Source organism: Streptomyces sp. NBC_00829, from assembly GCF_045161795.1.
In the GTDB taxonomy this organism is placed as follows: Bacteria; Actinomycetota; Actinomycetes; order Streptomycetales; family Streptomycetaceae; genus Streptomyces.
The window spans coordinates 1-230,686 of record NZ_CP108867.1; the positions used below are offsets into that span (position 1 = coordinate 1).

The window sequence follows — 230,686 nt, forward strand, 5'->3', positions numbered from 1 at the left end:
GTTGGCCTGGCGGCCAACTACGGGCCTGACGGCCCGTAAGGTGACGCATCGTCATGCCTGACGGCATGACTGTGTGTTGGCTGGATTGGCCCTGACGGGCCAACAGGAACAGACAGGGCCGAGGCCTGGCGGCCCCGCTATCGCGTGTTTCGGGTGTCATGCCTGGCGGCATGACGGTGGGGTTCGGGTGGTTGGGGTTCCCTGCCCTGGCGGGCAGGGGTTGGGTGTGTGTCGGCGCCTGCGACGCCGTGATGTCGTAAGGGTTTGTTAGACAGTTATCCGGTTCCCCTCCCCTCTTGGTGTGCCGGGGCTGGGCGGGCCTTGGCCCTGACGGGCCAACAGAACCGGGTGGGGCGGGGCCTGGTGGCCCCGCGGCATGCCTGACGGCATGTCCGGTTTCTTGTGGTGCCCCGCTGTCGCGGGGCCCATCTTCGTTGGTTTTCGGGGGCGTTGTCAGACCCGGCGTGTAGGTTCCGGGAGTTGTTGGCCCGTCTGGAATGGCCCCGAATACCACTGGTGGGGCGTGGAGGGGTGATGAGCTGTGCCTGTCAGTCAACATGTTGCCGCTCGGAGGATCATTACCGCTGCTCTGCGGGCCGGTGCGGCGTGGATCAACCGGGTTGAGGAACCTCGTGCGTGGCGGGAGCTGTCGCGTATGCACGGGGTGTTCTTGTCGAGTCTGCCGGTGGGTGCCGGCCCTTCGACGCCTGCCGAGATGATCGACTTGCTGCCGGTGCGCCTGCGGGAGTGGGTGCCTTTGGCTTGGGACGAACTGCCTTCTGCGATGGGGGACTTGGTTGTCCTGACGGACAACGGTGAGCTGACCGAGGAGGCCTTCGAGGCGGGGATGAACTATCTGGAGGCCCTGTACGGGGACGACGGATACTTCGATCTCGGTGGGACGTGGCTTCCGGCGTGGGTTCGGCAAACGGCTGAGCAGACGGAGCGGGCTGCCTTTCGGCACATCCGCTCCGGCGGGCAGGCCGGCTATGTGGCGGCGCGGACCATGCTGACCGAGGTGCCGTACGGCACGGAGCGGGCGTTGGTCGAGGAGTACTCGCGGCGTGGCGCGGCACGGATGGACGTGTATCGGCCTGTTCCCTCGGACCGGATGTGGGTGGGGGCGTCATCGTGGTTGTGGCCGTGTCCGCAGTGCCGGTATCCGATGGTGCTGCGGGGTGGGCAGTTGCGGTGTGAGTATCCGCCGCATCAGAGCCGGTTCGGTCTTGTCCCGGACGGTGGCAGGCGGGGTGGGCCGCCTGTGCTAACTGGTGAGCGGGGCCGGTTGGCGACGGCTGCGGAGCCGGCGGAGGGCGTGTTCTGCCTGGACTGGGGGGTGTGGCGATACATCACCTGTCCCGGGCTGAGTGAGGTGGGCCTGATGCAGTGGCTGGAGAAGCAGGAGGGGGTGCGGGTCGAGCGCTGGGAGAACCTGGACGAGTGGGATGTCGGCATCTACCTGGCGGACGGGCATCGCTGGCGGGTGGACGTCAAGGACCACCAGGACGCGCAGACGATCATCGACCGGCCGCCTGCCGGGGAGACGGTGGTCGTGCCCAACTACCGGCGCAGCCAGGTCAATCAGCTGCAGTCCGGGCTCGATGCGCTGCGGACTGCTGACGGGCAGCGCTACAGCGTGTTCACGGTCAGCCGTTTCAAGGCTGCCGTGACCCGGCGGTTGAAGGGGGTGGGCGCATGACGTCGCCGAAGAACGCGAGGTACTCCGTCAGCGTGCCGCTGACTCTGCGGGCGGCGATCCTGCTGGCCGCTCGGGTGTTCCCCAACCGGGCGCTGGAGGATCAGGCGGCGTGGCGGTGTGTGGTGGATCTTGCTGATGCGCACTTCCTGGCTACGGGGCAGATGCATCTGTGGGACGGCTGGACTGCTCTGGCTCTGCCCGATCAGGTGCGGATCACGCGGATGCTGCGGCAGCGGCCGGCTGTCCTTGCCCACCATTCGGTGTTTGTCACGGAGACGGCAGCGGTCCTGGACAGCGGTGAGGCGGTTGAGTTCGCCCCGGCCGACGGGAAGGAGCAGGTGCTGATCCTTCCCGTCGGCGACGAGGAAGCCCTCATTGATGCCTTGCTGGACGAGCTTGAGGACAACGCGGCCAAGGGGCAGTTACTGCCCAAGCCTGCGCCGCCCGGCTCCTACGTCAGCGACCTGCGGATCAAGGATCCGCTCAGCCCGTCCGGCCGGGTGGTGAACGTCTTCTACGACGTCGACTACCAAGGGTCGCCTGCTCCCAGCGTCGTGCAGGAACTGGGTGATGCCCCGGTCGCGGACGAGGTGGTGATCCCCTTCGCCGACCTGGACGAGATCGCGGGCCGGCTCGATGAGCTGCGCGGGCAGAACTACCGGCGCAAGGCGGTCGCGGACATCAGGCGCCACGCCCGCGGCCGCGACGGCACGGACGTGGGCGAGCTCCTGCGCGTCCAGGCCGGGCCGCTGCGGGTCTTCCACGCCCCCACCGGCATGGGCAAGAACGTCCTGAGTGAACTCGTCGCGGTGTGGTGCGCCCAGCAGGGCCGGGTGATCTCGCTGGTCGTTCCGCAGAGCGCGCAGGTCCTGGCCACGGTGTACCGGCTGCGGCAGGATCTGGCCGACTTGGAGGTCTCCGCGCAGGTCACGCCGGTCGTCTCCCCCGCCTCCATGATGGATCTGGCCGAGCAGACGGCCGGCAACCCGCACGACGATGCGGACTTCAGGACCTGGGTGTACCGGGAGATGTCCTACAGCTGCCCCCTGACCGGGCACGCCACCACCTCCTCCGAAGCAGTGGATACCTGGACGCCGGGCCAGGAGCCGTGCGACCAGCTCAAGCCCAACGGGCCGAAAGCAGACAAGACCCTGGCCTGCCCGTGGCGCGGCGGCTGCGGGAAGTTCCGCCACCACCGCGCCGCGGCGTCGGCGGACATCCTCGTCACCAACCATGCGAACTTCCTCACCGGGCACATCCACGCGCCGGTGACGGGTCGGCCTGCCCCGGGACGGCGCATGACCACCGAACAGCTCCTGCTGCACCGCAGTCATCTGGTCATCATCGACGAAGCCGATGCGCTGCAGGCTCAGGCTTTCGACCAGGCGGCCCGTCAGGTGCTGCTGGCCCAGGACGGTGCGGAGCGCACTCCGGTCCGCGAGCTCGACAGCCAGTTCCGGCGGCACTGCCACCGGCTGCCGATGAGCCTTGAGCATTATCTGCGGCCGCTGATCAACCACCTGGTGTGGCTGGCCGAGTCCTACGTGTCCCACCTCGTCGGCGGGGTCATCCATCCCGACCGGGAGCGGCGCAGCATGGTGGTGCCGCGTCGCTGGGATGGGATGTTCGCCTCCCGGATCTTCGGGCTGGAGGATGGGGAGCGGCCCACGGAGCAGCAGATGGAGGCGGTTAACCAGCTCTACAAGCGGGAGGGGCCGCTGGAGTTCGCCGATGAGGTCGAGGGACTGGCCGAGCTGAGGGAGCTGCTGTCCTCGGTCACGGATCTGGCCGGCGGGTCGGACCGGCTCACCCACGCCACCTTGAAGCGCATCGGGGAAGCATTTTCGGCGATCACTGGTGAGACGGACGAGAAGCGGCTGTCCTCGCTGGCGCTGCTGGCGGCCCGGCGCGCGTATCTGGAGGAGATGCGCAGCATCCTGCACCGCATCGTCGGTGTCGCTGCACCGTTGCAGGGGGCGGGGATCTCCGCCGGCAACGGCCTGGTGGACGCGCTGGCCTCGCACGTGCCGTGGCGGGCTGCCCCCTACGGTCCTTTGGGGCGTGCGCTGTTCGCGTTCTCCGAGACGTTCGATCCTGGCGACCGGCACCAGACGGCGCTGCGGCTGAAGTCCTATGTCGGGGACCCGCACGCTCACCTGGCCTACCTGGGCGAGGTGACCGCGCTCGCCCATACCGGCACCCGCCGGGCGGTGATCGGGATGTCCGCCACGGCGTTCATGCCGTATGCGCCGCGTCATCACCTCCTGCCGGAGCCGGCCTGGTACGTGCCGGACGACGTCAATGGAAGCCTCACCGTCGAGCTGCAGGCCGGCCAGGACAACGGGGCGGGCATCGTGGTGTCCGGCACCGACGGAGTGAACCGGGAGCGCGCCTATACGGCCATGGGGCGCAGCGTCGGCCAGGACCTTCCCCCGCAGCTCGACGCGGTGGCCGCCGACCCTGCCACCGCGCACCGGGCGTATGCTCTGCTCGCGCCGACCGCCTACGACGCCGGTCCCGCGCTCGCCCGCGGCATGATCGACGCGGGAGTCGCGGCATCGGAGATCTGCGTGGCGGTACGGCCGCAGGAGATGGCCTCGCTGGAGCGGATGCCGCCCGGCTGGGTGCCCATCCCCAGCAACCGGCTCGAGCAGTTCCCCCACGCCGTGGGTCACGGCCGGTGCCGGTACCTGATCGCCCCCATGGCACGGGTCGAGCGTGGTCTGAACATCGTTGACCGTGACGGGCGCTCCCTGCTGCATGTGGCCTGCCTCGTCAACCGGCCCATTCCGGTGATGGAAGACCCCCCGGTGCTGCTGTCCCTGGTCAACTCTCTCGCCTACCGACGGCGGCGGCCCGGTCCGGAGCCTGCAGCAGAGCTGGAGCGGCTGCGGATCGTGGCGGGCCAGATCTTCGATGACATACGCAGCGGGCAGGGCTACTTCAAGTCGCTGGGCGAGGACGTCAAGCTCGCCGTGGTCGCGGAGATCCTGACCCGGCTGATCCAGCTGGGCGGGCGCACCCGCCGCGGCGGGGATCACGGGCGGCTGCGGCTGCTGGACGCCGCCTTCACCCAGACCGCCGCCGACTCCACGCTGCCCGCCCTCCTTGAGCAGCTGCGCGGGAAATGGCAGGCCGAGGACCACATGCCGCTGATCGACGCCGTCTACCGCACCACCATGACCGATGCCCTGCTGGGGCTGACGGAGCACTCCCCCACCGGATATGAGGAAGAGGAGATGGGCGAATGGTGAGTGACAACCGAGGCCGCCTGTTCACCCTGTCTTTCGCGCTGGATGACCGGCTGCTGGGCACGGTGCACGTCTATCCGCAGGACGAGGCGTTCGCGCCGGCCTGGCGGCGGCTGCCGAAGCCGCGGGGCAAGGACGCCGTGCAGCCGATCGCGTCCCTGCAGACGGCGGCGCGTGCCGTGACCGGAGAGCGGCTGGTGTTCACCAACCCCGACCGGCCCGCCAGGACCGGCCGATGGGCCGGGCGGAGCGTGATCGTCACGCCCGGGCCACTGGACGAGACCGTGGTACGCACTCTGATGCGGGAGTGGGAGACGCGGCTGGACGGGCATGACGGCCGTGACACCCTCGCCGCCCTGCTGCAATTGTCCGACGACGGGCCCCAGCCGCTCAGTTCGCTGCTGCACCGCGACACCATGGGGCGGATCACCGGTCCCCGCTGGGCATTTCGGGTGGCCGGGTGGCGGCTGGCGAGCATGCTGGCCGCCCAACCGCTCCCGCTCGACGAGTCGCTGCCTGCGCTGCGGTTCCACCTCGACAGTGAGGGCGACCTGCTGGCGTGGCAGGCCCCGCTGGTCCACGAACGGACGTGGATCGACGAGGAGAGCGGCAAACGCCGGCGCATCGCCGGCTACGCCATGGAACGCATCCACATCGAGGTCGAACCCGCCCCCGGCGGAAAGACTCTCATCGCGCATCTGTCGGCGCGTATCTCGCGCGTCGCCACCCATTACAAGGGCATCCGCAACGTCCTGCTGCGCCATCCCGTCAACCCGGACATCATCCTCAAGGCCCCGATCACCACACGGTGGGAGAAGGGTCCGGACGGATTCATGCAGCCTTCGGCCGTCCTCTACCGCGGGGCGGCGGCACAGATCGTCGAGGCCTGCGGTGTCGGCCGCCTGCCCCAGCCGCCCCTGACGGGGCTGGACGAGCTGGCAGAGGTGCGCGGGGTGCACCGCACGGGCAAGCACCCGATCGACAAGGGCGCGGGGGCGATGTTCCACGCCCGGCTCGAGGAACACGCCGGGCAGGTCCTCGGCAAGGAGCCCGTCGTCTACTCCGGAACATCCATCAAGATCAGCAAGCCGGGCGGGAGCCTGCCGCCCTACGTGCCGGCCGACAAAATGGCCGACGCCATGGCCAGTGCCCGCCTCGATACGGTGCGCACCGTCGTGCTGTACGAGTCGGCGCAGTGGCACACGCGGGTGATGGGGCAGCTGGCCCGCGACTACGCGCAGCCCGAACTGGCCGAGCTGCCCGACGAGCAGCCCGTGGTCCTGGCGCCCGGGTATGAGCTCGTGGCGGTGCGGCTGCCCGAGCTGGTCCGCCACGGCAGCCACGACCGCAGTCTGATTCTGAACACGCTGCCCTGGTTCAAGCCCGGTGCTGGGCGGTCCCTGGTCGCGGCCCTGTGCGAGACGCGCTACCCCAGCGAGCAGGAGAAGGAAGCGGGGGTGACGGACGCCAAGCATGCACTGAAAGGGCTCTTCGCCGAGCGCGGCATCCCCTCGCAGTTCATCACCATGGACTCCGACCCCGGCGACCCCTACCGGCTGAACACGCCCGAGAAGGTCGCGCGGTCCAGGGCCCTCAAGGCGGGTCTGCCGGAGCCGGACGTCGCCTACAAGGACGACCATGCGGTGCAGATCGCGCTCGGCAGCCTGCACTCCGACTCCGGCATCATCGACAACCGTCTGGCCGCCACCGCCTTCCACCGCAACGCGAAGGACACGGCTCTGGACCGGGAGGCCGTGGCGGTGGGTCTGTGGACTCGCTACCACCGCTTCGACGAACGTCCCGGCCGTCCCCGTAAACCGGCCGTACTGGCCATCACGCTGGTCGCCATGCGGATCCCGCTCGGCGAGGACGCGTACTGGCCCACTCTCATGTACAGCGACCAGGGCTGGCTCCCTCTGGCCCAGGCACGGGCCCTGCATCATGCCGGTCCCATCGGCAAGAGAGGGCATCATCTGCGGGAGGACCACGGGGGTCCGGACAACGTGCGCACCTATGTGGACCGGGCACTGGCCGCTCTCGGCGACCGGTATCCGATCATTGTCTTCGCCGAGGAGCGTGAGCGGATCTGGCCCGGGCTGTGCAACGACCGGCTCGGGGACGGTGCTGTTCCCGGGCAGAGCCTGATCGCCCAAGGGCGGGATGTGGCGATCGTGCGGGTGGGGAACGGGCAGGGCACACCCCAGCCGTCACGGCGCACCGGCGGTGGGGGCAAGCTGCCGGCCAACCCGCAGCAGCCGGTCATGCCGGAGAAGATCCTCTACCGTCACGATCACGGGGACGTGGTGTCCTGGCTGTTTTCCGGGCAGTCCCGCCAGCATGCCGGCGGTCAACGCACCGGTACCCAGTACACGCGTCGCACTCTGCCCTGCGGTCAACTGGCTCAGATGGGTGTTCCCTTCCACGCCATGACCCGCATCGAATACGTGGTCGCCCGCTGTGGTGGCTGGCGCGAGGAGCAGTTGGTCGGTCTTGCCGCCCGGGTCTCGGAGCAGGCGGCGATGTGGGACGGGCGCACCAACCTTCCTGCGCCGCTGCATCTGGCCAAGAGCGCTGATGAGAAGCATCCCGGCTTCGTCGATCAGGAAGGGTTCGGCGGGTAGCCCGTATGGCGTGGGCGTCGCGGGCTGCTGCCGGAGCACCTCGCGGCGGTGCGGGGCTGGCTCGCGTCACCGGGGCCCTGCGGACCGCGGCCTGACGACGCCGCCCCCTGCCGTTCCTTCCGCAAGCACGAGCAGCCGTCCGACGGAGACCCGCGCCGCGTCAAACGTCTCTTTGTAGCCGCCGATCGGCATCTGTGCGTCGCTGAGGAATACCGGGTGCCCCTCCGCCCTGAGCAGCTTGATCATCCTCTGCTCCACGCGGTAGGCGTCCTCGCCCGTGGCGAACTGGATCTGAGCGGCCGGCACCCAGCCGTGGCTCTGGAACCGGACGACGCGGTCCTCACGGGTCCGCAGTCCAGTGATCCCGATCTTCACGGCGCCGTACTCGGCGTGGGAGAGGACGTACAGGCGGGCCGGGGCGCCCGGGTCCAGCCCGTAACGCGCGCAGTGCTGGCAGCATTCGCCCCTGTTCCGAACGTTGTTCAGCCTGGGGGATGAGATCTTCTGGCACCGCTCGCATAGCGAGAGCCAGGGCGAGGAGATGTTCTTGAACGGCTCCAGCGGGCGGAAGCCGACGGCCCGCATGTCGGCAACCGCCTCGTGCGGATCTCCGGGGCCGTACCGCTTGCAGAACCGGCAGCCGCCGTCGCGGCCGGTGACATTGTCGTACCGGGGGGCCACGATGTGCCCGGCCGCGACGCACTGCGACAGCCACGGCTTACCGGTCCCGAGGAAGTCCACCAGCACGATGAAGCCGTGTTCCAGCATCGCCGCCGCAGCTTCTTCCGGGTTCTTCGGGGCGTTCGGCGCGCACCAGATGCAGGCCCCCTGCCCGCTCATCACGTTGTTGCGGTTCGGATAGATGACCTGCTGACACGGGATGTGACGGCACATCCAGGGGTCGCGGGCCCGACCCGGGTAGGGCTCCAGGGGCTCGGCGTTGCCCAGCCGACGCATGTCAGCGGCCGCAACGCTGGCAGGAATCGAAGGGGGCATCGCCATCTTTCTTCTGGGGGCTGACGTGGTCTTGATCGGCGGCGGGCGGGCCTCCGCCGGGAGCGCGCTCTGGCTTGGCCTACTGCTTTGGGTAGGTGGCGAGGTACTCCAGGAGGGCAGAGAACGCCGTGACCATGTCGTTCAGGTCGACCGCGTCCTGGAATACTACAGAGCTCCCGTGCCCGCCACCCTCGTATCCGTAGTACTGCGGATGGCCCTTCGCTCCTGGCCTCTTCTTGAATCCGTCGTCCTCCGCATCCATCACGAGTGCATGCACGCTGTGGCCTGCGTGCTGGACGAAGCTGTTGCGGGCGAGCCATTTCTGATGGCGGTCCGCGAGGGATCCGTTGGCGGCGGAAGTGGCCTCCGGCGTCTGCACCATGATGCGGATCTCGAAGGGGCTGTCCGTTCCGCGTCTGGGCTGCAGGCGCTGGATCTCGGCCACGACATAGCCGTCTTCCGTCTCCCGCCAAGCGCAGATGTTCGGAGCTCCCATCTGAGAGTGCTGCCGCAAGTTGAACACCGTGCCCTCTGGGGCGGCAGTCTGTGTGAGGCGCGCCAGTCGCCGCAGCCGCAGTGCGTCGCTGAGCACAATCGAGGCCTGGTCCGCCGGGCCGGTCGCCTCGGCCTCCAGCGCCACGAGCTGCTGATGCGCCCGGACGGCCAGCAGCCGGGCGAGGTCGTCCGATGAACTGTTCCAGCCGCTGAGGAGACCGTCGAAAGTGAGCCGACGGGACCAGGTACTCGGGCCGTCCGGGATCGGATCGGCATTCGGGCCCACCAGGTAGCGGTCAGCTGCCGGTATGCCTTTCGCCTCCGCCCAGGCGTCGTACGCCGCGAACTGTTCGCCGTGCGCACCGGCGCCGAGCTTCATCTCCATCAACGCGCGCTCGACGCCGTCCAGCAGGACGACGAAGTCGACCCGACCGGTAAGCGCACCTCTGTATGCCTTCATCCGAACCTCGCGCCGAACGGTGATCGTGCCCGGAGCCAGGCGCAAGGCCGACCTGAGCGGCTCGGGATCAAGCTCGGCGAGGAAGCACAGCAAGTCCGACCAGTCGTCTTCGGTACGTAGCAGGCGGGTCAGTCCGTAAGTCACGGCCGGACGCTACACGCCGCCTCTGACAACGGGTCTGCTGCATGATCGGGTGACGTCTGAACTGGCTTGCCCTGCGGGGCGGGTGGGAAGAATCGCTGGGCCCAAGCCTTGTCCGGAAGAGTTCCGCGAGGACGTAGTGCGGGCAGGTCGCGACTTTGAGGCTGGGTGAGCCGCGGGCCTCGGGCAGCGGTCCGGCTCCTGGCTCAGACTTCCCGTCTCACCACTCACGGGCCCGGTATGAGGTCACTTGGAGTAGGTCTGTTTCCAGCGTGACCGATGGCTGGCTCCTCCTTGTCCGCGTCCGTTGACTTCGGCCAGCGACAACAGCGGTGTCCCGTTGTTCCACAGGCCGAAGAAGTCACGGTGCAGGGTGAGGATCTGGTGGCCGACGGCGAACGCTTCGGCCGGGCGGCTGAAGCGTGTGGTGGCGACGAAGATGGCCACATCGGCAGCGAAATGCACCTTTGCTCCGAGCAGATCGCGTACTTCGCGGCTGGCGATCGTTCGGTGGGGTGCGTATCGCTTGCACTGGATCACCATGCTCCGGCCGTCTGGCAGCCGACCGAGTACATCGGCTCCATTGTCTCCGGTACCGCCGACTGTGCGTACCTGTGTGCAGCCGTCACGGCGGCACAACTCTGCGACCACTTCCTCGAACTGAGTTCCGGACAGTGTGTCGATCACAGCCAGCGTCCGCTGTCCCGCTGCGATCTGCTCCTGCCGTCTCCACGTGGCGTCCTTGCTGCGCAGCAGCCTGTCGGTGCGCCATAGCCGCCAGGCCATCCAGCCGACTCCCGCGGCGGCAAGGACTGAGCCGATATACAGCCAGATCATGGGGCGCAGCAGGGCCAGCAGGATCAGTGCAGCAAGCGCTCCCGCTGCCGCCTTGTACCGGGCGGTGCGGAGTCTGCGGGCAGTTCTGCTGTTGCGTTTGGCCGCCATGTCTGCCCCCTCGTGCACCGGCCGGGACGGATTACTCCCTGCTGTGCAGTGTGGGCGTGCCAGGCAGCTTCGCTAGGGCGCAGTCAGGCCATTGGCTTGAATCCCCGGGACCAGCCTGCTGCCAAACGTCCGGACCCGCCGCTGAAGGCCACTGACATAATCCAGGCGAGGTGAGGCGGGCATAGCTAGGCTGGTGTTCAGTTGCGATTCAGGACGTGTCTTTTGTAAATGTTCCTGTGGGGCCTGGACCCCAAACATCGGCGTCAGTCGCATAGGGGCCGTTGAATACGAGATCGTCCCCCTTTTCATCCTTAGATACAGTCCGTGTCTTCGGAGTGGCGTCGGGAGCGACGTTGTACTCAAGCTGAAGGGACCAGTTGCACGACCGGGTGGTCGAGTTGGGCAGCACGTTGAGGTAGGCAGGTGTTTCGTTTCCTCCCAGGGCAATAATCTTATCGAAGGGGATGCCCGCTTGGGAGTCTTGAGCGGTCCCGTGCAATAGCGGGATAGCGGATAGATTCGAGTCGAGTTCGAAGTAGACATCCTCCCAGCCAGTCAATCCTCCTTGCATTAGACTGATGTAGGTCTTCGCTCTAGAGGACCAGCATGTGTCTATCTTCGCGTATACATCCGTAATGGAGACAGACGCCTGGCGCTCGCTAGTGAATTGAAACCGGTAACCGTTTGCGTCGCCGTCAGTCCTTCTACCATCCGCCTTGCGCACAAATTCCCATATACGGTCGGCGTTCTCCACGGAAGCTGATATCTTTTCAAGTTCGGACTCTTCTGCGGGTGTCAGCCTGCGGTCTATCTCCCAACTGGTCCATGGCTTCCTATCACCCAGTGCGGGTGTGACCGTTACATCAAATGGGGGCTTGCTCGCGTCGATCCTGCCGTTTGCGTCGTCCTGCGCCTTTGCGCTGTCGTTCGCGAAGACGTTTGCGATCACCAGCCCGATGACGCTGACAACTACCGCGCCGATCAGGAAAATGGCCAGAGCTACGCCCGCCCGTACGGAGATCCGTGTCCTAGCTGATCCTCCTTCCTGCTGCTCTCCAACCGCAGCCCGCATGACTTCACTTCCAGCCCTCACGGCACCGTCAAGCATGCGCCGGAACGCTGCGGATGGCGCGGGGTCGGTCGACGGGGAGGGCTCCGGTGCCGGGCCGGGGGGATCACCGGAGGGTGGGGGTGCCGGCGATGGCTCGCTCTCAGGTCTCGGCTCGGGCGTTTCCGGTCCGCGGGCTGGATCCAGGCCGGCATCTCGGTCACTCATGTCGAACTCCCCCTCTACTACCAGTAGTTAAACGATGCTAAAGGAGATCTCGCCAGCTACTGCCGAGAATGCGGCATTTCCGGGAGCCGTCGCCGTGGAGAGGGAGATGGGGGTGAGGTCTTGTGAGGTGTGGGTGGCATGGCGGCGGCAGCGCTGTAAACACCTGGTGCGGACGGGCAGGGTGCCCAGGCATCTCAAGGAACAGGGTCAGGGTTGGCTGCAAGCCAGTCCTGGAGTTCGCGATGACGGAACTGGTAGGCGGTTCCGGAGATTCGCAGGAGTCCTGCGCTGTAGGCCCAGTCCATAAAGCCAGCCAGGCGCCACGGCAGGACACCTCGGGTGCACAGGATCAGAACGATGTAGCGCATCCAGGCGTCGGCCACGACCACCACGCCGGCGAGCGCGGCCAGGGCGAGGCCGAGTCCGAACCAAGGGTCCATAACCCAGCCTGCGGCGCTCCCGGCCGTGAGGGAGAAGGCGAGGGAGGTCACCACCCCTGCGGTCAGGTCACCGGTGAGAGTTTTGCGTGGTGTGGTGGTCCGGTCCGGAGCGGCGTCGGCGAGTTCGGCGAGCCAGCGGGTGAAAGCTGCTGCGGCGGCAAGTACGGACAGTGCCGCGGCCAGTCCCGCGGCCGACAGCAGCGCTGGCCAGAGCCAGTCTGGCCTGTGAGGTTTCGACATGTAGGCCGCTGACCCCGCACCGGCGGCCCCCACGAGGGCGACGCCTGCCGACATTGTCACGGGCAGCAGCACCGCAAGCGCGGACTTGATGGCCCGTATTGAAGTATGAATCGTCCAGAGGCGGCGGGCATCGACCGGTCTGCGTGGTCGTGGCCATTTTCGTGTCCACTGCCGTACGCCGAGCAGGCAAATGGCGGCTCCCGTGGCGGCGAGGAAGACGGGCGGAGGCGCGGCTGGTGAGAGCAGCGACAGGCAGGTCAGCAGACCGACGGCCATGGTGATGATCAGGATGGCGAGGGCAGCGTGGACGCAGCGAGCTTTTCGGGGGCCTGCTATGGGCCACAGGCGGTGCAGAACCAGGTCGGCTCCGACGAAGCCGGGGGCGGGGCAGTCAGGTAGGTGGCAAGCGCGTGGAGCCACCGGTGGGCCCGGTCAGCATTGTGGCGGCGGAACGAGGGCGGGTGGAGGCGGCTGGCTGCCTGTACGAACCGGCCCAGCACGTAGTTGTCGATCTCGGCGACGGTTCCGAAGGCAGTGAGCGCACGTGGGTCGCCTGACTCGGCGTAGGCGGTCACCGCCAGGGTCAGCCGCCAGGGAGTCGTCAGTGCCTGGGCGAGTACCGGTGCCAGGCCTGCGGTCAGTTGCGTGCGTACCGGTTGCCAGCGGCCGTCGCTGTCACGCCGTTTCAGGTAGTCGAGTGCCGCAGCGTGTGACACGGGTTTCAGGGATACCCATGCCGCGTCTCTGAGCTCGTTTCCGTGGGCGGCGAGATCGGCGTAGCGGTCGTGTCTGCATGTCACGACGGCGGGTGCCGGGCCGCGGCCCTGGGGTCGGGTGTTGAGGACGCGTAATGCGGCACGGGCCCTGGATTGCTCGGCGGGTGTCGTTTCGGCGTCCATCTCGTCGAGGCCGTCCAGGACGGGCAGGACCAGATGGTGCTTAACGAGGGCGGTGGCCACTGCCGGGTGGAGGTCGAATGCCCGGTCGCGGACCAGCTGGTCCGCGATCCACTCGTCCAGGGGGCGTGTGGTGTCCCAGCCGGCGAGGGGCAGGCGCACTGGGACGGGGTCGTTGTTCTTTCGCTCTTCCAGCAGGGCCAGCACCAGCTCGGCGGCCAGGACGGTCTTGCCTGCACCGGCGTCTCCGGTGATGACCAGGCGCTGCGGCCGGGCAGCACAGAAGAAGGTGGCTACCTTGCTCAGCTGCCCTTGGTTCAGGGGGCCGTAAGCGTCGCGTACGTCGGCTGGCCGGTACTGGGGGTGCATGCTGAAGGCGATGTCGATCGCCGGGAAGTCGGCACCTCGCAGTTGATGCAGGGACTCTTCCTCCAGCCGTATAACGTGGCGTGCGAGAGTGTCGGCCGCGGCAGCGAGATCCGGCTGGTCCCACGGCTTTTGCCGTAGCGCCGCCACCGCTGCCCACAGTCCGGCTACGCCGAAGACCAGGCCAGCCACGCTGGCAATGTCGCCAGCCTCTAGGCCTCCGTGTCGCAGAGCGTTCGCCACCCAAGCCGCGCAGGTTGCGGTGATGAGGCCGCACAGGAGCATGCCGGCTTGCCACATGCGCCGGTGACGGCGCCCCCCAAGTTGCATGACGTCCATGGTGGCGGTCAGCGGGTGCCATGAGGTACTAGATGGCCCAAACAGAGGGAGAAGTACACACGGGACGCTGCCTCATGGGTCGTTCCTTCTTTCCCTGCCGCTCTGCGGTGAGATTGGCTCGGCAACCGGGGTCAGGCCCGCGCTGTCGAGCGGCCTTGCAGCCGCAGCGCTCATCGGCCGCTGGGCACTCAAGGCACCCGAGGGGTCAGCACCCGTCTGCTCGAGTGACGTCCAGACCGAGTTCGGCCAGCGCGGCTTGCCGCTCTGGGCTGAGGCGGCGACGGCGGACGTTGCTCAGCCACTGCCCCAAGCGCACGTGCTGACCTTCGACTTCCTCGACATGGCGCTGCGGAACGTCGAGGTGGCCCTCCCGAGAACGGAAGGCTCGTGCGGCTGCCAGTCCTCGCTGGAAGGCGCGCTCACGTACCGTCAACTGAGAGTCCTTGTCCGCGGAAGCGGTCGCCCTTGGCAGTTCGAGACCCAGGTGCTCAAGAAGGAGTCGCTGCTCGGGATGAAGGTCATCGACACGCGTGCACTGGGTCTGAAGCCACTCTCCCGCTGCTGAGGCCGTGTCAGCTTCTTCCAGCCCTCGACGGGCAGTGTGGTAGGCACGCTGCCAGGTAATCGGCCAGGGCGGGTTCCACCACCGATCCAGAGCGGTGAGGGCGCTGGCACGCTCCTCGGCAAGGTCGGCGGCGCGAGTGCGCTGGGTGGCGAGCCAGCGGCCTAGGGAGAAGCCGTCATGAACTTCCTCGACGGGTGCGGCGAGGTGGCCGTGGCGGGCGGCGTAGGCGGCAGCGTGGACGAGGGCGCGGTCGAAGGCCTGCTGGCGGGGGTCCCAGATGATGCCGAGGCGTTCGAGGGCGTGGATGCGTACGGCGTCGAGGGTGTCCTTGGCGTGGAGGTGGCGTTGCCAGGTGAGCCAGCGGCCCAGGGGGTAGCCGGTGGGGTCTTGGTAGGTCTGGGGGACGTCGAGGTGTTGGTGGGTGTGGCGGTAGCTGCGGGCTGCGGTGAGGCCGCGGCGCCATTCGGCGCTCTTGGGGGCGAGGACGCGCAGGGAGAGGGCGAGGGCGACTTCTTCCGTTTGGGTGGGGCGGTCGAAGCGGAGCCAGGCTTCGGGGTCTTCGCCGGGCATGGTGGGGCGTTGGGTGCGGGGGTCTGACAGGCGGGCGTCGAGGCGGTCGTCGTGGGCGCGCAGGGCTTGGATGGTGCGCCACAGCGGGGTGTAGGCGTCGGCGCCCAGAAGGTCGTCGGGGTCTTCGTCGGGGGTGAGGTAGACGGGGACGACGAGGGTGGCCTTCTTGCCGGCGCCGGGTTTTTGGCGCAGGGCGCGGCCGACGGCCTGGACGGTGTCGACGGGGCTGTTTTTGGGGTCGGCGAAGACGACGGCGTCGATGTCGGGGACGTCGATGCCCTCCCCCAGGACGCGGGCGTTGGACAGGACGGCGGGGGTGTCGGGGCTGGTGTGGGAGGTGAATTCGAGGAGGAGGCGGCGGCGGATCTGGGGGGCGTGGCTGCCGCTGATCCAGTCCGCCCACAGTCCCTCGGGCCGCAGTTCGGTGGGGAGGGTGGCGGCGGTGTCGGTCAGGGTGGTGGCGAAGGCGCGGGCGTCGGCGACGCGGTGGTGGAAGGTGAGGATGCGGCGGAGGCGGTGGTCGTGGATGGCGCGCAGGGCGGCGACCTGGCGGCCGGCCAGGCGTAGTCCGTCGACGCCGGCTCCGGCTCCGGTGGCGAGCCAGTCGCGCAGGTCCGTGTCGGTGACGACGGGGACGAGGATCTGGTAGTCGGCGAGCAGTCCGAGGTCGATGGCGTCGGAGAGGTTGAGGTGGTAGGCGACGGGGCCGAAGAGGTCTTCGTCGTCCATGGAGGCCACTGTCTCTGCTCCGTCGCCGTCCGAGGCGTCGTCGGGGTCCCAGATGCGGGGGGTGGCGGTGAGGTAGAGGCGGCGGGCGGCAGGGATCTGGTCGTTGTGGTGGACCGCGGCCCACGCTTTACCGAGGCGGCCGGCCGTGCGGTGCGCCTCGTCGATGACGATCAGGTCCCAGGGGGGCAGTTGGTGGTCGCGGTGGGCGGTGACCACTGCGGTCAGGGAGGCGTAGGTGGCGTAGGCGGTTACCGGGCCCGATCCCGTCTTGCGGATGTGGGTGGCCAGTTCGCCGGGGTCGGTGGTCATGGGGACGTCGGCGCCGACTGGTTCGTGGTCGAGTGCCTGGCGCGCGGAGCAGACCGCGACGGCGGTGCCTTTGCGTCCGGCCAGCCGCCAGGAGCGGATCGTCTGGGACAGCAGGTCCAGTGTCGGCAGCAGCACGAGAACACGGCCGCGGGGAGCGGTGCGGGCGGTGGTACGGGCGGCGATCAGGGTCTTGCCGGTGCCGCAGGCGGCGATCACGCTCGCGCGGGGGTGCTGGGCGAGGGTGCGGACGGCTGCGGCGACGGCTTCCTTCTGGTGGGGGCGCAGTTCGAGGTGTGTGGTGGCCATAGGGGGACGCCGCTCCGGGACATGAGCTGGTGAGGGGGTCATTGTGGCATTGCGGGAAGGGGTTACTCGGCGGTGTGGGAGACCGGGTGCAGGGTGGAGCCGTCGGTGCCTTTTCGGACGTGGAGCTGGCTGGTGATGCGGCGGCGTAGTTCCGGGACGTGACTGATGAGGCCGACGGTGCGGTTGTGGTCGCGCAGGGAGTCGAGGACGTCGAGGACCTGGTGGAGGGTGTCGTCGTCCAGGGTGCCGAAGCCCTCGTCGATGAAGAGCGTGTCCAGAACGCGTCCGCCTGCCTCGTACGTGACCACGTCGGCCAGGCCCAGGGCGAGGGCGAGGGAGGCGAAGAAGGATTCGCCGCCGGAGAGGGTGTCGGTGGTTCGGTCCCGGCCGGTCCAGGCATCGGTGATTTTCAGGCCCAGGCCGGAGCGGGCACCGTTCGAGGCGCGGTCGTCGCTGTGGGCGAGGGTGTAGCGGTGGTCGGACATGAGGCGCAGTCGCGTGTTGGCGGCGTCGACGATCTGTTCGAGGCGGGCTGCGAGGACGTAGGCCTCCAGTTCCATGCGGTCGCGGTTGCTCGTTGAGGTGCCGTGGATGACCTCGTGGAGGTGGTGGACGGTGTCGTATGCCTCTTGCAGGGGGTGCAGGCGCTGGATGCTGTCGGTGAGGCGGGTGGTGAGCTCGGTGAGCTGGTCGTGGCGGGTGCGGGCTGCGGTGGTGGCGGCGACAGCGTTGGTGTGGCGTTGGGCTGTTGTCTTGTTCAGGTGACGGGCGCCTTCGAGGTCAGCGGGGGGCTGGGCTGCCGCCTGGGCGAGGGCGGGTCGCTCGAGGGTGGCGGTGTGTACGGCGCGCTGGTGGCTGAAGTTTTTGATCTCTTCTTCGATGGTGTGCAGCGCGTCGTCGTCGAGGAGGGCTTCTTCTGCGGCGTGGACCGTGGGGAAGTGCTGCTCGTGTGCGGCGGTTTCGGCCTCGCCGGCGCGCAGGGTGCGCTCCGCTTCCAGGCGCAGGACGGCGGTGGCGGAGGTGGCGGCCGTCTTGAGTTGGTCGGCGGTGCGGTTGAGGTCGGTCAGGCGGTCGGTGATGGAGGGTGCCTGCTGGCGTGCCTGGTCCAGTTGGCTTTGGAGGTCGGCCAGCTGGGTCGCGAGGTAGTCGTATGCGGTGTTGCGGGCGGCGAGGTGTTCGCCGGCGGTGGTGGCCTGGTCTGTCATGGCCGTGTGGTCGCGGTCGAGAGCGGCGAGTTCCTCGCCTGCGGGTCCGGCGTCGGAGGCTGTCTTCAGGGTTGCTTCGAGGTCGGTCTGGGCGGTGGCCAGGAGGATCCGGATGTCATCCAGCGGGGTGTCGCCGGCCTGGGCACGGGCCTGGGCGAGCAGTTCACGGGCCTCGTGGAGTGCGGCTGCGGCGCCTTCCCTGGTCTTCTCAGCCTTGAGATGGCGGGTTTCGGCCTTCTGTTCGTCCTCGCGGGTGGGCTGCCCCGGGTGAGGGGCGGCCTTGGCGGGGTGGACGCATGATCCGCACACCGGGCAGGGTGTTCCTTCGGCAAGGTCTGCGGCCAGTTCTGCCGCCATGCCTTCGGTGCGCTGTCGGCGCACGGTGATGTAGGCCTGGGCGGCCTCACCGACCGCCTTGTCAGCTCTCTCCCAGCGCTTTTCGCGGGAGGCGACGTCGGCGAGGCGGGCATCGCGCTGTTCGGCTGCCTTGAGGCGGCGCTGCAGGTCCGCGAGGGAGGTCTGCTGGTGAACGCTGTCGGTCTCGGCGCGCTGTGCGGCGTGCAGGCGTGCAGTCAGCGCGGCACGGCGGCTGGCTTCCTTGCCCAGCCATTCACTGGCTTCGAGCTGGTCGGCTGCCAGTGCCTGGCGTTCGGTGTCCAGCTGTTGGAGATCGTGCGCCATCTGCCACATGGCGGCTTCCTGGGGCAGGAGGGCCTCGACGAGTGTGGCCTGGGCCCGTGTCTGCTGTTCGGCGGCGGTGAGTTCCTCGGCGGAGGCGGTGGTGTGCGGGGCGCGCAGTGCGTCGCGGGCTTGTCTTTCGAGAGTCTCCGCGCCCGTGTGCTCATCGGCGGCGGTGTGGGCGGCCTGCAGGACCGCCGCGAGTTTCGCGGCGCGGCGGGCCTGCTGCAGCTGGTCGGTGATGTGCTGCTGGCGGGGCGCCTGCTGTTCCAGCTGTTCCAGTTGCTCGGCTGCGGTGCGGTGTTCGGTCTGCTGATGGTGCAGCAGGTCCACGGTCCGCTCGTGCGCCTGCTGTACGGCCAGGTCTGCGGCCGCATCCTGCATCTGTGTGTCGGCCGCCTCAAGGTGTGTCGCCGCGGTCTGCACCAGGGAGGTCGCCCACGTGGGGGCGGCGTCGGGCAGGGTCTGCGGGTCGTCTGTGGCGGGGGCGTCTGATTCGTGGTCGAGGCCGGTGGCGGCTTGGTGGATGCGGTCGATGAGGCTGATGACGTCGCTGCGGGCGGCCTTGAGGTCCTTCTCCGCCTCGCGGCTGCGGTTGAGCAGCCAGGTGTCGATGCCGGTGAAGCGGCTGGTGCGGAACAGTTTGCTGAGGAGGTCCTTGCGGGCGGGTGCTTTGGCGCGCAGGAACTGGGTGAACTGGTTCTGCGGCAGGAGGACGACCTGGCAGAACTGGTCGCGGCTCATGCCCAGCAGGGCCTGGAGATGGTCGCCGATCTCGTCGTGGGCTTTGCTGACGGCCTCCCACCGGTCCTGGCCCGTGGTGTCGTCGTGCTTCCGCTCGCGCATGAGCGTTTTGGCGTTCTGCCAGGTACTTCCGGTGCCGCGGGCCTTGGGCCGCGGCTGCCGGGGACTGCGGGTGATCTCCAGGCGGTGGCCGGAGAGAGTGACTTCGAGGGTGACCTCGGTGAGCAGATGGGCGGCGGCGTGGTCGCTGCGCAGGAGCTGGTCCCTGTCGCCGGGCGTTTTGTTGTACAGGGCGTAGCAGATGGCGTCGAAGACGGTGCTCTTGCCGGCTCCGGTGGCTCCGTGCAGCAGGAAGAGGCCCTCGCTGGTGAGCGATTCGAAGTCGATGGTGTGGGTTCCCGCGAAGGGGCCGAAGGCCTGCAGGGTAAGGCTGTGCAGGCGCACGTCAGACCGTCTCCTCGTGTGTGGTGTGCTGGGCGTGCTCGACGGCCTGGCGCAGCAGGGCGTGTTCGGCGGGGGTGGGGGCGTCGCCGCGGACCTTCGTGACGAAGTCGCAGGCGATGTCGAGGTCGTTGCGGCCTTGCAGGCGCTGGGTGTAGGTGGGGTTCTCGCCTGGCTGTTTCAGCTGGCCGGGGTTCGGGGGCACCAGGGACAGGACGTGGGGGAAGCGGCGGCGCAGCTGGGCCATCGGTTCGTAGGGCAGGGCGGGGTCGGTGAGGGTGACCTGCAGCCAGCTGCCGGTCAAGGGCTCGTGGACAGGGTCGGTCAGCAGGTTCTTGAGGGTGCCCTTCACGCATGCCAGGGGGCGCGGGACGGGGGTGTTCACGCCGCTGAGGGTGACGGTTCCGTCGCCGGCCATGTCGACGACGGTCAAGGACTTGGTGTGGTGGGTTTCGGAGAAGGAGTAGGCGAGCGGTGAACCGCTGTAGTGGATGCGGTCGTTGACGTCCTGCGCGCCGTGAAGGTGGCCGAGGGCGACGTAGTCGATGTCGTGGAGGGTGCCGGCGGCGACGTAGTCGAGTCCTCCGACGGTGATGTCGCGTTCGCTGCTGGAGCCCTCGCCGCCGGCGACGAAGGCGTGGGCGATGACGACGCTGCGGGTGGGGGGCGGGTAGGAGGCGAGGTCGGTGCGGATGCGGTCCATGGCTGCGGTGGTCACGGCCTGGTGGCTCTTGTCGGTGTCGAGGCCGTCGTGGGTCAGGGACGGCTCGAGGTAGGGGATGCCGTAGACGGCGACGGTGCCGTGGTCGTCGTCGAGCAGGACGGGGCGGGTGCAGGCGGTGTCCGGGTCGGTCCGCAGGTGCACGCCGGCCCGGGCCAGGACGCTGGCGCCGACGCCGAGCCGGTGGGCCGAGTCGTGGTTACCGCTGATCATGATGATGGGGATGTGGAGCTCGGCGAGCTGGGTCAGTGCGCCATCGAAGAGCCGTACGGCGTCGAGGCTGGGAATGGCCCGGTCGTAGATGTCCCCGGCCACGAGGATCGCGTCGACCTGTCTTTCGCGGGCCGTGTCGTATATGTGCGTGAGGAAGGCGCGCTGGGCGTCGATCAGGTCGGCTTCGTGGAACCGGCGCCCGAGGTGCCAGTCCGAAGTGTGCAGGAACCGCATGAGCACAGACCGTAACCAGCGGGAGGACGGTGGCGGGCGGTTTTCCTGATAAATGCTGTATCGACTGTGAGTGGGGGGCCGGTGGTGGGTGGTGTTTCACCGGTCTCGCCGTGGGTCGCTGGCGTGGGCGCGCTACCGGGTGATTGTCAGAGGCAGGGGGCAAGATGGTCGGTAGGGGGAAGGAGGATGTGATGTCGTTATCGCGTTCTACCAACGCTGGATCTGCTGTGGCGCCGAACGGTTGCCGCTGGTGCGGGATCGAGGCCCGAGGTCACGGCCGGCAGCATGTGGCGGAGGCGGGCTGGCACGCGTGGACGGTTCCGACGCTGCAGCAGCGCAAGGAACGCATGCTGCAACGCCGTGCCGACAGGCCGGTCAGGAAGCCAGGTCCTGAATGCTCCTGAAGGCGTTCCTCAGCTGCGGGGGGACGTCCTCGGCCTTGGCAAGGGTGGTCACCAGCGCGTAGAGCATGTCGTCCTTGCCGTCAGGGCTTGTCTGCGCCGCCTGCTCTTTGACCATGGTCAGAACGCGGCCGCTGAACTTCCCACCGCGGTGTGCGGCGAAGTGCTCGGTGGTCCACTCCGAGTCCGTGGGCCGAGGCCAGTGCGTATTGGCCGCCAAGGCCCACTGGGCATCGGTGAACAGTTCCTCGAGTTCGTTGAATCCGTCGGCCTCACCGACGTAGGAGACCTGAGTGGCCAAGTCGAGTCCTGTCCGGATGAGCCGTTCGGTCCTGAAGTGCTTGTTGGTGCGGCTGTCCGCGTCGACCATCAGCATGACGGTACGGCGGTTCTTGACGAGGTAGCCGGCCAAGTGCAGGGCTCCCTCGTTGTTGCCGCAGGCCCACAGGGCAATACCGGCCGCCTGGAGGGAGAGACCCTGAGAAAGGCGGAACAACAGCGGCAGACACTGCTGTTCGGTAGGGCCTTCCACGGCGAGGAAGCACCGCTCGTGCAAGAGGACGGAGTTGCGCAGCCCCACCGCGGCGGCGATCTGGCCGAGATGGAAGTCGACGCCGTCGTGGGACTCGTCCGCCAAACGCTCGACGATGGTGCGGCCGCTCTCGCTGAGATGGAGATGGACCACGTCGGCGATGTCGACACCGTCGATGAGATTCATCGAGTGCGTAGCGACCACGACGCTGACGTGGGGCAGGGCGCACTGCTTGCGGATGATGTCCATGACGGTGCGCTGGTGGCGGTAGTCGAGGTGAGTGTCGGGCTCGTCGTAGACGACGATGGTCTGGGTCGGCTCCTGCTCACCCCTCTCCCCCGCGGTCAGTTCGCTGCTCTCCAGCAGATTGCTGGTCCACTCCCACACGGCAAGCGCGATCCGACGGTTGCTGCCCTGGCCGGAGCGCGTGAGATCGACGGGTTCCCCGTCAGCTTTGGACACCTCCAGCGGGGCACGCTTGAAGCCGCCCTTGAAGGAAACCTCCGGCTTGACCTGCACACCGACGAATTCACCGCAGTGCCGGCGGATGTGCTGGCACAGAGAGTCGGCTTCCTTCTCCAGACGCTGGGTGACTTCCGCTTCGATCTCCCGCACACGTCCCTGCAGAGTCTCGTCCTCCAGGTACGTCTCGTAGCAGCTGTTCAGCGCGGTGCGAACGGCGGCGTCCGGGCTCTCGTCCTTGCCCCCGAACGACAACAGTCGGGGCAGTCTCTCCTGGAGTTCCTTGGCCAGGGGCTGCCACTGCTCGACCTGGGGTGCCGTGGCCGCGTAGGCGTTGAGGGCCTGCACCAGGTCATCCTTCAGGGACCCTGACGGGGTCAGCGAGAACTCGGCCACCAGCTCGGCCAGTTCGCCCTTCAGCATTCTGCCCACGTCATGGAGGCGGCTGTCCGCCGGCCGGGAGCCGAAGTGCTCCCACCTGGCCGTCTGGCCCTCTTCGGCAATCCGGCGGATCCGGGCGGTCTGCGGCAGGGCAGTGGCAGCCTGCTCACCGGCATCGAGGGTGAAGACGCCCTCGACCCATGTCTGGGAGCAGCGGCCGCCCGCGGCACCCTCCGTCTGGACGTACGTACGGTCCTCGTCCGTCAGCCGGTGGTCTCCCAGAAGGAAGGCCAGCGCTGCCAGTACAGCGCTCTTGCCCCCGTCGTTGCGGCCGGCCAGGATCGTCGGGCCGCTGACGGGAATGTTCTCCACCTGCGCTAAAGAGCGGAAGCCGCACACGGAGAAACGGGTGAGGTACACGGTCGAACTGCTCCGAATCTCCCTCTGCGGATGGAGGGGGTGTGACGTGCGGGAGTGCTTGTACGGGTGGGATGGATGAGTACCCGTAACGGGCCGTCATCCTAGAGGGGCTGTCGGCGACAGCCGGGCGGTTTGGGTCAATTCGGCGATCTCAAGCCGACTGGACAGACACTGGCCGACAAGACCTGATAGAAGGCACGGCACTGCGGCCCGTTGGTGACCCCCCGTCTCCGTCAGGTGCACCAACCGGAACCCGCACAGTCGGCGTTCAAGCACTGACGGGCGCCTGGCCGCTGTCGGAAACCGCGAGCAGCATCGTCGTCTGGAGGGGCACCGGTCCGGTCTTCGCCAAGTCAGGGTTCCGGGGTGGGCCTCTGGCGAAGATCCACGTAGCAGCGAAGCCGTACCCCAGGCTCCCCCACGTCCCGTGTTGTCTCCTGTGCCGTCGCTATGGCCCACCGTTCGGCGAGCAACTGCTGGAATGCGAAGGCGGTTGCGTCGTCGGCGGCTGCACATCAAGGACGATCAGGCCCGGTTCCCTCACGTGTGTTTCGTTGATCGGATCCATGTGGGGCATCACGCCGGGCCGTTCAGAACAGGTTCCGTGACTGCGTGGTCTTCACTCGACCCGGGTGCAGACGGCTTTGGGGCGCCCTCTGCAAGAGACCTTTACTGACTTCGGCTCGTCAGAGTGAATCTTCGCGAAGTCCCTGAAGGACCTGGGGTGATGGCTGAAGCTCATGGTGTGTGAGGTGTGGCGATGGGGGCGGGCTGACCGCTGCGGGACGGCAGCGCCGGGAGACGGTGCGGTGCAGGCGACCGAGCTGTTCGAGCAGAAGGCCAAGCCGCCGGAGGTGGCACGGCGTCTGCGGGTGAGCCTCAAGTCGGCCTACCAGTGGCACCGGCTGTGGCGCGATGACGGTATACAGGCTCTGGGTTCCCGTGGCCCGAGCGGATCGCGGTGCCGTCTGTCCCCGCGCTCTCTGGAGAAACTGGCCGCATATCTGGAGCAGGGACCGGCCGCGCACGGCTGGGTCGAGGAACAGGTGTGGACCGCCGCGAGGGTGGCCACGCTGATCGGCAGGAGTTCCACGTCTCCTACAGCGTCTCCGGGGTGCCCGGTCGACGCTGGGAGAGGGTGGCCACGCTGATCGGCAGGAGTTCCACGTCTCCTACAGCGTCTCCGGGGTGCCCGGTCGACGCTGGGCGTACCCAGCGTCGCACGGGCACGACGGGGATACGGTCGGCCCTCCGGGCAGGGCACCGGAGCCCCACACCCCCGTGTCGCGGCGACCTCAACCGACCGGCACGTTCACGACGGCAGACGTGCGGGCGGCGACGGATCGCGGCCCGCACATCACCGGCACCGGGCGCCGAATCAGGCGCAGCCGGCCGACGAGGTGTAGGAGGCGCTCCGCCAGGCGCCGTTGATCCAGCCGTAGTAGACGCCGTTGACGCGGCGGAAGATCTCGATCCAGGCAACCTGGCCATAGACGCCGATGTCCCTGTTGTTCCCCTCGTCGCCGAGGAAATCGTCCGCGACGCTCAGGGTGGCGGGTCCAGCGCTCCCGTCGTCCTCAAGGTGAAAGTCGCGCTGGAACGCCGCCGTGGCCGCGGTCGTCTGGGGACCGAAATCGCAATCGATGGACCCGTCGTAGTACCCCTGGGCCTGGAGAAAGAGCTGCCACAGGGCGGTGGCCCGGCTGTACCTGTGATCGTTGGAGTCCAGGATCCCCTAGTCGCCCCAATCGTCGTTGACGCCGCTGCCCCAGCCGGCCCCGTAGAAGTAGCCCTGCGACACCGACGCGGCGGCCGGCGGCGCCGCCACCATCCCCCCGGCGAAGACGGTCAGCACTGTCAGCACGAAAGCGGCCCCTCTTCGGAGCAGCGCACCCGTCGATCTCAAAGCGGACATCTTCCCTCCCCTTCGGCCCGCGACCTCGCGTCACGGCGTGCGTACTCATATCAAGGGGACGGGAGCGAAAGCGCCCCTGGATCTGCAATGTCCATGACATCAGCACAACCGGAGGCGCGAACCCTCCCATCCGCCGCAGTACACAAGGACTTCCCGGGTGCCGGTCCCAGCGCCAGGTGCTGCACCGGGACGACTGCTGGGCTACCGACGGGACACTCCTCGGTCACCCCCGGGCGGCGGCAGCGGCGGGCGCAGCCGCCCTGGAGCGGTGCCCCTGTGCCGGCCCGCGCCGCCGGGCTGGCCGCGCTCGGTTGGGCCCGGCACTTCTACTGGATCACCGGCTCAAGCTAGCGCTGCTGCTGATCGAGCCGCCGCGCAGGCCACGGCCGGACACGACTTTCTCTTTCGTCGGCATCAGCGCGCGGCGAGTCTGCGTGCACCCGCTCGATGAGGCGAAGACGGCCGTGCAGCCAGGGCCGCTACCCACCGACCACCCGGGTCGTCGTGTTCGATGCCACCGGCGTCAAGACCTGGCTGTGGGATCCGCAACGGACCAAGGGCACGACCGGCCTTGCGGAGAAGGCACTGCGCGTGCGCACCAACCAGGTGGCGACCCAACCCGCACCCCGTGGGGCTCTCACTTGTCCCCCGTTCTAACGTGTTCTGGGTTCTACTGTCGAAGTGCCTGCGCCGTGACGGGACTTCTGGGCTTGGCTCAGGCGGCCCCGCACACCGCGCCCTGGATCGGGACCGCCCGCTCCAGGGCTGCCCCGCGATAAGGGGCAAGGGCGCTGGGGTGCCGTTGTTCTCGCTGCGTCGGTGCACAGACGCGAGGACTCGCCCTCCACCGCACGGTTTTGGCCTGTCTCCGGCTGGTTCGTCCGCCGCGCCTGAAGCGCTGCAGGTGACGACCTGCCTCCTTTCGTGGTGCCGGTCTGGTGAGGCCACGCACGGGAGGAGGCCGATCGACGCGGCGCCGTCTGATCGGGCGTGCCGAGCTCGCGGCCTGGGGAGAGGGCCGGAAGGTTGCGGGGCGACCTCCTCGATGCGCAGGGCGAGCGCCGGGCAGCGCTGCACCGCGCGGAGCGCCTTAGCATCCAAGTAGCGCGGTACCTGGGCCTGGGCGGCGGTCGGGAAGCCGTCGGCGCCCAGTTCGAAGACCTCGGGGAGGATGTCAGGACTCGCAAGGCCGGCTCGCCCATCCTGCAGGGAACGGCGGGCGCCTTGAAGGCTTCGCTGGCGTCAGTTGAGCGCCCGTGTGACGGCTGAGACAGCGGAGACCTACGGATTCGCACCGTCGCGCCTGCTCGAACGCAGGGCGCTACCTTCGGGAACCCGCGTGCCGGTGAGTGGTTCGCTGGTGCGATTACCGAGGGCGGAATCGCGCCCTTGTGTCCTGTACGAGCCGTGTCAGGACATTTCGCAGCTCTCCTCGGGCGGCAGTGGACCTGGTCGACAGGCCAGAGAAGCCACGTTGCCACGGTCAGGCGGCGAGGGCGCTTCTTCGCTGATGCCGTGTCTGAGCTGGGCATCTACGGGGTGGGGGTCAAATGACGGCGGCCTTTTAGATCACAGGCGCACCGTTCTAGTCACCCTTGCCTTCATCGGCGAAAAGCTCACCCCATGCCGTTAGGTGACGAATAATAAGCGCCACGTGACAATCCGTGAGGGCGGGTTCGCGTCACAGGGTGATCAGCGCGAGGAGGCGCGGCGGTGCGTCAGCGGGGGGCCCGGCATGGGCTGTGCATCGGTATCGGTACGTTTCGAGATCCGCAGCGTGAACCGGAGATCGACGCACTGAGCGACCTGGATTTCGCACGGGCTCGCGCCGCGAGAATCGGTGAGGTCCTGTCGGAGCTCGGATATACCTGCGTGACGGACGACGAGACGTCGCTGTCCAGCGGAGAGGCTCTCGGAGAACGGGTTCTGGCTGAAATCGGGAAGCGCGCGGCGGACGATGTACAAGTAGTCCACGTGGTCAGCCATGGATTGCTCGCGCCCAGCGGCATGTATCTCGTCGGAGCGGATGGCAAGCACGCTCGTGGCAGCGATGTTGCGGACTGGATCAAGTACCACGAGGACTTCAGGGATGAATGCCGGCCCGTCACCCTGTTCCTCGTCGACGCGTGCCACGCGGGGGCCGCGGCCCGGTTGTCGTGGCTGCCGGCGGCGGGAAGCGACACTCGCGCCTGGGTGATCGCTGCAACTCCGGGTGACCAGGAGGCATATGACGGCGTGTTCAGCCGGGCGGCCGCCGAGGTGCTCTCCGAAATCGCTCGCGATCAGCTTGATCTGTACCCCAGTGAATATGTGCGCTTCGGAGATCTCGTCGAGCTCATCCGCGGACGGGTGGCCCTGCTCGGCGACCGCCGTCAGTACGTCACGAGCACACCGGTCGACGGTGCGCCGGAGCCGCCGTTCATCGTCAACCCCAGACGGTCCACGGACTCGGCGCTGGCTCAAGCCAAGCAGGGCCTGGACCCGGTGGCCCGACCGTTCCTCGACCTGGACCAGTCGTTGGATGCCGGGCACTTCGCCGACCGAGCGGGAGGACGTCTGCTGGGCATGGGGTCGATGGCGGCAAAGGTGCAGGGATGTTTCACCGGTCGCACGGAAGAACTCGCCCAGGCGACGCGCTGGATCACCGACGGGCCCGGTTCCCTCCGCTTGGTCACTGGCGGAGCAGGATCGGGGAAGTCGGCGGTGCTGGGCATTCTGGTGTGCTCAGCTCATCCGCGACTGCGTGAGGCCACTCGACGGTTGTGGAACACGGTGCCCTCCCATGCGGTGCCGCCTGTGACCCAGAACCTTGCAGCGGTCCATCTCCGTGAGCGGGATATCGGTGGAACCGTGAAGGGGCTCGCTGCTCAGTTGGGGATTCCGCTCCCCGATGGCAACGGCGAGAACATTGATCAGTGGATCGTCGGCGAAGTGGCTCGCCTCCCGGATCCGCCGTTGATCATCATGGATGCCCTGGACGAGGCCATCGACCAGAAGATGATCATGGAGTTGCTGCTTCTTCCATTGGCGCAGACCCTACGGGCGGACGGTCTTCCCGCGTGCAGGCTCCTGGTCGGGACCAGGCCCTGGCGTCAGTTTCGACCCTTGCGGGAACTGGCAGACGAGCAAGGAGGGCTGGTCGATCTCGACCGGGTGCCGAAGGGCCGGCTCCAATCCGAACTCGCCGCCTACGTGACCGATCTGCTGAGTCTTGCGCCGTACGAGCTGCCCGTCAGGAGGCAACTGGCCAGGGGGGTAGCCAAAGCGCTGACTGGTGCACGGCACCGCGGAGGGGAGTTCCTCGCGGCCTCGCTGTTCAGTAACTGGCTCCTGCACACGCACCCCACCGGCGTCACCGAAGAGAAGGCCGTGGCTCTGACCAGCCAGGTACCGCAGAGTGTGCCTGAGTTGCTCGACCTGGACCTGGCGATCAGTCCGCACCGTGCCGGAACGGCTTCCAGCGACGAGGTCGGACGCTGGTCCAAAGCGGTCCTGAGGGCGGTCGCCTACAGCCGCGGCCTAGGCATGCCCGCGACGGTCATCCGTCGGCTGGCACCTCTGATCCTGCCCGGTGATGACGTCTCCGGGGAAATCAGCCCTGCCCTGCTGCGCAAGGTCCTGGAGCGTGTGCGGTTCTACCTTCGGTCCAGCCCAGAGGTGGATGGCACTACGCTCTACCGCATTTTCCACCAGGGTCTTGTCGATCATCTGCGTGTTCCGGACAGCGCTCTCGGCGGTCTGTACGACCGGCTCATGGAACGGACGGCAATGGGGCCTGACGGCCAACGGTACGTTGCTGCAGCGGAGCCCTACGTCGCCCGCCATGCCGTGGAGCACGCCGTGGACGCCGGCCGCTTGGACGAGCTCGTGCATGTGGACTCCGAAGCGCTGCGAACGCTGTTCAACGCCGTGCAGACCGGTCCTGGCCGTATTGCGGCGGCAATCTGGCGCCAGTCGGACACGGACCCACATGCGTCGGGCTCCGTCTCGCAAGTTTCGCCAGTTGAAGTCCGACGCGATCTGCTGAGCCTCGACGCAATCCGGTTCGGCGCAGACGAGGTGGCCGCCCGCCTCACATCAGTCCCGGGTCTGCGCCCCCCGCTGTGGCGTCCGCTGTGGTCGACCAACGGACAGTTGGACAGTCCGGAACAGCGGGCCGTACTCACCGCGGAAAATGGCGTGACGGCAGTGGCATGCACGACACTGAACGGCTCGCCCGTGGCAGTCTCCGCCGAGAACAATGGTGATATCCGCGTATGGGACCTTGTTAGGGGCATCCAGATCGGTTCGCCGACGAGACGCAGGAACCACGTCGCCCGCAAGCTGGTATGTACCACTTTGGAGGGCCGGCCGATCGCCGTCACCGCAGACGCGCACAACCAGGTGAGCGTGTGGGACCTCGCCGACAAAACTCCGCTCGACCTGGGCTCCCGACGAATGAGAAAGCTCAAGAACCTGGTCACCAGTGCTCCAACGATCGTGAATGCGAGCAGGACCGACGACGCCCTGACCTCAGATTCGTCCCCCAGTGACGCAAAGGCCGATGGCGTCTACGTGTGGGACCCTGTCGCCCGCGCTCCGCTCGGGCACGCACTCATGGGAAGCCTGAGCCCCTATGCGGAGGTGGCGTGTCTGGAACGGGACGGGAGACGTATAGCCGTCACAGGCGGCATAGACGTACGTGTCTGGGACCTAGCTGACGGACGGCCGATCGGCCCGCCGCTCATCGGCCACCGGCAGCGAATTTCATCGGTCGCCTGCACAACGGTCGCGGGCAGATCCGTCGCCGTCACAGGAAGCAGCGACGGGACGGTCCGAGTCTGGGACTTGACCGACATCACGGGGAACCGGTCAGCGCCGATCACTCACACCGATTGGGTACAGGCCGTGTCCTGTGCCCGGATCGACAACCGAGTCGTGGCTGTGACGGGGGGATACGACAAGACGGTGCGAATGTGGGACCTCTCGAACAGAAGGCTCACGGATCTGGCGATGCAGGGCCACGACAGGGCGGTGCGAGCCGTGCGATGCGTGACGCTCGACGGCAGGCCGACGGCCGTCACCGCGGGTCTCGATAAAACCGTGAGGCTGTGGGATCTGCGCACCAGTAAGCCCGTCGGCAAGCCGCTCATCGGCCACGGTGACTACGTCTGGTCGATTGACTGCATCACCCTGCACCAACGCGTCGTCGCCGTCACTTGCAGCAGTGATGCAACAGTGCGTCGATGGGACCTCCATACCCAAAAGCCCCTCGGGCAACCACTGACAGGGCATCGCGGCACCGTCTGGTCGGTGGCCTGCACGATGGTGAACGGCCGACCCCTAGCTGTGACCGGAGGCGATGACGCCACGGTGCAACTGTGGAATCTGCGTAGCGGTCGGCCCCGCAAGCGTCCTCTCGGCCAGCACGATTCTCCGGTCTGGTCGGTGGCCTGCACGACATTGAAGGATCGGCCTGTCGCTGTGACGGCAGGGAACGACGCAATCCGTATCTGGGACATCACCTCCGGAACTCCCGTCGGTGCACCGATGATCGGCCACGAAGGGCGCCTCAGAGCGGTTACCTGCGCCACCCTCGACGGGCGGCCGATAGCTGTCAGCGGAGGCGACGACAAAACATTGCGGACCTGGGATCTGACTACCGGACAGGAACAGGATCGGTTCAATCTTCCCGCGGCCGTCTGTGCCCTCGGCTTCGCTCCGGAAGGCGGACTCGTTCTCGGCTTCGGCTGGCAGGTCGCCGGCCTGCACCACGATCCAGACGGGGGAAAACAATGGACACGGCGTCCGTGAAAATTCTGGGCGTGCACGGAGTGCACAACTATCAGGCGGGGTTGCACGCCCGGCAGGCTTCACACCGTCTCGCCACGTGGTGGCGAGACGCCATCCTGAACGGCCTCGAAGCCGAAAGTGAGGAAGGGCGCCTGGGCGTCGACGTCGCCTATTACGCGCACCACCTCCACCGGGGCATCGCCCAGGGCGACGACGATCCGGCACACCTCGACCCGGTCGTGCAGCGGCACATCGTCGAATGGGCCACTCTGTTGGGCGCCCCCCAGGTGACAGCACAAGGTCGATTGACCGTGCCGGTCCGCTCCGCGGTCGACTGGGTGGCCGACCGCTACGGCCTGGATCACCGACTGGTCCGGATCTTCGTGACGAAATTCTTCCGTGAACTGGACCTCTATTTCAGCGATCCCGTCTCCCGGGAAGCAGCCCGTTCCGAAGTGGTTGATGCCGTCATCCGTCATCGCCCTGACGTGATCATCGCTCATTCGCTCGGATCCGTCATAGCTTACGAGGCACTGTGGACGATGGGGCCATCCGCCGTCGACCTGCTAGTCACTCTCGGCTCTCCACTGGCCATGCCTGATGTCGTGTACGAACGGCTCGCGCCACATCCCGGTCCGCGCGCCCGGCCTCCAGGTGTCGCCCGCTGGATCAACATCGCCGATCCCGGCGACTTCGTCGCGGTGCCACAAGGCGGGGTCGCAGCACGCTTCGCCGATCTCACCGCAAACCTGCAGGACGTTGTCGGGGTCTTCAGCTACCACAAAGCAACCAGTTACCTCGCGTGCGGAGCGGTGAGCGGAATCATCGCCAGCCATCTGTAATTCCCTGTGTCCTCCACCGGCGCGTTCGACCTGGGTCGGCCTCGACGTTTGCCGTCGGCCGGGCGGTCGAGAAGGTCGGGTCTTGGCAGCGCGCTCCTCGGGCGTGTAGTTGTCGCGGAGGCGCTTGGCCAACGGCGACGAGCCGTCACCCCGCACCGCCATAGTTTCATGCCGTCAGGTCTACACAGATTCCCGGTTGTGTTCCCATTGCTCTGGTGCAACCGCCGCTGAGACTCCAGCGCGTGGCGTGCATCGGGGTCACTGCTGGCCGATGGGCATGTCCGGTGGAGAGAAGTCTCGGGTGTGAAAGCTGTAGCGCGCCAGGTCGGTGCACCAGCGCCGGTAGTGCCCGACCGTGAGCGGGACGTCAAATGCAGCCTGAAGGTCGCGTAGGACGGCGGGGAGTACCCGTGCCAGGCGCCCGTAAGCCGACTGGTTTTGGGGCGGCTCGTCGAGCAATGCCGTGATGAGTGTGTCGTCGTTGGGGCAGGCCAGCAGTCGTCGGAAGAGCTCTTCGGCTGCTCTCGGGTTGCCCGCCAGAACGCCCAGGAGGATCTGTACAGCCTGGTAGGGGGCAGGGCCGGTGCTGCTGGCAAAGGCAGGTAGGTCGGTGGCCGGCATTCCGATACGGACAAGCCGGTAGAGGTTCACCAAACGCTTGGCGGCCCGTGGTGTCGGCAGGAGCCCTCCGAGCTGGGCCATGAACGCAATCTCCGCAGCTCCGATCCGCAGGCCTTGAGGCATCAGGTCCGCGTCTTCCATAGCCCTGGTGAGCGGTTCAGGCCCGGGCGGGGGCTCAGACACGGTGGCTGTGGGGTCAGCTGCCTCGTGGTGCAGGGGAAGCGAGTTATCCCTCTCTGCTTCAATTCCGTCGGCAGTGAGTGACGGATCGAGAGCTGAGGACGCCATGGGGGCCTGCGGAGTGCCATCGGTGTCAGAGGTCGGCAGCAGGGAGCGCAGATAGCGCCCCATTGTCTGGGCCGCTGGTGCATTCAGGGCGTAGGGAATCTGGAAGATTTTGTCGAGGTAATCCACGGGGGTGGCGAGCCCGTTGGCGTCCGAGGCCGTGTCGTCGGCCGTGGGCGTGTTCTCGTGTTGGAAGAGTGCGTTGTGGTGGTGGCGTAGCGAGTGGATCAGCCAGCGTGCGTCGACAGCCACGACCACGACGAACAGATCGAGACCGAGCATCAGGTGCACGGCTTGTAGCACTTCTACGACACGGTCAGGCGGGCAGCGGTCGAGGTCGTCGACATACAGGACGATGCGTTCCAGCGGTGGCGGGGACGGTGTGCCTTCTGTTCTCCACTGGAGTCGGGCGGCTTTGAGGTCATGGCTGAGTCGCAGGAGGTCGGCGTGGGCCTGACCCAGTACTCCCTGGTGCGGTCGATAGGAGGTTCCGTCGGCGTGTTCCTGAAGGAAGTCGCCAAGGCGTGCTGCTGCATCGACGAGGGCCAGTCGTTCCCGCAATGCACCGATCTCGGTTTTGAGAGCGCGCTGCTGCGTGACCAGTTCGCTGTACCGGCGCTCAGTGAAGGCGAGCATGTCTCGGTGAGCCGTGCGTAGTCTCCGTAGCAGTGGACGGATCGGAGTGGTGGCGGCGGCGATGGCGAGCAGGCTGGTGATGACTGCGGTGAGCGTGCCACGCAGGAGCCAGACGCCTGTTGCCACGCCCGCCAGAGACAGCCACATTGCCAACACGGGCAGACTGAAGCGCAGGTCCTTGGCGATCTGGCGCACGGCGGCGCGTCCGACGAGGTAGGACCTGACCGGCGACCCCAGCGTTGCGAAGCGTCCAGGTGCGGGCGCTGCTCTGTCCGCTGCGGTCAACTGTTCGGACAGTTGCTGCTCGGCCTCCTTGCGCTGCTCCAGCTCTGCGCGCAAGGTCTCGCGGTCCCGCCTCGTCTGCTGGGGATCCGGAGCGGAGCCCAGCGCGTCCTCGGCCTCACTGGCCAGGGCGGTGAACAGATGCGTGATCAGACCCGTCCACACGTTGGTGTCGCTGTAGTGCCAGGCGTTGAACCGGACTTGACGGACGGAGGAAACGAACGCACTGCGGCCGGGCCGCGTGCGGGAGAGGCGTGCCAGCAGGTCGATATGCCGTTCGATCTGCAGCATCAAGCTGGACTTGCCGGCACCCCAGTTCCCGATGAGGGCGATCGACAGTGGCGGCAGGGTATCCACAGCAGCGATCAGTTCAGCGAGCACTTCCACGTCCCGGACCACTCCCAAGCGGTCTTCGGGACTGGGGCCATCGCTGTGGACCCCTGCCAGGGGCCGGGCTCCGATCCGTGTGGTGAAGAGACTTGGGCCGCCCTCGACAACGTCCGGGTGATCGAGAGTGAAGTCAAGGATCCGCTCCCGGACCTTGTCCTGTTCCATCTCGCCGATCACATCGCGCGCCACGGTCGTGGCATAGGCGCGGATCAGATCGTGTATCGCCCAGTGTTCGGAGTTCGAGGTTTCCTCGATCAGGTGTGCTGCGGCAAGTTCGCCAAGCAGGTGCTGCGCGTCGCGTGCGGTGGTGTCGAGACCCGCCGCGACCACTGCGGTGGAAAACCTCTGGCCGACGGTGAGGGCGAGCAGGGACAGAAGCCGTCTTTGCTCCTCAGGAAGGCTGCGATAGGAGAGCTCGATGGCTGCCCCCACACTCACTTCGCCGTGGCCGAGGTGCTCCAGCCGCTCTTCGGCGCCGACTAGCTCTCGTGCCAATTCCGAGAGCTGGCGTCTGGGGTAACTGGCTAGCTGGCCAGCGACGATGGCCAGTGCAAGTGGCAGGCCGCCTGTCCTCTGCACGATGAGCTCGGCGGCTTCGGGGTCGTCGGCGACTCGGGAGTCCTCAGGGTTGCGCCGGTGGACTGCGGCATCGAGCAGTTGGAGACCTTCGGCGGCCGGAAGCGGTCCTAGGCTGATGTTGAGGGCCATGAGGGACGGCAGACGGTGCCGCGACGTGATCACGACCCGGTGCCGCCGGTCGGCCGGCAGCAGGGGACTCACCTGCTCCACTGTGGCGACGTTGTCCACCATCAACAGGACAGCACCCTGTGCACCAGCGAGTACCGTGTGGTACATCGCCGCCCGGCTGTCCAAGTCGATCGGAATCTGCTCCGGGTGAGTTCCCATGGACCTCAGCACCGACTCCAGCGCCTGGGAGGGATCGACCGGCACAGCTCCGGCGGCGTGTCCGTGCAAGTCCAGGTAGAGGGCGCCTCCAGGAAACCAGTGCCGCCGCACGGCTTCATGAGCCGCTTGCAAGACCACGGAGCTCTTACCGACTCCGCCCATGCCGGTCACCAAAATGGCCGGAGGCTCATCCTCTCGGTCATCAGCCGGAGCAAACTGCTCTAGAAGCTGCCGCACTTCCTGGGTCCGGCCGGTGAACACATCGGCTGGGCGCGGCAGTTGATACGGCACTTCGAAGGGGGTCGTGGGGCGGTGCATGACGAATGTCTGGCCGATGAAGCTGCTGCCTACCTGGACCGCTGCTCCGCTCGCAACAGCCGAAGCCCTGGTGTCTTCCACGCGTCTCCCCGCTCTGCTCGCGCTCTCCCTAAAGAGCCGAAAGACGCGCTCGCTCATTCGAACTCCCCTAAGGTCTCATGATGCCGGGCCTACGGGGTGATGTCCTGGTCAATGCGCTGGTGCCTGGCAACTACTGTCGCAGGCGGGCTAAAGACGCACGTTTCCAACTGCTCGCCACTGTTTGCGAAGCTTCCGCGTTGGGGTGCTGATCACCAACAGTGTTCAGCGGCATCAACCGTCCAGGGCGGTTCTCTGTCGCTGCCTGTCTCCACATGATCCAGAGCCTAGCCAACCGCCTTCAGGGCGGTTTCTCATCAAGTCCTCGTACGTGGCCTGGGCCCAGGCGTCGAGCTCATCCCCGATCGATTGCACAACCGTCAGGGCTTCCTCGTTCAAACCGGTCCGGGGCCAGCACCTCAAAGAGCTCGCCTCCCCGAACGCGAAGGCCAGCATCTGCTCGGGCAGCTGGCGAAGCGCCCTCCCCTTACCCCCTTCCCACTCGGGAAGGGGCGCCCCCTTCCTCCGGTCGAGCCTCGTCAAGGTGCTCCAGAGCATCGCGGGCGAGCTTCAGTTCCTGATTCTCCGGCGGCTTCGGCTCGCCCTGTTCCTCCGCCGAGCGGGCACGCCACCGCTCCAGTGATACGCAGACCTGCACCAGCGCGCGCAGCGAGACGGCTGCACACCCCGTTCTCTCCGCTCTGGCGCACACCCGTCAGACAGCGTCAGCCGCCGAGCCGGCGGGAAGGTGCCTTACGGCGACGTACCGAAGGCGCAGCGCTTGGTCCTCGCCGCCGCCAACCTGGACGCCGACCACGACGACCTCGCCGAGGAACAGCACGCCGTGCCCTCGCTACTGTTGCGCGAGCCTTCCCTGCGCTCTGGAGTTCGCCCAGGTCACAGGAACCCGGGGCCGAGGACGACGGGTCGGGATAGGCATAACCCGGCAGGCCAGGTTGCGGTTGAGTCGGCCGGGGTTTGATGAGATGGTCGCTGAGTGAACGATCAGCGATTCTCGGTCGTTGAATTGCACGACTCTGGTGATGCCCGAGGAAGCAGCTTCAGCGTCCCGGAGGAATTGTTCGCCGGGCGGTTCCCGGTGGCGGACATACACATCGCCACGATCGAGCCCGGCGCCGTCCGAGGGAATCACTTCCACGCCGTGCGGCGTGAACTGCTGGTCGTCATGGCTGCAGACTGCTGGTCGCTGCACTGGGATGAGGGCGCAGGTACGCCGGTCCAGCAGCGCAGTTTCGATGGGCCGGGTACTGTCCTGGTGACTGTCCCGACCGGTATGTCGCACGCCATCCGCAATGACGGGGCAGTCGCGGTGCAGATGATCGGATTGACTGATGGCCCCTATGACGCCGACGACCCTGATGCCCATCCACGAGTGGTGGTTGCTGCCGCGCAGACCCGGTGAGAGCGTTCGTGCTCGTGTGCTGTGACAACGAAGGGTGCTCGTCGATACGAAAGGGAAGCTCGGGCCGTCCGGCTGTCGGCCTACCTGGTGAACGCCATTCCGAAAGCCAAAGCAGTGGTCGACTTTGTGTCGCCGCTTTGGGAGACCTGCGGGGTCGTGGACATCCTGCGGTAGGCTGATGGTCAGGCGATGCCGTAGTCCCGGGCCTGCCGCTTCAGCTCACGCCGCATCGTGTAGCGGCGCCCGTATCCGAGGGATGAGACCTGCTGGTCTGCCTCGGCCAGAGTAGCCGCGACGCCTGCCCTCGCCTCCGTCTGGTGCTCGGGGGGCATCGACGGCCAAGGAGTGAGGTGGCACGCCGCCTGTTGCAAGTACACGTCGGCGGCCAGGAGTTTCATGTTGCCGCGCGTGGTCTCGGCCAGCGCCTCATCGAGATCGTCGAGGGCGCTCGCGTAGTCCTCAAACCGCCGCCGGATCCGCAGAAGGTGTGCCCGTTCGAGGAGTCCCCGCACGATGTAGTCGGTGTAGCCGACGCCGCGGAACATCACGATCGCGTCGTCCACCTGTGTGCTGGCTCTTGACAGGTGCTCCCGGCCCACCGCGCCCTGCTCGACTAGCGAGCGGCAGGCCGCGCCGAGGATGAGCTGCTTGATGGCCCGCGAGAGCTGGGAGGAGTTCTCACCGCTAAGACCCCACCCAGGGTCTTGCTCCGCGTCGGTCAACAGCGTAGCGGCACCGCCAGTCTCGATGACGAAGTAGCCGTAGCGGTAGAGGTTCTGTGAGTACAGGAACGGCAGATTCACCTTCTGATCCGCCGCGATCACCTTGGCCTCATCGAACCGGTCTCGCGCTGTGTCGAGGTCGCCCACCATGAAGTGAACCTCGGCGAGACAGGACCTGGAGTACATCTTGAAGTAGGCATCGTTGCAGCGGTCCGCGAATTCGATAGCGCGAGTAGCGGTGTGCAGAGCGCCGCGATCCGTTTGGAGCTGCCCGGCGATCACCAGCAGCTCGCAGTGGAGCGACGCTGCGAAGGCTGCGTCAGCCATCAACGCCGGCTCGCCCGCCGACGGTTTGACGGCGGTGAGCACCGTGCTGCAACTGGCCTGGGCGTCGTCAAGCCGGCCCAACTGCCGCAGCCGGAGAGCGGCATTGCCCATCACTAGGAGCCTGGCCTGCTTCGGCAGCGAAACTTCTTTTCGCAGTTTGGTCCAGGACGGCATCTGGAAGTAGTTGGACAAGGCGACCACCTCGGAGCCGGTCATGCCCAGGATCCGAGTGGAATAGGCTTCGCGCGGACCGCGCCACACCCGGGGAATGAGCACCTTGTCGTAGACCTCCTGGTGCAGCCCGATCGCGCAGCCATGGTTCACGGCTGCATACAGCAGGCTCATCTCCGACGCGTTCTCCGGCAGCGTGGGGGCGCGGCGCGCGTAGTAGTCGTAGAGCGCACGATTTCCTGCCTTCCACAGGTCCTTATCCCTGCTCCGAAGCCGGTCGCGGAAATGCTCCCGGACCAGTGGATGAGCGTCGAGGGTTTCTGGCAGGCCCGCCGTTTCACTGCCGATCAGCCCCATATGCCGGAGCTTCGCAACGCACCGGTCCCACTCGGCGCCGCCGACTTCGTCCAGACCCGGCGCTGACCAAACCTGTTCGGTGTCAGTCAGGACGGCTGCGATTGCCGCGTACGGGGCGGGGCGGTCGAAGAGGCCGACGATGTCGAGAATGGCAAGCTCGCCGGATCGACCGTCCCTCTCCAGCCACTCGGCGTACTTTTCCATGATCCGCCGCGCGTGCCCGCCGTTGGGGACCGAGCTGGTGAGGTTCCGTAGTTCAAAGCGGCCGCTGAGCTGTCCGCCGTGTACGTCCCGTAGGTAGCGCCCCAGCAGGTTGACTGCCAGCGCGTGACCGTGGACCTCCTGGACCGCTTGCTTGGCCTCCAAGGCATCCTTCTGCGGACCGGTCAGCGATTGCAGGAGATCGGCGCCGGCCTGGTCGTCGAGGTTGTTCAGTCTTAGCTCGGCGACGGTTGCTGCTGCGCTGCTCCCAGGGGGTGTGAGGCCGGTCAGCGGCACCCGCGTGGTAATCAGGCACAACCCCTCCCACTCGGGCTTGGCCAGCTCGTGGAGGAGAGCCGCCATTGATGCATCGGTTAGCTGGCCGCCAACGTCCGGCGCCGTCTCCGGATACTGGAGCGGTTCCAACCCATCCAGGACGAGAAGGAAGTGGTGCTCACGAATCAGCTTGGCCAGCCGGGCACCTTGTAGCGACGGACTTTGCGCGAGTGGCTGGTCGTCGCCGAGCCACTTCAATGCGGACCTGACGAACTCGTCGGCAGAGACCAGGTGCTCCTGCGTTCCCTGGCTGTAGAACGACCAGGCGAGAACCCTCCGCGCGTCCAGGTAGTCGAGGCCGCGCATCTTCCGCAGCCATTCATTGACGAGTGCGGACTTTCCAACCCCACCTGGGGCGACGACGGACAGGATCCGGGTTTTGTCGGACTGCCAGGCGTCCAACAGCAGGGCCAACTGCTCCTCACGACCGAACAGTTGCGGCGCGGTCTTCGGCAGCCCTCGGTTGTAGATGTGCTCTGCCGGAAGAGACCGTGTCGCCATGTTCTCTGTGCCGGTGTGGCTGTCCGGGCGAGCCTGGGGTAGGCCGTTTGCTGTGAAAGGGGCAGTTCTGATCGACGTCTGCAGGATGTCGTACGCGTCCTGTGCCTGCGCCGCGGTGCCGCCGATGACTAGGACTGGATGGGGAGTCTTCTGCGGGTGCTCGTCCCGGTGGATGCCGTCTAGCACCGCACGCAGCTTGCTCCAGCTGGATCTTTCCTGGTGGGACGGGAGATCTACGGGGATGAGTGCTGGCCATTCCGGGAGTTTGGCGTGGCCCAACTCTGCGATGGCTTCCGCTGCTAGATCGAGATTACGACCAGGGTCATAGACGGCACGCGGATCAGGAAGATTCCGCGCTCTTGACACCATGGCGAGTAGCGCCTTACTCCGGTGTGGTCCGGGCTCGCCGACAATCCAGAAGATCTGGACCCAATTCTCGTCGGGCTCTCGGTGAACGGGTTTCTTCCAGTTGTCGAACTTTCGACCGAGACTCTCGAACTGCAGTTGCAGATTCGGTAGTCGGCCAGCGCCCAGCGCGCCGGCGTCGACGGCCTCGCCCTGCTGCAGAGGCGCGTCATGGGGGTGGAGATTGCCGTCGGGTTCCGCGTCCGGGCTCGCGTTGTCGGCAGCGTCGGTCTCTGCTGTTCCGGCGGCGAACAACTCGGCAGGCCAGGCAAGCAGTCCCTGCTTGCGGAGGCGGGTTCGCCAGTCCAGAACGGTTGGGGCGGCGCCGCCCTCCGTGCGTCGGTCGGTGATCGTGCCAGCGAGATTACCGAGCAGCGCGTAGAGGGCCTCGGCCGACGCCTTCGCAGCGAAATCCTTGTACCGATCGTCCCTGCTTGGATCGGCGTGATCCATGACGCCCTTGGCGACAAGCCAGAAGGGGATTTCCTGCTGCTCTGCGACCCTGACGATGTCTGCAGCCTCCATCTCCAGGCCAGTGATCTTACGGACGCCCATTTGGCTGAGCTGTCGCCAGATTCCGGGGTCTTCGATGACCGCTCTGCCGCTCGCCATCGGGCCCACCACGATGCCCAACGGAAGCCGATCCGGCCCCTCGGCATCCTCCTCGATGGTGCGCCTGATGTAGGAGCGCCCGTGGTCAGTCAATGTGTATCCGGTGTCCTCCAGCGTGATCAGATTCTCGCGCTGGAACGCAGCTAGCCGAGGCTTCCACGTACCCGGGGGAAAATAGCGTTCGCGGGCAGCATGTTTTCTTGGATTCTGGCCGATGAGGAGCAGTTCCAAGAACCAGAGCTTTGCCCCCTCGTCGGTCGCGTCGGCAAAGCTTGGCAATTGTCCGGCGTCTAGACGACGCGCCGCGCGTATTAGCTTGATCTGCTGGGGTTGGTGATGGTGGTCTCCCAGGAATTCCTGGACCGTCTGCTTGCCCTCGTCCCAGGCGTACGCCATGTTTGCGACGACCACGTCGCCGGGCGCTGTTTTCCTTGGCTCTCCGGCGCAGACGCCACTCATGGCCAGGCAGCGTGGCTTCAGCTGCGCTGCCAGCTCGGATGCGAGCGGCCCAGTCGCCAGGCCTCCCATCCGGTCTGACTGAGCAAGGGCCACAGTAAGGCTTACGCCGTCAGGGCACACGTAATTACCCAGCTCGTATGGTGCGTTAGTGTCCGGGGCTATCTCTTCCCACCAGCTAATTCCAACCTCGCCTGCGGTCGACGCCAACCCGGCATAATGTGCCGCCTCGAACTCCAGCGGTAGCGCCGTGATGATCAATACGTCGACCATTTCGTCTCCCAGGGCAGACGCAGGCTATAAGCACTGGGGGCGCCGATGGGCAGAAGTGGCGACTCGACGCCGCATAGCGAGGCAATCGGTCCTCGCGGTGACCTGTTTCAATTTTGCGCGCCCCGTAGCCGTCACGCATCTGCGCGAGGCAGCTGTGCTGACTGCTGGTACGGGCGGCCCAGGGTAGGACCGTGTGAGCTGGTTCTGTTTGGTTTGCGGACCGGGATCCGAGAGCTGGCTGGGTTCGCTGCTCCCCAGAGAGGCTCCCCGCAGCATGTCGACCAGTGGCGGACGTGTATCCGTGAGCACGACCAACTGCAGAATCTGGCCATGGAAGCCCGGCGAGCACGACGGGCAGCATGGGCGATTGCACGATCCCTTCAAGGCGGGAGTCGTGCAGGAAGCGGGACGGCGCCAACTGCCGGGCGGCGGCCCCGCGCGGGGCGGATCCGGTTCTCGACACCGGCGGGTCCGGTGCCGTCCAGGACGAACAGGACGCGAGGGAAGAGCGGGAGGCGCCGCCGCCACTCCTCCAGCGCCAGCTCCTCAACCACACCCGCGCCACACCCTATTGGCAGGCCACGCATACCTCTCTCTCAGTCGGCGTCTCCTGCTGCTGGCCCGCTATAAGTGAACGACGGCATCCCCAGATCGACCGCCCAGCGGCCCATTCCGCAGCTACAGATAACGGGATCGCCAGTACTGAGACAGGCCCTGCAGCGGTCGTCAAAGGTGGCCATCGCAAAGTACGCCTGGAGCGGCCGTGAACGCCTCGGCCTGCTGAGGGTCCGCGACAACGTCATCGTCCTGCACGCGATGCGCTGGGCCGACGAGATCCGCGACCAGTCCCAGCTGAAACCGGAAGAGGTCGAGCTCACCGAGGGCGAGATCGCTCAGGCGGAGCAGCCCATCGACGCGAAACGGGAGAACCGCGAACCGCCCACGGCCGAGGAACCCGAGGAAGCGCCCGGGCAGATCGTCGACCTGATGGCCGCGCTCAAGGAGTCCGTGGCCAAGGCCAAGGCTTCCCGGGGCGAGGACGCCACCGTCCACGACATGCCCAAGAAGAAGACCACAGCCAAAAGGACGACGACCAAGAAGACGGCAAAGAAGCAGCCCGCCAAGAAAGCAGCCAAGAAGACGGCGGCACGGAAACCGCGGCGCAGCGCCTAGCCCCCGGACAGCCGAGCCGTGAACCGTGGTGGGGTTGTGTGGTCAGGCCCGACCACAATCCCACGCCAGGTAGTCGACGGCAGCCCCCGTCTGGCTGTGGGACGGGGGCCATTTTCGGCTGTCCGGAACTGTTGGAGCAGGGCAGTACAGCAGCAGCGACCATCAGGGCAGTTTCAGGGGCCGTTGGACATCGAGGCGCGGTCTGCGATCGGGCATCACCTGGCCGGTCTGCCCTCCGGATGGTCGTCGATCCAGGACAGGCCGCTCATGTCCAGACGGTGGCGCGTGCGGGTGACGGCCACATAGGCGAGGCGGGCCTCGCCGTTCTCGATCGGGCCTGGGATCGCCCGCCCGATGCCGTCTTTTTGGTCGCTGTCCTTAGGCGGGGTGAAGTCGTCCGCGATTCTCACACAGGCCCATTCGCGTCCTTTGGCCTTGTGAGCGGTCGAGACGATCACTTCAGCTGACTGTTCGGGGACGAACTGGGCGACCGCTTCGAGGATGGCTTCGGCGCCGTGGGTGTCGACCAGGTCAACCAACGGTTGCAGGTCGCGCCCCGCAGGGTCGTGGGAAGCGTAGTCCTGCAGTTCTCCCCAGGTGGCGAAGAGGACGAGTTCCGGGTGGGTGGTGCGGCGGCCGTCTTTGAGGTCCTGGGCGGCCAGTGCCAGGGCGCGCAGGCTGTCGCCTCCCCCGACCACTCCAACTCGTTGGCCGGCGGCGAGGAGGTTCATCGCCTGGGCCATGGCGCCGACGTTGGTGCGGCACAGCACTGCGTCGGGCAGGACGACGGGACCCAGGTCGGTGGCCACGCTGTCGGTGCCCGTGAGGCGGATCGGGGCGTCGGCGATGGTGAGCCATCGGTTGGCTTCCTCGGCGAGCTGGGGGCCGAAGCGGAAGGACTGTGAGAGGGCGAGCTGGGTGCCGTCGAAGCCGGTCATGACGTCCTTGGCACCGCGCCAGTCGTAGATGGCCTGGGCGGAGTCGCCGACCATGACGAGCTGGGCGTGACCGCGCTGAGCAAGGAAGATCTGTTCGACGACGGGGTTGGTGTCCTGGGCTTCGTCCAGGAGCAGGAAGTCGGCGTCGATCCTGGGCTGGGTGAGGGCCCGCATTTTCAGGTAGTGGTCGTGTTCGAAGCGGACTACACCGTCATCGGGGTGCTGCAGGTCGGCCCAGGCTTTACGGGCGAACGGCACGATGTGGGCGGCGAGTTCGGTGTGCTGTTCTGTGTCCTCGAGGCCGCGCAGGCGCGGGACGTGGTGACGGGTGACGACGGCATCGGCGGTGTGACAGAAGCGGGCGACGGTGCGCAGGGCAGCGTTGGAGAGGGTCTTCTGCGTGAGGTCGCGTTCGCCGATGCGGATGGCTTTGGTGATGCCGAGGGCGTGGCCGGTCTGCCAGGCGGGGCGGCGGGGGGAGTTCAGTCGGTGGGTGTAGCGGTGGCCGATGGCGGCGTAGGCGAGGGCGTGGGCGGTCTTGCAGCTGACGGTGGGCGGGAAGCGGGCGCTGGCGTCCTGGGCGATGGCTCGGTTGTAGGCGAGGTAGCGGCCGCGGCGCCGGGTGGCGCGGGCGAGTTGGGCGAGTGTTGTGGTTTTGCCGGTGCCTGCCCCGGCCTGCAGGGCCAGGTGCTCGCCGGCGTGGAAGGCGTCGGCCGCTGCTTGCTGTTCGTCGGTGGGGTTCAGCACAGCGCGGCTCCAGTGGTGTGGGTGAGGGCCCGCCCGAGGGCTGCCAGGAGTTGGGAAGGGATGGTGCCGACGAGCAGGTGCTGGAGTGCGCGGTCGAGGCGGTCGCTCTCCTCGTCGGCGTGCCGGACCAAGGCCCGGTGGACAGCCCCTTGTACGAACAGATGCAGCGGCTGACCCGCGTGTTCGGCGGCGGCGTCGAGGTGGGCGTGTGCGGTGGGCGGGAAGGCGACGTTGAGCAGGATCTGCCCTTGTGGGTCGGGGTAGTGCGTGGTGATCACGTCGATGGGGAGCCGTCCGCCCATTTGGTGGCGGAGCCGGTTGCAGGCCTTGTCTGGGGTTTTGGCGCGTACGACGGCCATGAGGCGGGTGGCGTCGTGGTTGGCTGCGATCGGCATCGTTTTGGCGGCTTGGTGGAGTTGGGCCGGTGTGAGGGCTCTGGTCAGGGTGATGTCCAGGGCGTGGTGCGGCATGGTCATGCCTCTTCGCGGTGGCCGGATGGGGTGTGGGGCAGGCGGGTGTGGAGGTGCGCCGTGTGCAGGAGGGGGTCGAAGACCTGCCATCCGGCCGGCGCGAGATCCGCGGCGCCCAGGGTTGCGGCATGGGCGGGGCAGCGCTGAATACGCCAGCGCAGCTGCTCGGCGTAGGGCAGGCGGCTGAGGTCGTAGACGGCCATGAGCGTGGCGGGCAGAGCGAGTTGGCCGCGCTGCGGGCTGGCGGGCAGCAGGGTCCACGCACCTCGGGGACGACTGGGGTCGAGCACGGGCTGGGGGCAGCGATGGCGTTGGCGGGTCTGGGCCACGCATCGGATGGTTTCGAGGGGTGCGTCGGCGAGGTAGCGGCCCAGCAGCAGTTGCACGACAGGCCGGGTGGGGCGGCCGCTGTCGGCGGGCGGCTCGCAGGCAGTGGGAGGGGCGGGGGTGAACTGGCCTGTTTCGATCAGGCGGCGGGTGCGGACGCCGAGTTGGCGGCGCAGGGCTTCGATGTACGGGCCGGTCTGCGCGGTGGGGGTACGTCCCGGGCAGAGTGCGAGGTGCGGGATGCGGCACCATGCGCTGCCGTCGCCGTGGGGATAGGCGATGCCGCCGCTCAGATGCCAGCGGTAGAAGGCGGGGATCTGGGAGGCGTCCAATTCCGTCGGGTGCAGGGCGACGGGCCGCTGGTCGGCGCGCTGGTACCGGTCGATCCGGTGGCCGCACTGGCGGCAGCGGCCGCTCTGGCCGGTGCGCAGCAGGCGGCTCGGGCTGGTGGCACTCACCCGCAGTGGGCGCCGGGGGCGTGCGGTGCGTGGGCTGCCGTCCCAGTGGCAACTGGCGGAGGCGGTGTTGGGGTGCATGGCGGGGACCGTGTCAGGCGACACCCCGCAACGGTGGGGAAGGCCGGGCCGGAGTCCCCCGTGCAGCCGAGCAACACCGAACATCCGATCCGATTGACGCTGAAGGGTTCGATGCGTGCTCGCCGGTTCGGGTGATTCGCAACCCAGACGCAAGCGGGTGCAGTGCGGTCAGGAATCCGGGGTGCCGGGCGGGGTGTGGTCGTCGCAGAGGGTGTTCAGCAGTTGCTCGATTGGCACGTCGAAGGTGTGGGCGAGGGTGTGCCAGGTGGTGAGGCTGCCGGTGGTGCGGCCGTGTTCGAGGTCGATGAGGGTGCGGCGGGCGAGGCCGCTGCGGTCGGCGAGTTCATCGAAGGTCCAGCCGCGCTCGCCCCGCAGGCGCGCGAGTTCGACGCGCAGCGCGGTGAAGTCGGGGTCGGGCGGCAAGATCGTCACTCCACCATCCGACGGTGCAGGACCCTGCCCTGTCAGTGCAGACTTCTGCACTATCTGCTGAGACGGGAGTGACGTTCACAGTGCAGAGATCTGCACTACCGTGCGTGCGTCCCGGGTGCCCCTCTGGAGCACCCGCCATGGCGGCGTGGACAGACAGGAGGACGACGGGCCGATGAGGCTTGCCGGCGCGCATCTCACGGTGCGGCGTATCTGGACGGTGGAACTGCGTTCACGGGCAGGCGGCCCCAGGCTCGTCTGCCCGCACTGCCCCGTGCACTCCCCTCCCCTGCAGGCCGCATCCGCCCGGTCTGCCGTCCTGGCGCATCTGGCCCGCCATGCGCACGCCGACGCACTGCCGGCGTATCTGCGCACCTGCCAGTGCCGGGCGCAGGGCTGCTCCTGGCATCTGCGTCATCGCGGCTGCGCCGGGCCGGTGCTGCTCACCCTGACCCGGGACCGCAGCGGCCGCGCCTGGCGTCTCTCCGATTCCTGCGCGGCCTGCGCGGCGGCCACCAACCACACCGCCGTGGTCCCCGCCACGCTGCTCGCTTCCCGCCCGATGAGATGCCCCGGCCGCCATCCCAGGCCGCTGGGCGACCCGGCTGAGCGCACCCGCGTGCGGGAGATGCTCACCTACCTGTCAGCAGCACTCCCCCAGTTCACCTCCCCCGCCGCACGGCTCCTCGCGCTGCAGTGCGCCCTGCGTGCCGGCACCGGCGGCTACGTCCGGCTGCCTGCTGGCCTGCTGCGCGGCATGCGTCTGGGCGGCCGTAGCGAGCTTTGGGAGGAGTTGGAGCACGCCGACTGGCTGCGCCGTACAGCAGGCAGGCACCCGCACGTGGAGGCATGGCTGCTGGACGCAGCGCTCCTCTCCCAACAGGACGGCCGGGCGCGGGCCCGTGCCGCGCAATGGGCGATGCGCCCCGCTCTGGTTGCAGTACTGGCCGGGCGGCCGCCGGCCGTGCGGCTGGCCGCGCTGGCTCTGGCCTCGCACACCTCGGGCGACGCCGGCAGGACGGACCTCGATGCCCTCGCCCGCCTGTGCGGGTACGCGCACCAGCAAACCGCGGAACTCCTCGACCGGCTCGTGGCATCGCACGCTCTGACCGCCTGGCGGCACAACCGGGAAACCGACGAGGTCTTCTGGTGGCTGCCGCAGTCGACCGAGGCCGGCCGCCAAAGGCCCACCCATCGGAGCGTCAGTGTTAGCCCACGTGGCCCGGAGGATGAGAGAGGCGCGAGCAGAAATCGCCAGGGTTCTATCCAATAGGCATATGCACCGATTCAGGAGTGAGAGGCGGGAGATTCCATCTCGGGCACCTCGCACGCTTGGTGACCCCTCGATCGCATGGTCGAGCCCCCGGCCCTGCAAGTTGATGGGTGCTGTGACAGTTGAGCTGGAGGTGGCAGTTGCTCAGGTCCAGTAAGCGTGTCCGGTCGGCCGCTGGTGTCCGGGGCCAGGTGTGAGCGCTCCCGGCGGTGATGCCCCCTCAAGCAGCGTGTCGGGCGCCCACGACGAGTTCGCCATCGCCGCGCCTTCCGTCACCCTGCCGAAGGGGGGAGGAGCGTTGCGTGGTATCGGTGAGAAGTTCACCGTTAACGCGGTGACGGGAACGGCGGGCGTTCAGATTCCGGTACCGGCGCCGCCGGGCCGGGCGGGCTTCGGCCCGCAGCTGACCTTGAATTATGACTCCGGTGCCGGGAACGGCCCGTTCGGGCTGGGGTGGAGTCTGAACCTGCCTTCCGTCACGAGGAAGACCGACAAGGGGCTGCCGCGGTACCTCGATGCCGAGGACTCAGACGTCTTTGTGCTGTCCGGCGCCGAGGATCTGGTGCCAGTGCTCGTCGAGGATGCCGCAGGGCAGTGGACGGCCCCGGTACTGCCGGACGAGACTGTGGACGGTCGCACGTACCGGGTGCGCCACTACCGGCCGCGCACCGAGGGCCTGTTCGCCCGCATCGAGTGCTGGACCGACACCGCCAACGGCGCCGTGCACTGGCGTTCGATCAGCCGGGACAACATCACCACCCTGTACGGCACCGACGACGAATCGCGTGTGCAAGGTCTGCCGGATCTGGCCGGATCGCCACGGCGGGTGTTCAGCTGGCTGATCAGCGAGACGTGGGACGACAAGGGCAACGTCGTCCAGTACGAGTACCGACCGGAGAATTCCGACAGAGTGGAGGTGACGGCCGCCCACGAACGGCACCGCACCGAGACTTCTCGAGCCACTCAGCGCTACCTCAAGCGCATTCGCTACGGCAATCGGACCTCAACGCTGTCCGACCGCCGTCCCGGTCCGGACGAGTGGATGTTCGAGGTAGTCCTTGACTATGGCGAGCACGACAAGGACGCTCCCGCACCGCAGAGTACGGGAACGTGGCTGTGCAGGCGGGATCCGTTCTCCACGCATCGTGCCGGTTTCGAGGTGCGCACCTACCGGTTGTGCCGGCGGATCCTCGTCTTCCATCACTTCCCGGAGGAACCCACCGCCGGCCGAGACTGCCTTGTGCGGTCACTGGAGCTGTCCTACAGCGACGAGCCGACGGCGGCTCCCGGCGCCGTGCGCGCAGACCACGCGGTGTCGCTGCTCGTCTCGGCAACACAGTGCGGACACCGCCGGACCGACAACGGCGTACTCCGCCGAGCCCTGCCCCCACTGGAGTTCGCCTACTCTCCTCTGTCTCTCGGTGCCGCAACGGGCGTCCGTGCACCAGCCGGTGAGTCGGCACGGCTCCCCGTGGGCGCTTCTGGCACAACCATCCGGTGGGCCGACCTGGACGGCGAGGGAATCTCGGGCGTGCTCGCGACCGAGCCGGGCGCCTGGTACTACGCGCACAACCGGGGCGGCGGGAGCCTCGACGCAGTCCAGCAGGTCGCCGCCGCACCGGCACTGGCGTCACCGGGGCACGGTGGCCAACTGCTTGACCTAAGCGGCGACGGACAGCTCGATCTGGTGTCCTTCACCGGTCCGGTCCCCGGCTTCTTCGAGCGCACGACCGACCGAGGCTGGGCCCCGTTCAGGGCCTTCGCTCAACTCCCCGCCGTCCGCTGGGACGACGACAACCTACGCTTCGTCGACCTCAACGGGGACGGGCATGCCGATGTCCTGGTCACCGAAGGTGATGCGCTGACCTGGTACCCGTCGGCAGGCGAAGCGGGGTTCGGCCCGGCCGTGCAGGTGCCGACCGCCCTGACAGACGAACGGGGCGCCCGGCTGGTGTTCGCCGACGGGCAGTACGCAGTTTTTGTCGCAGACATGTCCGGTGACGGCCTGGCCGACCTGGTGAGGGTATGTCACGACGAGGTCTGTTACTGGCCGAATCTCGGCTACGGCCGATTCGGCGAACGGGTGGAGATGGATGACCCGCCGCTGCTGGACCATCCGGACGTGTTTGATCCCCGCCGTGTCCTTCTGACAGACCTGGATGGCGCCGGCCCGCAGGATCTCCTCTATGCGGGAACCCGCGGAGTCAGGGCCTACCTGAACATGGCGGGCAACCGGTGGAGTTCGAAGCCGGTGGAGCTAGCAACCTTCCCGACGCCGGACACCCTGGCCACCGTGGACCTCCTGGGCGACGGTACGCCGTGCCTCGTATGGTCGTCGGCACTGCCGGGTACCGCACACGCCCCTTTGCGGTACCTCGAACTGATGCCCGACGGAAAGCCGCACCTGCTGAGTGGCGTCCAGAACAACCTCGGCGCCGAGACGCGGATCTTCTACGCGTCCTCCACCTCGTTCTACCTTGCAGACCAGGCAGCGGGACGTCCTTGGGCCACCCGTCTGCCATTCCCCGTTCACGTCGTCGACCGGGTGGAGACAGTCGACCACGTCAGCCGGAACCGGTTCGTCACCCGCTACGCCTACCACCACGGCTACTTCGACGGAGAGGAACGCGAGTTCCGCGGCTTCGCATGCGTCGACCAGTGGGACACCGCTCACCTCGCCGTGCTGAGTGCCTCGGATGATCTCCCGGCGTACTTGCCCGACCTGGTGAACGTCGACGCCGCCTCCCACCTACCCCCGGTGCGCACCACGACCTGGTACCACACAGGAGCATTCACCGACGGGCGTGAGGTGTCCCAGGTATTGGCCGCAGAGTATTACCGCGAAGGCGATATCAGCCAGGGCCTGCCCGGGCTAGGCGACAAGGACTTCGCCGCGATGCTGCGGCCCGACCCGCCACCGCCCCCGCTGCGCCGCCTGCCGGACGGTACCCTCACCCCATGGCCCCTGTCCCCGGAAGAGATGCGGCAGGCGTACCGGGCGTTGCGGGGCTCGGTACTGCGTCAAGAGGTCTACGCCGAGGACGGCGTTGAGTCGTCCGACCGCCCGTACTCGGTAGGTGAACGCAGCTACGCGGTGGAGGTCGTGCAGCCGGCAGGGCCGAACCTGCACGCGGTATTCTTCTGCCATCCTCGCGAGTCCGTCCAGTTCCACTACGAACGCTCGCTCTACGACGTCGATGGTCCTGGCGGCGGCGAAGCAATGACGGTCGCCGACCCGCGGGTAGGCCATGAACTAGTGCTGGCCGTCGATACCTTCGGCAACGTGCTGCGCTCCGCGAGCGTCGCTTACGGACGCCGGCACCGCGACCCTGACAAGCGACTGACCGACAACGACCACGGCGCCCAGCAACGCTGGGCCCTCCAGGTCACCGACACCACCTACACCGCCCCGATCGACACGCCAGACGCATGGCGGACACCGCAGCCGTGTGAGAGCCGCAGCTACGAGATCCACCACTACCCAATTCCCGATGCCGCGCCCCTGGCATCCGGTGTCGCGATCACGCCGCTGCTCGACCTGGACACCCTCGCCCATGAGCTGGCCGCGCTCGACAACGGCCACGCCGACGTACCGTACGAGGACCTCACCGCAGCGACCGCGACAGGGCAGGGTCCGCGCCGGCGGCTCATCGAGCACACCCGCACGCTCTTCCTCAGGGACGACCTCACCGGGCCGCAACCCCTCGGCTCGGCGGGGGTGCGGGCGCTGCCCTATGAACGCTACCGACTGGCGTTCACCCCAGGCCTACTCGCCACCGTGTACGAGCGGGACAACGGCGGCGTCAAGGAGCCACTGATCCCCGACCCCGGCGCGGTCCTCCCAGGCGCCGCCTATATCGACGGCGGCACACTGCGCGGCGCCGGAGGCTTCCCCGCCGACGACCGTGACGGGTACTGGTGGCAGCGCTCAGGCACCATCGGGTTCGCGCCCACATCGGGGGACCCGGCTGCCGAACTGCCGGAGGCACTCGAGCACTTCTTCACACCCCGCCGATTCCACGACCCGTACGGTGCGGTCACGACCGTCGGCTACGACCCGTACGACCTGCTGGCCCGCGAAACCACCGACGCACGCGGCAACCAGGTCACCGTCGGTGAGCGACGGCCAGAGGGCACCGTATGGCGCAACGACTACCGGATCCTCGCACCCGCGCTGGTCACCGACCCCAACGGAAACCGTGCCGCAGCCGCCTTCGACGTGCTCGGCCTGGTCACCGGAACCGCCACCATGGGCAAAGTGCGTTCCGGCGGTGCCGACGAGGAGGTGGGCGACAGCCTGGCCGGATTCGAGCCCGACCTACCCGAGGATGTTGCGCGAGCACATCTGACCCGGCCGCTGCACGACTCGCTCGCTGTGCTCGGCAGCGCGGGCACCCGGCTGCTGTACGACCTCGACGCCTTTCATCGCTGGCGTACCGCCCCTGTTGAGGCGGGCGCTGCACCCACCGGCGCTCCGCCCGCGGTCGTGCTCACGCTCGCGCGCGAGCGTCACGCCACAGGTCCGGACTCCGACCCGAACCCGCGGGTACAGGCCCGCTCGTCCTACTCCGACGGCTTCGGCCGCGAGATCCAGCACAAGGCACGTGCCGAAGACGGCCCGCTCGACGACGGCGGCCCGGACGTCAGTGAGCGGTGGGTGACCAGCGGCTGGACAGTGTTCGACAACAAGGGCCAGCCGGTTCGGCAGTACGAGCCTTTCTTCAGCGCCACTCCGGCCTTCGAATTCGCCCGCACCAAGGGCGTGAGCCCGGTGCTCTGCCGTGACCCGCTCGGCCGCGTTGTAGCAACGCTGCACCCCGACCACACCTGGGAGAAGGCGGTCTTCGACCCGTGGCGGCAGGTCACCCACGACGTCAGTGACACCATCGCGGTCGACGATCCATCAACCGACGCAGATGTCGGCGGCTTCTTCCGGCGGCTCCGCCCGGACGAGTACCTGCCGTCGTGGCGCACCACCCGGCTCCAGGGACCGCCCGGGCCTGAGCGCGAGGCGGCCGAACAGTCCGAGGTCTTCGCCGACACGCCGACCACCGCATTCACCGACAGCCTTGGACGCGTATTCCTCACCATCGCCGTCAACCGGTTCGCCCGCGACGGCGCTGCCGTCACCGAGCAGCACGCCAGCCGGGTCGCCCACGATGTCGAGGGCAATCAGCGCGAGATCAACGACGCGCTCGGCCGCGTCGTCATGCGCTACGACTACGACCTGCTCGGCCACCGCATCCACCAAGCCAGCATGGAAGCCGGCGAACGCTGGACCCTCATTGACGTCGTCGGCCATTCGGTACGCACCTGGAATAGTCTCGGCAACGACCTTCGCATCACCTACGACGCACTGCGCCGGCCCATCGGCGAGTGGCTGCGCCAGACCGGCGCCGCCACCGAACTACTGGTGTCCCGCACCACCTACGGCGACGATCCCGACCATCCGGGTGGCCGGCCCGCTGCCGAAGCGAGCAACCTCTTGGGCCGTGCCTACCAGCTTTTCGACGGAGCCGGCGTCCTCACCCACCTACAGTATGATTTCGCCGGCAACCTCACAAGTAGCGAGCGCCGCCTGGCCGCGGAGTACCGCCAGGCGTTGGACTGGGCACTGCCACCCCGCTGGGACGGGCCCGCCTACGCCACCGCGACCCGCTTCGACGCACTGAACCGCCCGATCACGGTCACCACGGCGGACCGCACCGTCCTGGCACCCACGTACAACGACGCCGGACTCCTGGAGACCGTTACCGCAAATGTGGGCGGCGCCCCCACCTCCACGACGTTCGTCACCGGCATCGGCTACGACGCCAAGGGCCGCCGCACCTGCATCGACTACGGCAACGGCGTACGCACCAAGTACCGGTACGACCCGCACACCTTCCGGCTCACGAGCCTGCACACCAGACGAGGCGAACGCTTCCCCGATGACTGCCCGTCACCCGGCCAGGTGCCGTGCGGCGTCCAGTACCTGTCGTACGTATACGACGCGGCCGGCAACATCACACACGTCCGTGACGACGCCCAACAGACCATCTTCTTCCGCAATCAGCGGGTCGAACCGAGCACGCACTACGTGTACGACGCGGTGTTCCGGCTCATCGAAGCGACAGGGCGCGAACACGTTGGCCTGACGGCCGGTTCACGACCGGCGCCCACACCGACGAGCTGGACCGACGCCCCGAGAACCGGCCTCGCCCACCCCGGCGACAGCAACGCCATGGGCACATACCGGCAGCGCTACACCTACGACGCGGCCAGCAACATCCAAGAGATGCAGCACTTAGCCACCAACCCGGCAGGCCACGCCCCCACCAACACCGGCTGGACCCGGACCTACAGCTACACCGAACCCAGCCAGTTGAACCCCCAGGACTACAGCAACCGCCTGTCCTCCAGCCGCACAGGAACAGACGCCGAAAACTTCACGCACGACGCACACGGCAACATGACCGAAATGCGGCACCTGGCCGTCATGCGGCACAACCACCACGACCAACTAGCCGCCAGCGCCACCCAGCACGTCAGCTCCGGAACCCCCGAAACCACCTACTACGTCTATGACTCCGCCGGACAACGCGTCCGCAAAGTTACCGAGGGTTTTTCCGTAGCTGGCGCCACACCCGTGCGAAGTAAAGAACGTATCTACCTCGGCAACGTCGAGATCTACCGCGAATACGGCCCCGACGGCACGACGGTCACCCTTGAACGTGAAACCTTCCACGTCATGGATGACCACACCCGCGTCGCTCTCGTCGAAACCCGCTCTCTCGGTACCGATTCCGCCCCTGCCCAACTCAACCGCTATCAGCTCGGCAACCACCTCGGCTCGGCATCGGTCGAAGTGGACGACCAGGCCCGGATCATCTCCTACGAGGAGTACTACCCGTACGGATCCACCTCCTACCAGGCTGCCCGGTCGTCTCTGGAAGCCCCCAAGCGGTATCGCTACACCGGCAAGGAACGGGACGAGGAAACAGGGCTGGAATATCACGGCGCCCGGTATTGCGCCCCGTGGCTAGGCCGGTGGACGAGTTGCGACCCGGGCGGCATCGTCGACGGGCCGAACCTGTACTCGTACGGTCGCGGGAATGCTGTCAACTTGAGGGACGTGACCGGCACGATGTCCACAGCCGCGCAGGCGGAGTATGAGAGAAATCGACACGCCTCCTCGGCTCTTACGCCGGACCAGATTGGAGACGTGTATAGGGGCGTCGATGATGTTCCGAAAAACTTTGACAAGCCACAACAGGTTTCAGCCATTACCGCCCTGCAACAGCAACGGCAATATTCCCAAGGAGAGGCGAAGCGTCACCAAGCGAAGGGTGAGGCGGCTCGAAGCGGCATCGTGACAAAGGAAGAAAAGTACGAGGCCGCCAAAGCCGGTGCCCGGAACTGGCTGTTGGACACAGCAACCAGCCACATCGGTGGCGCCCTACCAGGGGGCGAGGCCATCCTTCAGGTCGCCCTCACGCCGCTGCGAGCTCCGGAACCTTCCCAGTATCCGACTAATCTCCGCGAGTTGGAGATGCAGGAGAACTACCAAGCAATGCAGACGACTCTAACGGTCGCCGCAATTGCCCTGTCCTTCATTGCGCCCATGATCGGTGAGAGCGCTCTGGCGCTGAGGGCTCCTGGTGGCTCCGTGCCGCGACCACCTGTGGGCCGGCCCCCCAGCGGCGGTGGACCACCCGGCGGCGGACCGCCCTCAAGTGGCGAGCCACCACCCGCACCTCGAAGACAGCTCTATATTCCTCGCGATGATGCGGGAAATCACATCCCGCTCGATCGGCATCCCTTGAATGGACCCCAAGGAGCCGACATGCCAAAACCACTGCCGGAAGCAGAAGGCCGCCCGCACACCGTACTCGGGGGCAAGATCAGCAGTGAGACCGGCGAGTTGTATCGCCAAGCAGCTGAGTTCCCCGGACCCTCATGGCCGAAGGTCAATGGTGTCGACGCACCGTCACAGTCCTCGCACTGGACGACGCATGGACGTCCCGACGTCCACGCAGATCCGCATGTGCATGGCTATTACTTCGACAGTGCGCAACAGCAGTGGATGGAAACGGGCGCGCAAGGCTTCTCCTGGTGATAAGCCAACCACCCGGTTCTGACCAGCGAAGCATGACCGACCACCCGCAGCCGCCATGAACGAAGTGGGAGACCATGAAACTGTCGGGGCGCATTCTTGAGCTGGAGCTCGAGGGGGACGACGTCCGCCGTCTGCAGGCGGAGCTTGGAAGTGTCGGGCTCGCCATTTCGCGGGACGAGGTCGATGCCGCGAGGTTCGGGCAAAGCACGGAGGGCGCCGTCCGGCAGTTCCAGGGGGAACACGGCGTTGAGGTCACCGGCATCGTCGACGCCGAGACCGCGCTGCGCATCGGCCTTGCGGCCGGCGCGATGGTGGACGGGGTCAAGGAAGCAGCCTCGGCTACTTACTGCGTGACTGGTCTGGTCGCCAGTCCGGAGCTCGGTGGGGTCGCGGGGCTCGATGTTCGGATTGTCGACCGCAACGTCGGCACGGACTTCACGCTCGCGGAGACGACGACAGACGAACACGGCTATTACACCGCGACGTTCTCCGTAGGCTCTGTGCGCCGGCGCGCCAAGGATCGCCCCGACCTGCAGGCTCGGGTTCTCGCGGACGGCGAGACGCTTGGAAACTCCGAGGTGCGCTACGACGCGACGCCGCAGGAGAGGCTCGACGTCCTGCTACCGGAAGGCGCGGCAGGGCTGCCGAGCGAGTTCGACGCTCTCGCCTCCGCAATGGCTGTGCACTTTGACGGCGACTTTAGCGATCTGCGGGAGGACGACGAGTACCAGGATGTGACGTACCTGGCGAGCAAAAGCGGCTGGGACGCGCGAGCCGTGGCGTTCATTGCCCTCTCGCAAGGATTCTCCCGGCAGGCCGACGAAAGCGGCCACGAAGTGTTGCAGCCCGCGCACTACTACGCCCTGTTGCGCGCCGGTGTTGCGGCGGATCCCAACGCACTCTACGGCGTCACCCCCCAAGCCGCCCGCGCAGTGTGGGAACAGGCCATCGCGAGGGGCGTCGTGCCTGCTTCGGTCGGTGAGACTCTCGACGAGGCTGTCGGAAGTTTCCAACGCCTGAGCGCTGAGCACGCCCTGGGGGCGGCGTCGTTGCCCGGAGCCTCAAACCTGGGCGAACTGCTGAGCCTCTCGCTCGGTGACGACGTCGACCGCGGGCGTTTCGCGGCCATGCTCGTGGCCCACCGTGACAACCCGGCGAAGATGTGGGACGAGGTACAGCAAGCGTTTGGGCCGGTCGTGGCGGACCGGCTGCGCCTTGACGGCCAGCTCGCCCTGCTCACGCTCGACAACGCGCCGCTGATCGGCCGCCTGCACGACGCTGCCCGAGAGGATCCGCTCTACTCGCCAGCAGACCTCGCGCGCCGGGGCTATCACCAGCCTGACAAGTGGCATCGGCCGATCGAGGGTCTGGTGCCGCCGCAGATCCCCGGCGACGACGAGCAGTCCCGCGCCCGCAACTACGCGGAGCTGTTGGCCGCGCAGGTCAGGCTGAGCTTTCCGACCGCCGTGGTCGCCGATCTGGTCGGCCGCGGCTCGGTGAAGCTGAGCGACGACCCAGCCGTCCAGGCCGACGTGCACCGATTTCTCGCCGAACACGCGGGCACCTTCGAGATCGGCATGCAGCCGATCGACCACTTCATCGCAAGCGCCGACGTGGACGTCGAGGCGCCGGTACGTGATCACATCCGGCGCCTGCAACGGGTCTACCAGATCACACCCGACGACCGGGCGATGAGCGTACTGCTGGAACATGGCCTCGACTCCGCCCACAGCATCGTGCACCACGGCACGGACGCGCTCGTGGCACGGCTGGGTGAAGAGCTCGGCGGCGAAGAAGTCGCACGCGCGGTCGCGGCCAAGGCCAAGCAGGTCCACCTCGCGGTACTCAACGTGGCTACTACCTACCTGACCACACGCGCCGCGCCGGTGCTGGGCGCCGACCCGGCTGCCCGTGTGATCGACCCCGACCGACAGTTTGACGCGCTGCGCGCCGCCAGCCCGCGGTCAGAAGCCGCGCCAACGCTGGAGGCGTTGTTCTGGTCGATGGACTACTGCGCTTGCGAGCACTGCCGCTCAGTGCTTAGCCCTGCTGCCTATCTCGTCGACCTGTTGTTGTTCGCCGACCGCCAGCACAACGAGAAGGAGAACCCGCAGACGGTTCTGCTCACGCACCGCCCCGACCTCCAGCACCTTCCGCTGACCTGCGAGAACACCAACAAGCCGCTTCCGTACATCGACATCGTGAACGAAACCCTTGAGTACTATGTCGCCAACAATTTGGGCCTCAGTGATTACAAGGGCCACGACACCGGCGCAGATACAAGTCCCGAGGACCTGCTTGCCAGTCCGCAGTTCGTGCAAGACCAGGCCTACACGACGCTGAAGGAAGAGTTGTTCCCGCCGCCGTTGCCCTTCCACCGTCCGCTAGAACTCCTGCGTCGGCACTTCACCGCGCTGGCCGTGCCGCTGGAGACCGCGATGGAGGCGCTGCGCGCGGACGAGGCGGTCGAACGTGCGCAGCCAGCCAACTACGCGTGGCGCGACACCCTCATCGAGCGCCTGAAGCTGTCGCGCCGCGAGCATGCGCTGCTGACAGACCGGAAGATCGACCTCGCTGACCTGTACGGCTATGCGGACACGACCGAGGCGCAAGCGCTGGAAGCGCTTGCCGATGTCACGGAGTTCACGCAACGCGTCGGTGTCGACTACAACGACCTGGTTGCGCTGATGGAGACGGCTTTCATCAACCCCGACGCAGATCTGATCCCCCGAATGCGGCGGCTCGGTGTCTCCTTCGAGACCCTCAAGAAGGTCAAGGACGGCACGCTCACCGACCACGACCTGTCCCTGCGGCTACCGACGGGCGTGACAGTGGCCCAGGTGAAGGCGTTCGTCAAGGAGCACTATGACCGGGCGTCGCGACTGATCGTGATCACTCACGAGGACTTGGGCGCCGCGCCCAGCTCGCTGGACGGCTTCCGATTGCGCTACGCCCACCCAGACCCCGCCAAGAACGCGCTCAAGCCTATCGACTATGTGCGCCTCGCTCGCTTCATCCGTTTGTGGCGCAAGCTCGGCTGGACGATCGAGCAGACCGATGAGGCAATCACTGCCCTCTACCCCATTGACGCGCAGCCTGCCGGAACCGACGCCGCCACCGACCTGGCTGCACTGGATGCAGGCTTCCTGACGCTGCTGCCGCGTCTGGGTGTCATGCTGGCGACGATGGAGCGCTTGAAGGTCGCGCCTGGCACAGACCTCGCGAGCCTGCTGGCTTGCTGGGCTCCGATCGGGGTCCATGGTCGGGACGCCCTCTACGGGCGTCTGTTCCTGGGCGCGGCGTTCCTCGCCCAGGACTCGGCCTTCGCGCCCGACGAGAACGGCGCCGTCCTCCAGGACGCCGCCCAGAGGGGCACAGCAACCGCCCGTCCTCGACCCACAGTCGGGCAACATGCCGAGGCGCTGCGAGCGGCCACGGGGTTGACCGCCGACGAGCTGACTCTCTTGCAGGGCACACTCACCGGCGACGCGAACGCGCCACTGACGCATGAGAACGTCAGCGCCCTGTACCGTCACAGCTGGCTCGCACGCCAACTAGGTCTCAACATCCGCGAGTTGCTGGCCCTCATTCGTTACACGGGCCTGGACCCGTTCGCGGCGCCCGACCCGCCGAGAGCGCCGATCGTCGCGCTACTGGACCTGCTCGACACGCTGCGCGGGGCTAGCCTCACACCCTCGCAGGCGCTGTACCTGATGTTCGACGACGACCTTGCCGGGACATCGGCGCCCGAGGCAGAACAGATCTCAGTGTTCGCTCGAACACTGCGCACCGGCTTCGCCGACATCGACGCGCAGTTCGCGATCGTCGACGACCCAAGCGGCGACCTCGCCCGCGCGCGCATGGCGCTCGTCTACGGAACCGAGGCGGCGGACTTCCTGTTCGCTCTGCTGGACAAGACGTTCACCGTCTCGGTCTCTTACACCCATCCCACCGATGAGCTGGACGCATCAACCCTTTCCGCCAGCGGCCACCGGCTCTCCTACGACCCGCAGCGCAAGCAGCTCTCCTTCGCGGGTCTGCTGCCCACCACGCCGCAACTGAGACTGCAGGACGTGTCCGACACCAGCCAGGGCTTCAAAGACGCGGTCGCCCTACTCGACGAGGAGGTTCAGAAGAAGGCCGGTCCGTTCTTCGCCCGGTACCCAGAGTTGCTGGAGCTGTATACCGCCTCCGCCTCCGCCAAGGTGCTGGCCGAGCCGGACTCCAACCCGCGGGCCACCGTCCTCGATGCTTTCCTTCCCCAGCTGGGGCACCAGCGCAAGCGGCAGCTGGCGTTCGCCACACTGAGCGCCGTCCTGCGCGTCGACCCCGCACTCGCCGAAGCGATCACCAGCGACCCCGCCGTCCTGCACGCTCAAGGCGACACGAGCAGGCCTCCACTCGATGACCTGACAGAGGTCGAAGTCCAGGGCCTCAGCGCGCAACTGTTCTGGGGCCCCACAATCGTCGGGACGCCACAGCCCGAGCCCCAGCCCACGCCGACGGTCGACTACGGCTCGCAGGCCCCCGCAACGCCCCTGCCGTCCGGCCCCACAGCGGGAGCACCAATCTCTGGCGTGTGGAGTGGATTCCTCGAAGCCCCCGAAACCGCAGAGTTCACGTTCGCCGTCGACACCGACGCCAAAAGCGTCACGCTGACATTGGACGGAACACCGATCGAACTGAACCGGGACGGGACGCGCTGGCATACGCCTGAGCCGATCCCGCTCACGGCGGGTCGGCTGTCAGCACTGAGGCTCACCGTCGAGAAGGTGACGAAGCGGCTGACGCTGCGCTGGCAGAACACTGGCCGCGGCTGGGAGATCGTGCCCGGCCGCCACCTCTACCCCGCCACCGCTATGGACCGCCTGCGCGCAACGTACGTACGGATCCTCAAGGCCGCGTCACTGGCAACGGCGACGAAGCTCACAGCGTCCGAATTCGCGCACGTCGCCGTGGCCTACCGGGTCGGGGAGGAGGGTTGGCTGAACGCACTGCAGGCATCTGGCCCAAACGCACTGCGGGCATCCGACCCAGAAGATCGCGACACCTACCTCAAGCTGACAGTGGCCCTGCGCGCACTGCTGGCCTTCGCGACGCTCAAAGCCGAACTGTCACCCACCGACGAGCGATTCCTCACGGTGCTGAAGCACCCGACCGCGACCGACGCCGATGGCACGAGCCCGCTGCTCCAACTGACCGGCTGGCAGAGCGCCTCTCTGGACTCGCTGTTGGCCCGGTTCGGCAAGACGCGTGCCGACCTGGCGCACGTCGAGACCTTCGTCCGCGTCCACGACGCCTACACGGTCCTTACCAAGCTGGGGACGTCAGCGGCAACGGCGATCACCGCGACGACGAACGATCCGACACCCGAGGGTGCTGCCGCCTTCCAGACTGCCGTCCGCGCCCGCTACGACGAAGCCGACTGGCCGGCCATCCTGCGCCCCATCAACGACGAGCTGCGCAGCCTCCAACGGGACGCCCTCGTGGCCTACGTACTGCGTCGGCTGTCCGAGCACGGGGCCACCCGCGGAATCGACACGCCCGACAAGCTCTCCGAGTGGTTCCTCATGGACGTCGGCATGCAGCCGTGCCAGCTGACCTCGCGCATCCGGCACGCCCTCTCCTCGGTCCAACTCTTTTTCGAACGCTGCCTGATGAACCTCGAGCCAAGCGTCGCACCGTCCTCCATCGATGCCGCGCAATGGGAGTGGATGAAGCGCTACCGCGTATGGGAAGCCAACCGCAAAGTGTTCCTCTGGCCCGAGAACTGGCTCGAACCCGAGCTACGCGACGACCAGTCGCCATTCTTCAAGGAGACCATGAGCGAACTGCTCCAGGGTGACGTCACCGAAGACCGTGCCGGTACCGCCCTGACGAACTACCTCATGAAACTCGAAGAAGTGGCCCAGCTCGAACCCTGCGGCATCTACATCGACGAACACGACCCAGGCCACGGCGACGACGTCGTGCACGTGGTCGCGCGCACCGCTGGCGCGCACCGAAAGTACTTCTACCGCCGCCGCGAGAACGGATCCTGGACACCCTGGGAGCACATCAAACTCGACATCGAGGACAACCCGATCCTGCCTGTCGTCTGGAAGGGCCGGCTGTTCTTGTTCTGGCTGCGGATCATCAAGGAGACACCGCTGAACCCCGCGCTGATCTCGTCCGGCACAAACAGCCCGGCTACAGGGCTCTCCCTTGGGGAGGTCAAGGCCGATGCCGTCGCCAACGCAGCCACGACGGCGGCAATCCATGTCAAGGCTGTGCTCTCCTACAGCGAGTACCTCGACGGCAAGTGGCAGTCCGTCAAAACCGCTGACCCGGACCAGCCGGTCTTTTTGGGCAGCGTCAAACCAGGCGATACATTCGACCGCCGAAGACTGTACCTGTATAAGAGGGAATCTGAGAACACGGACTATCTATTGGTGGGTGCGGTCGCAGAGCGAGGAGCTTTGGAAGTATCGGAAGCATCGGAAAGAGTGTGGCAACTGCACAACACCCACAGTGCGACGCCGTTGCAAAAAGCGGACTTGGAAGCTCTAGGCGGCAGACCTGCACCGTATGCAATTCGCTCCATTCTTGCAGATGCCACCACCCTCGGCACAGAATACCAGCAGGACCCCTTCGTTGGAGATTGGCCCGACTATCGCGTACATTTCGCGCACCCTATCCTCAGGTGTTCGTCTCCGCTCACGGCCTTGGATTCCAGCCATTGGCCGAAGAACGACCCATGGGGCACGCCGTTCATGGTATTCGACGCGCGCCATGCCTTCTATATCGAGGTGACACCGCGGGCCGTCCCCCTCGAGCACATTGCCGGCTTTGGGGTCGGCTCCGGCGGTGGAGCGGTCGTACCGAACATCCCGCTGGTCCGCTGGAACGAAGTTCCGCGCCTGAACGGCGAGTCGTCCGCCGGGAGTCCGCTTCTCAATTGGCCAGCGACCGGGCTCGTCGGCCCGGGCACGATCGAGCGTGGCGTGAGCGAGGACGCCTTCATCACCAAAATCCTTGGGAACGCTGGCGCGGTCCGTTTCGGCCCGAGCGCCATCGGCCCGGCGGGCGCGCTGCCCCGCGAACATCGCTAGCCATCCGAGGAGCAGCTGAGCCATGAACAACACCATCAAGCAGTTCGGTTTCCACGGTATCGGGGACTCCGCGATCATTGGGTCACGTTACCCGCTGGGCGACAAGACGCCGTTCACCTACGACTTCCGCAACTTCTTCCACCCGTACGTGGGAGACCTAATTCAGGTGCTCAATCAGGGCTCACTCAAAGACATGTTCGAACCCGCCGTCCAGGCGAGGCTGGAGGGGGATTTCCCCCTCGCTTCTCCCGCGTACACCCTGAACGAGAGTGGGCTCGTCACGGTGACCAGACATCGAAAGGAGATCGATGTCGACGAGGGGGGCCCTTATGCGAACTACAACTGGGAGTTGTTCTTCCACATCCCGCTGACCATCGCGGTCCACCTCAGCAAGGCCCAACGTTTCGCCGAGGCACAGCGCTGGTTCCACTACATCTTCGACCCGACGTCGAACGAGCGCAGCCCTGACAACAGCGTCGCTTTGAGTTCCCCGGACGACCCGCGTGAAGGCGATCCTCTCATGTTCGATTACGCGACCGACGCACCTCACCCTCTGAACTGGGTCGGCATCTACCCCAGCTCCATCCGGCCGGGCACAGGGCCTAAAGCGTTGGTATGGGACTATGCCCGCTTCGCCTACGGCGGTTTCTTCCTGTTCCCTAAACCTCCCCTGGCCGGCGGCCCTTACACGGCCTATTTGCTGGCCAAGGACGGCTACAACATCCTTGCCACCAGCGCCCCGTTCAGCGTCCGTCCGCACCCAGCCGCGGACGCCTCCCCCGGCACGCCGGTGAGTGTCGGCACGTCGTCCACGAGCACGCTGGACGGTTCGGCGAATCCGCAGGTCGGTGTCGATGCGCCCGAGCGCTACTGGAAGTTCCTGCGCTTCCGCCGCAGAGACAGCGTCTACAACAGCATCGCCGATCTGCTGACCCTCCTGAGCACCCGCGATGATCAGCTAGACGAAGAGGAGGCCGCGCTCAAGACGCAGGTCCTCCAGGGCTACAAGGCGATGAAGGACCACCCGTTCCGTCCGCACGCGGTGGCCCGCACTCGACCGCTGGCCTATCAGTATCAGGTCGTCATGAAGTACCTCGACAACCTGATCGCATGGGGTGACAGCCTGTTTCTGCAGGACACGGTCGAGTCGATCAACGAGGCGACGCAGCGCTATGTACTGGCGGCCAACCTGCTTGGTCCGCGACCACAAAGGGTTCCTTCCCCCGGGACGGCCACGGCGAAGACGTTTGCGCAGCTCAAGGCGCTTAAGGGGGGCGGGCTGGACGCCACTGGCAACGCGTTGGTGGATCTTGAGGCACAGTTCCCGTTCAATCTCGCAGCCCCGCACGCGGCCGGCGATGGTGCGTGGACCAGCGCCCTGTTCGGGATCGGTCGCAGCCTCTATTTCAGTGTGCCGGGCAATGACCGCCTGCTCGCCTATTGGGACACCGTCGCGGATCGCCTCTACAAGATCCGGCACTGCACGAACATTCAAGGGACGGTCCGCCAACTCTCGCTGTTCGAACCGCCCCTGGACCCCGGCATGCTCGTCAAGGCCGCCGCCGCGGGCATCGCCGTCGGCAGCATCGTGGCTGGCACGAACCAGCCCGTGGGGCCGCTGCGCGCGATGCCGCTGATCCATAAGGCGCTGGAGCTGGCGAGTGAGGTCCGCTCCCTCGGAGGCTCGCTGCTCGCGGCCTTGGAGAAAGGGGACGCCGAACACTTGGCGCTCCTGCGCCAGAGTCACGAGACCAAGATTCACCAGCTCGCCAAGGACGTGCGCTTCTTGCAGTGGAAGGATGCCGAGCAGAGCACCGAGGCGCTGCTGAGGGCACGTGCGAGTACATGGGAGCGCTACCGCTACTACCTGCGCATGCAGGGCCGTACGCCCGACGCCGCCACCGCGCCGGAGACGCTGGCGCTGCTTCGGGACCCGCTGACCGAGGCGAACTTCGACATGCTGTTCGCAGCGCTCGTCACCGCCTATGACACCACGATCGTCCCGCAGAAGTATCCGCAGCTTAACCTCGCGGGTGAAAGCTCACCGTCCAGTCAGTCCGGTGCGACGGGAGCCGGTGCACTGCACCTTACGCCTACCGAGGACGCCGAGCTGAACGCGCACCTGCCCGCCGCACGGGACTCCCGCGTGGCCGCCTCGGTTGTCGACACTGTCGCGTCCGTCCTGACGTTCATCCCCGACTTCAATCTCAACCTGGACTTCTGGGGCATGGGCCCCTCCGCGGGGATCTTCGGTGGCAGCAAGATGTCGGACGCCGCCAAGATCGCCGCGGGAATCCTCAGGACCAACGCAGCCGAGCACACCGACCAGGCCGGAATCGTCAGCCGCACGGCTTCACACGAGCGGCGCGCGGACGACTGGATCCTCCAGACCAACCTCGCCGCCCGCGAACTCGCCCACTCCGGACGCCAGATCATCACCTCGCTGCTGACCGAGCAGATCGCCCACCACGAATACCTCAACGTGCAGACCCAGATCGCCAACAGCCAGGAAGTCGACAACCTCCTCCACTCCAAGTTCACCAACGAGGAGCTGCACAACTGGATGCAGGGCGAGATCTCCCGCCTCTACTACCAGTGGTACCGGTTCGCGTTCGACACCGCGCGCAGAGCAGAACGCACCATGAAGCTCGAGCTGCGCCGCCCGGAGCTCGACGCAACGGACTTCGTTCAGTTCAACTACTGGGACGGCGGCCGCAAGGGCCTGCTCTGCGGCGAAGCGCTGCACCTCGATGTCAAGCGCATGGAGATGGCCTACCACGACAACAACCGACGCGAGCTCGAACTCACACGCCATGTCTCGCTGCGCCAACTGGACCCTCTGGCCCTGCTGCAGCTCAAGACAACCGGCACGGCGACCTTCACCATCCCCGAGTCGCTCTACGACCGCGACTACCCCGGCCACTACATGCGGCGCATCAAATCCGTGGCGGTGTCGGTGCCCAGTGTCGTCGGCCCCTACACACCGGTTCCGTGCACACTGTCACTGCAGCGCAGCAGCATCCGCGTCAAGCCCCTTCTCGACGGCGGAACCTACCGGCGGCGCAGTGACGGCGACGACGACCGCTTCGTCGACGTCTTCGGCCCCGTGGAGTCGATCGTCACGAGCTCGGGCACGAACGACTCCGGGCTATTCGAACCTTCCCCGCACGACGACCGCTTCCTGCCGTTCGAGGGCGCGGGCGCGGAAAGCATGTGGAAGGTGGATCTGCCCCCGGAGCTGCGTAGTTTCGACTACTCAATGATCTCCGATGTGATCTTGCACGTGCGCTACACCGCCCGCCAAGGCGGCAAAGATCCCTTCGGCGACAAGGCGCTTGAGGAGCTCAAGGCGGCATTGAGTCAGGTGCAGAGCTCCGGTCTCGCCCTGCTGGTCTCCCTGCGCCACGACTTCCCCACCGAGTGGTCGGCCTTCGCAGCCGGTACTGGCGACCTGAAGATCACGCTCCGGAAAAACTTCTTCCCGTACATGGTTCAGGGCAAGAAGCTCAAGATCGCCGACAAGCTGGAACTCTACGCAGGCGCTACAAAGCTTGTGATGCGAACAATTCCAACCTCTTCGGTGCTCTCTGTCGCGCCCGACGCACTGTCGAACGAAGCACAGTTGACCTTTTCCCAGGACGAGACAGTGCTCAAACGAGACGCCGCTGACGTGCTGCTGGTCATGCGGTATGGATTGGAAGACACGAACCGAGCGTGAGGCGGGTAGCAGAGGCCCTAACAGAAGTTGTGGATCATGCGACCTCAGCTACCGCAGAATCAGCCCCCCGCTACGAACGCCATCCCCGCAACGACCTGGCCTTCCTCGGCCTCGCCGCAACCATCTGCTGCTACAAACGACTCCTCCGCCTCACCACATAGGACATCGTCTTAGCGGTCTGCGGCCGGCCGTCATCTGCTTCAGCATCTTTCGCGGCTGCACGAATGGGTGGCAGCCTCAGCGTGGGCGCCAGGTGCGCACTTCCAGGTGAAGGATGTGGGCGTCGGGCTGGATGCGTCCGGTCTCCACGAGCCACTGGTGGACGGCGGCGGTGACGTCTCCGCCCGCCGCGTCGACGCGGCGGGCGAAGTCGGCTGCGTCATGACCGCCGGTCTGCGAGGAGCCGTAGGAGCGTTCCTCGGTGTGGTCGGCGCGCTGGGTGACGTCGCGGCGGATGCCGGGTGAGTCGGTGCGACTGCCGGAGGGGTGCAGGTAGCCGGTTTTGGCGAGGCGGACGGTGAAGGCGAGGCGGAGTCCTTGGCGGGCGGCTTCGGCGATGAGGGGGCGTAGGCGGGAGGAGCCGGAGGCGATGGCTTGGGTGCCGACGCGTCCGGTGCCGGAGCCGGTGGGGGTGATCAGGACGGCTTTGCTGCGGACGCGAGCGCGTTTGCCGCTGGCGGTGGTGCGGCGGTGGGTGTGGCGGGCGGCGATGGTGGTGAGTTCGGGCAGGTCGGTGATGCCGCCCATCTGGACGGCGGTCAGGACTTGTTGGAGGGCGGGGACGAAGGCTGCGCCTTTGTTCTTTGTGTAGAACTGGGAGACCAGGGAGGGGTCGCGGTTGATGATGCGGGCGATGTCGCGTTTGGTGTAGCCAGCTGCCTGGAGCTGGTCGGCGAGTTGGGCGGCCTCGTTCAACTGGGCTTGTTCGGTGGTGCGGTTGCGGCGGGAGCGTGGTGGCATCAGGCCTGTCCCCCGTTCTGGGTCAGGGCGGTGCGCCCGGCGTCGCGCAGGGCAAGGAGTTCTTCCTCTGTGGTGGGGGCTGTGACCGGGCCGGTGAGGTGGCCTTTGAGGAGGTAGTCGCCGGGCTGATGGTGGTGTGGCCAGTGTTGGGGTGCTGTGAGGTAGAGGGCGTCGGTGCGGAAGGCGATCACGGTGCCGGGCTGGGTGTGGAGGGCGCCGGCGTAGGTGTCGTCGTCGCGGTGGCGCTGGGTGAGGAGGGCGGCGCGGGCGCCTGACCAGATCGCGGCGGCCCATTCGGGGTGGGCGTTGGGGTCGCGGCTGAAGCCGGTGGGTTTCTGCCAGGTGATCTGTTCATTGTCGAAGCTGATGATTTCGGCGTCCGGCGGGACGTCGCGCTCCATGGTGCGGGGGGTGGTGCCGGTGACCATGCGGGGGCGCTGGGCGAAGGAGCCGATGCCGTACAGGAGGATGGAGCGCACGGCGCGGGAGGCGAGGTGGGCGGCGCGGGCCTGCTGGGGATCGCCCTGGAAGTGGGCCTGGGCGGAGAGGTTGCTCCAGGTCTCTTTGAGTTTCTTGGCCCAGTCGTCAAGGGGTTTGCCGTCGTCCCAGAGGATGCCGTCGAGGATTTCGATCTTCCACGGCTGGATGGGGTTGGCCAGGGCGGTGTGGATTTCGGGGCCGCCGGCCCAGGTGGTGAACGTGTAGCCGGGGGCGGCCGGGTAGTGCCAGGCGCGGTCGCCGGGGGCGGGGGCAGGCAGGATGCCGACGTGGTCCCAGGTGTCGGGGACGGTCACGCGTACCTGCCAGTGTCCGCATCCGTACAGGGCGCGCATCTGCTCCTTCTGCGTCCAGGAGGCGAAGGTCTGGGCGGTGATGCGGCGGGGAGTGCCGACCGGGGATTTCCAGGTGTGCTTGGCGTAGGCGAAGGTGCGGTCGTACTCGACGAGTTGGGGCAGCTGGTCGGGGACTCGGGGCGGGGTGAGCAGTTCGTTGCGGCCCTGGCCTGCGGTGGCATGGAGCAGGCCGCGTAGTTCCTCGGACAGGACGGGAAAGCCCTCGGCGTGCTGGCCGCGTTGGGGGATGGTGCGGGTCCACAGGTCGCGGCCAGTCTGGGACGGGGAACCCATGATGACCGCGTCGTTCCAGTGGCGGCGCAAGGCCTGCCACAGCAGGACGAACGCGTCCCGGACAGTGGCCGGGTCGGCGTCGTCGACGTCGAACCACTCCCCCACCGAGCGGATTTCGACGTGACTGTCGCCGTTCTCGCGCTGGTAGCGGCCGACGGGGTTACGGGCGTGGACGAAGTGTCCGGCCATCCGGTCGCGGCCGCGGCCCGTGTCGGTGCGCCAGCCCGGCGTGGGGGCGTTCAGCCAGGCCGCGACCGCGTCGCGCAGGTACGGGTAGCGGTCGGCGTCGCGGTGCCAGGGGTCACCCGCGGTGATGTAGATGCGCTCCGTGCCTTCGGGCAGGGTCTGGAAGACGGCGGTCAGGATGGCGGCGACCGAGGTGTCGGCCAGGTCGAGGCGGTGGGTCTGGCTGCGGTGCACCAGCACGCCCGTGTCCGTGTCCAGGAAGACCGTGGAACGGGCCTGCTGGGTGAAGTTCGGTGGCGTGGAGAGCAGGTTCGGGGTGTGCGTGAACCAGCTGTTGCCCGCTGCCCCCTCAGGGATCGACGGGAGGGCACGCGGCGCCTCCGGGGCTGCGGGCTTCGCGGAGGCACGGTCCTCGGCAGGAGCGGCCGACGGGGAGGCGGCGACGGGCTGCGCTGATGTGGCGGCGGCAATCGCGGGCGCCACCGCTCCCGTCTGGGCGGCGAGGCGGGGCGGAATCTCGGTGCCGTCGGTGGTGGCTGGGGCGTCCGGCTCGGGGTGGGGCGGGGTGGTCTCGGCTGTGGTGAGGCGGTCGGGGGCCAGCGCGGGGGCCAGACTGACGACGTGGGCCAGGCTCAGTCCGGCCGCCGGGGCGATCCGTTCCGCCTTCGCCTTCTCGTACCCGGCCAGCTGTGTGATCTGCCGGTCCCGCTCGGCCTCCAGCTTCGCCAGGGCGGCCCGGGTCTTTTTGATCTCGTCCCGTACGGTGCGCAGTTCGGCGAGGGCTGCGGTGTAGCGCTGTGCGTCCATCAGGCTTCCTTGTCCGGACGACGGGCGGCGGGTGCGGGGACGTAGGCGATCGCCCCGCCCGAGTGTGAGACAAGCCGACTGCCCAGCAGCAGATCAGCGAGCATCCGGTCGGCCTGCGAGGAGGCAGTCACGTGCTGGACGGGCGTGGCCAGGTCTGTGACGTAGCCCGCCAGCCGCGCGTGAGGGAAGGCATAGCGGCCCTGGGCGTTCTTCTCCCAGACTTCCAGGCCGGTCAGCACAGCCACCACGTAGCCCGACAGGGTCACCGGCAGGACTCCGGCGGCCGCCACGCTCGGCGCATCGCAACGCCACCAGCCGCGCAACGCCTTGAGGAGGTCCTCGGGGGCGAGGGAGGCCCCGAAGCCGATCCAGTTCCGGTCCGGTTCCTGTACCTGCTTGGCCGCGTCGACCCGCAGGACGGCGATCTCTTGAACATCCAGCCGGTCCAGCGGGGCGTGCCGGCGCTGACCGAGCGCCTGGACCACGTTGAGCGGAACCATGACGCGCACGCCACGGCGGGACAGGCCCGGCAGCAGCCCGGCACGTACCAGACGGCGGAAGGTGGTGACGGCGCAGCCGAGCTCCTCAGCGGCCTGTCCGGTCGTCAGCAGCACCCCGCTCACTCCTATGCAAGATCTGATATCTGATTCGGTATGTATGTTACTGGATCTACTGAGAGGCCGTCAAAGCACCACCGCAGGCTCGAAGGCCGTCTCCGGCCCGCGCGACTGGACAGACGCGGCCGGCGATGACCCAGGACGCTATCGGCGCTGCGTCACGACTGAGCAGCGTCAGGCACCCCGCGAGGGCGCGGGATAGATTGCCGCTATGCCCGGCTCAGATCCCGACTCCTATGCGGCGTTGTATCGCCTGAGGTTCACCCGGCGACTGCCGGGCGAACTGACGGAGCTGACCGGGCCTGTGCACGGCGTCGTCGACCTGCCCCTGCACGTGGTCTGGTCGGGGCTACGCAGCTTCGATCTGGACCGGCCACGCCAGCGCATGAGCCTTTACCGGACAGTGCTGGCCGAGGGCCAGCGCGAGGACCTGCGCCTCTACCTCAACCACCGCCTGCTGCTGCAGCTGTGGCCTGTGCTGCGTTCCCTGATCGGGCGCACTGTACGGGAGGTGTGGGAGGAGGCGTTCCCCCCGCTGCGCGCGGCCGCGACCGAAGGTGACAAGCAGTCCGCGCTCATGCCTCCGGAGTCCAGCGCGGCAGAGGATCCGCCTGAGCAGGCCAGATAGCGACCTACCGGAGCCCTACGAAAGTCTGGCCAGGGCATCGCTGCCCGGGGCGACACACAGCGTGTACCCGGCCGCATGCCGCACCAACGCGCTGCACCGGCGGATCAGATCCGCCGGAATGTGCCTGAACTTCATGGACACCATGCTGCGGCGCAGCACTGACACCACTTCAGCCGGCTGGACGGCCTGCTCCCCAGCGGCTGATACGCGGTCTTTACGCTGAACGTCGTTGCGCTCACCATCTGTTACCAGGGGATGCGGCTGGCTGCGCCTGGCGCAGCTGGCGTGTCGAACACATCTCGAATCTAGAGCGAGCTCAGGCGTGACATGATCCTTTCGGTCATTTGTTCCCGTGTGTTGCTCAAGATGCAACGCGTGTAGCTCACTGTCGCCAGCCATCCGTCCTTGCTGCCAGTCGCTGGCTGGATATCCGCCTCGTATTGGCGTCAACAGTGCCATTGGTGCAGGTTAGGCAGCTGTCTCGTCTGGCTGGGGGCGTGCTCGGGACAGCGTCCTCGTCCAGGAGTCGGGGCACTGTAGAGGCAGGGTCTGACAATGCGTCCGCAACCAGCGCGGCGGAAATGGCGCGAAGTTTCGGCTACCGCCCGGTACCGTGCCGGACACCGCATGCGCTGCCGGACGGGTGCGCCAGGATGCGCCCATGAGTCTCACCTCGTCCCTCAAGGACGCGACGTCGCCGATGTCGCGGTTCCTCACCGAGCATCTGCCAGATGCCGATGGCCTGTTATCCGACTACCGCAGGCGTCTGGCCCGCTATCCCGCGCCGGTGAACCCCGCTGCCACAGCGGAGCGGCGACCGGAGTACCGCATGCTGGGCCACACGATCGACCACCGGCTGCGGATCAGTCTCGGAGCGCCCACCAGTCAGCCGATCAAAGAAGGCATCGTGCGGGCGGTCATCGACGACGACGGCTGGCCGGACCCCGCCATCATCAGCACGGTGCAGGCAGCGGGGGCGGTACTACTGAAGGAACTGGAACAGTACGAAAGCAGCGACGGCCAGCCGTTGGCGCTCGACTCCGAGACGGAGGAGCGTCTGGTGCGGCTGTGTCACGTCGCCTCGAGCTTTGAGGCGATCTTCCGCCATGTGGGATGGGTACGCGGCAACAGCCTGGGCTCCAGTCGGCCCGGAGCGACGCTGGACGAAATCGTCGATGCCGTGCCGGCCTACGCCGTCGACGACATTCGCCAGCAGATGGCGTTGGCGGCGCATCCCGGGCCCTTCGACAGCCTACGGCAGTTGCCCGCCGCGCAGCGCGTCTGCGGGCCCGTCTTCGACGGCAGCCTCCATGTAGGAGGAGCCGACGCCGACTTCATCCTCCGCGGCCAGCTGATCGACTGTAAAGCCACCATCCGCCCCGAGCGGATGGGCCGCGCTGAGCTCTACCAGCTCGCCGGCTACCTTCTGCTGGACTACAGCGACAGCTACTCCATCGACTCCGTGGGGCTGTATCTGTCCCGCCAAGGCGCCCTCATCGACTGGAACGTCGCGGACTTCCTTGGCTTCATGGGCGCACAGCTCGAGCTGCCCAACCTGCGCGCCGCCTGCCGGTACGCGCTGACCGACGGCGCAGCCGGCACACCCCCACCGCCGGAGGACCAACGCCGCCCACTCCCCCGCCCGCGCAACGCACCCCCAGTCCAGGACACGCTCTTTGGCGACCTGCCTTGATCCACTGCGGCTACTCCAGCTGGCCCTATGGCAGCCGGTAAGCGCAACGGGCAGCCAGTGGAATGGCTCTTGCCTGCCTCCCGTGAACGCTCATACCGACGACCGCTGCCCGACAGGATCTGCTGGGCACCAGGTCCAGGGCGAGGAACTACACGAGAGCTGAATGCCTTGGCGGGCATGCCCAATCGGGTGACGCGCAAGCTCCCTCACGAACGCTGCTACACCGTGCTCAGAGCTCACCATGCCTGATCCTGCCCCAAAGTCCGCGGCCGGTATGCGGCTGAAGGAAAGGCACCGCTGCAAGTAAAAGCCACCGGGCGCGACCCCGCAGGCGATCAGATGAGAATCCTGCCCGCGTTCCGGGCAACGACGGCGCTCCCATCGGTGATGGCGCTAGAGCCGCTCTGCTTCCGCTTCTTGTAGCCGCGCGCCTTGTTGGGGTGAGCGCGGCATGCGGCAACGGCTCGCCGTTGTGGGTTCGACCGGCGTCTCCACGGCGTGTGTCCAGACGCCCGCCCTGCTTTCCAAGCAGTGTCTTCCGTCCCGATTTTTTCCTGCATACATGAGAGTTGTTCGTGATCCCTCTGTCTTTCGAAGCACACCAGCAGGCTGATCCCCCGCCGCCACTGAGCATCGGCCGTCGCTTCGCTGATCCGGCACACATGACCGCACGGTTTATCCGCCCTGACGGCACCGAGCACGAACTGCCCTGGCTGGAGGCGGCTGGAGAACAGCGGCTGGAGGAGTGTCTGCCGGTGCGGCGGTTCCCCGTCTGCAAGGGGCGGCGCTCGGCGCCGGGCTGGTACTGGTCCGCGACCGACAGGTGCCTGGTGCACCACGGGTTCAAAGCCATGCGCACGCAGCTCATGATGCTGGACCACGATCCGGTGGTGACGGCTCTGGCCTGCCGGCCGGTGGAGCTGTCGTGGCACGGCCGGGGCGGCAGGACCGTGTCGCACGCGCCGCACCTGATGGCACGTCTGGCGGACGGCGGCGGATTGCTGGTGGACTGTGTGAGCCGGTTCGGGGCGGGGCGGCGACTGGTTTGGCGGGCCGCCCACCTGGAGGGTGCTGCAGCCGCGGCAGGCTGGCACTACCGTCTGATGGCACCGCCACAGCCAGTGGTGGAGGCCAACCTGCGCTGGCTTGCTGGCTACCGGCATCCGCGGTATGCGCAGGACCGGTTGCCGGAGGTGGCCGAGTGTTTTCGGGCGCCGATGGCGCTGGCCGAGGGGGTGCGGCTGCTGGGTGATCCGATCGCGGTGTGGCCGTCGGTGTTCCACGCAATGTGGGTGGGTGTGCTGAGCGTGCCGCTGGAGCGCCCGCTGCACGAGCGGGCCGTCGCGGTGGCGTGCGCGGCGGAGGCTGGGAGGTGAGCCGGCCTCTGCTCAGGCCCGGTTCCCGTGTGCGCTACGGCGGCCGGGAATGGACCGTAGCAGGTATCGAGGCATCCTCGGCGTCCGGTGCGCGGATCTGGCTGTCCGGGATAGAGAAGAAGGACGGGCAGGACACGCTGGCGGTGTTCGGGCTGGCGGAGCTGCTCGGCGATGCGTCGTTCGAGCCGGTCGGGGGTCCGCCGCGTCTGCGGGTACCGCAGATGGGCCTGCTGTCGACGGTGTCCGAGGTCGAGCAGTGGCGTGCGTTCGAACTGGAGCGGCACGTCCGTGAGGTGGAGACGGGGCATCCCGCCCCGGACGGCACGGCGTCGGTGAGACCTGAGTACGATCCCGCGTCCACCACGCTGGCCCAGCGTGAGCAGGCGAAGGCCGATGAACTGGCCGCGCAGGGCTGGGCGGACGTGAGCCGGGCGACGGTGCGCAGGTGGCGTGCGCGCTACCACGCGGACGGGGTGTGGGGGCTGGTCAAGAAGCGTCGCAGCCCGGCGCGGCTGGTCCGCGCCGATCCCCGGGTGGTCGAGGCGCTGCGCGCCCTGCTGCCTGTCGAGGCTTCCCGCTCCCGGTCGCGAGGGTGGAAGAAGCGGATGCGCGGTGAGGTGCAGTGGTGGCTGGACGACCACCACGGCGAGCAGGGCCGGCGGACGGTCGAGGTGCCGCCGCAGTCCACGTTCAACAGACTCCTCGACACGGTGGAGGCATCCCTCGGGTTGCAGGGGACGGTGGCGCAGCGGCGTGCCCGCGCCGCCCGTCCGGCCCCGCCGTTCACACCGACGCTGGCGCTGCGTCCGGGTGAGATCGTGATGCTGGACAGTTCGCCGCTGGACGTGCTGGTGGTCCTGGACGACGGGGTGGTGGGGCGGCTGGAGCTGACCATCGCCGTGGATGTGGCCATGCGCGGTCTGTGGGGGGGTGCTGCGGCCGGCGGGAAGCAAGCTGACGGACGTGGCGGTGCTGCTCGCGCAGATGATGACGCCGATGGTGATGCGGCCCGGCTGGTCCGCGGCGCTGTCGATGGCCTCCTCGGTCGTGCCGCACGAGCGGCTGACCGGCATCGATGAGCGGCTGAACGATGCGGCGGCCCGTCCGGTGATCGTGCCCGAGACGGTCGTGGTCGACCAGGGCAAGGTGTTCGTCTCCCCGGCCACCCGGGCCGCGTGCGAGAGCCTGGGGATCTCGCTGCAGCCGGTGCCTCCGGCGAACGGACCGGCCAAGGGCCATGTGGAGAGGCCATTCGGTTCGATCAATTCGCTGTTCTGCCAGTGGTTGCCCGGCCACACCGGTTCGAACGTGAGCGAGCGCGGTTCCAAGGTCGAGCAGGAGCCACTGTGGACCGCGGCTGAACTCCGAGCACTGTGGGAGGAGTTCCTCGTGCACTGGCACCACCGCCCGCACGCGGGGCTGCGGCATCCACTGATGCCGAAGAAGGCTCTCACCCCGAACCAGATGTGGGCGGCGCTGCTGCCCGTCGCCGGATACGTGCCGGTGCCTTTGTCGGCGGACGACTTCGTGGAGCTGCTGCCGGTGCGCTGGCAGCCGATCACCGATGCCGGTATCCGGTTCGACTACCGCACCTACGACGGCAGCTGCCTCAACGGACACCGCGGGCAGCACTCCGGAGTACGGGCGCAAAAGGGCCTGTGGGAGGTGCACTACAACCCTTACGACCCGGTCCGGATCTGGGTCCGGCTGCCGGAGGGTTTCCGTGAGGTGGCGTGGATCCACACCACCTCGGTCGCCCTCCCGTTTACGCACCACGTCTGGGAACACATCTGCAAGGTGGTCGAGCGCACCGGCTCGCGTGAGGAACACGAGGCCGAACTGGCCCTGGCCCTGGACGCCTTCCTCAGGCGGGCCGCGGGCAAAGAGAAGCTGTCCACCGTGGAGCGGCGGGTGATGGCGAAGTCCCGCGCCTCGCAGACCGTGCCGGTGCCCGCGGGCGAGATCAACGTGCTGGACGTGCTCGCCCCGTCGTTCGGGCTGGCTGGTGTGTACGCGGCGCCGGATCCCGACGACGAGACCCTGCCGGACGAGGACGAGGACGAAGACGGAGACGGGGACGGGGACGTCGTCGGTGACGGGCCGGAGGCCGGCCATGTCTCGGGAGGGTCTCTCATTCTCAGCGACCAGGACCTTGAGGAGGACCAGTGGCTGCCGTAACTGCTGCCGTGGGCGGCGACTTCTCCGACGGCGATGTCACTCCCGGTGCGGTCACGGACTGCGTCCGGTGGCAGGAGTACGTCTGCCGTCTGCGGGTGATCGCCCCTCCGGTGGACGACCCATCCTGGGATCAGGCGAAGCGGCTGAACTACCACTCGGAGTTCGTCACCCTCAAGACGCCTTCCATGGAGCGGTCGATGGCGGAGCTGAGGGTCACTCTGCTGGTGAACAACAAGCAGCCGGGTACCGCCCGGCGCGGGCTGATCGTGTCCGGGCCGCCGGGGGCGGGAAAATCGACCACGCTCATGGAACTCGGCCGGTCCTTCGAACTGAGCGAACGGCGCCGCCGGCCGGGCCTGGAGGGTTCCATGCCCGTGCTGTTCGCTTCCGTCCCGCCCACCTACACGCCCAGGAACTTGGCCAAGGTCCTCGCCCGGTTCGCCGGTATTCCCGTCCATGACCGGATGACCGAACACACCATCACCAACGCCGTGTGCCACGTCATGTTAGAGCGGGGCACCCGGCTGGTGTTCATCGACGACGTGCACCTGCTCAACACCCGTACCCGGCCCGGCGCCGACACCTCCGACCAGGTCAAGACCCTGATGGAACGAGTACCCGCGACGTTCGTGCTGGCCGGTGTCAACGTGGAGGACTCACCGCTGCTGACCGGGCCCCGCGGTGCCCAGCTCGCCGCCCGCTGCAAACTCCTGCGCACTCCCCCGCTACTCAACGGCACCCCGGAGCAGAAGAAGATGTGGCACTCGCTCCTGGGCGACATGGAGGGGGCGCTGCGGCTGGCCCGCCACCGGCCCGGAACGCTGGTACGCCACGCCGCCTATATCCATCTCCGCACCGGCGGCGTGATGGCCAGTCTCTCCCTCCTCGTCAGGGAGGCCGCGATCCGCTCCATCCTGGACGGAAGCCTCGCGATCACGAAGAAACAGCTGTCGCAGGTGCTCCTCGACGTCCAGGCCACGAATGCGGCGCGCGCCACCCTGCGGCGACGCCCCGGCAGCTGACCGGCGCGGCGGAAGGCCCCACCCGGGCCTCCCGCCGCGGGCCCGCCCTGCAGTCCCCCCTCCCCGTGCCGACGGGGCGCTGATCTATGGCCGCGCCCCCTGCCCTGCCCTCAACACCCCCACGCGCAAAGGACGATGCCGGTGCAAGCCTCCGCCTCCACGCTTGTTCGTATCCCGCCCGTGGCGGGGGAGCTGACCGGCTCCTGGTTCCGCAGGATGGCCGCCCCTTACGGTCTGCCCGCGCAGGACTTGCTGCGGGGCATCCTGAGCGGCGCGCACCGGGTGCAGGTGACGGGCACCCCGGGCAGCGGCCTGGAACTGTTCCTCAACACACCCGCGCGAACAGCCCTGGCCCGCTCCACCGGTCTTCCCCTGACCCGGCTCATCCGCCTGCTGCCCGCTCTTGCCGCCCCGCACGGGCGGCTCGCGGACGACGACAACCCGCGGGCGGCCTGGTACATGCCGGGCGAGGCATGGGTGGGGACCTGTCCTGCGTGTACCGGGCGGGCCTGGCGACCCGGACAGCCGGTTCTGGTGTACCCGGGAACGGCCGGGCACGTCTGCCGACGTCACCGGCGCTGGCTCCTCGCGCATCCCGGGAGGCCGGCGAGCATTCCGCTGGAGACCCTGCCCGAGGTCCTCACCGCTCACCGACACCACTCCGCTCTCGCACGAGCCCGTCCGGATGCGGCGGACGTGGTGGCCCTCGCCGCGGCGGTGGTGTGGTCGTGGCAGGTACAGGGGTGGAGATCCGAGACAGTCTGGCAGGACCGTGTACGCCGGCTGGCCGCGGTCACGGGATCCGTGCCGGCGGCCGTGGTGCCGCATGCGCTGGTGTCCTACCCGGAGACGATCGCCGTGGCCCGGCTGCTCGGCGCTCCGCGCTGGCAGCAGCGGCTGCGCGAGACCGCCGCAGCCCAAGGGGCAGGCGCCGCAATGGAATTGCTGCTCCGGGAAATCAGCCGCCGGGCCGGCAGGCCGTGGCTCGCGGACTGGCTGATCGCCTACACCCGCACCAGGCCCAGGACAGCCGCACAAACCGATCCCCTCGATCGGTGGCTGCGCCGGCTCACCGCTGCGGACGGCACCGAAAGCGACGGCTTGTGGACGGTGCACCGGCCGGCTGTACGGCCCACCGAGTACAGCGACCGCGTCGGCTTCCTCACCGACCGCCGTCCCCGCAGCATCTGCGCAGAGGCCGGGGCGGCCTTCCTGACCGGTGGCTGGGAACCGGTGCCCTCGCCGCGGTCCGGGCCGGCGCCGTGCCCGTGACCTCTCCCGGCCCCGTCCCCGGCTCCCCGCCAGCCAGCTCCGCCCCCAGCCATATCTCGCCAGCGTCCGCAGGCCGCCACACACCCCGCCCGCTCATCCCTCACGCACGAAGGAGAGACACACCCATGGCATCAATCAGTCCGGAGTACGCCAACCAGATACTGGCGGAACTCACCGAGGGCTGCCCCGTCCCCGCGGCACCCGCCTCGCTGTCCCGCTACACCTTCCAGACCAGCAACCACGTCCTCATCGGAGACACCGCCGTTCGCGGCTACAAGTACAAGGGCCGGTGGCGGCTGGACGATCGGGACATCCGCGCGGCCGGCAACCGGCTCGCCTCGCTCCCTTTCGACCCCGACGACCTGGTCGACGCCCGTCTCTCGTCCGCCGAGCACAACCGGACGTGGCGCTCACAGATCCACCGCTGGTTCGAGCACATCCCCTACCAGGACCAGAGCGCCAACGGCTGCCGCTGCGAAGGACAGCAGCCGTGCAACAGAACCCGGCCCAACTGCTACGGGCTAGGGTGCGGAGCGACCTTCGAGCAGGTCAAGGAACGCTACGGCCGGTCGCCCATCGCGTGCACCAGTCCCCTGCCGCTGCTGTCGTGGTCCGGCACCACCTGGATGGTCCCGCGCGCTTACGCTGCCCTCCTCGACCGGGCGGACCGGATCGCCGCCGAGTGCGTCGAACAGGCCGCCCGATGCAGTCGCTGCAACGCCACCGGAGACGTCGGGAAGTGGCGCACGTCCAGCAACAGCGGCTACACCACTCTGTGCCCCGCGTGTGCTGCCTCCGTCGCCCGCCCTTACAAGGACCACCTGCGCGGTCGGCTGTATGCGTCGCTGCTGAAGAACTCGCAGCCGGAGGCGTTCCTGTGCCGGATGTGTCCCGGTCCGCGGCAGGCGGTGTACTGGGACCACTGTCACACGCACGGATTCGTGCGCGGGCCGGTGTGTGCCAGCTGCAACACCTACGAAGGCGGCGGCCACCGGTTCATCCACCAGCCGGGCGCGGTCCGCCACCTCCTGCAGTGCGAGGGCTGCCGCCGCGACAGGACCGTGCCGCCGCGCCACCAGCCCGACATCGTGCTGCAGACGTTCGTGCCCGACCCTCACGGCCCGTGCGCGAAGCAGCCCCACTCCGCGTGGGGTTCGGTTCAGGAGGACGGATCGGTCCGTTTCCGGATGCGCTGCTGGCAGTGCGCGTTTGCACCCCAGTGGGAGCAGGTCGTGCCCGCCACCCAGGTCAGGCAGCTGGTACGGGAGTTCGTCGACAAGGCCCTGGACGCCGATGCCGACGCCCCCGGCCAGGACACCGCCTGACGGCCCGTCCCCCTCATCGCCTCGGTTCCTGAACTTCTCCCCCGAGCCCGCCTGCGGGCCCGGGCGCCCGGCAGAACGCAGCACAGACGCCGCCTCTCCCCGGCATCAACGAAACGAGACACGTCATGGCCTACACACACACTCCCCGCTCCTGCCGGAATCCGTCCGGGGGTGACGGCATGAGCCTCACCAGCTGTCTGGATGACCGCCGCTCACACCATTGCCGCTTCCCGGATGCGGAACTGCCCGACGTTGCGGCGCTGGTGGGCGATGTCAGGACTTCGGCAGGTCCTCGAGAACGTTCGGCTCGTTGATCTTCCCGAAGGGGACGTGAACGCTAGGGGTGGTCCGCGACGTGCTGGCCAGATGGCTTTCCTGGTCGTCGAAGAAGATGTGTGGCTTGAGGACCTTCATGATCTCGCCCTTGTCGATGCCTCCGAGGAAGAAGGCGTCGTTGACCGTCACTCCCCATCGCTTCAGGCTCATCACTGCCCGCTCGTGCGCGGGGGCATTGCGTGCGGTGACGAGTGACACGTGGAGACGGATCCGATATTCGACGCCCTTCTGCCGTTCCTCCTCCTCCCTTTGCTGGATACGGTTGATGCTGGCAAGAAAATCCTTCAGTGGTCCCGCATCGTGCGGAACCGCGGCGTTCAGCACCTCGTGGGCGCGGAACCCCTCGATGCCTCCCGTCTGGTACACCTGCTCCGACGCGTCGGTGGCAAGGACGCCGTCGAAGTCGAAGGAGATACGCAGGTCGCGATCGCTACTGTCATCCTCGTACGGCTCACCCAGAACGTGTCCTGCCGGCAGTCCCTGTGAGACGGCCTCGCGTACGTCGCTGTCGTTCGCTGACAAGAACAGCGACATGTTGAGGGCTGGCATGAATTTGTAGGGCGAGCGGCCCTGCATGAAGATGGCCCGGCTTATCGGCAGCTCATGGGCCTCTATCGACCGCATGACGCGAAGCCCGGTATCGGGGTCGTTCCGAGACAGAACGATGACCTCAACCAGGGGGTCGCCTTCCTCGCTCAGGTCGTTCAGTGACAGCAGTCGGCGGATGAACGGGAAGGCAACCCCGGGGCGGAGCGTGTCGGCGAGATGCTCTTCCTGGTAGGCGCGGTAGCTCTCCTCGCCCTGTTCCCGGAAGACGGCGTCCGACTCTGCGAGGTCGAACAGCGCGCTGGAGGCGATACCGATGACAAGCCGGTTCGCCAGTTCGTACGCGGCCACAGCAACCCCTTTGGTCAGCCCGTTCTTACGTCTCAATCATCGCACCAGCCTCGTCGCCGGGCCCGTCGCGCATACCCCGAGCAGTCCGGAAGCGCTGCTGGCCGGGATCTACCGAAGACGCAGCCAAGAGCCCGGCCACCGTCCACCTCAGTAGGAGAGCTCTACAGTTAGAGCCTCTTCGCCGCGGCGGCGGACCTCACCCAGATCGCACTCACTCGACCTGGTGACATACCTACCGTCGGAGAACCGGCGTGCGGCCGGATGCAGTTCGCGAAAGACACCGTGCCACGTCGGCACCACCGGGGCCTTGCCGCAGGGACGGTGCCCACAGACTGATGGCGTGGTGTCGACGATCACGTAATGCATGACCGCTGACACGTGGGGCTGTCGGAGTCCGTTCGGGCCTGCGGCGGCAAGGTGAGAATGGTGAGAAGAAGCGGAAGACGGGGGGCGGGGATGGGCAGGGAGTCGTACAGGACTGACGGAACGTGGCCTGACGGGCGGGAGACAGACCCTTCGGTGGTTTTTATGCGGGCAGCGACTCGAGCGCTACGGTTTCATCTGGATGCCGGCCACGGCAACCTGCTGGGCCTGCAGAGCAGCATGACTGTCGGCGGTGTCCCGGGCCATGATCTGCGTGCTGATCACGAAGCGCTGTTCATGCATGTCGCGGCCGTGGGTGTGACGGTCACGCTGCTGGGCGTGTGCGCGGCCGTTCCGGAGTGCTGGCCGCCGGAGGTCGAGCAGGCTGGCTTCCTTGGGACGCTGATGCGGCTGACCGAGGACGTCGTTGCCGCGGCGAGCGCCGTGCATGGTCTGGGCGACCCGAAGCCGCCTGTCGGTGTCCGACCGAAGGTCAGAGTCCAGGCACGCAAGCGGCGTCTTCGGCCTGAGGCCCTCGTGGCCCGTCGTGACCTGCTGCCAGACATCGCCCATGTCGGTCCGATCGTCGCGGCAGTCCGTGAGTACAACGATTTCGTCAGCAGTTGGGCCACGGACCCCCGGGCCCACGGCGATCCCAAACTGGCGAGCGTTCTGGCCTACGCAGGGGCACATTCCACGTTCGCGACCGTCGTGAGCACCTTCGAGGATCATGCCGCCGTTACCACGGTGTTCGCCGCGCGGATGCTTCTGGAGGAAGCTGCCCGGTTCACTTGGCTGGCCCAAGATCTGGAGGACGAGGACGCGTTCGTCCAGCGGTCCACTCGCTACTTCGACGAGTTCCGGGCGCGGAAGAAGAAGACGATCGCGCTGTTCGCCGGCAACGGGGTGACCCTCGCCGCCGCCACGAGGCTGTTCCGGCTGCCCGACAGTGTCGTCGAGGGGCCGGAGACGCTATCCAAGGGCCGCCAGCCGCTGCCGTCGATAGACGAGATGCTCTTGCTCATGGGGGCGCCTTACCCCGAGCCTGGCTGGCTACCGGTGGCGTACTCGCTGCTGAGCCAGGTCACGCACAGCACACCCATCGGCCTCGTTCACATGGCCCGCTACCGCGGCGGCACCCTGTCCGCCCATGACATCTCCCCCGAGATGCTCGCCCTGGCCCTCGACGCGGCCTGCCTGGGCAGCGCCCGCCTGCTGGGCATGTCCGCCCTGCTCCTCACGCAGGGCAGCAACGAGGCCCGACAGTACGCGCTCGGCCTCGAAGAACGGGCCCTGGCGGTCCACGACAGGGCCCGTCTGGTGCACTGGCTGGACTGATCCCGTCGCACGGGACGGCGGCCACATCACGTCCTCCGGCGCTCTGCGGGGCAGGGAGTCCTCCCCACCGGCCTCTGCGCCGGCTCGTTGGCTACCGGCGCCGGAGCGGCAGGTAGCGACGCAGCCTGGCCAGCGGCCTCGGCCGGGCTTCTTGGGTGCCCTGGACTAGCTCGCGACGATCACGCTCACGGTTCTGAGCAATCTCCACAGCCGAGTAACGGCGGCTGAAGCGGACGCGGCCGTTGCGGATCCAGTAGTGCGACTGGCACGGGAGTACCCAGTTGCCGATCGAGGGGGTGAGAGACACGTTCTCGCCGTCGTAGATGATGGACCATTGGGCTGGGGAGAGTGGTGTGATGACCTCGTGGCCGCAACCGCAGCAGCAGAGGTGACCGCAGGTGCGGTAAGGAATCGAGACGTACAGAACCCCTGCGTCCATCGTTGGGGGGAAGGTCTCGGTGAAGACCGGGCGCAGGGTGTCTTGTGCGGTCACGGCAGGTCCTCGTTGGCGATCTCGTTAGTGATCAGTGAGTACGTGGTGTGGCTCTCGTCGGTGGCGTCGGCGTAGATACCGATGGAGCGTTTCCAACGGATGACGGCCAGGACTGCATTGAGCGCGTTGAGATCCGCGGTCTGGATGTTGCGTGCGTAGGCGTCGCGTTCGGGCGCTGGCTGGGGGATGCGGCGGCGGGCTGCGTCTCGGCGGCCCGGGAGGCTGGTGGTGACGCGCAGGAGTCCGCTGAGGCGGCCGTCGATCTCTTCGATGCCCATGCCGACGTCGATGAACGGTACGTCGTGTGCTTCGAGCCAGTCGATGATCGCCGGCTTGCTCGCCGTGTCGTCGGAGGCGAGGAACACGAACGTGGCCCCGGTGAGCAGGTCGAGGTTGTCCTCGTCGAGGTATTGCTCGCAGGCGGACAGACCTTGGTGCATGTTCGCGTAGATCGAGGCAAGGTAGGTGGTCTTGGGCGGGCGGTCACGCAGGGTGTCGAGGGTGGGGGCGCCGGGGGCTCGAAAGGCATTGTGGTTGTCGAAGGTGTCGCCGTCGATGAGGAGGATCGAGTCGACCTCGGTCTTGGCGACCTGGTCGAGGATGTAGCTTCCGCTGCCCCCGAGGCCGACGATCACGATGCGGTGGCCTCGGAAGCGGCGGTTGACCGCCGCGATGCCGACGCGGGAGGTGGCGGTGTCGCGGTAGGCGAAGGGGCTGTCGTCCTCGAGCTCCTGCCATGCGGCGCCGGGGGTGGGGGTGGCCGTGGAGTCGAGTGCGTGTGCCTGGTCGGCGATGATCCTCGAGTACGCGGTGATCTTCGTGTACTCGTCGGGGTAGCCGTCGGGGCTGGGCTTGCTGGAGAGCATGAAGTTCGCCTGCATGCCCTCGGCGATCACCCGGTTCTCGGGATTGGCGAGAGCCAGGGGGCGGCCGTGCTCGTCGCAGGGGGCGGAGCCGCTGAACCAGATGCGGTGGTCGGTTCCGGAGACCAGGCGGTCCCCGCTGACGGTCACGGGGTAGGCGAGGAAGCCGTGTTCGACGGTGCGGTTCTCGGTGACGTACGGGATGTGCCGGACGATGATGTGGCCTGCGTGGACGACGACGTCGTAGCCGTCGTCGAGGAGGCGGGCCAGGTCCGGGTCACGAGCGAGAAGTGCGGTAGGCATCGAAGACCATCCCCTTCTTCACTCTGACGCTGTGGCCGGCGGTGAGGCTGCCCGTTCCGTGGCCGTCGTGGCCGCGGCTGTAACGGACGGTGTAGGTGTCCTGGTCGTTCGGCGGCTGGCCGGGGTAAGCCAGGTCGACGACCTGCTCGAAGGTGATCTCCTTCGCCTCCCAGGTGTGCGGTCGGGCGTTGACGATGATCGTGACGGGCGCGGGCCCGTGGCTGTCCTGAGACATGGGTCCTCCTAGGTGAGGGGGTCGTGTGTTCGCCCGGAGGTGCCCCGGGCGGGGCGAGCGTCCGGCGGGCCACGGCAGGGGCGGCGCGCCGGACAGCCATGTTGTAGTGGCGGGTCAGCGCCGGGGAAGGGCGAGGAGGTTGTTGGTCCACACGCCTTCGGCGTGGGTCCTCAGGTACTTCTCGCCTCGGGCGGGCGTCACCACGGCGACTTCCGTGCGGTGCCCGGCTCGGTCGCTGGTGTAGGCCTTGCCGGCCTGCTTCTCGATCCAGTCGACGATCTGCGCCCGCGTGTTGTCGCCGGTCTTGCCGGACGCCTGCTCGGTCCACCACAGGTGGGTGATGTGTTCGTGCGTGGTGCCGCCGGTCGACAGGCGCACCGAGGTGATCTGAATAGCCATCGTTCTGTTCCTGCCGGCGATGTTCCGACGGCGCCCGCGGCCGGCGCCCGGGTTCCGTGATCACCCCTGGGTGGGGTGCTTCGCCTGGGACGGACGACGTAACTCGCGGGTAGGGGTGAGCGTGTTGCAGATGGGGGTGGCGAGGCGTCAGTCGCAGTTGAGACAGCGGTCGCTGCCCGAGGGGAACATCGAGGGCGGGTGCAGGGTGAAGCAGCCTGGGCAGAGGCGTTCGGTGACGCGGCGCGGGCAGGCGCAGCGGCCGCAGTCGGGGCACGGGGGGATGTGGCAGCGCCGGCAGGCGGGGTCGAAGGAGCGGTACTCCTCGTCGCAGTTCGCGCAGATGTAGTCGCGTGCCTGGGGGCCGGTGTCGGGAGTGGGTGGGGTGAAGGTGCGCCAGGGGGCGGAGTCAGTGACGAGGACGGCGATGAGGTAGCCGTCCATGGGGGCGGTGTCGATGTGGAGTTGTCGTCCGAGGATGCCGTCGCGGTAGCGGACCTGAGTCAGCCCTCGTGCGTGGCCGGAGCCGGTGAGCGCGCGGTCGATGACGGCTATGTCGCCCTGGAAGCTACCGCGTCGCAGGGGCGGAAGGCCGTGGGATGCGGCGAAGGCGAGGTGTCCTGTGGTGTCGAGGAGGAGGATGTGGCCGGGGGCAGGGAGATGCTGGACGGCTCGAACGCAGACCGCCATGCGGGAGGCGTTGCTCGCCTGCCACAACTGGGTGACCGTCGACGCGGTGGGTCCCTTGGTGTCCAGGTGCTGGTTGACGAGGGGCGCAGGGAGCAGGATCTCGGCTGCGAACGCGTCGCAGGCTGCATCCTCCAGGAGGAGGCCACCGTCGGGTTCCCTGCCAAAGGGCTCCATGAGGGCGAAGCTGTTCTTCTGCAGGTGGTGGCCCAATTCGTGCAGGGCGGTGAAGTCCCGCCGTGCACGGCTGGCGGACGTGGCGACGGACAGGTGGGGTGGCGGGCCGAAGTCGTACGCTCCGGCGACGCTGCACCCTTGTTCCGTCAGATTCTCGTCGACCTCCAGGACGGTCAGCTCGGGCCAGGTTCTCAGCTCCGCGAGGGCGCCTTGTGCTAGGCGCTCGACCGCGCCGGGACGAGCCGCTTCGAGTTCCTGGATCATCGCAGCGGCCTGGGTCCGGGCGGCGCCGGCGAGCACGTAGTTGACCACGCGGTATGCCCCCTATTGGCCCAGACGCAGTTCGAAGTAGCGGTTCGTGCGTGCCGTCCAGTTCGGCTGCGTGCGGTCGTCGTCGCGTGCCGCGAGCGTGTAGATACCGTAGGCGGCGCGCAGCCGGGCGTCGCGTTCGGTCTCGTCGTGCTGGGCGGCGAGCGCCTTCACCTGCTTGCGGCGCAGGGGGCGGTTCAGTTCGTGCACGACGGCGGGCGGCAAGGCGGGGTTGGCCTCGAGCAGCTGGCTGGCCGACTGCTCGAGGCGTTCAGCGAGTGTGGCGGCCTGGTCGGCGGTCAGGGCGAGTTGCCCTCTCCATACGGCGAGCGCTTGGGGCGGCGGCAGTTTCAGTTCGGCCCCCAGTTGCGGGGCGGTGATGCCGTGGTCACGAAACAGCTTGTTGAGGCCTCCCGATCCTTGGGGGGCCCACTGTGCCGAGGCAAGGAGTGCGAGCTGGTCGGCCAGGACTGCGCGGTACTCGATGGTTGGCGAGGACGGGGCTGTGCCGCTCCCCCACTGTGTGCCGGGCACGGCGGCGGCGAGCGTGCGGGACGTGAAGGCGGAAGGGCGGCTGGTCAGCTCGCTGACCTGCCGGTCCAGCACACACCACGGAAGGGTGGCTTCCAGGCCCCACCACAGTGCCAGTGGCTGTTCCAGGGTGGTCGCCTGAGCGGGCAGGAGCACGGTGTCGGTGTCGGCGTACTGTTCGAAGGAGGCTGGCACGGCGCGCAGGGTGTCATCGTCGCCGGCGGCTGTGATCAGCAGCAGCTGGATGGTGTCCTCCCATACTGCGCGCCAGATCTGGCCCGGCAGCGGGTCCTGGGGTGGTGCGGTGGCCACCTGGCGGACGGCGTCGGGCACCTTCAGTCCCGCCGCGGCGGCCACCAGCCGTTGGTAGGCAGTAGTGTGGACAGAGTTCATGCCGTCTCCCCCGTCTCCTCGGCTGTGGTCCATCAGCGCATTCTCTTCTCACTGGATCCAGACGACGTAACTGGGGCTGTTCACGAAGGAGCCTCGCCGCAGCGCCGCAGCAGGGCGGCTATGACCGTGCGGGGGTCACTGTCCGCGGATAGGGCGGCACGGAGCGTTGTCTTGAGGTTCGATAGGACGGCAGCCGCATGCGTTTGCCGGATCTCCAGCAGCTGCGCCGCGTGATGGGCGTCCTCGTCGAGGTAGGGAAGCAGCAGGCGTTCGTTGGGTGAGAGGCGCTGCCAGATGTCCTCGGCCACTCCGTCGACTCCCGTGGGGTCCGGTGCGGCGGTGGCCGCGTGCTGGTCGACGAGTTCGGCGACGGTCCCTTCATCGGCGTACAGCGCGGTGAAGCGGGCTGGCGCCAGGAGCTCGAACCGGGCCTCGAGGACCTTGGCGAGGTCTTCCTCCCGCACCGCTCCCTGGGCGTACTGGAGCACGCACAGGAGGATGGTCTTGAGGGCATGGACCGTCTGCTTGGGGGTGGGGCCGGAATGGTTCCAGCGGGTGATGCCGACACCTGTCACCCGTGCCGCCTGTGCGATGAGATCGTCGAGATCTCCCTGCCACACGGCCTCCTCGGCATGGTCGGCCAACGCCCAGCGCGGCGGTGAGCCCTTGCTCTTCCGGTAGGCCGTGTCCTCGTCCATCAAGCGGGCGATGCGGCGCCGGAGCTTGCCCCGCGGCGTCTTCTTCGCCTCATCGATGAGGAAGTTCTTGATCGAAGTGAGGAACAGTCGCTCCAGGGAGGCCTCGTCGGCGGCCTGGGCGAAGCAGACGGTCACGAACCGTTGTCCCGCTCCTTCCTGGGACAACATCGCACTGATCACGTCGTAAGCCGCGTCATCGCTCCAGACAGTGTGCCCTTCCGGGGGCGGAAAGCCGGAGGCACGGCGCACCTGGTGGACCAGCCGCCGCAACAGATCAAACGTGGCCGGCCCGAACTCGCCGGTCTGCAGCTCCTCGAAAGCCCCGCTTGCCACGAGCCACCCCGAATCCCCTGCTCCCCGCTCGGCGCCTGCAGCCGCCGACCTTCAAGTCTGCATACACCAACATCCACACCCCCAGGCGCGCGACACGCCCAAGGTCCCCTAGCTTCGCGGAACAGCCCCACCAGCCGACCAACCAGCTGGGCGTCACCGGCCGATCGGCCGGCGCCATCAACCCCCGTACCCTCGTGTCGGGGCAGTTGAGCTAGGGCAAGCCGGGTGGTTTCGATGTGATCGGTGGCGGTGTTGGAGCCTGCGTTGCCGGGCCGCAGCAGGGCAGCCACCGGCTCTCCGGACCCGGCCTGGCCGTGGTCGACGAACGCCACCAGCGGGTGATGGCCGAAGGTCTTCTTCCAGCGCGGTGGCATCCTGCTTCTCAGAGTACGCCAGGACCAGCACGCCGTCGATGTCCACGATCACGGTGCCGTCGGCGGCCGGACCGTCCGCACCGGCCAACTCCCAGACCCGCGACCGTACTTCTGCCCGCGCCGACCGGATCGCGGTGAGTGCCTTCGGCCCGGCTGCGGCGAGAGCGTCGACGAGACGGGAGACCGTCGGATCGGAGGCCACCGGGCCGAACACCTCGGGCTCGGCCCGCAGCATGCCGATGTCGGCCAGGCAGTCTCCGCCCAGCGCGACAGCCAGGGCCACATCCAGAAGGATCCTGCCCGGATCGTGCACCGTTCGCGGCTTGCGCCACGGCGCCGTTGCCGCCGATATCGTGGTGTCCAGGCCGGACGTACGGACCGTCTCGACCAGCAGCACCGCCCCGGCCTGTGAGACCGCCCCGCGGCCACCACCCTCGACGCGGACACGCGGGTACAACCCGATACCTCACCTGGAAAGCGCCTCCGACGGGCGCGGGAACGAGGGCCTAAGGGCTGTCCCGTAATGATCTTTGGTGTGGTCGCGGTGTGACCGCTTAGCCAGTGGGCCGTTGTCCTATCCGCCGAGGTTGAGGTTGTGTAGGCGAGCTATCCCGAGCATGGCGTGGTGGACGCCGTCGCCCCTGAGGCGGCAATCCCGCAGGATCTTCCAGCACTTCAGGCGGGCGAAGGCGTGCTCGACGCGAGCCCGGACCTGCTTGTGGGACTTGTTGTGCGCCTCTTTCCAGGCGGGGAGTTCCTCGCCCTTGCGGCGGCGGTGCGGCATCACCAGGCCGGTCCCCGGATAGCCGCCGTCCGCGATCGTCGTAGCCGTACCTACGGCGTCCCTCGCGCCGGATTCCGCCCATGCCTTGCAGTCGTTGCGGTTGCCTGCCAGCGGCCGGCCGACCAGGACGACGAGCCGGGTGTCGGCATCGATGACGACCTGGTGGTTGGTGGAGTACCGGTAGTTCTTCGACCGCTCGGCGATGCTGTGGTCACGAATGGGCACGAGGGTGCCGTCCACGATGAGAACGGTGTCCTTCCGGAACCGCTTGCGGGGCCGGAGCGCGAGCATCGGCCCGAGCTGGTCGATGATGCGGCCCGCGGCGGACTTCGAGACGCCGAACAGCGGCGCGAGCTGGCGCATCGTCAGGTTCGTTCGCCAGTAGGGCAACACCAGCAGCACCCGATCTTCCAGCGGTAGCCCCCACGGTCGGCCCTTGCTGGCGGCGTCCGCGCCGTCTCGCCGCAGCGCAGTCACCAGCTTTCCGAACAGGCGCGGGCTCAGTCCGCTGAATGGAGCTATCCAGGACGACTCCGACGCCGTGATCACACCAGCCACCGCGGGATCATCTCAGTTGCAGACGTCACGAGTTCCGACTGATCCTTGGCCCACTCGACGAACAAGGGGAGGGCGACGTGGGGCTGATTCTGTTCCCGGGAGACGGAGATACGAGCAGTCCAGACGTCGCCTGGTCCTACAGCAGCTTCGCCGCATTCCGGCGAGGGCTGGCGCAGGCCGAAGGGTTCACTCTCTTCGAGATGTGGGGGTTCGGTGGCGAGCGGGCGTGGCGCGACGTCTCCACCACACTCGCGCCACTCCTCAATCGCCCAGATGACGGCGGCGGCGAGCTCTCGCCTACCGAGTGCGCCTCGATCTTGCCCCGGCTGGAGGCGATCACCGAACAATGGGAGGACGAGACTGGCGACTCGCTCCTCCAACAGCACCTCGATGACGCCCGACAACTGGCGGTCGTCCTACGGCTCTGCGTCGAAAGGGACGTCGACCTTCTCTTCCTGTGACGTCCAGTAGACAGGAGCAGGTCCTCACACCACTGCGGTTACGGGACAGCTCTTAGACCCCTCTAGACCCCGACAACCGTGTCATTCAGCCCTGCGCCCGAAATGCCACGTTACGTTTCTTGCGAGGCACGGATTCTTTGCTGCGAGTCGAGCCCTCGTGCTGGTTCCCAGAGGCTGTCCTTAGTGGTGCTTGCAACATGTGGAGTGTGATTTGTCGGCCATCGTAGGGGTGCATGGCATCAGTCAACAGCAGCTGGGACCTAGTCAGCTTGAAGCGACCTGGAAGCCAGCCCTTCAAGACGGTCTGACATTCGCCAGCGGCCACAGCATGAGTGCTCCCCCCTTGCGTATGGCGTTTTACGGTCAGTTGTTCATGAAGATCACGGACAAAGGCGCCGTCACCAAGGGATCGGAAGACTGGCTGCAACATCTGCAAGGCGAGGAGCTGGACGACCTTCTCGCAGCGGCCACCGAGGCTGTCACCGTGGAGGAGATTGAGGCCGCTCGGGGGCAACCAGCGAAAAAGTACACCCGGGTGCCGCTTCCGCTTCAGGCAGTGCTGCGGTCACTGGACCGCCGCTTCGGGCCGAGCGCTGGCGTGCTCTATCTTGGCGAACTGCGCCAGGTGCGCCGTTATCTGCATGATACTCAGCTCAAGGAGTCGGTAGACGCGGAGGTACGAGGCGCCATCACCTCCGACTGCCAGGTGCTGATCGGGCATTCCTTGGGATCTGTCGTCGCCTTTGAGTACATCCGCCAGCATGCCGAGCACCAGTTGGCCTTGTTCCTGACTCTGGGGTCCCCTCTTGGCTTGCGCATGGTGCGTCGACTGATGCCTGATGCCCATTACGGCACTGCGCAGGGGCTGCCCTCGAACGTCGCCACATGGGTTAATGTGCGCGACCCACGGGACCCCGTGGCCTGTGCCGGTGACCTGCACGTTGCATGGCCGGGTGTCACGGACCGGTCGCGAGTGGACAATGAGGGCGACGCACATTCGGTGACGCGCTACTTGAGTAAGGAAGAGACCGGTCGAGCTGTCCTGGCAGCTCTTCCCGGCCTTGTGGCATGACCTCCAAGCCCGGCAGTCCGAGAATCATTCGACGTCACTTCGTGGCCATCGCTACTTCCGACTACGAAGACTTGAGCCTGGAACGGCTTGACGTTGAGGACGAAGTGCGCGCACTGCACGACTGGCTGTGCGCCGAGAGGCTTGATGATCGGCGCTTCGGCCAAAGCTACCCGCATCTAGCGGGCAGTCCCAGTGAGGATGCCATCCGGGCAGCGCTCAAAAATCCCCCTCCTGGTGAGCGCTGGAGTTGGTCGGATGCCTCCGTCGTTTTTGTTACCGGACATGGGTTCGTCGCTGACGGCCGTCATTGGATGATTCTGCGCGAGACTGAGACTGAGCGGCTCCAATCCACGGCCCTGCGCACGGCTGATCTTGTTGCATGGCTTGCCAACACCGATATCCAGCACCTTCTGCTCATTCTGGACCTGTGCTACGCGGGCCGGGCTGCCGCCGAAGTCGCGTCCTTCGACCGGGAGATCCCGGAGACATGGCTGGTACTGCCGAGCGCTACCAAGAATCAGGAGGCGGTCACCGGTGCCCTGACGTCGGCGATCTCCGACTTCCTGCAGGAGTTGGGGTCTCCCTTGGGCGAGAAGTACGGACTGGACCCGTTTCTGGACGTCGCCGTGTTCCTTCAGGCTGTGGAAAGCAGACTTGGACCAGGTCAGCGGTTGATTCCCCTCGCAGGAAGTCAGCGATCGGGCGCCCACCAGTGCCTGCCCAATCCTCACTACCGCGCCGACGCTAAAGCACCCCTCGCCCCACAGCGAAGCGATCTAGCACTGTTCCAGCAAGACCTCTCGTCACATTGGGAGCCACGCTCGCGCGGTGTTATGCATGCCGACGAGTCCGGCTGGCTGTTCACTGGCCGCACCGATCTCATGAGGCGCCTGATCGTCGCCTCGACCTCGATCGCGGGCACTCTCGTGGTGAGCGGGCCGGCTGGAAGCGGAAAGTCAGCCGCCCTGGCGCGCTTGGTCACCCTGAGCGATCCGGCCTTCGTCGCCCGCTACAGGGAGCAGATCGCAGACATTCCGAGCGATCTCAGGCCCGCTTCGGGCTCGGTTGACGCAGCCGTTCTGGCCACAGGGAAGACCGCGGACGAGATCATCAGACAGCTGTGTCAGGCGCTCGACGTTCCGCAGTCCGCAACAGCGGTCGCTCCTCCTCTGGAAGAGTTGTTGACTGCATGGCAATCCTGGCTGAGTCAGCAAGAGAAGCCCATCACCATCGTTGTCGACGCCCTTGATGAAGCCAGCGACCCGTTGGCGGTGCTCTCTGACGTGCTCGCGGAGCTCGATGTCGACGGCGAACACCGCCGCGTCAGGCTGCTGCTAGGGGTCCGCTCAACCGGCGGGTCCGGTCGCAGCACCGGATTTATACACACCGACGATTTCTCCCTAGCTGATTATGCCGAACGATTGCTGGCCGCAGAACGTGTTCGGGTTGACGAGCAACCCTGGTGGCAGCAGCGGGACGTGGCCGCTTACGCTGCCGAGGTCCTTCGGCGGATGCCGGGCTCTCCCTACGCGGCCAATGAAAGCGCAGCCGCATCAGTCGCGGATGTTCTGGCTTCGAGCGCCGGGACGTCGTTCCTCGTCGCCCGTATCGCTGCCACGTCCCTGGCGCATCGCTCGGATTGCGTCGACCTTGCGGACCCGGGCTGGGTGGCCGCGATTAGTGAAGGCGTGCTGGGCGTATTTCGCAGTGACTTGCACGCAACGCTGTCCGCTCCTGCCGACAGGCTGCGGGCCATCCATCTCCTTCGGGCTCTGGCCTTCTCCTTCGGGCGCGGACTTCCCTGGTTGCAGGTCTGGCCAGCTGTGGCCAATGCCATCGCCGACGGCTCGCAGGACTACTACGGCGATGAAGACATCGCTTGGCTTCTCAGCACTCGCCTTTCTGCGTACCTGCTAGTCGACCGCGAGGACGGGACGACTGTTTACCGGCTCTTTCACGATGCGCTACGCACTACTTTGCGTGAGCACTGGGACGATCTGCTCAGTGAGGAACAGCTTTGACCAGTGGGGACGAGAGCCGAACGGACGCCTCGCGCGAAGTGCGACGGGTGGAGCAGCGCATCACTCGCCGCCTTGCCGCCTTGGCATGCGAAGAAATCTCCGGCAGCCGAGCAGCGCCGCCGCTCTATGTGCGCCGTCATCTCGCCGAACACGCTGAAGCCGGCGCCATACTGGGTGATGTTCTCACCCCACCGCTCCTGCCGTATCTCGACGCCGACCGCCTTCGACGGTTGACACCACCGTCGACGGCCAAAACAGGGGAACCTGCAGGCAGCGAGTGGGTGCTGTGGCGAGCTTTTCAGCATGCAACGCACCTATGGGACTTTGGGCGGCCGGGGTTCAACGCCGCTGCTTTGGAAATGTGGGCTGCCGCCAGAGGCGCACCGCTGGCTGCTGAGGGCACCCATCAGTTCTGGCGGGTGCGCTGGGCCATGTGGCCCACTGGCCCAGGTGAAGTCCTCGCCCGTACCGGCGCAGTGGAAGCGGTGGGCACTGGCGTTCTGCTAGACGGGCGCATGGTGGTGTGCGGCGGCGGCTGGGACCGTTTGGTGCGAGTGTGGGACCTCGCCACCAATCAACCCATCGGCAAGCCGCTGATCGGACACGGAGGTGCGGTTACCTCTGTGACGACCGCTGTTCTGCCCGACGGCCGCACCGTCGCCATCACCGGCAGCCACGACAAAACAGCACGCGTATGGAACCTCGAAACAGGTGAACTGGCCGGTGAACCCCTCACAGGTCACACAGGCACTGTCACCTCTGTGACGACCGCTGTTCTGCCCGACGGCCGCACCGTCGCCATCACCGGCAGCCACGACAAAACAGCACGCGTATGGAACCTCGAAACAGGTGAACTGGCCGGTGTACCCCTCACCGGTCACACAGAATGGGTCACTTCCGTGGCGACCGCTGTTCTGCCCGACGGCCGCACCGTCGCCATCACCGGCAGCCGGGATCGAACACTGCGCATGTGGGACCTCGCCACCCACCAGCCCATCAACGAGCCCCTCACCGGACACACCGGATGGGTCACCTGTGTGGCGACCGCTGTTCTGCCCGACGGCCGCACCGTCGCCATCACCGGCAGCCGGGATCGAACACTGCGCATGTGGGACCTCGCCACCCACCAGCCCATCAACGAGCCCCTCACCGGACACACCGGATGGGTCACCTCTGTGGCGACCGCCACCTTCCTTCCCGGGCGGGCGGTAGCCCTCAGCGGGAGTTGGGATCGCACCGCACGGGCGTGGGACATGACCACTGGTCAGCCTGTCGGTGAGCCATTGACGGGTCATACAGGCTCGGTTACCTCTGCGGCGACCGCCGCCTTGCCGGACGGCCGTACGTTGGCCATTACCGGAAGCCATGATCACACCGTGCAGCTATGGGATTTAGCTGCCTCACACACCACGAGCAGGCTGGCCGTTGCGCCGGAGGACTGGGTGACCGCGGTAGCAACCACTGCACTGCCTGGCGATCGCAGCGTAGCCGTGACCGGTAGCCGGGACCGAACCTTGCGCCTGTGGGACCTGACCACTGGCGAGCTGCTTCGAGCCCCCATCAAGACCGGCCACAGCAACTGGCTGGTAGCCGTAGCAGCCGCTACTCTGCCCGACGGCCGCACCGTCGCCATCACCGGCAGCCACGACAAAACAGCACGCGTATGGAACCTCGAAACCGGCAAGCCACTCGGGAACCCGCTCACCGGGCACACCGGATGGGTCACATCGGTGGCTACAGCAGTTACGGCTGATGGCCTCAGCGTAGCCGTGACCGGTAGCCGGGACCGAACCTTGCGCCTGTGGGACCTGACCACTGGCGAGCTGCTTCGAGCCCCCATCAAGACCGGCCACAGCAACTGGCTGGTAGCCGTAGCAGCCGCTACTCTGCCCGACGGCCGCACCGTCGCCATCACCGGCAGCTACGACAAAACAGCACGCGTATGGAACCTCGAAACCGGCAAGCCACTCGGGAACCCGCTCACCGGGCACAGCGATTGGGTAACCGCAGTGGCGACCACTACCCTGCCAAACGGCCACCCGGTCGCTATCACCGGAAGCCGAGACCATACCCTGCGCCTATACGATCTCACCAAGCGCCAGCCGCTGGGCCAACCGCTCGTCGGACATGCGGGAATGATCACGTCATTGGCAACCACCACTCTGCCCGACGGACGCGCTGTGGCCATCACTGGCAGCAGTGATCACACAGTGCACATGTGGGACCTGACCACCCGAGAGCCATACGGCCCAACTCTCCCAACAATCAGCTCTGTTACTGCCATTGCACCTGCGCCAACCGCTGATTCCTGTGCCCTGGTGGTCGCAGGGGCCGGCGTCGCCGTAGCGTCCTACAAACTACTGGACCAGATCCCCCACCTCATGCCTTAGCGCAGGACCCGCGCACGTTGACCAAGCCCACGAATGAAGGGTGTCGCGTTGGCTGCCCTCGCGGTGCTGCAGGATGCCATGCAGCACTTGGGCCGGCACACCACCGTGCAGACGAAACCGGTGTGGCGCAGCAGTTACAGGCGCACGCCGCCAGTTCGGAGAGGGTGGTGCGGCGCTGGGACTCTCACGGCAGTGGACGGCACCGTCTGGGACCGCATTTACCCAGCAGTTCCTCGGCGTTGCCCGCAAGTCGCCGGCTGCCCCGACCACGGCCGCGCGTGGCCAATCGGCAGGGTGGTCTCCGGCCAATGCCAGGAGCCAGAGGGAACGGCACGGCCAAGTCGGTGCCGCAACGGCGACCAGCCCGCGCCTCCGCGGTGGCAATGGCTGCTGCCATGACTGTGGGGGCGGGAAAGGCTCCGCTGGCCAATGAAGGCCAGAGGCCAGCGGAGCTTCCCGGTCTCACCCGTCTAAGCCACCCTTCGCCGCCCTGGGCTGCGGTCCCACCGCTCGGCGAAGGACTGCACAGAAGCAGCGGTGAAGACGGGTCCAGCACCAATGCGCCCAATGGGACGGGGGAAGTCAGGATGGCTGCCGTCCAGTTGAGCGACTCGCTGGCGGCTGACACCCAACACTGCCGCTGCTTCCCTGTATCCCATGAGTTCTTGCTCTTGAGGATAGTCACGCTCGGCGTTGGCCTGCTCTGCCGTGATCACACGCAGACCCGTCAGTTCAGGCTCGCGCCCCAGCACGGCCTTCAGACCCTCGTGAGCAGTCTCGAAGGCCTGCGGCGCAGCCACCGCCAGCGTAGGCGCCATCAGCCGCCACACCAGGTAGAGGCGCCGCCATCGTTCCTCGTACCGGAGGGTGCCCCCCGGGAAGCGCCACAATTCGTCGATCACCTCGTCAGTAGGCGGATCGAGGTCGTCAACGATCACAGATGCCTGCCATTCCTTTTCCATGACCCCTTCTCCCGTGTCCTCTTCTCGGCCTTTTCTGCTTCGTCCCGTGGAACGGGGAGCGGGGACCTGGCCTTCCGGCCCCCGCCGTGCCCGCCTAGTCCTCCTCAGGGGAGACCCAGCCTGCTCGTCGCAGTTGATTGATCAAGTCGATCCACCCGCTCTCCGTCTCGGGTTCGCCGCCGATCGCGATGATGGTGCCGTCACGGGACAAGACCCAGGAGCCCTTTGCCGTCTGCCGACTGCCGACTCCCCGGCGATCCAGCTCCGCGAGAAGCAGATCCATAGGACGCGTCATCCCACCCTCCCCTCAAACCTAGCTGATGTCAAGCTTTAAGGACCCAGAGACCCTATCCGTCAAGCCTTGCTTTCGGCAACCCTTGAGGTCAGAGGCGTACGCTCCACCCGGACACGGGACTGCGCGCGGCAGACAAGCCCCCTTCAGGATCTACATCGCCCGCTCGACGGCGGTCACGTCGGCGGACGCCGACAGGCCGACACCACGGAAGCCGGCGGGTGTACTGAGCGTCGAAATCGTGCGACCGACGCGCCTGAAACGAGGCATCATCCACCCCCCATTACCTTCTCGGTAGCCCCGCAATGGGGCGCCCGGCCTTCGGAGTTGGCATGACTTTCTCCCCCTGTCGATCGCATGTCTTGGGGCGCGGTGTCACCGGCTCCGGAGGCATCGACAGACCACTGATTAGCGCCTCTGTGTGTCAAGCGGCTGCTGCAAGTTGCCGTTGCCGGTCTCGTTTCATGGTTCGGTAGACGACGTTCGAGAGGCGTCGTTTGAGGGCCCGGCGGGCTTCGGCAGGTGTCTTTCCCTCGGCGATCTTGCGCCGGTAGTAGTCCTGGCCGCGGCCGCCATCGCGGATCTGGCAGATGGCGATGATGTGCAAGGCCGAGTTCAGGGCCCGGTTCCCCCCAGTGTTGAGCCGGTGGCGGACGTTCTTCCCGCTGGAGGCGTCCAGCGGCGCACTTCCCGTGTAGCTGGCGAAGTGGTGCTCCGTCGGGAAGCGGCTGACGTCACCGATGTGACCGAGGATCTTGGCCGCGAGCACCGTACCCAGTCCGGGCAGGGACGTCAGCGTCGACCGTGAGGCGGCGAGAGCGTCGCGCATCTAGGCTTCGTTGTCCTTGACTTGGTGATCCAGTCGGCGCAGGTCGGCCAGCAAGTCCGGGGCGATGTCGCGGCGGCAGTTGTCGGTCGCGGTGAGCGGTCGGATGCCCTTCATCAGGGCGGCAGCTTTGTCCGCCGACAGCCGGGTGGGGGCGCCTCCGGGAAGCAGGTCGCGCAGAACGGCGTGCAGGCGGTTGGTGATGCGGGTGCGTTCGTTGACGAGGTCGTTGTGGCGCTCGGTCAGCAGCCGAAGGATCGTGGACTGGTCCTCGGCAGTGACCTTGCGCAGGTCGGTGCGGAAGAGCCCGACCTGAGCGACGTGGAGGGCGTCGGCGGGGTCGGTCTTGCGGTCACCACCGGTGGCCAGGAGCCTGGCCCTGGCCGACAAGGTTGAGGGCACGTCGACGACGTCCTCGCCTGCGGCGGCCAGCTGCTGGGCGAGCGTGCGGCCGAGGCCGCCGGCGCCTTCGACCGCGAAGCGTCGTTCGGGCCACTGCTCGCTCCAGCGCATGAGCTTCTGGAAGGTGCCTGCGTTCACGACAAAGCGCCGCTGGCCAGTCTTGTGGCCTGCGGCGTCGATGGCGACGGCTGTGTGTGAGGACTTGTGGGGGTCGATCCCGATCGTGATCACGCGCGTCCTGACCTGGTGCTCGAAGCGGCAGAAGTGTGCGGTGGGCACCCTGACTTGAAGTAGCGGTCACACGCATTCATGCCTCTGTCGAGCCACACCGCGCGGGTGCCGGTCGGCGGCGGCACGCTAATCATGAGCCAGCCCCGCAGGGCGGCAAGGAGCTATGCGAGCCAGTGCCGACCGGCGCCCTGGACGCTACGGCTGCAGACCGAGCGTCTGGGGTCGATTCAACAAGTCAGGGGCATGGCCACCGGTCTTCGCAGGTCGGGAGGCTCTTCGTAATGTGGATGTGGCGATCGGTGCCGTTGGACGGCCGGGCAAGGACGACCGAAGGACGCACGTGATCGACGTCAGTGACATCGGCACCTTCCTCGGCCTGGACGTCGGCAAGGGCGAACACCACGCCACCGCCGTCACCCCGGCCGGGAAGAAAGCCTTCGACAAACGGCTGCCCAACAGCGAGCCGAAGCTCCGCGAAGTGTTCGGCAAACTGCAGGCCAAGCACGGGACCGTGCTCGTGGTGGTCGACCAGCCGGCCTCGATCGGCGCTCTGCCGCTGGCGGTGGCCCGGGACATGGGCTGCCCGGTCGCCTATCTGCCCGGCCTGACGATGAGGCGGATCGCCGACCTCTATCCCGGCGAGGCCAAGACAGATGCCCGCGACGCGTTCATCATCGCGGACACGGCCCGCGTGATGCCTCACACGCTCCGCTCGGTCGACCTTAAGGACGAGACCGTCGCCGAGCTGGATCGTCGGCTTCGACGACGACCTGGCCGGCGAAGCAACCCGCATCAGCAACCGCCTGCGGGGCCTGCTCACCCAGATCCACCCGTCGCTGGAACGGGTCCTGGGCCCGCGCGTCCAACACCCGGCCGTGCTCAAGCTCCTCGACCAGTTCGGCTCCCGGCCCAGATCCGCAAAGCCGGACGCCGGCGGCTCGTTGCGTTGATACGTCCGAAGGCACCGCGGATGGCCGAGCGGCTCGTCGAGGACATCTTCACCGCACTGGACGAACAGACCGTCGTCGTCCCGGGCACCGACGCGGCCGCCCTGATCGTCCCCAGCCTCGCCAACTCGCTCCGAGCAGTGCTTGACCAGCGGAAACTCCTGGCCACTCGGATCGAAGAACTGCTGGAGAACCACCCTCTTTCGAAGGTCCTGACGTCCATGCCGGGGATCGGCGTCAGGACCGGAGCCCGCATCCTCATCGACGTCGGTGACGGCAGTTCGTTCCCGACCGCCGCCCACCTCGCCGCCTACGCCGGCCTCGCCCCCACGACCCGCAGTTCTGGCTCCTCGATCCGCGGCGAACAACCGTCCCGGCGCGGAAACAAGCAGCTCAAACGAGCCTTCTTCCTGTCCGCGTTCGCGGCTCTGGCCGACCCGGCCTCCCGGACCTACTACGACAAAAAGATCAGCCAGGGAAAGCATCACACCCAAGCCCTCCTCTGCCTCGCGAGACGACGAGCCGACGTGCTCTTCGCGATGCTCCGCGACGGCACCTTCTACGACCCACAGCCCGCCCCATCAGCTTGACGAAACCCATAGGGGCACCCCCCGCCCCCATCGAGACCACCCACCGCGACTCGAGGGGCCGTCACACCCACCAACAGACAGGCTGCATAGGCACTCTCACAGCATCTGCGGCAATCTCATCGAACATGCAGTACCGCAGGTCACGCTTCCACCGTCCCCGACAAGGCCCCTTCAATCCATCTCAGTACATCTACGAGTCCGCAGGTCGGGAAGGCGGAACTACCTCAACATCAGTGAGACCTCACACTGGTGCTGGTGCTGGTGCTGGTGCTGGTGCTGTCGAGCACGGGGGCGTAGCGGGCGCGGGTGTCGGCGCCCTTGCGCCGAGTTACGCGCAGCCCGGTCCGATCCGCCTGAGCTGTGATCTCGACCGCGACGCGTACGGCCCGGCCGTGGCGGATCGGGTCGTTGTCGACGATCACGATTCTCCCCAACATCACGTAATGCACATGATCGTCGACATCTTCCGTCTGCCCCGCCTGTTCCCGCTCCCGCTTCTCTCGCAGATCGAGGTGCCCTTGGGACAGTCGGCCACCGCGGTTCACCGCTGGGACAGCAACGACCGTGCCAACGGTTCCAGGGCCTCGGGCGCCAAGTCCGGGAGCTGCGCCAGCACTTGCATCCAGTCGCCCAGGGCCAACGCCTCGGCCAGTAGAAGAGTCTTCTCGGCTGGCCTCTTGCACTGATTCACCACAGTCAGCAAGGCCTGAGTCTGTCGGTCGGGTTCAGTGATGGTGCGGGCGAGGTCGGCTGCTTGTTTGTGCTGCCCGGCGGCGGCCATGGCCTTGACGACGGAGATCAGGGCGGTGGCCTCCGGGCCGGTGCCGGTGCCAGCGAGGTGGGCGGCCAGCTGGTGCCGCCCAGCGGCGGCCACGGCCTGCACGACGGTGATCAGGGCGAAGCCCTCCAACTCGGGGGGCTCCTTACAGACGCGGGCAAGGTCGGCTGCTTCTCCGGCGAGATCGGCGGCCTTCTGATCCTGCCCGGTCGCGGCAAGGGCCCTTACGACGCAGGTCAGGGCCGAGTCGTTCTGGTAGTAACCGGTCAAGGTGCGGGCGAGGTCGGCTGCTTCTCTGGCGAGGTCGGCCGCTTGCTGATGCTGCCCGGCGGCGACCATGGCCTCCACGACAGAGGCCAATGCGGAGGGCTGTCCGCTGTCGGTGATGGTGCGGGCAAGGTCGACTGCCTCCTGATACTGCCCTGTGGTGGCAGCAGCTTGCACGACAGAAGCCAGGGCACGGTCCTGCTCGCCGGTGTCGGTGATGGTGCGGGCAAGCTCGGCTGCCCGCCGACACTGCCCGGCAGCAGCCAAAGCCTCTACAACGTGCGTCAGGGCGCGGCCCTGCCCGCCCGCGTCGGTGATGGTGCCGGCAAGGTCGACTGCTTGCCGATACTGCCCAACGGCCGCCAAGACCTTCACGACAGAAGCCAGGGCATGAGTGTGCCAGTGAGTGGGGGTGATGGTGCGGGCAAGGTCGACTGCCTCCTGATACCGCCCGACGGTCGCCAGCGCCTCTACAACATGCGTCAGGGCGTAGCCCTGCTCCCCCGCGTCGATGATGCTGCGCGCAAGATCGACTGCCTGCCGACACTGCCCAACGGCCGCCAGGACCTTCACGAGGAAAGTCAGGGCGCGGTCCTGCTGGCCAGAGTCTGTGAGGGTGCGGGTGAGCTCGGCTGCTTCCCGGGCGAGGTCGGTGGCCTGCTGGTGCTGCCCGGCGGTGGCTAGGGCTTTGGCGACGTGTGTCAGGGCGCAGGCCCGCGGCTCGGTGTCCGTGATGGTGCGGGCGAGGTCGACTGCCTGCCGCCACTGCCCGGCAGCAGCCAGGGCCTCGACGCCGCCGGGCAGGATGAGAGTCCTCATGTAGGACTCGGTGAGAGTCCGGGCTCGGTCGGTTGCCTCTCGGGCGAGGTCGGTGGCCTGCTGGTGGTGGCCAGCGGTGACCAGGGCCTCCACGACAGAAGTCAGAGCATGGGTCTGCCAGTAGTAGTCCGTAGTGATGGCGCGGAAGAGGCCGGCTGCTTGCTGATGCTGCCCGGCGGTGACCATGGCCTCCACGACGGAAAGCAGGGCATGGGTCTGCTCGATCGCAACCGTGATGGTGCAGGCAAGGTCGACTGCTTGCTGGTGCTGCCCGGCGGTCGCCAGGGCCTCCACGGCAGAGACCTGCACCTGGGCGACGCGGGTCAGGGCGTCGCCCGCCAGCTTGGTGTCGGTGATGGTGTGGGCGAGGTCGACTGCCTCCTGGTACCGCCCAGCGGTGACCAGGGCCTCCGCGATCGAGGTCAGGACTTCGGCCTGCTGGTACTTGTCAGTAATACGGCGGGCGAGGTCGGTTGCCTCCAGGGCCAGGTCGGCGACCTGTTGGTGGTGGCCGGTGGGGGTCACGGCCTTTGCGACGTGGATCAGGGCGGAGGCCCGCGAGTAGGCACGGGTGATGGTGTGGGCGAGGTCAACTGCCTGCTGGTACCGCCCGGCGGCGGCCAGGGCCTCCACAACGTGCGTCAGGGCGGAGGCCCGCGAGTAGGCACGGGTGATGGTGTGGGCGAGGTCAACCGCCTGCTGGTACCGCCCGGCGGCGGCCAGGGCCTCCACGACAGAGGTCAGGGCCTGGGCATGCTGGTACTTGTCAGTGATACGGCGGGCGAGGTCGGCGGCGTCCTGATACCGCGCGGCGGCGGCCAGGGCCTCTACAACGTGCCTCAGGGCGTAAGTCTGCGAGAACGTGTCGGTGATGGTGCGGGCAAGGCCGACTGCCTCCTGGTACCGCCCAGCGGTGACCAGGGCCGTTACGACCGCGGTCAGGGCCTGGGCCCGCTGTTTGCTGTCAGTGATGGTGCAGGCGATCTCGGCCGCCTGCTGATGCTGCCCAATTCTGGTAAGTACTCCTACGAGGCTGGTCAGGGCTCGAGCCTGCTCATAGTCGTTGGTGCCAGTGCAGGCGATATCAGCTGATTCCTTAGCCATGTCGGCTGCCTGCTGGTGCTGCCCGACTTCGGCAAGCGTCCCTACGAGGCAGGTCAGGGCTTCGGACTGCTGGTAGTTGCCGGTGATGGTGCGGGCGATGTCGGCTGCCTGCTGATGCTGACCAGCGGCGGCCAGGGCTTTCGCGACGTATGTCAGGGCTTCGGACTGCTGGTAGTTGCCGGTGATGGTGCGGGCGATGTCGGCTGCCTGCTGATGCTGACCCGTGGCTGCCAGGGCCTGCACGACGGAGGTCAGGGCTTGATGCCGCTCGAAGGGATCGGCAATCGTGCGGGCAGCGGCCCCTGCGAGAGTGGCGATGTCGGGGTGGGCCCGGGCCACGTGGACGAGCTGCCCGAAGAGATGGTCAGATGTCGGTCTGCCCTGGAGGGGTTTGGACAGGGGGCCAGAGCGAAAGCTCGGCGCACCTGGCCCAGCTGAGCCCAGGTGATGATGAGTTCGTGGGGGACATTGGCGGCTTTTCGGCGAAGGCAGTGCCGACCGTAAGCCAGCCGTACGCATGCGGTAAGGTCGGGGGCGGCGGAGGCACTCTGGAGGCGGAAGGCATCTGTGATCTCAGCCAGCGCCTGTGTATCCGCGCCGGTGATCAGCCACAGTCGTTCGTGCCGCAAAGCATCCGTTGCCAAACCGGTCAACCGCTCGGTGTCCTTCAGGTCGCGCAGAAGGTGCGGGTAGCCGATCAGGACGTATTCCGGTGTGCTGACGGGCCACTCGGATGCGCGCCAATGCTCGACGAAGGCATGAATCCGCTCCCGATAGGCGTCCAAGACCTGGGGCGACATGCTCTTCAGCGTGGCCTTCCGAAGTTCTTCGTGGGCGAAGAAAATCAAATGCGTCGGAGACTCTTCGGAGCCGGGCCATTGAGCAGACCGGAGCTGGAATGACCGGCCGATGTGCCCACCCAGCGTCTCCCGCACGTCCCGGGGGCTCATCTCGCTGTTGGCCTGGTTGAGCAGGTCGGCCAGATCCTGGATGCTCAGACCGCCGTCGGCTGCTGCGACCAGCCGCGCCACCTCTCGCCCCTCCCATCCGCCTGCCAGCAGGGTCTGCAGGTCACGCTCGGCAGCCTGCCGGACTACTCGCGCGGCCTCTGAGACTGCCAGAACATGGTCGATGTGCCGGCTATACAGTGCGTGGCTCTCGTGCACGTCGCTGGGGACGGGCGGGTTCGTACGGCCCGCCACCATGATGCGCATGCCTGCAGGGGGGTCCCGTGGCAGAAGTGAGGCGATGCTGTAGCCGCTGCTTGCCGACTCCACTCCGGTGTCCTCGTCCAACCCGTCGACCAGAAGCACCAGCCGTCGTCCCGCTGCCGCAGCTTGTGTGGCCGCGCATTTCAATGCATTGAGGAACTGCCCTTTCGAGACACAATCCACGTCTCCCTCATGTAGGTACTCGCGCAGCTGTCCCTGTAACGCAGACAGGAACGCTGTACGGTCCGAGCGGCCGGCTGCGCGCGAAGTGATGAAAAACGCCAGCACGTCCACGCCTTGCGGCGGATGGAGCGCGAATTGTGCCATCAACGCGGTCTTGCCTGACCATGCAGGAGCGAGCCAGCGCCAGTATCCCGTGCCCGCCGTCGAAGAACCCTGAGCATCGGGAGCGGTGCAGAACACGGTCATCTCCGCGAGCTCGGCTTCCCGTCCGTCGAAGTGCTCGGCCGCTAGTTCGGCGACCTCCAACAGGTAGCCTGAGGACCTCACTCCAGTCCGCTGCCCTAGGGCCTGTGTGATGTCGTGATCAATCGGCTGCTTGCAGGAGCTCTCCGAGCCAGATCATCGAGGCGCGCAGTTCGAGGCCGGCGAGATAGCTCTCGGGTGTCTTGTCGAAGCGTGTGGCGATGCCGCGCCAGTCCTTCAGCCGGTTGATCAGTCGCTCGACGGTGTTGCGATCACGGTAAAGATCGGCGTCGAAAAGGACGGGTCGGCCGCCGTGGCTGCCCTTCTTCTTGCGGTTGGCGGCCTGGTCCTTCTTCTCCGGGATGACCGCCTTGATGTGGCGTCGTCGCAGGTGGGCGCGGTTGGCGCGGGACGAGTACGCCTTGTCCGCGGCGACCGCGTCCGGCCGGGTGCGGGGCCGACCGACTGGCAGACGGACGCGGATCTTCTTCAGCACGGGGACGAACTGGGGGCTGTCCGCGGCCTGCCCGGCGGTCAGAACGAACGACAGCGGTCGGCGCTTGCGGTCGGCGGCAAGGTGGATCTTGCTGGTCAGTCCGCCGCGGGACCTGCCGAGCAGGGCTTCTTTCAGGCGGAGCCGGTATCGGCGGCGGACGCGTCGGCGTTCGGCACGCTCGGGCTCGTTTCCTCCGCCCCGCCCGTTCTGTTCCGCCTCATCGCCCCCTTTTGCCGGGCCTGTTCCTGCTCGGCGGCGGCTTCCTCAAGGGCCTCCATGACGTCCTTGCCGACGAGCATCCCAGCGGCGTCGTGGTGAGCACGGACGGTCGTGGAGTCGACGCTGACCAGGGATAAGTCTGTCTTGCCCTGGCGGGCGGCTCCGGCAATCAGGCCCTCCAACAGGGCGGTGAAGACCCCGGCGTTCCTCCAGACCCGAAAGCGCCCGTAGACGGTCGGCCAGGGCCCGAACACGCCGGGCATCTCACGCCACTGCGCACCTGTCCTGAACCGCCAGATCACCCCCTCGAACTGATCCCGCAGCCGCTCGGGGTAGGGGCCGTACTCACCTATCGGCAGGAACGGCTCGATCAACTTCCACTGCTCGTCAGTCAGTTGTCTGCGCGTCACGACCGTCTTCCTACCGGATCCCGTTTCCAAGCGGATCCGGATCCGCAAAATTGATCACGACATCACACAGGCCCTAGAACTAGATCCCCGCCAACGGTCATGTGGCCGCTGTTCGACAGTGACCCGTTGCTGGAGTGCGAACTTCCGGTGTCTTTGTTCAGCTCTCGCCGTCGCCCCAACTTCACACCCCAGCCCTTCCTGCTGAGCTCGTCGACCGCTGTGTCGGCCTGCGGCAACGTGGGTTGCTCCTGCGACTAGTTGACGCCTGTGTTCGCCCTTCCCCCGTCTTCGGCATCGGCGCTTCCAGTCCCGTCCACTGTCATATCGCCACGCATACCACCCGAGACGATAAGGCCGGTGTTGGCGAAGGAACCTGTCCCCCTGGAGGTAGCTGGCCCCGTATTCGCAACCCGCACGGACCCACCGCCGCCGGAAAGCAGGGCCCACACCGCAACACCCAAACCTGCCACGCTCATGAGCGCCGAGACAACACCAGCCACTTCATCCGCGCGATCCCAGCTCATGAAACAGAACGCCCCCGCCAGCACCGCTACCGCTGCCCCCGTCGCACCACCCACCACACGCTGGGTCAAATTCATCCGTGCTCACCCCCGCCGAACACCGACAAGCCGAGCCGCCACTTCCCACCCGGCTTCCCGCCCATTGGCCGTAACGTCTCCTATTGTGCCACCGCCGCGCACTCGGAAACCGAGCCTTCGTGACCGGCCTTTCCCGGGGGGCAGAAGCCTGGTCTCACAGGCCACACGCACCGCACTGAAAACCCTGACGAGCAGTGACCGGTTCAGCATCGCCGAGGCCGTGGAACGGGCGGTCGGCTACCTGTACGGTCCGCCGCTCCCCGAATGGGAGTACCTCTGCGTCAACCTCACCCTCGATGACGCCCCACCCGTCGACATCGGCGGGTGGCAGCTCGCCTAGTTCGCCTAGTTCGCCTACGCAACCGATCCCCAACTGCCCCTGGCAGGAGCACCCGGCATTCCGGGGGATCTACTCGCACCGCGCGCTCTGCACGAAATGCACGAATTCGGCCTGCTCCGCCGCCCGCTGGGGAGCGTCCCGGTCCCCGTGGACGACGACCAGCCGCGGGAACTCGTGCGGCCTTTGCTCGCGCTCAATCTCGCCCTTGAGGTCCCGGTCGTGGCCGGCCCTCGCTACCTGGTGGAACCAGGGCGCCGCGTCGTCCGCCCGCACCTGGGCTGGCCGCTTCCCTCGGAAGTGTCCTGCTGGGGCTACACCCTCGCACCGAACCATCGCCAACCGGCCTACATGATCAGCCACGGGCACGACGCGGACGTTGCCACGTTCTGCCGCGCCTTCCTGACCCACGCCACCGGGCTCGATGCACGGCGCCAAGACCAACTCGCGCGAGCCGCCGATCACTTCCTCTTCGTCAAGTGCCATGCACTCGGCGACTCCGGGGGCACAACCACCGTGTCGCCCCTGCACCTGAGCGAAGCCGCGTTCCGACTCACAGCGGCGATGGAGTCTCTGCTGACCGGCGGGGACGGCGGGCATGCCGAGGTTGACTCTGCTGCGCTATTGCCCGGCGTGACGGCGCTGCGTCGGCATGGCGTCCGGAGCCCGGTACAGAAACCGACAAGGCGGGCCTTGTCGAGGCTCTGGATGCGCAGCGCGTCACCGCCCGCCGAATTGCGCAGCAGAGTCGAGGTTGGCCGCAAAGTCCAGCAGCGTGCCGCCATGCTCGTCGGAGCGGACGACGATGACCGTCTGCAGGTCCGCAACACGGCAGGGGCGGGCTACGCAGCGCGCTCTGCCTACGCCCACGGAGCCAAGGACAAGCAATCGGATCTGCATACCATGCGGTCCGTGGTGCGCCGCGTACTGACTCATTGGGTGGTCCAAGCCGCGTACTGCACACGGCTGTCGGGCCGTCACGGTGGCCGCGACGGGCTGGTCAACCTCCTCGACGACGCTCTATTCTCCCACCGCCTGCACCAGGAACACATCATCGGCCCGCGCAACGCGTTCCGTGCCGACGGCGGTACCCCTCCGCTGCCACCCGTCGCGCCCTGGGACCCCGGCCCGCTCGCCGGCCCCAGCCCCTCGCCCCTCGACCTGGCCTGACCCACCGGCGCAACCGACGACTTCCAGCCACGAGAAGGACCATTCGGCCATGGCCAGCCCACCTGTCTTCGACCGCCACTACCGGCCGCCCAGTAACGCCGAGCCGCCAACACTCATAGTGAGAAAATCCCAGAAACCCGCAGGTCACATCGACTCAACCGACTCGACCCAACAGCCTACCCATGAGTAACTTTTGACGCGCCCCGCTCATCGAACTGAGCAATGCGCAGGTCAGCCTCTAAGAGCGCTCACTTCCAAGGGGGGCCGCAACAGCAAAAAGGTCGAAGGCGACGAAGTAGGCCGGCCACTTCACGGCGAGGGCCAGGGCGCCGCGGGCGCGGGTGGCGGCCCGGCGCTGCAACGCCTCGAACGACAACCGGCCGGCCTTGGTGTCCCAGACGACCAGTTCGCCGTCGAGGACCAGGCCCTGTGGCAACTGCGCCTCGGCGGCCGCCACCAGGTCCGGCCACCGGTCCTGCACCAGCGCCCCGCGACGGGTCTGCACCACCACCGTGCCACCCGGCCCGGACGCGGTGAAGACGATCGCCCGGTGACCGTCCTTCTCCAGACTCTGGGTGTCTCACGAGACGCCGTGCGGGCTTCCCACCCCAGCCTGCGTTACTGGTGACCTGCTCACGCGTTCCGGGCGGCGGCCACCGGCTCCTGACCGTTCTGGGCCTGCTGAGCGCGCTCAGCCATCATCTTTGCGAGGACTTCGAGTCGTGAGGCTTCAAAGGGCTGTCCTTCGACGCTGTCACCACTCATGAGCACGATGACCGTACCGACGCGCATGATCAGGTCGAGGCGTCCCTCCTTTCCGTTCCCGGGCGGAATGGAGGACGCGAAGCTTTCGTCCCCGGTCTGCGACACCGGGACCTGAGCGTCCTTCCGGCTTGCGACCTCCTGTTCCTTTGCCCCGCGATAGAAGGCGGCGGCCTTGTCCGCGCTAGCGAAGGCGGCGACGCCGAGCTGCAGTTCGGCGTTTGGGGATCGCATCAGGAATTCGACGGACTCCATGTGAGTCAGACCCATCTCCTTACTGCCCTCGTTGGCCTCCTTGGCTTCGGGCCCGGCGGGTTGAGTCCAGCCCGCCGGCAGAGCAGACAGTTCCGGCAGGATCCGTCGTGTGGCGCCGGCGCTCAGCGCGGTCACGGACCTGGCCTCTTGTCCGCCGCTGCCGGTGACGAGCTGTGTCCCGCCGTAGATCCCCGCCGCAATCAGAGCGACGAACACCAGGGCCCCGGCGAGCAGGGAGAAGCGGACATTGCGTGTGTTGTGGAGGGTGACGGGCCCCAGGGAGATGGTGTTCCGGCCTCGCAACGTGGATCCGTCAATCGTGATGCTGCCCAATGCCGAGCGGGGAGACTCGGCGGGCGGAGAACCTGCCAGAGCCACGGAGATCTTCCGGGCAAAGTCCGGATCGGCGTCTAACTCTGACTGAAGCAGCGCGCGAAGCTGCGACCCCGCCACAGGGTCGGCCGGCCGCTCCTCGACAGCCCGCATCGCCGAACGACCAACTTCACTGTGCGCTAACCGCTCACGCACGATGTCCGCTACCGCTTGCCCCACCCCCGTGCCCACCGCGGCTACGGTTCCCCCAGCCATCTGAGCAAAGATCTGAACCACTGTCTCGACCATGTGTCATCCCCCTCATCACCGTGGCAACAGCGCCCATTGTCGCCACGCGATCTCCACCTCGGGCCCCCGAGGCCAAATCTCCACACCAGCAGATCCGGGTCGTAAGTCGTAAGACGCCTCCGGATGTCTGGAGAACCGTCCAGCTTCTGCTCGTACGCGACCCCCGCCCGCACAGCGGCCGGGCCCGGCACGGCTTCCGCAGCCTGCGCCAGCATCGGCTCCACCGGCGGCCTGAGCATCACGAGGACCTCCCTCACCGAGTGCGCGTCCCTCCTAGCTTGTTCTTTTTCTTCCGGTCTCGAATGGCGACTCGAACTATGTCGCTCGCCTGGGCATTCGCCGGACGTGAGGGCGGCCTTCGCTTGATCCTGTGCTCCGTCACAGAGGTACGGGATCAACCGAAGGCCGTTGTCATGAGTGTGGTGTGCCGTGATGTCCGGCGCGAAGCGTTCGCGGAAGCGTCACGCTTCCGGGGCGAGTTCTACGAGTGTCTGACCGCCCGGCGTGACGAACTGTTCGAGCTCACCGACGCGCTGCTGTGCGTCGACGGGCCGGTCCTCTCGCCGGTGGAGTTGACGCTGGTGCCCGAGCACCGGCGTGGTCACGGCGCGTTGTACGGCGCTCTCAACCGCGGCCGGATCGACATCGAGCGGCTGCGCACTTTGCTCGCCGGGCTGCCGCTGCCCCGATTCGAAGACCGACGTCTGGTGCTGGCGGTCGATGTGTCGCCGTGGCTGCGGTCGGACGCGCCATGCTCTGCGGACAGGCTGTTCTGCCACGTCTACGGGCGGGCGAAAACGGCTTCGCAGTTCATCCCGGGCTGGCCGTACTCCTTCGTCGCCGTCTTGGAGCCTGGGGCCACGTCATGGACAGGGATCTTGGACGTGGTCCGGCTCGGACCTGAGGACGACGCGACCGCGGTTACCGCCGCCCAGCTGAGGGCCGTGGTCGAGCGGCTCGTCGCGGCCAGCCAATGGCAGTCCGGGGACCCGGACATCACAATCGTCATGGACGCCGGCTATGACGTCACCCGCCTGGCCTGGGTCCTGCGGGACCTTCCCGTCGAACTGGTCGGCCGGGTCCGCTCGGACCGGGTGATGCGCTGTCCTGCACCCTCGCGTGAGGAGTTCCATCGCGCCCATCCCCGCGGCGGCCACCCGCCCAAGCACGGGCCGGAGTTCCGCTTCGCCAAACCGGAGACCTGGCCCGAGGCAGCGATCACCACGGCCACCGACACGGTGAACTACGGCAAGGCCGAGGCTCAGGCGTGGGACCGGGTCCACCCGCGGCTGACCCACCGCTCGGCCTGGCTCGAGCACGACGGTGAACTTCCCATTGTCGAGGGCACCTTGATCCGGTTGAAGGTCGAGCACCTCTCGAAGGACCGGGAGGCCCCGCCGGTCTGGCTGTGGTCCTCGAAGACCGGCGCCGCCCCAGCCGACGTGGACCTGTGGTGGCAGGTGTTCCTCAGGAGGTTCGATCTTGAGCACACCTTCAGGTTCGGAAAGCAGACGCTCGGCTGGACCACTCCGAAGATCCGTACTCCTGAGGCGGCGGACCGCTGGACCTGGCTCCTGGTCGTCGCCCACACCCAGCTCCGCCTCGCCCGACCGCTCGCCGCCGACCTCCGTCGCCCCTGGGAGAAGCCGGTCAAGCCCGAACGCCTCACCCCTGCCCGGGTCCGCCGAGGGTTCAGGAACATCCGAGCCCACCTGCTCTGCCCCGCCCGTGTTCCCCAACCGCGCGGCACCGGTCCGGACGGCCGCCCGGAACCAAGAACCGCCGTCCCGCACCCCGCTACGACGTGGGCAAGACCGTCAAACGCCCCGAGACCCTCAAAGCCATCGGCAAGCCCGGAAGATCTTGGTAGATAAAGAACAAGCTCAAACTCCGCTCGGCACATGCTGGACGCGCTCTCGCTGACCGGCTCCGAGATCGGACGTGCCGCGGCCGCCGTGGTCGGCGCGTACGAAACCGGCCGCGAAGCGAGCGAGCTGTTCGAGGTGCTCGCCGACTTCTTCCACCGCACCGTCGTACACCCCTGGCACCTCGCCTACCCCGGCGATCGGGGCGACGGCAGCACCCCCCAGCAACCACACGGCAGCGACCACGGCCGCGCCCTGGCACACCTGCTCATGGCCCACCTGGAAGCGCTGGGCACGCCGCTGGCAACCACCACCGCCTCCAGCGCCCTGCCGCTCGCCCACGGCTCCCCCGCCCCGGTGGAGGAACCGGCCCCGGCACCGCTGTACGCAAGGCGCGTTCTGGCTGTGGCGGAAGGGTTCGCGTGGGCCGTCGCCGCGCCGGACGACCGCCACTGGCCGGACGGGGAGTTCCTGGACGTCGCGCTGAGCGCGGTGCGCACCGAGGAACGCGAGGGGTACATCGAGCGCCTGGAAGCGTTCGTGGAGCAGCACCGCGCCCGCCTGGAAGAGCTGCTGCGCGCGTACGGGCCGGGCAGTCGGCCCGCCTCGCACGGCCAGTACGCGCTGATCGGGCAGCCCGAGACCCTGGTCATCCTGGAGCGGATGGAGACCAACCCGTTCGGTCTGCGCGGCCAGTGGGAGAAGGAGCTGGAGACCGTTCTGCTGGACGACCTCGAGTTCGCGTGGGGGCCGCGCATCCGCCTCAGCCGGTGAGCAGCCGGGAACGAGCAGCGGGGCCGGGCAGGTGATCCTGTCCGGCCCCGCTGTCGTCGGGCGAGGCGGGCTTGCCCAGTCAGGCGCGGCGCGAGAACCAGCGGGTGGCCTTCTGCTCGGGCACGGCCTGGTCCTGCTCCTGGCGCTCGTTGTCGACCTGGGCCTGCCGTGCGGCGGCCTCGGCCCGATGCTTGCAGTCGTCACAGAGCTGCGGGTGGGAGTCCTTCGGGGTGCCCCAGTCCGTCGCCTGCGCCGCCTCCCACCGTTCGTCGGTGAACTTCGCCCCGCAACCGGTGCAGACCGGACGGCGGGCCTCACGCTCGGCTGCCTTCTTCGCCGCCTGCTCCTCTGCCGCCCGCCGTACCTGTGCCTTGTACTCCTCCTGGCGAACCCGGGCCTCTTCCCGGGCACGGGCGTCGGCCGCCTCGCGGCGGGGGTTGCCGATCGCCTCCAGCAGGGGTTGCATGCCGTCGCGGCCGAAGCGGAGGAACGCGGGGCCGGCCGGACCGTGCTCGCGCAGGTTCTGCAGCCCCGTCGCGATGACCGGGATCCTCCCGTCGTAGACATGGTGCCCGCCACGCTGCCGCTCCCCCTCCCACAGGTGCCGGGTGAGCTCCATCAGGCGCGGGACCGTGCAGTTGGGGTTGCGCTCACCAACACGGTTGAACACCAGCAGCACAGGCGGATGCGTCGCATCGCCCGACCAAGTCGCCGGAGCCGTCCAGCGAGTACGCCACATCGGGCGCTCCTTGCCGTCGGTGTCCTTCATCTCCCGCCGGAAGAAACGGGCGTACTTCTCCAGCTTGTCGGCAAGCTCCTCCGCGGTCTCATGGCAGTTGTCGACCTCGATGAACAGCAGCGGCACCTGGTCCTGCGGTGCGGTGAGGACCATGTCGGCCTGGGCGCCGCCCTTCCCCGGCGCGTTCCAGGTGCCGGTGGCGGGCAGCGGGATCTCGGTCCAGTACGAGGCGATCGTGCCGATCCCGGCTGGCGCGTCGACGGCGGCCTGGGCAGCCGCCCGGACTTCGGCCAGATCGTCGGCGAGCTTGGCCATGTTCGGCTTCGGGCGCAGCATCGCGATCACGGTCTCGTTGACGGCCATCGGGTGGGAAGCCCCGCTGGAGCCCGCACCGCGTGCAGTGGAACCCATCTCCGTCACCGGGCGCCGCAGCTCGTAGGAGGCAGCCTCCAGGCCCTTGAGGGTCAGGTTCCGCAGGGAGTCCCCGGTCTCGGTGGAGCCCCCGTTCTCGGACAGGCCGTGCTTGCGCATGTCGGAGAACGCGCCGGTGTGCGAGGCGGTGCGGGCCTGCTTCTGTTTCGACGGGGTCTCCTTGTCGGCGTGCCTAAAGCTCAGGTGCGGAGCGCCGATCCGCTGGATCTGATCAGCCGTGGCCACCTTCAACGCTCCGAGCACGCGCAGCACATCACCGCGGAAACTGTTCGTCGACCCCGCCGGGTTGGTCTTCCGCTTCCCCGCCATCAGCTCTGCTCCTTCGCTCGCGACCGGTCGCTGGCCGACCGCCGCCGCTGCTGCTGGCCGCGCCCGGCCTGGGAGGGCGTCCGGGCCTCCCGGAACCCGATGATCTCCTCCACTACTGACATCAGGAGTAGAGAAGAGGGATGTGACGGCGCAGTTTTCGCGCCGATTGCTGCCCTGACAAGGGGTTTTCCTCCGGCCTCGGGTGCCGGGCACCAAAGGGGGTCCCTGAGTGCCTTCCGAAGTGGGCACCCAGGGAGCCCCCTTGGGCTTGCCCACCACGGGCCAGCCTTCCGGTGTGATCGGCCCGAGCGGTGCCGCTGCCCGGCCCCTCGGGTGGGTGGTCGTCATCGACTCGTCTCCTTCGCTGCCCCGGCCGGGGCGGTCGTTGCGAAGGAGCAGCGTGCAGGGGACCCCCTTGTCCGCGGTCTGACCGTGGCCGGTAGCGGACCTGGTCAAGGTTGTGGCCGCAGTTTGAGACTGACCGTTGACCACGTGGGTGGCCAGTTGAATTTCCCCGCCCCCGACCACCTGACGGAGAGTCATTTGACCGTGATGTTGATGACTGTCCGTGACTAGATTCGGCCTGCCGCTTCCTTCTCGGATGCGTCACTCATCCCGTTCGGCGGTTCCCGCAACAGCTGGACCTAGCCCAGCGGGGAGGTGGGACACCGCCGAAGCGACTGCCTCCTCAGCTGTGGCAGCCTCGCCGATCACGACGGAATGGGGATGCGTCATCACGAGGTACGGGCTGCCGTTGTGCGACGGAGCGATGGCCACCTCCACATGGAACGGGAACCCGGTGCACGAGCTGAAACCAAGCGTCCAGTGACTGGAGAACACGTAAAGCTGTCGTAGCCTCGGCTCGGCATGCGCCGCTTCCACCAGCTCGCCGAACGCAGGGAAATCCGGGGCCTCGGCAGCCTGTTCCCGCATCGTGCGCCATTGCAGCTCCACGACTGCTGCCGGCCCGCGTTCGTGGGCCTCGGCGCGCTCACTGACGTGCAGAAACGGCAGCCCAGCCCGCAACTCCCGCAGGCTCCTGCCCTGATCCCATGCCGCACCAGCCCTGACGACATCGGCCAGGTCGGGCGTGGCTCCGGTGATGAGCTCGACCCCCTGGCCCCAGCCGGAAACGCCGAACCAGCGGTCATCCGCCCCGATGTAGACGGACAGCGGCCTGCGCCCCGGGATTGACGAAGCGATGCCCGCCGAAACAGGGGACCCTCCATCGTGAGGCACCACCGTGAGATCGATGCCGAGTTCGGCGGCAAGCTGTTCCAGCGCGGCAGCCAGGCTGCCGACAGCAGCCAGGTCGGGATAGAGATCAGAGTTCACCTCCACAGTCTGCCGTCGCAACGCCACGTGAGGAACGACGATCAGGCGTGCAAGGAGATGGAACCGTGTGCGCGTGACTCCGTGTGTCCGCCGCTGCGGGGCGCCTGGCGAGCCGCTCGATCACGAGGCCGGCCGCCAAACGACTCCCGAAGTCACGCCGAAACGACTCCCGAAGAAGCCGACACAGCCAACTGGGCGACGGACTCCCCCGCCACAGCGGCGCTGGGCATCGCCCGCAGCGTCATCCGGTTCACCGCGAACGTCATCCCGGACGCCGACAATGGGTACACCGCCGACACCTTGGAGACGATGCGGGACGAGCACCTGGCGATGGCGGCGGCCTTCCACGGTGCGCACCAATAGCCGCACGCCGGATAGCCGGAGGGTGGGGGTGTCGTGCATCCACCCGGTGCGCGCCACTGGGTGGGGTGCCCGAACAACGCGTTTCCCCTTGACGTGTGTCCTGAACATGAAAGGAAGTTGCATGTTCAGGACACACGTCAAGGGGAAACGCGGGTGCGTCAGGGGCCGGCTTCTCGCACGCGGTGCGGGCCCGAATGCTGGGGGCGCGTTCTAGGCGGCTGAACGCTGGTGGTGGGCCGGTAGGGCCTGCGCGAGCCAGTTGGGGTCAGCACCTGCCGCGACCAGTCGCCCGTACTCATGCTCGGTGTCGCGGCCGGCGCGGACGCGACGGAAGTGGATCCCGATCTCGCCGCGACGGCGTCCTCCCGTATCGAGGGTGTACCAGCAGTTGCGCTCTGCTCCCTTGTCGCAGTCGCACGGCTTGCACACGCAGTGATCGCGAGTGGCTCGAAGCGGCATTCCCCATACCGGGTGGGTCAGGTGTGCGAGGAGCGCCTCATGGTCCATCGGGACATCGTGTTCGTAGCGCAGCTCGAACTTCCAGCCCAGTCCGTGCGGCCAGTACTTGAGGGAGTAGGGCTTGGTCACTGTGTGGAAGAGAGCGATGCGGCGGAGCAGGCCGCTGGCGACCCACGCGCTGTCTGCTTGCTCCTCCCACCAGGTTGGATATGCGGCCAGGTAGGCAGATTCGAATGGGGTCAACGCGGGTGCGTCCCACAGTGGGAGCAGGTCGCCGTCGTGACATGAGGCCCTGTGCTCTGTGACGATGGTCCGCCACTGCTTGGGGTCCGGTCCGGTGATGGTGACGCGAGCGTCTGTGCCTACGAGCCCGAGGTGGAGGCCCGCCGTGTCGATCCCGAGGAGCCTGACCCCGGCGATGCCTCCCGGCTCTCGTCCTTCGTCCTCGTCAGGCCCGGTGTGCTGGGTCGGCAGCAGAGCCTGAAGGGAGTGCTCCGGCAGCGAGTGCTCGGGGCCGAGCTTGGGATCGACCTCCACGACCAAGTGGTCGGCGCTGGGACGGACGCGCGCGACGCCGGCGGGGTGAGCGCAGTAGTCGATCGTGCCGCCCAGCCGCTCGAACACGGCGGCCTCCAGGCGGGCCTGGTCCCGGCTGGCGGCCGGTACCGGGTCTTGCCCCTGGAGGGCTTGGAGGTGCTGGAGGCCGGCCTGGTGCCCGAGGCCAGTGCATCGGGAGCGGTAGCGGGCCTTCTGCGTGAGGAGGTGTCCGTGACTCATCAGCGTTCCTGAACTGCGGACCGTCCGGCCCCGGTACGCACAGGTAGGTGCGAACAGGTTGGGTTGTGCGGCATAGGGTCGGGGCCTGGCTCCTTCGCGTCCGTCGTAAGACATCGGGGCGTCTGGCCGGAGAGCGCCCTGCGGATGCTGGCCCACCGATGGGGGCCGCCCAGCAGTGTGCTGTCAGGAGGGCCCGCCGGTACAGCTGGCTTGCCGCTGCGGCAGCTCATTCATCCGTCTGGGGGGACGGTGCCGACAGCTTTCCTCCATGCGCCCGGTGGGTGAACTCAGCGGCCAGGGCCGGCCTCTCGCCCTTGGTGCGGGTCCGGCTGCTGGGGGTGGTGCGTGCGTTGGTCGTCCTCGCGCGCCGGGTGCGGTGCGTCGGCGTCCTCCCGGTCGGCGTAGCGGTTCATGGTGGCGCGGGCCTGGTCGGCCGCCTTGGTGAAGACGTCCTGGAGACGGCGCAATCGTTCATCGGTGAGATCGAGGGCTTCCACGTCGGTGCGCGATGCCTTCAGGGCTCGCAGTGCCGTCAGGTCGATCCCCGGTCGTGGCCAGGCCTCCGGCTCCTGGTCGTGCTCGGGGTCGGCGTCCCGGGGCGCGAGCAGCTGCTCAGGCATCGCGGCCTGCTGGTGCGCGACGACGTCGTACGCCCGGCCCCGCACGGCAGTGGCGGTGCGCAGCTTCTCCCGCACCACCGCGCCGACGAGGACCGCACGGTCGTACTGCAGCGGGATCCGGGGGATCTCCCACTCCCCCGCGTCCTGGCCCGGGGGCCGGGGCGCAGCCGGCTCGCCGGGATCGGCCGGAGGTTGCCGGTCCGGGTCGGGTGCGGGGGTGGGTGGGCGGTGCCGGGCGGGGAGGTCGGACAGGGCCCATCGGGCGGTGTAGAGGCGGTAGTTGGCCTCCAGGCCGCGCGCGGTCTTCGGCTCGCTGATGTCCAGGCAGTGGGTGGAGATGGCGGCGGCCACGATCTGGTCGTCCAGGCCGGGGTCGCGGCGGCGGCCGCGCAGGACCAGGGCGAGGTGGCGGCGGGCTTCGGCGAGCAGGTGCCGTCGGTGGAAGCGGCCGCCGTCGTTCATCACGAACACCGTCGCGGTGACGTCGACGGCCGCGAGGGCGACGTCGACCACGGGGGCGACCCGGGCCCAGATCGCCGCAGCCGCGGCACGGGCGTACTCGAGGAGGGAGTTGATGATGTCGACGGCCACCCCGGAGGTGAGGATCGCACTCTCCTTCCACTCCTTGCGCAGCTGGGCGAGTGGCCGGGTCTTCTGCTTGGGCGGGCGGGTCTTGCGGGCGGCGATCTGGTTCAGCTTGGCGCGGGCCTTCTCCGAGACCACGGGCAGGAACCGCGGGGTGCCGTCGTCGTCGACGGCGGTGACGTACTCGTGCTCCAGCTCGGAGAGGCAGGCGGCGATCTGGTCGCTGCGCCGGGAGGTCCAGCGGATCAGTTCGTGCGGCACCCCGGCAATCTCCATCACCGGCCGGCGCCCCGGGGTGACGGTGCGCGGCTCGGTCGCCAGCCCCAGCGCCTCGCAGACCTCAGCGGCCACGAGTTCGTTGTAGAGCGCGGAGGCGGCGACGGTGTTCTCGTGCAGGGCCGTGGTGTGGATCGAACCCCACTTCCCGTCCAGACGCTGCCCCTTCACGGACAGCAGCAGATGGTCATGGAGCAGCGGCATCCCGGAGCGCGCCTCGTAGTGGCGGAAGCGCGCGGCGACCAGACCGCCGGGCGGCCGCACCCGGTAGATGCCGTCCTTGCCGTAGCGGATCACCGCGACCTCGTCCTCGATCCACTCCAGCACCCGCTCGATCGCGCGCTCATGCGCGGCCTCGATCACCCGGCGGGTCTCCTCATCCCCCAGCGCCCACAACAGGTAGATCGTCGGCTGCGGCCGGAAGACGAAGTCGACACCGGTGACCGTCACCCGGCGTCCGAGGGCGCCAGCCTTGAACGCCGTCTTCGGGGACTCATCCTTGGCGAGAAGGTCGGCCTCGATCCGGTCCGCGTACGGGTGCCGGCCCCGCTCGCCGAAGAGGTTCCGCAGCTGCGCCTCGGCGACCTCCTGCCCCGGCGTCAAACCGAGCACGGCAAGTCCCCGGCCTATCCATCGTCCGGCCGGGACGCCGGCTTGCTCCTGAGCCTCGCGCATCGGCGTACGGGCTGGGCGGCGGCCGTCGCCGACAACGGTCTGGCGCAAGAAGTAGCGGTACATCTGACCGGCTCGGACGATCCTGATATCCACTGTCATGGAGACCACGCCACACGGCTCTGACCTGCAAGGAAAGGCCGATCAGCGGCACGTCCCGCCAGGCGGGAGCAGCGGCCGAACTTTCTTCTCAGGAGCCCGCCAGGCGGGAACCTGCCCCGCACCGCGAGCGAATGTCATCGCTCTCCGGTCCCAACCCCACGCACCGGTGACTCACCACCGAACGCAATCAAGCGCGACCCAGCCCCTGGTGACCCAGGTTCACCGCACGCGCCCATCCGTACCCCGCCCTCGCGCCGGGGGGCTTCGTGCTTCCTGGAGGAGTTTTCGTGCCGACCTTCGAGACGCTCCCCGCTTCACCACCGACCTCCATCACCTCACCCCCGCCCAGCGGCGACGCTTCCGCCGCGTCGTCCTCGAAGCCTTCGTCCCCGACCTCCGCACCGGCCGGTCATTCCGGCCCGGCTTGCGCGTAAAGGGGGTGCGGGTCGCCCCCGGCGCCTACGAGCTCACCTGGGCGCCGGACCGGCGCGCCGCGTGGTCGTACGGACGGGAGCTGCGCCACGGACGCCACATCGTGTGGCGCCGGATCGGGACCCACTCCATCCTCACCGGCCCCTGGCCGGGCGTGGCCGTCGAAGGCGAGGGTCCAGCAGCGATCATGGATGGCCAGCATCACGCGGACTGGCCGTACTCGTTGGGCGGGACATGAAGCACTCCACCACCCCCCTGGACCCGCTGGCCGAGAGCGCGGTGATCGCCGTGTGCGCTCTCGCCGACGCCGCAGGACCTGAGCGGTGGAGCAGCGGAGCCTTCGAGGATGCGGCCACCGCGCTGGAGGTCCTCGCTGGGGCGCTGTCCGAGCTCAGCCCGGAGGCTTCTGAGCTCCTGGAGGTCGTCCCGGCCGCCGTCGCAGCGTTGCGTGAACAAGTGGAGCGGGCACCGGCCGTGGCCGTGCCATCCGGTCCGGCCGACCGTGTCGAGGACCCGGCGGTGCTGAGCACGGGCCTGCGGCGGGCTCTCGCCGCGCACGGCCTCTCTGGGCACCGGGTTCACCAGCTCGGCCCCGCTCTGCTGACCATCACGCTGGACGCGGCCCACGCCCAGGCCCTCGCCGTACTCCTCGCCGCCCGGCGTGAGCTCCCCCGCCAGGCGCTGGCTGCCGAGGACGAACCCCGGTGGGGTGCGGGGCCAGCCGAGACGGCCGCTGCCTCGCTCGCGGCGGCTCTGGTCGCCTACGGGCCGGGGACGTATGCCCGGGTCCTTACTTCCGGGCAAGTCACCGCTGGTCTCTCCCCGGCGGCGGCCCGGCAGGTGACCGACGTGCTGAGAAGCTGTGTCTGAGGCCTACATGACAAGACCAAGCGCCTCGGATGAGCCATCTATGCTGGCCCACAGCAGGACAGGGGGAAGGGGCAGCTGGTGGACTGGTTCTGGTGGGTTCTCATCATCTTCTGGACGGGCGGCTTCGGGTGGGCAGCCGAAAACGTCCGTACCGCACTACGCAATCGGCATGAACGCAAGATGCAGTTGCTGGAGGCGGCGAAGCAGGAACGGTTGGCCGTCGAAGCGGCTCACAAGCCGCCGGAGCCAGTGTGCGGATGCACGCACCATCTCGCTAAGCACGACAAGCAGGGCCAGTGCCACGAACGCGTCGAAGTGCCAACGGCCTGGGATGAGAACAAGAAGCCGCTGCGCTACGAGGCTGGCCAGTGCAACTGCCAGCAGTACGTGGGACCGCAGCCTCTGTCACAGGTCTTCGCGGAGGACCTGACTGACCTCGCCTGACCAGGATGGGCAGGGACGGTGTTCCCCGGCTGCGGCTGATCGTGGTCACGGGCGACGATGCGGGGCCGCGGTTGTGTCGTGGGTGCGGTGGTCCGCTGATGCCGTCGGCGAAGGCGGCAGCGGTGTTCTGTTCGTCGGCGTGCCGTTCGCGACACTGGCGTCGGCTGCGGCGGGCGCGGGTGCGGACCGAGGCGGTCCAGGCGGCCCGGACGGCGAACTGTCCGGAGTGTGGGGTGAGTTGGGTGGTCGGGGTGGACCATCCTGCCTCGGCACGGTGCTGCTCTCCCCGTTGCCGCAAACGGTCCTGGCACCGGCGGCGCACGGGGCGAGGCGGGGTGTGAGACCGCGCGCTCTGCTGTGGCAGGACTGCTCCGTGCGCCGGGCCGGTGCGCCCTGGCGACTGGTCCAGCACCGCCGGATGGTGCCAAGTGGCGGGTGTTTGCGGCAAGTTGACGGCACGAAGGGTGCCGCGCCGGGCCCGTGGGGGTGGGTGCGGATGTCCGCGATGATCGGGAGTGTGACCCGGGACCGTTACGACGAGCTGGTCAAGCTGGGGCGGGACTGGGTAGCCACGATGAGCGGCGTCCAGTGGCGGCTTGGGGATGCGGCCCTGGAGATCGAGCCGATGCGTTCGTATGGGGGTGTGAATCCGTCCGGGAAGGACGACCTGTTCACCGTCAGTGAGGCCATCCGGATGTTCGCGGAAGACGTCGGCCTGGCCTACACGACGGTCCGCGGCTACCGGTGGGTGTCCTCGCGCTGGCCGAAGGAGCGCCGGCGGGCAGATGTCTCGCACACCATCCACAAGGTCCTGGCGAGCATCCCTGATGAGCAGGAGCGTTTCGAGGCGGTCAACACCCCCCCCGCCCCATCCCCGGGGAGGCCCTGCGAGGTGGACGCACGACAGCGCGAAACGGGTGGTGGGCTGGAAGGTCGACTCCCCGGAGAGCGTCCAGGAGAAGGTGGAGGCGATCCATGACCTGGCCAGCGACGACGCGGTCGCGGCGGTGGTGACCGCCGACTTCCTGCGCCGTCCGACAGTTGCTTCGAAGGCCATGGCCGATGACACGGCCCGGCATGCCGTTAATGAGGCGCAGTTCGATCGGTTCCGTCAGCAGGCCCAGTTCGTGCACGAGGAGGCCGCCCCGCAGCTGCACCGCATGGAGCACAGCGCCCAGTTCATGGACCTGGTCGCGGCCTGCGCGCAGTTCGTGGCCACGGCCGGGAGGATCGTGCCGAACCTGCGCGGCGAGCACTACGACGACGGTGAACGCGAGACGATCGGGCGAGGGCTTTCGCGGGTACGCGCCGCAGCCGACTGGATCGAGAACGCCGTCACCCGCGGCGAGGTCGACCTCGACGAGCAGCTTCAGAAGCTGCTGAAGGGCTCGGGTGAGTAGGCGATGGGGCGGGGAGTCCCCGCTCATGTCCACGCCGAAGCCATCCTCAGCGCCCTGCTGGAAGCCCGTCCCGCCGGCCTGACCATCGTCCAGTTGATGGCCGCCACCGAACGCACCCGCGCCCAGGTCCACACCGGGCTCGCACATCTGCGCCAGGTCTCGGCCGCGACGGGCCTTCCGCCCGTGACCTGGGACCGGAAGTGGGGATACCGCATGCTGGACGACGCGCCGGAGGTGTGGATCGGCTACGAACGGGCGTTTTTCGAGGCCGTCCACCACCGGGTGGAGAACTTCGTCGCCGGGACCCTCCTCCCGCACCAGAAGAAGACCCCGAACGATCCCTACATCCGCACGGTCATGGCGCAGATGGGTGCGATCGAATCCACCCTTCAGCTGCTGGCCAATCTGGAGTGAACCGAAGCACGAGAGGCATCGGGCCGCGACCGCCCCGCAGTTGGCCCATCCACCGGTCGCGGCCCGGCATCGTCATGCTGCTGCCCCGCTACCGTTACCCCTCCGACACCAGTGACGTCGAATGGGCCCTGCTCAAGGGCTTCCTCCCCACTCCCGCTTGCCAGACCCCCAAGGGCGGGGCCCCGGAGAAATGGCCCCGGCGCCGCGTGGTCGACGCCATCCGCTACATCACCGATAACGGGGCGAAGTGGAGGGCGCTGCCCGCTGACTTCGGCATCCCGTGGCGCACCGTATTCGGCTACTTCGCCCGCTGGGCAAAGGCCGGCGCGCTCAAGCGGATCCTTGACCAGCTCCGCCGACGGTTGCGGCTGCGCCGTCAGCGCTGTGCCTGGCCGGTCCGGGTGATCGTGGACTCCCAGTCCGTCAAAGGTGCAGAAACAGTGTCGAACGCGACACGCGGATACGACGCAAACAAACACATCAATGGCAGGAAGCGACATCTCCTCGTTGACCAGGACGGCCTGCTCGTCGACCTGCTCGTCACCCCTGCCGACGTCCAGGACCGCGACGCGGCACGCATCCCGCTCGCCCGCCTCCACACCGAACACCCCGAAATCGTCCTGGTCTGGGCGGACAACGGCTACGGAGGCGAAGAGTTCAGCACCTGGGCCCAGGACACCCTGGGCATCACGATCAAGATCGTCCCCCGCCCCAAGGACGCCAAGGGCTTCGTTCTGCTGCCCAAGAGGTGGGTGATTGAACGGTCAAACTCATGGACAATGCGGGCCCGGCGCAACGCGAGGGACTACGAGCGACTGATGTCCCACGCCGAAGCTCACATCCAGTGGGCGTTCATCACGCTCATGTCGCGCCGCCTGGCCCGCCCCCGCCGCAAGACCGAGGCGTTGCCAGCCACCCTCGCAACCGTCTGAAGACCAACGTGCTGCCGTCGGCGTTCGGAACGGCGACCATCGACGCCCAACCGAACGGCAAACCGGATCACCATCATCCTCCATGCCCCGTGACCTGCAAAAGAGGATGTGACACAGCTTCTCACTTCGATCGTGGCACCGGCCGACGCGACAGGTGTCGTCGTGGCCTACGAGGCCGACGTGATCGACCCCGAGACCCATCTCGGATGGAGCGTCGTCATCACCGGCTACGCCCGCCGGGTCACGGATCCCGGGGACCTCGCCCGCTATGCGGCAAGGCTCAGCCCGTGGCTGGTCCATTCCGCCACGAACGCCGCTCTGCGCATCCAGGCCGACCTGATCACGGGTGCCAGGCTCAGGGTCTGAGAACGTTGGCGGCTTCCCCGTGCGCCGACCCGTCGCGGGAGTCCCTTCACGCCTCGCGGACAGTGGCGAGTGGAGCCCGCCATATGAGCCGGCTGCCGCCCTCGGCCGGAGTCCGGATGTCCAGCACGCCGCCCACGCTGCCCGCGCGTTCGCCGAGATTCTGCAGTCCGCTGCGCCTGCCGTCGGCCGGGATGCCCTTTCCGTTGTCCGTCACGGTGAGAACGACCTCGTCCGCCGTGGCCTGCAGGGACACCTCCACACGCGTCGCCTGCGCGTGCCGGGCGGCGTTGCTCAGCATTTCGCCGAGAGCTGCCATGATGTGGTCGGCCACCGCAGGAGGCACATCCGTGTCCAGCAGACCCTCCATGCTCAGGCGCGGCGGGAATCCCAGCGCCGCACCGGCTTCGCCGACGGCGCGGGCGACGCGCGCACGCAGACTCGGTCCGGTTTCGTCCTCCCGGGCCCGCAGGCCGAAGATCGTGGAACGGATGATCTTGATCGTTTCGTCGAGGTCCCCTACCGCGCGCTGCACACGCTCCGCGGCGCCAGCGTGCTCGACGAGACGCGCGGCGCTCTGCAAGGTCATGCCTGTGGCGAACAGCCGCTGGATGGCTAGGTCGTGCAGGTCTCGGGCGATACGGTCCCGGTCCTCCAGCAGCGCGAGCTGCTCGGCGTCACGCCGGCGCTCGGCCAGTTCCAGAGCCAGCGCGGCCTGTCCGGCGAAGGTCAGCAGCGGCTGCAGCTCCCCCTCGGTGAAGACGGGCTCGCCCTTGGCGCGTGCCAGCAGCAGAACGCCTCGGGTGTCCTTGGCCGCAGTCCCCAGGGGTACGGCCACGGCCGGCCCCAGGCCCTCGAACCGCGCAGGGCCTGCGGTGAAGCGGGCATCGTCGGCCAGGCCCACCGTCGTCACCGGCGTACCGGTCTGGTAGGCGGCGCCCGACAGGGTGCCTTCGATCGGTACCACCAGGCCCCGGCGTGTGTCGTCGTCGGCACCGACGGCGAGCTCGACGACCAGGTCGTCGGTCCCGGCGACGGGCACGGACATATCCGCGACTCGCGAACCGGTGATCTCCCGGGCGCGGCGGGCGATCAGTTCCAGGACCTCCAGCCGGGGCTTGCCGGAGAGCAGTCCGTTGGTGATCTCCGCGTTCGCCTGCAGCCACCGCCGCTGGCGCTGCGACGCCTCGTACAGCCGGGCATTGTCGATGGCCACACCTGCGGCCACGGAGAGCGTGGAGATCACCACCTCGTCCTCGGCGTCGAAGTCCTGGCCACCCCGCTTGTCGGTCAGATAGAGGTTGCCGAACACCTCGTCGCGCACCCGGATCGGCACACCGAGGAACGTACGCATCGGCGGATGATGGGCGGGAAAGCCGTAAGACGCCGAGTGGGCGCCGAGATCGGTGAGGCGCAGAGGCTCGGGGTTGCGGATCAGCTCACCGAGCAGCCCATGCCCGGCCGGCAGCGTCCCGATCCTGGCGATCTCCTCCTCCGTCAGACCGACGGTCAGGAACTGCGACAGCGTCCGTCCGTCCGGCCCGATCACACCCAGCGCCGCGTACTGCGCGTCGACCAGCTGAGCGGCGGCCTCGGCGATGCGCCACAGCACCTGGGTAAGGTCGAGCTCGCGGCCCACCGAGACCACGACTTCCAGAAGGCTGTGCACCCGGTCGCGCGTACCGCGAGCCGCGTTGATGCGCGCCTGCAGCTCTTCGAGCAGCTCGTCGAGCCGCATCTGAGGCGTACGTGACAACGACTCCTCGATGCTCAACGCGCCTCTCCTCCGCTTTCACCCGCTGGACGCGGACAGCCTATCGGTCCGTACGGGTGAAAACGGCGGCTAGGCGGAAGGCACGAGGTGTGGGTCGGCGTAAAATGCCGCGCGCATGATGTCCTCCATGTCATCGAGCATCGGCATACGGGGGTTGGCCGGTGCGCACTGGTCCTCGTACGCGTTGAGGGCCTGCTGAGGCAGGGCAGCCATGAATGCCGCTTCGTCGATGCCCAGGGCGCGGAACGACGGATGGATACCGACCGCGTCACGCAGCCGTTCCACCGCCGCGGCGTAGGAGGCCACGCCCTCGGCGGGTGTGGCGGCCGGCAGTCCCAGAGCGCGTGCGATGTCCTGGAACCGCTCGAGAGCCTGGTAGCTCTCGTACTTGGGCCAGCCCGTCAGCTTGGACGGGACGGTGCCGTTGTAGCGGATGACGTGCGGCAGGAGAATTGCGTTGGTGCGTCCGTGCGCGATGTGGAAGGTGGCGCCGAGCGTGTGGGACATCGCGTGGACGATGCCGAGGAACGCGTTGCCGAAGGCCATGCCGGCGATGGTGCCGGAGTTGTGCATCTTCTCGCGCGCCTTGCGCTGCCGGGTGCCGCCGGTGACGGACGCTTCGAGGTTCTCGAAGATCAGCTTGATGGCGTGCAGAGCCAGGCCGTCGGTGAAGTCGTTGGCGTAGACAGACACATAGGCCTCGGTGGCGTGGGTGAGGGCGTCGAAGCCGCTGTCGGCGGCGAGCGAGGCGGGCAGATCGGCGGTGAGCACCGGGTCGACGATGGCGACGCTGGGGGTGAGGGCGTAGTCGGCCAGGGGGTACTTCTTGCCGGTGGCCGGGTCGGAGATGACGGCGAAGGGGGTGACCTCGGCACCTGTGCCCGACGTCGTGGGGATGCAGACCAGGCGGGCCCGCTCGCCCAGGACCGGGAAGCGGAAGGCGCGCTTGCGGATGTCGGAGAACTTCTGCCTCATGTCGGAGAAGTCGACGTCGGGCTGCTCGTACAGCAGCCACATCACCTTCGCCGCGTCCATGGGGGAGCCTCCGCCGAGGGCGATGATGGTGTCGGGCCGGAAGTCACGCATCAGCGCCGCCCCTCGCTGTACCGAGTCGATGCTCGGCTCGGGCTCGACATCGTCGATGACCTGGATGGTCACCGGCTGGCGCCGCTGCTGCAGCACGCGGGTGACGCGGTCAACATAGCCGAGGCGGGTCATCGTGGCGTCGGTCACCACCGTGACACGGTGCACGCCGGGCATCGAGGCCAGGTAGCGGACGGCCTGCGGCTCGAAATAGATCTTCGAGGGCACCTTGAACCACTGCAGGTTGTTCTGCCGGGTCGTGACCCGCTTGATGTTGAGCAGTTGGGCCACCGAGACATTGTCGGAGACGGACGTGCTGCCCCAGGAGCCGCAGCCCAGGGTCAGGGACGGCAGGAGGCGGTTGTAGATCCCGCCGATCGCGCCCTGGGAGGACGGGGAGTTCACGATGATGCGCACGGTCTTCATCCGCCGCCCGTAGCTTTCGGCCAGGGCCGGGTCACCGGTGTGGATGACGGCGCTGTGGCCCTGCCCGTGGAAGGCGACCATACCGGCGGCGAGGTCGAAGCCCTCCTGGGTGGATCCGGCGCGCAGCACGGTCAGGACAGGGCAGAGCTTCTCACGGGTCAGCGGCTCGTCCGGCCCGACGCGGCCGGCCTCCGCGAGGATGAGGGAGGTGTCCGCGGGCACCGTGAAGCCGGCCCGCTCTGCGATCCACGCCGGGCTCTGCCCGACGGCCGCCGGGTTCACCTTCGGCTCACCGCCCGCCGGGCCGGCTGGGAAGAGGTACGCCTCCAGCTTCCGCTTCTCTTCGGCCGTCGCCAGGTGGGCGTGCAGACGGCGGAACTCCGCGAGTGCGTCGTCGTAGATGTCGGCGTCCAGGATGACCGCCTGTTCGGAGGCACAGATCATGCCGTTGTCGAAGGACTTCGACAGGACGAGATCGTTGACCGCCCGGCGCAGATCCGCGCTGCGGTGCACATACGCGGGTACGTTGCCCGCGCCGACGCCCACGGCGGGCTTTCCGGCCGAATAGGCGGCCTTGACCATGGCGTTGCCGCCGGTCGCGAGGATCAGCGCCACGCCGGGGTGGCGCATGAGCAGGCCGGTCGCCTCGATCGACGGGGTCTCAATCCACTGGACGCAGTGTTCGGGGGCACCCGCGGCGACCGCGGCGTCCCGGACGATCCGGGCGGCCTCGGCACTGCACTGCTGGGCGGACGGGTGGAAGGCGAACACAACGGGATTGCGTGTCTTCAGGGCCAGCAGGGCCTTGAAGATGGTGGTGGACGTGGGGTTGGTGACAGGAGTGACCGCGCACAGGACCCCGACGGGCTCAGCGATCTCGATCACGCCCTCGATGTCGTCGCGGGCGATGACCCCGACCGTCTTGGTACCGGCCATGCTGTGAGTGACATGCTCGCAGGCGAACATGTTCTTGGCCGCCTTGTCCTCGAAGACTCCACGGCCGGTTTCCTCCACCGCCAGCCGCGCCAAGCCCGTGTGCTGGTCCAAGGCCGCCACCGACGCCTTGGCGACGATATGGTCGACCTGCTCCTGGGTGAGGGACTCGAAGCCGACAAGTGCCTTCGAGGCGTTGTCCACCAGCCGGTTCACGGCGATGACCGTGTCGGACGGGACGTCCTCGGGACTGGTTCGCGGTGCGGTGTTCACCTGGTTCAGGCGAGTCATGGAAGGCTCCCTCGTCGCTGTGCACGGGCCCGGGTCGGCCGCCGTCGCGAGGGCCGACCAGGTGACCACCCGTTCGCCGGGGGGGTCGCTTACAGCCTTATGCCGAGCCGGTCGGTGACGGAGGTCCCAAAGGTCCCGGGCCCGGGCCCGATGGGCTCCAACTCCTGCCCGGTCAGGCGTTTCTGCGATCCCATCGCGGGCACTCGGGTCCACTCTCGCGCCCACAACTCGCTGCGGCGTCTGTCCAGCTGCCACCCCACGATCCGGCGGCCCGCCAACGCCAGGGAGCAGATGAACGCAGCAATCGCGACACCCGCCAGTACCGCGTCGAGCCGTGCGGCTGCCGCACTGACCGGCGCGGTGGTCACCGACCTGTGCATGTCGGTCCAGACGTCGACCCGTGCACCGCCCCTCGGTTGGCCGGTGACCGGCACCCGGCCGGTGCGCGCCGTGCCGTCGGGGGCAGTCCAGCGCGCGACGGCGCTGGCGCGTGTGGCCCCCGCGGCGGCGGGCGCGGCGTCCTCCACCAGCGTCGCGGCGGTGACATGCCGCTCGTGGCGCTCGTGCATCCTGGCGTCTCGGACCGCTTCGCACGCCACCGCACCGGCAGGGGAGCGGCGACGAACGTGACTGATGCCAGGGCCAGGATGATCCAGCCCTCCACGACGTACGAGCGCCGACGCAGGGGATTGCGCCGCCACCGCCTCAGCCGTACTTTCCTGCCCATCGTCGCGCCCCTTCCTTTCACCGTCTACGAGTCCGCGTCACCGGTCGCCGAGGCGGACGGCGACGTACTCCGTGAGGTCGAGGAGACGATTGGTGTAGCCCCATTCGTTGTCGTACCACCCGAAGACCTTGACGAGGTCGCCATGAGCCTGCGTCAGCGGGGCGTCGACAATGCAGGAAGCGGGATCGCCGACAATGTCGCGCGAGACGATCGGTGCGTCGCTGACGCGCAGAATGCCCTTGAGCTCTCCCTGGGCGGCCTCCCTGAACGCGGTGTTGACCTCGTCGGCTGTGACGGGGCGGTCCAGCACGAGGCTCAGATCGGTCAGGGAGCCGTCCTCGACCGGTACACGCACCGCGATGCCGTCCAGGGTGCCCGCGAGGCCGGGGAGTACGAGGCCGACGGCGCGGGCGGCGCCGGTACTGGTCGGGATGATGTTCACTGCGGCCGTACGGGCCCGGCGCAGGTCCTTGTGGGGGCCGTCGAGAACGGCCTGGTCGTTGGTGTAGCCGTGGATCGTGGTCATGAGGCCCTTGACGATCCCGAACCGCTCGCTGAGCACCTTCACCATCGGCGCCACGCAGTTGGTGGTGCATGAGGCGTTGGAGATGACGTGGTCGGACTCCGGGTCGTACGTGTCCTCGTTGACGCCCATGACGATAGTGGCGTCGACTCCCTTGCCCGGCACGGACAGCAGCACCTTGCGCGCCCCGGCGTTCAGGTGCATGCCGGCGGCCTCCCTGGTGCGAAAGCGTCCCGTGGACTCGATGACCACGTCGACACCCAGCGCGTCCCACTTCAGAGCGGCGGGATCGTGTTCGGATGTGACCGCGATGCGGTGTCCGTCGACCGTGATCGATTCGGAGTCGTGCTCGACGGTGCGGTGCAGCCGTCCGTATGTCGAGTCGTACTTCAGGAGGTGAGCGAGTGTCTCCGGGGAGGTGAGGTCATTGACCGCCACCACCTCCACCGGGATGCCGTTGCCTTCTTCCGCGCGCTCCAGGACGCAGCGCAGAAAGTTGCGGCCGATGCGGCCGAAACCGTTGATGCCGATGCGTACGGTCATGTCCGTCGCCCTTCCGATGAGTGCTGGGGTGTGTGTCCCGAACAGCCTGGGTTCAGCGCCCGCGTGGCGGGCAGGGGCCGACAGGGATGCGGCGGCGCCGGGTCTCCGGATGTCGTCACAGGAGCCAACGGTTACGGCGGACGAGGGGCAGGCGCTCCCAGATAGTGCCCAGGCCCCAGGTGCGGCCGGCACCAATTGCGGCGAGCGTGACGAGGACGGCCGCGTACAGGACGTGATAGTCCACCAGAGGATTCGTCGACATGCTGAGGCTGCCGTCCGACAGATGCCTGGCCAGAGGCCACTCGGCAACCCACATGAGCGCCATCATCACGGTGCCCGCTGCTGCGGCGACGCGCAGGGCGACGCCGCTCGCCAAGGCGACACCGATGCCGAGCAGGCCCAGCATGAAGGTCCAGTCCGCCCAGGCGGCACCGGCCCAGGAGTGGAACGTCTCCTCCATCGGTCCGGCGGCGACATGGCTCAGGAAACCCTTGGTGGGTGACCCGCCGTCGATCCATCCCTTGCCCGCGGGCGTGGTGTATCCCCAGCCCAACGCCTTGTCACCGAAAGCCCACAGGAAGGTGAACGCGGTCAGCAGGCGGGTCATGGCCGCGGTGCGCGCGACGGTCAGGGGCAGGGTGAGTTCACGGACGTCGGTGCCTGCTTGAGTGCCGGATGCTCTGGCTGAGGCGGCCTTGCGCCTCATGATGAAGCGCGTCACCGGCTGACGGTGCTGGTGCAGAGCCATGACGTAGGAACCTTTCCTCATGGACACGCCGTGTGCGCGCCCTTGGCCAATGTCCCTGCGCGGGCGGCGCAGGCCATGGGGGCGAACGGACCACTCGGTGCCGCCAACAGTCCCTCGGGACGGCGTTGTTCATGTCCGCTCCCGGGAACAGCGCCAGGAGGCAAAGCCGGTGCAGTTCGCCTTCGTCGCGGGCGAGGGCCGTATGGCGCGCACGGGGTCAACAGGCCCCTGGGAACCCCCGGAGCCTTCGGATCAGCGAAGGCGGCACGGGGCACGGAGTCCCGTGGACGACAGACAAAGGGGGTAGGACATATTCCGCACGTTCCGGGCACACGTCCGTGGCCGACGACCGAAAGGTTCGGTCGCCGGCCACGGCTACAGCCGTTCTCACTCACACATCAGCCCAGCATCGCCCCGAGCGCCAGGAAGCCGGCGATCACCACCAGGAGTGCTCCCATCAGCGGAGCCATGAACCGCAGGTACCGGTCGTAGCGGACCTTGGCAAGCGCCAGGCCGCCCATGACGACCGCGGAGGTCGGGGTGATCAGGTTCACCCAGCCCGAGGCCGACTGGTAGGCGGTGACCACGAGGGCGCGGCTGACCCCCGCGAAGTCGGCCAGCGGCGCCAGGATCGGCATGGCCAGGGCCGCGTGCCCCGACGAGGAGGGCACGAAGAAGGCGAGCGGGATGTTGACGACGAACATCAGGACGCCGAAGACGCCGGAGGACGCACCGGAGACCGCGCTGTGCAGGCCGTCGAGGATGCTGTCGGTCACGGCGGCGTTGTTCATGATGACAGTGACTCCGCGCGCCAGCATGACGATCATCGCCGCGCCGATGAAGTCCCCGGCCCCGCCGGTGATCGCGGTCGCCGTGCCCTTCTCCCCCAGGCCGCCGATCAGGCCGACGGCGATCGCCGCGACGATGAACAGGGCTGCGAGTTCGGGGAAGTACCAGCCCAGCGTGGGCAGGAAGGTGATGTGGAGGTCGGCCCAGGGAATCACGGCGAAGATCATGAAGAGGAAGGTGCCCGCGAAGGTCCAGAGCACGATGCGCTGACGGCCGGTGAGCTGCGCCGCCTCCTGGACATCGCTCTTGAGGAGTTGGTCTTCCTCCGTGACGGGAACGAGTGACCGGGCGGGGTCCGCGAGGATCCTCCGGGCGTAGCGCACCACATAGGCTGCCGCCAGTGCGGTCAGGCAGACCCACATCGCCAGCCGCAGGACGATCCCGTCGCCGGTACCGATGCCCGCGCTGTCGGAGGCGACGCCGGTGGCGAAGGGGTTGACCGTGGACGCGAGCGTACCGACGCCGGCGCCGACCATGATGACCGTCGCGGCGACCATGCGGTCGTATCCCAGTGTGAGCATGAGGGGGATCATCAGTCCGTAGAAGCCGAGGGTTTCCTCCGCCATGCCGTAGGTGGTGCCGCCGAGGGAGAAGACGGTCAGGAGTACCACGAGGAGCAGTGTCCTGTGGCCCCGCAGGCGGTGGGCGAGACGGGCGACGCCGAGGGTGAGTGCGCCCGTGCGCATGGTGACGGTGATGAAGGCGCCGACCGCCAGGATGAAGAGGAACACCCCGGCCGCTCCGGCGAAGTCGCCGCTGCCGCCGGGCGCGGTGAGTGCGCTCTCCGGGTCGGTGACTCCGTACAGGCCGTTGACGGGTGCGAGGAACAGGTCCTTGAGCCGGGCCCAGAAGCCGGTCGTCAGCTCCACCGAGTGATAAGTGCCCGGGATCGGGCTGCCGTCCTTGGTGTCGTACCGGCCGGCAGGTATGACGAAGGTCAGGGCCCACACCGCGACGGTCACCGCTACCAGCACGGTGAAGGCCGAGGGGAAGGTGAAGCGGCGCTTGCCAACCGGGGCACCCTTCAGGTCGGTGTCCTGCGGGTCGGCGTCCTGCCTCGCCGGTTCCGGCGCGGGGGAAACGCTGTTGGCGCTGCTGGTTGTCATCTCGGGTCCTGGGGTGTGTGGGGGGCGCCGTCACTGTGGCGGCCGCTCGGGGTGACGACGGTGCCGGTGGCGCCGTCGAGGATGGCCTGCGCGTCGTCGAGGGCGCCGATGGCTGCCATACCGCCGGTCAGTTCCACGAAGCGGCAGACGGCGTCGACCTTGGGGCCCATCGAGCCAGCGGGGAAGTGGTGCGCCCGCAGCCGGGCCGGAGTCGTGTGGCCGATGGGTTGCCCTTCGGGGGTGCCGTGGCCGAGTTCGACGTGGGATACGTCGGTGAGCAGCAGGAGCGCGTCGGCGTCGAGGGCCTCGGCCAGCAGGGCGGCGGTGAGGTCCTTGTCGACCACGGCCTCCACGCCGGTGAGTTGTCCCTGCTCGTCCCGGATGACGGGTACGCCACCGCCTCCGGCGCACACTGCCACGGCACCGGAGTTCAGCAGCAGGCGGATGAGGCGTGTCTCCACGACGCGCTGCGGGAGAGGTGAGGGCACGACCCGCCGCCAGTGGGTGCCGTCCTGTCGGACCGTCCAGCCACGCTCAGCGGCCAGCCGCTCGGCCTCGGCCCGTTCGTAGACGGGGCCGACGAACTTTTCGGGGTCGGCAAAGGCAGGGTCGGCTGCGGAGACGAGGGTCTGGTTGAGCAGGGCGCAGACTTGGCGGTCCGGCAGGGCGTTCTGCAGGGACTGCAGCAGCCAGTAGCCGATCATGCCCTGGGTCTCCGCCCCGAGGACGTCAAATGGGTACGGGCGGGTCAGGGCGGGGTCGGCTGCGCTCTGCAGGGCGAGAACCCCGACCTGTGGACCATTGCCATGGGTGATCACCAGCTCGTGCCGAAGTGCGAGAGGGGCCAGGGCGGCCACCGCCGCTTGGATGTTGGCCAGTTGTACGGCGGCGTCCGGCCGGTCCTGGCGGCGGAGCAGGGCGTTGCCGCCCAGTGCGACGACGACACGCATGGGGTGCCTTTCCTAGGTGTGCAGACGGATGGGTGTCAGTCGGCGAGGGTGGCCACCAGGACGGCCTTGATGGTGTGCAGCCGGTTCTCCGCCTGGTCGAAGACGATGGAGTGGGCGGATTCGAAGACCTCGTCCGTGACTTCCATTGCGGTCATGCCGGTCCGTGCGGCGATCTTCGCGCCGACGGTGGTGTCGCTGTCGTGGAAGGCCGGCAGGCAGTGCAGGAACTTCACCTGCGGGTTCCCGGTGGCCTTGAGCACGTCCATGGTCACCTGGTACGGCCTGAGCAGGGCGATCCGCTCGTCCCACATCTCCGGGGGCTCCCCCATGGACAGCCATACGTCGGTGTAGACGAAGTCGACGTCCGCGACGCCCTCGGCTATGTCCTCGGTCACGGTGATCCGTGCCCCGGTGGAGGCGGCCGTCGCGCGGGCTTCGGCCACCAGCTCGGGGGCGCTCTGCAGGGAGCGGGGGCCGACCATGCGCACGTCCATGCCGAGCATCGCGGCGCTGATCAGGAGGGAGTTGGCGACATTGTTCCTGGCATCACCGAGGTAGGCGAACGACACCTGGGTCAGAGGTTTGTCGGTGTGCTCCAACATGGTCAGCACGTCCGCGAGTGACTGTGTGGGGTGCCACTGGTCCGTCAGCCCGTTCCACACCGGGACGCCGGCGTACTGGGCCAGTTCCTCCACCAGACGCTGATCACTGCCGCGGTACTCGATGCCGTCGTAGTAGCGTCCCAGGACCCTGGCTGTGTCCTTGATGGACTCCTTGTGGCCGAGCTGCGAGCTGGAGGGCTCCAGGTAGGTCACATGGGCGCCCTCCTGGTGCGCGGCCACTTCGAACGCACAGCGCGTGCGCGTGGATGTCTTCTCGAAAATCACTGCGATGTTCTTGCCGCGCAGGCAGGTTTCTTCGGTGCCCGCGTGACGGGCGCCCTTCAGGTGCGCGGACAGCTCGAGAAGGTGGCGGAACTCGTCCGGGGTGAGGTCGAGTTCCTTGAGGAAGGGACGGTGACGCAGATCGACGGCCATGGTGGCTCGGCTCCTTGATTCTTTGACGAGTAAGGGTGGTGATACGGAAGGGGGGAGGCTGACTGTGCGTCAGGCCGCTTCGCGTTCGATCGGGCAGCTCATGCACCGCGGGCCGCCGCGGCCCCTGCCGAGTTCGCTGCCTCGGATGGTGATGACCTCGATGCCGCTCTTGCGTAGATGTGTGTTGGTGGTGACGTTGCGCTCGTACGCCAGGACGACACCCGGCTCCACGGCCAGTACGTTGCAGCCGTCGTCCCACTGTTCCCGTTCTGCGGAGCGGACGTCCTGGCTGGGGGTGAGTACCTGGATGGCATCGAGGCCGAGGGCGTCGGCGATGGCCTGGTCCATGTCCTCGGGCTCGTGATCGGTGATCTTCAGTCCCTGGCCGCCGGAGCCGGGTTCGATCGTGGAGGACGGCAGCATGCCCAGCCCTGCGTAACGGGTGAAGGTGTCGCCGCTGAGCATGGTCATCACCGTGTCCAGGTGCATGAAGCTACGGCTCTTGGGCAGGTCGAGCGCCACCACGCGCCGTGCGGAGCCCGCGGCGAACATGCGCAGGGCCAGGCTCTCCACGGCCTGCGGGGTGGTGCGCTCGCTCATGCCGATGAGTACCGCGCCGTTGCCGATGACCAGGACGTCGCCGCCCTCGATGGTGGACGGATAAGCCGCCTCCCCGTCCGTCCACCGCTGGAACTCCCCCTTCTCGAAGAGGGGGTGGTGCTGGTAGATCGCTTCGAAGTGGACGGTCTCGCGGCGCCGCGCCCGCTTTTTCATCGGGTTGACGCTCACGCCGTCGTACACCCAGCACGAGGTGTCGCGGGTGAACAGGTGGTTGGGCAGCGGGGCCAGCAGGAAGTCGTCGGGTGCCATGGCGTGCAGCCGTACGCTCGGCACCGGGCTCACGCGCCCGAGCAACTCCCTCTTCGTGACACCGCCGATGAGGCACTTGGCCAGTTCGGCCGGCTCCAGGGAGTCGAAGTGCCCGCGCATCCGGTCGGTCGCGAGCGGGCCGAACTCGCGCTCGTCGAAGACGCGGTCCTGGATGAGGGTGCGGGCGGCGGGCCTGGCCAGGGTCTCGGTGAGCAGGTCGGAGAAGAGGTGCACACGGACTCCGCGGTCGCGGAGGGTGTCGGCGAAGGCGTCGTGCTCCTCCCGGGCTCGTTTGACCCAGAGAACGTCGTCGAAGAGCAACGCGTCCTTGTTCGTCGGAGTCAGGCGCTTCAGCTCCAGGTCGGGCCGGTGCAGGATGACCTGCTTGAGTCGGCCGGTCTCGGAGTCGACGTGAAAGGACATGGTTTCCTCTGGCGCAGTGGGAGAAGGGAGTTGAGCTCAAGGCGCGACGTGGAGCTCTCGCCGGAGAGTGCTGCCTCCGCCGGCGACGGCGCCTCGGCCGTGACTTGACCCTGTCACCCGGGCGGTGCGGAATCGGGCGGCAACAGTCCCCGCGCAGAGGCCCATCGGGACCTGCCGTCCGTGGCCCGGTCGCCGAGGTGGACAGGACCTTCGGCCCTGCGGCGGCCACGAACGGCCGGCGTTGTCAGTCCGCTCGCAGGCCGTGGGCGCGGAACTGACCTCGGACCCGCTCCACCAGCTGAACATCCGGCGCGGGCGTGGCGCGCAAGGGGAAAGGGATGCCGAGGGCTTCGTACTTGGGGGCGCCCAGTTTGTGGAAGGGCAGGACGTCGACGCGTTCGACATGGTCGAGCCCGGCGAGGAAGGCGGCCAGGCCGTCGACGGCCTCTTCGTCGTCGGTCCATCCCGGGACGAGTACGTAGCGGATCCACATGGGGACCCCGAGCCGTTTCAGGCGTGTGGCGAAGGAGAGTGTGGGGGCCAGCGCGCCGCCGGTGAGTCTGCGGTAGGTCCCGGCGTCGAAGGACTTGATGTCGAGCAGCACCAGGTCCGTATCGGCGAGCAGGTCGTCCCCGGCCCGTGCGCCGAGGAGACCGGAGGTGTCCAGCACGGTGTGCAGGCCCAACTCCTTGCACCGGCGCAGCACCTCACCGGTGAAGCGGGGCTGGAGCAAGGGTTCGCCGCCGCTGAGGGTCACTCCCCCGCCTGCGGCGGTGAGGAAGGAACGGTGCTTGCCGATCTCCGTCATGATCTCGTCGACCGTGGCCGTGCGGCCGTCGCGCAGGTGCCAGGTGTCGGGGTTCTGGCAGTACAGGCAGCGCAGCGGACAGCCGCTGGTGAACAGGACGAAGCGGGTTCCCGGGCCGTCCACGCCGGTGGACAGATCCCATGAGTGGACATGTCCCGTCAGCCCGTCGGCGGCGGGACGGCCGCTCGCCGTCCCGCCTTCCGCAGGTGCTGTGTGTCCGGTGCTCATGTCGCGCCGTGGAACGTGCGGCTGATGACGTCGCCCTGCTGTTCGCGGGTGAGCCGTACGAAGTTGACGGCGTAGCCGGAGACGCGAATCGTCAGGTCCGGGTACTTCTCCGGGTGCTCCATGGCGTCTTCCAAGGTCGCCCGGTCCAGGACATTGACGTTCATGTGGAAGCCACCCGACGCGATGTAGGCGTCCAGCAGTCCGACCAGATTGCTGATCCGTTCGCCGGCGCTGCGGCCCAGGCCGTCGGGAGTGACCGTCGACGTCAGGGAGATGCCGTCGCGGGCCTCGTCGTAGGGGATCTTGGCGACCGACAGTGCGGAGGCGGCCATGCCGTGACGGTCCCGGCCGTTCATCGGATTGGCGCCCGGCGCGAAAGGCTGTCCGGCGCGCCGGCCGTCGGGGGTGTTGCCGGTGTGCTTGCCGTAGACCACGTTGGAGGTGATGGTCAGCACGGACTGGGTGTGCTCGGCTCCGCGGTAGGCAGGGTGGCGCCGCACCTTGGCCAGAAACGAGCGGACCAGGCCGACCGCAATGCCGTCGGCGCGGTCGTCGTTGTTGCCGTACGCCGGGTAGTCGCCCTCGACCTCGTAGTCCACGGCCAGCCCGCTGTCGTCCCGGATCACCTTCACCCGGGCGTACTTGACGGCCGAGAGGCTGTCGGCGGCGACGGACAAGCCAGCGATCCCGCAGGCCAGGGTCCGCTGCACCGGGTGGTCGTGAAGTGCCATCTCCAGGCGCTCGTAAGCGTACTTGTCGTGCATGAAGTGGATGACGTTGAGGGCGCCCACGTAGGTCACCGCCAGCCAGTCGAGCACGCGGTCGTAGGCGGCGGCCAGTTCGTCGTGGTCGAGGTACTCGCCGGTGAGCGGCGGCGACGCAGGGGCGACCTGCTCGCCGGTCATTTCGTCGCGTCCGCCGTTGATCGCGTACAGCAGCGCCTTGGCGAGGTTGACCCGTGCGCCGAAGAACTGCATCTGCCTGCCCACCGCCATGGCGGAGACGCAGCAAGCGATCGCCGTGTCGTCCCCGGTGCGCGGCCGCATCAGCTCGTCCGACTCGTACTGGATGGAGCTCGTGTCGATGGACACCCGGGCGCAGAACCGCTTGAACCCGTCGGGCAGCCGGGGCGACCAGAGGACGGTCAGGTTGGGTTCGGGTGCGGGGCCGAGGTTGTACAGGGTCTGCAGGAAACGGAAGGACGTGCGGGTCACCAGGGACCGGCCGTCCTCGCCAATGCCGCCGATGGACTCGGTCACCCACGTGGGGTCTCCGGAGAACAGCTCGTCGTACTCGGGCGTGCGCAGGAACCGTACGATGCGCAGCTTGATAACGAAGTCGTCGATCAACTCCTGCGCGCGCGGCTCGTCGACGATCCCGGACGCGAGGTCGCGCTCCAGGTAGACGTCGAGGAAAGTGGAGACGCGGCCGAGCGACATGGCCGCGCCGTTCTGCTCCTTCACCGCAGCCAGGTAGCCCAAGTAGAGCCACTGGACTGCCTCGTGGGCGGTCGCTGCGGGCCGGGAGACGTCACAGCCGTAACCGGCGGCCATCCGCTTGAGCTCGTCCAGGGCCCGAATCTGCTCGGCGATCTCCTCGCGGTCACGGATGACAGGATCCGTCGAGGGCAGGGCGTCGAGTCTGGCGCGTTCGGCCCGCTTGGCCTCGATCAGACGGTCCGCCCCGTAGAGCGCCACCCGCCGGTAGTCGCCGATGATTCGGCCGCGGCCGTACGCGTCCGGCAGGCCGGTGATGACGCCCGCCTTGCGGGCGGCGCGCATCTGGGGCGTGTACGCGTCGAAGACACCCTCGTTGTGGGTCTTGCGGTATGAGCCGAAGACGCGTGTGACGAACGGATCCGGTTCGTAGCCGTAGGCGCGCAGGCTGCTCTGCACCATCCGCAGACCGCCGTTCGGCATGATCGCGCGCTTGAGCGGGGCGTCGGTCTGGAGGCCGACGATGAGTTCGTCGGCCCGGTCGATGTAGCCCGGTGCGTGCGATGTGATGGTGGCCGGCGTGGCCGCGTCCACGTCGAGAATCCCCTTGCGGCGCTCCTCCGGGAACAGCGCGGTGACCTTCCCCCACACGCGGCGTGTGCGGTCAGTCGGGCCGGTCAGGAATCCGGCGTCCCCGCCGAACGGGGTGTAGTTGGCCTGGATGAAGTCGCGTACGTCGATCCGCTCACGCCACCGCTGCCCCTCGAAGCCGTGCCAGGCCCGTTCGGTCCCGGCGCCCTCGGCCTCTCCCACCACGGGCTGTGCCACCACGGTCATCACTGCCTCCGAAGATTCGGCGTGGCGCCCACGGCCGGATCCGGCGACGCCCTCCCGGTCGATGCTCGCCACTCCCGAAGTCCCGGCACAGAACCCTCCGGAGCCCGGCGCGCTGCCGTCCGGCCCTGCCGAATCCGTGGAGACGGGCCCTTTGGTGCCGTCTGCCAGGGACCTGTGGCCGCCGCGTAATACTGCCGGAGCAAGTTGCCTGCCTGCACACGCTTGATCCTCCGGAGCACCGACGCGTCCGACCGGCGTCGCTGCGCAGGAGGCGGGCAGCGACGCCGGTCGGACGCGTCGGTCAGTCGTGCGCCACCACAGCGACCGGGGCGGCACAGTGATGCAGGACGGAATGCGTCACAGGCCCGGTGTGCGTACCGATCGAGGACGACCGATTGCGGCGTCCGACCACCACGAGACGGGCACCGCGCGCAACAGCCAGCAGGTCGGAGGCGGGACGGCCCAGGTGGCACTCCTCAGTGACCCGCACCTGAGGGAACTTGTGCCGCCACGGCAGGAGCACCGCAGCCAGGGCGTCCGTCTTCGCCGCCTCCAGGTCGCCCTTGAGCACGACGGCCGCCGCTGCCGCATCCGAACCCCGAACCAGCGGGAAGTTCCAGCTGTGCACTACGCGCAACCCGGCCTTGTGCCGGTCGGCATGGGCGAAGGCGAACTCCAGCAGCTCATCACACGGATGGGAGATGTCGACTCCGAGAACGACGTCGCCGTTCACCGCCCCGGGCGCACTGGCCGGCACCTGCGGCTCCTGGTCCCGGACCAGTACGACGGGGTGGCGGGTACGGGCGACGACGGCCAGGGACACCGACCCGACGACGAAGCCAGCGATCGCGCCGAGCCCTCGGGACCCGAGGACCAGCAGATCGGCCTCGTTCGCCGCCTCACAGAGAACCGCAGCCGGCTCCCCGCACCTCATCGCCGTCTCCACCTTGAGCCCGGGATGGTGCCGGTGTACCCACTCCACGGCCTTGCGCGGTGTGCGCTCGGCCCAATGGCGGCGCGTGTCCGGACCGATGAGTGGCGTGTGCACGTCCGGCTCGAGGTCCCAGACGTGCACGAGGCGAAGCGGCAGGTCGCGCGCGAGCGCCTCCCGCGCGGCCCAGTCGACGGCCGCCATGCATTCTCGGGAACCGTCGAGACCGACGGTGACGGTGCGGGACATCTGGGGACCTCCGAGTCCGAGAACTACGTGATGACGCCACAGTGGCGGGCGCCGACACGGAGCAGGAGGAGCCACAGGTCCTCGCAGAGGACCCAAGGGACCCGCGCGAGCCGGAAGCAGGCCGGAAGCAGCGGCCCGGCACCGTGGTCCGCGAGTGCCTGTCGGCGTGCTGGGACGCGGCTTCCGGAGCCTCACCACGGTTGCGCCGTGGCCCTCTTGGATGACGGCAGCAGCCCGCGACGGGTGCACTTACAACCTCGGCATGGCCAACGCAGGCAAGCCTCACAGCGAGTCCAACAAACAGCCTCTCCGAGGCAACTTGCCGACGCGCTCGACAACGGCGAGAGGCACCAGGCGACTGCCCCACCACTGGGTGCCCGTCTCGAACACATTGCCCCCCAGACCATCGCGAGCTACACCCCCGGCGACACCCTCATGCTCTGCCGCGACGGCCTGATCGAACGTCACGGCGAAGACATCGCGTGAACGTGCCGTCGCTTCGGGGTTGGCTTCCAAGTACCTGGCGACAAGGGTCTCGGCTGCCATGGTGTTTTCACCCCCGACAGATCGAGGACCGTGCCCGGCGGCCGGGCGAGCCAGCGGGTTTCGGGCTCCGGCGGTCGCGTCGACCGGGTTGGCGGCGCTGGCACGGTCGGGCAGCAGCTCCAGGAGTTCGGTGACCAGGTCGGCGGGCAGCTCGGGCGCGTTCAGACCCGCCTCGGTGCAGACGTCGGCGGCCAGTACGCCGGCCCCGCCCGTGTTCGACCCACAGCCCACCCTGATCCCGGCCGGCAGGGGCTGGGAGTGCAGCAGGGCTGCGGTGTCGAGGAGTTCGCCGATGGTGCGCGTGGCGATGACTCCGGCCTGGGTGAACAGCGCCCGCGGGGTCATCGTCGGCGTGGCGGCCGCGGCGGTGTGCGAGGCAGCGGCGCGCCCGGCGTCGGAGCGGCCCGCATCCACGGTGAGGACGGGCGTCCGCCGGGCGACGCGGCGGGCGGTGCGGGAGAAGGCTCGCGGCTTACCGAACGGGCCTCCTCGATGGAGCGGTCGTACCCCGCTCCGGCGAGTCGGTCCTCGTCCGCTGAGACGCACGGGCGTGAAAGACGGTGCAGTCACCAGCGCGCGACCGCTTCCCCGAGGGTCGGGAGCCATCAGCCACGCCATGGTGCGGCTGTGGCCGACGCGGAGAGGATGCCGATGAGCCTGGTGCCATCCAGCACCAGCACTCGTGGGCGGCACCCGGCTGCATGCGTGGCAGAAGATCGGTGAGCGCATCGTCCGGCCGTGCCACGGCGATGCGATCGCGGGCGTCGTGCTTCTGGACCGGTCGCCCCTGACACGAACCTGAGGCTGCGCAGGAGCGGGGCTGTCCGCCCAAGGCGCCACGCGACGCGATCTGCCCTATGGCTCAAGTGTCGTCGACCCGCGTCCGCCCTTCGGAGGCTGCTCGGTTCTGACAGGCCGCGGCTGGGAGGCTCGGGCTCACAGCGAAGGCCGCCGTCCCCAACCGGATACCTCGCTGGCCTCGCTCGCACGCCGATGCCGGGATGCGGCCTCGTGTGGCTGCCTCCACGATGAGGTCATGGTTCCTGCTGGTCCTGCGGACCGTTTCGATGCGTTTCGGGCCCTGGCCGACCGGCGTGGGCGGCCGGGCGACCAGCTGATCGTGTCGCTGGCCGAGGCCAGGGCCGGAACGGCGGACAGCCCCGAAGTATGGGCTCCGGCGGTCGCCGCCCGTATCGGTCTGCCCGCCGCCGCCGCCCTCGGGCCGGCCCGTTACTACGCGGACCTCGCGGCCCCGCACGGCCGCCGTCACGTCCGGGTCTGCGACGCGACGGCGTGCTTCGCCGCCCAGGCCGGACGGCACCTGACCGATGTGGAGCACAAGTTAGGCATCACAGCGGGCACGGCCTCACCAGACGGAGAGACGTCGGTGCAGGCCGTGCGCTGTCTGGGGTACTGCTACGCGGGTCCCGCGGCACTCGACGGCGACACGCCCTGCACCGGCCCGACGCTGGTCGATCAGCTCGCAGGGCGCGAGCCCTCACGGGCACCGGAGATCCCCGCGGCCGACGACACCGGCGACCCCGTACTGCTGGGAGGCATGGTGGCCGGTGAGCCCGCGTGGCAGGTATGGCCGCGGATGGTGACGGCCGGCACTCCCGACGACGTCCAGCTGGAGGTGGCCGCATCCGGGCTGCGGGGACGTGGCGGAGCGGGCTTCCGGGTCGCTGCGAAGTGGCAGGCAGCCGGCCGGGCACCACGCACCGTGGTGGTGGTCAACGGGGACGAGGGAGATCCCGGCTCCTACGCCGACCGGCTGCTGATGGAGGCCGATCCGGAACGGGTGCTGGAGGGCTTGGCGCTGGCCTGCTTCGCGTGCGGGGCCCGCCGGGGTGTGGTGCTGGTGCGATCGGAGTATCCGCGTGCGCTGGCGCGGATGCGGGAGGCGGTCGGGCAGGCGTACGCGGACGGGCACTTCGGTGCGTCCGTGCACGGCACGGACACGGCCCTGGACGTCCAGGTGATGGAGGGCGCCGGATCGTACGTCGCGGGTGAGGAGACCGCCCTGATCGCGAGCCTGGAAGGAGATCGGGGCTGCGCCCGGCCGCGCCCGCCCTACCCGACCCGGCGCGGGCTGTGGGACGCGCCGACCGTGGTGAACAACGTCGAGACCCTCGCAGCCGTCCCATGGATCGTCTCCCGGGGCGGCGAGGCGTACGCCGGACGCGGCGCTCCTAACGAAACCGGCACGAAGCTGGTCTGCCTGTCCGAGCGGTTCGCCCGGCCTGGCGCGTACGAGGTCGAGCTCGGTACCCCGTTGCGGCGGATCGTCACCGAGCTGGGCGGCGGCCTGAAGGACGGCGCCGAATTGGCCGTGCTCCAGGTCGGCGGGCCGCTGGGCGGCTTCCTCGCCTCCGACGAACTGGACGTGCCGCTAACCGCTGCCGACCTCGATGCCCGGGGCGCCGCCCTCGGCCACGCCGGCCTCGTCGCCTTCGACAAGCGCGTGGCTCCGGAGGATGTCATGCGGCACATCTGGCAGTTCGCCGCCGCCGAAAGCTGCGGCGCGTGCTCGCCCTGCCGCGTGGGCTCGAGGCGGGGCATGGAGCTGGCCGCGGGCTCCCCGCCAGGGGAAGAGTGGGAACGGCTGTCGCGTGTCCTGGCCGAGGCGAGCCTGTGCGCCTTCGGACGGCGGATCCCACCTGCCGTGCACAGCCTCGCCCGCGCCTACGGAGACCGGCTGGCCGGGTGGGCCACATGACCGGGATCGAGATCCAGGTCGACGGCTCGGGCGTCGATGTGCCCGAGGGAGCTTCACTGCTCGCCGCGGTGCGGGCGGCCGGAGTCGAGCTGCCCGCACTCTGCTCCGACGACCGGCTCAGCCCTGCCGGATCGTGCCGTACGTGTCTTGTACGGGCCGACGGGCGGATCGCGGCGGCTTGTGTCACCCCGGCCGCATCCGGGGCCCAGGTCGAAACCGCCACGGACGATCTGCGAGTGCTACGTCGGGAGGCGGTGGAGGTCATTGCCTCCGCTCTGCCGTCCCGTGCCCTCGCCGACGACAACCCCAGCGAGCTGGCGCATGTCTGCCGGTCGATGGGGATCGGCCCCGAGGCGGCACATGGCGTCGGAGGTCGGGACGGGGACGACTCCCACCCGTACGTCCACCTCGACCGGGATCTGTGCATCGCCTGCGGCCGGTGCGTCCGCATGTGCGCCGAGGTGCAGGGCACCTTCGCCCTCACCCTGGTCGGGCGGGGCGCCGACACCGTCGTGGCCCCGGGCACCGGCGGGCCCTGGGCCGAGTCGGACTGTGTGGCCTGCGGCGGCTGCGTCGATACGTGTCCCACCGGGGCGATCACCGAGCCCGGTCCGGCGCGCGGCCTCACCTCCGGGATCCGCCCGACGGCGGCCCGGACGCGCACCACGTGCGGCTACTGCGGCGTCGGGTGTGCGCTGGATGTCGTCTCCCGCGATGGCGAGGTCACGGCGGTACTGCCCGCCCGGGACGGCCCGGTCAATCAGGGGCACGCATGCGTCAAGGGGCGCTTCGCCCACGGATATCTCACCTCCCCCGAACGGCTCACCCGGCCCCTGATGCGACGCGACGGCCGCCTCGAGCCGGTCGGCTGGGACGAGGCGCTCGGCCATGTCGCCCGGGGGCTGCGCGCGGCCGTCGACGCCGGCGGGCCGGACGCCGTGGCAGCGATCTCCTCGGCCCGCGCCACCAACGAGGAGAACTACCTCGTGCAGAAGTTCATGCGGGTCGTCATCGGCACGAACAACGTCGACAACTGCTCGCGCCTCTGCCACTCCCCGTCCGCCGCCGGCCTGACCGCCTCCTTCGGGCTCTCCGGCGGCACCGACAGCTTCGACGACGTCGAGCGGGCCGACTGCCTGCTGGTGGTCGGGGCCAACCCCGTTGAAGCCCACCCGGTGGTCGGAGCACGCCTGCTCCGGCGCGTGCTGCACGGGGCCAAGCTGGTCGTCGCCGACCCCCGAGCCGTCGGCCTCGCCCTCCATGCCGACGTGCATCTACGGCTTCGCCCTGGCACCAACGTCGCACTCTTCCACGGGCTCGCCCACATCCTGCTCGCCGAAGGACTGGCCGACGACGAGTTCCTGCGCGAGCGGGCCACCGGCCTGCCAGAGCTCACCGAACTGCTGGACGACTACCCGCCCCACCGGGTCTCCGACATCACCGGCGTACCCGTCACGGACCTGGTCGCCGCCGCCCGGCTCTACGGGCGTTCCGAGCGCCCGGCGATCGTCTATGGCCTGGGCGTCACCGAGCACCTGCACGGCACGGACGGGGTGCGGTCGCTGGCCAACCTGGCGATCCTGCGCGGTGCCGTGGGCACAGGCAGCGGACACGGGGTCAACCCGCTGCGCGGACAGAACAACGTCCAGGGCGCCTCCGACATGGGCGCGCTGCCCGACCTCCTGCCCGGCTACGGGAAAGTGACCGACCAGGCCGCACGATCCCGAGCCGAGGCGGTGTGGGGCGCACCGGTCCCGGGCCGCCCCGGCCTGCGGATCCCGGACATGTTCGCCGCCGCACGGGCAGGGGATCTGCGCGCGCTGTGGGTCATTGGCGAGGACGTCTGCGCCACCGACCCCGACGCGAACCGGGTGGCCGAAGCCCTGGACGCGTGCCCGCTCGTGGTGTGCAACGAGCTGTTCCTGTCCGAGACGGCCCGCCACGCGGACGTCGTGCTGCCGGTCGCGTCCTGGCTGGAGAAGGACGGCACCTTCGTCAACTTCGACCGCCGGTTCCAGCGTGTCCGTCCCGCCGTGCCCCCGCCGGGGGAGGCATGTACCGACTTCGATGTCATCCACGCCGCCGCCTCCGCCATGGGCGTCGATCTCGGTTGCCCGACCCCGGCCGACGCTCTCGCCGAGTGCGGACGGGTCGCGCCCGTCTTCGCCGGTCTCTCCCACGACCGGCTGGACCGGGAGGGCGCCATCCCGTGGCCTTGCCCGGATCCCGACCGCCCAGGGGAAGCCACGCTGTACGCAGAGAGGTTCGCCACGCCGGACGGGCGGGCCCACCTTGCCGCGGCACCCTATCTCCCGCCCGGTGAACAGCCCGACGACGACTATCCGCTGGTTCTGGTCACCGGGCGGCGCTGGGCCCACTACAACTCCGGGAGCATGACCCGCCGCGGCGGCAACCTCGCACTCGATCCGGTCGACTTCCTCGACCTCCACCCCGACGACGCCACCCGGTACGACGTGGGGGACGGCGCACAGGTCGCCGTCGAGAGCCGGCACGGGCGGGCCAGGCTCGTCGCCCGGGTCAGCGAACAGACAGCCCCCGGCCAGGTCTTCTGCTCCTTCCATTTCCCCACGAGCGGAGTGAACCGCCTCACCTCCGACCATGCGGACACCGTCACGTCCTGCCCCGAGTACAAGGTCACGGCCGTCCGGATCGCCGCGCCGTGACCGCGTCACGCCAAGGTGGCCTATGGGTACCGGAACCCCCGTACTGACGCCCGGTGAAGGGGGCCGCGGGCCGGCAGCCCCGAGCGGGACCCATGGCCACGCAGTACGGCCCCTGGCAACTGGGGAGGTCTTCGCCGCGCTGGACATCTCGCCGCGGGGACTGACGTCGGCGGAAGCGGCGGCCCGACGGGACCGGTTCGGGCCCAACGAGCTGCCCCACGCCAAGCGGAGGGGGCTGTGGCGAGACCTCGTCGGACAGTTCACCGACCTCTTCGCCGTGATGCTGCTCGTCGCGTCGGCAATCACGTTCCTGGCCTACGGGCTCCAAGAGCCCCGTGAGGTGGGCACCTTGCAGCTGGCCGTGGCGATCCTGGGGGTGGTAGTGCTGAACGCGGCCATCGGCTTCGCACAGGAGCATTCGGCCGAGCGGACCGCGGAGTCGCTTCAGGCCATGGTGCCGCACACATGCCGGGTGCTCCGCGACGGGCAGCGGCAGGAGCTGCCCGCGCGTGATCTGGTGCCCGGAGACGTCGTCGTCCTGGAGGCCGGGGACGCGGTGTCGGCGGCCTGCCGACTGGTCGAGGCGCACGAGGCCTCGGTGAACAACGCGCCCTGACCGGGGAGAGCGACGCCGCCGGGCGGACCGGTGAACCGGTGGCGAGCGGCCCGGTGCTTCTGGCCCGCAACTGCGTCTTCATGGGCACCGACGTCGTGGCGGGCTCTGCGAAGGCCGTGGTGTTCGCCACCGGTGCGGCAACGGAGTTCGGACGCATCTTCCGGCTCGCTGCGGCAGCGCCGCGGCAGAAGACCCCGCTGCAGCGCCAGGTCGCCTTGATGACCCGCCGGGTGGCGGGCACGGCGCTTGCGATCGGTGCGGCTCTGTCGCGGTGCGCCTGCCATCGCCGCCACCGGCAACGACGAGGACAACCTCGTCATCAGCCCCCTCGCCAAGCGGCTGTTCGCCGTCCCCCGCGTCGCGGCACGCGTCAACGACGAGTCATCCGCGACGGCCAACCCACCGTTCCCCCCGAGATGCGGCTCCAGCCCGGTGACGAACTTCTCGTCGTCTCCCACGCGCCACCGAACAGGAGATCCACGCCGCCTTCCAGTGACGGCCGGGGCCCCGCCGGGCTCACACCCGAATGTTCACTTCGCCGCGCAAACAACCTCGACGAAATGGCCCACCTGTTCCTCCGGCAGGCGACGCGCGAGATCCGCCTCGCTGATCATGCCGACCAGACGATGGTTCTCGGTAACCGGAAGCCGCCGGATCTTGTGTTCCTCCATGGCCCGCAGGACTTGGTCCGTGTCAGCCTCCGCGTCAATCGTGATCGGCTTGCCCTGCTCGAGCATGCCCGCAGTCATGGTCTTCGGGTCCTTGCCCTTGGCAAGGCACTTCACCACGATGTCGCGGTCGGTGATGATCCCGTGGAGCCGGTCGTCCGGCCCGCAGATCGGGAGGGCTCCGACCTCCAGTTCGCTCATCCGGCGTGCGGCGCTCTCCAGGGTCTCGCTCTCCTGGATGCAGGTGCAGCCAGCATGCATGATCTCCCGTGCAGTGGTCATGACCATCTCCTTAGAGCCTCGCGATCCGCGACGAAGAGAGCCCTGGCCGCCGGGCCCGCCCCGACTGGAGCTTCTTCAGCCAGTGTGGATTCTTCGTTTCCCGTCCGCATGCCAGGGCCTCAACGTCCCCGGGCTTTCGCTGGGCCGCCGCGCGGTGGGTGCTCCGGCGCAACCGCGCCTGGAGACGCATGACGACATGACCGAGTCCGGACAGCACACAGGCGACGGCAAAGTCGGTGGGCGGCAGTGGCTCCGTACCCAGCAGGTCCTGCAACGGAGGCAGATAGACACCGGCTGCCTGGAGTTCGTTGGGCCCGTAGAGCTCCAGTCGCCGCGCAGCCTCGCCCCCTGACAGACCCGCCGCTGCCGGCGCCGTGCTCCGGAGTTCGTCGACGTCCGCATCGGGCCTGCGGCTGCCCCTACGCTGGTTCACTGCCTCAGCGGAGCTGCATCCACAGGTTCACGGCGAACCCCTCGAAGGTCGCTGAGGCGTCGTGCGGAAACTCCGTGGACCGGTCGCCGCTGGACGCTTCGCGCCGAAGCGCTGGCGACGGCGGCCGGGATGTGCCCATCCACCGTGAGCTTCTCCGGCTCAGCGTGAGAGGTGATTCCGTTCGCCTTTTTGCCATCAGCCGGTCCCGTCGTGTGGAGCCAGCCCCGGAGTACGGGATCCCGCTTCTCAGGGTGCCACCGGGAAGGCTGACCATCAGGGCTGACGGAACGACACGCGCACCCGAGCGGGCCGAGTCGTACCCCATGACGGCGGGCGGAGCAGGGCCGCTCAGCCGTGTGGGCGGGCCGCGCCAGGCGGTGCCGAGGCGTCCGCCGGGTGCTGTGGTCAGGACCGCGTCGGGCCGCGGCCGTGGTCGGCCGCGTACGCTGCGAAGACTTGCGTCGGTGTTCCGCCGGTGTGGAGAAATCGCTCGTCGAGGATGGCGGCGAGGTCGTCCAGGGCGCTGGCGAGCAGGTCGCCGGTCAAGCGCACATCCGGCCTCCGGGCAGCCTGGCCGCGATGGGCGAGATCGGCGGCGTAGCCGATCGTGGCCGCCAGGGACGAGTGGTCCTCACCGTCATGGAAGTAGTAGGCCTCGGCGTACTGCGTGAAGTCGATCCGGACACGTGCCACGTCGGTGGCCAGACTCTCCAGCAGTGTGGCGCCCATCGTGCAGTCGAACTGGTCGACGGTCGGGGCCGAGCGGTGGAGGTGAGCCAACCGGATCGCCAGTACTCTCCTGCGGGCCAGCGCCGGATAGATCGCCAGCACCCAGGAGACCGCTGCTGTCAGGAGGGCGAAGCCGATCAGGGCTTCCAGCGGTGAGACCAGGCGAAGCCAGCTTTCGGCCGGCGAGATGTCTCCCAGGCCCAAGGTGGCGAGCGTGACAAGTGACATGTAGAGGGAGTCGAGCAGCGCCGGCTGCTGCGCGGCGCTGGAACCGGGCGCGAAGGTGAACGCCCCTGGCATGTGGGGCCAGTAGACGATGGCCCAGCCCAGAATGATCGTGCCGGCCCACAGGCCGACCACCGTCACCATGGAGAGTGGCCCAACGAGCCCGACCACACGCCCGCGCGCACGCAGATGCCGGGCCAGTCTCCACAACGCCGACATGACGAGGCGGCTCAGACCGGCATGGCGGGTCGGGTGCCAGAGGGTATGGAACAAGTCCCGCAGGGCGGCCATGACCAAGCCGGCACCTGCCAGCGAGACCAACCACTCCATGCAAACGTCTCCCCGTCGGCGCCCGGCTCGTCCTCGTCTCCCGGCCCTCTTCCGCGAAGCAGGCCGGCGGCCAGGCCCCTCCTCTGCCACTCGCCCCGGACCGGCTCTCGGAGCCTAAGCCGAAGACCGCGTCGCAGAGTGGCGAATCGCCGCGCACCCGGCCGCAGCATCCCGCCTCCGCGAAGACGGATCGTCCCCGGGATCCCGGCGTCCACAACTGGCACACCGAACTCGTCGGCAACGGCAAGGACCAGATCTCGCCGCGCCGCACGAGCCGTTCCGTTCCGTCGTGGCCGGCCCGCGCCACCAGGTTTCGCGGAACGTAGCGCATTCCCTCAAGGTGGGTGGTACGGGGGTGCCCTTCCGACTACGCCTGGTCCGCGGGCTCGCGCACGCCCTGTTCCGCAGGGAGAGCCTGCTGAGACCCCAGCAGCAGCCCAGCGAGCTCGCTACGGCCACAGGAGCCGGTGACCAGGGCAAATGCCTCAGGACCCGCCCGTAGCAGCGCGGACACGGCATCGTCGGGCAGCACCTCGCCCGACACCTTCACCTCTGGATTGCGCAGCCGGGCCCGTTCCGCGCTGGACGCGACGATGTGCTCCGCCATGACTTCTTCGGCGGGACGATCGCTGCTGAAGGACGGGTGGGCACCCTCGTAACGCTCCCACAGGGAGGCGTACACCAGGCGCAGCGGCAGACCGTGACATACCGCCTCGTCCACTGCCCAGTCGACCGCTTGCAGACTGGAATCCGATCCGTCGATCCCCACGACCAGCGGGAGCTCCATCATCCCCACCGCCTTCCTGACAGGTCGATCGGCCCTGAAGTGGGACCTCGGCCTCAGATGCCGCCGCGCCGATTTGCGGCGATGGTGGAGCCATCTCGATGTTCGAGGCCAGGGAGAAGGATGGTCATGGTGGCTGCGAGGACCGGCGTCTTCGACGCCCTGACCAAGGACCATCGCGATCAGCTCATGTCGCTCGCCCATGAGGTGTCGTTCGCGACGGGCGAGCGTATCTTCAACGAAGGCGGGAAAGCTGACCGCTTCTGGATCATCCGCACAGGCACGGTCGCTCTCGATCTTCACGTGCCGGGACAGCGCGCGGCGGTCATCGCCACCCTCGGGCCCGGAGAACTACTGGGCTGGTCCTGGCTGATCCCGCCCAGGCACTGGCACCTGGGGGCCGAGGCCGGCAGCCCAGTGCGTGCCTACGAGTTCGACGCATCGGCGGTCGTGGAGGAGTGCGGGAAGGATTCCGCGCTGAACCATGCGCTGTACGCCTATGTGGCCGGTGTGATTGCCGACCGGCTCAGGGCCACCCGGATACGACTGCTCGACCTGTACGCGCCGTACGGCGCCGGCCCGGAGCCCTGACAAGGCGGAGAGGAGACGAGGAGATCCGAGATGCCTGAGACTCCGCACATCGTGAGCGATGTGATGCCCCAGACGGTGGTGGCCGTCGGGCGCGACGCGCTCTTCAAGGAAATCGCCCGGGCCATGGAGCATTGGAAGGTAAGCGCCCTGCCGGTCCTGGAGGGCGAGGGGCGCGTCATCGGTGTCGTGTCCGAGGCCGACCTGCTACCCAAGGAGGAGTTCCACGGCAGGGCCATGAGCCTCTACGAGCCGCGTCAGCGCCTGTCCGACGTCGCCAAGGCGGGAGCGGTTACCGCGGAGGAGCTCATGAGCACCCCCGCCGTCACGGTGCACCCCGACGCCACCTTGGCGCAGGCCGCGCGGATCATGGCCGTGAAACACATCAAGCGGCTCCAGTGATCGACGACAAGGGCATGCTGAAGGGCATCGTCAGCCGCGCCGATCTGCTGAAGGTCTTCCTGCGACCGGACGAGGAGATCGAGGAGGAGGTCCGCCGCACGGTGATCGCCTACCTCTTCCCCGCGTTCAGCCACGCCATCCACGTGAACGTGCACGAAGGAGTCGTCACCCTCCGCGGACAGATCCACGACACCTCGCTCATCTCGGTCGCCGCTTGCCTCATCCGCGCCGTGGAGGGCGTCGTGGACGTCGAGCCCCATCTCACCGGCGGTCCGCCGCACCCACCGGACCGGAAGACGCTCGGTGACGGGTCCGCCGAGGCGGCAGGGTGGACGCTCCGGCCAGTGACGGGACCGTTCGAACTCGATCCACTGCGCCCCGCCGGTCCCGTGGCACACTCACTGATCAGCCGGTCCCGTGGCCACTCACTGATCAGCCGGTCCCGTGGCCACTCACTGATCAGCCGGTCCCGTGGCCACTCACTGATCGGCCGGACAGATGCGGCGCCCCGTGAGGCGCTGAGGCTGGATCGACACCCACATCTCGCGTTCGCCCCCCGGCCACGGCGTGGTGTGAGCACGATCGACCAGCCGACGCACGGCGTCGGGCTCCGTGACAACCCGTGCGGGACCTACGGCGAGCACGCTCCAACCCTGGCTCATCGCCTCGTCCACATGGTCGACCTCGAAGGCGACTTCCTTTCCCATGGCCGCCGCAGGTACTGAGTCGGGGGCGGTCCGGAAGGCGATTGCGCCGTCGTCGATGACCTCGTAGTTCACCGGGACGACCACCGGACCCTCGGGTGTCGACACCGCGACGCGGCCCACACCGTGTGTGGAAAGCCGGGCGCGGCATTCATCAGGACCCAGGTCCCGCAGTTGAGGGTGGAGGAGTGCTTGGCCCTGGCCGGGCGGCAGATCGATGCCGCCCCCGCGCAGAGCCGCGGCGGTAGTGCCCAGTGCGTCGGCCAGTCTGATGAGACCTCCCACGGTCGGGTCGGCCGTCTGTTCTTCGAGATACGCCAGGTAATCCGGCGCCATTCCGGCGCGTCGGGCTGTCTCTGTCCGGCTCAGCCCCTGTCGCTTGCGTTCAGCGGCCACGCGCCGACCGAGGTCGCCAGGGTTGGATTGCCCGTGCGGCGAGGTCGCGTCGGGCACGGCACTCGCCTCGCCCGTGCCCGGCCGGGAAGGCTCGGGAGTCCCAGGCCCGTGCTCAACGTGACGGACATGCGCGTCGGGCCCGGGGAACACCAGCGTCACCTCGTCCGTGTCCGACCAGCGCACGTCGTAGGGGGGTGTTCCATCCGCATGGTGGAGTCCGACAATCTCTCCGTCGCGCCTGGTGGCGCCGGTGGCCGGGCTTTGGATGACGAGTTGGTCGCCGAGGTGAGCTCGCATGATCGCCGCCCTTTCCTCAGAATGTTCCTGTACCCAACGTGCCACGCGCGACATGCCGCTGCATGCGATGAGAAGCCCCGATCCGGGGGCGACGCGGCTTGACACGTGCCCGGAAGGAAGGCGCGAGATGCACCACCGAACGGTCGCCGAGCTCATGACCCGAGACGTTGTCCGGGCGGCACGGGACCTGCCGTTCAAGGAGATCGTCAAGTTGCTCTCGGAGAACGATGTCACCGCCGTACCCGTGGTGGATGAACGGAACCGCCCAATGGGTGTGGTGTCCGAGGCCGACCTGCTGCGCAAGTCCGCGGACCAGGCCGACCCGTCCGGTCTGACACCGATTCCGCATCTGGAGGCGTGGGAGCGGGCCAAGGCCGAAGGAACGAGGGCCGAGGAACTGATGTCGGCCCCCGCGGTGTGCGCACGTCCGGAGTGGAGTGTGGTCGAGGCGGCCCGCCTGATGGAAGTCCACAACGTCAAGCGGCTGCCCGTCGTGGACGAGACGGACCGGCTGCAGGGCATCGTCAGCCGCGGCGACCTGCTGCGGATCTTCCTGCGCCGTGACGAGGCCATCCGCGACGAGATCACGCGGGACGTGCTCCAGCGCACGTTGGCCCTCGCTCCCTCGGACGTGACGGCCGAGGTACGCGAGGGACAAGTCGCTCTCCGCGGATCCGTCGAGTTCAAGAGCCTGATCCCTATCATCGAGCGGCTGTGCCGGAGCGTCGACGGCGTGGTTTCGGTCTCGCAGCACATCGCGTACCGAACCGACGACGCACGGAGTTCCGCCCCCGGCCCATGAGTCGTACGGTGCCAGGGGCGGAGCACGGGCCAACGGCGGGATCGCCGGCCCTTCGCGGACAAGAAGGCAACACCGGCCTGCCGTAGCCCGCACGACCTGGGCGACGGATCTTGACAACGGGCCCCGGCGGCAGATGCTGGCGGTCGGTCGCGCCCCTTGATCAGCCGCTGATCTCGATACGGTGCGGCTTCGCCTTCTCGGCTTTCGGGACGCGCACGGTGAGGACTCCGTTGGTCAGATCCGCGCTGATGTGCTCGGTGTCCGAGTTCGGCGGCAGACTGGTGCGGTAGTCGAACTGCCCGATGTGGCGGGCGTGCCGCCGGACCACGCCGGTGCGTTCCTTCTCCTTGATCTCGCCGTGGACATCGAGTTCGCCGTCGGCGATCTCCACGGTGATCTGATCCTTGCTCACGCCGGGGAGTTCCAGCTCCACCAGATACGCGTCCTCGGTGTCCTCGACATCGGCCAGCGGCGCCCACGCCTCGGTCGTGCCGAACTCACCGACACCGGGGAAGGCAGACTGCAGGAGCCGGTCCATCCGGCTGTGCAGATCCTCGCGTTCGCGGAACGGGTCCCATACGGGGACAGCGCCTCTGCTTCGACGGACAGGAAGCGTCATCGGTCAACCTCCTCACTTCTCTGTGGGGCGGCAGCGCGCCGCCCGCCCTCGGGGACGGAGCCGCTGCTTACTGGGGCGGTTCCCAGTCCAGCGCCAGACATCCGCGAGGTTGTCCAGGTTGCTTCGGCAGCGTCGGTCACAAGGGCCACCCGGCAACCTGGCTGGTGCGCAAGCCGGTCCGGGGCGCACCCATGCCTTCGATGTCTCGCTCCGCGGCCTCCGCCAGCTGCTGGGCGAGGTCGCGCATGGCCCGGCCGGCCGCCAGTTCGTCACCGATCTCCGGCACGTCGGTGTCCGCCGGGTTGCAGTGCGCGACCCCGCGGCCGGTGAGTGTCGTGGCTCCGGTGTCCAGCACCAAATGCGCCTTCGTCGTCCCCTCGCCCTCGAAGAGGTGGAGACGAACCTTCCACTCCACGGTATGCGGCATCGCTTTCCTCCTCACTTCGGTACGGAACGATGCGATCCGAATGTGCTTCGTTCCAGGCTCCCGGGCCGTGCGGCGCGGGCCTGCGTCTCCTCCGTGATGCGGCGACGGACCTGGTCGGCGAGGGCGCTCAGCCGCTCGGAGGCCGTCGCCCGCGGCGCTACGGGGGCTCGGATCCGCCGGGCCGCCGGTGGCAGCTCCGCCAGATCTGCGGTGAATCTCTCCCGGCTCTCGTCCAGACTGGGGTGGGCGCTCATGCGCCGCCCGTCCCTCATCACCGTCTCCAGCAACGGTCTGCCGTCGTCAGGTGGTTGCTCGTCGACAAGACCGATCACGTCGTCGTAGCCCATGCGACGGAACACCTGTTTCTGCCCGGGTGCCGTCACTTTCGCCGAAGAGAGCTTCATCACCGGGCGGCCGTCGTACTCCACCATCTTGTACGCCGAGTCCAGGTACGGGGCGTCGGCCGAGACGCCGACGCGGGTGCCGACGGCATAGGTGTCGATCGGTGCACCGGAGCGGATCAGATCGTCCATGGCGTACTCGTCGAGACCCCCACTTGCGACGACCCGTACGTCCGGCAGGCCGGCGGCGTCGAGGATGGCTCGCGCCCGTACCGCCAGAGCTCCGATCCAGCCGTATCGCCGAGCCGGGCCCGCGGTCCAGGTCCCGCAGCACGCGCGCGGCGATGTGGACGCCTGTCTCGGTGTCGTAGGTGTCCACCAGCAGCGTCACCGGGCCGGGGTGTGCCCGGGCGAAGGCGCGGAACGCCTCCTCCTCCGTCGCGAACGCCTCCACGAACGAGTGGGCCATCGTTCCGACCGCGGGCACGCCTTGGGCAGTGGCCGCGGCCACGTTGCTGGTCCCAGCGAAGCCCACCATCGCGCTCAGCCGGGCGGCCTGGTAGCCGGCCTGTGGGCCGTGGGTGCGCCGCAGGGAGAAGTCCACGACGGGGTGTCCGGCGGCGGCGAGCACGCATCGCGCGGCCTTGGAGGCGATTGCCGTCTGATGGCTGAGCTGGTTGAGCACATACGTCTCGACCAACTCCGCCTGGGGAAGCGGAGCGGTCACCTCCAGCAGGGGTTCTCCTGCGAGCACGATCCGCCCCTCGGGCACCGCACGCACGTGGCCGGTGAACCCAAGGCCGAGCAGCGGCTCCAGGTCTCGGGACGGCCGGTGCAGCGCCGCGGCGAACGTAGCGATGTCTTCGGATCCGACACGGAGACCGGTGAGGTAATCCAGGGCCGACTCCAATCCCGCCGTGACCAGGAAGCCGCGGTTGGACGGCAGCTCGCGGACGAAGAGGCTGAACGTCGCCGGGCCTGTCATCCCCTCCCGCAGATACGACATCGCCATCGTCACCTCGTACAGATCGGTGGTCGTCGCATCGGACATCACCCTCACCTCCTCGGGACCCGAGCGGCCCACGACCGGTCACCTGCGGAAGCGCGCCAGCCAACGGGGCTCCACCAGGTCCCACTCGGCGTCCCACTGCGCGTACCTTCTACGGTCCAGCTGGCGCATGCCCGCCACCAGCCCGGCGAGATCCCCGAGCCCCCTGGACCCGAGTACCAGCGCGAAGGCGGTGCGCCCCTTGCCGACCAGGGCGGACACCGCGTCCCCAGGCAGCACCTCGGCCGACAGCCACACCATGGGAGCGCCCTTCCTTGCCCGCTCCGAGGCAGCGGCGACCAGCTCGTACGCCTTGTGGTCCGGGGCCGCCGCATGCACGAGGTGAAGCGGCACCTCGTGGCGGACTGCCTCACCAGCGGCCCAGTCCACGGCCTCCAGGCTCGCCTCGGACCCGTCGACGCAGGCCACCAGAGGATCGCCACTTCTCTCACCTCCTCCTCCCGCCGGACTGCACGCATTGCCGAGCCCCGACGCACCGGGGTCCGCACGCGCCGCGGGAGGCTTTGGGGTACTCCTCGATTTTGAACAGGCCGTACTCGGCATACCGGCGCAGTCTGGACGAGAGGACTCGTTCCCGTGACTCCAGCTTCGTACGAGACGGAGGCAGTCGCCATGGAGCCAGTGATCACCGTGGGCCTCGACGGCTCACCCGAGAGCCTTGCCGCCGCCCATTGGGCCGCCGACGAGGCCGAGCGGCGCAAGCTCACGCTGCGCCTGCTGCACGCGTGGCCCCTGCTGGTGCCGGAGCCGACCATCATTCCCTCGGAGGTGGATCAGAACTACTGGGCCCAGCGGCTCGTCCACAATGCGCAGGCGGAGCTCCAGGCACGCCACCCGGGCCTTTCCGTCGTCGGCAACCTGGTCGCCGACGACGCCGAGGACGCGCTGCTGCAAGCGGCTTCGGAGTCCGAGGTGCTCGTGCTCGGTTCACGTGGGCTTCTGCCTGTCGAGAGCTACTTCATGGGCGACGTCAGCATGCCCGTCGTGGCACGGGCCGAGCGCCCGGTGGTCCTCGTACGCGCCGAGACGCAGGAAGGAAGGCCACAGCCCACCGCGCCCACGCCGGGCGCCGTGGTCGTGGGGCTGAAACTGCGCGGCCCGTGCGACGAGCTGCTCGAGTTCGGTTTCATTACCGCCGCGGCGCGAAGCATGCCTCTTCGGGCCGTCCACGGCCGAAGTGTGCCGGTCCACGCGCGCGTTCCGTGGGGTGTCGACCACGGCGTGACCGAGGAGATCACGCAGGACGCCCAGAAGCACCTGAGCCAGGCGCTCCGCCCGTGGCGTGAGAAGTTCCCCGGTGTTCAGGTGGTCGACGTGGTCCGGCTCGAAAGCCCCGCCAAGGCGGCCGTACGGGAGGCCGAGAGCGCAGGGCTGCTGGTGGTCGGCCGACGCAAGCACCGTCCCCCCGTGGCACCGCACCTGGGTTCCGTGGCCCAAGCCGCAGTCCATCACGCGCGCTGCCCCGTCGCCGTCGTCCCTCATGACTGAGCCGAACCACAGCGGACAGTCGGCGCAGGCAGCGCATCAGGCCGACGCGTCCGTGCTCCGTACCAGCACCGGCCTCGACGCTCCGCGGCTCCGCCGCGCGGAGGTGTGCGAGACCCACACCGCGGTCGTGTTCTTCGTCGGCGACCGCGCCTACAAGCTCAAGAAACCGGTCGATCTGGAGTTCCTGGACTACACCACCGTCGCGGCTCGGCGGGCGGCGTGCGAACGGGAAGTCGCGCTCAACCGTCGTTTCGCCCCCGATGTCTATCTGGGCGTGGGGGAAGTCCGCAGCCCGGACACGGACGTTCGCGAGCCCCTCGTGGTGATGCGTCGCATGCCGTCGGCGCGCCGCCTCTCCCAGCTGGTACGGGACGGGGCCACCGTCGACGATGTCCTGCGCGCCGTCGCCCGCCAGCTGGCCACCCGCCACGCGGACGCGCCCCGCAGCCGAGAGGTGGACGAACAGGGCACCAGGGACGCGCTGTCGTCGCGCTGGGAAGCCAGCTTTGCACAGGTCCACGCGATGGCCGACGTCAGCCCGCTGCCCGACGGCGTGGAGGAGGTCGAGCGACTGGTGCGCCGCTATCTCGCCGGCCGCAAGCAGCTCTTCGACACGCGCATCGAGCAGGGGCGGGTGGTGGACGGCCACGGCGACCTGCTCGCCGAGGACATCTTCTGTCTCGACGACGGCCCCCGCGTCCTGGACTGCCTGGAGTTCGACGACCACCTGCGCTACGTCGACGGCCTCGACGACGCCGCCTTCCTCGCCATGGACCTGGAACAGCTCGCCGCCCCCGAGGCCGCGGCCTACTTCCTTGCCCAGTACAGCGAGTACTCCGGCGACCCCGCACCACCCTCCCTGTGGCACCACTACGTCGCCTACCGCGCCTTCGTCCGCGCCAAGGTCTCCCTCATCCAGGCACACCAGGGCACGCCAGGCGCGCAGGCAGCGGCACGACGACTGGTCACCACGGCGGTGCGCCACCTGCGCACCTCAGCTGTCGGCCTGACGCTCGTAGGAGGGCTGCCGGGCAGCGGGAAGTCCACCCTCTCCGGTGCGCTGGCCGATCGCCTGGGCGTCACGCTGCTGAGCAGCGACCGCCTGCGCAAGGAACTGGCCGGCATTCCGGCGGAGGAGTCCGCAGCCGCCGGCTACGGCGAAGGGCTGTACACGCCGGAGTGGACCGCCAAGACTTACGCTGCCCTGCTCGATCGCGCGTCCGCCCTGCTGTCCGCCGGCGAGTCCGTCGTCCTGGACGCCACCTGGTCCCATGCCGGGCAGCGCGAAGCCGCCCAGCGCACGGCCGAGCGCACCAGCGCCGACCTGGTGGCCCTGCACTGCCGGGTGCCGGGCGACGTATCGGCGGCCCGCCTGAACACCCGCGCCCCCGGGGCATCCGACGCCGACGCCGACGTGGCCACCGCCATGGCGGCCTCGGAGCCGCCGTGGACAGAGGCCGTCACGGTCGACACGAGCGGCTCCCTGGAGGCCGCGGTCGTGCAGGCGCTGGCGGCCGCACGCCCGTACGGCGCTGGCCAGGCCCCGGTCTTCCGCCGCCCCTACATGGAGCCGGACTGAGCACCTTGGAGAGCGCACGATCCCGGTTGCCCTCAATTCCCCTTCAGGGCGACGGTGGAGAGGGGGCAGCGAGGGAGTGGGTACCATGCGAGCACTCGTCTACCACGGCCCCCAGCAGACCTCCTGGGACACGATCCGGGATCCTTCGATCGAGAAGGCGCGGCCGACGCGGTCGTACGCGTCGACGCGACCACCGTCTGCGGCAGCGACCTGCACATTCTGCGCGGAGACCTCCCCGAGGTGAAGCCGGGAACAGTCCTCGGCCATGAGGCCGTCGGCGAGGTGATGGACGTCGGCCACGAGGTCCATGCCGTGCGCCCCGGGGGATCAGGTGATCCTGTCGTCCGTCTCGGCCTGTGGCCACTGTCGGTTCTGCCGGGCCGGTATGGGCGGACAGTGCCGCGAGGGTGGTGGATGGATCCTCGGGAATCTGATCAACGGCACACAAGCCGAGTTCGTACGCGTGCCCTTCGCCGACAACTCCACCTACCGGCGGCCCGCAAGCCTGCCCCTCGACGACGCGGTCCTGCTCTCGGAAGTTCTCCCCACCGCCTACGAGGTCGGGGTGCGCAACGGACACGTCGGCCCGGGAGACACCGTCATCGTCGTGGGCGCGGGTCGGCGACCTCTCAACCCCGAGGCGGTGGTGTGGGGCGAGGATGTGGTGGGCCTTCCCGTGCACGACAACTGGTGGCAGACCGAGACCGGCTGCATCATGATCGCGAACTTCGCGGCCTGCGACATCCGGCCCGGCTCGATGGGACGTCCGCTGCCCGGTGTCGAGGCAGCCGTGCTGGAGCGCGGCGAGGACGGCCGGGCGCTGATCACCGACGGCCGGGTCACAGAGGTGCAGAGCCCGGACGTGGAGGGTGAGTTGGCGCTGCGGCCGGGCTGGCCGTCCATGTTCCGCGGCTATCTGCACGACAAGGAGCGTTACAAGGCCGCGTTCGCCGACGGCTGGTATTTGACCGGCGACCTGGCCCGGCGGGATGCGGACGGCTGGTACTGGTTCGTGGGCCGCGCCGACGACGTCATCAAGTCGGCGGGACATCTGATCGGCCCGTTCGAGGTGGAGAGCGCGCTGATGGAGCACCCGGCGGTCGCGGAGGCAGGAGTGATCGGCCGACCGGACCCCGTCGCCGGGAACATCGTCAAGGCGTTCGTGTCGCTGCGCCCCGGCATCGAGCCGGCCCCGGATCTGGAAAGGGAACTGCTGGCCTTCGCCCGCCGCAGGCTCGGCCCGGCCGTCGCGCCCCGGGAGATCGCCTTCGACCAGAACCTGCCCAAGACCCATAGCGGCAAGGTCATGCGGCGACTGCTGCGTGCACGTGAACTCGGCCTGCCCACCGGCGACGTGTCGACCCTGGAAGGATCCGCATGAGCCCCGCCCGCGGCACCCGCACCCGGAAGACTTCCCCGACGACGAAGCCCGCGAAAAAAGGCCGCGGCGAACAAGCAGAGCGCGAAGACCAGGCGTCCCGCCGACCGGCCGGCCACCGAGCACAGGGTGGACCTGCTGGAGGCGATGCTGCGCATCCGGTGCTTCGAGGAACGATGCGTCGAGCTGTACAGCGCCGCCAAGATCCGCGGCTTCGTCCACCTCTACATCGGCGAGGAGGCCGTCGCCGTAGGTGTCAACGAGGCGCTGAACCCCAAGGACGCGGTGGTCTCCACCTACCGAGAGCACGGCCACGCGCTCGCCCGAGGCATCCCCGCAGAGGCCGTCATGGCCGAGATGTACGGCAGGACGACCGGCTGCAGCGGAGGCCGCGGCGGGTCCATGCACCTGTTCGACGCGAGCCGCCGCTTCTATGGCGGCAACGCGATCGTCGCCGGAGGTCTCCCGCTGTCCGCCGGCCTCGCCCTCGCCGACCGCATGCGCGCCCAGCGCCCCGTCACCTGCTGCTTCTTCGGCGACGGGGCCTTCGCCGAGGGTGAATTCCACGAGACGGCGAACCTCGCCGCTCTCTGGAATCTGCCGCTGCTGCTCGTCTGCGAGAACAACCTCTACGCCATGGGCACGGCCATCGAGCGACACGAAGCACAGACCGACCTGGCCATGCGCGCCGCCTCCTACGGCATGGTCGCCTGGGCCGTGGACGGCATGGACGTCGAAGCCGTCGAGCAGGCCGCCCGCCGGGCCACCGAAGCCATCCGGGCAGGCGCCGGACCGCACTTCCTGGAGCTGCGCACCTACCGCTTCCGCGCCCACTCCATGTACGACCCGGACCGCTACAGGGACAAAGGGGAGATCGAGCGGTGGAAGGGCCGGGACCCGATCACCCGCCTCATGGACCGCATACGCGAGGACGGCGAGCTGGGCGACAAGGAACTCGCCGCGATCGAGCGCCGGGTCACCGACGAGATCGACCACGCCGTCGTAGCCGCCGAAGGGGCGCCCGAAGAGCCGGTCGAAGATCTGCTGCGCCATGTCACGAGTGCTTCGGCGGAGGTGAGCTGATCATGGGCACCGGACAGCCGCAGGAGCAGAAGACGACCTACCGAGAGGCGATGCGAGAGGCTCTTCGCGATGCCTTGCGGTCCGACGACCGTGTCTTCCTCATGGGCGAGGACGTCGGCCGGTACGGCGGATGCTTCGGCGTCAGCCTCGGCCTGCTGGAGGAGTTCGGGCAGGAACGGGTCCGCGACACCCCGCTGTCAAAGTCCGCGTTCGTGGGCGCCGGCATCGGCGCGGCCCTGGCCGGGATGCGCCCGGTCGTCGAGATCATGACCGTGAACTTCAGCCTGCTCGCGCTCGACCAGATCCTCAACAACGCCGCCACCCTGCTGCGCATGTCGGGTGGCCAGCTGCCCGTACCGCTGGTGATCCGCATGACAACGGGCGCGGGACGGCAGCTCGCCGCACAGCACTCGCACAGCCTGGAAGGCTGGTATGCGCACATCCCCGGCATCCGCGTCCTCGCCCCGGCCACCATCGACGACGCACGCCACATGCTCGCCCCTGCGCTGGCCGACCCCGACCCGGTGCTGATCTTCGAACACCGAACGAGCCCGCCTCTGCCGGATGCACCCGCACGGTGGTACGCGCATACGCCGGCAGCCCGGCACTCACCCGCAGATCAGGGAAGACCACCCGGTTGGTGCACTCACCGCTCTCCTGCCGGTCGAAGACCAGCTCCACCGGAATTCCCTGCCGGACCTTGATGACGTCGGGGCTGAAGCCGCCGAGCACCGTCACCTCGACCCGCTGCACCCCGCCTTCCAGACGTGCCGTACGGGCACGGCGCGGCCCGAAGAAGAACCACCCCAGACCGGCCATCAGCACGGTGGCGGAGATCACCACGACCGCATCGGCGACGCCCATGGCGAACCGTCCTCTCTGCCTGGTGACACCCCCAGCGTCGCTCGCGGCTACCCCTGTCAGGTAGAGGCCGAACGGCCCGGTGCCCAGGACCGGGCGGCCCTGGGCACGGGTCCCGGGCGGGAGCGACTGTGGCAGTGACAGAGAACGCCCGATGGACGACTGGCCCCGTGCCCGCAGCCCCCGAGCCCGGGGAAGTGAGTTGAGATGATGTTCTGGTACGACCACGACGTCAGCGGCTGGGGCTGGTTCGCCATGTCGGCCAGCATGATCCTTTTCTGGGCCCTGATCATCACCGCCGCTGTCCTGCTCTTCCGCGCCGTGAACCGTGCCCCCGAGTCCACCCACATGCACGGCGGGCCCTCGCCCGAGCAGTTGCTCGCCGAGCGGTTCGCCCGCGGCGACATAGATGAAGAGGAGTACCAGCGCCGCTTGGCCGCCCTGCGCTCTTCCGGTCCCCTCACCAAACACTGACGCTCCCCTAAGGAGGAGGACCGGCCATGAGGAACAACCGGAATCACCCGCACGGAGGTGACCGGACAGGGCGTAAAGCGGCCCCATGACGGTGGCGAGTGTCCGTGGCCATCCTCTCGGTCCCGCTCACCGTCGCGCGAACGAGCCGATGGTGATCACTCCCCGGCGTACGAGCTCGTCGACGTAGGGGTTCGGGCGGAGCGCCGATCCCACAAGCGCAGCAACCGCAAGCCCGTCACCGCCCCACGGGCGCTACCGGCGCAGCTTGCCCCTCAGGGGTGTGCCCGCTCGCCCAGGAGCCCCATCGCTCGGGCACATCCCGCCAGGCCACCCGGCTCGGAACTTCCACCCGATCCCGCTGAGCATCGTCCGGTCATCCGGCCGGGGACTCCACCGACGTACGGCGCAGCAACGGCTGCACGAAGTTCCACTCGGCATCGGACAGTTCAAGGCGATACATCACAAGACCATGATCCACGAACCAAGATCACATTGACGGCAGACCCCTTGTCGGCGGCGATACTTCAGTATGAGCAGAAACGCCGAGGTCATCGTGCTGGCACATTGGGCAGACGAGGTCATGGAGCCGCTGACGCGGCGGGACCCCGAGCGCACCTGGAAGGGCACTTTCGCCCCACTCGGGGAGAGCATCTACGGGTGGTTCGTCGAGTTCGATCATGTGCGGCCGCGATCCGGGTTGCTGAAACATCTGGAGGCGCTGCCGTGGCCCAAGCCGGAGAGTGTGCAGGTACTGATCCACGACGAGGACGGCGACTGCTTCGGTCTGTGGATGCTCCACGACGGCAGGCTGGTGGAGGTGCCCATTCCCCGCACACGGCGGGCCTACTGGTCAGGGCCCCCGAACGAGGAGTACCCGCCGGACCCCGGGATTCTGCGACGGACCGACTGCGAACCCATCAACTGGCTGGCGGAAATCGAGGGCGGCGACCGCTCTCGGCCCAAAGCATGGTGAGGTGGTAATTCGCCGGGCCAGGACCAGTACCCGGGAGACTATGCGACTGCAAGTGCGCCCGGTCAACGGGCGCGGCGGCGTATGGTGCGGGTCTGGTCGGCTCAGGGTTGCGGGGGGGTGCCTGGCGATCACCCTGACCTGGCTGACCAACTGGTTTCTCCTCCTCGTCCTCCGTCTCTGCCAGCTCTACCGGCGGATACACGGCCCAGGTCATCGCGTTGTCCGCAAACCGGGCCGTTGCCCGCAAGATCGGTGTCGTCGGCCTGCTGGTAGGCCGGGACCTGGCCGGCCCACTTCTCCGCGTCGTGGGCGGTGTGTCCGGCGAGGATGAGCTGTGGCACGAGGAAGGCGAGTGCCGCGGCGGGCGATCTTCGGTGTGATGCCCCGCTTGCGGATCAGGCGCCTGTACTTGTCGAAGTCGTAGCCGCGATCGGTGCGAACAGCCTCCGCGGCCGGTGCCGTGGCCGGCCGCGCAGTCCCCGAATACGGAGGATGGCATCCAACAGCGGCAACAACTGGGTGACGTCGTGTCGGTTGCCGCCGGTCAGCGACACGGCGAGCGGTGTGCCGTGCCGGTCGACGATCAGATGGTGCTTGCTGCCCGGCCTGCCCCGATCGACCGGCGAAGGTCCAGTGTGAGCCCCCCTTTGAGAGCTCTGACATGCGAGCCGTCCACTGCCGCGTCGTCCAGCAGCCGGGCCACCGTCGCCGCCGCACGGCCCGCGCTTGGTGTCCACCGTCCCGCCGCACTGCCGCACCCGGCCGGTCTCCCGCGCCTCCAGCACCAGCGCCAGGCGGTCTGTCGCCGCGCCCCGACCGGTACGCGTACCGATCAGCCCGGCAGGGTCACCCGGCCATCTGACATCGGACGCCCCTCTGCGAGGACTTCACCACCCGGCCCGTTCTCACGCTCTGAACCCGCGTAGCGGGTTCGGTCACGGACCTGCGCCTTCAGCGCACGAAGGCGCCGTACCAGGGCCGCCAGTGGCCAACTGTCGGTCGACAGACCGGCCAACTACGAATCGTCATGACGGGCTGACCTGGGCGCCTCCGAGCGCCGCTGGCCGACTCTCGGCCGTGGTCACACCGACGTGAGCGGCTTCCTGCGTCTGCTCGCGCGGTGCCGGTCCCCTCAGGCACTACGCGTCTTGCGTCCGCTCGCCTGCTTCGCGGCTGTCTTCTTCGTGGACGCGGCCGCGGCCTTCTTGACGGTCGCCGTGGTGGACTTCTTGGCGGCCCGCTTCTTCGGGGTGGTCATCTTGTGGACGGTGGCGTCCTGGCCGGTGTCGCCGCGTGTGGCCCGGGCCTTGGCGACGGACTCGTTCAGCGCGGCCATCAGGTCCACGACCGGAGCGCCCGGCGCCTCCTGCTCGGGTGCCGCCGGCACCTCGCGGCCTTCGACCTTCGCATTGATGATCTCGGTGAGTGCGTCCGTGTACGTGTCCCTGAAGCCCGACAGGTCATCCGCGTCGAAAGCCTCCGCGAGCTGAAGCGCACCCTGTACCTCACTGTCGTCGACATCCGCTTCGGGCGCGCCGACCAGCGTCGGCGAGCGGACCTCGTCCGGCGCGAGCAGCTGCTGCAACAGCAGCACATCGTCTTTCACCCGCAGCAGGCCGAGCCGGGTCCGGTCACGCAGCGAGTAGCGGACCACGGCGATCTTGTCCGTGCGCTGCAAAGCCTTGGTGATCAGCGTGTAGGGCTTGGCGGCGATGGCACCCCTGACCGCCAAGTAGTACGAGTGCCCCAGACTCGTCGGGTTCACGGACTCGGCCTGGTTGAAGCCGATGACCTCGATCGCCCGGACGTGCTCCAGCGGCAGACTGTCCAGCTCCTCGTCCGTGACCTCCATCAGCGACCCGTCGGGCAGCTCCCATCCGCGACCGATCTCGTCCTGCCGCAGCTGCTGCCCGCACTCCTGGCACATCTTCCGGTTCCGCACCCGGGAACCGTCCTCCAGATGGATCTGCCGGAAGCTGATGCTGTGGGACTCGGTCGCCGGCACCACCAGCACAGGGATGGTCACCAGCCCGAAACTGATCGCGGTCGACAGCAGAGCTGGCACTCTTCTCTCCTCCTGCCACACCCCCTGTGACCAGCGTAAGAGCATCAGTGTGGGGAGGCACGGGGAGCTACTCCGCGGCGGGTGGCTACCACAACGGCAGGAGGCAGCGTGCGTGCAGGATGGTGAGTTTGGTCTGGGGGCGGCCGCTGCTAGGACGTGTTCCTGGTTCGGATCAAGGTGTGAGCCGCCCGCGCGGATCGTGGCCGCGACCGCCGAGGCCAGGCGTGCGGCCGCGGACCGCGTCGGTGATGCCCATGAAGTGGGCAGCCTCCGTCCTGCGTTGCGCCATCTTTGCCCAGAAAGGAGCGGCGGTGTTCGCTTCCGTCCCGCTATAGTTCATCCCCCAGTGACGGGCATCACACGCCTCAGCGGGCATCGACAGGCATGGACAGACGCGAGAACCCGGAGATGGCGCGGCAGCAGCCCCCGCCGACGTTACGGTCCAAGGCGTCCAGTAGCGACAGACCCTGGCACAACCGAGTCGCTCCTCCGCCCCCGCCGTCGTTACCCCCGCACCTGGCGGGCGGCGTCGACCTGCGGACCAGCAAACGGCTGCTGTGGGTAGGCGGCGCCGCCTACCCGCTGCAGAACATTACGCGGGTGTACACGTTCCTACTCACCCCACGGCGCGGTGAGGCGACCGTGCTCTTCCTCAAGCGCGTCGGGATCGTCCTGTCGGTGGCCTTCGCCCTGATGATCCTCAACGGAATCACCGGCTTCGCCAGCGACGAGGATGCCTCGCAAACGATCACCCGACTCGTCTGGACCGGCGCCGTTGTGGCGCTGGTCTACTGCGCCGGGGATTTGGGGGCGGTCCTGACCGCCGCCTCCCACTGGGTGCTGGCCGTCGAGACGTCCGGCGCGTCGACGGCCCTGGTGACCAGCAAAAACACCCAGCATCTCAATGAGCTCGTCGGCCAGGTCGTGAACTGGATCGAGAACCCCGAGATCGAGTTCCAGGTGAAGGCCGAGACGCTTCTGATCAATCCCAGGAACTACCACTTCGGCGACAACGTCAATATGTACGGCGGATCGGGCAACGTGGGGATGGCGAAGTCATGACCGGCGACAACTACTACCTCGGTGACAACGTCACCATGCACGGCGGCACGAACAACACCGGCATGGTGAAGAACGCGGCGCCGGCCGCCATGGACCCTGAACTGCGGTCCGCCATCGAGGCGTTGACAACACAGCTCCGACACCTGCGCGCGGAGGTGTCGCCTCTGGGCGCGCAGACGATCGACGACTCCCTGCCGGTCCTCGCCCCCGACGCCGTGGTCCAGCCGCAGGTCCGCACACGCGCCCTGATGGCCATCGCCGGCGTCGCCGCGACCGCCGGGGCGCTGGGTGTGCCGATCGTGGAAGCAGTGAACGGGATCCTCCAGCTCCTGGGCGCGCAGTAGCGGACGGCGACGACGAGCGAGGCCCCCCGGGGCGTCACGCGCGGTTCACGCAGTCCGCGAAGGCCGGGCCCGAAGCTCGGGTCCCGCCCGGCCTCCTTCACGAAGGCCCAGCTCAACCATGCGCACATAGCGGCGCAACGATCCCGAAGCTCAAACCACGAGCCCCAAGCCCCTTTTACGTGGACTGGGTTACTTCTTCAATCGCCGGCGCCATCGACGTGCTGCCATCACTCCCCCGCTCCCCAGATCCGTGCCCCGCAGTGGGCGCCGACGGGCGCCGTCCGGCCCGTACGTGTGCGTGGGCTCATCGGCCGGGCGTGACGCCGCTCGCAAGCTGTCCCAAGATGCCCGGGTGGGTGCGATCAGGACGCCCAGCGCCAGGACGATGACGACGGTCAGCTTCTCGTCGAAGCGGCTGCGGGCCTCCGTACGCCGCCGCAGCCGCCAGACGACGACCTCAGCGGCATAGGCGCTGGAGGTGCCCAGCGTGATGGCCGCATGGCAGAAGAGTCGAACTGGCGCGCGATAAACTGGCGGGGCATGTCTCGAACATGCGCACAGTCGTCCTGGTTGGCCCTCTTGCGCACAGGTGGATCGACTTCCCGAGTTGCCCCCTGGCGCCGCTCAGGAGGCGGGAGGACATCCATGGCCGAACCACCGCCGGTCCGCGGGGAGGACCCCAAGGCCGTCGACCTGTACGGGCGCATGCTCGAAGTTGTGAAGCGCGGCGGGCTCGGCAGAGCCGTCCGCCGACGCACCCAGAACGTTGCGGGATCGCCTGCGCCGGATGATGAGCAGCGCGCCGGCGACTGTGGCGAGTGTCGCGCCGCCTGCCGCGGTCCATGTCATAGCGTCTTGCGGAAGTCGGCGCCCGCGAGCGCCGGTTTTCCGGCGGTGCAGGAGCGTTGCGTCGATTCGTCGGCGGCGACGACTCTGTAGCGCGCCCAGACTTCCTGCCGGACCTGGGACGAGTCTTTGTCGTACTGGAAGACGGTGTAGAGGCCGGGCTTGGCATCGCACTTGATGGTTGCGGTCGCGGTCTGCTCGGACTTTCCGCCGCTCAGGACGGGCCGGTCGGCGAAGGCGGGGAGACGAGGCTGACGGAGCCGTCGAACTCGTGGCCGACATTTGTGGCCACCACCCGGCTGCCGGCCGGGAAGGACCGCACGTCCCAGGCCGTCTGCGGCCACTTCGTCGTCTTGGGCCACTGCTCTTCCTTGGAGTCGGGCACCAGGTTTTCCAGCTTGGTTCGGCAGGCCCGCAGCGAGGCGTCGTCGGTTCTCTCCACCCGCAGCGTGGTGAAGGGGTTGGCTCGTTCAGGCCGGGGGAATGATCTCCACCGCGTAAGTGCCCGGCGTCGCGTTGCACTTGATGGCGACGGTCGCGGTCAGGCGCGGGGCATGCATCCGCAGGACACCCTCGGCGAGGAAGGCCGTTGAGGTGAGTACGTCGCCGTTCTCCAGCTTCCCCTCGGGCAGCGACACGTTGAGAACGTCGCCCGGGCGGACCGGGAGGACCTGCCCGGGTGCGTAGGGCAGCGGTTCGGCTGCCGCTGCCGAGGCTGCGGCCAGCGCGCACCCCAGGGACAGCGCTGCGGCGAGGGCAGTACGTAAGCGTTTCATGGCGACGCTCGTGCGTCCCTTCCGTCGCAAATGGAACTGGCGTGCGATTATTGCCCGGTTGGGGACACGCGGTCCCCTACTAGAGAGACAGTGCATTGCGCTTACCTTGGTTGCCTGCGCTCACGCTTATTCTGTGCGCAGGCGCACTTGGCACCGGTGCTGCTGTCGCAGCGGCTCCCGCTCCGCCGCCCATACCGTCAGGGGATGCGCCTCCTCCCCCAGGCGCCGCGCCCCACCCTTCCTCCGCCTCGCCCCTGCCGGCAGCCGATCCCACGACGGCTCCGCCCTCTCCCTCGCTGAGTGAGGAGGAGAGCTACTGGACGGCGGAGCGGATGGCTGACGCGGTTACGGTCGATGCCGAGAGGGGTGAAGGGCCGGCCGCCGGGCCTGCGAAGGTCCCCGCGTCCGGACTCGCGGCCTCACGTGCGAACGTTAAGCAGGGTGAGTATTTCGGCGGACTGCCGATGGTGGGAACGTTCTTCTTCGACGGCACGGAACTGGGTGGGGCGGAGACGTACTACACGGGCAGCGTCGTCCACAGCAGCACCCGTGATCTCGTACTGACCGCCGGGCACTGCGCGATAGGCCTGAAGGCCGCCAAACACCGGATCTTCGTGCCGCAGTACCGTCACGGCAGCCCGGCTGCCAATCAGCCCAGCGGTGTCTTCCCGGTCAACGACGTCTTCCTGGGCCCGCGGTACAAGAAGGCGGAAAAGGACACCCCGAAGGGAGACACGAAGCTCCCCGTCTCCGACCTCGATCTGGCGTTCGCGCGCATCGTCCCCAACGCCAAGGGGAAGGTCGAAGACGTCACCGGGGCGCTAACCTTCACGTCGACGACCAGCTACACCCACGATGTCACTGTCGTCGGATACCCCTCCAGTCAGGAACACAACAAAGACCACAAGGCTCTGCGCTGCGACGTCCGCACCCAGCGCCTGCCCGGCTTCCGCCAGATGCGAATGGAGTGCGGTGGCTTCTTTGGCGGAGTGTCCGGCGGGCCGTGGATCGCGGACTACAACGCGGCGACCCGTACGGGGAAGCTGATCGGGAACACCGGCGGCTATAACGGGGGCGGCAACACCGCCGTTTCCTGCACTTCCCCCTTCATCGCCGTCGTCGCTCAGCTCCTGATCCTCCTCTGGGGACTGGCGCTCGCCCTCGGGCGGATGGCACCGGGCCGCACCGGCCGCCCGCCCGCTGCGGCTGCTGGCCACCACCTATATCGACGGCTTCCGCGCCGTACCGGCGATCATCGTCATCTATCTGATCGGCTTCGGACTGCCGCTCGCCGAGGTACCGTTCGTGAGCTCCCTCAGCCCCGTCTGGTTCGCGATCCTCGCGCTCACGCTGACCAACGGCGCCTATGTCGCCGAGGTGTTCCGGGCCGGCATCGAGTCCATCGAGCCTGGCCAGAGCGCGGCCGCCCGCTCGCTCGGCCTCTCCCGCAGCGCCACGCTGCGTCACGTGGTGCTACCGCAGGCCACCCGCCGTGTCATCCCGCCGCTGCTCAACGACTTCATCAGCCCGCAGAAGGACACCGCGCTGGTGAACGTCATCGGCACGATCGACGCCTTCAACCAGTCGAAGATCTTCGCGTCCAACCACTTCAATCTCTCATCGGTGACCGTGGTCGCGGCGCTCTTCGTCCTCATCACGATCCCGCAGGCCCGGCTGGTGGACCGCCTGGTGGCGCGGGAGCAGCCCAACGGAAAGAGATCCTGACATGGCGTTCATCGAGATCGACAGCGCGCACAAGAGTTACGGCGCGACCCCCGTGCTCCGCGGCATCGACCTGAACGTCGAACAACATCAGGTGGTAACCCTGATCGGTGCCTCCGGCAGCGGCAAGTCGACACTGCTGCGGTGCATCAACGGCCTTGAGCACATCGACGCGGGCGAGATCCGCGTCGGAGGCGAGGTGACCTCCGGCCGCGGCACCGTTGTGGACCGGCTGCGCCGCGATGTCGGCATCGTCTTCCAGCAATTCAATCTCTTCCCCCACATGAGTGTCGTACGGAACGTGGCCCTGGCCCCGATGCGGGTGGCCGGGATACCGCGATCCGAGGCCGAGGAGCAGGCCCGGGTCCTGCTGGAGCGGGTGGGACTCGCCGACAAGGCCGACCGCATGCCCGACCAGCTCTCCGGCGGACAGCAGCAGCGCGTGGCCATCGTGCGAGCCCTCGCCACCCGGCCGCGCGCGCTGCTCCTCGACGAGATCACCTCCGCCCTCGATCCCGAACTCGTCGCCGAGGTACTGGCCATCGTCCGCGAACTGGCCGAAGGCGGCATGACCATGCTTCTTGCCACCCACGAGATGGGCTTCGCCCGGGAGGTCTCACACAAAGTGTGCTTCCTCCATCAAGGCGTCCTGTTGGAGGAAGGCCCGCCGGAGCAGATCTTCGGCGACCCGCAGCAGGAGCGCACACGCTCCTTCCTGCGCCGCATCGTCGAGGCGGGGCGGCTGTGAGCGGCGCGAGCACCGGCGGCGCGCGGGTGCTCATCGTCGAGCACGAGGACGGTACTGGCCCTGCCCAGGTGGGCGAACGCCTCACGCAGCTGGGGCTGGTGGTCGAGGTGTGCCGCCCGTGGGCGGGCGGTCTACTGCCCCCGTCCCTGGACCCCTACGACGGTCTACTGGTTCTCGGCGGATCCATGGGACCGTACGACGAGGAGCGCGCTCCCTGGCTGCCGACGGTGCGGGAACTGCTGCGCTCGGCTGTGGCACAGGACCTTCCCACCCTGGGCATCTGCCTGGGCATGGAGCTGTCCCCGGTGGCCTGCGGGCCCCCGGTGGCCTGCGGCGGCGAGGTCCGCCATGCGGCACGACCGGAGGTGGGCTGTGCGAACTGACCGTCCTTCACAGCGCGGTCGCCGACGAACTGTTCGCGACCCACGCGGGTCAGGGAGTGCCACTGCGCGCGGTGCAGTGGCACTGGGAGGAGACCGGGCTGCTGCCCGAGGGCGCGCTGCTGAGCAGCGAGCGCTGCGCCCACCAGGCGTACCGAATCGGGTCGGCCGTCTGGGGCGTGCAGTTCCAACCCGAGGTACTGGCCGACGACATAGGGGCCTGGGGCACGTCGGACGCCGGCCCCCTGCACGCCCTGGGCCTGTCCCCGGCCAACGTCGTCGCCGAGGTGGCACGGGAGGAGCCACGGCTGCGCGCGCTCTGGGGAGCCTTCGCCGAGCGCTGGGGCGGCATCGTCCAGCGGGTGGCCGACGCCTCCAGGCGCACCGCCGGCGGAGACCCGTATACCGCCTCCATGGATGCAACTCGCGGGTGATCCGCGCCCGGACAGCAGCGGGACCTCATCGCCCACCTCAATGCCTGGGCGGTTTCGGCCCGTTCCAAGGGCGATGGCCCGGTGGCGCTGGCCATCGACTGAGGGCTGGAGCGGCTCGCCCCGCTCAGGCCCTGGCCGCCTTCGCACGGGAAAGCGGGTTGGAGATATCGGTCTGCCACCTACCGCCCGGAACCGCCGGTCTTCGGCCCAGAAGAGGGCAACCTCGAACGCGCCTGCCCCCACACCTGGGGAACCGACGAAATGCGGCTCGCGAAGTGCGGAATGCGCGGGCCAGACTCAGCGAGCCGAGCGACCGCCGCGGGTCCGTCGACGATTGCGATCCCGCGGGTTCCCAGTTTGGGAACGCCGGACCTGCTCCGGGATCTTGGTTTGCTCCTGGAAGGTGAACTCGGTTGCCAGCGCAAGGGCCAGCCGGGCCTCTTCGGTGGTGGTGGAGGGCTGACTGCGCTCACGGGCGTGTCGGTGGACGGCCCGAACGAAGCTCTCCACCCACCCGGTGAACCGTGCGCGCTTGTCCGGGGTGTTGCGGTCGTCGATGTGCCGGCACACGATCACCGTCGACTACAACGGCCACCCGTACGTGACTCGGTCCCAGCCCACACCCGAGGACCTCGCGCGGCGCGAGTAGTCGGCCCCAGCCCGCCCCTTCTGCTGGGCGTCGTGGATTCGGCCACGATGCAGCTGGGAGCGCCCGGCCCGGTCCGGGGCGCACTTCTCGCCTGGCTTGACGCGGCATTGGGGACAGCTGCGACTGCGGGCTCGCTCGCGGACAGCTGGCGGCACTGCTCGACTCACGCAGACAGTTTTCACCCCATCGGCCCGTTCCCATGGCTCCGCGACGCTGGCCGGTTGACCAGGCCCGCTACAGGAACCTCACCCTGTGGCGGCAAGCCGTCCTCGAGAGCAAGCTCACCCCCACCATCCTGTCCCAACGCGGCGGCCCCTTCTGGGTTTGACGCCACCGCCACCTCCCAAGCACCTACGACTCGGCGAGCCCGGCATCATGTCCACCGGCAACGGAAACTGGGCGATCGCCGCCGGCTGACCGTGCTGGGGGAGCCCAGGAACACACCAACAGGCCCGCCATGGCCGCACACGGGCACGGGCCACTGCCCAGACGGCCGAACCTCCAGCGGGCAACCACAATCAGGAACCGGCACGCTCAGGAAGACCCGCTTAACACCAATCACCTAGAAGCTGATCACTAGGTGCACCCAGGCGTTGCCGACGCCCTTGCACTGGTTGCCGGTGCCGTCATCGTGGCCCCAGTACCCGTTGTCCGAGTAATTGTTGTCCTGGTAGCCCAACATCAGGCTGCCGCCGGATCCGCCGATCACGACAGTCTGGCCGACAACCGCCACCAGTCGTTGCGTGCCGGCCGTGCCGCCCGGAATGTTGATCAGTCCGTGGTAGAGGTCACCGTCAGAGGCAGGATCGACATATCGCTTCCACGTACTGCCGTGGCCACCGGTCTGCACGCAACCGCCTGCGTCGATCGACACCCGGTCGCCGGGCTGGAACTGGATCGCCGGATAGTAGGTCGTCGGCTGCGTCACCACGGGCTCGTGCACCCAGCAGTCAAGCGGCGATCCGCGGCCTGTGCAGTACGCGTCGGCCACATGAGGGGTGACCACGGTGTGGGCCGCTGCCTCGAGCCTGACGGCCGCCGCGTCGCCGCCGCGCTGACTGGGCGTTCCACTCGCATGCGCCGGGGTGATCGCCGTCAGCGCGGCGAGCGAACCCACCAGTACGCCGGTCAACGAACATTTCACAGCAGTGCCGATAGCCATGTTTTCGCCGTCCCTGTCGTTGGAAGTGCCGCACATCGGATGCTCCGTAAGGCCGACGGCCACTGTGGCAACCGGTCGTCTCGCAGTCCTCCCGTTCGGTCGCCAGCAACCTAGGAAGTCAGCAGAAAGTGGTCAAGGAGATACCTTCCATAAGCTCATTCACGCACAGTGAGCGGAGGGAGTCATTCTAGAGATAGTCATTGAAATCGATAACAGAATGCGTCCTGAAATGGCCAGTTTTTATACCCTGTAGGGAGATATTTCCTGGAGTTCGATGCAGGAATGGGAGGGTCGAATTCCCTTATTATTCCTCTCTGTTCAGTTAGGTGATCTTCGGTATGGCTGAGACATGGTGAGAGAAAGCTGGTCGGTGATACTTGACAGCGTCTTTGGACGGAGAGGGGGCGGCGGGACCGGCCTCACATCGGTTCCACCCCCTCCGCCTTGATCCGTCGACTGGCGGCGTCCTGCTCGGATGCCCACGTGGCACGCCGACGTCCGGGGCGTACTCCACCTCCGCCCTCACCTACACAGTCCGGCCCGTGCACCCAAACCCTCAACTCCCGACCCAGGGCGCCCACTTGGCTCGAAGAACCGGCGACCGGCCACCCGTTACGACGTGGGCAAAACGACCAGACGCCCTGAAAGTATCGCTGAACGTAATCAACTCAAAGCTCACAAACCATAAAAAACAAGCTTAGGGGCCGGCCATTCATGGACCAGAGGGTGCCGATGGGGCGGCGCCGGCGGCCGTCCAGGAGCACGACTTGCAGTGGTTCCCCTCACCTGCGGAACTGAGAGCGGGAGGGGGCAGTCCATGCTTGCATGGACTGCCCCCTCCCGTCGGGTTGTCACTGCAGTCCGCTGTAGGCGGCCATGATGATCTCCAAGCCGCGGTTGTCCTCCTGCTGGTCTCGGTCCATCATCTGGTTCATGACGTAGGCCACCGTCATGCGAGAGTCGGGGTCGCTCGCGACCAGCGAGCCGCCCCAGCCGCCCCAGCCGAAGGTGCTGCCGAACTTGCCGAAGCCCACGGTCCAGGAAATCGGCGACTGCAGGACGCGGTCCTCGCCGCGGAACACCTCCTGCCACGCGGGCTCACAGCCCTGGGGGGACAACAGTCGCACCCCGCCAGCCGAACCCTGGTTTGCCAGTACCGACTGGACGAGGGCGACAGACCGAGCGTTGCCGAAGCCGTTCACCGCAGGGATCTGCGCACGGCGCCACGCCACGGAGTTGGCATCCCTGACCCGGACCGCGGCACCGGTGTACTCCCGGCGTGTGCCGTCCGGTCCGGGCGGTACGCTGGAGGCGTACTCCTCGGTCAGTGACGGCGGCGGGATGAGCGGTGCGACGCGGCGGTCGTGCTCGGCGCAGAGCCCGATGTGGAAGTCCGCGCCCAGCGGCTTGGCCACTTCCTCGGCGAAGAACTCGCCGAGGCTGCGGCCGGTGATGCGGCGGACGATCTCACCGACCAGGAACCCGAAGGTGAGCGCGTGATAGCCGGCGGCCGTTCCGGGTTCCCATTCGGGGGCCTGCGCGGCCAGCCCTGCCGTCACGCTCTGCCAGTCGTAGAGGTCCTCGACCGCCTTCAGCCCGGACAGGTCCGGCAGCCCCGCGGTATGGGACAGCACGTGCCGTACCAGCACGTTCTCCTTGCCGGCCACGGCGAACTCGGGCCAGTAGGCGGCGACCGGGGCGGACAGATCGAGCTGGCCTCGGTCGGCCAGGATGAGCGCGCACAGGGCGGTCATGTTCTTGGTCGTCGAGTTCACGCCGGTGAGGGTGTCGCGCTCCCAGCTGACAGAGCGGTCCGCATCGGCGTACCCACCCCAGATGTCGACCACCGGCTCGCCGTCGAGGTAGACAGCGACCGAGGCGCCCACGTCGTCCTTGCCGAACAAAGCTGCAAGGGCCGCACGGACTGCGGCGAACCGCGGCTCGCATAGTCCCTTAATATCAGTCATGGGCGTAAGCCTCAGGTAACGCCGGGGCTTCCTGCCCAACAATTCCCGCACTGGTTTTGTCGGGCGGGGCAGGATCAAATCTTCTCTGACTCCAGCAAGGCGGCCTGACGGCCGCGCGGTCGGCCCGTCGGTCGACCGGCCGTAAGGGAACACCCTGGGACCACTCGTCGGGCATGTGCGTCACGACAGCCCGGCCGGCGCCCGAGACCGCAGCGCCGATGACAGCCGGGGCGCCGCGCGCGGCAAACGACTCCGGCTTGGGCTCGGGTGCCGGCCGCTGCGGCTCCTGCGGCTGCGGCTGGGTGGGCGTTCCTACAGGGGAGACACAAGAAGGAAGGACGGATACGCGTGCTGGAGCGGCTGAATCAGGCGCTGAACCACCTGGAGGCGTGCCTCGACCGGGAGGTTGACATGGCCGAGGTGGCCCGGATCGCCGCGGTGTCGGAGTACCACTTCCGGCGGCTGTTCTCCGCCCTCGCCGGGATGCCGCTCCCGGTCTACGTGCGGCGCCGGCGGATGACGCTCGCCGCGGCCGAGGTGCTGGCCGGGGAGCTGACGCTGCTCGATGTCGCGGTGCGGTACGGATACGGCTCGGGCGAGGCGTTCGCCCGGGCATTCCGGTCGGTGCACGGTATCGGGCCGGGCGAGGCCCGGCGCACGGGTGCGGTGCTCACGGCACAGCCGCGCATGTCCTTCCGTGTCGTCGTTGAAGGGAGTACGACCATGCGGTACCGGATCGTGGAGAAGGAATCGTTTCGGGTCGTCGGCAGGAAGGCCCGGGTCCCGCTCGTGCACGAGGGGGTCAACGCGGCGGCCGCGGCGCACGTGGAAAGCCTGGACGAGCAGGCGATCGTACGGATGAAGGAGCTGGCCGGCCGGGAGCCGGAGGGGATCCTGTCGGCGGCGTTGTACCTGACCGATAACCGGGAGGAGGGCGCCGAGGCGGACTACTGGATCGGCGTGGCGACCAGCCCCGAGACGGCCGCCGAGGAGCTCGACGCCCTCGACGTGCCGGCCGGGACCTGGGCGGTCTTCGACAACCACGGGCCCTATCCGAGCGCCCTCCAGGAGCTGTGGCGGGACGTGTTCACGCAGTGGTTCCCCTCGAACCCGTACGCGAGCCGGCCAGGTCCGGAGCTCCTGCGGACGCAGCCGGTGGAAATCAGCGCGGAGACCGACTCCCAGCTGTGGATCCCGGTCGAGCGGAGCAGCGGGAGCGCAGGCGCGTGAACACCAGTCCTGGACGTCGCCCTCCCCGGATTGGCGGGCGCGGGCCGCGGTGGAGTCGCCTTCCCATCTGCGGACGCACCCGGTGCCGCTGCGGGTGACCTTGCTGGCCGCGCTGCTGCATGAGCGGGAGCGGGAGATCACCGACACGCTGGTGGCGCTGCTGATCTCCACGGTGCACCGGATCGGGGCGCGGGCGGAGAAGAAGGTCACCGAGCAGCTCATCAACGCGTTCAAGAAGGTGTCGGGCAAGGAGAACATCCTCTTCGAGCTCGCCGAGGCGTCACTGGGCACCCCCGAGGGGACGGTCCGCCAGGTCGTGTTCCCGGCGGTGTCCGGGGGCGAGGCGACGCTGCGGGAGCTGGTGCACGAGTTCAAGACCCGGGGGCCGGTCTACCGGCGCACGGTGCAGACCACGTTGAAGGCGTCGTACACCAACCACTACCGGCGCGGGCTGATCAAACTGCTGGACGTGCTGGAGTTCCGCTCCTCCAACCAAGCCCATCGGCCCGCGATCGAGGCCCTGGCGCTGGTGGCCCGGTACGCGAATGCGGGGAACACGACGTACTACCCGCTGGGCGAGACGGTGCCGGTCCACAAGGCGATGGGCGGGGACTGGGCGGAGGTCGTGCACCGTGCCGACAAGCGGGGCCGGCGCCGGGTGGTGGGCATGGTCTACGAGGTCGTGACCTTCCAGGCCCTGCGCGATCAGCTCAAGTGCAAGGAGATCTGGGTGGTCGGCGCCGACAAGTGGCGCAACCCGGATGAGGACCTTCCGCTGGACTTCGAGGCCCGACGGGCGGAGAACTACCGGGAGCTGCGCAAGCCGCTGGATCCGGCGGTGTTCGTCGATGAGCTGCGTGAGCAGATGACCACCGAGCTGACCCTGCTCAACGACCGGATGCCGAAGCTGTCCTGGCTGGACATCGCCGAGCGGAAGTCCGGGGCGATCCGGCTCACGGCGGCCGAGGCCCAGCCCGAGCCGCGCAACCTGCGACGGATCAAGGGCGAGGTACAGCGCCGGTGGGGCGTCGTGCCGCTTTGACCATGCTGCCCGCGCCGGAGCCGCGCGCGGCAACGCGGATACCCATCTCCCGCACATCGGCCACGACTTGGGCAACGGTCAGGAAATAGGTGTCGTACTTCAGCTGGGCGATGACGGCGAGCTCCTGCTCCAGACGATGGAGTGCGGCCGTGTCACGGTCGAGGCCGCGGCGGACCATGCCGGCCTCGCACCGCTCACGCAGCAGCCGGGATGCCTCCCCCTGCCCGCCGCCGGCACCGACCATCTCCGGTTCGGGGAAGTGCGGGGTGCCCAGGCCCAGGCCGGCGACCGGATCGAGCACACACTGGCCCGCTGTTGCTTCCGTGTCGGCAAGCAGACGACCGGCCCGCTCCTCCCTCGTGCCCGCGACTTCGGCGATCCGCACGGCGGCCGCGGCCATGGCTGCGGGATCCTTGAGCCAGCGCTCCCCCGAATCGAGACGGCGCCGGTCGATGGGGCGCAGCAGCCGGGCCGCGTCCAGGACGTCGGCGAGCCGGTGCTGGCCGGGGTCGGCGTAGCGGGCGGCATTGGTCAGGACCGCGGGAATGCCGGCCTGGTCGGCCAGGCCGAGGGTGCGGGCGGCCAGCCGCAGCGAGCCGGGCCCGGTGCCGGACTGTCCGTGCCACACCGCTGCCAGCCGCAGCCGGTCACCGAAAATCTCCCGCCACGGGGCGAGCAGCCACTCGCCAATATCCGGACGGCCCGCGGACAGGGCGCGCACCGGCTCGGAGACCGGCCCGAGCAGCGCGATCAGTCCCTCGCCCGCGTGCTCGTTCAGCGCCTCCCAGGACAGAACGGGCGGCTGGCCGTGCGGCTGCTGGTGCGCTGCGGAGGTCAGGCGGCACAGCCGCGCCCAGCCGGCCTTGTTCTCGGCGAGCAGCACGATGCGCAGCGTCTGCTCGAGGACGTGGGCGCCACCGCGTACCGGTGTGCGGCGGCGCTGCGCTCGGACCGCAGTGAGAGGGGCGACGGCCAGGTCGATGCCGAAGACGGGGCGGATGCCATGCTCCATGGCGGTCTTGGCGAAGCGCACCGCGCCGGTGACGGTGTCCGAGCGCGGCATGAGCGCCAGGGCGCTCATGCCGCGCTCGGCTGCCCGCCGCACCAGGTCCTCGGGGTGGGAGGCCCCGTACCGGGCGGAGTAGCCGGATGCGACGTGCACGTGGGTAAAGCCCGCCATGCCGCGCCTCCGAACACCACTGCCCCGAAGCGCCGCTGGAGCTGACCGTGGAGCCGTGGGCAGATGCCTACCAGCTCCTGCCGGGGCAGACGTGCGTCGTTGTCACTCACTCGTCGGCAGAAGACGGTTCTTGGTCTGCAACGTTGCGCGGGGACGAGCCCTTCCAGGTCGACCATCGGCGTGATTCGGTCACGGTGTGGGCCAACGGCAATTGCTTCCACCTCAGTGACGTGGCGGGCGATGCGATCGACGCGGCCGACTGGCAGTGCCCTGCCCAGGGCCCGGATTCCTGAAGCGGCTCCGAGCGGCGACCACTCACCGGTGGACTTGAAAAGGAGCTGGGCCTCGACCTGGTGACCACGCTGACGACCAGCGGCCCCGCCTGGGGCGGGGCCGGTGAGTGCTTCGGTGGTGCGAGAGGTGGTCAACCTTGCGGCCCGGGTTCTCCTGTATCGGGTTGAGGCGGTGGTGCCTTGTCGGTGAAGACGGGCATGCCGAGGTCGACCAGTTGAGGGCGTCCGTCGGCGGGGGTGTTCTTGAGGCTGTTGAGCTTGGCCATCGCGGCGTCGAAGCTGACCTGAAGTCCCTCAACCTCGCCGAGCCAGCCGTTGGCGCGGGCCTCGCGGATGCGCTCGCGGAGGTTCTGGATGATCTCGATGAGGCGGGGTTTCTGGCGGGGGTCCATCTGGAGGACCGGGCAGCGGATAAGCTTGTGTCAGATGCTCGCTCCTCCGACCTGACCCGGCCCAACGGGCACGGCTTGCCGAGATCCGCGACAACTTGATCGCCCGAATCGCCGAAGCCGAGACGGAAGGCTGGCTCGGCGAGGTCGAGGGTCTCCAGGTCAGCCTGGCTGGCGCCGAGGAGAAGCTCAGCCAGCTCGATCTGGGCTACGGGCAGCATACGGCCGTGGACCTTGGTATCCCCACCATGCGTGGTGATCGATGAACCCACGAAGGTGGACTGCCGCATGGCCCTCAACCAAGATCGAGAACAGGTTTGGAGAAGCGTGTATCAAACGCCCTTCAGAACGCGATCAAGTGCCGCCCGGCCTGCAGGTCCCCAGTGCGGCTTGCCGCCGGGAAGGCCCCGATCTCCGTTCTGCCCCATGAGCATCAGGAACAGGCCCTTCATAGCAGCCAGCCCGCGGGCGCGCCAGATCGCCGCCTCGTCCGCATGCGCGTACATGTCGAAGAACCGTGAGGCCATGCCCGCGGGCAGCAGCACCCATGCGGCGGCGAGGTCCCAGGCCGGGTCGCCGGCGAACATGGCACCGAAGTCGACGATGCCCGAGAGCGTTCCGTCCGAGACGACAACGTTCGCGGGATGAAGGTCACCGTGCACCCATACCGGCGGGCCCTCCCACTCGGGGGCCGCAACGGCATCGTCCCAGACGGCCCGGACCTCGTCGGCAATGCCGCCGGGGACAACGGCTTCAAAGAAGTAGTCGAAGCCGTCCGTGCACTTCTTGGGGTGAGCGCCGAAGTCCGAGCTGATCGGCGCCTCGGCGGGCGCCTCCACGTGGAGGGCCCGGAGGAAGCCCGCGAGCGTGTCGGCCGCGTGGTCGCCGCGGCTGATCGAGCCGTGGTCCAGCGGCTCGCCGGAAACCCACGTCATCACGGTCCAGTGCTTGGGGAAGCGCTCGGACGGTTCACCGAACCGCACCGGAGTCGGCACCGGGAGCGGCAGGAGCGGGGCCAGCACAGGTAGCCACCGCCGCTCCTTGAGCTGGAGCTCAGGGGTGGGGTCCATGCGCTGCATGCGCACGGCCAACTCGTCCCCGAGACGCCACATTTGGTTGCCCCAACCGCCCGCCACCTCGCGGATGGCCAGCCCTGCAAGGTCTGGATGTTGCTCCTCCAGCAGGTCGCGGACCAGGTCTGCGGTGATCTCGATCTCGGCGTCGGTCATGCGAAGCCACAGTACTGAGGCGGCAGGCGGAGCGGCTCTCGCTCTCCGGAAACATCTCGCTGTGATTCCTCTGGCATCACCGATTCGGTTTCAGAGAGCTGCAGATCAGAGACTTTGGGACGGACCGGCCCCCAAGTTCAGAGAAGCTGTGTCCGTTGTCCCGTCCTGATCGTTCACGCCTCCGAACGCCCGCGGCTCGTCGAGATCCGCGGCAACCTCCTCGCACGCATCCTGGAAGCCGAACGCGAGGGGTGGCTCGGCGAGATCGAAGGCCTGCAGAGCAGCCTGACCCACGCCGAGGAGAAGCTCGCCCAACTCGACGCGCAGATCTCCCGGCAGCAGGAGTCTGCCGACCTGGGAATTCCCACCTTCCGGGAGATCGTTGCTCGCACCGCAGGGCCGGAGCCTTTGTGACGTGGACCGTTGTCACCTCCGGCGATGGCAGAGGACGCCAGCACCGATCGAAGCACCCACTCCCGATCGGCCAGAATGTGGCGCTCCAGACGATCTTCATCCACGCGGATGATCTACACGACCCCGACCCAGGCCACGCTCTATGGGCGGCGGGCCAGCAAGTGGGTGTCGAGGAAGCCCCGCTCGGAGGCAGGGTCGTGGAGCAACCGAGCCACCATGACGAGTCCGGCCCCGGCCAGCAACTCGGCAAACTGCTCCGCTGGCCAGCTATAGGCGGGCGCCACCTTGTGATCGAAGCGGACCGGCTCCGACCCCTCGGTCCCGAAGAACGACACCAGGAGCAGGCCCCCTGGTGCCAGGACACGCACCTGCTCGGTGAGCAGCGCGGGCAATTCCCCCGGCGGGGTATGGATCATCGAGTAGTGGGCCAGCACTCCGCCGAGCGCGCCGTCCTCGACCGGCAGGGCCTCCATTCGCGCTTCGTCGAACCGCAGCGTCGGCTGGGCCTGCCGGGCGTGGGCGACCATGGCCGGGGAGAGGTCGAGCCCGAAGGCGTCCAACCCCAAGTCGTGCAGCATGGCTGTCAGATGGCCGGGTCCGCACCCGACGTCAGCTACCCGCAGGTTCCCCGTGCCACGCACGAGCTCGGCGAAGGTGCCGATCATGTTCCGCGCGAACGGCTGCGTCTCCAACTGATTAGCGAACTTCGATGCATAGAGCTCGACGACCCCGTCGTAGGCCGCCCTGGTCTCGTCCTGGTGCTTTAACACGGGCAGGAAGCTAACACCTGCGCCGTTCGCAGCCGTTCTCCGGCCCCATGAAGGCCCTTCCCCTCGGGACTGATCGTCCCGCCACCTGATCACGGAACGCCCCGGTAGTTCAGAGGTGGCAGCCCTGGCACATGGCGACGAGGTTGGCCTCGCTCACGTCCTCGGGCTGGTGGTTGAGGTGGGCGGTGGTCAGGACGACTTTCGTGCCGGTGCCGTACGCGGCCTGGCCGTGCCGGTTGGGGCAGCGGCTCTGATGGGTGCCGCGGCCGCACTGCCCCGTGCAGGCGCAGCGCCATTGCGCGGCTTGTTTCGCTGCCAGGGAGATGGCGGGCCAGTCGGCGGGGTATCGGTCCTTGTTCTCCGGCCGGATCGGCATCGGTCATTCCTTCTTCGCGGCAACGGCGACCAGGCGGCCGATCCGGGCGGCGGTGTGGCCGGCGTATCCGGTCGGCCACTTCCTGCTGACGAGCTCGCTGTGGTGCTCGGTGGTCATCTCCCAGGCAGCGAGCGGGAGATCGACCGCATGGGGCGGCGGGATGATCCGCGTGTTGTGGCCGATGCGGACCAGGTCGACGGCCAGGCGCACGCGGTAGTCGGCCGCGCTGTCGGCCTTGAGCTGCTCGTCCAGGGCGGCGGCCCACCGCATCAGCGGCCGGGTCTCACTGGCCTGCGGCCCGTACGGCCGGGGGTGTTGGGGGCCCCAGGCCGGGTCGGTGTCCTCGGGGCAGGCGGCGGCGATGATCACCTCTACTCCCCCGCCGGGCACCAGCCGGGTGGTGTAGAGCAGCGCGTACGCGCCGAAGCCGGCGCCGCCGCCGGTACGGGACAGGGTGACCCGTACCGTACCGGCGAGCGGCTGGCCGCCTTTCCAGGGTGTCGTTGAAGCAGGTGGTGAACAGCGCGATGCGCATCAGGGCGTCTCTTCGGGGGTCGGGGCGCCCGGTGGGATCAGCGCGCGGCTCTTGAGCTCCTCCCACAGCGCGGCCGGCACGGGGTGGCCGAGCATGGCGGCGGCGTCGCATGCCTGGTCGGCGTCGCGGGCGCCGACCAGGACGCTCGCCACGGCGGGGTGCCCGAGCGGGAAGCGCAGGGCTGCGGCGCGCAGCGGTACGCCGTGCCGCTCGCAGACTGTCTTCAGCGCAAGTGCTCGTGCGAGCAGGTCGTCGGGTGCGGTCGTGTAGTCGTAGGTCGCGCCGGGGCGCGGGTCGGCGAGCAGACCGGAGTTGAAGACACCGCCGATGACCACGCCGACGCCACGCTCGGCGGCCAGGGGCAGCAGTTCGGCGAGTCCACGCTGGTCGAGCAGGCTGTAGCGGCCAGCCAGCAGCACGACGTCGAGGTCCGTCTCGCGGATGAACCGGGCGAGCAGGCCGGCCTGATTCATACCGGCCCCGATCGCGCCGAGCACGCCTTCGGCACGCAGCCCTTCCAGCGCCGGGTAGGCCTCGGTGAGTGCCTGTTCGGCGTGGTCGTCCGGGTCGTGCAAGTAGGCGATGTCGATCCGCTCCACATCGAGCCGGTTCAGGCTCTCCTCGATGGAGCGGCGCACGCCCTGGGCGCTGAAGTCCCAGCGGCGGCGGTGCGTAGCGGGCACGGCAAAGCCGTTGGCGAGGTCGTCGCCGACGGTAGGCGTCGGCTCCAGCAGGCGGCCGACCTTGGTGGACAGGACGTACTGGTCCCTGGGCAGGTTGCTCAGCGCCTCCCCCAGGCGGCGTTCGGACAGGCCGAGGCCGTAGTGCGGGGCGGTGTCGAAGTAGCGGATCCCGGCCTGCCAGGCGGCGGCGACGGTCCGCCCTGCCTGGGCGTCGGTGACCGGGGTGAACAGATTGCCGATGCCGGCGGCGCCGAAGGCGAGTTCACTGACCCGGACGGCACTGTGCCCGAGCGGGTTGAGGCGCAGGGTCACGGACTCGGCTCCGATCGCAGCCGCAGGCCGGCCATGCCTCCGTCGACCGCGAGGGCAGTGCCGGTGACGGATCCGGCCGCAGGCGAGGACAGGTAGGCGATGGCGGCGGCCACCTCGTCGGCGGTGACCAGGCGACCGGTCGGCTGACGGCCGTTCAGCGCGATGCGCTCGGCCGCCGGGTCGGCGGAGGCGTCGAGCAGCTGGCCGACCCACGGGGTGTCGACGGTGCCCGGGTTGACGCAGTTGACCCGGATCCCTTCGCGGACGTAGTCGGCGGCCATCGCCAGGGTCAGCGAGAGGACGGCGCCCTTGCTGGCCGAATACAGGGCGCGCTGCGGCAGTCCTGCCGTGGCCGCGATCGAGCAGGTGTTGACCACGCAGGCGGCCCCCGAACGGCGCAGATACGGCAGCGCGGCTCGAGTGGTGCGGACGACGCCGAGCACGTTGACGTCCAGAACACGGTGCCACTGCACGTCGGGATTGTCCTCGACCGTGCCCGCCGCGCCGATCCCCGCGTTGTTGACCAGGATGTCGATCCCGCCGAGTGTCTCGGCCGCCTCTTGGACGGCCGCGCACACCGAGTGGTCGTCGACAAGGTCGGTGGTGAAGCCACGCAGCGGGGCAGGGACATTGCTGGGGTCGAGGTCCAGGACTGCGACGTTCGCTCCGCGCTCGCTGAGCAGTCGGGCGGTGGCCAGGCCGATGCCGGAGGCGCCGCCGGTGACCAGGGCGGTGAGCCCGTCGAGGTCGGTTGTCATGAGGGGGCCTCCGCGTTCGTTGCAGACTTGGCGGCGACCGCATCGGCCACCCAGAACGCGCCGTCCGGATAGGTGTAGGTGTCGATGGTGGCCTGGTGCATGGTGGCGGAGAACCCAGGCGTGGTGGGTGCCCGGTAGTGGCCGCTGTCGATGACCACGGGGTCGTGGAAGTGCTGGTGGAGGTGGTCGACGTACTCGATGGCGCGGTCCTGGGAGGTTCCGGACAGGGCGACGTAGTCGAACATCGAGAGGTGCTGGACGAGTTCGCACAGGCCGACGCCGCCGGCGTGCGGGCAGACCGGGACGCCGAACTTGGCGGCGAGCAGCAGGATGGCGAGGTTCTCATTGACGCCGGCCACGCGGGCCGAGTCCAGCTGCAGGACGTCGATGGCGTCGGCCTGGAGCAGTTGCTTGAAGATGATCCGGTTCTGCACGTGCTCGCCGGTGGCGACCTTGACGGGGTGGACGCCGCGGCGGATGGCAGCGTGGCCGAGGACGTCGTCGGGGCTGGTGGGCTCCTCGATCCAGTACGGGTCGAACTCGGCCAGCGCCTTGGTCCATTCGATCGCCTCTGCCACGTTCCATCGCTGGTTGGCGTCGATTGCGATCCGGATGTCCGGGCCGACGGCCTCGCGGGCGGTGCGGCAGCGGCGGATGTCGTCTTCGAGGTCGGCGCCGACCTTCAGCTTGATCTGGGTGAAGCCGTCGGCCACGGCCTGCTGGGCGAGGCGGGTGAGCTTCTCGTCGCTGTAGCCCAGCCAGCCAGGCGAGGTGGTGTAGGCGGGGTAGCCGCGCTCGGCCAGGTGCCGGGCGCGGGTATCGGCCCCGTCCTTGCCCCGCCTGAGCAGGTCGAGGGCCTCGGCAGGAGTGAGTGCGTCGGTGAGGTAGCGGAAGTCGACCTGGGAGACCAGCCATTCGGGGTCGGCGTCGGCGAGCAGCTGCCACAGCGCCTTTCCCTCGCGCTTGGCGGCGAGGTCCCAGACGGCGTTGACGACGGCACCGATCGCCATGTGCATCACGCCCTTCTCGGGGCCGAGCCAGCGCAGCTGGCTGTCGCCGATCAGGTCGCGGTACAGGAAACCCGGGTCGGCGCACAACTCGGCTACGGAACGTCCGATGATGTACGGGCGCAGTGTGTTGATGGCGGCGACCTGGACGTCGTTGCCGCGTCCGATGGTGAAGGTGAAGCCGTGGCCCTCCTGGCCGCCCGCCGAGGTGCGCAGGATGAGGTAGGCCGCGGAGTAGTCGGGGTCGGGGTTCATCGCGTCGGACCCGTCCAGCTCCCGCGAGGTGGGGAAGCGGATGTCATAGGTGTCGACGGCGCTGATCCGCGCTCTGGTTGCAGACAACTCGGTGCCTTTCACGCGTTGGAGAAGGTCTGGTGCTGGGTGCCGAGCCGGTAGATGGACAGCTCGACCGTGTCGCCGGCGCGCAGGTACGGGGTGCCTGGCAGGCCGAGGGCCGCGCCGGCCGGGGTGCCGGTGTTGATCACGTTGCCGGGCTCCAGTACCAGGTACTGGCTCAGGTACCAGACGACGTGGCCGACTCGAAGATCATGTTCTTGGTGGTGCCGTCCTGGCGCTGAACACCGTTGACGGCCAGTCGCAGGCCAAGTGCCTGTGGGTCGCCGACCTCATCGGGGGTGACCAGCCAGGGGCCGAGCGGGTTGAACGTTTTGCAGGACTTGCCCAGGTCCCATTGGCCGGAGTACTCCAGCTGGAGCTCCCGCTCGGACACGTCGTTGCTGATCGCGTAACCCGCGACATGGGCCAGGGCCTGCTGGGGCGAGTCCAGGTAGCGGGCTCGGCGTCCGATGACGACCGCGAGCTCCACCTCCCAGTCGGTCTTCACCGAGTTGCGGGGGATCAGCACCTCGTCGTACGGACCGGCCACGGTGGAGGGAGCCTTCATGAATACCACCGGGCGGGACGGGATGGCCGCTCCGGTCTCCTCGGCGTGTGTCGCGGTAGTTCAACCTGATGCATACCACCTTTTCTGGACGGGCCACCGGCGCGCCGACACGCAGCCCGTGCGGGGAGAGTTGCGGCAGTGACCCGGTCGCCAGTGCCTGCTGCACGCGCTGCAAGCCGTCGTCGGCCAGGAATCGGCCGTCGATGTCGGAGGTGAGCGCGGACAGGTCGAGCAGCCGGTCGTCGTCCGTGAGGAGCGCTGGGCGCTCGTGTCCGTGGGGTCCGAGACGAGGCAGTTTCATGGTGTGGGTCCTTCCGGGCTGCGGAGGGTGAATGACGGCAGACAAGCCTGTGCCTGGCGGCCGGCGCGCCGACGACCACGTGTTGGGGTCAGGCGGCTGCCCCGGCCGCCCGGTTCGCCAGCGCGGCACCTATGAGGGCTGCGTCGTGGAGGCGTCTGGCTGGGGTGACCTCAAGGTGCCCGAGAAGGCCGGGGGCGGCGATGTCGATCCCCCGGCTCAGCGGTTTGACGATCAGGTCCCAAGACGCAGCCATCGATCCACCGACGACCAGGACGGACGCTTCGAAGGCGGCCAGCCAGGGGGCGAGCGTCGAACCGAGGGCGGCGAAGGCATCAGCGAGCACCGATCTCGCGGTGCCGTCCCGGAGACGGGCACGCGCCGCTATCTCGTGCACGTCCACGCAGCGGCCGTCCCGGTCGTTCACCACCTGCGCGTACCGGTCGCGGATCGCACGCCGGGACACCGTCTCCTCGAGTGGGAGTCCCTCGTAGCTGAGCAGATGGGCACGACCGTGCGGCGGGACGGCGGCTCCGTCGCCGACGACCCGCCCGTCGTCCAGAAAAGAGGAGCCGACACCGGTGCCGAGGGTGATCCCGACGGCTCGCCGACGGCCTTCGGCAGCGCCGGCCCACCATTCACCGAGCGCGAAGGCGTCCGCGTCGTTGAGGAAGCGGAACGACCGCGCCTGAGGCACGAGGGCAGACAGCGCCGCGCGCAGGTCCACACCGCGCAGGCTCTCGAACTTCCCGACGCCCTCGAACTGCCCGATCCCCCGCGGGTAGTCGAAGGGCCCGGGCAGTGCGATGGTCCAGTCCGACGCGGCTGCCCGGGGCAGGCGGGACGCACATCGTCCGATGGAGACGACGATCTGTTCGGCGGTGCCGTTGCTGTCCAGGCCCTCCCGCACCATGCAGTCGGGCAGGACGGCGCGGGTCACGGTGTCCACCAGTGCCCCGGTGACGTGAGTGCCGCCGATGTCCATCACCGGCACGATGCGGCCGGTCATCGGATCAGGGCCTTCACGTAGCGCACGCGGCCCGAGCCGATGGCGTACACCGTGTAACCGCAGACGGCGGCCGGGATCGTCAGCGTCTCAGCGTACGCCAGGGTGTGGCGGTGGCCGGCCTCGGTCACCACCAGGATGCCGTCGCCGTCGACGACGTTGAGGACGTGGAAACCGCCGGTCGCGTCGTCGACGGCCCGAGCCCCGGGGCCGAGTTCGAACCGGCGCACCTCGAAGAACATCTCCGGCAGGGCGCCGATCGTGTCCTCCTGCCAGTCGGGGCCGGAGCGGAGCGTGCACGGCTGCTGCACGAGGTCGCGAGCGACCTGCTCGCCGCGGCGTTCGGTGTTGAGGTTGCCAAAGGCATGCGCGACATGGACGGGGCGCTGCCTGCCCTCGGAGTCTTTGCGGAGCCAGTCGTAGAACCGCAGGCTGTACAGGTACGGGGTGGCACTGATCTCCAGGACGACATTGCCCCCGCCGCTGCCGTGCGGTGTGCCGCCGGGGATGAGGAAGAGCTGATGCTCCGCGGCGGGGAAGGTCTGCACGTACTGCTCGATGTCGAAGCCGACCCCCGCATGGACGGCATGGTCGGCGTCGTGCCGGAACTGCTCCAGGTCGGCGTCCTCGCGCAGCCCCAGGAATATCTGGCGCTCGGGCCCGCCGACCATCATGTAGTACGTCTCGTGCTGGGTGTAGGGCCAGCCGAAGACCTTCTCCATGTACTCGGGCTGCGGGTGGCAGTGCACCGAGAGGTTGCCGCCGCCGTAGGTGTCGAGATAGTCGAATCGGATCGGGAAGGAGGTGCCGAACGTCGCGTGCACGGGCTCGCCGAGCACCGCCCGCGGGTGCAGCGCGACCAGCAGTTGGAAGGGAACCTCCACGCGCGGGCCGTCGGGCTCGCCGACGAGGATGCCGCTCTCCGGCGCGATCAGTTCGTACCCGAGGGCGGTGTTCCGGGCCTGCGCATTGAAGCCCAGTTGCTCCTGCGCCCAGTGGCCGCCCCAGGAGGTGGTGTTGAAGGTGGGCCTGGTGCGGAACGGTCGGGCGGCGAGCTCCGCGAGGGTGGCCTGCAGCGCCGGGCCGTCGAGCCAGGTCGGCGCGGCGGTGTCCTGCGTGTCCAGCCAGAGCGCGATGCCGGGGGCTACGGCGTCGCGGTGCCGGTCCAGCACCGGCCAGTCGATGTAGAAGAGCCGTCGTGTCGTTCCCGGGCCGGTGCCGGAGGGCTGGCCGAGGTTGCGCCCGGTCCCGGCCGTGATGTCGGCTTCGGCGTACCGCTTGGGGAGGTCCGCGTACCACAGAACGTTGTGAGCGACCAGGGCTGCGCCGGGCCCGTACACGAACACGACTGAGTCCGGGACGGCCTCGGGCGCGGGCAGGGTGTCGAAGAAGTCCGCCAGTGACGCCTCCGAGAGTGTCGCGAAGTCCGGGTCGTCGGCGAGTTCCTGGGAGGCGGTGCGCGCCAGGATGTCCTCCCACGCCGCAAAGTGGCCGCACAGGTCGAGCTGCTCGACCGCGTACCCCCGCGCTGTCAGGGCGTCGCTGATCCCCGTCGCCACCGCGTCCCAGTCGACGGCCGCGGGACCGTCCACCGCCAGGACGGTCCCGCGGATGATCGTCCTCACAGCCGTGTCGTAGCCGTGGCGGGCTCCGGCGCCCGAACCGGGGTAGCACGGATTGGGTTCATAGACGGTGGAGTGCGAGCCATGCATGGCGGGCCTTTCTCAGGGTGTGCTCGGCAGGTGCGCGAGAGGGATGAGTGCCGCCGTGCGGAGCAGGGATGAAGCTGAGTGATCGTCGAATCAGTGACCCGGCATCGCCGGGCGCCCGTGTTGTCGCGTGGGCGGAACCGGGTGTGGTGGTCCACGGGTGGTGGTCCATCGGTCCACTTTGCCGGGGACGCGGGGACGGTGGGCGAGACGGCAGGGCGACTGACAGCCTGAGGCGGCAGCGAGATAACGTTATCGCACTCAAGATGGGGCAGCCGACTCCTGCCTGTCAAGTGAGAAGTTCGACCGCGGAGCGGCGCGGGCGGACAGAGCCCAGGGCTCAGGAGCGCAGTTCGCCTGAACCACGGATCGTCATCGAAACCGGTACGACGACGGTCTTGACCGGTCGCGCCGGCTCCGCGATCCGGGCGCGCAGCAGCTCGACCGCGGTGGCCCCTATCCGGGCGGTGTCCTGGGCGACGACGGTCAGCGCCGGGCGCAACAGGTCTGCCAGCGGCACGTCGTCGAAGCCGACGATCGGCAGCCGGGTGGCTTCCGGGCCGAGGCGACGCAGGACTGCGAGGGTGGTGTCCATATTGCCGGTGACCAGCGCCGTCGCCGGGTCGGGGCCGTGCAGTACGGCGTCCAGGGCCGCGCCCACCCGCTCGGCGGTGATCTCGCCGGGGTGAACCAGGTCGCCGACCGGCTCCCCGTGCGCGAGCAGGCAGGCACGGAAGGCAGCGGCACGTTCGCGGCCGGAGAACACGCGCTCGTCGTCGCCGATGTAGGCGATGCGGCGGTGCCCGTGCCGGCGGAGGTGGTGGAACGCCATACCGATGCCGGCGGCGTTGTCGGACATCACGGTATCCACGGACACGCCGCTCAGCGGCCGGTCCATGGCCACCAGAGGCAGGCCCGCCGCAAGCTCCGGTTCCAGGTAGGAGTGGCTCTCGCCGATCGGCTCGACGATGATCCCGTCCAGTCGCTGGCGGCACATGGAGATCAGGATGTCGTGCTCGCGCTGCTCGTCGAAGTCCGTGGAGGAGGCCAGCAGTGTGAGCCCGCCCTCACGGGCGGCCCGCTCGATGGCGGCCAAGGCCGGGTTCACCTCAGCGATGCGCCGCACCGCAGCACCGATCGTGTCGCTGACTCCTGTCCGCAGCTGCCGCGCCCGCTCGTCCGGGCGGAAGTTCAGGGCCTTGATCGCGGCCTTGATCCTGGCCACGTACTCAGGGCCCACGGTCGGGTCGTTGTTGACCACACGGGACACCGTGCGCAACGCCACCCCGGCCTCCCGCGCCACGTCGACCATGGTCGGCCGTTTGGACCGCGCGCGGGCGTTGCCCCCCTGCGCTGCACTCATCCGTACCTCTTTCGTCTCAGAAAACGTTGTCCGGCCTCTTGACTCGAAGCCGCAACGTGAACTTATTCTCGCGATAACGTTATTCCCCTGGTGCTCCGGCGTCGAATCCGCCCCCTCCATCCGCCGGATCCGCATCATCACGCTCCTGGAGAAACCCTCATGAGACGCAATCGTCTGATCACAGCCTGTTTCGCTTCAGGACTCGCTCTGGTCGCCGCGTGCTCCGCTCCCAACGCCACCGGTTCGAAGAACGGCGGCACCTCCCTCACCTACATGACGTTCGAGAGCCCGAGTCTGACCTCGACGTTCTGGGACGCCTCGATCAAACACGCCGAGAGCCAGGCTCCGGGCGTGACGATCAGGAAGCTCGTCGCCCCCGGCGGGGACCGTGACGCCTACGCCAAGCAACTGCAGGCATCCGGCCAGTTCCCCGACCTGCTGCAGTCGATCACGCCGTCGACCTTCGCCCCCGCCGGGCTCCTGCGCCCGTACGACCAGGCGTGGGTGAACGCCAACTTCCTCATGCCCCAGGGCAATGCCCTCAAGGGCAAGGTCTACATCCCGCCGACCAACTCCCAGATCATCCCCGAGGTGTTCTACAACAAGAAGCTGTTCGCCAAGGCCGGTATCGCGGCACCGCCGAAGACCTGGTCAGAGTTCATGAACGACTGCGCCAGGCTGAAAGCGGCCGGTATCACGCCGATCGAGCTCGGCGGCGGCGACCCGTTCGCGGCATCGATGCCCCTGGTCGGCATCATCTCGGCGGACGTGTTGGGCAAGAACCCCAAGTGGCTGCAGGAGCGCTACGCCGGCAAGGTCAAGTTCACCGACGACGACGTCGTGGCGGCGGCGACCAAGTACCGCACGATGGTCAAGAAGGGCTACTTCGAGGACGGTGCTCTGGGTGTCAAGTACGCCGACTCGATCACCAACTTCACGTCGGGCAAGACCGCGATGTACATGATGGGCAGCTGGTTCCTCGGCTCGGTGCCCAAGGACCATGCCAACGACTTCGGCGCGTTCCTCGTGCCCACCGACAACGGCTCGCAGGTCGTGCCGTTCGCGGTCGGCGGTTCGATGGCTATCAGCAACAAGGCACCGGACGTGGCCAAGGCGACGAAGTTCGCCCAGGCGTGGTCGCTGGACCCGGGCAACCTCAAGGCGCTGATCGAGGGCGACGGGGCGTTCCCGATGCTCAAGGACAAGAAGCTGGCCGACTACAACGTCAATGTCACAAGGGTCTACAAGGACTCCTACGCCTACGTCACGGACCAGAACACCAAGGTCTCGTCGTTCGGCTGGGCCACCAACGACGACGCGATGCCCTCGGGCCTCAACGACGCCTTCTACGCCGCCAGCCAGGCCCTGTACAGCTCCGACGATGTCCGCGGCCCGCTGGCCAAGCTCGACGCCGCCTGGGACTCGGCAACCAAGTAACCCTCTGACCGTCAGCGACCGGGGAGGAGGGCCTGACGCCGGCCTCCCCTCCTGGCCCGACCCCACAAACGAGGAAAGACGCCATGCGAACCCGTGATCGCCGCCTTCGCGGCGACCCAGGACTGACCGTGATCGCGGTTGCCGCACTAGGCCTGTACGTCTGCTTCATCATCGTCCCGGCGCTGATGAGCGCATGGCGAAGCCTGACCAACGAGAACCCCCTGCTGACCCACTCCGACTTCGTCGGGCTGGGCAACTACCGCGAGCTGGCGCACGACGACGCGCTGGCGTCAAGCCTCACGTTCACCCTGACCCTGGCCGCCGCGGTCACCATCGTCGCCAACGCCGCCGGCATCGGTTTCGCGATGCTGCTGAACCGCACCTCACTGAGCTACCGCGCGATGCGCGCCGTGGCGTTCCTGCCGCAGATCATCTCCGGGGTGATCGTCGCCTTCGTCTGGCGCTCCATCCTGGCCCAGGATGGGCTCCTGAACAGCATGCTGATCAATCTGGGCCTGATCGACAAGCCGGTCAGCTGGCTGGGAACGCCTCCTCTGGCGATGCTGTCCGTCGGGATCGTCACCGCCTGGGTGCTCACGGGCTTCACCACAGTCGTCCACCTGGCGGCGCTGCAGTCCATCCCGACCGAGCTCTACCAGGCCGCGACCGTGGACGGCGCCGGACGGTGGCGCAAGTTCACCGCGATCACCTTCCCGATGCTGGCCCCGGGGACGACCATCAGCGTCACCATCTCGATGATCACGATGCTCAAGCTCTACGACATCATCGCGGCCCTCACCTCCGGCGGACCCGCGGACTCCACGCAGTCCATCGCGCTCTACATCATCAAGCTCGCCTTCACCGAGAACCGTTTCGGGTACGCCTCGGCGGTCGCCATGCTCCTGCTCCTGCTGTCCTGCGTGATCTCCCTGACCGTCACTGGGCTGCTGCGCCGCCGGGAGGTCGACCTGTGAGCGCCGTACTGGAAAGCACCACCGCCACGACAGCTGCCCCCGCCCGCAGAACGCTCCGCGGCCTCCTCGGCTCGCGGATCCGCCTCGCAGCCGTCCTCGCCCTCACTCTGGCCTTCGTCGCACCGCTCTACCTGGCGCTGGTCAACGCCTTCAAGACGACCGACCAGATCGCCCGGAATCCCGTGGCTCCACCGGTCCCACCGACGCTGTCCAACCTGAGTGACGCCCTGAACCGTCCCGACCAGATCATCCAGGTAGGACTGGTCAACAGCGCCATCACCGTCGTTGCCTCGATCGCCCTGATCGTCCCCCTGGGCGCGGCCTTCAGCTTCTGGCTCTCACGCCGCGGAGCACGCCTTCGCCGCGTCGTGCTGGCCGTGTTCTCCGCCGGACTGATGATCCCCCCGACCGTCGTGCTGCTGCCGACGATCAAGATCCTGAGCTGGCTGGGGCTTGACCACACCTACGCCGGGCTGATCCTCGCCAACGTCGGTGGCGGTTACCTGTCGTTCGCGGTCTTCGTCTACTCCGGTTTCCTGCGGTCCATCCCCGGCGAGATCATCGAAGCCGCCGCAATGGACGGTGCGAAGACGCTGCGCATCTGGTGGACGATCGTCATGCCCCTGCTGCGCCCGGCCACCGCCACCGTGACGATCTTCCTGGCGCTGTGGATCTGGAACGACTTCATGAACCCGCAGTTCATCCTCGGACCGCTGCACGGCCAGACCATCACGACGGCGCTGTACTTCTCACTCGGCCAGTTCTCCACCAACTACGCGCAGATGTTCGGCGTCATGTTCCTGGCCGCCGCCGTGCCGGTGGCTGGCTACCTGTTCCTGCAGAAGCAGTTCATCTCCGGCCTCACCTCAGGAGCCACCAAATGACGACGGGCGACATCGGTATCGAGGAGATCCTGGTCCTGCACCACAGCCATCTCGACGTCGGCTACACGCACTCGCAGCCGGTCCTGTGGCAGTTGCAGAACGAGTACGTCGACGAGGCGATCGACTGGCTGGAACGGACCGCGGACCTGCCCGAGGACTCCCGGCCCAGGTGGACGTGCGAGGCGACCGAGCCGGTCCTGCGCTGGCTGACGGAATCCTCGCCGAAGCAGCTGGCCCGCTTCACGAAGCTGTGCCGACAGGGCCGCATCGGACTGGCCGCGCTGCGCTGGCACGTCTCGGCGCTGGTGGACCGGCCGGGCATGCGGCGACTGCTCGACGGAAAGAAGCGGCTGGAGGACATCGTCGGCACGTCCATCCAGGTCGCCTGTCAGCACGACGTCAACGGAGTCCCATGGCCGCTCGCGGACGAACTCCTGGACGCCGGCGTTGACCTGTTCGTCATGGCCGTCAACGGCCACCTCGGCCGTACCGTGCAGCCGCGGCCCGGACTCTTCGGCTGGGAGGCACCCTCCGGCCGGGTCCTGCGCGTCTTCAACGGCAACCACTACACGATGTTCGACCAGATACTCAACGCCTGGGACGACTCGGTGGAGCGGATGCGGGCCGGCTGGCAGGAGTACCAGCAACAGCTGCGCCGCATCGGCTACTCACTGCCGTTCTTCTACCTCACCTCCACCTGCTCGCCGATCATGTGGGACAACGCGCCCCCGAACCCCTACATGCCGAACCTGATCCAGCGGTGGAACGAACAGCAGGCCGGGCCAGTGATCCGCTACGCGACCTTCGACGACCTGCGCGAGCGGGTCCGGAAGGTACCCGACAGTGACATCCCGATCCTGCGCGGCGACTGGACCGACTACTGGAGCTTCGGCTACGGCAGCACACCCGTGGCCACCGCCGTCAACCAGCGCTCCAAGCCCCTGATCGCCGCCGCCGAGACCCTCGGTGCCCCCGCCGAGACGATCCGGCAGGCTGCCGACCACGTGGACATCTTCGACGAGCACACCTGGAGCTACTGGGACACGGATCCTGCCAACCCCCAGGCCCAGTCCATCGAAGTGATCAAGCAGGCAGCCGCCCACACAGGCCACGAGATCGCCAGCCTGGCCGTCATGGACGCCCTGGAGCGGCTCGCCGGCAACCCGCCCGCCGACAAGGGCATCGGCGGAGTTCTGGTGTGCAACCCCACCCCGTACCGTACCGAGGCGGCACTCGACCTGCCCGCCGCCTGGTTCGACGAGACGTCGCCCGCCACCGAGCGGACCTACCGTGCGAGCCGGATGACCTACGAGAACCGGCCCTGGCGGACGCCGCCGCCCGACGAGCGGCGCCGATACCTTGGCACCATCGCCCTGGAACCGCTCTCGTGGCGGGTCATCGGCCGTGAGGACCTGCCCGCCCCCAGCCCCGCCGGCCGTCTTACCCACCAGGTCATTGAGGAGACCGGATCGGCCCGCGAGCTGAACTTCGTCGCCGCCATCAGCCGTACCGCCGCAACCGGCCGGATCGAATCGCCCTTCCACACCCTCACCTACGCCCCGGACTCCGGCCGCATCACCTCCCTCGCCGACCGACGCACCGGACGCGAGATCCTCAGCCCCCGCGCGGGCATGGACCTGCTCTCCATCGTCCGGGAACGTCCCGATCCGCTGGTGGACGGCACCCGCCGCGCCTACTACCAGCGCAACCTCGACAAGGAGAAGATCGACGAGTCCTGCTGGAACGGCTGGGCCCGGACCTACGACTACGCCACCCGCGTCGCTGACTGCAGCGTCGAGGAACGGCCCGGGAAGCTCCGCCTCGAGCGCCGCTTCGAGGCACCCGGGCTCACCCACCTGGTCCAGCGTCTCACCTTCAGCGCCACGGACCCGGTCATCGGCATCGAGACCGAGATCGAGTTCGCCGGCGACTCGTCGCCGACCGGCACCTATCTCGCCCTGCCGCTGGCCATGGACAAGAACTGGAACGCCGCCTTCGACACGGCGGGCCGGACGGTCAATCTCGACACGGACCAGCTCCCCGGTGCCTCCCGGGCCTGGGTGACGACACAGTCGATGGCCGCGATGTGGGACGAACACGGCGCGGTCGTGCTGCTCACCCCCGACGTGCCGCTGGTCCAGTTCGGTGACTTCCACTTCGGTCCACCGCTCGACGCCGTGCCCCGTCCCCGCGACCCACTGCTGCTGAGCTGGGTCGCCAACAACTACTGGGATACCAACTACCCGCAGATCCAGCGAGGCCGAATAACCCTCCGACACGGACTGCTCACCCTTGCCACCCCCGACTTCGCCGCGATCGAGGAACATTCGACGAAGATCCGCAACCCGATCCTCACCTGGCCGGTAACGACAGGTAGCCGAGCGCCGTCGGAAGGCACGCTCTGACGGTCGGGCACAGGCGCGCCCTTGCCGCAACACCCCAAGCCGCGAGGGCGCGTACGGACAACCACGCGCCCTCGCCGACCCTCACCCATGCCGACCGCACACCATCCGCCCCTTCCGCAGGCCCTGCGGAACCACATCGAACAACGCGGGGCCGCCGCGGCCGACATCGCACGGAGGCCGAGACCGAATCCTCAGGGAGGCAACATGACCGCACGACCGAGCCCGCGACGGCTGAGACGGACCGACAGCGCGGCCACCGTCGCGGCGATGGTCACGGCGCGGTCGACCACCACTGCGTCCGCCCTCGTCGACACCGCCACCGCCGGCCACGCGCCGCGCATCGTCCAGCGGTACCAGCACGCGTGGATGTCACCGACCGTCAATCTGACCAGCGGCAAGACCACCGACGCCCCGATGCGGACCGCGGCCTACCCGTCGGATCCGTCCGCCTTCGGCAACGGCACTGACAGAACTCCCCTCAACCTCGTCGAATCCGATACCGCCCTGCCACTCGGCCCTGACCGCCCACGACTGCCATTCCTGCTCAAGGTCCTGGCGGTCAAGCACCCGCTCTCACTCCAGGTCAACCCCGAGACGGAACAGGCCGTCGCCGGGGACGCCCGGGAGGAAGCCGCCGGTCTCGCCCCCCACGAACCGCGCAGTCCGCACCGCTGCCGCCACGCACCGACCTTCGCGGTGCCTGGACGGCGAGCTCACCCAGGCGTCCCCGGACGACATGGGCGTCGTCGCCTCGATGCTGCCCAATCCTTTGGAGTTCCAGCTGGGGCAGGCTCTCCACCTGGCCGGACGCATCATCCACGTCCACCTACACGGCACCTGCGTATCGAGATCACGGTCGACTCGGACAACGTGCAACGCGGCGGCCCCACCCCGAAATACGTCGACGTCGCCGGCTTGTCGCGACCACCGACTTCCATCTCACCCGTCCTGAGCCGCGCGGCCCGGAGCCCCTCGCGAACGGCGGCGAGAGCCACCCCGCCCCCGCGCCCCGGTTCCACCTGACCCGCCACCGGCTCGGCGGGCCCGAACGGCGCGCGCTCTCCCACCCCGGTCCCGGCATCGTCCTCTGCGTGTCCGATCTCCGTGCGCAGAGTCGGCATCCGGATGCCCCTCCCCCAGGACAGGCAGATTCCTCCTCCCGCACAACGGCGGCCCGGCCGGCCTTGACGGCCCCGGCCTCGCCGTCCACACGGTCCCCGTCGCCGTGGCGGCATGACTATCCCAAACAACGCTGTCCACTCGTTTCAGACATCGCCTCGTGCCACTACCGGCACCGCGGCTTCCCCACCCTCAAAGGAGAGGCAGATGACACATCAGCACGCGGGCGCGCGGCGCCCCGACAGGAGAACCGTTCTCACCGGAGCAGTGGCCATGGCCGGCGCGACCGCGCTGACAGCAATCCCGGCGCCGGCACTCGCGGAGTCCACCGGAGACCGCCCGGCCACACTCGCTGGGCCGCTCACGAATGCCCAGCGCTGGCAGCGGCTGCGGGACAAGCTCTCAAAGATCACGGGCGAGTGGACGGACGAGACCTACCGGGGCGCGATTTCCACCACGATGCCCAACACCGCCCTGCTCGGCAACGGCGACGTCGGTGTCACCTCCGGTGGCCGCACTGGAGAGAAGACGTTCTACATCTCCAAGAGCGACTTCTGGAACGCCAACCCCGAGCCCCGGCCCTTGCCGATCGGCGGCGTGACCCTGAAGTCCGCCACGCCGCCGCCGAATGCGGACCTCGCGCTGGGCGCCACCGCGACCGCAAGCTCGGTGGAGGGATCCAACACCCCCAACCGGGCCGTTAACGACCAGTGGACGGCCGGATACGAGGGCTGGGTCTCCAGCATCGGCAAACCGCAGTGGATCGCCCTCGACCTCGGCACCCAGCAAACCATCGCCCGCTTCATCATCCGCAACGACGAGGCCGCCCGCCCCGGCAACGAGGACCACACAACCAAGGACCTCAAGATCCAGACCAGCGCCAACGGCTCCAACTGGACCGATGTGCAGACCATCACCGGCAACACCGATGCTGTCATCGACCGCGACCTCGCCACCCTGCTGACCACGCGCTATGTGCGTCTGTACATCACCGAACCGACCCAGGGCACCACGGACGACTCCCTCCGGAACCCCCGCGCGCGCATCGGCCAGATCCAGCTCTTCGCGCAGCCGAAGAGCGCACAGGGCCAGGGCCCCTCCGACAGGGATCCCTTCCATGAGGTCCAGCACATCCTCGACGCCCGAATCACCACCGCGGTGGTGATGGGTGGCGTCCCGCTGAAGCTGGAGACGTGGCTGTCCGCCGAGAAGAACCTCCTGGTCACCACGGTGACTTCGCGCGGCTCGCAGCCAGTGGAACTCGTCGCGCAGACCTGGGCCGGCGCCGGCGGCGGAGCCAACCCCGCCTACCCGGCCACCTCCGGCGTCAGCGGTGGCACAGCCTGGGCGCAGCGCTCCACCGCGCCCGGCGCCAGCTGGGTCTCGACCGGGGCGCTGGCCACGCGGGTCCTCGGCGCCACTACGAAGTCGCCCACGTCCTCCGGAGCCACCGCGAGCACCGTGTTCACCCTCGCCCCTGGCCGCACCGCCACGATTGTCACCGCTGTCTCCGGCGGAGGACAGAACCCCACCGGTGTGCATGCCTCCGCTGTCCGGGCGGTCCGCTCCGTGTGCGCCTCCGGCATGGCCGAACTCCGTGACCGCCACGTCGACTGGTGGAAGCGGTACTGGCTGGCCTCTAGCATTGACATCGGCCGACCGGTGCTGGAGCGATACTACTACGCCGCACAGTACTTCATCGGCTCGGCTAGCCGTCCGGGCAAGGTCGCCCCCGGCCTCTACGGCGTCTGGACCACCACGGACCAGGCAGGGTGGCATGGCGACTTCCACCTGAACTACAACGCCATGGCCCCGTTCTACGGCGTCTACTCCAGTAACCGGCCCGAGTTGGCGCTGCCCTTCTACGATGTCATCCTCGACTACGTGCCCGAAGCACGGCGCAGGGCCCGCCAGGACTTGTCCCGGGTGAAGTCCGACTACGTGGCGAAGCGGTTCCCGAGCGGAGGCATGCCCGACGGTGTGCTCTTCCCGGTTGGCATCGGTCCGTACGGTTCGACTACCGACGACAACTACCTCCAGCAGGTCTCCGATTCTCTGTTCGCAGCCACACAGTTCTGCGCGTACTGGGAGTACACCCGCGACCGGACCTTCCTGCGCGACAAGGCGTATCCCTATCTGAAGCTGGTGGCGGCGTTCTTCCAGAACTGGTTGGAGTGGAACGCCGGTTCAGGGCGGTACGAGATGTGGAGCGGCCCGCACGAGGGTACATGGGGCAAGAACTCCTCCCCGGACATCGGCATGCTCAAGCAGACCCTGCGCACCCTTGTCGAGGCGAGCCACGAGCTGGACACCCACGCCGCCGAACGGCGTACGTGGCAGCGCCTTCTGGATCGTCTGCCGGCGCAGCCGACCACCGTCTACAAGGGTGTGCCGGTCTACTCGCTGGTCGAGCCGGGCACGATGCAGGGCGAGGACACCCGCGACATCCGGCCCGGAGACAACACGGTGAACCTGGAGTTCATCCACCCCGCCGAAGCGCTGGGCATCACCTCTCCAGCGGCCGAACGGAAGATCGCGGTGGACACGGTGGACGTGATGAACTCCTGGGGGCAGAACAACAGCTTCCCGAAGGTCTTCACCCAGGCCGCCCGGGTCGGCTACCCGGCCGCCTCTCTCATCCAGCACTTCGAGGACATCATCCAGCGGACGGTGGCGCCGAATCTGCGCATAGCCGACCCGTACCACGGGATTGAGAAGTCCGGCTCCACCGAAGCGGTGCACAGTATGCTCGTGCAGAGCTTCGACGGCACGATGGTGCTCTTCCCGGTCTGGCCGCTCGACCAGGACGCGTCCTTCGACCGGCTGCTGCTGCCTGGGGCCTTCGAAGTCTCTGCGGCACTGACCGACGGCGCCGTCGCCTACGTCCAGGTCACCAGCAGAGTCGGCGGCACTCTGCGGCTGAGAAACCCCTGGCCCGGTGAAAACCGTCCGACGGTGACCGGCGCGAACGGCCGTACCGTCGGATTCTCCATCAAGCACGACATCATCTCGGTGCGCACCCAGCGCGGCGTCAGCTACCGCGTCGTCCGCCCCCAGCACTGACCCGAACACGGCGGAGGATCCTGCCGCCCCCGAGGTGGGGTCCTCCGTCGTTCTGGGGCGGGGAGAGCCTGAGGGCTGGCTGGGGTACTGGCGGTTGCCGTCCTGGCCGAAGGTCTTCTCTGTAGGCCGCGGGGCGGTGATACCGGCGTTGGACCGCGCCGTTCAGGGGCAGCGGGTCGGCAGCCTGGTACTGGTGGTGGCCCCGCCGGCAGCCGCCTATGGCACGACAGGCAATCCCGGGCTGGGCGTCTCAGCCACCGACACAGTCGTCTTTGTCGTCGACGTCGCGAAGGTCATCGCCGCTGATTCCGTCGTCACTGGGCGGCAGCGTGCAGTGCCCGAGAACCTGCCTCAGGTTCAGGTCGGCCGTCCAGCCGCCACGATCGCCGTGCCCGACACCGCCCCGCCCAAGGGCCTAGTCTCGAGAACTCTGATCGACGGCTCGGGGGCCACTGTCAAGGCGGGCCAGACGGTGGTACTTCAGTACTCTCTCGCGGTCTGGAAGGCCAACCGCGGCAAGGACAAGGCGGAGCTCTTCGACTCGACAGAGTCTCAACGCGGCCCTGCCAGCGTGGTGATCGGCCGCGGGAACGTCCTCGAGGGATGGGACAAGGGATTGGTCGGGACGACGGTAGGCAGCCGGGTACTGCTTGTCGTCCCGCCAGATCTGGGCTACGGAACCCAGGCTCTCAAAGGCATCCCGGCTGACTCCACCCTCGTCTTCGTCTTCGACGTCCTGGCGGCTGCGTAAGGTTCGTGTGCCCGGCCTGGTCAAACGTGTTGACGGCCCCGGCAGTGTGCATACTGTCGGGGCCTTCTCCTGCGGGTCGTCAACGAACTACGAGTCGGCCGTTGCCTCGGCCGGACCGGCAGTTCGGCCGACTATCCTGTGCTCGCGCATACGCGCGATGAGGTTTCGCTGGGCCGGCCCACGACAGCCGTCACGCCCCCACGTAACCCGCGCAAGTGCCGGGCCAGGGTGTGGAGGTCGTTGGGGTCCTCCGGGCAGTCCGTGCAGAACGGCACCCGTTCGCGGGTGATGGCCGGGGAGTCGAGTGAGGAGATCGGGATGGTGACGGTGCTTGGCTCGCTCGGGTTGTCGCCCTCGATGCACAGTTCCTCGAACCAGCTGGATGGGTCGTCCATCGCGGGGTTGCCGATGGCAAGCATCGCCGCGTGGCCGCCAGTGAGCAGGTTGTTGGTGCCGTGGCCGATCGTCGGGGCGATACCGCCTGCCTCGTCGACGATGAGCAGAATGTGGGCCATATGGATTTCCTGCATCGCCGCCTCATCGTTTGCGGGCGCGGAGAAGCCGTACGCGGCAACGAAGTCGTGGCCTTGAGGGGTGGGCATCTTGTACTGGACGGTGTCGCAGTCGCCCGGCAGGCCGGCGCGTGGCACGACCTTGCGGATGTGCGGCCAGAGCTGCCGCTGCACCTGGCGGAACCGGGTGGCAGTGGTGATGCACAGGGCAGTGCCGACTGGATAGACGTTGGTGAACCAGACCGCGGCGCGTGCGGCGAGATGGGTCTTGCCGACGCCGAATCCGGCAGGGACTGCGACGCGGGTGTGGTCGACGATCGCGTCGAGGACGGCGCGCTGCTTCGACCACAGCGATTCGCCGAGGACATCTTCGACGAATCCCGATGGAGTGTCGCGCCACAGGCCGTACAAGGAGCCTGTCGCGCGTTCGACCTCCGTCATGACGAAGGCTCGCTCGCGGGGCGTGAAGTGCTGCTTGAAGGCGTTGCGGCGCTCGATGGGCGGCAGGCGCAGAAGGGGGTCAGCGATACTGGCGGCTTCTCGGGAGACGATGCCGGGCCGGGGGTGCTGCAGCTTGGACGCCGAGGGGGCCACGCGGCTGCGTGTCGGCTGCTCAGGCTGCGTACGGGACATCGATGATCTGGTAGAGGGTGAGTCCGGTGTGCCGGCTTGGGGACAGCCGCTGCTCGGTGAGGAAGGCGTGGGCGGCGGTGGCCAGGTGGCGTGGTGGTGCCAGCGGTTCCACGATCGGCCTTCGAAGTGGTCCAGGCCCAGGCCGTGCTTGAGTTCGCGGTAGTCGTGCTCGATGCGCCAGCGGATCTTTGCCAGGCGGACCAGTTCTGTGATGGGGGTGTCATCGGGCAGGCCGGACAGCCAGAACCGGGTCGGCTCGCTGTCGCTGTCGGGCCATTCGGCCAGGAGCCACACGTCGGGCAGGACACCGTCCCACTGGCCGTGTTCGGCGACCGCGGCGGCCTGGGCCAGGCGGCGGGGGCGCACGCCTGCCGGGCGGGGGCGCACTGCCAGGAAGCGGGAGGTCATCGGGCCGCGTGAGCCTTCTCGCCAGGTCACCTCGCGACAGGCCGCCGCTCCGGCGTCGGTCGCCAGTTCCGCCACCGCCACGGGCGGCTGCCGGCAGCGGAGCTGGAGTTTGCGACCGTTGCCCGGCCAGGGCGGAGCGATGGGGGCCGCGTTGCCGGGCTGGACAGCCAGATCCCCACGGATGCCGGCCACGTAGGGGATGTCCCGGCCAGCCAGCGCGTGGCGGAAGTCGGCGTTCTGGCCATATCCGGCGTCGGCCACCACCACCGGTGGGGTCAGACCCCATCCGGCCAGCTCGTCCAGTGTGTCCAGCGCGAGCCGCCACTTCTCCCGGTGCCCGATCGCCTCCGGCACCCCGGTAACACGGCGCCGCGCTGAATCCCCATCAGCGGGGGCAACGACAACTGCGTCGAGTTCGGCGTGATCGGCGACCTCACCGCCATGCGCGACTCCAAGCGCCCCGAGCAGGCCCCGCTCGTCTACACCCGCAGCGAGATCGCGGCCCTCCTGTCCGGCGCAAGGGCTGGAGCCTTCGACCACCTGGCCTGACGCAGCACCGGCCGTGCCCTACGGCCTTAGAAGACGGCGGCCGACCCCAGCGTCAGTGGGGTCGGCCGCCGTCGTCATCTTCCCAGACCACCGCAAGAGCGCAGGTGAGGCACATCGTCCTCGCGCCATACGCAGCCGTACGCTCGGCGGCGGTGGGGCGCGCTGGAGATGCGGTGTGCCAGCCGGGATGTCCGTTCTGTCCTATCGGTGCGCAGGGAGTGCGCGATCACTTCGAGCTCGTCCCGGGCAGGCGGCTCAGCGTCGTCCCGGTCTCATCGGTTCACCAGGACCCGTCCCCCACCGGGCGCATGGTCGGTCAGACAGAACAGCAGCGCTGCCCGCCCCGGTGGGCCCGTCATGTGACGGTCGACGCGGGGAGCTTGGTTGCGGACGGCCGTGAGTCGCCGGTGGTCGGCAGGGTGACAGTCATCGTGAGGCCCCCGCCGGGCGTGTCCTCCGCGGTCAGAGTCCCGCCGATCGCCTCGATGAAGCCGCGTGCCACTGCGAGTCCGAGACCGACTCCGGCACCACGGGGAGCGTCGCCGTAGCGCTGGAAGGGCTCGAAGATGCTGTCCTTGGCTTCGTCGGGCACGCCAGGGCCCCGGTCGACGACCCGCAGTTCGACGCGGTTGGCGAGGGCGCTGGCGGAGACGTGGACGGCCTGGCCTTCGGGGCTGTATTTGACGGCGTTCTCGACGATGTTGGCGACGGCTCGTTCGAGCAGTCCGCGGTCGACGGCGACCATCGGAAGGGTCTCGGGGATGTCGAGGTCGACGCTCCCCTCCGGCACGCCGCCCAGCGCCATCGGGACGACTTCGTCGAGGTCGGTCTCCCGGATGAGCGGGGTGACCGTTCCGGTCTGGAGGCGGGACATGTCCAGGAGGTTGCCCACGAGGTGGTCGAGGCGGTCGGCGCCCTCCTCGATTCCTGCGAGAAGCTCGTTCTGGTCCGTCTCGGACCATTCGACGTCGTCGGAGCGGAGCGAGGTGACGGCGGCCTTGATCCCGGCGAGAGGGGTGCGCAGGTCATGGCTGACGGCGGCGAGCAGAGCCGTGCGGATCTGATTGCCCTCGGCCAGTTCGCGGGCCTTCGTCGCCTCACCGACGAGCCGCTGACGGTCGAGTACGACGGCGGCCTGGGCGGCGAAGGCGCCGAGGACACGGCGGTCCTCGGCGGGGAGCGCCCGGCCCGACAGGGCAAGTGCCAAGGTGTCGTTGACGGGCATGTCGACATCCGCGTCATCCGGCCGCGTGACCGGATGGGTGCCCACTGCGGCGGTCGTCGACCAGGCGTCCACTTCGCTCGCGCGCTCCAACAGGGCCACGGAGTCCATGGCAAAGGTCTCACGGAGGCGCTCGAGCAGAGCGTCAAGGGAGTCCTCGCCGCGAAGGACGCTGCCGGCGAGGAAGGAGAGTGCCTCGGACTCGGCTCGCAGCCGGGCCGCTTGATGGGTGCGGCGCGCGGCGAGGTCGACGACGGAGGCCACGGAGACAGCCACGCTGACGAAGATCGCGATGGCCACGATGTTCTTGGGGTCGGCGATGGTCAACTGGTGCAGCGGCGGAGTGAAATAGTAGTTGAGGAGCAGGGAGCCGACCGCCGCCGATGCAAGCGCGGGCAGCAGACCGCCCAGGAGCGCTGCCGCCACCGTGCAGGTGAGGAAGAGCAGCATGTCGTTGGCCAGACCGAGGTCGGGCAGCGCTGTGTTGAGCATCAGGGTGAGCAGCGCCGGTCCCACGACGCCTACGAGCCAGCCCCAGATGATGCGCGAGCGCCCCAGACGGGCCCCGCGCGCGACGGGGAGTCCGCGGCCCTTGGCGGCCGCGTCGTGGGTGACCATGTGGACGTCCAGGTCCGGTCCGGACTCGCGGGCCACCGTGGCGCTGACGCCGGGGCTGAAGACGTACTGCCAGGCTTTGCGGCGGCTGACGCCGAGGACGATCTGGGTGGCGTTGACCCCCCGGGCGAATTCGAGGAGGGATTGCGGCACGTCCTCGCCGATGACGTGGTGGAACGTACCGCCGAGATCCTCCACCAGGGCGCGCTGAACGGCCAGCTCTTTGGGCGACGCCGAGGTCAGCCCGTCGCTGCGGGCGACGTAGACCGCGAGGACCTCGCCGCCTGCGCCCTTCTCCGCCAGCCGGGACGCACGGCGGATGAGCGTGCGCCCCTCGGGGCCACCGGTGAGGCCGACGACGATCCGCTCACGGGCCTGCCAGGTGGTGCGGATGTTGTGATCGCTCCGGTACTCCTGAAGGTACTCGTCGACCCGGTCGGCCACCCAGAGCAGGGCGAGTTCACGCAGGGCGGTGAGGTTGCCGGGGCGGAAGTAGTTCGACAGCGCCGCGTCGACCCTGTCCGGCTTGTAGATGTTGCCGTGCGCCATCCGCCGACGCAGTGCCTGCGGTGACATGTCGACCAGTTCGATCTGGTCGGCACGGCGGACCACCTCGTCCGGTACGGTCTCCCGCTGACGCACCCCGGTTATCGACTCGACCACATCACCGAGAGATTCAAGATGCTGGATGTTCACGGTGGAGATGACGTCGATGCCCGCCTGGAGCAGTTCTTCCACATCCTGCCAGCGCTTTGCGTTGCGCGAGCCGGGCACATTGGTGTGGGCGAGCTCGTCCACAAGGGCGACGGTGGGGCGCCGTTGCAGTACAGCGTCCACGTCCATTTCGGTGAAGGTGCTGTCCCGGTACTCGATTTCGCGGCGCCGCACGAGTTCGAGGCCGTGGAGCATGACCTCGGTGCGTGGCCGGTCATGGTGTTCGACGAAGCCGACGACGACGTCGGTGCCGCGCTCGATCCGACGGTGCGCCTCCGAAAGCATGGCGTAGGTCTTTCCGACGCCTGGTGCTGCGCCGAGGTAGATCCGAAGCTTGCCGCGTCCCATGATGCCGACTTCTCGTGTGTGGTCCGACAGGTCTGTCCGTGGTCCCATGCCGCTTACGGCATGGGACGTCACGGCTCGAAGCGGTATCCCATACCGGGCTCGGTGATCAGATACCGGGGGTGTGACGGGTCCGCTTCCAGTTTGCGCCGCAGCTGGGCCATGTAGACCCGGAGATAGTTGGTGTTGCCTGCGTACGTGGGGCCCCAGACTTCCTGCAGCAGCCTCCGCTGAGTGATGAGGCGGCCTGGGCTGGTGATCAGGATCTCCAGCAGGTGCCACTCGGTCGGCGTGAGTCGTACGTTGCGATCGTTTCGCCGGACCTTCTTCGCGGCCAGGTCGACGGTGAACTCGTCGGTGGCGACCAGGACGACCTCGTCGGATTGCGCCGGCACATCGCGGCGCCGGGTCGCAGCCCGCAGGCGGGCCAGCAGCTCGTCCATGCTGAACGGCTTGGTCACGTAGTCATCGGCTCCGGCGTCCAGGGCCCGAACCTTGTCCTCCGAGACGTGGCGCGCAGAGAGGACCAGGATGGGTACGTGGCTCCAGCCTCGGACGCACTTGATCACATCTATGCCGTCCATGTCTGGCAGTCCGAGGTCCAGGAGTACGACGTCCGGACGGTAGTCGGCCACGACCCGGAGAGCGGTCTGACCGTCGCCCGCCGTTTCGACTGCGAATTCGCGCGCCTGGAGATTGATCTTGAGTGCGCGGACGAGCTGCGGATCGTCCTCCACCACCAGCACCCGGTTCATCGGTGTGCCGCCTTCCGGTCGTTTCCGGCAGGGGCGGGCGTCGACCGGGCGCGAACGTCCTACGCCCGGTCGACCACCCCTACCTGCACTGTGCAACATCAGGCCTTGGCCAGTTCCTTGAGCGCGATGTTGAGCTCCAGGACGTTCACCGTCGGCTCGCCCATGAAGCCGAGGATCCGGCCGTCGGTGTGGTCGACGACGAGCTTCTCGACCTGCTTGACGTCGAGGTGGTTCCGCTCGGCGACCCGGTGCACCTGGAGCTTGGCGTACTCCGGAGAGATGTCCGGGTCCAGGCCGGAGCCGGAGGATGTGACGGCATCGGCCGGCACATCCGAGGGCTTGACCTTGAAGCCGGCGGTGGTGTTGTCCTTGATCACCGCGGCCTTGGCAGCGTAAACCTGGGCGCAGAGCGTGCCCTCTTCGGCGTTGGCCGGGCACACACCGTTGACCGCGCCGTTGTCGGCCGACCGGTTCGTTGCTCCGGAGAGGATCAGCGAGTACTGGGTGTTGACGGTATTGCTGCCCAGACCGTTGGAGGGACGGGGCTGGAACCACTTCAGGTCCGGGGCCGCCGCCTCCTCCGCGTCGCCGGGGTTCTTCTTGGGCAGGTTGTAGGTCTGCCCGATCAGCGAGGAGCCGACGACCTGGCCGCCGGACTTGATCTCTGAGCCCTTGGCCTTGCCGGGGAACAGGCCCTGGGCCACGCCGGTGACGAGCAGCGGGTAGATGACGCCGCAGACCAGGGTGAGGACGAGGAGGGCACGGAGCCCCGCCCCGATCAACCGCGCGGCGTTGCCGATGGAGTTGTTCATGGTTGTCGTCACCCAATGCCAGGGATGAGGGAGATGAGCAGGTCGATGAGCTTGATGCCGATGAACGGGGCGATCAGGCCCCCGAGTCCGTAGATCCCGAGGTTGCGGCGGAGCATCCTGTCCGCGCTGGTCGGCCTGTACCGCACGCCCTTGAGTGCGAGCGGCACAAGCGCGATGATGATCAGCGCGTTGAAGATGACCGCGGACAGGATCGCCGACTCCGGCGAGGCAAGCTGCATGATGTTGAGCTTGTCCAGGCCCGGGTAGGCGACCGCGAACATCGCCGGGATGATCGCGAAGTACTTCGCGACGTCGTTGGCGATCGAGAAGGTCGTCAGCGCGCCCCGGGTGATGAGGAGTTGCTTGCCGATCTCGACGATCTCGATGAGCTTGGTCGGGTTGGAGTCCAGGTCCACCATGTTCCCGGCCTCCTTGGCGGCCGAAGTACCGGTGTTCATGGCCACGCCGACGTCCGCCTGGGCCAGCGCGGGCGCGTCGTTCGTACCGTCGCCGGTCATCGCGACCAGCTTGCCCCCGGCCTGCTCCCGCTTGATCAGTGCCATCTTGTCCTCGGGGGTGGCCTCCGCGAGGAAGTCGTCGACGCCGGCCTCCTCGGCGATCGCCTTGGCCGTCAGCGGGTTGTCGCCCGTGATCATGACGGTCTTGATGCCCATACGGCGCAGCTCGTCGAACCGCTCCCGCATGCCGTCCTTGACGACGTCCTTGAGGTGGATGACGCCGAGGATCCGGGCGCCCTCGCCGTCCTCGACGGCGACGAGCAGCGGGGTGCCGCCTGCCTGGGAGATCCGGTTGGCGAGAGTGTCGGCATCGCCGGAGATGACTCCGCCCTGCTCCTTCACCCAGGTGATGACCGAGCCGGCCGCACCCTTTCGGACCCTGCGGGCCACGCCGGCCTCGATGAGGTCGACGCCTGACATGCGGGTCTGTGCGGTGAACGGCACCCAGGTGGCGTGTGTCAGCTCGCCCTGGTGGCGCTCGCGCAGCCCGTACTTCTCCTTGGCGAGTACGACGATGGAGCGTCCCTCAGGCGTCTCGTCCGCCAGCGACGAGAGCTGCGCAGCGTCCGCGAGCTCGGCAGCCGTCGTCCCCTTCACAGGCACGAACTCGGCGGCCTGGCGGTTGCCGAGGGTGATGGTGCCGGTCTTGTCGAGCAGCAGCGTCGACACGTCGCCGGCGGCCTCGACCGCGCGGCCCGACATGGCGAGCACATTGCGCTGCACGAGGCGGTCCATGCCGGCGATGCCGATCGCGGACAACAGCGCGCCGATGGTGGTCGGGATCAGGCAGACCAGCAGCGCGACGAGCACGATCATCGAGGTCTGCTCGTCGGCGCCCGCGTAGATCGCGAACGGCTTCAGCGTGACGACGGCGAGCAGGAAGACGATGGTCAGCGAGGCGAGCAGGATGTTCAGCGCGATCTCGTTGGGCGTCTTCTGCCGCGCCGCGCCCTCGACCAGGTTGATCATCCGGTCGATGAAGGTCTCACCGGGCTTCGTCGTGATCTTGACGACGATCCGGTCGGACAGCACCTTCGTGCCGCCGGTCACCGCCGAGCGGTCGCCGCCGGACTCGCGGATGACCGGGGCCGACTCACCGGTGATGGCGGATTCGTCCACGGAGGCCACGCCCTCGACGACATCACCGTCGCCGGGGATGATCTCGCCCGCTTCGCAGACGACGAGGTCGCCGATGCGCAGGTCGGTGCCCGGCACCTGCTCCTCGGTCTTGCCGTCCTGGGCGAGACGTCGGGCGACGGTGTCGGTCTTGGCCTTGCGCAGGGTGTCGGCCTGCGCCTTGCCGCGGCCCTCGGCGACCGCCTCCGCCAGGTTGGCGAAGATCGTGGTCAGCCACAGCCAGCCGGCGATCGCCCAGCCGAACCAGTCGCCCGGGTCCTTGAGCGCCAGCGCGGTGGTGGCCACGGAACCGACGAGGACCACGAACATCACGGGGGACTTGATCATCACCCGCGGGTCGAGCTTGCGGATCGCGTCCGGGAAGGACCTGACCAGCTGCGTCGGGTCGAACAGACCTCCGGCGACGCGCCCGGCCTCAGGCTTGTGACCACTGGGCACGTCGCTGTGCGGCGCCCGGGTCCCAGTGACGGTGGACATGGCGTCCTCTTGCTTCTTTACGTCGGTGGTCATGACGCCAGTCCTTCGGCGAGCGGGCCCAGCGCCAGGGCCGGGAAGTAGGTCAGACCGGTGATGATCATGATGGTGCCGACCAGCAGACCCGTGTAGAGCGGCTTGTCGGTACGCAGGGTGCCCGCGGTCTCCGGGACCGGCTTCTGCTCGGCGAGCGAGCCGGCCAGTGCCAGCACGAACACCATCGGGATGAATCTGCCGAGCAGCATCGCGAGACCGATGGTGGTGTTGAACCACTGGGTGTCCGCGTTGAGGCCGGCGAAGGCGGAGCCGTTGTTGTTGGCGCCCGAGGTGTAGGCGTAGAGGATCTCGGAGAATCCGTGCGCGCCGGAGTTGGTCATCGAGTTCGCCGGGGTGTCCAGCGCCATCGCCGCGGCGGTGAAGCACAGCACGAGCGCCGGGGTGATGAGGATGTAGCAGGCCGCGAGCTTGATCTCGCGGGTGCCGATCTTCTTGCCGAGGTACTCGGGCGTACGGCCGACCATCAGGCCGGCGATGAACACCGCGATGATCGCCATGATCAGCATGCCGTAGAGGCCGGAGCCGACTCCGCCTGGTGCGATCTCGCCCAGCATCATGCCGAGCAGGGTGATTCCGCCGCCGAGGCCGGTGAACGAGGAGTGGAACGAGTCCACCGCACCCGTGGAGGTGAGCGTGGTGGAGACGGCGAAGATCGACGAGGCTCCGATACCGAAGCGGGTCTCCTTGCCCTCCATCGCGCCGCCCGCAGCCTCGAGCGCCGGACCGTGGCCCGCGAACTCGGTCGCCCACATCAGCAGCACGAACCCGACCCAGATGGTCGCCATCGTGGCGAGGATCGCGTATCCCTGCTTGACACTGCCGACCATCTTTCCGAAGGTGCGGGTCAGCGCGAACGGGATCAGCAGGATCAGGAAGATCTCGAAGAGGTTGGTGAAGGCGTTGGGGTTCTCGAAGGGGTGGGCCGAGTTGGCGTTGAAGTAACCGCCGCCGTTGGTGCCGATTTCCTTGATGGCCTCCTGGGAGGCGACCGCGCCGCCGTTCCACTCCTGGGTGCCGCCCATGAACTGGCCGACCTCGTGGATGCCGGCAAAGTTCTGGATCGCACCCGCGGCGACCAGCACGATCGCGCCTACCACCGAGAGCGGCAGCAGGATGCGAACGGTGCCACGGACCAGGTCGGCCCAGAAGTTGCCCAGCTCACCGGTGCGGGAGCGGGCGAATCCGCGGACCAGGGCCACCGCGACCGCCATGCCCACGGCCGCCGAGACGAAGTTCTGCACCGCCAGTCCGCCGGTCTGTACGACGTGGCCCATGGCCTGCTCGCCGTAGTACGACTGCCAGTTCGTGTTCGACACGAACGACGCGGCGGTGTTGAACGCCTGGTCCGGGTCGATCGAGGAGAAGCCGAGCGAGCCGGGCAGGCTGCCCTGGACCCGCTGCAGCAGGTAGAGGAAGAGGACGCTCACGGCGGAGAACGCCAGGACACCGCGCAGATAGGCGGGCCAGCGCATCTCGACGGAGGGGTTGGCGCCCACGGCCTTGTAGATCCACTTCTCCACCCGCAGTTGCTTGGTGGAGGAGTAGACCCGGGCCATGTAGTCGCCCAGCGGACGGTACGCCAGCGCCAGCGCGGCGATCAGCGCGAGCAACTGGAGCGCACCAGCGAGTTCGGGGCTCATATCCGTGCTCAGAACCTCTCCGGCTTGATGAGGGCGAGGACGAGATAGCCCAGCAGGGCGACGGCGACGATCAGGCCGACGATGTTCTCGGCAGTCACAGCTTCGCCACCCCCTTGGCGATGAGCGCCACCAGCGCGAACACCGCGATCGTGGTGACGACGAAGGCCACGTCGGCCATCGTGAGCTCCTGGATGAAGTGATGAGATGGAATCGGCCATGCGGCCGAAGATGAGCAAACCTCCTTCCCAGCCGGTGGTTAAGGGGCATTGACGCGGCCCATACGGACGCGGGAGAAGCTTTAACGCGTCTCTTGCGCCGGATGTGTTCCTGCTCACCCGGGAGCTGCTCGTCAGTCCGTGCGTGACAGTCCGGCCGTGTCCAGTGCAGCGCCGGTCTGGGCAGCCAGAGCCGCCGCTACGAGGCGGGCCTGCGACGAGGGCAGGGGGCCCGGGATCGGGTCGAGCATGAAGCGTCCGTAGTAGTGGCCGCCCCCGACGGCGCGCAGTTCGATCTCACCGCGCGGCCAGTCGTCGCGCTCCGTGTCCCAGGCGCGACGGCCGACCCAGACGCGGCCGTCGTGCTCCAAGCGCGGCGGGCGGCCCATCAGCATTCCGTGCTCGAAGCGACAGCCCCGAAGCCGGAGCAGGCCGATGAGCTCGCGCCGTACATGCTCGACGACGTCTTGTGGCGAGCCGCCCTCGGCGATGCGAGCGGTGTCCTGAAGACAGGCCAGATACGCGGCGTCGGTCACCACGGTGACCTGAAGACGCCGTACCCGCACGGCCAGCTGCGAGACGACGAGACCGACGATCAGGAGCAGGACGGCGGTCCCGATGTCGTCACGGTCGGTGATGGCGAACCGCTGGTAGGGCCGGGTGAGGAAGAAGTCGAACCAGGCGGCTGCCGACAGGGCGGCCAGTGCTCCGGCAGGCCGCGATCCGTTGGCGGCGACAGCCACCACCGCGACCACCAGGACCAGGGCGGCGTTGGTGGCGGAGAGGCTCGTTCGGAACGGCACGAGCGCGAGTGCGACGAGGAACGGTGCCATGACGGCCGCTATGAGAGCGATGCGGTCGTGCAGTCGATAGCCGGACATGTGATGCCTCCTGTCCGGAGGGTCCACGGTGAGTTCAGAACTTCTCGGGCTTGATCAATGCGGCCACGAGGTAGCCGAGCAGGCCCAGGGCGACGAGCAGCCCCACCACGTTCTCCGTGTTCATCAGCGTCCCTCTCCATTGGCCGCTGCCGGGCGGGTATCGCCCGCATCAACCCTTCCCTGCAGCGGCAGTGAAGCCGCGTATTCCAGCACCCTTTTGACGAAGCCCATACGCCTCCCGAGCTGCTGCGTCAGGAACGCATGAAGACTGTGGCGGCGGGCGTATGTATTCCGCCAAGAGTGCTTTTCAGCCGTCCGTGGCGATCCGACGCTGGCATCACTTTGGCCAAACGGAGGTCCGCCGACGATGTTGATCAACATACGAATGCCCGGCACCGGGGAACGACGCCTGCGTAGCGAGGAGCCGCCTGATACCGGGCCGGCGAACGCCCCGGACCAGCGGCCGGACACTGGTGAGCGGCACCGGCTCACCGCGCTCCAGGGCCTGTCCGCCCTGTCGCTGGACGCCATGGCGTCCGTCGCCTACGGGCCTGAGTCCATCGTGCTCGTCCTGGCCGCTGCCGGGGCGTACGGCCTGGGATTCACGCTCCCCGTCACCGTTGCTATTGCCACGCTCCTCGCGGTGCTGGTGGCCTCCTACCGTCAGGTGATCGCGGCGTTCCCGGACGGTGGCGGCTCGTACGCGGTCGCCAAGCGGCACCTGGGTCGGCGCACCAGCCTGGTCGCCGCTGCATCCCTGGTCCTGGACTACGTGCTGAACGTCGCGGTCTCGATCACCGCGGGCGTCGCGGCCCTGACGTCGGCGTTCCCCGCCCTCTACGGGCAGCGGGTGTGGCTCTGCCTGGCCGTCCTGGCCCTCGTCACGACCGTGAATCTGCGCGGAGTCGTCGACTCGGCCAAGGCGTTCCTCGTCCCGACCGCCCTGTTCGTGGGCTCGATCCTCGTGATGATTGTGGTCGGACTGTTCCGTGACGCGCCGGTCAGCACGGCGTCGGCCGCCGGACATGTGTCCGCGCTCGGTGAAGGCGCCACGGCCGTCGGCGCGTTGTTGCTGCTGAAGGCGTTCGCCGCAGGCTGCTCGGCGCTCACCGGTGTGGAGGCCGTGGCCAATGCGGTTCCGTCGTTCCGCGCCCCGGCGGCCCGGCGGGCCCAGCGCACCGAGGTCGCGCTCGGGGCGCTGCTCGGCGTCATGCTGGTCGGGCTGTCGGTGCTCATTGGCCGCTTCCACCTCCAGCCGGTCGAGGGCGTGACCGTCCTCGCCCAGCTCGCCGACGCCTCCTTCGGCCACAACCTGGCGTTCTACGTCCTCCAGTTCGCCACCATGGTGCTGCTCGCCCTGGCCGCGAACACCTCCTTCGGCGGACTACCGGTCCTGATGAGCCTGCTCGCCCGCGACAACTACCTCCCGCACGTGTTCGCGCTGAAGGCCGACCGCCAGGTGCACCGGCACGGCGTGCTCACCCTGGCTGCCGTTTCCGCCGCACTCCTGGTCTTCTCCGGCGGCAACACCAATACGCTCGTGCCTCTCTTCGCGATCGGGGTCTTCGTCGGCTTCACGATCTGCCAGGTCGGCATGGTCCGCCACTGGTACGAACAGCGGCCCACAGGATGGCAGGCCAAGGCAGCCCTCAATGGGCTGGGCGCCCTGCTGACCGGTGTCTCGGCGGTCGTCGTCACCGCCACAAAACTGACCGAGGGTTCCTGGCTGATCGTCCTCGCCCTGCCCCTGCTCGTCCTCGCTTTCGAGAAGGTCCACCGCGCCTACGGCGAGATCGGCGAGCGGCTGGAACTGGGCCGCATCCCGCAGGCCCCGCAGCGTGCGCGCTCCCTTGTCATCGTCCCCGTGTCCAGCCTGTCCCGGCTGACGTGCCAGGCCCTGACCGCGGCCCGGTCCCTCGGCGACGACGTCCTGGCCGTCACCGTCACACATCCGGCCCCCGATGACCGCGCAGCCTCCGAAGCCCTGCGCAGGGACTGGACGTTGTGGAATCCGGGGGTGGAGCTCGCCGAAGTCATGTCGGCCACCCGGTCCCTGGGTCGCCCGCTCTCCGCCTACGTGCAGAAGCTCGCGGAGAGCCACCCGGACGCCCAGATCACCGTACTCATCCCGGAGACCGAACCCGCCCACGTATGGCAGCGCCTGCTGCAGAACCAGCGCGGCTCCGTCGTCGCCCACGCGATACGCCGCGACACGACCGCGGTCATCTGCCGGCTGCGCTTCCGGATCACGGCCGGCCTGCGTTGACGTGCCCTTGGCGGCGCCTTGAGGGAATTCCGCACGCCGCCGTCAAGGATCCAGTAATTCCCCTGGCCTGCAGGGGAATTACCCATGGGGCGGGCGATACCTTGCTGCCCGTACCGCCGCCGGGGACCCACACAGTCGCATGACGACAGCCGAGGGGGCCCATGCCGACATACCCCGGCGGCGGCTCCCTCGTCGCGGCACCGTCCGCTTGTCGCCGCGCGTTCCGCCCAACCCTCACGAGAAGGCTTCCGCATGTCGTCCGCCGCTGCCCAGAAGACTCCCCCAGGTCTCGGGACTCCACCACACTCCCCGGGCACCAGGCCGCCCCGGCGCCGTTCCGGACATGCGAACGTCGACCTGCTTGTGTCCGCCGTCCCCGGCCTCGGATGAATCTCGTCAAGAGGTCATCAGGCAGTCGTATGCGTTCTTGAGACCGCGGGCCCGGACGAGTTGGATGGATGACGTGAACATCGGTCAGCGCCACGACGACCGGCCACCGCATCCGGTGCCGGCGGTCACGGGGCCTGTTCACCATCGGGCGCGCTAGCTCCCGTTGAACGCGACCGGCCGCTGCGGCCGGTCGACCCACACGTACCCCTTGGCGCGCTGACGCCGGTACGCGGACCCCACCTGTTTCGCATGGCCCTGCCATGCCTGTTCCCAGGAACCCTTGATGCCTGCATCTCTGTCCGGCCGGACCGTGCTGGTCACCGGCGCCACCACTGGAATCGGCTACGAGACCGCCCGTCGGCTCACCGAGCGCGGGGGCATCGTCCTGCTGCACGGCCGTACCGCCGAAGAGGCGCGGGCTGCCGCCGAGCGACTGATCGCGACCGCCGATGTCGAAGAGAACCGCCTGTGCACCCTCGCGGCCGACTTCTCGCATCTCGAAGAGGTCGAGCTGCTGGCACGCCGCGTCACCCTGGAGCACCCGCACCTCGATGTCCTCGTGAACAACGCCGCGATCGCCGCCCCCGAACGGCACACCGTCACACCCGACGGTAACGAACTCGCCTTCCAGGTCAACTTCCTCGCCCACTACCTCCTCACCAACCTGCTCCATGAAGCATTGACCAGCGAACCCGGAGGGCGGGTCGTCAACGTCTCGTCCTCGCTCCACCGCACCGCCTCCATCCAGTGGAACGACCCCAACCGGACCCGGCGCTACTCCCGCCTGGCGGCCTACGCCCAGTCCCAGCTCGCCCTCACGGTCTTCGCCTCCGACCCGCGGGTTACCGCCGTGTCCATCCACCCCGGCATCTGCGACACAGCCCTGCTGCCCCTCTACGGACTCGAGGGCTCCGCGGCCACCGAGGGCGCCGCGCACATCGTCCGGCTCTGCGATCCGGCTACCGAGATCGTCAACGGCGCCTACTACGACCGCGACCAGCGGGTCGCGCCGGCCGCCGCGGCCTCCGAAGAGCGCACGGTCAAGCGCCTGCATAAGCTCGCCGACCTGCTCGTCGGCTACCACGCCTGAAAGGAACACACGGCATGTCGAAGCGCGCCCGCAAGAAGAGGGCCCGCCGCAAGAAGAAAGCCAACCACGGCCGCAAGGCCAACCAGCGCTGACTCCCGCTCACCGCTGGTTTCCCAGGGGCGGTCCGGCCGGGGCCGGGCCGCCCCCCTTCTCTCTCGCCCTCGAGGTGCCCCCCGTGATCGAGCTCCCGCCTTCCCGTCTGCCGACCCTCGACCCGTGGTTCGCTACCGGGGCACCGGGAGTCGCCGCACTCGCCGAGCACGTGCTCGCCACAGGCAACGGCCGCTGGTGGGCCGACAGGGCAGTCGGGCCTCGAGTCATGGCCGTCTCGTGCGCGGAGCACGTTTTGCTGCGCGGTGACCCACAGGCCCTGTCCACAACATCGCTCGGTCCCTTCGCCTCCAGCTGTATCGAAGCCTCGGCCCGCTTCGTCCCGTCCTTGAGCGCCGCGTTCACTCGCCTCGATCCCTGGGAGCGCATGCTGTACGTCCGCCAAGCAGCACCTGTCCGGTCACGGCACGAGCGCGGAGTGACCGTGTGGCGTCTTGCGGCCGAGCACGCGCCGGCACTGGCCGCGCTCCGCAGCGAGGCCTCCTGGATCCACGCCACCTGGGGCGGACCCCTTGCGCTGGCGGACTCCAGGGCGGCCTGGGGCGCCTTCCGGCGCGGCCGCCTCCTCGCTGTGGCCTGTTCTTACATCCGCGGGAGCCGCTACGAGGACATCGCTGTCCTCACCGACCCCGAACACCGGCGGCAGCAACTTGCCCTCGCGTGTGTCAACGCTTTGTGCGACGACATCGAAGCCCGTGGCCGCGTGCCCAGCTGGACCTGCTCACGCCACAACCGCCCCAGCCGCCTCCTGGCATGGACCGCCGGCTTCCGTCTGCGGCACGAGTACGTCCACTACACCACCGGGATGTTCAGCGTTAAGAACGCATCAGAATTCGCACGAACACGGGCATAGGTGATCAGGATGCGTACGCTGGCTCAGCTGTCGTATCGATGGCCGGATCCACGCTGTACGACAGGAGCTTCCCACCATGGCCACCCCCACTCGCACCACTGGCCTGCGCGCGTGGCTGCTGGAAGGCCTGACCGACCGTACGAAGCAGCAGCCGCAGGCCGGCACCGAGCACCAGGGGCGACCCTGGTGGCGGGTTATGTGCCTGACCGGTCTGGACTACTTCTCCACCCTTGGATACCAGCCGGGGATCGCGGCGCTGGCCGCCGGTCTGCTGTCGCCGCTGGCGACCATCGTGCTCGTCCTGCTCACCCTGTTCGGCGCGCTGCCGGTCTACCGGCGGGTGGCGGAGGAGAGCCCGCACGGCGAGGGATCCATCGCCATGCTGGAGCGGCTGCTGACATTCTGGAAGGGCAAACTGTTCGTCCTGACCCTGCTGGGCTTCGCCGCGACCGACTTCCTGATCACCATCACGCTCTCCGCCGCCGACGCGACCGCGCACATGGTGGAGAACCCGCACCTCACCAGCGCCCTCCATGGTCATGAAGTCCTGATCACCCTGATCCTGGTCGCGCTGCTCGGCGCGGTCTTCCTCAAGGGGTTCGGCGAGGCCATCGGTGTGGCAGTGGTGCTCGTCGCGTCCTACCTCGCCCTCAACGTCGTCGTCATGACCACCGGCATGTGGCAGGTGATCTCCCACCCCCATGTCGTCACGGACTGGACCGAGGCGCTCACCGCGCAGCACGGCAACCCGCTGATGATGGTGGCCATTGCGCTCGTCGTCTTTCCCAAGCTGGCGCTGGGCCTGTCCGGGTTCGAGACCGGTGTGGCGGTCATGCCGCACGTCGAGGGCGCGCCGGGTGACACGGATGACAAGCCGGCCGGCCGTATTCGCGGGACGAAGAGGCTGCTGACCACTGCCGCCGTGATCATGAGTGTCTTCCTCATCACCAGCAGCTTGATCACGACGCTGCTGATCCCGGAGAAGGAGTTCGAACCCGGTGGCGAGGCCAACGGACGTGCTCTCGCCTTTCTCGCCCACGAGTACCTGGGATCCGCCTTCGGCACGGTCTACGACATCTCGACCATCCTGATCCTGTGGTTCGCCGGTGCCTCGGCCATGGCCGGACTGCTCAACCTGATGCCGCGCTACCTCCCCCGCTACGGCATGGCCCCGCACTGGGCACGCGCCGTGCGGCCGATGGTCATCGTGTTCACCCTCGTCGCCTTCCTGGTGACGTGGATCTTCAACGCCGACGTCGACGCCCAGGGCGGCGCGTACGCCACCGGTGTGCTCGTCCTGATCACCTCCGCCGCCGTCGCCGTCACCATCGCCGCCCGCAGGGCCCGCGAACGCGGCTGGGCTATCGCCTTCGGCGTGATCTCCGCAGTCTTCGTCTACACCACCGCCGTCAACGTCATCGAGCGTCCCGACGGTGTGAAGATCGGCGCCTGCTTCATCGCCGGCATCATGGGACTCTCGCTGCTCTCACGACTGGCCCGCGTCTTCGAGCTCCGTGTCACCCACGTGGAACTCGACGACATGGCGCAGCGGTTCGTCCGCGACACCGCCCATCGCACGATCCGGTTCATCGCCAACGAACCCGACAGCCGCGACATCACCGAGTACCGCGAGAAGGTCGAGCAGATCCGCGATGACAACGACATCCCACCAGGTGAGGACTTCCTCTTCGTCGAGGTCACGGTCCTCGACCCGTCCGAATTCGAATCTGGACTGCGGGTACGGGGCGAGGTACTGCACGGCCGCTACCGCGTACTGACTCTCGAGAGCTCGACCGTCCCCAACGCGCTCGCAGCCCTGCTGCTCCACGTGCGCGACGAGAGCGGCCAGCGGCCGCACATCTACTTCGAATGGACCGAAGGCAGCCCGATGGCCAACTTCCTGCGGTTCTTCCTCTTCGGCCAGGGCGAGGTCGCCCCCGTCACCCGCGAGGTACTGCGCGAGGCCGAAACGGACCGCACCCGCCGCCCACACGTACACGTCGGCTGAACGCCGCCGCACGGCGTGTCAAAATGCCGTCGGGGTCCCGGCGCATGCGCTCTGGGCGAGCAAGCAGGGAATTCTTCCTCCCACGACCTCTGCCTGGCGCACTGACCGTGGTGTACGCCGCACCGAGGTCGCGCTCGGGACGTCCGCCGTGGCGTTTGGCGCCGTCGGCCTGGTCATCGATGCCTGGTGGCTGATCGGCATCGGCGTATGGGGTCTATCGGCCCTGAGCAGCCTTCCGGGTTCACAGGCCGACGTCGCGGGCGCGGGCTATGGCGTGATGGGCCTGTCCGTCAGCGAGGGGCACGCCGAACTTCTGGTCGCCGGTTCCCGTACGGATCTTCGCGTGTCCGCCGGCAGCCACTCCCGGCACGACGCGGATCATGACTTTCTGGTGCCCTTCCGGCCCCACAGCGGCAGCCAGCCGGGCGATCTCGGACGGACTGTCGATGACGATCCGTCCGACACCCAGCCGCAGCGCGGCCTCAAGGTCGTGCGGTGATTTGGCGTTGCCGTGCAGCACGATGTGCTCGCCCGGGAACCCGGCCGTGACGGCGAGTTCGAGCTCGCCGGCCGAGCACACGTCCAGGCCGAGCCCTTCCTCCTCGATCCAGCGCACCATCGCGCGGGAGAGGAACGCCTTGGCGGCGTAGAGGACTTCGGCGTCCGGGAAAGCGTGCCAGTACGTTCGGTAGCGCTCGCGCACCTCGCCCTGGTCCAGGACGTATGCGGGCGTACCGAACCGCTCGGCGATCTCGGACAGGTCGACCCCGCCGACGGCCAGATCGCCCTGCGGCAGCCGAGTCGTCGAGCCTGGCCATACGGACAGATCGTCCTCGGCTTGAGGCTTGGTGACGAGGGCAGTGGTGGTCATGTCTCGGATCCTCCTCACGCGGCGCGGGTCGTGGTTCCGGTCGCCCCGAGCGGCGCGGCGGACCTGTTTTCGACGGCCGCCCGAACCGCTGGCGCGGTGAGCGTCGGGTCGAGCGTCAGCCGGGTCACGCCGAGCGGTTCCGCCATCGCACGGAGTGCGGGCTCGCTGAGCACGATCCAGGGCTGCTCGGTGCCGAGGGCCGCGGCGAGCAAGGCGGGGCTAGTGAAGCCGACGGCGGTGCGGGCACCCAGCGGCGTGCGGAACAGACGCAGCGCCGCCCGCCCAGGTCCCGGCCGGACCGGAACGCACAAGGGTCCGGCCGGGACCTGTTCTTCGGGCTCAGGGTCGTCGTCGTAGAGGAACAAACACATGGGAACCTCCCGGAGGAACCACGAGTGGTGGGGTCCCGGGTGCGGGGAGGCAGACCGGGACATGGCATCGAACCTATGCCCTGCCCGCGCACATACCCACGGTCCATGACGTCACCCTGACGCCCGCCGACCGAGTACTGACGGGTCACTGATGGCCGGTCTGCCGCAGCATCAGGATCACGTCAGGGTTTGCGCCTGCGCGTCAGAAGAACGTCAGCAGATCCACGCCCTCCGCCGGCACAGCGCTTCCATGGGAGAGCCAGGAGAGCGACAGGGCGGGAGCGGCGATGCACGAAACAGTGAACAAATCCTGCGGTCGAGTCGTGGTCGGCGTGAGTGGTGGCTCGTGCAGTCTCACTGCACTGCACCGGGCCGCCGCCGAGGCACGGATACGGGATGCGGAACTGTGGGTCGTGCTGGCGTGGCAACCCGTAGGCGGCCAATTCACCCGCCGTACCTCGCCAATGCCCTCCTTGTACGCGGGCTGCCGTTCTGTGGCCGTTGAGCGGCTGCGCGGCATCCTCGACACGGCATTCGGAGCCGTGAAGCCCGGTGTAACCCTGGCGGGCATGACCGTCTGCGGGACGGCGGGCGCCGCACTCGTGAATGTCGCCCGTCACTCGCAGGACCTTCTCGTCGTGGGCACAGGGAGGGGGCGGCTGCGGCGCTTATTGAGACCATCAGTTGCCCGCTACTGCTTTGCGCACGCGCCCTGCCCCGTGCTGACCGTGCCGCCCTCTCCACTCGAAGCAGATCTCGCTGCCGCACATCGGCGCAACGTCTGGCGGATCCCGCTGGACACACGAAAACTGGCCGAGTGACGACAAGGACGCGTGGACCCACGACACCCGCTGGACAGGCGAATCTAGACGCAATACCGGTGACTTTGGGGTTTTCGGGTCGTTGGGTGTGGTGTGCCAAGGCCCGGACAGGTGAAGTCGTCAGCAGGCGAGCGGTTGTCGGATCGGATCGCGATTGGGGTGCTGACCCGCGCGTTTCCGCCGGAGTTGGTGGACGAGGTGATCGCGGAGTGCGGTCGGGCCGAGCAGCGGCACAGGCTGCTGCCGGCCCGGGTGGTGGTCTATTTCGTGCTGGCGATGTGTCTGTTCTCCGGTCAGGGATATGAAGAGGTCGGGCGGCTCCTCACCCATGGGCTGGAGCGGATGGGGCGGTGGAAAGGGCCGTGGCGGGTGCCGACCACCGCGGCAATCGGCCGGGCCCGTCTGCGGCTGGGCCCGGAGCCGCTCAGGGGGCTGTTCACCAGGGTGTGCCGTCCGGTAGCGACCGAGGAGACGAGCGGGTCCTGGTACCGCCGGTGGCGACTGGTCGCGGTGGACGGCACCACCTTCGACCTGCCCGACACCGAGGCCAACGCCGCCTTCTTCGGGCGCCCCGGCGTCAGCCGCGGGCAGGAGAAGAGCGCCTACCCACAGGCGAGGGTGGCCGCGCTGGTCGAGTGCGGCACCCACGCGGTCTTCGCGGCTGAGACCGGGCCGCTGGCCGTCCATGAAACGGTGCTGGCCCAGCGCCTGTTCAGCTCGCTGACGCCGGGGATGATGCTGCTGGCGGACCGGGGCTTTCACGGCTTCGACCTGTGGCGGGCCGCCGCAGCGACCGGCGCCGACCTGCTGTGGCGGGTCAAGAATGATGCCGTCCTGCCCATCCGGGCCTTGCTGGTGGACGGCTCCTACCTCTCGGAGATCGTCGCCGCCAGGGACAAGAACCGCCGCGCGGACCCGGTCAGGGTCCGCGTTATCGAGTACACCCTCGGCCGCGACGGCAGCGGCACGGTCTACCGGCTGATCACCACCGTCCTGGACCCACGGGCCGCGTCGGCCACATCGCTGGCCGCGCTGTACGCCCAGCGGTGGGAGATCGAGAGCACGCTGGACGAGATCAAGACCCACCAGGGCGGGCCCCGCCTCGTCCTGCGCTCCCAGCACCCTCGCGGGGTCGAGCAGGAGATCTTCGCCTTCCTGCTGGTGCACCACGCACTGCGGGACCTGATGCACCAGGCCGCACGGCAATCGGACCAGGATCCCGACCGGATCTCCTTCACCCGCACCCTGCGCATCATCCGCCGCCATGTCACCGACCAGGCGGCGTTTTCCCCCCTCCCGGCTGGCCCGCGCACTCACAGCGGCCCTGCGTGAGATCCGAGAACGCCCCCTGCCCCCACGCCGATTGCGCTCCAGCCCCCGCGTCATCAAACGCAAGATGTCCAACTGGAAACTCAAACGCACCGAGCACCGCAACCCGCCCCGGCAGGACACCCCCACAGTGACGCTGGTCGGACCGACCAAGACCAAACCGACCCGCCGAGAAAAAGCCTAAATCACCGGTATTGCGTCTAGGGCCTGTGTGATGGCGTGATCAATCGGCTGCTTGCAGGAGCTCTCCGAGCCAGATCATCGAGGCGCGCAGTTCGAGGCCGGCGAGATAGCTCTCGGGTGTCTTGTCGAAGCGTGTGGCGATGCCGCGCCAGTCCTTGAGCCGGTTGATCAGTCGCTCGACGGTGTTGCGATCACGGTAAAGACCGGCGCCGAAAGGACGGGGCGGCCGCCGCGGCTTCCCTTCTTCTTGCGGTTGGCGGCCTGGTCCTTCTTCTCCGGGATGACCGCCTTGATGTGGCGTCGTCACAGGTGGGCGCGGTTGGCGCGGGACGAGTACGCCTTGTCCGCGGCGACCGCGCCCGGCCGGGTACGGGGCCGACCGGCAGACGGACGCGGATCTTCTTCAGCACGGGGACGAACTGGGCGCTGTCCGCGGCCTGCCCGGCGGTCAGAACGAACGACAGCGGTCGGTGCTTGCGGTCGGCGGCAAGGTGAATCTTGCTGGTCAGTCCGCCGCGGGACCTGCCGAGCAGGGCTTCTTTCAGACGGAGCCGGTATCGGCGGCGGACGCGTCGGCGTTCGGCACGCCCGGGCTCGTTTCCTCCGCCCCGCCCGTTCCGTTCCGCCTCATCGCCCCCTTTTGCCGGGCCTGTTCCTGCTCGGCGGCGGATTCCTCAAGGGCCTCCATGACGTCCTTGCCGACGAGCATCCCAGCGGCGTCGTGGTGAGCGCGGACGGTCGTGGAGTCAACGCTGACCAGGGATAAGTCTGTCTTGCCCTGGCGGGCGGCTCCGGCGATCAGGCCCTCCAGCAGGGCGCTGAAGACCCCGGCGTTCCTCCAGACCCAAAGCGCCCGTAGACGGTCGGCCAGGGCCCGAACACACCGGGCATCTCACGCCACTGCGCACCCTCCCTGAACCGCCAGATCACCCCCTCGAACTGATCCCGCAGCCGCTCGGGGCAGGGGCCGTACTCACCTATCGGCAGAAACGGCTCAATCAACTTCCACTGCTCGTCGACCAGTTGTCTGCGCGTCACGACCGTCTTCCAAGCGGATCCAGATCCGCAAAATTGATCACGACATCACACAGGCCCTAGCACGCGAAGCAGGGACCAGAGCAGGAGCTGCGCCACTGCTCAGTCCGCCCCAGGAATGTCTCGGCTACCCCGCATCCACCAGCCGATGTGCCTCCACGCCGCCCACCTGGACTACCCGCAAGGGCGCCTGGCATGATGCGCCCTCACATATGCCTAATGGGGGGCCATGTACATCCGCATCACCCTCGCTGCCGCGACGGTTCTCATGCTCACCAGCTGCGCTGGCTCGAATAGCGGCGAGGATACCGACAGCAGGGCCAGCTCGGTCAGCAGCCGACCGACCGCCCACGACAAGGCGAGCGACGCCGCGGCGCTGGAGAAAGCCGTGCGCGACTACACCGCCGCCGTCTACAGCTCTGATCCGGACACTGCGTATGGATTGTCGTCCGAGCGCTGCCGGACAAGGACTTCCAAAGCGAGGTACGACGTGCTCATCGAGCTGATGGCAGAAGACGTCGGCCATCGCACAGTTCAGTCATTCACCTTGGAAGAGATGTCCGGAGACGCCGCGCACGTCTCCTACAGCATCGGCCTGCCCAACCTGGACCCAACTCATGAACCCTGGATTCGCGAAGGAGGCAAGTGGCTCTTCGACGGCTGCACATCCGTACCCGGATCCCCGCCATGACGTCACCCCGAACCGAAAACCTCAGTAGAGTGCGCAGTCATAAAAGCCACAGGCCGACCAGTGACGCCGGTGTCAGCCGGTGCCGGCGACGCCCGCCAAGACGAGCGCGGCCCGGTCCCCGTTCAAAAACCAACGCCTCTCGCGGGGACCGTTGAACACGTCCCGGGGGCAGGGGCAGGTCGGCTCCATGCTGTCCTGCTGACGAAACTGCGGCGGCGAAGCAACTGGACTGGTCCCGGGCGGTGATCGACTCCAGCCACGTGAGGGCCGCTCGGGGTGCCCAAAAAAGCGGGCCAAGCCCGGTCGACCGCGCACGTCCGGGCAGCGAGCACCACGTCCTCGTCGACGGGCAGGGCATCCCGCTCGCCCGTGTCGCTGACTGGCGGAAACCGCAACGACATCACCCAGCTGATGCCTCTGCTTGCCAAGATTCCGAACGTTCCCGGTCTGGTCGGGTGACCGCGACGACGACCCGACACGCTGCTCGGTGACCGCGGCTACGACCACGACAAATACCGCCGCCTCGTCCGGGCACAGGGCATCAAACCGGTGATCGCTCGGCGCGGTGTCCCGCACGGTTCCGGCCTGGGTGTTCACCGCTGGGTCGTCGAGCGCACCATGTGCGCCACGAGGCGCTCTGTTTGTATCCCCGGCTCAGCCGGGAGGAACTCGGAAGGAGGTTTCTGGGCCGGATGACTTACCTGGATCCGAAAGGTGAAGGGGACAACAGCATGTCAGAAAACCAGTGACCGGGCTCAGTTGTCAGAGACGGTGTGCTGGGCGGCCCGCGCGATATGGCGAAGACTGGATTGTTTGAAGCCCAATCTCCAGAAGATGCAAGTTCCCATCCGTCGGAAAGACGACTGAAACCGGCGCCGTGCTCTGCCCTGGATTCGAAGGTTGTCCGGTGCACTTCCGGAGCTCGGAGCGATCTCCAGCGAGGACATTCAAGGAGATGAGTGGGACGCCTGTGTCGCGCTAGAACGTACAGACAGGGACGAACGTGGGATCGCCTACGGGATGCGAGTCCTATGGCGACGGAGGCCCCGTAGTAGTCGCCGGAGTAACGACCGGTCAGGGAGGACGGGAAAGCCGTCCACATCGGGCGAAGGGGGCCAGGTGATTTGGACACCACAGAGTCGGGAGGTATGCGTAATGCAGAGCGCCAAAACGGTGCTGGGTGTCCTGCGTGAACGCGGCAGGCGTGGCCTGCCGTGCAATGAACTGTTTCGGCAGCTGTTCAATCCGCAGTTGTATCTGCTGGCCTACGGGCGGATCTACGCCAACCATGGTGCGATGACACCCGGGGTCACGTCGGAAACCGTGGACGGCATGTCGCAGCGGAAGATATACCGGATCATCGAGGCGATACGCCACGAGCGCTACCGCTTCAAGCCGGTCCGGCGCATCCATATCCCGAAGAAGAACGGGAAGATGCGTCCGTTGGGGCTGCCGACCTGGTCGGACAAACTCGTCGGTGAAGTGATCCGCCTGTTATTAGAGGCGTACTACGAGCCAACGTTCTCCGACCGATCTCATGGGTTTCGTCCCCGCCGTGGCTGCCATACCGCTTTGCGGGAGGTGGACCACACCTGGACCGGGACGTCCTGGTTCATCGAAGGGGACATTGCCGACTGCTTCGGCAGCCTGGACCATCAGGTGCTGCTGTCGATCCTCGGCGAGAAGATCCATGACCAGCGGTTTCTGCGGCTGGTGCGCAACATGCTCAAGGCCGGATACCTGGAGGACTGGAGATGGGGTGCCACGCTCTCCGGAGCGCCGCAAGGCGGAGTGGCCTCCCCGATCTTGTCCAACATCTACCTGCACAAGCTGGATGAGTTTATCGAGACAGTTCTGATTCCGGATTACACCCGAGGGAAGCGCCGGGCCCGAAACCCGGCCTACCTGGAGTTGCAGAATCTGCTGGCGAAAGCCCGCCGGCGCGGCGACCGGGTCCAGGCCCGCAAGCTGCGTCAGCGGATGGTCAGCCTGCCGAGCGCGGATCCCGACGATCCGGCATACCGCAGACTGCGCTACATACGCTACGCGGACGATCACCTCCTCGGTTTCACCGGACCGAAAGCCGAGGCCGAGCAGATCAAGCAACGCCTGGACCAGTTCCTGCGCGACGAACTCAAGCTGGAGCTGTCCCAGGAAAAGACGCTGATCACTCATGCCCGCACCGGGGCAGCGAGGTTTCTCGGCTACGAGATCACGACCCAGCACAACGACACGAAGAAAACCGGCCGTTACCGTCGGATCAACGGCCAGATCGCTCTCCGCGTCCCTCAGGACGTGATCAAGTCCAAGTGCGCCCCCTATCTCGCCCGCGGAGAACCCGCGAAGAAGACAGCCCTGATCAACAGCAGCGATCATGCGATCGTGGCGACCTTCGGGACCGTTTACCGGGGCGTTGTCCAGTACTACCTGCTCGCCGGAGATGTCTTCCGGCTGCACCGGCTGCAATGGGTCACGTCCATGCTCAAGACCCTTGCCGCCAAGCACCGTTCGTCAGTGTCGAAGATGGCCGCCAAGCACAAGGCCAGAATTGACACGCCCAACGGGCCCCGGGTGTGCTTCGAGGCCCGCATCGAGCGGAAGAACAGGAAACCACTGGTGGCACGGTTCGGTGGGATTCCCCTCCAACGGCAGCGAGCGGCAGAACTCGCCGACCGCGAGCCGGTGCGGGTGGACTATCCGCAGAAGGAACTCATCGCGAGACTCCTGGCGGACACCTGCGAGATCTGCGGAAGCAAGGGCAATGTGCAAGTGCACCACGTCCGTGCTCTCGCCGACCTCGCACATGCCGGATGGCAGCCTTCCGACTGGGCACGCGTCATGCTTCACCGACGACGCAAAACGGTCGTGGCCTGCGACGTCTGCCACGACCGTATCCATTCAGAACGGCCAGCCCGATCACTCACGCCGTAGTCACTGGAGAGCCGGATGACCGGGAAACCGTCATGTCCGGTTCGGCGGGAGGCCGCGCGGAACAGGACTCGCCCCACGGCGAGCACCTCACCGCGCGGCCGACCCAACCGGCTGACTCATGCTCCAGCGCCGCCTGGCCAACCCACCAACGGCAGATTCCAGGATGAAACAACAGGAGAATACGACCTCTGAACGCCCACTGGAAACACCAACAGGGCAGAGGTGGTCAGACGCGTATCTGCCCATCGTCGAAATAGCGGATCAGCTCCGGGTCGAGGGGCGGGACGTCATAGGGAGTGCCGCCACCGCGGAGCGAGCGGGTGGCCAGCACCCCGGCCGCAACGGCCATGCGTGCTGCCACAGGACTGGTTTCGGTCCGCCCGCCCTCCCGCACGAAGCGCAAGAATTCGTCGACGATCAGCGTGTCCGCACCGCCGTGGCCGCCCTTCGCCTCGGGGATGCGATAGTCGATATCGGCCTCCGCGCGGTATTCGCTCGGCCCGGTGTTCCACACCTTGACGATGTCCCCGGGAGCGTCGCCGATGTTCTCCAGTCGGCCCTCGGTGCCGATCACGGTGTAATTGCGCCAGTAGTCCGGGGTGAAATGGCACTGCTGGTAGGTGGCGATGACGCCGTTGTCCAGGCGCATGTTCATCACCGAGACGTCCTCGACGTCCACCAGGTGGTTCAGGTCGCGGTGCTCGGTGGGGGGCCAGGTGAACTCGCGTAGCCAGTTCTCCGGGCGAGGGGTGCCGGGCGCGCGTCGCGGCAGGTCTCCGTAGAGGGTCAAGGCACCCATGGCGTTGACCCGTTGGGTGTAGCCGTTGACCAGCCAGTGGATCACGTCAAGGTCGTGTGCGGCCTTCTGCAGCAGCAGGCCGGTGGTGTGGGTGCGGTCGGCGTGCCAATCCTTGAAGTAGTAGTCGCCGCCGTAGGACACGAAGTGGCGTACCCACACGGTCTTCGGTTCGCCGATGACGCCCCTCGCGATGATGTCGCGCATCAGCCGGACCACTCCCATGTGTCGCATATTGTGGCCGACATACAAGCGAGTGCCGGTCTCGTACGCGGTGCGCAGAATGGCGTCGGTCTGTGCCACGGTGATGCCGAGCGGCTTTTCCACGAAGGATGGCACGCCTGCCTTGAGCGTGTCGCAGGCCACCTCCTCGTGGGTGTCGTCCGGCGTCAGCACCAGGACGGCGTCCAGCTCGGCCTGCGCCAGCATCGTCCGGTGGTCGGGGAAGATCTGCGGGTCGTCGAGGTTGGGCGCGATCGCCGCGGCTGCGGCGGCATCGGTGTCCGCCACAGCCACCACCCGCGCGCCCCGGCCGGGCCGGTGCGCCTCAAGGGCGACGCTGCGGCGCAGCCCGGCGCCTATGACGCCGATACGGAGATCAATGGCGGACTCGGACACAGGCACACATCACTTTCCGAAACTGGGAGTTGCAAGGGTGGACGGGCCGGCGGGCGGACTGGGCATCCGCCCGCCGAAGCCCTACAGGTTGGTCGTGGGCGTCACTTCACCGGTGACAGGTTCAGCAGCGTCTGGATGGCGTCGGGCGCGAGGGTCGGGTTGGGCACGTATGCCGCCCCGGGCTCAGGCCAGCCCGTCCAGTGGTTGGTGTTCATCTCGGCCTTCCATCCGGAGACGGCCAGCGGAATGAAGGGGGCCTGATCGGCCACTCTCTGCTCGATCTGACGGCCGAGCTCCGCCCGGGCGTGGGTGTCGTCGGGCGGGGTGGCTGCGTAGCGCGTCATCAGCGCCTCGAACGTGACGTCTGACCAGCGGCCCATGTTGGCGGTCGCCTGCTTGCCGATCGGCACGTAGTTGGCCTTGGTGTACTGGCCGTATATGGCTGCCACATCAGTGCCGCCGCCGGTGGCGGCGCCGCTGTCGATGCCGAAGGCGCCCTCGGCGTCGGTTTTGACGAACTGCGCGTCGCCCATCTGGTGAACCTTTACTTCCAGGCCCAGGGTGCTCTGCCACTGCGCCGCCGCCAACTGGGCGGTGGTAACCCACTCCGCGTACGGCTGGTAGACGTTGTAGGTCAATGGATAGGACTTGCCGCCCTTGACCAGCTGGCCGTTTTTCACGGTCCAGCCGCCTTCCGCGAGCTCAGCCTTGGCCGAGGCAACGTCCTGGGACATCGGCTTGTCGGTGCCGGCGGGCAGGGAACTGCCGAAGATGGCCGGGTCGAGGCCGGTGATGCTGCCGGCGGGGTAGCCGATGCCGACCGTCTTGGCGATCTGCGGGCCGTCGAGGGCGTCCCGCAGTGCGCGGCGCACGTGCACGTCGTTGTACGGGGCCACGCTGGTGTTGAAGACAGGGCCCTCGGTGGAGCCGGTCGAGTAGAAGCGGTAAAGGTGACGCTTCGGGTCCTTGGCGACGTACTCGTTCTGGACGTCCGGCCAGCCGATGCTGGCCCAATCCTGGGTGCCGGCGTTCATCCGCGACTGGACGGCCGCGTCCTGGGCGGAGGGAATGATCTGGACGTCCTTGACGCCCTTGCCCTTGCCGCCCCAGTAGCCGCTGCGCAGGGTGTAGGTAACAGCCTGCGGGGAGAACCGCTTCAGGGTGAACGCGCCGGTGCCGACCGGGGTCGGGTTGGTCCAGGTCTTCTGGTTCTGCGTTGCCCAGATGTGCTTGGGGACGATCATGCGGGCGCCGACGAAGTTGCCAATGTCTCCGTAGGAGGACGCGGCGTAGGTGATCTTGACGGTGCCGGCGTCCGGCGCGGTGATGGTGTCGAAGGGTGCCCCGCCCGACTTGTGCTGCTGGAGGCTGTAGACCACGTCGTCGGCGGTGAACGGCTTGCCGTCCGACCAGGTGACGCCCTCACGGAGCTTGAAGGTCAGCGTTTTGCCGCCGTCCGAGTAGGCGTGGGAAGTAGCGAGCCAA

General features: G+C 68.1%; 165 protein-coding genes and 23 pseudogenes (1 of these 188 cut by a window edge). 84 read left to right on the top strand and 104 right to left on the bottom strand.

Annotation, left to right across the window (positions count from 1 at the left end):
• Positions 1 to 541 precede the first annotated feature (541 nt).
• From OG293_RS00005 to OG293_RS00015, 3 genes are read left to right on the top strand one after another with little or no spacing between them, the layout of a single operon-like run.
• Positions 542 to 1,699, top strand: coding sequence for a hypothetical protein (locus OG293_RS00005; protein WP_405996654.1), 1,158 nt, complete (start codon positions 542 to 544; stop codon positions 1,697 to 1,699).
• The gene (locus tag OG293_RS00010; RefSeq protein WP_405996655.1) at positions 1,696 to 4,953 is read left to right on the top strand and encodes a hypothetical protein; all 3,258 of its coding nucleotides are present in this window, start codon (positions 1,696 to 1,698) and stop codon (positions 4,951 to 4,953) included. The genes OG293_RS00005 and OG293_RS00010 overlap by 4 nt, the downstream gene beginning before the upstream one ends.
• Positions 4,947 to 7,571, top strand: a complete 2,625-nt coding sequence (locus tag OG293_RS00015; RefSeq protein ID WP_405996656.1) for an RNaseH domain-containing protein — start codon at positions 4,947 to 4,949, stop codon at positions 7,569 to 7,571. The genes OG293_RS00010 and OG293_RS00015 overlap by 7 nt, the downstream gene beginning before the upstream one ends.
• Before the next feature lie 66 nt (positions 7,572 to 7,637).
• On the opposite strand, the gene OG293_RS00020 is transcribed toward OG293_RS00015, so the two are convergent.
• The 11 genes from OG293_RS00020 to OG293_RS00070 all read right to left on the bottom strand — a co-directional run bounded on the left by OG293_RS00020 (position 7,638) and on the right by OG293_RS00070 (position 23,549).
• On the bottom strand, positions 7,638 to 8,528 hold the full coding sequence (locus tag OG293_RS00020; protein ID WP_405996657.1) for a hypothetical protein: 891 nt from the start codon (positions 8,526 to 8,528) through the stop codon (positions 7,638 to 7,640).
• Between the two features lie 118 nt (positions 8,529 to 8,646).
• On the bottom strand, positions 8,647 to 9,666 hold the full coding sequence (locus tag OG293_RS00025) for a hypothetical protein (protein ID WP_405996658.1): 1,020 nt from the start codon (positions 9,664 to 9,666) through the stop codon (positions 8,647 to 8,649).
• 243 nt (positions 9,667 to 9,909) lie between these two features.
• Positions 9,910 to 10,608: a restriction endonuclease gene (locus tag OG293_RS00030; protein ID WP_405996659.1), complete on the bottom strand. Its 699-nt coding sequence runs from the start codon at positions 10,606 to 10,608 to the stop codon at positions 9,910 to 9,912.
• A gap of 208 nt (positions 10,609 to 10,816) precedes the next feature.
• Positions 10,817 to 11,716, bottom strand: coding sequence for a hypothetical protein (locus tag OG293_RS00035; protein ID WP_405996660.1), 900 nt, complete (start codon positions 11,714 to 11,716; stop codon positions 10,817 to 10,819).
• A 362-nt stretch (positions 11,717 to 12,078) separates the two neighbouring features.
• Positions 12,079 to 12,840: a hypothetical protein gene (locus tag OG293_RS00040; protein WP_405996661.1), complete on the bottom strand. Its 762-nt coding sequence runs from the start codon at positions 12,838 to 12,840 to the stop codon at positions 12,079 to 12,081.
• A gap of 56 nt (positions 12,841 to 12,896) precedes the next feature.
• Positions 12,897 to 14,018 carry an NACHT domain-containing protein gene (locus OG293_RS00045; RefSeq protein ID WP_405996662.1) on the bottom strand — a complete coding sequence of 374 codons (1,122 nt, stop codon included), beginning with the start codon at positions 14,016 to 14,018 and terminating at the stop codon, positions 12,897 to 12,899.
• Between the two features lie 352 nt (positions 14,019 to 14,370).
• A complete protein-coding gene (locus tag OG293_RS00050; RefSeq protein ID WP_405996663.1) occupies positions 14,371 to 16,644 on the bottom strand; it encodes a Helicase associated domain protein in 2,274 nt (757 codons plus the stop codon).
• Positions 16,645 to 16,706: 62 nt separating this feature from the next.
• A complete protein-coding gene (locus OG293_RS00055; RefSeq protein WP_405996664.1) occupies positions 16,707 to 19,715 on the bottom strand; it encodes an AAA family ATPase in 3,009 nt (1,002 codons plus the stop codon).
• A 1-nt stretch (position 19,716) separates the two neighbouring features.
• A complete protein-coding gene (locus OG293_RS00060; RefSeq protein ID WP_405996665.1) occupies positions 19,717 to 20,880 on the bottom strand; it encodes an exonuclease SbcCD subunit D in 1,164 nt (387 codons plus the stop codon).
• A 375-nt stretch (positions 20,881 to 21,255) separates the two neighbouring features.
• A complete protein-coding gene (locus OG293_RS00065; protein WP_405996666.1) occupies positions 21,256 to 23,076 on the bottom strand; it encodes an ATP-dependent nuclease in 1,821 nt (606 codons plus the stop codon).
• Between the two features lie 353 nt (positions 23,077 to 23,429).
• Positions 23,430 to 23,549 carry a DUF6207 family protein gene (locus OG293_RS00070; RefSeq protein WP_405996667.1) on the bottom strand — a complete coding sequence of 40 codons (120 nt, stop codon included), beginning with the start codon at positions 23,547 to 23,549 and terminating at the stop codon, positions 23,430 to 23,432.
• A 336-nt stretch (positions 23,550 to 23,885) separates the two neighbouring features.
• Here OG293_RS00070 and OG293_RS00075 point away from each other — a divergent pair, with 336 nt between their 5' ends.
• Entirely contained in the window at positions 23,886 to 24,227 is a 342-nt protein-coding gene (locus OG293_RS00075) for a helix-turn-helix domain-containing protein (RefSeq protein WP_405996668.1), read from the top strand.
• Positions 24,228 to 24,454: 227 nt separating this feature from the next.
• Here the strand turns inward: OG293_RS00075 and OG293_RS00080 are convergent, their stop codons facing one another.
• From OG293_RS00080 to OG293_RS00090, 3 genes and pseudogenes are all read right to left on the bottom strand, one after another.
• Positions 24,455 to 24,808 (bottom strand): peptidoglycan-binding protein, encoded by a 354-nt coding sequence (locus OG293_RS00080; protein WP_406003457.1) that lies wholly within the window; start codon positions 24,806 to 24,808, stop codon positions 24,455 to 24,457.
• A 3-nt stretch (positions 24,809 to 24,811) separates the two neighbouring features.
• Positions 24,812 to 24,991, bottom strand: coding sequence for a hypothetical protein (locus OG293_RS00085; protein ID WP_405996669.1), 180 nt, complete (start codon positions 24,989 to 24,991; stop codon positions 24,812 to 24,814).
• A 1,014-nt stretch (positions 24,992 to 26,005) separates the two neighbouring features.
• Positions 26,006 to 26,167: pseudogene (locus OG293_RS00090) on the bottom strand (ferredoxin); the annotation flags it as partial.
• A 537-nt stretch (positions 26,168 to 26,704) separates the two neighbouring features.
• Between OG293_RS00090 and OG293_RS00095 the strand changes: the two are divergent.
• Together OG293_RS00095 and OG293_RS00100 are read left to right on the top strand one after the other, a co-directional pair.
• A complete protein-coding gene (locus tag OG293_RS00095; protein ID WP_405996670.1) occupies positions 26,705 to 30,784 on the top strand; it encodes a hypothetical protein in 4,080 nt (1,359 codons plus the stop codon).
• Positions 30,781 to 31,605 (top strand): serine peptidase, encoded by an 825-nt coding sequence (locus tag OG293_RS00100; RefSeq protein ID WP_405996671.1) that lies wholly within the window; start codon positions 30,781 to 30,783, stop codon positions 31,603 to 31,605. Before OG293_RS00095 ends, OG293_RS00100 begins: the two co-directional genes overlap by 4 nt.
• Before the next feature lie 258 nt (positions 31,606 to 31,863).
• On the opposite strand, the gene OG293_RS00105 is transcribed toward OG293_RS00100, so the two are convergent.
• A complete protein-coding gene (locus OG293_RS00105; RefSeq protein ID WP_405996672.1) occupies positions 31,864 to 35,124 on the bottom strand; it encodes a P-loop NTPase fold protein in 3,261 nt (1,086 codons plus the stop codon).
• Positions 35,125 to 36,118: 994 nt separating this feature from the next.
• Between OG293_RS00105 and OG293_RS00110 the strand changes: the two genes are divergently transcribed.
• Positions 36,119 to 36,544: a hypothetical protein gene (locus OG293_RS00110; RefSeq protein ID WP_405996673.1), complete on the top strand. Its 426-nt coding sequence runs from the start codon at positions 36,119 to 36,121 to the stop codon at positions 36,542 to 36,544.
• Positions 36,545 to 36,726: 182 nt separating this feature from the next.
• Here the strand turns inward: OG293_RS00110 and OG293_RS00115 are convergent, their stop codons facing one another.
• The gene (locus tag OG293_RS00115) at positions 36,727 to 40,905 is read right to left on the bottom strand and encodes an AAA family ATPase (RefSeq protein WP_405996674.1); all 4,179 of its coding nucleotides are present in this window, start codon (positions 40,903 to 40,905) and stop codon (positions 36,727 to 36,729) included.
• A gap of 732 nt (positions 40,906 to 41,637) precedes the next feature.
• Between OG293_RS00115 and OG293_RS00120 the strand changes: the two genes are divergently transcribed.
• Positions 41,638 to 42,078: a Ku protein gene (locus OG293_RS00120; RefSeq protein WP_405996675.1), complete on the top strand. Its 441-nt coding sequence runs from the start codon at positions 41,638 to 41,640 to the stop codon at positions 42,076 to 42,078.
• Between the two features lie 215 nt (positions 42,079 to 42,293).
• Here OG293_RS00120 and OG293_RS00125 read toward each other — a convergent pair whose 3' ends face one another.
• From OG293_RS00125 to OG293_RS00140, 4 genes are all read right to left on the bottom strand, one after another.
• Positions 42,294 to 43,760, bottom strand: coding sequence for a UvrD-helicase domain-containing protein (locus OG293_RS00125; RefSeq protein ID WP_406003458.1), 1,467 nt, complete (start codon positions 43,758 to 43,760; stop codon positions 42,294 to 42,296).
• Positions 43,757 to 44,239, bottom strand: coding sequence for a hypothetical protein (locus tag OG293_RS00130; protein WP_405996676.1), 483 nt, complete (start codon positions 44,237 to 44,239; stop codon positions 43,757 to 43,759). The genes OG293_RS00125 and OG293_RS00130 overlap by 4 nt, the downstream gene beginning before the upstream one ends.
• Positions 44,236 to 45,096: a DUF6083 domain-containing protein gene (locus OG293_RS00135; protein ID WP_405996677.1), complete on the bottom strand. Its 861-nt coding sequence runs from the start codon at positions 45,094 to 45,096 to the stop codon at positions 44,236 to 44,238. The genes OG293_RS00130 and OG293_RS00135 overlap by 4 nt, the downstream gene beginning before the upstream one ends.
• 168 nt (positions 45,097 to 45,264) lie before the next feature.
• Positions 45,265 to 45,528 carry a helix-turn-helix transcriptional regulator gene (locus OG293_RS00140; RefSeq protein ID WP_405996678.1) on the bottom strand — a complete coding sequence of 88 codons (264 nt, stop codon included), beginning with the start codon at positions 45,526 to 45,528 and terminating at the stop codon, positions 45,265 to 45,267.
• 145 nt (positions 45,529 to 45,673) lie between these two features.
• Here OG293_RS00140 and OG293_RS00145 point away from each other — a divergent pair, with 145 nt between their 5' ends.
• From OG293_RS00145 to OG293_RS00165, 5 genes and pseudogenes are all read left to right on the top strand, one after another.
• Entirely contained in the window at positions 45,674 to 46,798 is a 1,125-nt protein-coding gene (locus OG293_RS00145; RefSeq protein WP_405996679.1) for a hypothetical protein, read from the top strand.
• A 229-nt stretch (positions 46,799 to 47,027) separates the two neighbouring features.
• On the top strand, positions 47,028 to 54,896 hold the full coding sequence (locus tag OG293_RS00150; protein WP_405996680.1) for a SpvB/TcaC N-terminal domain-containing protein: 7,869 nt from the start codon (positions 47,028 to 47,030) through the stop codon (positions 54,894 to 54,896).
• Positions 54,897 to 54,970: 74 nt separating this feature from the next.
• Positions 54,971 to 61,987 (top strand): neuraminidase-like domain-containing protein, encoded by a 7,017-nt coding sequence (locus OG293_RS00155; RefSeq protein WP_405996681.1) that lies wholly within the window; start codon positions 54,971 to 54,973, stop codon positions 61,985 to 61,987.
• Between the two features lie 22 nt (positions 61,988 to 62,009).
• Positions 62,010 to 65,705 (top strand): hypothetical protein, encoded by a 3,696-nt coding sequence (locus OG293_RS00160; RefSeq protein WP_405996682.1) that lies wholly within the window; start codon positions 62,010 to 62,012, stop codon positions 65,703 to 65,705.
• 62 nt (positions 65,706 to 65,767) lie between these two features.
• Positions 65,768 to 65,866 (top strand): annotated as a pseudogene (locus tag OG293_RS00165) (IS5/IS1182 family transposase); the annotation flags it as partial.
• A gap of 76 nt (positions 65,867 to 65,942) precedes the next feature.
• Here the strand turns inward: OG293_RS00165 and OG293_RS00170 are convergent.
• Genes OG293_RS00170 through OG293_RS00180 form a run of 3 tightly spaced genes read right to left on the bottom strand, consistent with a single transcriptional unit; the run spans position 65,943 to position 69,399 of the window.
• Positions 65,943 to 66,665, bottom strand: coding sequence for a helix-turn-helix domain containing protein (locus OG293_RS00170; protein WP_405996683.1), 723 nt, complete (start codon positions 66,663 to 66,665; stop codon positions 65,943 to 65,945).
• Complete coding sequence (locus OG293_RS00175; protein WP_405996684.1) at positions 66,665 to 68,785, bottom strand: hypothetical protein; 2,121 nt, start codon at positions 68,783 to 68,785, stop codon at positions 66,665 to 66,667. Before OG293_RS00175 ends, OG293_RS00170 begins: the two co-directional genes overlap by 1 nt.
• Positions 68,785 to 69,399 carry a helix-turn-helix domain-containing protein gene (locus OG293_RS00180; protein ID WP_405996685.1) on the bottom strand — a complete coding sequence of 205 codons (615 nt, stop codon included), beginning with the start codon at positions 69,397 to 69,399 and terminating at the stop codon, positions 68,785 to 68,787. Before OG293_RS00180 ends, OG293_RS00175 begins: the two co-directional genes overlap by 1 nt.
• A 214-nt stretch (positions 69,400 to 69,613) precedes the next feature.
• Here OG293_RS00180 and OG293_RS00185 point away from each other — a divergent pair, with 214 nt between their 5' ends.
• From OG293_RS00185 to OG293_RS00220, 8 genes are all read left to right on the top strand, one after another.
• Complete coding sequence (locus OG293_RS00185) at positions 69,614 to 70,030, top strand: hypothetical protein (protein ID WP_405996686.1); 417 nt, start codon at positions 69,614 to 69,616, stop codon at positions 70,028 to 70,030.
• Between the two features lie 613 nt (positions 70,031 to 70,643).
• Entirely contained in the window at positions 70,644 to 71,723 is a 1,080-nt protein-coding gene (locus OG293_RS00190) for a hypothetical protein (RefSeq protein ID WP_405996687.1), read from the top strand.
• 662 nt (positions 71,724 to 72,385) lie between these two features.
• A complete protein-coding gene (locus OG293_RS00195; RefSeq protein WP_405996688.1) occupies positions 72,386 to 73,099 on the top strand; it encodes a TnsA-like heteromeric transposase endonuclease subunit in 714 nt (237 codons plus the stop codon).
• The gene (locus OG293_RS00200) at positions 73,096 to 74,178 is read left to right on the top strand and encodes a hypothetical protein (RefSeq protein ID WP_405996689.1); all 1,083 of its coding nucleotides are present in this window, start codon (positions 73,096 to 73,098) and stop codon (positions 74,176 to 74,178) included. The genes OG293_RS00195 and OG293_RS00200 overlap by 4 nt, the downstream gene beginning before the upstream one ends.
• Positions 74,063 to 75,277: a hypothetical protein gene (locus OG293_RS00205; protein ID WP_405996690.1), complete on the top strand. Its 1,215-nt coding sequence runs from the start codon at positions 74,063 to 74,065 to the stop codon at positions 75,275 to 75,277. The genes OG293_RS00200 and OG293_RS00205 overlap by 116 nt, the downstream gene beginning before the upstream one ends.
• Positions 75,265 to 76,299 (top strand): ATP-binding protein, encoded by a 1,035-nt coding sequence (locus OG293_RS00210; RefSeq protein ID WP_405996691.1) that lies wholly within the window; start codon positions 75,265 to 75,267, stop codon positions 76,297 to 76,299. Before OG293_RS00205 ends, OG293_RS00210 begins: the two co-directional genes overlap by 13 nt.
• A gap of 141 nt (positions 76,300 to 76,440) precedes the next feature.
• Entirely contained in the window at positions 76,441 to 77,571 is a 1,131-nt protein-coding gene (locus OG293_RS00215; protein ID WP_405996692.1) for a TniQ family protein, read from the top strand.
• Positions 77,572 to 77,696: 125 nt separating this feature from the next.
• The gene (locus OG293_RS00220) at positions 77,697 to 78,896 is read left to right on the top strand and encodes an endonuclease domain-containing protein (RefSeq protein WP_405996693.1); all 1,200 of its coding nucleotides are present in this window, start codon (positions 77,697 to 77,699) and stop codon (positions 78,894 to 78,896) included.
• 273 nt (positions 78,897 to 79,169) lie between these two features.
• On the opposite strand, the gene OG293_RS00225 is transcribed toward OG293_RS00220, so the two are convergent.
• Positions 79,170 to 80,129, bottom strand: a complete 960-nt coding sequence (locus OG293_RS00225; protein ID WP_405996694.1) for a 5'-nucleotidase — start codon at positions 80,127 to 80,129, stop codon at positions 79,170 to 79,172.
• 660 nt (positions 80,130 to 80,789) lie between these two features.
• On the opposite strand from OG293_RS00225, the gene OG293_RS00230 reads away from it, so the two are divergent.
• Positions 80,790 to 81,830: a hypothetical protein gene (locus OG293_RS00230; RefSeq protein ID WP_405996695.1), complete on the top strand. Its 1,041-nt coding sequence runs from the start codon at positions 80,790 to 80,792 to the stop codon at positions 81,828 to 81,830.
• Positions 81,831 to 81,921: 91 nt separating this feature from the next.
• On the opposite strand, the gene OG293_RS00235 is transcribed toward OG293_RS00230, so the two are convergent.
• The 9 genes and pseudogenes from OG293_RS00235 to OG293_RS00275 all read right to left on the bottom strand — a co-directional run bounded on the left by OG293_RS00235 (position 81,922) and on the right by OG293_RS00275 (position 88,964).
• Entirely contained in the window at positions 81,922 to 82,323 is a 402-nt protein-coding gene (locus tag OG293_RS00235; RefSeq protein ID WP_405996696.1) for a DUF6527 family protein, read from the bottom strand.
• Positions 82,320 to 83,489: a ThiF family adenylyltransferase gene (locus OG293_RS00240; protein ID WP_405996697.1), complete on the bottom strand. Its 1,170-nt coding sequence runs from the start codon at positions 83,487 to 83,489 to the stop codon at positions 82,320 to 82,322. The genes OG293_RS00235 and OG293_RS00240 overlap by 4 nt, the downstream gene beginning before the upstream one ends.
• Positions 83,464 to 83,724: a multiubiquitin domain-containing protein gene (locus tag OG293_RS00245; protein ID WP_145887661.1), complete on the bottom strand. Its 261-nt coding sequence runs from the start codon at positions 83,722 to 83,724 to the stop codon at positions 83,464 to 83,466. Before OG293_RS00245 ends, OG293_RS00240 begins: the two co-directional genes overlap by 26 nt.
• Positions 83,725 to 83,838: 114 nt before the next feature.
• On the bottom strand, positions 83,839 to 84,123 hold the full coding sequence (locus OG293_RS00250; protein WP_405996698.1) for a DUF3892 domain-containing protein: 285 nt from the start codon (positions 84,121 to 84,123) through the stop codon (positions 83,839 to 83,841).
• A 147-nt stretch (positions 84,124 to 84,270) separates the two neighbouring features.
• A complete protein-coding gene (locus tag OG293_RS00255) occupies positions 84,271 to 85,296 on the bottom strand; it encodes an ImmA/IrrE family metallo-endopeptidase (protein WP_405996699.1) in 1,026 nt (341 codons plus the stop codon).
• A gap of 12 nt (positions 85,297 to 85,308) precedes the next feature.
• The gene (locus OG293_RS00260) at positions 85,309 to 86,217 is read right to left on the bottom strand and encodes a hypothetical protein (RefSeq protein WP_405996700.1); all 909 of its coding nucleotides are present in this window, start codon (positions 86,215 to 86,217) and stop codon (positions 85,309 to 85,311) included.
• A gap of 80 nt (positions 86,218 to 86,297) precedes the next feature.
• On the bottom strand, positions 86,298 to 87,248 hold the full coding sequence (locus OG293_RS00265; RefSeq protein ID WP_405996701.1) for a hypothetical protein: 951 nt from the start codon (positions 87,246 to 87,248) through the stop codon (positions 86,298 to 86,300).
• Positions 87,249 to 87,430: 182 nt separating this feature from the next.
• Positions 87,431 to 88,085 (bottom strand): annotated as a pseudogene (locus tag OG293_RS00270) (transposase); the annotation flags it as partial.
• A gap of 111 nt (positions 88,086 to 88,196) precedes the next feature.
• Positions 88,197 to 88,964 carry a transposase gene (locus tag OG293_RS00275; RefSeq protein WP_405996702.1) on the bottom strand — a complete coding sequence of 256 codons (768 nt, stop codon included), beginning with the start codon at positions 88,962 to 88,964 and terminating at the stop codon, positions 88,197 to 88,199.
• Between the two features lie 77 nt (positions 88,965 to 89,041).
• On the opposite strand from OG293_RS00275, the gene OG293_RS00280 reads away from it, so the two are divergent.
• The 4 genes from OG293_RS00280 to OG293_RS00295 all read left to right on the top strand — a co-directional run bounded on the left by OG293_RS00280 (position 89,042) and on the right by OG293_RS00295 (position 94,908).
• Complete coding sequence (locus OG293_RS00280) at positions 89,042 to 89,425, top strand: hypothetical protein (protein ID WP_405996703.1); 384 nt, start codon at positions 89,042 to 89,044, stop codon at positions 89,423 to 89,425.
• Positions 89,426 to 89,636: 211 nt separating this feature from the next.
• Complete coding sequence (locus tag OG293_RS00285; protein ID WP_405996704.1) at positions 89,637 to 90,497, top strand: hypothetical protein; 861 nt, start codon at positions 89,637 to 89,639, stop codon at positions 90,495 to 90,497.
• A complete protein-coding gene (locus tag OG293_RS00290) occupies positions 90,494 to 92,518 on the top strand; it encodes an AAA family ATPase (protein ID WP_405996705.1) in 2,025 nt (674 codons plus the stop codon). Before OG293_RS00285 ends, OG293_RS00290 begins: the two co-directional genes overlap by 4 nt.
• A 47-nt stretch (positions 92,519 to 92,565) precedes the next feature.
• Positions 92,566 to 94,908: a WD40 repeat domain-containing protein gene (locus OG293_RS00295; RefSeq protein ID WP_405996706.1), complete on the top strand. Its 2,343-nt coding sequence runs from the start codon at positions 92,566 to 92,568 to the stop codon at positions 94,906 to 94,908.
• Positions 94,909 to 95,378: 470 nt separating this feature from the next.
• On the opposite strand, the gene OG293_RS00300 is transcribed toward OG293_RS00295, so the two are convergent.
• From OG293_RS00300 to OG293_RS00315, 4 genes are all read right to left on the bottom strand, one after another.
• A complete protein-coding gene (locus OG293_RS00300; RefSeq protein ID WP_405996707.1) occupies positions 95,379 to 95,870 on the bottom strand; it encodes a hypothetical protein in 492 nt (163 codons plus the stop codon).
• A gap of 94 nt (positions 95,871 to 95,964) precedes the next feature.
• Entirely contained in the window at positions 95,965 to 96,165 is a 201-nt protein-coding gene (locus OG293_RS00305) for a hypothetical protein (RefSeq protein WP_405996708.1), read from the bottom strand.
• 421 nt (positions 96,166 to 96,586) lie between these two features.
• Positions 96,587 to 96,991, bottom strand: a complete 405-nt coding sequence (locus tag OG293_RS00310; RefSeq protein ID WP_405996709.1) for a transposase — start codon at positions 96,989 to 96,991, stop codon at positions 96,587 to 96,589.
• Positions 96,992 to 97,669, bottom strand: a complete 678-nt coding sequence (locus OG293_RS00315) for a transposase (RefSeq protein WP_405996710.1) — start codon at positions 97,667 to 97,669, stop codon at positions 96,992 to 96,994. It abuts the gene before it with no gap.
• Between the two features lie 292 nt (positions 97,670 to 97,961).
• On the opposite strand from OG293_RS00315, the gene OG293_RS00320 reads away from it, so the two are divergent.
• Positions 97,962 to 99,158 (top strand): IS110 family transposase, encoded by a 1,197-nt coding sequence (locus OG293_RS00320; protein ID WP_405996711.1) that lies wholly within the window; start codon positions 97,962 to 97,964, stop codon positions 99,156 to 99,158.
• 230 nt (positions 99,159 to 99,388) lie between these two features.
• On the opposite strand, the gene OG293_RS00325 is transcribed toward OG293_RS00320, so the two are convergent.
• From OG293_RS00325 to OG293_RS00340, 4 genes and pseudogenes are all read right to left on the bottom strand, one after another.
• Positions 99,389 to 99,703, bottom strand: coding sequence for a hypothetical protein (locus OG293_RS00325; RefSeq protein ID WP_405996712.1), 315 nt, complete (start codon positions 99,701 to 99,703; stop codon positions 99,389 to 99,391).
• Positions 99,700 to 102,465: a hypothetical protein gene (locus OG293_RS00330; protein WP_405996713.1), complete on the bottom strand. Its 2,766-nt coding sequence runs from the start codon at positions 102,463 to 102,465 to the stop codon at positions 99,700 to 99,702. The genes OG293_RS00325 and OG293_RS00330 overlap by 4 nt, the downstream gene beginning before the upstream one ends.
• Positions 102,378 to 103,826, bottom strand: coding sequence for a hypothetical protein (locus tag OG293_RS00335; protein WP_405996714.1), 1,449 nt, complete (start codon positions 103,824 to 103,826; stop codon positions 102,378 to 102,380). The genes OG293_RS00330 and OG293_RS00335 overlap by 88 nt, the downstream gene beginning before the upstream one ends.
• A 58-nt stretch (positions 103,827 to 103,884) precedes the next feature.
• Positions 103,885 to 104,888: pseudogene (locus tag OG293_RS00340) on the bottom strand (IS5 family transposase).
• A 1,035-nt stretch (positions 104,889 to 105,923) separates the two neighbouring features.
• Here OG293_RS00340 and OG293_RS00345 point away from each other — a divergent pair.
• Positions 105,924 to 106,994 carry a hypothetical protein gene (locus OG293_RS00345; RefSeq protein WP_405996715.1) on the top strand — a complete coding sequence of 357 codons (1,071 nt, stop codon included), beginning with the start codon at positions 105,924 to 105,926 and terminating at the stop codon, positions 106,992 to 106,994.
• 238 nt (positions 106,995 to 107,232) lie between these two features.
• Here the strand turns inward: OG293_RS00345 and OG293_RS00350 are convergent, their stop codons facing one another.
• Both OG293_RS00350 and OG293_RS00355 read right to left on the bottom strand, forming a co-directional pair.
• Positions 107,233 to 107,562 (bottom strand): hypothetical protein, encoded by a 330-nt coding sequence (locus tag OG293_RS00350; RefSeq protein WP_406003459.1) that lies wholly within the window; start codon positions 107,560 to 107,562, stop codon positions 107,233 to 107,235.
• 65 nt (positions 107,563 to 107,627) lie between these two features.
• Positions 107,628 to 108,632: a hypothetical protein gene (locus OG293_RS00355; RefSeq protein ID WP_405996716.1), complete on the bottom strand. Its 1,005-nt coding sequence runs from the start codon at positions 108,630 to 108,632 to the stop codon at positions 107,628 to 107,630.
• Positions 108,633 to 109,045: 413 nt separating this feature from the next.
• Between OG293_RS00355 and OG293_RS00360 the strand changes: the two are divergent.
• Both OG293_RS00360 and OG293_RS00365 read left to right on the top strand, forming a co-directional pair.
• Positions 109,046 to 110,502 (top strand): annotated as a pseudogene (locus OG293_RS00360) (NF041680 family putative transposase).
• Between the two features lie 31 nt (positions 110,503 to 110,533).
• On the top strand, positions 110,534 to 111,271 hold the full coding sequence (locus OG293_RS00365; RefSeq protein WP_405996717.1) for a hypothetical protein: 738 nt from the start codon (positions 110,534 to 110,536) through the stop codon (positions 111,269 to 111,271).
• Positions 111,272 to 111,350: 79 nt separating this feature from the next.
• On the opposite strand, the gene OG293_RS00370 is transcribed toward OG293_RS00365, so the two are convergent.
• Both OG293_RS00370 and OG293_RS00375 read right to left on the bottom strand, forming a co-directional pair.
• The gene (locus OG293_RS00370) at positions 111,351 to 112,751 is read right to left on the bottom strand and encodes a replication-relaxation family protein (RefSeq protein ID WP_405996718.1); all 1,401 of its coding nucleotides are present in this window, start codon (positions 112,749 to 112,751) and stop codon (positions 111,351 to 111,353) included.
• Positions 112,752 to 113,357: 606 nt separating this feature from the next.
• On the bottom strand, positions 113,358 to 114,086 hold the full coding sequence (locus OG293_RS00375) for a DUF6193 family natural product biosynthesis protein (protein WP_405996719.1): 729 nt from the start codon (positions 114,084 to 114,086) through the stop codon (positions 113,358 to 113,360).
• A gap of 57 nt (positions 114,087 to 114,143) precedes the next feature.
• Here OG293_RS00375 and OG293_RS00380 point away from each other — a divergent pair, with 57 nt between their 5' ends.
• Positions 114,144 to 114,449: a hypothetical protein gene (locus OG293_RS00380; RefSeq protein WP_405996720.1), complete on the top strand. Its 306-nt coding sequence runs from the start codon at positions 114,144 to 114,146 to the stop codon at positions 114,447 to 114,449.
• Between the two features lie 210 nt (positions 114,450 to 114,659).
• Here the strand turns inward: OG293_RS00380 and OG293_RS00385 are convergent, their stop codons facing one another.
• Both OG293_RS00385 and mobF read right to left on the bottom strand, forming a co-directional pair.
• Complete coding sequence (locus OG293_RS00385) at positions 114,660 to 115,685, bottom strand: hypothetical protein (protein ID WP_405996721.1); 1,026 nt, start codon at positions 115,683 to 115,685, stop codon at positions 114,660 to 114,662.
• A 287-nt stretch (positions 115,686 to 115,972) separates the two neighbouring features.
• On the bottom strand, positions 115,973 to 117,940 hold the full coding sequence (mobF, locus tag OG293_RS00390; protein ID WP_405996722.1) for a MobF family relaxase: 1,968 nt from the start codon (positions 117,938 to 117,940) through the stop codon (positions 115,973 to 115,975).
• Positions 117,941 to 118,379: 439 nt separating this feature from the next.
• Between mobF and OG293_RS00395 the strand changes: the two genes are divergently transcribed.
• The 8 genes and pseudogenes from OG293_RS00395 to OG293_RS00430 form a co-directional block, all read left to right on the top strand.
• On the top strand, positions 118,380 to 118,610 hold the full coding sequence (locus tag OG293_RS00395; RefSeq protein ID WP_405996723.1) for a hypothetical protein: 231 nt from the start codon (positions 118,380 to 118,382) through the stop codon (positions 118,608 to 118,610).
• Positions 118,607 to 119,242, top strand: coding sequence for a hypothetical protein (locus OG293_RS00400; RefSeq protein ID WP_405996724.1), 636 nt, complete (start codon positions 118,607 to 118,609; stop codon positions 119,240 to 119,242). The genes OG293_RS00395 and OG293_RS00400 overlap by 4 nt, the downstream gene beginning before the upstream one ends.
• A gap of 78 nt (positions 119,243 to 119,320) precedes the next feature.
• Entirely contained in the window at positions 119,321 to 119,686 is a 366-nt protein-coding gene (locus tag OG293_RS00405) for a hypothetical protein (RefSeq protein ID WP_405996725.1), read from the top strand.
• A 517-nt stretch (positions 119,687 to 120,203) separates the two neighbouring features.
• Positions 120,204 to 120,665, top strand: coding sequence for a DUF6192 family protein (locus OG293_RS00410; protein ID WP_405996726.1), 462 nt, complete (start codon positions 120,204 to 120,206; stop codon positions 120,663 to 120,665).
• Positions 120,604 to 121,086 carry a DUF6192 family protein gene (locus OG293_RS00415; protein WP_405996727.1) on the top strand — a complete coding sequence of 161 codons (483 nt, stop codon included), beginning with the start codon at positions 120,604 to 120,606 and terminating at the stop codon, positions 121,084 to 121,086. Before OG293_RS00410 ends, OG293_RS00415 begins: the two co-directional genes overlap by 62 nt.
• Before the next feature lie 3 nt (positions 121,087 to 121,089).
• Complete coding sequence (locus OG293_RS00420; RefSeq protein WP_405996728.1) at positions 121,090 to 121,500, top strand: RacP protein; 411 nt, start codon at positions 121,090 to 121,092, stop codon at positions 121,498 to 121,500.
• A 74-nt stretch (positions 121,501 to 121,574) separates the two neighbouring features.
• Positions 121,575 to 122,432 (top strand): IS5 family transposase, encoded by an 858-nt coding sequence (locus OG293_RS00425; protein ID WP_405996729.1) that lies wholly within the window; start codon positions 121,575 to 121,577, stop codon positions 122,430 to 122,432.
• 120 nt (positions 122,433 to 122,552) lie between these two features.
• Positions 122,553 to 122,798 (top strand): annotated as a pseudogene (locus OG293_RS00430) (pyridoxamine 5'-phosphate oxidase family protein); the annotation flags it as partial.
• 46 nt (positions 122,799 to 122,844) lie between these two features.
• On the opposite strand, the gene OG293_RS00435 reads toward OG293_RS00430, so the two are convergent.
• The 13 genes and pseudogenes from OG293_RS00435 to OG293_RS00495 form a co-directional block, all read right to left on the bottom strand.
• The gene (locus OG293_RS00435; protein WP_406003460.1) at positions 122,845 to 124,533 is read right to left on the bottom strand and encodes a GAF domain-containing protein; all 1,689 of its coding nucleotides are present in this window, start codon (positions 124,531 to 124,533) and stop codon (positions 122,845 to 122,847) included.
• A 105-nt stretch (positions 124,534 to 124,638) separates the two neighbouring features.
• Complete coding sequence (gene adhE, locus OG293_RS00440; protein WP_405996730.1) at positions 124,639 to 127,302, bottom strand: bifunctional acetaldehyde-CoA/alcohol dehydrogenase; 2,664 nt, start codon at positions 127,300 to 127,302, stop codon at positions 124,639 to 124,641.
• Between the two features lie 89 nt (positions 127,303 to 127,391).
• Positions 127,392 to 127,871: a hypothetical protein gene (locus OG293_RS00445; RefSeq protein ID WP_405996731.1), complete on the bottom strand. Its 480-nt coding sequence runs from the start codon at positions 127,869 to 127,871 to the stop codon at positions 127,392 to 127,394.
• 195 nt (positions 127,872 to 128,066) lie between these two features.
• Positions 128,067 to 129,095 carry a type I glyceraldehyde-3-phosphate dehydrogenase gene (gap, locus tag OG293_RS00450; protein WP_405996732.1) on the bottom strand — a complete coding sequence of 343 codons (1,029 nt, stop codon included), beginning with the start codon at positions 129,093 to 129,095 and terminating at the stop codon, positions 128,067 to 128,069.
• Positions 129,096 to 129,210: 115 nt separating this feature from the next.
• Positions 129,211 to 129,843: a hypothetical protein gene (locus OG293_RS00455; protein ID WP_405996733.1), complete on the bottom strand. Its 633-nt coding sequence runs from the start codon at positions 129,841 to 129,843 to the stop codon at positions 129,211 to 129,213.
• A 398-nt stretch (positions 129,844 to 130,241) separates the two neighbouring features.
• Complete coding sequence (locus OG293_RS00460) at positions 130,242 to 131,798, bottom strand: YfcC family protein (RefSeq protein WP_405996734.1); 1,557 nt, start codon at positions 131,796 to 131,798, stop codon at positions 130,242 to 130,244.
• Positions 131,795 to 132,748, bottom strand: coding sequence for a carbamate kinase (locus OG293_RS00465; protein ID WP_405996735.1), 954 nt, complete (start codon positions 132,746 to 132,748; stop codon positions 131,795 to 131,797). Before OG293_RS00465 ends, OG293_RS00460 begins: the two co-directional genes overlap by 4 nt.
• 35 nt (positions 132,749 to 132,783) lie before the next feature.
• The gene (gene argF / locus OG293_RS00470; RefSeq protein WP_405996736.1) at positions 132,784 to 133,785 is read right to left on the bottom strand and encodes an ornithine carbamoyltransferase; all 1,002 of its coding nucleotides are present in this window, start codon (positions 133,783 to 133,785) and stop codon (positions 132,784 to 132,786) included.
• Between the two features lie 69 nt (positions 133,786 to 133,854).
• Complete coding sequence (locus OG293_RS00475) at positions 133,855 to 135,078, bottom strand: arginine deiminase (protein WP_405996737.1); 1,224 nt, start codon at positions 135,076 to 135,078, stop codon at positions 133,855 to 133,857.
• 244 nt (positions 135,079 to 135,322) lie between these two features.
• Positions 135,323 to 136,114, bottom strand: a complete 792-nt coding sequence (gene pflA, locus OG293_RS00480) for a pyruvate formate-lyase-activating protein (RefSeq protein WP_405996738.1) — start codon at positions 136,112 to 136,114, stop codon at positions 135,323 to 135,325.
• Positions 136,111 to 138,387 (bottom strand): formate C-acetyltransferase, encoded by a 2,277-nt coding sequence (gene pflB / locus OG293_RS00485; RefSeq protein ID WP_405996739.1) that lies wholly within the window; start codon positions 138,385 to 138,387, stop codon positions 136,111 to 136,113. The genes pflA and pflB overlap by 4 nt, the downstream gene beginning before the upstream one ends.
• Positions 138,388 to 138,688: 301 nt before the next feature.
• A complete protein-coding gene (locus OG293_RS00490) occupies positions 138,689 to 139,567 on the bottom strand; it encodes a universal stress protein (RefSeq protein WP_405996740.1) in 879 nt (292 codons plus the stop codon).
• A gap of 615 nt (positions 139,568 to 140,182) precedes the next feature.
• Positions 140,183 to 140,593, bottom strand: a pseudogene (locus OG293_RS00495) (GNAT family N-acetyltransferase); the annotation flags it as partial.
• A gap of 556 nt (positions 140,594 to 141,149) precedes the next feature.
• Here OG293_RS00495 and OG293_RS00500 point away from each other — a divergent pair.
• From OG293_RS00500 to OG293_RS00510, 3 genes and pseudogenes are all read left to right on the top strand, one after another.
• A complete protein-coding gene (locus tag OG293_RS00500; protein ID WP_405996741.1) occupies positions 141,150 to 142,832 on the top strand; it encodes an NAD(P)H-dependent oxidoreductase subunit E in 1,683 nt (560 codons plus the stop codon).
• Complete coding sequence (fdhF, locus tag OG293_RS00505) at positions 142,829 to 145,516, top strand: formate dehydrogenase subunit alpha (protein ID WP_405996742.1); 2,688 nt, start codon at positions 142,829 to 142,831, stop codon at positions 145,514 to 145,516. The genes OG293_RS00500 and fdhF overlap by 4 nt, the downstream gene beginning before the upstream one ends.
• Before the next feature lie 22 nt (positions 145,517 to 145,538).
• Positions 145,539 to 146,353, top strand: a pseudogene (locus OG293_RS00510) (cation-transporting P-type ATPase); the annotation flags it as partial.
• 309 nt (positions 146,354 to 146,662) lie between these two features.
• On the opposite strand, the gene OG293_RS00515 reads toward OG293_RS00510, so the two are convergent.
• The 4 genes and pseudogenes from OG293_RS00515 to OG293_RS00530 all read right to left on the bottom strand — a co-directional run.
• Positions 146,663 to 147,082: a CBS domain-containing protein gene (locus tag OG293_RS00515; RefSeq protein ID WP_405996743.1), complete on the bottom strand. Its 420-nt coding sequence runs from the start codon at positions 147,080 to 147,082 to the stop codon at positions 146,663 to 146,665.
• Positions 147,083 to 147,092: 10 nt separating this feature from the next.
• Complete coding sequence (locus OG293_RS00520; protein ID WP_405996744.1) at positions 147,093 to 147,515, bottom strand: cation-transporting P-type ATPase; 423 nt, start codon at positions 147,513 to 147,515, stop codon at positions 147,093 to 147,095.
• Positions 147,516 to 147,920: 405 nt separating this feature from the next.
• Positions 147,921 to 148,799 carry a potassium channel family protein gene (locus tag OG293_RS00525; protein WP_405996745.1) on the bottom strand — a complete coding sequence of 293 codons (879 nt, stop codon included), beginning with the start codon at positions 148,797 to 148,799 and terminating at the stop codon, positions 147,921 to 147,923.
• A 391-nt stretch (positions 148,800 to 149,190) separates the two neighbouring features.
• Positions 149,191 to 149,586, bottom strand: a pseudogene (locus OG293_RS00530) (universal stress protein); the annotation flags it as partial.
• Positions 149,587 to 149,712: 126 nt separating this feature from the next.
• Here OG293_RS00530 and OG293_RS00535 point away from each other — a divergent pair.
• Both OG293_RS00535 and OG293_RS00540 read left to right on the top strand, forming a co-directional pair.
• The gene (locus OG293_RS00535) at positions 149,713 to 150,174 is read left to right on the top strand and encodes a Crp/Fnr family transcriptional regulator (protein ID WP_405996746.1); all 462 of its coding nucleotides are present in this window, start codon (positions 149,713 to 149,715) and stop codon (positions 150,172 to 150,174) included.
• Between the two features lie 30 nt (positions 150,175 to 150,204).
• Positions 150,205 to 150,842: pseudogene (locus tag OG293_RS00540) on the top strand (CBS domain-containing protein); the annotation flags it as partial.
• A 210-nt stretch (positions 150,843 to 151,052) separates the two neighbouring features.
• Here the strand turns inward: OG293_RS00540 and OG293_RS00545 are convergent.
• Positions 151,053 to 151,970 carry a DUF1918 domain-containing protein gene (locus tag OG293_RS00545; protein WP_405996747.1) on the bottom strand — a complete coding sequence of 306 codons (918 nt, stop codon included), beginning with the start codon at positions 151,968 to 151,970 and terminating at the stop codon, positions 151,053 to 151,055.
• A gap of 127 nt (positions 151,971 to 152,097) precedes the next feature.
• Here OG293_RS00545 and OG293_RS00550 point away from each other — a divergent pair, with 127 nt between their 5' ends.
• Complete coding sequence (locus OG293_RS00550) at positions 152,098 to 152,772, top strand: CBS domain-containing protein (protein ID WP_405996748.1); 675 nt, start codon at positions 152,098 to 152,100, stop codon at positions 152,770 to 152,772.
• Positions 152,773 to 152,932: 160 nt separating this feature from the next.
• Here OG293_RS00550 and OG293_RS00555 read toward each other — a convergent pair whose 3' ends face one another.
• The 4 genes and pseudogenes from OG293_RS00555 to OG293_RS00570 form a co-directional block, all read right to left on the bottom strand.
• On the bottom strand, positions 152,933 to 153,391 hold the full coding sequence (locus OG293_RS00555; protein WP_405996749.1) for an Hsp20/alpha crystallin family protein: 459 nt from the start codon (positions 153,389 to 153,391) through the stop codon (positions 152,933 to 152,935).
• Positions 153,392 to 153,527: 136 nt separating this feature from the next.
• Positions 153,528 to 153,818, bottom strand: a complete 291-nt coding sequence (locus OG293_RS00560) for a DUF1876 domain-containing protein (protein WP_405996750.1) — start codon at positions 153,816 to 153,818, stop codon at positions 153,528 to 153,530.
• 11 nt (positions 153,819 to 153,829) lie between these two features.
• Positions 153,830 to 155,210, bottom strand: a pseudogene (locus tag OG293_RS00565) (nicotinate phosphoribosyltransferase).
• A 39-nt stretch (positions 155,211 to 155,249) separates the two neighbouring features.
• Positions 155,250 to 155,636, bottom strand: a complete 387-nt coding sequence (locus tag OG293_RS00570) for a universal stress protein (RefSeq protein WP_405996751.1) — start codon at positions 155,634 to 155,636, stop codon at positions 155,250 to 155,252.
• Positions 155,637 to 155,840: 204 nt separating this feature from the next.
• On the opposite strand from OG293_RS00570, the gene OG293_RS00575 reads away from it, so the two are divergent.
• The 7 genes and pseudogenes from OG293_RS00575 to OG293_RS00605 form a co-directional block, all read left to right on the top strand.
• Positions 155,841 to 156,716, top strand: a complete 876-nt coding sequence (locus OG293_RS00575; protein WP_406003461.1) for a universal stress protein — start codon at positions 155,841 to 155,843, stop codon at positions 156,714 to 156,716.
• A gap of 103 nt (positions 156,717 to 156,819) precedes the next feature.
• Positions 156,820 to 158,295 carry an AAA family ATPase gene (locus OG293_RS00580; RefSeq protein WP_406003462.1) on the top strand — a complete coding sequence of 492 codons (1,476 nt, stop codon included), beginning with the start codon at positions 156,820 to 156,822 and terminating at the stop codon, positions 158,293 to 158,295.
• A 54-nt stretch (positions 158,296 to 158,349) separates the two neighbouring features.
• Positions 158,350 to 158,550, top strand: a pseudogene (locus OG293_RS00585) (hypothetical protein); the annotation flags it as partial.
• Between the two features lie 52 nt (positions 158,551 to 158,602).
• A pseudogene (locus OG293_RS00590) lies at positions 158,603 to 158,755 on the top strand (alcohol dehydrogenase catalytic domain-containing protein); the annotation flags it as partial.
• A 147-nt stretch (positions 158,756 to 158,902) separates the two neighbouring features.
• On the top strand, positions 158,903 to 159,676 hold the full coding sequence (locus OG293_RS00595; RefSeq protein ID WP_406003463.1) for an AMP-binding enzyme: 774 nt from the start codon (positions 158,903 to 158,905) through the stop codon (positions 159,674 to 159,676).
• A 126-nt stretch (positions 159,677 to 159,802) separates the two neighbouring features.
• Positions 159,803 to 160,756, top strand: a complete 954-nt coding sequence (gene pdhA, locus OG293_RS00600) for a pyruvate dehydrogenase (acetyl-transferring) E1 component subunit alpha (RefSeq protein WP_405996752.1) — start codon at positions 159,803 to 159,805, stop codon at positions 160,754 to 160,756.
• A gap of 2 nt (positions 160,757 to 160,758) precedes the next feature.
• A pseudogene (locus OG293_RS00605) lies at positions 160,759 to 161,298 on the top strand (alpha-ketoacid dehydrogenase subunit beta); the annotation flags it as partial.
• 61 nt (positions 161,299 to 161,359) lie between these two features.
• On the opposite strand, the pseudogene OG293_RS00610 reads toward OG293_RS00605, so the two are convergent.
• Positions 161,360 to 161,620 (bottom strand): annotated as a pseudogene (locus OG293_RS00610) (ATPase P); the annotation flags it as partial.
• A gap of 204 nt (positions 161,621 to 161,824) precedes the next feature.
• Here OG293_RS00610 and OG293_RS00615 point away from each other — a divergent pair.
• From OG293_RS00615 to OG293_RS00625, 3 genes are all read left to right on the top strand, one after another.
• A complete protein-coding gene (locus tag OG293_RS00615; protein ID WP_405996753.1) occupies positions 161,825 to 162,091 on the top strand; it encodes an SHOCT domain-containing protein in 267 nt (88 codons plus the stop codon).
• A 529-nt stretch (positions 162,092 to 162,620) separates the two neighbouring features.
• The gene (locus tag OG293_RS00620; protein WP_405996754.1) at positions 162,621 to 163,064 is read left to right on the top strand and encodes a hypothetical protein; all 444 of its coding nucleotides are present in this window, start codon (positions 162,621 to 162,623) and stop codon (positions 163,062 to 163,064) included.
• Between the two features lie 218 nt (positions 163,065 to 163,282).
• Positions 163,283 to 163,444: a hypothetical protein gene (locus OG293_RS00625; protein ID WP_405996755.1), complete on the top strand. Its 162-nt coding sequence runs from the start codon at positions 163,283 to 163,285 to the stop codon at positions 163,442 to 163,444.
• Here OG293_RS00625 and OG293_RS00630 read toward each other — a convergent pair.
• Positions 163,419 to 163,848: pseudogene (locus OG293_RS00630) on the bottom strand (transposase); the annotation flags it as partial. The gene OG293_RS00625 and the pseudogene OG293_RS00630 sit on opposite strands and share 26 nt — an antisense overlap.
• Before the next feature lie 348 nt (positions 163,849 to 164,196).
• Entirely contained in the window at positions 164,197 to 165,129 is a 933-nt protein-coding gene (locus tag OG293_RS00635) for a Ku protein (RefSeq protein ID WP_405996756.1), read from the bottom strand.
• Positions 165,130 to 165,513: 384 nt separating this feature from the next.
• Between OG293_RS00635 and OG293_RS00640 the strand changes: the two genes are divergently transcribed.
• Positions 165,514 to 166,191 (top strand): DUF6232 family protein, encoded by a 678-nt coding sequence (locus OG293_RS00640; RefSeq protein ID WP_405996757.1) that lies wholly within the window; start codon positions 165,514 to 165,516, stop codon positions 166,189 to 166,191.
• Complete coding sequence (locus OG293_RS00645) at positions 166,188 to 166,535, top strand: hypothetical protein (protein WP_405996758.1); 348 nt, start codon at positions 166,188 to 166,190, stop codon at positions 166,533 to 166,535. Before OG293_RS00640 ends, OG293_RS00645 begins: the two co-directional genes overlap by 4 nt.
• Positions 166,536 to 167,595: 1,060 nt before the next feature.
• Here OG293_RS00645 and OG293_RS00650 read toward each other — a convergent pair.
• Complete coding sequence (locus OG293_RS00650; protein WP_405996759.1) at positions 167,596 to 167,823, bottom strand: hypothetical protein; 228 nt, start codon at positions 167,821 to 167,823, stop codon at positions 167,596 to 167,598.
• Positions 167,824 to 167,851: 28 nt separating this feature from the next.
• The gene (locus OG293_RS00655) at positions 167,852 to 168,157 is read right to left on the bottom strand and encodes a hypothetical protein (protein WP_405996760.1); all 306 of its coding nucleotides are present in this window, start codon (positions 168,155 to 168,157) and stop codon (positions 167,852 to 167,854) included.
• A 1,200-nt stretch (positions 168,158 to 169,357) separates the two neighbouring features.
• On the opposite strand from OG293_RS00655, the gene OG293_RS00660 reads away from it, so the two are divergent.
• From OG293_RS00660 to OG293_RS00675, 4 genes are all read left to right on the top strand, one after another.
• On the top strand, positions 169,358 to 169,882 hold the full coding sequence (locus OG293_RS00660) for an amino acid ABC transporter permease (RefSeq protein ID WP_406003464.1): 525 nt from the start codon (positions 169,358 to 169,360) through the stop codon (positions 169,880 to 169,882).
• Position 169,883: 1 nt separating this feature from the next.
• The gene (locus tag OG293_RS00665) at positions 169,884 to 170,627 is read left to right on the top strand and encodes an amino acid ABC transporter ATP-binding protein (protein WP_405996761.1); all 744 of its coding nucleotides are present in this window, start codon (positions 169,884 to 169,886) and stop codon (positions 170,625 to 170,627) included.
• Entirely contained in the window at positions 170,624 to 171,010 is a 387-nt protein-coding gene (locus OG293_RS00670) for a type 1 glutamine amidotransferase (RefSeq protein ID WP_405996762.1), read from the top strand. Before OG293_RS00665 ends, OG293_RS00670 begins: the two co-directional genes overlap by 4 nt.
• A 71-nt stretch (positions 171,011 to 171,081) precedes the next feature.
• Complete coding sequence (locus tag OG293_RS00675; protein ID WP_405996763.1) at positions 171,082 to 171,441, top strand: hypothetical protein; 360 nt, start codon at positions 171,082 to 171,084, stop codon at positions 171,439 to 171,441.
• Positions 171,442 to 172,652: 1,211 nt separating this feature from the next.
• On the opposite strand, the gene OG293_RS00680 is transcribed toward OG293_RS00675, so the two are convergent.
• Complete coding sequence (locus OG293_RS00680) at positions 172,653 to 173,288, bottom strand: hypothetical protein (RefSeq protein ID WP_405996764.1); 636 nt, start codon at positions 173,286 to 173,288, stop codon at positions 172,653 to 172,655.
• A 454-nt stretch (positions 173,289 to 173,742) separates the two neighbouring features.
• Here OG293_RS00680 and OG293_RS00685 point away from each other — a divergent pair.
• A pseudogene (locus OG293_RS00685) lies at positions 173,743 to 173,940 on the top strand (transposase); the annotation flags it as partial.
• A gap of 163 nt (positions 173,941 to 174,103) precedes the next feature.
• Here OG293_RS00685 and OG293_RS00690 read toward each other — a convergent pair.
• A complete protein-coding gene (locus OG293_RS00690; RefSeq protein WP_405996765.1) occupies positions 174,104 to 175,219 on the bottom strand; it encodes a serine hydrolase domain-containing protein in 1,116 nt (371 codons plus the stop codon).
• 348 nt (positions 175,220 to 175,567) lie between these two features.
• Here OG293_RS00690 and OG293_RS00695 point away from each other — a divergent pair, with 348 nt between their 5' ends.
• Together OG293_RS00695 and OG293_RS00700 are read left to right on the top strand one after the other, a co-directional pair.
• Positions 175,568 to 176,449 (top strand): GyrI-like domain-containing protein, encoded by an 882-nt coding sequence (locus OG293_RS00695; RefSeq protein WP_405996766.1) that lies wholly within the window; start codon positions 175,568 to 175,570, stop codon positions 176,447 to 176,449.
• A gap of 49 nt (positions 176,450 to 176,498) precedes the next feature.
• Entirely contained in the window at positions 176,499 to 177,491 is a 993-nt protein-coding gene (locus OG293_RS00700; protein WP_405996767.1) for a hypothetical protein, read from the top strand.
• Here the strand turns inward: OG293_RS00700 and OG293_RS00705 are convergent.
• Positions 177,490 to 178,671: pseudogene (locus tag OG293_RS00705) on the bottom strand (PHP domain-containing protein); the annotation flags it as partial. The gene OG293_RS00700 and the pseudogene OG293_RS00705 overlap by 2 nt on opposite strands.
• A gap of 424 nt (positions 178,672 to 179,095) precedes the next feature.
• Positions 179,096 to 179,356 carry a hypothetical protein gene (locus OG293_RS00710; protein WP_405996768.1) on the bottom strand — a complete coding sequence of 87 codons (261 nt, stop codon included), beginning with the start codon at positions 179,354 to 179,356 and terminating at the stop codon, positions 179,096 to 179,098.
• A gap of 95 nt (positions 179,357 to 179,451) precedes the next feature.
• Between OG293_RS00710 and OG293_RS00715 the strand changes: the two genes are divergently transcribed.
• Positions 179,452 to 179,619 carry a hypothetical protein gene (locus tag OG293_RS00715; RefSeq protein ID WP_405996769.1) on the top strand — a complete coding sequence of 56 codons (168 nt, stop codon included), beginning with the start codon at positions 179,452 to 179,454 and terminating at the stop codon, positions 179,617 to 179,619.
• Positions 179,620 to 179,685: 66 nt separating this feature from the next.
• On the opposite strand, the gene OG293_RS00720 is transcribed toward OG293_RS00715, so the two are convergent.
• On the bottom strand, positions 179,686 to 180,582 hold the full coding sequence (locus tag OG293_RS00720; protein WP_405996770.1) for a phosphotransferase: 897 nt from the start codon (positions 180,580 to 180,582) through the stop codon (positions 179,686 to 179,688).
• Between the two features lie 114 nt (positions 180,583 to 180,696).
• On the opposite strand from OG293_RS00720, the gene OG293_RS00725 reads away from it, so the two are divergent.
• Positions 180,697 to 180,996, top strand: coding sequence for a hypothetical protein (locus OG293_RS00725; protein WP_405996771.1), 300 nt, complete (start codon positions 180,697 to 180,699; stop codon positions 180,994 to 180,996).
• A gap of 140 nt (positions 180,997 to 181,136) precedes the next feature.
• Here OG293_RS00725 and OG293_RS00730 read toward each other — a convergent pair whose 3' ends face one another.
• From OG293_RS00730 to OG293_RS00775, 10 genes and pseudogenes are all read right to left on the bottom strand, one after another.
• Positions 181,137 to 181,766, bottom strand: coding sequence for a class I SAM-dependent methyltransferase (locus OG293_RS00730; protein ID WP_405996772.1), 630 nt, complete (start codon positions 181,764 to 181,766; stop codon positions 181,137 to 181,139).
• A gap of 109 nt (positions 181,767 to 181,875) precedes the next feature.
• Positions 181,876 to 182,142 (bottom strand): hypothetical protein, encoded by a 267-nt coding sequence (locus OG293_RS00735; RefSeq protein WP_405996773.1) that lies wholly within the window; start codon positions 182,140 to 182,142, stop codon positions 181,876 to 181,878.
• 3 nt (positions 182,143 to 182,145) lie between these two features.
• Entirely contained in the window at positions 182,146 to 182,511 is a 366-nt protein-coding gene (locus OG293_RS00740) for a hypothetical protein (protein ID WP_405996774.1), read from the bottom strand.
• Positions 182,512 to 182,676: 165 nt separating this feature from the next.
• On the bottom strand, positions 182,677 to 183,666 hold the full coding sequence (locus OG293_RS00745) for an aldo/keto reductase (RefSeq protein ID WP_406003465.1): 990 nt from the start codon (positions 183,664 to 183,666) through the stop codon (positions 182,677 to 182,679).
• A 2-nt stretch (positions 183,667 to 183,668) separates the two neighbouring features.
• Complete coding sequence (locus tag OG293_RS00750; RefSeq protein WP_405996775.1) at positions 183,669 to 184,430, bottom strand: SDR family NAD(P)-dependent oxidoreductase; 762 nt, start codon at positions 184,428 to 184,430, stop codon at positions 183,669 to 183,671.
• Positions 184,427 to 185,779: an L-fuconate dehydratase gene (locus tag OG293_RS00755; RefSeq protein WP_405996776.1), complete on the bottom strand. Its 1,353-nt coding sequence runs from the start codon at positions 185,777 to 185,779 to the stop codon at positions 184,427 to 184,429. The genes OG293_RS00750 and OG293_RS00755 overlap by 4 nt, the downstream gene beginning before the upstream one ends.
• Positions 185,780 to 185,790: 11 nt before the next feature.
• Positions 185,791 to 186,642: pseudogene (locus OG293_RS00760) on the bottom strand (fumarylacetoacetate hydrolase family protein).
• Between the two features lie 88 nt (positions 186,643 to 186,730).
• On the bottom strand, positions 186,731 to 187,648 hold the full coding sequence (locus tag OG293_RS00765; RefSeq protein ID WP_405996777.1) for an ROK family protein: 918 nt from the start codon (positions 187,646 to 187,648) through the stop codon (positions 186,731 to 186,733).
• Entirely contained in the window at positions 187,645 to 189,357 is a 1,713-nt protein-coding gene (locus tag OG293_RS00770) for a class I mannose-6-phosphate isomerase (RefSeq protein ID WP_405996778.1), read from the bottom strand. The genes OG293_RS00765 and OG293_RS00770 overlap by 4 nt, the downstream gene beginning before the upstream one ends.
• Before the next feature lie 337 nt (positions 189,358 to 189,694).
• Positions 189,695 to 190,717, bottom strand: coding sequence for a LacI family DNA-binding transcriptional regulator (locus OG293_RS00775; RefSeq protein ID WP_405996779.1), 1,023 nt, complete (start codon positions 190,715 to 190,717; stop codon positions 189,695 to 189,697).
• 159 nt (positions 190,718 to 190,876) lie between these two features.
• Between OG293_RS00775 and OG293_RS00780 the strand changes: the two genes are divergently transcribed.
• The 4 genes from OG293_RS00780 to OG293_RS00795 all read left to right on the top strand — a co-directional run bounded on the left by OG293_RS00780 (position 190,877) and on the right by OG293_RS00795 (position 196,417).
• Positions 190,877 to 192,154: an ABC transporter substrate-binding protein gene (locus OG293_RS00780; RefSeq protein WP_405996780.1), complete on the top strand. Its 1,278-nt coding sequence runs from the start codon at positions 190,877 to 190,879 to the stop codon at positions 192,152 to 192,154.
• 83 nt (positions 192,155 to 192,237) lie between these two features.
• On the top strand, positions 192,238 to 193,128 hold the full coding sequence (locus tag OG293_RS00785; RefSeq protein WP_405996781.1) for a carbohydrate ABC transporter permease: 891 nt from the start codon (positions 192,238 to 192,240) through the stop codon (positions 193,126 to 193,128).
• Positions 193,125 to 194,012, top strand: a complete 888-nt coding sequence (locus OG293_RS00790) for a carbohydrate ABC transporter permease (protein ID WP_405996782.1) — start codon at positions 193,125 to 193,127, stop codon at positions 194,010 to 194,012. Before OG293_RS00785 ends, OG293_RS00790 begins: the two co-directional genes overlap by 4 nt.
• Complete coding sequence (locus OG293_RS00795) at positions 194,009 to 196,417, top strand: hypothetical protein (RefSeq protein WP_405996783.1); 2,409 nt, start codon at positions 194,009 to 194,011, stop codon at positions 196,415 to 196,417. Before OG293_RS00790 ends, OG293_RS00795 begins: the two co-directional genes overlap by 4 nt.
• A gap of 191 nt (positions 196,418 to 196,608) precedes the next feature.
• On the opposite strand, the gene OG293_RS00800 is transcribed toward OG293_RS00795, so the two are convergent.
• Positions 196,609 to 196,821 carry a hypothetical protein gene (locus OG293_RS00800; RefSeq protein ID WP_406003845.1) on the bottom strand — a complete coding sequence of 71 codons (213 nt, stop codon included), beginning with the start codon at positions 196,819 to 196,821 and terminating at the stop codon, positions 196,609 to 196,611.
• Positions 196,822 to 196,831: 10 nt separating this feature from the next.
• On the opposite strand from OG293_RS00800, the gene OG293_RS00805 reads away from it, so the two are divergent.
• From OG293_RS00805 to OG293_RS00815, 3 genes are all read left to right on the top strand, one after another.
• On the top strand, positions 196,832 to 197,440 hold the full coding sequence (locus OG293_RS00805; RefSeq protein WP_406003466.1) for a type I phosphomannose isomerase catalytic subunit: 609 nt from the start codon (positions 196,832 to 196,834) through the stop codon (positions 197,438 to 197,440).
• A 303-nt stretch (positions 197,441 to 197,743) separates the two neighbouring features.
• The gene (locus OG293_RS00810; RefSeq protein ID WP_405996784.1) at positions 197,744 to 200,599 is read left to right on the top strand and encodes a glycosyl hydrolase family 95 catalytic domain-containing protein; all 2,856 of its coding nucleotides are present in this window, start codon (positions 197,744 to 197,746) and stop codon (positions 200,597 to 200,599) included.
• Positions 200,600 to 200,633: 34 nt separating this feature from the next.
• A complete protein-coding gene (locus OG293_RS00815) occupies positions 200,634 to 201,350 on the top strand; it encodes an FKBP-type peptidyl-prolyl cis-trans isomerase (RefSeq protein ID WP_405996785.1) in 717 nt (238 codons plus the stop codon).
• Between the two features lie 1,133 nt (positions 201,351 to 202,483).
• On the opposite strand, the pseudogene OG293_RS00820 reads toward OG293_RS00815, so the two are convergent.
• Positions 202,484 to 203,284, bottom strand: a pseudogene (locus OG293_RS00820) (IS701 family transposase); the annotation flags it as partial.
• Between the two features lie 3 nt (positions 203,285 to 203,287).
• On the opposite strand from OG293_RS00820, the gene OG293_RS00825 reads away from it, so the two are divergent.
• The gene (locus OG293_RS00825) at positions 203,288 to 203,452 is read left to right on the top strand and encodes a DUF397 domain-containing protein (protein ID WP_406003467.1); all 165 of its coding nucleotides are present in this window, start codon (positions 203,288 to 203,290) and stop codon (positions 203,450 to 203,452) included.
• Positions 203,453 to 203,807: 355 nt separating this feature from the next.
• Here OG293_RS00825 and OG293_RS00830 read toward each other — a convergent pair whose 3' ends face one another.
• The 8 genes from OG293_RS00830 to kdpF (OG293_RS00865) all read right to left on the bottom strand — a co-directional run bounded on the left by OG293_RS00830 (position 203,808) and on the right by kdpF (OG293_RS00865) (position 212,961).
• On the bottom strand, positions 203,808 to 206,351 hold the full coding sequence (locus OG293_RS00830; protein WP_406003468.1) for an ATP-binding protein: 2,544 nt from the start codon (positions 206,349 to 206,351) through the stop codon (positions 203,808 to 203,810).
• A 68-nt stretch (positions 206,352 to 206,419) separates the two neighbouring features.
• A complete protein-coding gene (locus OG293_RS00835; RefSeq protein ID WP_405996786.1) occupies positions 206,420 to 207,103 on the bottom strand; it encodes a response regulator in 684 nt (227 codons plus the stop codon).
• Between the two features lie 98 nt (positions 207,104 to 207,201).
• Entirely contained in the window at positions 207,202 to 207,915 is a 714-nt protein-coding gene (locus OG293_RS00840) for a potassium-transporting ATPase subunit C (protein ID WP_405996787.1), read from the bottom strand.
• An 8-nt stretch (positions 207,916 to 207,923) separates the two neighbouring features.
• On the bottom strand, positions 207,924 to 210,080 hold the full coding sequence (kdpB, locus tag OG293_RS00845) for a potassium-transporting ATPase subunit KdpB (protein WP_405996788.1): 2,157 nt from the start codon (positions 210,078 to 210,080) through the stop codon (positions 207,924 to 207,926).
• A complete protein-coding gene (gene kdpA / locus OG293_RS00850; protein ID WP_405996789.1) occupies positions 210,077 to 211,741 on the bottom strand; it encodes a potassium-transporting ATPase subunit KdpA in 1,665 nt (554 codons plus the stop codon). The genes kdpB and kdpA overlap by 4 nt, the downstream gene beginning before the upstream one ends.
• A gap of 8 nt (positions 211,742 to 211,749) precedes the next feature.
• Positions 211,750 to 211,839: a K(+)-transporting ATPase subunit F gene (gene kdpF / locus OG293_RS00855; protein WP_405996790.1), complete on the bottom strand. Its 90-nt coding sequence runs from the start codon at positions 211,837 to 211,839 to the stop codon at positions 211,750 to 211,752.
• Positions 211,840 to 212,090: 251 nt separating this feature from the next.
• On the bottom strand, positions 212,091 to 212,837 hold the full coding sequence (locus OG293_RS00860; protein WP_405996791.1) for a DUF4118 domain-containing protein: 747 nt from the start codon (positions 212,835 to 212,837) through the stop codon (positions 212,091 to 212,093).
• A gap of 34 nt (positions 212,838 to 212,871) precedes the next feature.
• Positions 212,872 to 212,961 (bottom strand): K(+)-transporting ATPase subunit F, encoded by a 90-nt coding sequence (kdpF, locus tag OG293_RS00865; RefSeq protein WP_405996792.1) that lies wholly within the window; start codon positions 212,959 to 212,961, stop codon positions 212,872 to 212,874.
• A gap of 261 nt (positions 212,962 to 213,222) precedes the next feature.
• On the opposite strand from kdpF (OG293_RS00865), the gene OG293_RS00870 reads away from it, so the two are divergent.
• The 5 genes from OG293_RS00870 (at position 213,223) to OG293_RS00890 (ending at position 219,555) form a co-directional block, all read left to right on the top strand.
• Positions 213,223 to 215,103, top strand: coding sequence for an APC family permease (locus OG293_RS00870; RefSeq protein WP_406003469.1), 1,881 nt, complete (start codon positions 213,223 to 213,225; stop codon positions 215,101 to 215,103).
• A gap of 673 nt (positions 215,104 to 215,776) precedes the next feature.
• The gene (locus OG293_RS00875) at positions 215,777 to 216,583 is read left to right on the top strand and encodes an SDR family NAD(P)-dependent oxidoreductase (protein ID WP_405996793.1); all 807 of its coding nucleotides are present in this window, start codon (positions 215,777 to 215,779) and stop codon (positions 216,581 to 216,583) included.
• Positions 216,584 to 216,597: 14 nt separating this feature from the next.
• Positions 216,598 to 216,675, top strand: coding sequence for a 50S ribosomal protein bL37 (locus OG293_RS00880; protein ID WP_406003470.1), 78 nt, complete (start codon positions 216,598 to 216,600; stop codon positions 216,673 to 216,675).
• 83 nt (positions 216,676 to 216,758) lie between these two features.
• Positions 216,759 to 217,547, top strand: a complete 789-nt coding sequence (locus OG293_RS00885) for a GNAT family N-acetyltransferase (RefSeq protein ID WP_405996794.1) — start codon at positions 216,759 to 216,761, stop codon at positions 217,545 to 217,547.
• 76 nt (positions 217,548 to 217,623) lie between these two features.
• Complete coding sequence (locus tag OG293_RS00890; RefSeq protein ID WP_405996795.1) at positions 217,624 to 219,555, top strand: amino acid transporter; 1,932 nt, start codon at positions 217,624 to 217,626, stop codon at positions 219,553 to 219,555.
• 262 nt (positions 219,556 to 219,817) lie between these two features.
• On the opposite strand, the pseudogene OG293_RS00895 reads toward OG293_RS00890, so the two are convergent.
• Together OG293_RS00895 and OG293_RS00900 are read right to left on the bottom strand one after the other, a co-directional pair.
• Positions 219,818 to 220,426, bottom strand: a pseudogene (locus tag OG293_RS00895) (diaminopimelate decarboxylase family protein); the annotation flags it as partial.
• A gap of 14 nt (positions 220,427 to 220,440) precedes the next feature.
• Positions 220,441 to 220,797 (bottom strand): SAV_915 family protein, encoded by a 357-nt coding sequence (locus OG293_RS00900; RefSeq protein WP_405996796.1) that lies wholly within the window; start codon positions 220,795 to 220,797, stop codon positions 220,441 to 220,443.
• A 287-nt stretch (positions 220,798 to 221,084) separates the two neighbouring features.
• Between OG293_RS00900 and OG293_RS00905 the strand changes: the two genes are divergently transcribed.
• Both OG293_RS00905 and OG293_RS00910 read left to right on the top strand, forming a co-directional pair.
• Entirely contained in the window at positions 221,085 to 221,618 is a 534-nt protein-coding gene (locus OG293_RS00905) for a universal stress protein (RefSeq protein ID WP_405996797.1), read from the top strand.
• A 93-nt stretch (positions 221,619 to 221,711) separates the two neighbouring features.
• The gene (locus OG293_RS00910; protein WP_405996798.1) at positions 221,712 to 222,950 is read left to right on the top strand and encodes an IS4 family transposase; all 1,239 of its coding nucleotides are present in this window, start codon (positions 221,712 to 221,714) and stop codon (positions 222,948 to 222,950) included.
• 220 nt (positions 222,951 to 223,170) lie between these two features.
• Here OG293_RS00910 and OG293_RS00915 read toward each other — a convergent pair.
• Positions 223,171 to 224,168: pseudogene (locus tag OG293_RS00915) on the bottom strand (IS5 family transposase).
• A 226-nt stretch (positions 224,169 to 224,394) separates the two neighbouring features.
• Here OG293_RS00915 and OG293_RS00920 point away from each other — a divergent pair.
• The 3 genes and pseudogenes from OG293_RS00920 to OG293_RS00930 all read left to right on the top strand — a co-directional run bounded on the left by OG293_RS00920 (position 224,395) and on the right by OG293_RS00930 (position 227,787).
• Positions 224,395 to 224,856, top strand: coding sequence for a hypothetical protein (locus OG293_RS00920; protein WP_405996799.1), 462 nt, complete (start codon positions 224,395 to 224,397; stop codon positions 224,854 to 224,856).
• A 203-nt stretch (positions 224,857 to 225,059) separates the two neighbouring features.
• Positions 225,060 to 225,474: pseudogene (locus OG293_RS00925) on the top strand (transposase); the annotation flags it as partial.
• 537 nt (positions 225,475 to 226,011) lie between these two features.
• Entirely contained in the window at positions 226,012 to 227,787 is a 1,776-nt protein-coding gene (locus tag OG293_RS00930) for a reverse transcriptase domain-containing protein (RefSeq protein WP_405996800.1), read from the top strand.
• Between the two features lie 226 nt (positions 227,788 to 228,013).
• Here the strand turns inward: OG293_RS00930 and OG293_RS00935 are convergent, their stop codons facing one another.
• A complete protein-coding gene (locus tag OG293_RS00935; protein WP_405996801.1) occupies positions 228,014 to 229,201 on the bottom strand; it encodes a Gfo/Idh/MocA family protein in 1,188 nt (395 codons plus the stop codon).
• 101 nt (positions 229,202 to 229,302) lie between these two features.
• A protein-coding gene (locus tag OG293_RS00940) for an ABC transporter substrate-binding protein (protein WP_405996802.1) crosses the window boundary here: on the bottom strand, positions 229,303 to 230,686 show its 3' portion. It continues 251 nt past the right edge of the window; only the last 1,384 of its 1,635 coding nucleotides appear in the window; its start codon lies off the right edge, out of view; its stop codon occupies positions 229,303 to 229,305.

Bases quoted from the DNA above. Each gene is read 5' to 3' on its own strand.
- OG293_RS00010 (WP_405996655.1), top strand. From the start codon at position 1,696: ATGACGTCGCCGAAGAACGCGAGGTACTCCGTCAGCGTGCCGCTGACT.
- OG293_RS00015 (WP_405996656.1), top strand. From the start codon at position 4,947: ATGGTGAGTGACAACCGAGGCCGCCTGTTCACCCTGTCTTTCGCGCTG.
- OG293_RS00020 (WP_405996657.1), bottom strand. From the start codon at position 8,528: ATGCGTCGGCTGGGCAACGCCGAGCCCCTGGAGCCCTACCCGGGTCGG.
- OG293_RS00030 (WP_405996659.1), bottom strand. From the start codon at position 10,608: ATGGCGGCCAAACGCAACAGCAGAACTGCCCGCAGACTCCGCACCGCC.
- OG293_RS00035 (WP_405996660.1), bottom strand. From the start codon at position 11,716: ATGCTTGACGGTGCCGTGAGGGCTGGAAGTGAAGTCATGCGGGCTGCG.
- OG293_RS00040 (WP_405996661.1), bottom strand. From the start codon at position 12,840: ATGGCCGTCGGTCTGCTGACCTGCCTGTCGCTGCTCTCACCAGCCGCG.
- OG293_RS00050 (WP_405996663.1), bottom strand. From the start codon at position 16,644: ATGGCCACCACACACCTCGAACTGCGCCCCCACCAGAAGGAAGCCGTC.
- OG293_RS00060 (WP_405996665.1), bottom strand. From the start codon at position 20,880: ATGCGGTTCCTGCACACTTCGGACTGGCACCTCGGGCGCCGGTTCCAC.
- OG293_RS00085 (WP_405996669.1), bottom strand. From the start codon at position 24,991: ATGTCCGCTTTGAGATCGACGGGTGCGCTGCTCCGAAGAGGGGCCGCT.
- OG293_RS00115 (WP_405996674.1), bottom strand. From the start codon at position 40,905: ATGGTCGACGTATTGATCATCACGGCGCTACCGCTGGAGTTCGAGGCG.
- OG293_RS00130 (WP_405996676.1), bottom strand. From the start codon at position 44,239: ATGACCATGCCGCACCACGCCCTGGACATCACCCTGACCAGAGCCCTC.
- OG293_RS00135 (WP_405996677.1), bottom strand. From the start codon at position 45,096: ATGCACCCCAACACCGCCTCCGCCAGTTGCCACTGGGACGGCAGCCCA.
- OG293_RS00155 (WP_405996681.1), top strand. From the start codon at position 54,971: ATGAAACTGTCGGGGCGCATTCTTGAGCTGGAGCTCGAGGGGGACGAC.
- OG293_RS00160 (WP_405996682.1), top strand. From the start codon at position 62,010: ATGAACAACACCATCAAGCAGTTCGGTTTCCACGGTATCGGGGACTCC.
- OG293_RS00170 (WP_405996683.1), bottom strand. From the start codon at position 66,665: ATGCCACCACGCTCCCGCCGCAACCGCACCACCGAACAAGCCCAGTTG.
- OG293_RS00175 (WP_405996684.1), bottom strand. From the start codon at position 68,785: ATGGACGCACAGCGCTACACCGCAGCCCTCGCCGAACTGCGCACCGTA.
- OG293_RS00185 (WP_405996686.1), top strand. From the start codon at position 69,614: ATGCCCGGCTCAGATCCCGACTCCTATGCGGCGTTGTATCGCCTGAGG.
- OG293_RS00195 (WP_405996688.1), top strand. From the start codon at position 72,386: ATGACCGCACGGTTTATCCGCCCTGACGGCACCGAGCACGAACTGCCC.
- OG293_RS00220 (WP_405996693.1), top strand. From the start codon at position 77,697: ATGGCATCAATCAGTCCGGAGTACGCCAACCAGATACTGGCGGAACTC.
- OG293_RS00230 (WP_405996695.1), top strand. From the start codon at position 80,790: ATGCATGTCGCGGCCGTGGGTGTGACGGTCACGCTGCTGGGCGTGTGC.
- OG293_RS00240 (WP_405996697.1), bottom strand. From the start codon at position 83,489: ATGCCTACCGCACTTCTCGCTCGTGACCCGGACCTGGCCCGCCTCCTC.
- OG293_RS00245 (WP_145887661.1), bottom strand. From the start codon at position 83,724: ATGTCTCAGGACAGCCACGGGCCCGCGCCCGTCACGATCATCGTCAAC.
- OG293_RS00250 (WP_405996698.1), bottom strand. From the start codon at position 84,123: ATGGCTATTCAGATCACCTCGGTGCGCCTGTCGACCGGCGGCACCACG.
- OG293_RS00260 (WP_405996700.1), bottom strand. From the start codon at position 86,217: ATGAACTCTGTCCACACTACTGCCTACCAACGGCTGGTGGCCGCCGCG.
- OG293_RS00290 (WP_405996705.1), top strand. From the start codon at position 90,494: ATGACCTCCAAGCCCGGCAGTCCGAGAATCATTCGACGTCACTTCGTG.
- OG293_RS00300 (WP_405996707.1), bottom strand. From the start codon at position 95,870: ATGGAAAAGGAATGGCAGGCATCTGTGATCGTTGACGACCTCGATCCG.
- OG293_RS00305 (WP_405996708.1), bottom strand. From the start codon at position 96,165: ATGACGCGTCCTATGGATCTGCTTCTCGCGGAGCTGGATCGCCGGGGA.
- OG293_RS00310 (WP_405996709.1), bottom strand. From the start codon at position 96,991: ATGCGCGACGCTCTCGCCGCCTCACGGTCGACGCTGACGTCCCTGCCC.
- OG293_RS00345 (WP_405996715.1), top strand. From the start codon at position 105,924: ATGCACGAATTCGGCCTGCTCCGCCGCCCGCTGGGGAGCGTCCCGGTC.
- OG293_RS00355 (WP_405996716.1), bottom strand. From the start codon at position 108,632: ATGGTCGAGACAGTGGTTCAGATCTTTGCTCAGATGGCTGGGGGAACC.
- OG293_RS00365 (WP_405996717.1), top strand. From the start codon at position 110,534: ATGCTGGACGCGCTCTCGCTGACCGGCTCCGAGATCGGACGTGCCGCG.
- OG293_RS00370 (WP_405996718.1), bottom strand. From the start codon at position 112,751: ATGGCGGGGAAGCGGAAGACCAACCCGGCGGGGTCGACGAACAGTTTC.
- OG293_RS00380 (WP_405996720.1), top strand. From the start codon at position 114,144: ATGGAACCGTGTGCGCGTGACTCCGTGTGTCCGCCGCTGCGGGGCGCC.
- OG293_RS00385 (WP_405996721.1), bottom strand. From the start codon at position 115,685: ATGAGTCACGGACACCTCCTCACGCAGAAGGCCCGCTACCGCTCCCGA.
- mobF (WP_405996722.1), bottom strand. From the start codon at position 117,940: ATGACAGTGGATATCAGGATCGTCCGAGCCGGTCAGATGTACCGCTAC.
- OG293_RS00400 (WP_405996724.1), top strand. From the start codon at position 118,607: ATGAAGCACTCCACCACCCCCCTGGACCCGCTGGCCGAGAGCGCGGTG.
- OG293_RS00420 (WP_405996728.1), top strand. From the start codon at position 121,090: ATGGGGCGGGGAGTCCCCGCTCATGTCCACGCCGAAGCCATCCTCAGC.
- OG293_RS00425 (WP_405996729.1), top strand. From the start codon at position 121,575: ATGCTGCTGCCCCGCTACCGTTACCCCTCCGACACCAGTGACGTCGAA.
- OG293_RS00435 (WP_406003460.1), bottom strand. From the start codon at position 124,533: ATGCGGCTCGACGAGCTGCTCGAAGAGCTGCAGGCGCGCATCAACGCG.
- adhE (WP_405996730.1), bottom strand. From the start codon at position 127,302: ATGACTCGCCTGAACCAGGTGAACACCGCACCGCGAACCAGTCCCGAG.
- OG293_RS00445 (WP_405996731.1), bottom strand. From the start codon at position 127,871: ATGCACGAGCGCCACGAGCGGCATGTCACCGCCGCGACGCTGGTGGAG.
- gap (WP_405996732.1), bottom strand. From the start codon at position 129,095: ATGACCGTACGCATCGGCATCAACGGTTTCGGCCGCATCGGCCGCAAC.
- OG293_RS00455 (WP_405996733.1), bottom strand. From the start codon at position 129,843: ATGGCTCTGCACCAGCACCGTCAGCCGGTGACGCGCTTCATCATGAGG.
- OG293_RS00460 (WP_405996734.1), bottom strand. From the start codon at position 131,798: ATGACAACCAGCAGCGCCAACAGCGTTTCCCCCGCGCCGGAACCGGCG.
- OG293_RS00465 (WP_405996735.1), bottom strand. From the start codon at position 132,748: ATGCGTGTCGTCGTCGCACTGGGCGGCAACGCCCTGCTCCGCCGCCAG.
- argF (WP_405996736.1), bottom strand. From the start codon at position 133,785: ATGGCCGTCGATCTGCGTCACCGTCCCTTCCTCAAGGAACTCGACCTC.
- OG293_RS00475 (WP_405996737.1), bottom strand. From the start codon at position 135,078: ATGTCCTTTCACGTCGACTCCGAGACCGGCCGACTCAAGCAGGTCATC.
- pflA (WP_405996738.1), bottom strand. From the start codon at position 136,114: ATGAGCACCGGACACACAGCACCTGCGGAAGGCGGGACGGCGAGCGGC.
- pflB (WP_405996739.1), bottom strand. From the start codon at position 138,387: ATGACCGTGGTGGCACAGCCCGTGGTGGGAGAGGCCGAGGGCGCCGGG.
- OG293_RS00490 (WP_405996740.1), bottom strand. From the start codon at position 139,567: ATGTCCCGCACCGTCACCGTCGGTCTCGACGGTTCCCGAGAATGCATG.
- OG293_RS00500 (WP_405996741.1), top strand. From the start codon at position 141,150: ATGGTTCCTGCTGGTCCTGCGGACCGTTTCGATGCGTTTCGGGCCCTG.
- fdhF (WP_405996742.1), top strand. From the start codon at position 142,829: ATGACCGGGATCGAGATCCAGGTCGACGGCTCGGGCGTCGATGTGCCC.
- OG293_RS00515 (WP_405996743.1), bottom strand. From the start codon at position 147,082: ATGACCACTGCACGGGAGATCATGCATGCTGGCTGCACCTGCATCCAG.
- OG293_RS00525 (WP_405996745.1), bottom strand. From the start codon at position 148,799: ATGGAGTGGTTGGTCTCGCTGGCAGGTGCCGGCTTGGTCATGGCCGCC.
- OG293_RS00535 (WP_405996746.1), top strand. From the start codon at position 149,713: ATGGTGGCTGCGAGGACCGGCGTCTTCGACGCCCTGACCAAGGACCAT.
- OG293_RS00545 (WP_405996747.1), bottom strand. From the start codon at position 151,970: ATGCGAGCTCACCTCGGCGACCAACTCGTCATCCAAAGCCCGGCCACC.
- OG293_RS00550 (WP_405996748.1), top strand. From the start codon at position 152,098: ATGCACCACCGAACGGTCGCCGAGCTCATGACCCGAGACGTTGTCCGG.
- OG293_RS00555 (WP_405996749.1), bottom strand. From the start codon at position 153,391: ATGACGCTTCCTGTCCGTCGAAGCAGAGGCGCTGTCCCCGTATGGGAC.
- OG293_RS00560 (WP_405996750.1), bottom strand. From the start codon at position 153,818: ATGCCGCATACCGTGGAGTGGAAGGTTCGTCTCCACCTCTTCGAGGGC.
- OG293_RS00575 (WP_406003461.1), top strand. From the start codon at position 155,841: ATGGAGCCAGTGATCACCGTGGGCCTCGACGGCTCACCCGAGAGCCTT.
- OG293_RS00615 (WP_405996753.1), top strand. From the start codon at position 161,825: ATGATGTTCTGGTACGACCACGACGTCAGCGGCTGGGGCTGGTTCGCC.
- OG293_RS00620 (WP_405996754.1), top strand. From the start codon at position 162,621: ATGAGCAGAAACGCCGAGGTCATCGTGCTGGCACATTGGGCAGACGAG.
- OG293_RS00640 (WP_405996757.1), top strand. From the start codon at position 165,514: ATGGACAGACGCGAGAACCCGGAGATGGCGCGGCAGCAGCCCCCGCCG.
- OG293_RS00645 (WP_405996758.1), top strand. From the start codon at position 166,188: ATGACCGGCGACAACTACTACCTCGGTGACAACGTCACCATGCACGGC.
- OG293_RS00655 (WP_405996760.1), bottom strand. From the start codon at position 168,157: ATGAAACGCTTACGTACTGCCCTCGCCGCAGCGCTGTCCCTGGGGTGC.
- OG293_RS00665 (WP_405996761.1), top strand. From the start codon at position 169,884: ATGGCGTTCATCGAGATCGACAGCGCGCACAAGAGTTACGGCGCGACC.
- OG293_RS00680 (WP_405996764.1), bottom strand. From the start codon at position 173,288: ATGTGCGGCACTTCCAACGACAGGGACGGCGAAAACATGGCTATCGGC.
- OG293_RS00690 (WP_405996765.1), bottom strand. From the start codon at position 175,219: ATGACTGATATTAAGGGACTATGCGAGCCGCGGTTCGCCGCAGTCCGT.
- OG293_RS00710 (WP_405996768.1), bottom strand. From the start codon at position 179,356: ATGGACCCCCGCCAGAAACCCCGCCTCATCGAGATCATCCAGAACCTC.
- OG293_RS00720 (WP_405996770.1), bottom strand. From the start codon at position 180,582: ATGACCGACGCCGAGATCGAGATCACCGCAGACCTGGTCCGCGACCTG.
- OG293_RS00735 (WP_405996773.1), bottom strand. From the start codon at position 182,142: ATGCCGATCCGGCCGGAGAACAAGGACCGATACCCCGCCGACTGGCCC.
- OG293_RS00750 (WP_405996775.1), bottom strand. From the start codon at position 184,430: ATGACAACCGACCTCGACGGGCTCACCGCCCTGGTCACCGGCGGCGCC.
- OG293_RS00765 (WP_405996777.1), bottom strand. From the start codon at position 187,648: ATGACCGGCCGCATCGTGCCGGTGATGGACATCGGCGGCACTCACGTC.
- OG293_RS00770 (WP_405996778.1), bottom strand. From the start codon at position 189,357: ATGCATGGCTCGCACTCCACCGTCTATGAACCCAATCCGTGCTACCCC.
- OG293_RS00775 (WP_405996779.1), bottom strand. From the start codon at position 190,717: ATGAGTGCAGCGCAGGGGGGCAACGCCCGCGCGCGGTCCAAACGGCCG.
- OG293_RS00780 (WP_405996780.1), top strand. From the start codon at position 190,877: ATGAGACGCAATCGTCTGATCACAGCCTGTTTCGCTTCAGGACTCGCT.
- OG293_RS00785 (WP_405996781.1), top strand. From the start codon at position 192,238: ATGCGAACCCGTGATCGCCGCCTTCGCGGCGACCCAGGACTGACCGTG.
- OG293_RS00795 (WP_405996783.1), top strand. From the start codon at position 194,009: ATGACGACGGGCGACATCGGTATCGAGGAGATCCTGGTCCTGCACCAC.
- OG293_RS00805 (WP_406003466.1), top strand. From the start codon at position 196,832: ATGCGGACCGCGGCCTACCCGTCGGATCCGTCCGCCTTCGGCAACGGC.
- OG293_RS00810 (WP_405996784.1), top strand. From the start codon at position 197,744: ATGACACATCAGCACGCGGGCGCGCGGCGCCCCGACAGGAGAACCGTT.
- OG293_RS00830 (WP_406003468.1), bottom strand. From the start codon at position 206,351: ATGGGACGCGGCAAGCTTCGGATCTACCTCGGCGCAGCACCAGGCGTC.
- OG293_RS00835 (WP_405996786.1), bottom strand. From the start codon at position 207,103: ATGAACCGGGTGCTGGTGGTGGAGGACGATCCGCAGCTCGTCCGCGCA.
- OG293_RS00840 (WP_405996787.1), bottom strand. From the start codon at position 207,915: ATGAACAACTCCATCGGCAACGCCGCGCGGTTGATCGGGGCGGGGCTC.
- kdpB (WP_405996788.1), bottom strand. From the start codon at position 210,080: ATGACCACCGACGTAAAGAAGCAAGAGGACGCCATGTCCACCGTCACT.
- kdpA (WP_405996789.1), bottom strand. From the start codon at position 211,741: ATGAGCCCCGAACTCGCTGGTGCGCTCCAGTTGCTCGCGCTGATCGCC.
- OG293_RS00860 (WP_405996791.1), bottom strand. From the start codon at position 212,837: ATGTCCGGCTATCGACTGCACGACCGCATCGCTCTCATAGCGGCCGTC.
- kdpF (WP_405996792.1), bottom strand. From the start codon at position 212,961: ATGAACACGGAGAACGTGGTGGGGCTGCTCGTCGCCCTGGGCCTGCTC.
- OG293_RS00870 (WP_406003469.1), top strand. From the start codon at position 213,223: ATGCCCGGCACCGGGGAACGACGCCTGCGTAGCGAGGAGCCGCCTGAT.
- OG293_RS00875 (WP_405996793.1), top strand. From the start codon at position 215,777: ATGCCTGCATCTCTGTCCGGCCGGACCGTGCTGGTCACCGGCGCCACC.
- OG293_RS00880 (WP_406003470.1), top strand. From the start codon at position 216,598: ATGTCGAAGCGCGCCCGCAAGAAGAGGGCCCGCCGCAAGAAGAAAGCC.
- OG293_RS00890 (WP_405996795.1), top strand. From the start codon at position 217,624: ATGGCCACCCCCACTCGCACCACTGGCCTGCGCGCGTGGCTGCTGGAA.
- OG293_RS00900 (WP_405996796.1), bottom strand. From the start codon at position 220,797: ATGTGTTTGTTCCTCTACGACGACGACCCTGAGCCCGAAGAACAGGTC.
- OG293_RS00905 (WP_405996797.1), top strand. From the start codon at position 221,085: ATGCACGAAACAGTGAACAAATCCTGCGGTCGAGTCGTGGTCGGCGTG.
- OG293_RS00920 (WP_405996799.1), top strand. From the start codon at position 224,395: ATGTACATCCGCATCACCCTCGCTGCCGCGACGGTTCTCATGCTCACC.
- OG293_RS00930 (WP_405996800.1), top strand. From the start codon at position 226,012: ATGCAGAGCGCCAAAACGGTGCTGGGTGTCCTGCGTGAACGCGGCAGG.